Source organism: Paenibacillus sp. LjRoot153 (genome assembly GCF_964253085.1).
Classification (GTDB): Bacteria; Bacillota; Bacilli; order Paenibacillales; family NBRC-103111; genus Paenibacillus_E.
This window is the reverse complement of the sequence record NZ_CAXUQH020000001.1, coordinates 1,810,344-2,012,500: the sequence shown is the minus strand read 5'-3', so window position 1 is coordinate 2,012,500 and position 202,157 is coordinate 1,810,344. Positions and strand designations below refer to the sequence as shown.

The following is a 202,157-nucleotide window of genomic DNA, read 5'->3' as shown; positions in this document are numbered from 1 at the left end:
CAAATACACGCTTGGATGCTAGGCTTGCAATGTAACGCATAGCCCATTGAGCATTTTTCATATCGTTGAAGTTAATGTTTATTGTAACGTTCCCGTTAATAACATTTTGGGTATAGTTCGTATTGTTTTTAGATCCATTGTTATTATTACCTCTACCACGATCATCATTTTTACTTCCATTTGCAAATGCGGCAGCTCCGCCACCCATTACCATTGTTAGTACAAGTCCAGTAGCTACGAATTTTTTCATTAGGTTTTTTTTCATTTTAAAATCTCTCCCTTAGTCATTATGGTTTATACATAAGATGGAGCCTTCGCGAAGGGTTCCTGGTTATGCTACAAGGATTCGCCATGGCATGTCATTTTTTGGGGGTGGAGCTTCTAAATCTTTTAAAATCAATTCTCAAAGTCTATTAAATCCACCCCGAAACTGCTAAACTGAGACCATATAGTCTAACTTTAAAGGAGCTTATGTATGCGCTTACGAAACCCGCGAGTTCAGCTCGTTATTGCTCTGGCTGTACTCCTAATCGTTGTATCAGCCTTCTCATTCAGCAAGATTTGGTTCAAGCAAGGAAGCATGAACGTGACCGCAGTAGCTCCAACTGTTACACATCAAGAATCCCCACAAGTGAGTGAAGTACCTTCATCCGTACCCAATCAAGATACGAAAAAAGAGAGCGTTGCCACATATCCCACTGAAAACGTAGATGTTGTTGTAATTGGAAGTGAGCTTGAGGGCCTCTATTTAGCCCGAGCTGCCAAGGATGAAGGCCTCACAGTGAAAATATTAGATCCCCATCAAGCTTTCGGAGGTCAAATTCTTCAAAGTCAGATGCTGTTTCTAGATGAAACACGAGATGAACAAGGACATTTACTCGTACAGGGTCGCGCTAAGGAACTATTTGATGGCTTCCGCAACGCTAAGATTCGAAAACTTTCAGAATTCACGACATATATGAACAAATTGAGTAAAGACATCCCGATTGAGTCAGGCATCACGATTCAAGAAGTTGAACAAATTCAAACCCCTGACTTTATGCACAAAATTCCATCCATCCTATATAAAACGAATACAAATGAAGTTAAGAAAATCACAGCCTCTTATTGGGTGGATAATAGTGATTTTGCCGCATTAATGAGCCGCTTGGAGACCAAACGTCTACCAGGCCTTGAGAAATTCTATGGGCAAAAAGATATTGAGTACATGAGCGCAGGCATGATGATGAAGTTTAAAAACGTAGATTGGAAGAAGTTCAATACGACCTTCAACGCATTAAAGCCTGAGGACAGAGGGAAGCAATTCGGTGGTGGAAGTGTCAGCGATAGTTTCGCCATTGGACTTAGCGGAATGACGAAGGCGTATCATCCTTCTAATGATCGAGTTTTCCTAAGAGGTTTGAATGCCGTGAATCAACGCGATGGCGAAGTCCTCATCAATGCGTTGTTAGTCTATACTGTGGATCCTGCCAAACCGGCGTCCGTGCAAGAAGCAGTCTATTTGGGAAATAAAGAAACAGCCCTAATCTTGCAGCATTTCCGAAAAACTTTACCAGGCTGGGAGAAAGCTGAGCTAGGTGAACTGCCAACTTACCCTTATATTAGAGAATATAATCACTACGAAATGGACTACACCCTAAAACCATCTGATCTTCTCGCAGGTACGATGTTCTGGGACAATGTCAGTATTGGCGGTTATCCGCTTGATCTCCAAGGAACGAGTGCCAACAAATGGGGAATTGAGATGGGACGCCCTGATAAATACGGCATGCCGCTTCGCAGCTTTTTACTAAAAAATTATGAAAATGTCATAGCAGCAGGAAAAAATGTTGGTTCCTCCGCGATCGCATACGGCAGCACACGTATTCAGCCAAACACGAGTTTGGCCGCAGAGTCCATCGGTGTCATCTTAGGCCAGCTTCATGGCAAGCAGAAACTTCGCGAAATTAAACCTGAAGACATGCTGAAGCTCCAAACGTACTTAGCTACTCGATATCAAATCAAGTTGACTGGAGTAACTGGAACCAACAAGATCACTGGTTGGAATGAGGAGGAAATTCGCAAACTGGATACTGGCGAGATCACTTATCCCAGCTATGTTAAAACGCGTAAAAAACCTGCCGTAAAATGAAATAAGGGTATTATCGACCGTGTCCTCGTTCACGTAACGAGTGAGCACGGTTTTTCTTTTCAAAAAGGGATTGAAAGTCAAGCAACATGCATATACAATAAGTCATATACTTATAATCACTTACAAATACTTAAGTAAAGGAGGTGGATATCCTTGTTTCAAGAAGAACGACTCGTTTCCATCCTAGAATACTTAAAATCAAATAAGCGTATCTCCGTAGATCTGATTTGTGAGCTCTATGAAGTTTCTCGCGATACGGCTAGACGAGATATGGTCAAATTAGAGGAACAAGGATCCATCGTTCGTACGCGAGGCGGAGCAATTCTACCTACGCTTTCTAAAGAAGTCAGCAATTATGATCAGCGCCTTCAGGAGGAATCATCTTCTAAACTGACGATAGGCAGAAGAGCTGCAACACTCGTTCAAGATGGCGATTATCTGATGATGGATGCTTCAACAACTGTACTGCATGCAGCTACTGCCCTTACCACGAAAAACAACATTGTCATCACAAGTTCCATTGAAACAGCCGCTATCCTTACCCGTAAGGATGGTATTACGATTCATATGCTCGGTGGTGTGCTAGATAATAAGCAACATGGTGTCTTCGGAGCTAAGGCGATTGAAATGTTAAATGAGTATCACGTCGATAAGCTTTTCATTGGCACGTGCGGTATTTCCGAGAATGGGCTATCCGCCCCCAATGAAGAAGATTGTTATTTAGTAAGAGCGATGATGGAGCATGCTGATCAAGTGATCGTTCTCGCAGATCATTCAAAATTCGGCAAGCGTCTGTTCCATCGTGTCGTAGGATTTGAAAGTATAGATATTCTGGTTACGGATCAAGCACTGAGCGAGGAAATGAAAGAGCGCTTATTAGCCAGTGAGGTTGAAATTGTACTAGCAGGAGGAGAAGAACACAATGATTAAATTAATCGTTAGCGATCTGGACGGCACGCTGCTTGACCATCATAAGAAAGTCTCAGAGCGGGAGCTGAAAGCTCTACAGCAAGTGAGAGAATCAGGAATTACGCTTTGTCTAGCATCTGGTAGAATGAATTTGGAGATGCAGAGAGTACTTCAAGATATCGATCATCAAGCTCATTCTGTTTCCCAAAATGGTGCCTTCATCCATTTGATGGATGGTACGCTTCTGCAAGCGAAGCTATTTGAGCCTTCCATCGCCCATCAAGTATATCAGCTCATCGAAGCTTTCGATGTAGTTAAGCTGATTTGTTCCGGGAATACCAATTACATTGAAAACTTGAACCCAGCTTCCGACGAGATTCAAGCTAGAATGTTCGAACCTTTTCAAGTAAAAAGCGAGATGGAGCAGTCCTTGAAGGATGCGTTTCCGATATGTAAATATTCACTTTTCGGGCAAGTTGAGAATTTACTTGAGATCAAGACACTGTTAGAAGAAGAACTCTGTGATCAATTGGACATCTATTTGGCTGATACAGATTGCCTCGATATCATGCCTCATCAAGTTTCCAAAGGCAGCTCCCTGCTTACGCTTATTGCACATTTGGGATTAAAGCCTGAAGAGATCGCGTGTTTTGGAGACTCCTTTAATGATGTCTCGATGTTCGGTATTACACCCCATAGCTTCGCTATGCATACCGCTCATTCGGATGTGAAAAAGCATGCCGCGATTACAGTGAATTCTGTTTCCGATGCGATTGCCCATGTATTGGCTCATAATGATAAGCTTACGATTGAACGTAAAGGAAGCACCGCATTATGAAAAGATTATTAATTATGGGCTGCCTATCCTATTTACTAACAGGCTGCACGCACGTTATTTTCGGCGCTGTGTTGCCTGAACTACTAGCCCATTATGGTCGAAGTTACAGTGGCGGAGGGCTGCTGGTCTTTTTGCAGTTTGGGGGTTTCATGCTAGGTGTGCTTGCGATGCCTACACTCATTCGTCGCATCAGTCGTCGAAGTACGATTACAATGGCATTTTGCTTCTTGTTTGTGGCTATGCTTGCCATTGGCTTACTGCCACCCTGGCCGATGGTTATCGGGTTGACCTTCCTTGCAGGTATCTCCTTCGGACTCGTAGAGTCCAGTATCAGCACCTTCGTCCTCATGGCTGCCAAAGATCAACAAGCGGTTGCCTTCAGCAAGCTTGAAGTTTTCTTTGGACTTGGCGCTTTATTCATGCCCCTTGTATCCAGTCTACTCATTGCAAATGGGTTTTGGAAACTTGCCTTTATGCTGCTGGGACTAAGCGCTCTTGCAACAGGCATCATTTGGTCAAAGCTTTCCTTAGGCGAGCATGATGAATTACTTGCACATAAAGCGGACCGTTCGCAGAAAGCCGAGCGAGTTCCTGTACTTTCTAAAAAATCGTTCATATTTTTATGTTTACTTATGACCGTGTTTTTCTTATATTGCGGCATGGAAAATACGATCGTTAATTTCTTACCGTCAATCTTTAAGGACCAGCTGCATGCTTCAAGCTCCGTCTCTACTCTCGGTGTCACTGCTTACTGGTTAACCATGGTTGTTGGTCGCTTATTCGCAGGTGCACTTGCTGAGAAGATGACCTATTTTAAATACTTAGCTTTTTCGTTCGCTTTAAGTTTGATCACCGTAATCGTATGGGTGTTCAGCACGAATCTCTGGAGTAGTTTTGCCGTAATCCTCTTGCTTGGGTTATTCATGTCAGGTATGTTCGCCGTTGCCCTTATTTATGCGAATCAACTGTTGCCTGGACGTACGGAGCAAACGACGAGTACGCTCATTGCCGCTGGTGGTTTAGGCGGAGCTATCCTGCCGCTTGGTGTCGGATGGGGCATGGATCACTTCCATGTAGGCGTCTCGATCTGGTTTGTACTGATCAGTATGTGTGTTGTGTTCGGTATTATTATGTATACACGTAAATGGCAGGCTCCAGTGTTGAGGGCCAAGGTTTGATGATATGCGAGCGGGGAAAGTAGATGATAGCAAAAGCAAAAGACCCTTCACAGCCACTAAGGTGGTAGGAAGGGTTTTCGTTTTACTGAAATGGCTTTAGTTGTATGAGAATGGCGTTGTCTTCGAACACCACATTTTTAATGCCAATTAATTTAGGCAAGTAAGATTGCAGTGGAATTTCAATAGGAGCAAGTTGAAGCCAAGCATTAGGCAGCTGCCAATTCCGGATTTGCGTATTCACATGCTGGATGACCAGATTCGGTGGATCCCAAGCCAATGTGAACATCGCGTGAGCACCGATCGGAATCCGCTCGCGCCACCTCACATTTACATCCGCCTCAACCATGGCGCCCTGCAGATTCAACTCTGCACCTTCCATCCGAAAGTCATGTGGCAGTGTGCTGTGCGAAGCTAACTGCTTTTTCAGTAATTGATTTACTTCCTCTTCCGAAAGCCGCACGTCCAGCTTCCGGGAGAGGATCATTTCTGCAATTTTGTTGCTTATGGCAATCTCTTTATATTGTAGATCTAGCGACTTTGTTGGTTTCACATACTGGATGATGATGAGTAGCATCACCGCGGCGATGACAGCCAACATCAGGAGTGTGATCGTAACTTTCTTCAGCATGCTTATACACCCCGCAGATCATGAGTAGCCTTCGTGAAGAAGCGCGCTAGCGCTACTCTTCTTTATTCTGCTGCTTCTCTTTCAGCCAGCGCGGAGCGCCCTTGCTCTTGCGATCGCGCTCGCGTTGCGCTTTGCTGACGGCCTTGCCTGCGGCGGCCGTCTTCCCTTGCGCTGCCGGCTTCGCCGGAGCAGCGCCCTGTTGGCCGCGCGCGTCCGGGGCCGCGGCGCTAACGCGCACCGCGCCCGCAGGCGCGGCAGCCTCACGCGCGCCGGCGGAGCCGCTGCGCGAAGGTGCTGCACCGCTTGGGCGCGCGGCTTCACGGCGGCTGCGCATCGTAGCCGCACTGCGGTCTTGGGCCGGGTCAACCAACCGGCCCTCGTACATCGCCTTCGGCTCAATCGTGATGCCGAGCTGCTTCTCGAATTTTTCGATGATGAAGAGCTCTCTCGAGGTCACGATAGAGATCGAAGTCCCCTCACGGCCCATCCGGCCTGTCCGACCTACACGGTGAAGGTAATACTCCGCATTCGTCGCCACATCTAAATGGAAGACGTGCGTCACACCTTCAATATCAAGACCTCTGGCAGCAACGTCCGTCGCCAACAATAATTGGAATTTCCCTTCACGGAAATTTCCCATCACTTTGGCACGATCCTGCTTGCTCGCCTCTCCATATAGAGCTTCAACAGAAAGCCCGACGTATTGAAGTTTACCGACGACTTGTGCAATATCATCAGTCACATTAATGAATACAATAGCTGAAGTTGGCTTAATCATCCGAACAAGTCTTCGGAGTGTGTCTATCTTTTCACGTTCCTGACACACGACATAGTGATGTTCCAACGTTTCAGCCGTACGCTGGGAGGGGTTAATTTTGATAATAACCGGATCCTTCAACCATCTGCCCGCTGCTTGCTCCGTGCTTTGAGGAATAGTCGCCGAGACAAACACCATTTGACTAGTGCGAAGCATACCTTTGAGTACCGCTTCTACATCCTGCATAGAGCCAAGTTCAAACACTTGGTCAACTTCATCGACAATGCCCATTTTCACGTGATGCAGCGTAAGCTTGCGAACTTTCATTAACTCCAGCAAGCGTCCAGGCGTTCCAACAACGATATGCGGGTGAAGGCGCAGCTTTTCGATCTGCCTCGCAACAGCCGCTCCACCAATTAAGGATTGTGAACGAATCGGTCCCCCGCTCGTCAATTTCTCAATTTCCTGCATAATCTGCATGCCCAACTCACGTGTAGGGACAATGACCATGACTTGCAATTGTTTCTGTGCGGGATCAATTCGTTCCAAAGCAGGCAGCAAATAAGCGAGTGTTTTACCCGTTCCCGTCTGGGATTGAATAATCGCGTCTTTGCCTTGCAGGAGAACTGGGATACCTTCCGCTTGAATCGGCGTTGGCTCACCAATCCCTAATTCTTGTAATTTATCTAGATAAGTCTGTGCAATCTGCAGCTGTTCGAAACTCGTGCTCAATACGATATACCCCTTTTCTCTTCCAACCTCATGCCCATATTATATGCTAGAGTGGTTCAGCAAACAAATATGTAGATGCCGTCCCTCTATCTGTCTGAGCCCCAATCATCCAAAAACTTCTGTTTAATGGCATCCCTTGCACGAAAAAGCCTCTGACGCACAACGCCTTCGGTCACACAAAGCTCACTAGCCATATCTTTATAAGATAAATTATGTATCCACTTCATCGCGATAATCTGTCTATAGGCGGGGTTAAGTTGATTGATATAAGCAATAACAGCTTCTCTCATGACTTTCATTTCAACCTCTACGTCTGGTGAAGCCGAATAATCCGATGTTGGGGCTGACTCCTTTAAGGAGAACAACACCTCTGACTCGAGTTCATCACGGTTACGCCTATGTTTGCGCAAATGATTCAGAGTTACGTTCCGCGTAAGTCTCTTAAGCCAGCCCTCATATTTATCGATTTCTGTTAATAAAGGGGCTTTGTGAACTGCACGGAGAAAGGATTCCTGGATAATGTCCTCCACGGCAGCATGATCTCTTAAAATAAAATTAATCATCGGATAAACGAGCAAGTAAAATTCTCTATAAATCTGTTCCTGCATACCCTTATCTAATGTATTAAAGTCGCTGTTAAATATCTCTCTCAGTGACTTCATTCTATCCCCCCTAGCCTACAGGTAAAATACCTATCGGTTATCTACCTTATTTTAGGTTATAAAGGAGGAGTAAACAATCGTTACCGTTAAAATAGTCGGAAAAATTTTCCTGTGTTTGAAGAAACGATTACATGCAAGGGGGGAGAGTACTTCGTGACATTTTGACAGCCTCATGTTCATCTATTGAGAAAACCTCTATCGAAGCTACTCAAGGATGAGCGACCGCTATTCCACCCCACAAAGTGATGATAAGCTTCGAAGTAAATTCCGATTACTTTGTGGGGACCCCGAGACATGTAGGTTTTATCGCCAATATGAAAGCCGTTTTCGGTTTCCGAATACTTATGCTTTCCTATGTGGTAAACTAAAAGTGCTCCAACTACCCTATTTCCATCCGAAGGGATGACGTGCATGCATACCGATTTCGAAAACGATTTTAACACGTTGGTCGCCAAGACCGCAGAACTTATTACAGGTGATACGTCCCCAGAAATGATTGAGAAAATCAAGATATGGGCTTTCTTCAATCATGTTCATAAGGCACTACCCGCACTTGCCTCCCATTGGAATCAATCTCATCCCGAGGGCAAAGCAGAAATGCGAAAGATTTTCGAAGAAATCCGCGCGCTGAATCAAGCGAAACAAGCAGCAAAGTCTGATCAATCAGAAACGTAGAATAGGTAGAAAAAAAGCGACCCCAATGTGACTGGGAGCCGCTTTATTTTTTATTCATGATACCTGACGCCAGCTTGTCAAATAGGCGAGGAAACAAATGAAATAATTTAATCCCCACTCCCGCTACAAAAGGCAGGTTCTTCTCCGGAATGTTTTTCTCGATGGCATGAATGAGTTCTTTGACTACTTTTTCTGGTTTTAACATAAACCATGCGATGTTCTTCACATAATTACCGCTCGGATCCGCCTTGTCGAAAAATGGTGTCGCAATCGGACCTGGATTAATCGCTGTCACCGATACGCCCGTTCTGGCTAGTTCCATCCGCAAACTATTCGTAAATCCCAGCACCGCATGCTTGGTTGCCGAATAGGCTGTTGATTTGGCAGAGCCAATTTTACCTGCCATTGAGGCAATATTGACAATATGGCCATTACCTGCCGTCAACATATGCGGGAGCACAGCCTGCGTGCATCGTACGAGCCCCAGATAATTCACATCCATCATCTCTTCAAAATGAGCAAGAGGTGCCTCCGTAAATGCCTCAAATATGCCATATCCAGCATTATTAATCAGTATATCAATACGCCCAAATTCGGCGATAATGCGACTCACAACTTCATTTACCTCATCTGTCTTCGTAACATCCATGGCGTAGACAGCATGTTGCCCTGGCAAGCTTGAAGCGAGTTGTTTCAGCATATCCGTACGTCGTGCCGTCAATACAGGAATCGCACCCTTAGCTGCAAATTGCTGCGCCATCAAAGCTCCAATTCCACTTGAAGCGCCTGTTATCAAGACAACCTTGTTCTTGATTTCCAACCTCTTCCACTCCCTTCTACGCACAAAAAAAATGGAGTTACCATAATGCTGGTACTCCAACGTTCTTACTTATATTACGTAATTAGTACTTGAATGTCTAGTTCACCAATACCATCCATAATTAAAGGAATGGTCAACGCTTTCTTCGGCACAAAACCTGCTGCCGTTGCAGATTGGACTAACTTCGGTGGCGTAATGTCTACCCGAACGCCTTGATTAAAGAGCATCGTACTCGCATTACCACTAATCATATTACCCAGTTCAGAAATGGCACTCTTTCCCATTTCATCCATCTCAGTGATAACGAATCCACCCATCATGGCAGACACCATTTTCAAAGCAACATCTTCAGCCAAGCCGAAGACGACGTCGCCTTCCATTTGTCCAGTCATACCAATTTGGATCCAGATATACTTTTCCACAAATTTGACGTCTTTAATGCCGAGCTGCCCTGTCGTTGGGCGAATGTTAGCAACTTGCTCGATGACGATTCTAGCCGACTCCAAAAAGGGATTAATGTACTCAGCCTTCATAGCTCCGCTCCGATCTCATTTGTGAATAAGTTCCACAGAAAAACGACCTTTTTCAACATTATACATAATATTTTAGGACAAGTATACTGTCAATTTCACAAAAATAGTTCTATCTACTCAGATACACGCCCCAATTCTACCTTCATACTTAAATTGTCGAAACTTAGCATTAAAACGACTCCAAATAAAATAAAATACAAAAACAATGGTAAATTATACAAAATAATATCAATTCCTGTTAAACTATGAAAGAGAATCTCAAAAAGGAGAGATGAGAGTCAATGACGATGAACCCCCCTCCTGTAAGTATGCGAAAATTCACGATCTACCTAATAGGTGGCATAACGATCTTCGGTATTAATTTTTTTGGTTTGCACCATCTATCATTTTTTCAACATAACCGCATGGCAAGTATCGTACTTGATTGTAGTATGTTCGTCGTATTTATGATACTCGCCTTATTCGTAATAAGATTACTCAAGCGACGTGAAATCAGGATTTCAGAAACTGCGGAGCGATATAAATCACTATTTGATAACCATCCTGATTCCATCATTTCCTTTAGTTTGGATGGTGAGATCCTTTCTTCGAATCACGGACTTGAGAGCTTGCTAGGGTTGGGTGAGGAATCGTCCAAATCTGCTTCATTTCTTCCAATGATCCATCCTCCGGATCTACTCAAAACGCTGCACCATTTCCAAGTAGCTTCAGAAGGAATGCCCCAAAATTTCGATGCTTCATTTTTACATCAAAATGGTATCCCTATTCCCTCTAATGTAACTTTTGTTCCTACCAAGGTGGGCAACCTAATCGTTGGAGTTTATGCTATTCTTAAAGATTTGACCGAGATCAGGGAACAGAAGAAAGAAATTGATAAGCTCTATAAACAAAATCAACTTATTCTCAATTCGGTTTCTGAAGGCATATATGGATTTGATACGAATGGACGCACCATTTTCTGGAACAAAGCAGCGGAAGCCATCACCGGTTGGAAAGTGGACGAAATGCTAGGTAGACGTATACATAACCTTATTCGACCTCTTCATGAGGATGGAACTTTGGTGATTCGTGAGGAAAACACGACAGTAAATACGATGCTTCAGCGTGAAGGCGCGATAATGAATGAAGATCTGTTCTGGAAAAAGGATGGAACCAGCTTTCCAGTTGAGTACATGTCCAGCCCTATGCTTGATGGAGGTGGCCAGCTGCTAGGTACCGTCATTACATTCAGTGATATTACGGAATTGAAGAAAACGCAGGAATTGTTAATAAAATCAGATAAGCTATCTGCCGTTGGACAGTTGGCTGCTGGTGTTGCACATGAGATCCGCAATCCGCTGACCGCGTTAAAAGGATTCCTCAAGCTGCTCAAAACAAGCTCTGCCAAGGAACAATATTACATCGAAATTATGCAAAAAGAACTGCAGCGTATAGAATTCATTGTGAATGAGTTTTTGTTTGTATCCAAACCACAGGCTACCCATTTCGTTACTAGTACGTTGTATACGATCATCATGAGCACCGTAGAGTTACTTCAGCCTCAAGCACTCCTCTCAAATATCGAAATTGAAGCAGAGGTCGACTCTGGGCTTCCGCCTGTTACGTGTGATGAGAATCAAATTAAGCAGGTCTTTATTAATATTATGAAAAATGCCATAGAGTCGATGTCGCAAGGTGGGAATCTGCAGATTCATGCAGAGCTGAAAGGCTCGGGCAATCAAATTCTTGTTCGTTTCGTGGATCAGGGTTGTGGCATTGCGCCTGAACGTCTCCCCAAACTTGGGGAACCCTTCTACAGCACAAAGGAAAAGGGAACAGGACTAGGCCTGATGGTTTGCTATCGGATCATTGAAGCGCACGGTGGGTTCATGAAAATTAGCAGTAAACTTACGGAGGGTACGATCGTCGAGATCACGCTGCCAACAACAACTTACCTATCTAAAGGAGAAGCAACAAGATGAACGGATTTCTAATCGATCTAGATGGCACACTTTATAGAGGGCATGAGCCTATCCCTGGCGCCGCAGCTTTCCTGCAATGGCTGCAGCAGGAACAATTGCCCTACCTCTTGGTGACGAACAATTCGTCTCGCACCCCCGAACAGGTTGCCGAGCATCTGCAAGCGCTCGGCATGGAGGTACCCGCGGCAGCCGTCTATACGTCTTCGCAGGCGGCTGCGCAGTACTTGACCGAGCAGCGCGCTGGCCAGCGCGTGCATATGATCGGCGAAGACGGCCTGCGGATTGCTCTAGACGCAGCCGGCTTCGCTTTGAATGAGACGACGCCGGATTACGTCGTCCAGGGCATTGATCGCAGCTTCACCTATGGGAAGCTGACGGAAGCGGTCCGCCATCTGAAGCATGGCGCGACCTATGTCTTAACCAATCCCGACCGGATGCTTCCGTCGGATGGAGGGCTTATGCCAGGGGCGGGCTCCCTGGCCGCTTCGATCACCGCCGCCTCCGGCGTGGAGCCGGTGGTGATCGGTAAACCTTCGCCGATCATCATGGCGTATGCCATTGAGCGGCTCGGTCTGCCTGCCGCCGATGTCTGGGTCATCGGCGATAACGTGCACACCGACATCCGCGGAGGCGCGATGGCGGGGTGCCGGACGGCCCTTGTGCTGACAGGCGTCGCCAGGCCAGACAATGTGGACGAGCAGCTGGCGTCGGCTGGCTTGACGCCGGACTTGGTCTGCACGGATTTGCCACATTTCATTGCGCAGCTAAATGCGTTAGCATTATCGAACTAGTGAGGGATGGCGGATGATGCGTGACATAAGCCCTCTCCGAGATCAATAGCAAAAAACGCACTACCTTGTTGACCAAGGTAGTGCGTTTTTCAATTTGTCTCACTCGATCCGATCCCAATCCACATCGAGCTCCGTATTTCTTTCCTGCAGCCTGCCATCTCGGGCATCCTGCTGAAGCGCTTCTAGCCATTTTAACTCGGTGAAAGCTCGCTTATAGCTGCCTACCATCATATGCAAGACGACGCGTGGAACAATGTTCAAATGCTCATTGTAAAGACTTTTCATCAAATTCATAATCATTTTCTGTTCCAAAATTTTATGCTCAAGAATCCCCGCAATCTTAGCTTGATCACCATGAACGGTAAATGGCAGTGCAACATAAAGCGGATGATAATGTTTGATCTCTTCGTGCAGTTGATGAGACAACAGTTCTTGAAATTTTTGCTTACCTGCTTCGGTGATTTGATAAATGGTTTTCTCGGGCCGATTCGTATCCCGCACAACTTCTAGCGCTTCGACATGACCATCCTTATGCAGTTGATCCATAGCATAATAGAGCGAGCCGTCCTGCAGCTTCATATAATTCGTCATGCCGCGTTCTTTCATCGTTTGACGAATCTCATAGGTATGCCGATTGGCTTCCATTAATAGACCGAGTATGACCAGCTTCATCGACATTTGCGTTAACCCCCTAGTGTCCTACTGGTACATCTCCTTTAACAGGCGCTTTACCAACTTCTAGTTTAGCATTTCCCATCAATAAAATGAACGCAAGACCTAGTATGGCTAAGACGATTGTTGTTTGAAAAACGACGGCAATCGAATCCGCCAACGCGGTAAGCAGTTTATGCAGTACCTCAGTTGGAATATTCGCTCTCACCTCTGGTTGAAGAAGCATCCGCGCGTCCTGGAACTTCTCTGCCATGGCTTGGTCATTCAACGATTTCGTGATGTTGTCTTTCAATGCATTTACTTGAATGCTTCCGAAAATTGCAACCCCGATCGCAGAACCAACTGAACGGAAGAAAGCAACCAAGGATGTTACCGTACCCCGGCGACGGAAATCGACTTTATGGAGTGCAGACATCGACGTGATGGGGAAGCAAGCGCCAATACCTAGTCCGAGTATAATCATGTAGGTTGTAATCACCCATCTCTCAGAATCAATAGAAATGCCGCCAAGTAGCGATGTTGCCAACAGAAGAAGAGCGACTGATACAAGAAGCACATTCCGATAAGAAAATTTACCGATGAAGCGACCACCTAATGCACTACTTACGACGACACCTAGCATCATTGGAGTTAATGTCGAGCCAGCCGATGTCGCTGAGCCTTCGAATACGCCTTGGATAAACAATGGAATATACGTCCCCGCTGATATGAGAACCGCCCCATAAGCAAAGCTAACTCCCATGCTGGATGTAAATAACCGATTTTTGAACAAATCTAACGGTACAATTGGCTCTGCAGCGTTTTTCTCAATAAGAATAAAACCTGCTAACAGCACAACGAATCCTGCAAATAAACCAATAATCTGCATCGAACCCCAAGCATACTCTTTGCCGCCAAACTCCAATGCGAACATAAGTGAAACGATAGCTGCCGTTAATACAACCGTACCGCCCCAATCAATCTTAGCCTTACTATGTTCAACGGACTCATGATAAGAGAAAATAATCATAATCAAAGATATAATGCCTAGAGGTAAATTGATAAAGAAAATCCATTCCCAAGTGACATGATCGGTAAAGTAAGCCCCAATTATAGGCCCAAGCACACTGGATAATCCGAAAACTGCGCCGAATAAGCCCTGCATTTTACCCCTTTTCTCTGGAGGAAAAATGTCAAAAATAATAGCAAACGTAATCGGCATCAACGCACCGCCACCAATACCTTGTATCGCACGGTAGATGATTAACTGTGTCATCGAAGATGCTGTTCCACATAACGCGGATCCAATCATAAAGACAATGATTCCGATAATGAAAAACAATTTACGGCCGTACATATCAGATAGTTTACCGAAGATGGGCATTGCCGCCACATTGGCAATCAGATAGGCCGAGAATACCCAAACAAATTGGCTAAAGCCGCCAAGCTTAGATACAATCGTTGGCATCGCGGTCGATACGATTGTTTGATCCAGAGAAGCCAGCAAGAGCCCAAGCATCAAGGCTACAACCGTCCATGTCGGATTTGATTTACGTGTTAAAGACATAATTAGAGTCTCCTTACTCATTATGTTTTAAATTACATAAATTATTATATTCAAATTTGAGTAATTTGCAAAGATATTTTCAGTTATCTTCTTCCTTACATCGGTAGCTTGTGCGCAGTGACCGGCAATTATCCTGTCATGTTGCCTAGTTAGTACTTCCTATCATATAATAAAGTCAGAAAAGGTTTTTATGCCCTTTACAATTTCGATAAATTTTATTTGTACCTTTGATCTTTACATCTAACTTGCAGGAGGTAATCTCATGAATATGAACCAGTTAGAAACCCTGCTCACGATTTCCAAGACGATGAGCTTTCGTAAAGCTGGTGAAATTCTAAACTTGACCCAACCTGCCGTTTCCGCGCAAATAAAAAGTCTTGAGGATGAATTCGGTACGATTCTCATAGATCGTAATCAGCCCGTTACTTTAACGGATAGTGGGAAGCTTTTCTTGGAGCATGCGGAAAAAATATTGCGGATCACCAGTGACCTGAAACAGCGTCTTTCCGATCTGAGTCAAACCCCTCAAGGTCATATCCATATTGGCACAACGACTTCCATTGCCATGCAGATCTTGCCGAGGGTCCTTTCCTATTTCCAAGATCAATTCCCGCTGATTAAAACGACCATTCATTCCATGACCTCTTCTCAGATCATGACATCCGTGGAAAACGGTCATATCGATATTGGGATTACGTATTTGTTTGAGAAGAACCCAGCTTTGGAGACGTCCGTGCTTTACTATGATAATTTCGAACTCATCGTCTCCACACATCATCCACTTAGTCGTTTCACACATTTATCTATTGAGAAGCTTAGAAACATTCCGTTTATCATGCTCTCCCCAGAAACTGCGGGTCGGCGTTTCGTCGATCAAATCTTCAAATCCTATGATGTCTCGCCTCATATTGTCATGGAGTTGTCTAGCAGTGAGGAAGTGAAGCGCATGGTGGAGTTAAATCTAGGTGTTGCGATCATTTCCAAAATGTCTGTTGCTGATGAACTAAGACATGGCTCATTGAAAATGGTAAAAGTGAACGAACTGGATATTACGCATCCTGTAGGCGTAGTATATAAGTCAGGAAGATACTTGAATTCTGCCATGCAACAATTTCTTCGCGATCTCAAAGGAATGCCGGAAACGCAATTTATTGGTTCAGAATAGGAGGATTTGCTGTGAAATTCGACTTACATACGCATCATGAGCGGTGCGGACATGCGCAAGATACCATACGTGACTATATTGAGGCAGCCATTGCAGCTGGCCTTCAAGTAATTGGCATCTCAGATCACTCCCCCTACTTTGGAAGCTCCGAAGATCGTGCCCAACCTGCCATCGCCATGGCAAAAAGCGAATTTCCTCGCTATATTGAGGAAGTACTTCATCTCAAACAAGCGTATGCAGGCAAAATAAATGTACTCTTAGGTGTGGAGTCTGATTATTTCCCAGAGCACGTGGAGATTTATAAGCAAGAATACGCAAAGTATCCGTTCGATTACATCATAGGCTCTGTCCATCTCTCTGGTGGGGTGAGTATCTTCAATCGCAACAGATGGAAGAAGTTGAACGCAGCTGAGCACGTTGAGCACAAGGAAGAGTATTATCGTCTGATTGCTGAATCCGCTCGTTCAGGTATGTTCCAGATTCTTGGGCATATCGATGCAATGAAAGGCTTCTACCCTGCATTTTCCGATATTGCGACACCTAAGGTTGATGAGACACTGAAAATCATCGGAGAATCCGGCGTTGCCATCGAGATTAATACATCAGGGAAAACGAAAGATGTTGGCGGCTGGTATCCCTCACACGCAATTCTAGAACGTGCGCTGCACTTCGGGGTTGAGGTTACTTTCGGTTCTGACGCTCATGTCCCTAGCCGCGTTGCTGACGATTGGGAAGAAGTTCAGAAAACCTTGAAGGAAATTGGCTTCCAGCACTGGGTCTATTTCGAAAATAAGCAGAAGCAAATTGTCGCGCTATAGTGGACTTTTTCTTTTCCCACATACCAAAGAGGTGCCCCCGTAAAGGGGCACCTCTTTGGTATGTACTCATATATGATAGTTATGAATGGACTGTGCTCCTAAGAAAGCCAGTTTTCCATGCAGCTCTTCTTTTAAAATAGCCTGGAACTGTTCGGGTTTCATCGGTTTATAAAAATAATAGCCCTGGATGTGATGGCATCCATTCGCAACCAAGAAGTCCGCCTGTTCCTCAGTCTCGACTCCCTCCGCAATCATTTGCAGCTGAAAAGCATTCGCCACAGAAATGATAGCTTTAATCATGGCTCGATCCTTGCCATCGGTTTGAACACCGCGAACAAATGACTGATCTAGTTTTATCTTCGTAACTGGGAACCTTTTCAAATAACTTAAGGATGAATAATGCGTACCGAAATCATCCACGGAAATGGAGATTCCTAGTTGGCGAAGTCTATTCAGAACGCCCATCTGTTTGTCTTGCATCGCTACATTCTCCGTGATTTCCATCTCTAAGTATCGCGCTTCCAGCTCGGTCTCCTCCAGAATTGCAATAACCTTATCCACAAAACGTTCATCATGCAACTGTTTGACAGAAAGATTAACGGAGATCATCAGCGGTTCATCTGTTTGACGATGCCAAGCTTTCATCTGACTGCACGCGCCGCGGAGCACCCATTCACCAATCACATCAATAAGGCCTAGTTCCTCTGCGACTGGAATAAAATCGGATGGCGAAATGTAGCCTTTCGTCGTATGATTCCAACGCAAAAGTGCTTCAACACCCGTAATTGCCCCCTTCATGCAATCAACCTGTGGTTGATATACAATTTCAAGCTCATTTCGATCCAGCGACTGACGGAGATGATTCTCCATCTCCAGTTTTGATATCGATAGCATCTCCATTTGTTGATTGAAAAAGCTAAAGGAACTGCCACTTACTTTCTTAGCCATATACATGGCGATGTCGGCATTTTTCAACAGTGCATCCCACGTCTCACCGCCATACGGATACTGCACAATGCCTATGCTCGCATTAATAAAGAAAGCACGATTCGCCAATATACAAGGCGGTTTCAAGACAGCAATGAGTTGACCACAGAAGGCTTGAATTTCCTGTTCGCTTGCGCAATTCTCTAACAAAATCGCAAATTCATCTCCACCAAATCTAGCAAAGGTATGGAAAGCCAAATTGGATTGCTGAATGCGAAGAACAACCTCTTGCAGCATATAGTCCCCCATATGATGCCCATGTGAATCATTAACCATTTTAAAGTTATCCAGATCAAAGAAAAGGACGACAAGAGAGTTACCCTTCATCTGATTATAAGTAATTTGTTCTTTCAAAATCATTTGAAAATGTGTGCGATTATGTATCCCTGTCAGTACATCATGGTAGGCCATATAGGACAACATTTGTTCAGATTCCTGCATCCGCTCCGTAGACTGCTGAAGCTCCTGCTGACCTGCAATCAGCTCTTCATTGGCTGCTGTCAAATCTTCATTCGCGTTCTGTAACTCTTGTGTTCGCTCATCCACTGCTTGACTGAGCCGATCACGTTGTCGAATGATATAGAAAATGAAAAATAAGCCTAGAAATAAAACGAGGAGTATGGCACATCGAATGATGAGCAATTGATTATTGATCGTTTTTACCGCATTCGCGGGAGGGTTCGCTGCAAGTTCCCATTTCGAATCCTGAAGATCGATCACCGTAATCAAAGGCGATTGATTGAACGTTGCGTTTTCCCCATAGAACGCTGGCATACCTGGAATACGAATGGCCATTCTCTGCCCTTCAGAAGCACCGTCTCTGATCCCTGCTTCAATTAGTAATTCGTCCACATTAACGGCAACTGAGACGAAGCCCCAGAAAACACCGTCTTGAAAAAGTGCTTTACGAGCTACCAAACCTTGCACACCTTGAAGCAGTGTAAAAGGGCCTTCTGTCGTCATTTTTTTCGTTTGCAAGGCTAGAAGAACTTGTCTCTGGACATTCTCACGAGGATCCTTCAGAAGATCCCAATTAATAATATTCTCATTCCCTTTCGAGGGATAGACGAACTTCATGACCCCATGTGGTGCTATGACAACATTAAAGGCAGACGCTCGTGAACCCGCATACAACGCTTCAATATAAGATTGCACCTCTTGATCACTTTTGTCTTTCAAGTAGCTTGTGCTAACGTACGCTTCAAGACTTACCATTACATTGAAATTACGATTAATGACGGACTGTAAGGCAACGGCTTTGGCAGACAATTGAGCAGCCTCCGTGCTTTGCAGTTCATTCAGCAGCGATGTTTTGTAGGTAGTGAGAACCGGATCGGATGCAGTAAACAGAAGAACAAAGATGAGGGATAAGAATAAATACTGCATTTTGTTCATAGGTCTCTCCTCCCAAATTTGACTTGAAGCAATGTCATTATTCGACATCTTTCTCTATTATTTCATCTCCTCTCCCTTACTGGCAATACATTTATTTGCCCCCAAGCTTGTCCAGAACACCCCCTACCAATCCCTTCCAAATCCTTTCTATCGAATTGGCGTTCCCACACTCTCATCCTTGATATATAATTAGACTAGATGACCCTGAACGAATGGAGATATGAAGATGGACATACATACTATTTCTATGCATCTCATTGACGAGGACACGGATCAACCCCGCTACCAATTCGATGAAGAGGCACTTCAAGAATTAATGAAAAGCATTGGGGAAATTGGCTTACTCTCTCCGATCAAAGTACGCACAACCGCCAACAACCGATATAAGATCATTTATGGCAATCGCAGATATAAGGCTAGCAAAATGCTCGGGCTTCCAACCATATCCTGCATCGTATCCACGGTTACGGATGAGATGGAAATCTATCTGGAGCAGATTGCTGAAAATCTAACACGAGAAGGCTTCTCTCCCATTGAGGAAGCAGAAGCCTTTCATAAGCTTATGCATGATGCGAAATTTAGCTCATCTATTAAATATCTCTCTGGTAAGCTTGGCAAACCTGAAAGCTATATCAAAAATAAGTGTGAGCTGCTTAAGTTCGGGAACTCCGTAAAGAAACTTATCGTGGGCGGCACAGAAATTCGCAAAGATAAGCTTACGGAGGATCAATTGCTGCCGCTGAAGGATCTCCCCATGGAGCATCGTGATCCATTAGCCCTAATCATGGCACGGGATGAAATGCCTGTCAGCGATGTAAAGAAAATAGCGAAGATGTTTAAGGATAAAGACATCTCTGATAGAATCAAGGGTCAACTGCTTTATAAATCAGGGCCTGAATTAATTGAAACCTGGTCTACCTTCCAGAACAATCGAGCTGAACGAGCGAAGCCGATCGCAGCTAAGGCACCTGCAAAAGCTGAGAAGACGAAAGTTGAGGTTCAAGAAGTCGAAGTGCCAGCGCAGGTTAAAGAGGTAACTAACGTGGGGATACCAGCTGAAGCTCAGCTTGCTGTACCACAAGTTGATGTAACTGTTACTGCTGGATCGCTGTTACAGGCTAGGCTTCATCAGTTGCTTCAAACGATTCCCGCTCCACCTACTTCTAGCGAGCTAAAGCTGGAGCAGGATGGGATGAATGAGCAACAAAGAGAGCAGTTCTCCCAAGACGTCTCGACGTTAGTGGAACAGTTGGAGAAGCAATTGGAAGCTTGGAGAACCGTTCAAAGCTTAGCTGTCTCTCGTTAAAATTGTTAAAATTAACCTACACCGCATGTGATTCGTACTATTCCTAGTGAGGAAAACACGAATCACATGCGGTGTTTTATTGCTTGTTCAGATCGGTATGCGATCCAAATCAACGAAGGTGCGCTGCTCATTTTTCACTTCCATACTACCATACAAGTATGGTAGTATGGGTTTAGGCTTCATTTTGCAAAGGAGATCCACATGGATTTATTCAAAAAACCTCTGATTAGTTCGACCCGAGATGCCGTTTACCACACGCTAAAGGCTCAAATTCTGAGTCTAACCCTGCTTCCAGGTGCCACCATTTCGGAGAAAGAAATGTCGGTAAGCTTCAATGTGAGTCGGACACCTGTTCGGGAAAGTTTCGTGCAATTAGCACAGGAAGGCTTGCTGGATATATATCCGCAACGCGGCACGGTTGTGTCTCGCATTGATCTGGAGCTTGTGGATGAAGCACGCTTCATTCGCGAACATCTGGAAAGCGCCGTTATTCGCTTGGCCTGTATCTCTTTTCCTGAAGAGTCCCTGCGCTTGCTCCAAATGAATTTAGCCTTGCAGAAAGTGTGTATGGATGAACGAGACTTCAAGAAAATGTTTGAGCTTGATGAGGAGTTTCATCGGACGATTTTCGAAGGCTGCAAGAAAATGAACACCTGGGCGGTCATTGGGCAAATTAATGTGCATTTGAACCGCACCCGAATGCTTCGACTTGCGACTGATCATCATTGGGATGAGCTCTATGCGCAGCATGGGCAGATTGTGGAAGCCATCAAAGAGCAGCAGCCTGATACAGCAGAGCAATTAATACGCGCCCATCTTCAAGTTGGCATTGCTGATCAAGCATTATTAAAAGAGAAGTTCCCTACGTATTTCAAATAGGTTGACTATATTGGAGGCGATTGTGCATCTATGAAAATGGTATTCCGCTGGTTTGGAGAGGGCAACGATACGGTCACGCTTAAGCAAATTAAACAAATTCCCGGTGTTGAAGGTATCGTCTGGGCGCTACATGATGTTCCTGCTGGTGAAGAGTGGCCGATGGATAAGATTCAGAAGATCAAAGCCGAGGCTGATCGTGCGGGGCTGCATATGCAGGTCGTTGAGAGCGTCAACATTCATGAGGATATTAAATTAGGATTGCCCAGTCGCGATACGTACATCGCTAATTATAAGAAGACGATCGCCACGTTAGCACAGGTTGGGGTCAAAGTCATTTGCTACAATTTCATGCCTGTATTCGATTGGGTACGGACGGATTTACATAAGGAGCTGGAAGACGGCTCTACTGCTTTATTTTATGAAAAAAGTAAAATAGCCAATCTCGACCTTGCTGAGCATGTTGGGCGGATTAATGCCAACCCTGATTTCAGCATGCCAGGCTGGGAGCCTGAGCGACTTGCTCATTTGACGGAGCTATTTGACGCCTATAAGGATGTCACCGAAGAGCAGCTCTGGGCAAACCTCAAGTATTTCTTGGATGAGATTATCCCCGTGGCCGCTGAGCACGGTATTCGAATGGCGATTCACCCGGACGATCCGCCATGGTCTGTCTTTGGATTGCCTAGATTAATGACGAGCCAAGCGAATATTCGCCGCTTTTTAGCCTTGCATAACAGCCCGTTTAACGGGCTTACGATGTGCAGTGGCTCGCTCGGTGCGAACCCGAGCAATGATATTGTCTCGATCGTGCAAGAATTCGCGGATCGGATTCCTTTTGCCCATCTTAGAAATGTTCGCGTGTTTGAAAATGGTGATTTCATCGAAACCTCTCATCGTACGAAGGATGGCACGGTTGATATGTCAGGCATTGTGCAGGCGCTTCATGCGAACAATTACGAAGGCTTTTGCCGTCCAGATCATGGCCGACATATTTGGGATGAGCGTTGCAGACCTGGATATGGGTTGTACGATCGTGCATTAGGTATCATGTATTTATGGGGACTTTGGGACATGCTGTGTCGCCAAGGCGCTACTTTACAAGAAGGAGCTGTTACTGCATATGAGCGGATTAACTAATTTCCCATCCTTACAAGGGAAGGTCGTTGTGATTACTGGGGGCGCTGGCGTATTATGCCGAGTAATGGCTGTGGAACTAGCTAGACAAGGCGCGCGTATTGCTATTCTGAATCGTACGCATGAGAAAGGGTTGGCCGTGGTTCGTGAAATTGAAGCCGCTGGTGGCGAAGCGATTGCCGTTGCCTGCGATGTCACTGTAGCTGAAAGTGTGGAGCAAGCTGCAGCTTCCGTGATTGAATTGCTGGGTACCTGTGATATTCTAATTAATGGCGCAGGTGGCAACCATGCCAGCGCGAATACGACGAATGAGATTTTCAAAATGGAAGATGTGTCGAATCCAGATGTGCAATCCTTTTATGATCTAAGTATCGCTGGATTCCGCAACGTGCTTGATCTTAATTTCGTGGGCACATTAATTCCTACGCAAGTGTTCACTAAGCATATGCATGGCAAAACGGGTGCAACCGTGATCAATATCTCATCCATGAGCGCACCTTCGCCAATGACGAAAGTTCCTGCCTACAGCGCAGCCAAAGCGGCTATCGATAACTTTACGAAATGGTTAGCTGTTCATTTGGCAGAAAGCGGCATTCGTGTTAATGCCATTGCACCTGGTTTCTTTTTGACGGAGCAGAATGCCAAATTGTTAATGAAAGAGGATGGCAGTCTGACGGACCGCTCTCATAAAATCATTGCCCACACACCGATGCGTCGATTCGGTAAGCCGGAGGATTTACTAGGCACGTTGCTGTGGTTGGCTGATTCCGATATGTCCCGCTTCGTTACTGGTACGACGATCCCTGTAGATGGCGGTTTTATGGCTTATTCGGGCGTTTAGATTAAGTTATTCTAGTAATCCGGGTCCTTTTCTTCTATACTATGTTTAATAATGTTGGACGGAGTGAAGCACACGCCGTTTCATTGCATAAGCTCAATGTGAGCTATGTAGTGGAACGGTTTTTGTTGGTTTCTGACAATTTACAGGAGGCTGAGATGAATGTCATTTGAGCATAAATATGACGAATGGATGCAGGAGATGATCGTGCATGCTGGGACTGGGACCGTAAATCAGCGAAGGCGCGAATTGTTAGAGAAAGGGTTGGGCCACGGAACAATTGAGTTTTTACGTTGCATCTGGTTTCCTGCCATCGGCAATTTCAATTACTTGTATCCCGAGTGGGAGGTACGCGATTTCAATAATGGCTACCGCTATCTGGATCTGGCCTATATGCCTGGAGGCGTAAAAGGTGGGATCGAAATACAGGGATTTGGATCGCATGCAAGAGATCTTGATGTTAGAAGATTTAAGGATTTATGCATGCGGCATAGCTTGCTAACCCTAGATGGGTGGACTTTTATGCCTATTGCTTATTTGTCCATCAAAGAAGATCCGAAGCAGTGCCAACAGCTTATCCTGTCATTCGTCGGGAAATTTCTTTCAGCCGATGCATCAACTGGTTTGGATTGGGCAGAGGCAGAAGCATTGCGTTTTGCTCGTCGTTTGCTGCGGCCAATTACACCAATAGAAATTGCTGAACACCTTCGTCTCTCAGATCGCCATGCAAGGCGGATTTTGCATCAACTCGTTGAGAAACAAATCTTAACTGTCGTAGGCGGACGTCAACGATACCGCACATTTCAGTTAAGGTTGTGATAGTGTGTGGGGGGTGGTGTGAGTTAACGGACACATGCGACGCTATTTGCTAGAATTCGATGCTCCTGATTCGCTAACGGACACAGCGTACGCTATGGAGAGGAAATCGGGCTAGAATCAGGGGATTGGGCGAATTAGCGGCCGTAGGGTCCGTTAGCATAGGTGTGGGGCTAAATTGGGCTTAATAAAGACCATGGTGGCCGTTAGCGTGTTGGGCTGGCTCCTCACTGGCTCCTCATGCGCGCTCGCTGATCATATGTGCTCGCCCCCCCCCCTGTTCAGTTGAGACTATGATTGTTGGGAGGGGCGCGGCTAACGGACACATTCGACGCTATTTGCTAGAATTCGATGCTCCTGATTCACTAACGGACACAGCGTATGCTATGGAGAGGAAATCGGGCTAGAATCAGGGGGTTTGGGCGAAATAGCGGCCGTAGGGTCCGTTAGCATAGGTGTGGGGCTATGTTGAGCTTAATAACGGCCATCGTGGCCGTTAGCGTGATGTATGTGCTCGCTACTCCCTAGAGTAGCCTGCTCAGCCTGTTCCTCTGAAACATCAGTCTCCCAATGTTGTCCTATACAATAAAAACCTTGAGTATCTCCTCATCCTTCCCCCCTTGTAAACAAGAGGATCATGATGAGTGTGTACTTAAGGTGCTATAGACGTGCTTACGCTTCGTCCGGAATACAAACGATAATGCGCTCAATTTCCACTGCGATCTTGGCAATCTGGTCCTCATAATTCTCATCAAGGAGAATTGTTGATTGGAGTTTCACAGCTCCCGCATGCAGTGCTTCTGCCGATAAACTGCCTGCTACACCGATTAGCGTATGCGCAGCTCTTTTGGCAGCGACCCAATCTCCCTCACGGTGATGGACCCACAGCTGATCTGCGAAGTCACTGTAATTTTTCTTGAACAGCTGCAGCATAACGAGAAGAATACTCTCTTTCCCCTCCACTCGGGCCAAAACTCCCTCCCAGTCTATCGCGGAGATAGCTTGGTAATAAGGGGTTTCTTCTCCGTCAACCAGTTGAGGTTCCTTGAAGCTTCGCTCCTGCTCCCTCCTCTTCTCTGGCTCCATCCATTTGTGAATGATTCGAAACAGCAACTTCACATCCAGCGGTTTGCTTATCACATCGTTCATGCCCATTCGGATGTACGCTTCTTGGTCTTGTTTAACCACATTAGCCGTAAGCCCGATGACCGGCAATTCACGAAATTTTGGGTTCAGACGTAGAAGCCTTGTTGCCTCGACGCCATCCATAACTGGCATATGGATATCCATTAGGACCAACGCAAATTCGCCTTTTTCCAGTGTATCTAGCGCTTCTTGACCATTTGTCGCTAACGTGACCCTATAGCCCTGTTCCTCAAGCAGCTCCATGGCCACTTGTTGATTAATTTCATTGTCCTCTACCAGTAGAATGTGTCCCCATTCCTCCTCTGTAACAGAAGGATTGGGCATCTTCCCATGCTCAGCCACCCGTGACTCATGCTTAGGATGGAATAAATATTCCAACGTCTGATACAGCTCTAGTCGACTAATCGGTTTAACAAGCACCGCATCAGGCCTTATCTCCTCAGGGAGTGTAAGCAGCTCTTCCTTCCCCATAGAGGATGTCAGACAAATTAAGCGCGTTCGAACTCTGCGAATCGAAGCGAGGAGAGATTGCCATGTCTCAAGGCCATACATATCATCGCTTTCCATATCCAGGATGAGACAATGATAGTCATCTTCCCCGGCTTCTTTCCCGCCTAGCCATTTAAACAACGAACCCCAAGAAGGAACCGTCGTTACGATGAGGGCAAAGGATTCTAAGGTATCCTGCAAGCTGTTTCGCATAAGGGGATGATCCTCGACAACCATCACGCGATAAGGCTCATTCCCCTCCCCAATATCCCACTCATCAGGATCGTCTTGCTCAATGATTTGAAAAGGTAAGGCAAATGTGAAACGGCTCCCGCTTCCCATTGTACTTTCTGCTTGGAGCACGCCGCCCATTAGCGTAATCAAATGTTGGCTGATAGGCAGTCCCAAACCAGTTCCTCCATACTCCCGGCTCGTTGAACCATCTGCCTGAGAAAAAGGTTCAAAAATGTAGGAAAGCCGATCTGCCGAAATACCAATCCCCGAGTCTTCAACGCTAAATCGCAGCATCATTTCCTCACTGGATGTCTGCGGACCGAACTCAATGTGCAGCATCACATAACCTGCACTCGTAAATTTAATGGCATTGCTGCAGAGATTAAGTAAAACTTGCTTCAACCGAAGCGGATCTCCGAGAAGTCGTCTGGGCAGCTCCGCAGGCGTGCTGAAAATAAGCTCTATGGGTTGGCTTTTCGATAGTACACTGCAAATACTGGAAAGCTCCTTCAGCAGCTCGTCCAGATTAAAGCTCGTTCGTTCCACCTCTAATTTGCCTGCTTCTACTTTGGAAAAATCCAATACATCATTAATAATACCTAACAACGTGTGCGAAGAAGATGTAATATTGGTTAAGTAATCCTTCTGGTGCTCGGAGAGCGGCGTTTTCCCTAACAGTTGAGATAGCCCGATAATTCCATTCAAAGGCGTTCGAATTTCATGACTCATTTTGGCAATAAAATGACTCTTAGCTTGATTCGCATGATCGGCTGCATGGCGCATGGAGGCTTCGGTAAAATCGTGAATGGTCCCCACAATCCCTTTCACTTCCCCAGAGGCATGATGATAAGCTGAAAGTGTAACACGATAGTCTCTTCTGGTACCTTCCGAAGAAGGAATCGAGATTTCGAACCTTACATTATCTCCACTAGTTAGCACTTCTTGAAAGTGCTGCTCCCAAAGTTCCTGCTCGGATAGGGGTAAAAAAACAGTCATTGTAAGACCCAGCATATCCTCAGCTGTGGTTTGTGAAAGATGACATGCCGCTTGATTCACAGATGTAATCTCACCTTCGGTTGTAAAACCAAGAATGCCCTCCTGCGAGTTCTCGACGAGAATCCGATTTCGCTCTTCACTCTCTTGAATACGACGTTCTGCCAAACTCCTCTCGGTAACATCCGTCGCCGATCCTATGACTTCAACGACCTGTTCGCCATCGAAAACGGGCTGTAACGTTGTGAAAATAACCTTTCCAAATACATCCATCTCATAGGCTACTTGATTTCCTTCGTAAGCTTCTTCAAATTTGGATTGCAAGAATTGCGCAACTTCCTTAGAAGAATACGGAACCGTCTGAACACTCCTATTGATATAGTCATCTGGCTTAAGCCCAAGCTGATGCAATAATTGACCCTCAATGATTGTGTAAACCAATGTATTCTGTATTTTTTTGAGCTTAAAAGTAAGACCAGGTTGAAAACGAAGAATATCAGAAAGCTCCTGCTGCATATGCCGTACTTGCCCTTTAAGTTCTTCGGAGCGTAAAAAATAGCGGAAAAGTCCCGCAACGAACATGCCCGCCCCTAAATGCAAAAGTAAATTCGGAATAACAAGCTCCGTAGCAGGAAGCTTATAAATAATGACCATATCAACGAATAACACGCTGACTGGACATAAGACGAGCAGCATCCATTTCTTCCAATAGTCTCGGATGTAATAATGAATAAGCACACAACCCACATAAATAATGAAACCTAATAGCGATACGCGAAACAAAACCGCAGGATCTATCATCGTCCGGCCAATAATGATGACAACCGTCGTAACAATACCAGATACACCCCCACCAATGAAGGTAGCCATCAGGATTGCAATCGCTTTCAAATCTAGAATATGCCGTTCACTCACATGGACCCCAGTATAAGCAAGCATAACCCCGAAAAGTCCGTGCGTTACGCCTGCTCCTATCTGAAATTTCCATCTTGCTGCCTTTTGTAATTTAGGGGAGTAAAAAATTTGAATAGATATAAATACAAATACAGCTACAAGCGAGAAATTGTTTAGCAGGTCTTTCAACATCGTACTCACCCCATCGGATTGCGATCTCGTCCATCTACATTTATTATAGATGTCGAATTATGTAAGGTCTATACGGTTTCATAATCTACTGGGCTGTTAACTCAACAAACTGTTGACGATAATAGTGGACTAAATTCATGAATGGCCCCTCGCAATTCCTTTAGAAGTTCATACAATACTTAGATAATACCTAGTAATTGTTGTAAAACTTCTGTCTAGAATTTTAGCTAAGCATTTTTTTTACTCATACTTCGCTAATGAATCCGAGAGGGGGACATGTTAATCGTGCTTATTTAAAAATGCCGTAACCTGCGCAATCCAAGCCTCTTCGGCATCGGCCAGCAACGTGTGCCAACCCATCGCTCTGGCTGGCACTAGGTTTTTCTCTTGATCATCTACAAACAAGACCACCGCTTGCTCTTTCGGAAAATGCGTTTGAACCAGCTCGTATACCTCACGATTCGGTTTACAGTAGCCAACCTCACTGGAGATGGTTGTGTTTTTCAAAAAAGGAAGAATAGGTTCTAGGAGAAGGGCCAGCCATTCAATCCGATGATTACTTAGCAAGTGAATATCTGCGTGCTGACCCCAAGCCTCCAAATGCTTCATCGCCGCTAACGGCTTTAATTGCTGGAGTATCCAAGAACGATCCACCTAGCTAGCCAACGCTGGGAACAATTCGTTCAACCAAATCCAAAAGCCCTCTTCTGTCATTTTACCAATCCACAAATCATTCTTAATTTCCTTAAAACGATGAGGTAAGTTGACCTGTGACTCGTCATCACTGCTACTTGGAAAACCAGCCCATGCTTGCGGTGAAAAATTCGTCACAAGTACACCTGCAACATCAAGTACCAATTGCGGCCTAGGCATCGTTTTCTACCACCTTTCCCCAATGTAATTAGCGCTTCTGTAAAGCTACCCACATCGACTTATTACGGAACTCTTCTTCCGAACCCAGCTCTCTGCCGAACCAGGTAGGCGGTACAAACTGCTGCGCAGCTTGCAAATCAGAGAATTCGACTTCAACGACAAGCAGGTCAATTTGTTTATACTCATCGATTTCATACGTAAGCCCATCCGCTTCGAGGGTCGTTCGAATCTTCTCTAATGGAATTAAACCTGTGCGCTCCAGCAATTGTTTGTAGATAGGCTCAGTAATGCTGTATTCTACTTCTTCTCGAACCATCCCATGTCCCGACTTGAACGTATGTGTATAATGTGATTCTCCTGAGCTGTCTACCAGCTGACGCACGCGAATTTCTTGATCGTCAGAGAAAGCCAAATACGTTTGGTAAATGTATTGTTTGGATACTTGAATCAGCTCGTTATTCGCTAGTTCTGCCGCAGGAAATGCGGGCAATAAATACTTTCTTTCTATTTCGGCACCCATAATTCGGTTAGCCCCTCTCTATTTGTTCATTGTTCGAAAACGAACGGGTGAAATCTCGTTCCATACTCGAAACATTTTACCAAAATGAAACTCATCTGCAAATCCACAAGCATCCGCGATCGCCTTCATAGGTTCATCCGTCAGTAAGAGCATCGTCTTCGCCTGCTCATTCCGAATCTGATTTAGATACGCCTTGGGAGAAATGCCGACGTGCTTCATAAACATTTTGCGTAATTGCGACACGGAGATATGGTAGGTTTTCGCCAGCTCTTCCAACCGAATAGATTGATGATAGCAGGTTTCCAGCCACAGCTTCGCTTGCTGAAAAGCTTTCATGTAGGGATCGCTAGACGTATCCGTATCCTTCATAAATTGGATTAATCGTGATAAGACATACTGGAATTCCGCCTGTCGTTCATGCGGATCTGTTCCTCTCATTGACCATAAGCGAGTAAACTGTGCTTCAAGCCAATCTGATTGCTCTAACGTGTAATGTTTATAAAAGGGGATCCGCAGTTCCTCCACCGGAACCGGCTTCAGCCAATTAAGATGCTCATAAGGAATATCAAAAGCATCAAATAAGAGCATCCTAATGCATAACGGCTTGTCTGTTGAAGACGTCATGTTCAGTTTAAACCCGGGCTTCAAATAAAACAAACTCCCGGCCTGCACGTGCAGCGGCACTTCATTCATCTCATGGTGGAATTCCCCTTCGCCACTCCTAATCCAATACAGCGAGTGCACATCTGTTGTATTTCGAATATCTTTCCAACCAGGTTCGGGAGGCTTCTCATACGAAAGCCGATGATGATAAATACGGTGGTTATTCAATGAAATCGTTCACCAGCCTTGTAGCGATTTTGACAAATAGAGATGAGGTTTATCCATTCAAATTGACTCTTCTTCTATGATACGCTTTACGAAACATACATGAAAGGGGCTTAACAATTGTGATACGTACTTTTCAGCAGCATAACTTGCGACCTAGCCGAATTTTGGATGGATTATGGGATTTCATCACGGATCCTGATAATAAAGGGGTTTCTGAGGGCTGGGCCTCCGCCTTCCCTGCCGGATCAAAAAAGTCCGTTGTCCCTTCCTGTTGGAATAACGAATTAGGTACTTACGATTATATTGGCGCCGCCTGGTATCGTACGTATTTTGATACGCTGCAAGACGCGAATATTCGCTTCGTATTCGAAGGCATTCTTCACCATGCCGATGTGTACGTGGATGGCCAGCATATTGGCTACCATTTTGGCGGATTTACACAGTTCTCTATGATTCTCCCCCACCTAACAGCAGGTAAGCATGAACTCGTGATTCGTGTTGATAATACCGTTGATTGGCAGACTTTACCGACGGACATCGCAGATTGGCACTCCTACGGGGGCATCATTCGTTCTGTTGAGCTTCAGGAGCTGCCGGATGTCTACATTGATTCCATGAAAATCGATTATCAATTGAAGGACGATTCAGCTGATGTTCAGCTGCAAATTCAAGTCAGTTCGTTAAGTCAAGAAGACTGTCAGATTGAGGTAAGTGCTAGTACTGATGGACTTTCCCTCTCCGCTGGTCATATCGTGGTTGCTGCGGGTCAAACGACTAGCCTCTCGCTAAGAGGTAGCCTGGCGAATATTAAACGTTGGGATGTCGGCCAACCTGCACTCTATACCTTTACTGTCAAAGCTGGTGAAGATGATCTTATCGATCGGACAGGCTTCCGTACGGTTGAGGTTCAGGGCAGCGATATTCTGTTAAATGGCAAAAAGCTTTATCTACAAGGCGTGAATCGTCATGAGGAGCATCCCGAATGGGGATTTGCTTTCCCGCCGAAGCTGATGCTGAAAGATCTGGACATTTTGACCGACATGGGCTGTAATATCGTTCGTGGGTCACACTATCCGCAAAGCCAGTTCTGGATCGATCTACTCGATGAGCACGGGATGCTGCTGTGGAGTGAGATTCCCATGTGGGGCTGTTTCATGAGTGTGGAAACACTGGCAAGCCCGATCTTCAGAGAGCGCGGCGTTAACATGCTGGGCGAAATGATCAGCCGCGATTACCATCATCCTTCTATCATTTTCTGGGGAGCGCATAACGAAATCGATACACGTACCCAGGAAGCGCTCGAGCTTACGAAAGCTTTCGTGAGCAAAATCCGCAGCATGGACGCCAGCAGACTCGTCACTTATGCAACAATGCAACCGGAGGAAGATATCGTATTATCCTACTTCGATGTCATCGGGATTAACAAATATTACGGCTGGTATGAAGGCAGCGTTGACGGATTTAGTACTATGCTGCAGAACTACTTCATGAATGCGGAGAAACAAGGCGCTGCTGGCAAGCCTGTCATCATGAGCGAGTTCGGCGCGGCGGGTATTTTTGGCGATGCGGGCTGGGAGCCACGCCTGTTCAGTGAAGACTACCAAGCTGATGTCGTCACGCGTGCTTTGAAAATCTTCCGCGACGACCCTCGCATCGTCGGAACGCTCATTTGGCATTTCGCCGATATTCGCGTCGATGTGCGGAGTGACCGACCTTACTTCCGCGATCGCGCGCGGAGCTTCAATAATAAAGGATTGCTGAGCGAGTATCGCAAGCCGAAATTGGCCTATCGCTTAGTAAAGGAGATTTATCGCTCGGAACGGTAAAGGAAAAAGGGACTCAGCCTATGTGGCTGGGTCCCTTTTTTTGCAAATATCTTTAGAGTAAATAACCCCGTGCATGCGATCACGGTCAAAGTTGCTAAAGATCACTTATTTTCGAGGAAAATAGCTCAACAGCAAGGAATACCCACATAAATGGCCTTTGGGAATCCTCTTTTTTAACGAACACTCATTTATGTAAAATATCGTCCTTCAACGTCGACACCTTCGCCAACACTTGATTGATCTCGTCTTCCCCCACCCCAAAATGAGCAAGCGCATCATGAAGATGAGTCGCAATCGCTGTAAAATGCTCTTCCTGCAAATTCATTCCTGCATGCGCCTTCGCCATAGACGCCCCGGTATACTGATTCGGCCCCCCTAACGCAAAACTAAAAAATTTCGCCTGATGCTTACGCTGCTTCTCCATATCCGTGTTGTTAAAAAAGTGATTGACCGTCTCATCCGCCAAAACCAGCTCATAAAAGTAGTCCACCACTGCCGTGATCGCTTCTTCTCCGCCAAGCTTATCGTATAACGTTGTTTCACTCACCATGTTTCCTCCTTCAGGACTATGCCTAGTTATCTAGTTAGTTAGATTATCCAAGATACGGGAAAATTATTGCTTGCTGTTTGGCGCCTTCGACTTAGGGTCAAGGTATTTCCTGCAACACAACCCGATTTTTATTTAATAATTACAGTATCATGTAAAGTTTCTTTAGTTAAACGTGTTTTTGATCAAGCTATAATTACGTTGGAAAGGAGATGTTTTCAACGAAATGTAAACGCTTAACTAATTTGCTGATTACTGATTATGGAGAAGGGGATTGCCAAATATGAGACGAAAATTCGTTAGAGCCGCCTTAATCTTACTCGTTACAGCTTTAGCTATACCATCAAGCCTGTTTACCACGGTTGCGAAAGCTGCGACTGCCGAGAGCATCACCATGTATCATGAAACCTTTGCGAGCGGTCAAGGAAAAGCAACGAAAGCAGGTGACGCTAACCTGTCGCTGATCACCGGAAAAATGTTTACAGGCAATGATGATGCTAAAGCTTTATATGTAAGCAACCGAGTTAACAACTGGGACGGGGTTGATTTCAAATTTAGTGACATCGGCCTGGAAAATGGTAAAACCTATACGGTAACCGCAACCGTCTATGTTGACGCTGATGTAACGGTGCCCATAGGCGCACAAGCTGGTTTTCAAACCGTAAATGGCTATCAGAATACGATTTACATGAATTATGAAGCTGGCAAAGCGCTCACTTTAACCAAGGAATTTACTGTGGATACGAGCAAAGATAGCGCCATGCGTATTAATTCGAACAATGCCGGGGCAGCCGTGCCGTTCTACCTTGGTGATATCCTGATTACCGAAAAAGTGTCTTCTGGCCCTGTCGTTGAGACACCAAGACTCCCTGCTGTAGATTTCACCACTATCACTTTTGAAGATCAAACAGCTGGTGGATTTGTCGGTAGGAAAGGTACGGAAACACTGACTGTCACCAATGAAGCCAATCATACCGAAAGCGGTACACGCGCGTTAAAGGTAGAAGGCAGAGCAGAAACATGGCATGGACCATCACTACGTGTGGAGAAATATGTTGATAAGGGCTACGAATATAAAATTACGGCCTGGGTCAAGCTTATCTCGCCTGGAAGCTCGCAACTCCAGCTGTCCACACAGGTTGGTAATACAAGCGCAAGTTATAATACGATTGACAAAAAAACAATTAGCACCGAAGACGGCTGGGTTAAATTCGAAGGAACCTACCGTTATAACACGGTACCCGATGAGTTTTTGAGCCTATATGTGGAAAGCGCTAGCAGCAAAGATGCTTCTTTCTATATCGACGATATCAGCTTTGTTGAGAGCTCGCCGCCAATCGCCGTACAAACCAATTTAACTCCTATTAAAGATGCCTATCAAAACGATTTCTTGATTGGGAACGCGGTATCGTCGGCAGATCTGGATGGCGTTAGACTTCAGCTTCTCAAGCTGCACAACAATGTTGTTACAGCAGAAAATGCCATGAAACCTGATCAAACGTATAATACAAATAAAGAATTTGATTTTGCTACGGAAGATGCACTTGTTACAAAAATTCAGGCTGCGGGACTTAAATTGCATGGGCACGTACTCGTATGGCATCAACAGACACCTACGTGGTTGACTACGACAACCGATTCACTCCCACTAGGACGAGTTGAGGCTCTTGCCAACTTGAAGAACCATATTAAAACGGTCATGGAGCATTACGGTAACAAGGTAATCTCGTGGGATGTCGTCAACGAGGCGATGAATGATAACCCATCTAACCCGACGAATTGGACAACAGCGCTGCGTCAATCCCCATGGAAAGCTGCCATCGGAGATGACTACGTAGAACAGGCGTTTTTGGCTGCAAAAGAAGTGCTGGACACGCATCCTACATGGGATATCAAACTTTATTACAATGATTATAACGAAGATAATCAGAATAAAGCGCAGGCTATTTACAGCATGGTCAAAGAAATCAATGATCGCTATGCACTGACACACCCAGGCAAACTCCTCATCGACGGCGTCGGTATGCAAGCGCACTATAATTTAAACACGAATCCGGACAATGTTAAGCTGTCACTGGAGAAATTTATTTCTTTAGGCGTACAAGTGAGCATATCCGAGCTAGACATTACGGCAGGAAGCAACTCTCGCCTTTCCGAGAAAGAAGCCATTGCTCAGGGCTCTTTATACGCACGAATGTTCCAGATTTTCAAGACTCACGCTGCTAGTATCGAGCGCGTTACCTTCTGGGGACTGAATGATGCTACAAGCTGGAGAGCCAGTCAGAATCCGCAATTGTTTAATAGCGATCTGCAAGCCAAACCTTCGTACTATGGCGTAATTGACCCAGCAGCATTCTTGGCCGCACATCCGCCTGAACCAGTGGCAGAAGCTAATCAATCAACAGCCAAATACGCTACCCCTACCATCGACGGGAAAGCTGATGACGCGGCTTGGAGCCAGACACCTGGAATGCCGATCAACCGGTATCAGCAGGCTTGGCAAGGGGCAAGCGGAGTAGCAAAAGCTCTATGGGATGATCAAAACCTGTATGTTCTGATCCAGGTTAGCAACGCTGAGCTTGATAAAAGCAGCTCAAATACCTATGAACAAGACTCCGTCGAAATCTTCTTGGATGAAAATAATGCAAAGACATCGTCCTATGAAGGAGATGACGGACAATACAGAATCAATTTTGACAACGAACAATCATTCAATCCAGCAAGTAAAGCAACTGGTTTTGAATCCAAAACCAATATCTCCGGAACAAACTACACGGTTGAAGTGAAGATTCCGTTGAATACAATAACGCCTAGTGACAATAGGAAGCTTGGTTTCGACGTACAGATCAATGATGCTAAAAGCGGTGCTCGTCAAAGCGTTGCCGCATGGAACGATACGACAGGAACTGGCTTTCAGGACACATCTGTTTACGGCGTGCTTAACCTAACAGGCAAAAACACCAGCATTGATCCTGGCACTGATCCTGGCACAGGCACAGGCACTGGCTCCGACAGTGGATCCAGCACTGACACTAGTACCGGCACTGACAATGGCAGCGTTGGTGGTACGATCAAACCTGAATTGAAAACCGATAATGGACGCACGGTAGCTACGATTTCAGGCGACACCTTGAAAAAGGTGCTTGAGAAAACCTCTTCTGCAACAAACGAGAAGAAACAAGTTGTCATCGAAGTGCCGAAGCAAGCGAATGCAACTTCATATGAAGTGCAATTGCCTGCACAAAGCCTGAAAGGTCAAGAAACCTTTGAGCTTTCAATGAATACAGCAGACGCGACAATCCAAATTCCAAGCAACATGCTGTTAGGCGTGACAGAAAACGCTGAGCAAGTGTCCATTCGCGTAGCTAAGGTTTCTACGGACAACTTGGATGCAGCTACCCGTGAACAAATCGGCAACCGTCCAGTTATCGAATTGACTATAGCAGCAGGCGATAAAGTCATTGCATGGAACAACCCTAATGCGCCTGTAACTGTAGCTATTCCTTACACACCAACAACGGAAGAGCTTCGTGATACAGATCATATCGTCATTTGGTACATCGATGGTCAAGGCAAGGCGACATCGGTTCCAAATGGTCGCTACGACGCGGCAAGTGGAACGGTTGTCTTCCAAACAACCCATTTCAGCACCTATGCGATAGCATCCGTATTTAAGACCTTTGGGGACTTACAAAACGTGCCTTGGGCTAAACAAGCTATTGATACCATGGCATCTCGCGATGTCATCAATGGAACAACCGAGAACAGCTTCTCGCCAGAAGGTTTCATTAAGAGAGCGGACTTCATCTCGCTTCTTGTCAGAGCACTTGAATTGCCTAGCACAGGCACAACTGAAGCGATGTTCAGCGATGTCCCACAAACCGTTTATTATTATGATGAGCTAGTTATCGCGAAGGCATGGGGCATCACTACCGGCTTTGAAGACAATACCTTTAAGCCAAACAGCAATATCTCCCGCCAAGATATGATGGTGATGACGACACGCGCGATGGCAGCAGCAGGTAAGCTAGTCCAAGCCGGCGGAACTTTAGACGCTTATCCTGACGCGACGAGTATATCCAGCTACGCGAAAGACAGCGCTGCAGCCTTAGTGAAATCTGGGATTGTATATGGCAAGAACGACAAGCTTGCTCCGAACGATCAGCTCACACGTGCTGAAGCAGCAGTCATTCTATACCGTATCTGGAATCAGCAATCATAGTCTATTTATTCGATTAACTTCATGATCTATCCTAACCTAGGTTCAGTTTCGTCAAGGCGATCTCCCTTATCGAAACTGAACTTGGGTTATTTCTTTTTCAGCCTCTAAACAAAAAAAGGGACCTAGCCAACGGGGCTGGGTCCAAAGTTTATATTAAAAAAGGGGGTCTTGTTTATTATAATACCCTTCCTATGTTAGAGGACTGTAACAGGAATGTTCCAATTGTGTTACAAATGTTTTATCCGCGCAACAATTGCCACGTTCCCTCTTACTTCAACAGTTTTCGAAGCCCAACCTGCGGCTCCTCCAACGGGAAATATTCCAGCCCCATATACCCCTCAAACCCGGTCTCATCTATGGCATTGAAAATCTGTTCATAATTCAGCTCACCATTGTCGAGCTCATGTCTGCCAGGGTTGCCAGCCGCATGGAAATGGCCGATCAATGCGATATTCTCTCGAATGTTAGCGATCACATTTCCTTCGGTGATTTGTTGATGGTAGATATCAAACAAGACCTTCACATAAGGGCTTCCTACTTGTTTGATGATATGGAAAGCTTCTTCTGATGAAGCCAGGAAATATCCTTGATGATTTACTCGCGTATTCAGCGGTTCAATCAGCAGTGTTACGCCTTCTTTTTCCAAAAGAGGCACACACGCCCGCAGCCCCTCAATCAGCGATTGTGTCTGATCTTCTCGTGACACGCCCTCAAGCTCTTGTCCAACTTGAGAAATCAGCTTTGTGCAATTCAGACGCTTCGCGACTGCAATGGATTCGATGAGTCCCTCGATATAGATACTACGCTGAGTTGGATCTACCAAGCTCGCGAACTTCGTGCAAAATGTCGCAATCGTAACCCCTGCTACGGCCACGGCATCCGCGACGACGTCAATATCCTTTTGCCACCAGGACCAGAACTCAATTGTATCGTAACCGATCTCCTTCAGTTCATTCACACTTTCCCTAAAATCACGCCCTTTATAGAGCGCATCCATACAAACGGAGAGCTTCATCCCTATCCCTCTTTCCATTCTGATCTTTCTCCATTGTATGGTAAAATGAATAAAATGCCTATGAAAAAAATGATTTGCTAGGAGTCCCTTATGATACGAACACTTGCCGTCACAACCGATTATGCTGTGATCCACGATCTCCCTCTTGAGGAATTATCAGCCCCGACGATTCGGTGGTACTGGGTTGATTTCTATAATCCAGATGAAAAAGAAGCCTCAAAGTTGAAGGATCATTTTCACTTTCATCCCCTCACCATCGAGGACTGCTTTCATTTCATGCAACGACCGAAAATCGATCATTATCACAATGTTCATTTCTTCGTCATGCACGCCATCAATGCGAAGACGTTGGATGCAGAAGAAGTCGATATGTACCTTGGGAGCAACTATATTGTTACTTTCCATTTGCATGAATCCAGAGAGATAGAAGATGCTTGGACCCGGGTATCCCAGCAAGAAAGTCTGCGAAATCAGGGGCAAATCCATGCCGCCTATTTAATTCTAGATAATCTCGTCGATCAATATTTCCCTAGTGTCTATCAAATTGAAGACCTGCTCGACGATATGGAGAATAAAATGAATGCCGAAGCCATTGATGCGTTGATGAACCAAGTTTTTGAAATTCGTTCTCAACTGTTGAAATTACGTCGTACCATCGTCCCGATGCGTGACCTGCTGTATAGAATCATCAGTACTGATCGCATTGAACAGGTGCGTGAGCATCTCGTTTTTTTCACGGATATTCACGATCATCTACTCAAGCTCTCTGAAATGGTGGACTCGAACCGTGAGATTACAGCGGATATTCGGGATAGCTATATCTCGCTCAATTCCAATCGGATGAATACCATTATGAAAACATTGACGGTCATTACGACGATTTTTATGCCATTGACGTTTATCGCTGGGCTGTATGGGATGAATTTTACTTACATGCCTGAACTAGAATGGCATTGGGGATATTTCGCCATACTCGCCATCATGTTAGGCATTGGCATAGGCATGTTCGCTTGGTTCCAGAAGAAGGGCTGGTTTAAATAACGATGGAAGATGAACAGGTTAGCTTCGCTATCGATGATTATACGAATCATTTTCTGGCTGCCTATCCCGTTCACTGTGAATTTCGGACGATTCCGCTCGAGCAGCAGTTACTGCATTCACATAACGGATACGAAATCTATCTGGTCTTGCAGGGTACCGGCACTTATCTCGTAGGTGATCGCTTGTATCCGCTTCACGCAGGCAGCCTAACGATCATACATCCGAATGTCATTCATCGACCGTTTCATGGACATAGCAAAGAATTTTATCGTTATGTCTTTTCCATAGATGAGTCTTATTTAGATCAATTGCACACCATTTGCAAATTATCGGATCTCTCCATTCCTCGACTGCTTGCCGAGCGTCATCCGGATTCCAACCATTTTTTTCTGAGCGCCCAGCAGCTAGATCGTGTCCAGACCCTGTTCGCTGAGCTGACACAGGCACTAGTTGGGCATGAGCTGGGCTATGAGCTGGCTGTACTGCGAAGCATCGCAGACTTTTTCCTTATCGTATTTGGCTTGCAGGGTGAGAATACTACGAAACATACAGGTGACCAGCACCTCGCCCGCGATGTGCTTTCCTATTTAATTGGCCATCATCAAGAACCTCTGTTGATTGAGGATCTTGTGACACGATTCCCTGTTTCGCGATCGCAGCTCTTTACCTTGTTTAAAGAGACCACAGGTACGACGATTAAACAGTTCCTAATTGAGTATCGGCTGAATAAGGCGAAACGTTTGCTTATAGAGTCCGATTTAGCCGTCTCGGAGGTTTCAGCTGCCGTCGGGTTTGGCGACATGTCGCATTTCTTCCACGTGTTCAAGAAGGAAACCGGCTTGACGCCGAAGCAGTATCGGGTTGAGGCTTTTAAACGACACATTAAACCTAACTACCTAAACACTCCTCCTGCCAAATAACTGAACACGTATTCGATCAATTAACTGAATTAACTGAACGTTCCACTAACCTAATAACGAACGCTCCTCCCATCAATTAACTGGATTTTATGTAGCTAAATTTGCCCGATTAAGCTGAAATTGGGAACTAACTGGATTTCCTACATTTAATTTGGGACAAATGCTTCCAAATCGCCTGATTCGGCTAGATTAACTACATAAAATCCATCTAAATTGAATTTGATGGCGATTTCGGCGAAATTAGCAGCATATTTTCCAGTTAAAATTGCGATGAAAAAAAGAGGTGCAGGAAATGATCCCTGCACCTCTTTAGTGACACCTTTGCTTACTGCACGCTTTCAAGCAAATACCGGGGTAACTCTACGCGATTATTTCGGTAGAAGTCCCACGTCTTCCCTGGTGCCATCGGCACCGTAATCGACATCTGCTCGTCCTGAGCACCAATTGTAGCTGTCACAGAATTTGCCCCAAGCTGAATATCAACCGCCGGCAGCTGCTCCGATTCACCAAGGGATAATGCGAAGATCCATACGGCTTTTTGAATCGCATGGAAATCAAAAGCCTTCTCCTCGCCCGCATAGATGACATAATCCAAACGAAGCTTATCTTCACTGAGCTCCGCTGCAACCTCAAGTGCTCCGTAGTCCGACTCCTCCAGAACAGCTTCAATCCGAAGCTGAGTATCTCCGAGCATCGTCGTCAATCGTTTCCCTTCTACAGCAGTAGACAGTTCGAGCTCATCTATTTCCCCGCCGAGCAGCAAACGAATACGCAAATCCTTCGCTTGGAACTTGCCGTTGATCACATCTAGCTCCTGATGCCACGCGCCATTATCTATCGCCAAATTAAAGCCGAACAGCACCTGTTTGCGTGACTGTACACCCGTATAAATAGCCGAGCAGAAGTCCTTCCCATCTTTCAGAAATTGCAGCTGTACGAACACTTTCTTCCCACCAACATCCACGAAGCCCAGTAAATTGCGGCGTTGATTCCACATGCTGCCGATCGTGTAGCTTCCGAGCGAAAGTTTCTCATTTTGATACGTCGTCGCATAGTTCTGAAAGCCCGCTTCCGATGCCATCATCGTTGGCTCAATGAAATACCGTTCCTCATTGGAGCTAAAATAAGCATGATACTTCTCTGGACATTGTATGCCCAACGATTCTTTATTGAGCGCATTTCACAGGAAATGCTTTTCTCGCTCCGTCAATAATGTGTAATAGCAACGACTGTATGGACCTCCCCATTCCCCAGTCGCTGGGTGGAAATGCTTCGCAATCATCTCCCAAGCAATGTCTAACAATTGCTCAGCAAGAGTTACGGCCATACTTGTAGCCGATTCTTGATAGATGCTATCCAATTCTTCAATCGCAATTGGCGAATAACAAGGACTGTTATACTCGGTAAAAGTGCCGATCCCTGAGGTAAATGTATGAAATCGCTTCAGGCGCTGCTCCCCGTAGCTGCGAATCTCGTTATCCCAAAGCAGCTCGCCGCCAACCAGCGTAACAAATGCCCCCATAATCGCAATGTTCGTATAATGTGGTCCCACATTTCGAAGGATGATCGCTTGGCATGCGTGGTAAATCGCCTCACGGATCTGTTCAACTAATGCCTCAGGAAGAAATTCTGCATATTTTTTCAAGATAAGAACCAATTTCTTTCCTTGAAAATCCGCCATATTCCAGTCTGGACGATCCATTTCATCTAGCGATTCTTCATGGTAGTAGGGCCAAATGCCGTACGTGGCTCGTGATGAATCCTTATCCTGCCGCTCAATTACAACTTCAAGGATTTCAGCTGCTCGTTGAATATTTGCCTGCCCGCCATATCGTAAAAGATCATAGGCATAACACGTTGATGGATACAGTTCGTACACCAAAGGATGCGTGTCTGGTTTAAGAGCCGTATGATACGTCTGTGTTAGCGGAGTCCGAATTAGCTTCACGTTTTTATCAAACTTTAATTCATTTACTCGAATAGCCTCCAAAAGCGCCTCATTATTCATAACTTATTTCTCCTCTCGCAATGCCTCAGTTAATAGCATCAACACTAGACCTTGCCCGTATAACGTTGGATACGTTGGAATATCATCTTGGTAGGCCTGAATCGTTGGCATCACAGGCGTCCCGCCGGATACCCCCTTCACGATGCCTTCCTCCGTAATATAGGGCACAATCGAAGTGAACACTAGCTCCACTGAAGCAGCAGTTTCTTCTAGACGAGGGATTAATCCCAGCTCCATACCTTTCAAAAGGCCATAAGCAATTCCCGCGCTTCCCGACACTTCTCGATAAAAATGCGGTTGATCCATAACCGTGCTCCAAAGTCCGTCTTCCTGCTGGTACGCAAGCAGCCCTGACATTAGGCGTCCGTATCGTTCCTTAAGCTCATCCGGGATGGCTACAAGCTGATCAATCTCCTTCACGATCAGCGGAATGCCTGCTGCGATCCAGGCATTCGCTCTGGTCCAACGTGCCGCTGACATATGATCACCCGAGCCGCAATTCCAGCCGTGGAAAAGAACATTCGTCTCCACATCCTGCAACAAACGAAGATGAATTAGCACTTGCCTCAATGCTTCCTCTGCATAAATTGTACTGCTCACCATCGACGCTGTGCGCGCCAGGAACAGCACTGCCATGAAAATCGTATCCGCCCACACCTGTTCAGCGAATGCCACATTTTCCGTCACCGTATGCTCGAAAGCATCATCTTCTCGGGTTCGTGGTGTTTCGTTAATCAGCCATTCTGCTACACGAACTGCTTCATGTCGGAACCACGCGTCATCCGTAATACGATATAAAGATGGGAATATTGCATAAGGCGCGATCGAATTGATCACCTTCGTGCCTTTCGCTTTTTCACTATTATGCTTCACCCACTCAAGCAAATAGGCCAAGACTTCAGGATTACGAGTTGCTTCGTAATACTCCAGCATGGCAATCACACCAACACCAGGTACCCAGTCCCAGTGATGAATGTCCATCCCCCATTCGCCAGAATGATCTTTTATCATTTCTTGCCATACCTTATATGCGTGATTGGCAGACGTCGAATTCATTGTTTGGGCAGCTCCTTTTTATAAAAAGATTACCTAAAGAGTAGCATCATTCGCACGCGCGTTGCTTGGGCTTCCGTCCCAAAAACATGGGGAATCGTCCAGGAAAGTAGATGAGGTTCTCACAGAACTTTCCCAGCCGCTAATTTACCGTTATACTAAATGGATACAATTGGAAAATGGAGGTACATGCCGATGGCTTGGTCCGAATTGCATTTGGTACCCAATGAATACAATGACGAAATGAAGAAGATTGATGAATCGCTTCTGCAACTGCTTACGGAGCGGAAATCCATTGCAAAAGGCAGACGATTTTACCCGCAAAAGGAAGTACTCCAAGAATGGTCAACGCAATTCGGTATTGAAATTCCTCAAATCAACTGGCTACTTAACAGTCTGAATGAGAATTACCCTGTCATGCCGAATGAACCAGGTGATTTGGAGCATGTCATGCCCATCATGAAGAAAACTGTCGTCGGTGATTTTGCGTATACATTGACACATGCGATGCAGCACCAACACAGTAGTATTGTCTACGTTGAAATCAAGCTCATTCAACTCGATGGGCATTTTGGCAACTTCCGACCACAACTCCAGCTTGATGTTATTGGCAACGAAAGCTACCGCATCCTCCGAAATGGTTCCAAAGGCGGCGGTGGGCAAACCCAAATCACCTTCCTCGTCACACCGCGTTTACCTGATAACTTAGAGGGCTTACGTTTTGCATTAATTCCGTATGCTAGTCCGATGGAGTCTCCGCCTAAAGAAATCATTTTGGATCAGGAAGTTCAATTTGATTCGGGAAAAGATTAGCCGTTGGCGTGAAGAAGGATTTGTCTACCCCCGTGACCATGAAGAGCTCTGCAAGCAGTGAATTAATAAAAGACTGATTCTTCGTAGATTATTGATCTATGGAGAATCAGTCTTTTCGTCTTTATCAACCTTTTTTGGTGCATACTACGTATGATAATCAATAGGAATAGGAGTAAACACTAGTGAACATTACTGAACGCATTGTGGAACAAATCAAGAAGCAGGCTTTGCCTTTGAACAACTCTGATGATTTGGATGGGTTAATCGAAGCGATTGGCGATAAGAAGTATGTTTTACTTGGTGAGGCCACGCATGGAACTTCTGAATTTTATAAGCTGCGCATGGAGTTAAGCCGTAAATTGATTGAATCGAAGGGCTTTTCATTCATTGCAGTTGAAGGCGACTGGCCTTCCTGCTATGAGGTTAACCGTTATGTGAAGCAATACAAGGATGCGAAGCCAAACGCTCAAGCTGTTATGGAAGGTTTCAATCGATGGCCAACGTGGATGTGGGCGAATGAAGAGGTTGGGGAGTTGATGGATTGGCTCAAAAAACATAATGAAGATAAACCGATGGAGCAGCGAGTCGGTTTTTACGGGCTCGATGTCTATAGTTTGTGGGAGTCCTTGGAAGAAATCGAACGCTATTTGCAGGAAAAAGGCACGCCTGAGCAGTTAGCCTTGGCAAGAAAAGCCTTTGAGTGCTTTGACTCCTATGAAAAAGAGGGTCAAAACTACGGCGTTTCCGCAGCTTTCTACGGTGAAAGCTGTGAGGACGATGTTGTGAAGCTGCTGAAGGAGCTTCATGCAAAGCGCCTGCGCTACGACGAAGACAGCGAAGCTGCCCTCAGTGCTGAATTAAACGCGCTCGTCGCTGTCAACGCGGAGGATTATTACAGCACCATGGTCAAGCACGACGCGGAGTCGTGGAACGTCCGCGACCGTCACATGGTCGAGGCGCTGCGCCGCCTCGCCGACTACCACGGACCAGACGCCAAGGTCATCGTCTGGGAACACAACACGCACATCGGCGATGCGCGTGCAACAGATATGCTGGCCGACGGCATGGTCAACGTCGGCCAGCTTGTGCGCGAAGCGCACGGTGAAGCCGATGTGTACGCCATCGGCTTCGGCACGTACCGCGGCACCGTCATTGCCGCGAAATCTTGGGGCGCGCCGATGGCGACGATGCAAGTGCCCGCTGCCCAGCCGGGCAGCTGGGAGGAGCTCATGCATCGCGCTGGCGCGCATGATCAGATCCTCCTGCTTTGCAAGGAGGATCCGCTGCTCGGGCACGAGGTACTGGGGCACCGTGCCATCGGTGTCGTGTACCGCCCCAACTATGAACGAGGGAACTATGTTCCCTCGGTGATGGCCCGGCGGTACGACGCCTTCGTGCATGTGGACGAAAGCCATGCGCTTCGTCCACTCACTATAGAAAAAGTGCTTGTGTGAATTCACACAAGCACTTTTTCTTGTAACTAGTAGAAATTCAACGCATCGTTAACAGCTGGATTTTCCCTATTTTCAATTATCTTAATTATCCTGCTGCCGAATTGAAAAGAATCCTCTTACACGAATTTGCTCCGTGATATTGGTGAATTCGGAGACTACACAAAAAAAAGGAACCCAGCCAACGGGGCCGGGTTCTAAAAGTTTATATTAAAAAGGGGGTCTTGTTTATTATATTACCAAGTGAACATTATGGAACCATAACAGAAATATTTCATTTCTGTTACAAATTAGAAAACGCTTTATTTCCACCGGCTTATCTCCTTTATTTTCTTCGGCATTATCTACTTTATTCTCTGCGACTTATCCCCTACAGTTTCTGCAACAGCATCTCCGCTCTTGTCCTCGCCCCCTTCGCCCAACCTTTATTTAAATTCCTTCGCTAATTCCAGTTGCACCTTTCACCCATCTGGCATATACTAAGTATATATTAATTAGAATAATTCTAAATAAGGAGGAACCCTATGAGCGTCCAGTATGACTATCATCATCTCCACCATGTGAAAGAACAAAGTAAGTCAAGAAAAACCCTGTGGGTTACCCTTATGTTAACTGCATTTTTTACTATTGTTGAAATTGTCGGTGGAGTGCTTTCGAATTCCCTTGCTCTTTTATCCGATTCTGCCCATATGATTTCAGATGTCTTAGCGCTGGGTCTGAGCATGGTCGCCCTACAGTTAGCTACACGACAGCCCAATGCTCGCTTCACATTCGGATTCCTGCGTTTTGAAATTGTCGCTTCTTTTCTCAACGGATTAGCGCTTTGCATCATCGCTTTGGGTATTTGCATAGAAGCCATCCAACGTGTCCTCCACCCCCAACCGATACAACTGGGACTCATGCTTGGCATTGCTTCGATCGGGTTCGTCGTCAACCTCATCCTCACGTTAGTTCTCCATAATAGCGTCAAGGAGGAAGACAATCTGAATGTGCAAAGCGCACTCTGGCATTTTTTTGGAGATTTGCTTAGCTCGGTAGGTGTCATTATTTCAGCCATTGTTATTTATTACTCAGGTCTTCTCTGGTTCGATCCGTTGATTTCGGTGGTGATTGGGGGCATTATTTTTACAGGTGGCAGCAAAATCATCCGAGAATCCTTCATGATCCTGATGGAATCCGTCCCTGAAAAGTTTAATCTAGACGAAATCCGCTCCGTGATCGCGAAGGTTGAAGGCGTTGAGGATGTCCACGAAATGCATCTCTGGGCTGTATCGACAGACCATTATTCCCTGACTGCGCACGTGTTTATTAGCCCCAGCATTCAGCCCTTTTGTGTCATCCTCGCTATTAATGAAACGTTGAAGAGCAAGTACGGCATCGAGCATGCCACGATTCAAATCGAACACGCGGGCATTAATCCGCACGGAGAGTACGGGAAAGATTTTCTGCGGCAGCAAAAGCAGCTGAAACAACAAAACCACACAAGCGCCTAACCTCCGGCTGTGTACAACAAACAAACCGTTAATCACTTTTCCCAAAGTGACTAACGGTTTTATTCGTTTTGCGTAGATTTACGCACAACCATCTCCATATCAATGAGCAGCTCGTGCCCCTTCATCTGAGCCAAATATGAATCCAGCAGCTTCGCACTTCCTTCATCTACCTCTTCCCCCATCTGCCTCATCAGGAAAGCCGCAACTAACCGCGTTTGCAGCTCGACTGGCATCTCGAAGCTCGTAATGGAAGGAATGCTAGCCTTCGCAAAATGCTCATTATCCATACCAATGAGCTGTACCTCATCGGGAACTCGGATGCCACGTGTGTGGCATTCAGCGATCAGCTCCAACGCTAACGCATCATTGAACGTGTAAATGCCGATAGGTCGCAGCCCACCGCTCACACGCAGCGCCTCATCCAAAGTGCCAGCCACACCCAGCTCTCCGGCATCCAAAAGCGCATGCACGATCATCTCCGCGCTGTCACCAAGCCCCGCAAGAAAACCCTCGATTCGCTGCTCATTCGCGCCCATTCCCTTACGTCTTCCCACATAGAAAACAGCTCGGCAGCCATGCGAAAGAAAATACTGCACTGCTTGGCTTGATGCCTTGGCAAAATTCAAATTCACCGCCAGCTTCGTAATCTCATTCGGCCAGCCCCAGCCGTTAAATATGACAAGCGGCGTTCCTTCACCCACTAATTGCTGCGTGGAATGTGTGCTAATCGCCAAGCCATGTGAAACTAATCCATCCACTCGTCGTTGCAGTAAATGCTCTATATGCCTCGTCTCAACCTCAGGATCCATTCCTGCCGCCGAGAATACAGATAAATGATAACCGTAACTGTGAAACCTCTGTTCCAGCTTCTCAGCAAATCTCCCATAATACCCGCCAAAATGCGGGAGTATTAGTCCTAACTCATTCGAGCGCCGCCGACTTAAATTCGTTGCCATGACATTTCGGCGATAACCTAGTCTTACAACCGCTTCTTCTACTTTGCGGATGGTTTCCGGTGACATCGGAACCTTCCTACGGTTAATAACATTCGACACCGTCGCAATGGACACGCCAGCCTCAGAGGCAACATCGACGATGGTAGCTTGTTTATTTTTTTTCATCCTATGCCCTCATTCTTGAAACGCTTAAACTTATTGTAGCTAGAAGGGGTTTGCTCGTCAAATCTCTGCCGCTATGATCACACCCAACACAAAAGGCACCACACGCAGATCAATCTGCTAATGGTGCCCTAATGCCCTTACTCGTCGTGATGTCCAATCAACGAAATGATCTGCTTCTTCAGCTTCACAAAAGCTTCGGAATCCTTCGCATCCTCCACGTACCGCAGCCCGCGAGGTATAACAATCTCACTGCGGATCGTGCCTGGATGCGCCTGCATGACATACACCCGTTCTGAAAGGAAGATCGCTTCCTCAATGTCATGGGTGATGAAAACAACCGTCGTTTTCTCCTTTTCCCATATCCGCAGCAGCAGCTCTTGCATGGCATTTTTCGTTTGCGGATCAAGCGCGCCGAACGGTTCATCCATGAGCAGCACATCCGGATTATTCGCCAAAGCCCGCGCGATCGCGACCCGCTGCTTCATCCCGCCCGAAAGCTCCTTCGGCAATGATTTCGCGAACTTATGCAACCCGACTAATTCCATGAAGTGATCGGATATCGCTCTCTTTTCGAACAAAGGAACACCCTTCAACGTCAAACCGAATTCAATATTCTCTCTCACGGATAGCCATGGGAACAACGTATAGCTCTGGAAGACCATGCCTCTGTCAGCACCAGGACCTTCAATCTCATGTCCATTGATACTCAGATCCCCCATCGTAAAGGGCTCTAATCCAGCAATAATTCGCAATAAGGAAGACTTCCCGCAGCCAGAAGGCCCGACAAAGCTGACAAACTCATGCGCATCAACGTGAAAGGACACACGATCCAAAGCTACGAATTGCGACTTCTTCGTACTGTATACTTTCGTAACATCGACAGCTTCAATTTTTCGTACACCAGCACCTGCAATTGTCCCCTCAGAAGGCACGTTATTGTAATCCAAGTTCAATGCTTCCATCTTAACGCCCTCCTTCCAACCATGGGAAACACCGCTTATGACAATAAGCAAAGGTGCGATCCGTCAGTAAGCCCAGCAAACCAATCGCAATAATGCCTACAAAAATCTGATCCGTGTTCAAGAACCTTTGCGCCTTCATGATCGAAAATCCGAGACCACTGCTAGCCGCAACCAACTCTGCAACAACCAGATAAGTCCATGCCCATCCAATGATTAAACGCAGCGTGTTCATCAAATCAGGCAGCAGTGCTGGAATGAGCACCTTCTCGATCACTTGCCAGCGTTTCGCACCGAGCGTATACGAGGTCTGCAGTAAATCATTGGACACCGACCGTGTGTTGTCTGCAACCATCAGCATTAATTGGAAGAAACACCCTAGGAAGATTACGAGGACCTTCGCCCACTCGCCGATCCCCGCCCACACCATGATCAAGGGAATGAACGCCGTCGCAGGCATATATCGAATAAATTCAGTAGGTGGTACTAGAATTGCTTCAGCAAATCGATACGTACCCGCCAAAATCCCAAGCGGTATCCCAATTAAACAAGCGAGTAAGAATCCACCGCCTACCCGGAAAATACTTATCCAAACATTTTGCCAGAACACGGGGTTCTGTAATTGAATCCCAAACTGCCGGAGCACCTGATCCGGTGTTGGAAGGAATGTACGATTTACCAAATTGCCATAGCTCATCATGCTCCAGAACATCAACACAACCGCTATGATAAGCACGACACCAGACAAATATGATTTACGGCTAATTTCACCTCGTATGGCAAACAATGTGGACTTGCGTCTCTTTTTCACCAGCGTTTCCATCTGCAGCCCTCCTGTTCAGCCTTTAATTCTTACGATCCTTCATGACTTCCTCCACAAAATGGCCATCCAAAAAGGTTTCCGATTTCGGTATTGTGCTCAGCATATCTAAGCTTTTTAAGAATTCAGCTGTCTTTCCCGAAGTAAATGCTAGCGATTCGAAGGAATCTGCTTTGGCGAAGGCTTTTACGTTATCCTCCAGTTGGAAAATCTTCACGCTGTCCACGCCAGCTTTGTATTCATCGATCGGCGTCTCTGCCGCTTTAGCCATAATTTTCAAAGATTCCTCTGGGTTCGCTTTCCAGTAGTCCAATGCGTCAAACCACGCGTTAATGATTTTTTTCACATCGTCTGGACGATTCTTCGTAATTTCCTCTTTAAACACGAGCAAATCAGGAATCAATCCCGGGGTATCCTTGGATGAGAAGAGCAGCTTCCCTTTTCCCTCTTGAATGGCTTTGCTTAGGAATGGCTCCCAGAGTACCGCAGCATCCAGGTTACCCGCTATGAACGCCGGCCCTGCATCGTTGACTGTCATATTCGTATAGGAGACATCTTTCTCTGCTAATCCTGCTTTCTCAAGCTCTGTCAGCATCAGAAGATGATCGACGGTTCCAAGCTCAGTTGCGACTTTCTTACCTTTCAAATCTTTCAAAGAATTGATACTTGGCTTCACGACAACACCGTCGCCGCCATTGGAATTATCATTGACCAGCACGGCTTTGAGCTTAATGCCTTTGCTTACCGGAGCTAGTGTATCACTTAACGTCTGACTGTTTGCATCCACTTTACCTGAAGCTAATGCGGATAAGGAGTCACTGTATACTGGGAACCAGACCAGATCCACGTTTACGCCATTTTTCTCGAAAAAGCCTTTCTCCTTCACAAGGTACCACACGAACCAGCCCGGCCAAGGACTGAGCGCCAATTTGATCGGCTCATTGCCCCCTCCTGCTTGCGTGCTCGCCTCTTTGCTTCCACACCCGCTGATTACTGTAAAAGTTAATAATACCGCCAACATCAGAAATATTGTCTTTTGTCTCATTCCCCGAACTCCCTCTCTGGTTAAAATGATTAGGAAAAAGCCCGGAATGATATCATATCCTGATATCCTCCCGGGCTTTTATCCCTCCGTGTGCACGATGAAGTTCATCGTGTGTCTTCTCTTGGACCTGACCGATAGCCTTCATTCTATCGCGGAACCCTAGAAAACATGTTTGCTATGCGGTTGTTCCTTCGTGTCTTACTTTTGTCTATATCATACTTAGATTGGGTGATGATGTCAATATATATAACATAAATAATTAATAGGTTGTCAAAATGAGTTGATGCGTAATATTATATAACATATAGAGCGTATAAATGGAGGTGTCGCGATGCATTCGATTCATTTCCACATTCACATGTTAGATAAAAAGCACATCCAACCCGCCTCAGCCATTAGATCAACTGAAGCAGCTTCACCCGAATTTGCCGAAACCAATTCGCCGAACCCTTCTTCCCAGTACCCTCACCTGCTGTCCCCTATAAATAAGCATGATGCACCAGTATCACCCGACTGCCCCGCAGCTCACTAACCCTCTACACATGATCCAGATGACCTGAGAGTCTGACTCAGGTCTTTTTGTTGTTCCAAGATGTGAGTCTCGGAGGGGATATCCGCGCCGCCTTGCTTCTCACCGCCAAAACAAAAAAGCCCGACCCTCCCCTTACAAGGGAGGACGGACTTCATTTCAGCGTTGCTTACACGCCTAACCATTTCTTGAACAAGTGCTTCGTCGTGTCCGCATTCAATGCTGCGATCGACGTCGTAAGCGGAATACCCTTCGGACAGGAGCGTACGCAGTTCTGCGAGTTACCGCAGCCTTCGATACCGCCATCTGTCATCAGCGTATCCAAACGCTCGTCTTTGTTCATCTCACCTGTTGGGTGAGCATTGAATAGACGAACTTGGGAAAGTGCGGAAGGCCCGATAAACGAGTTCTTGTCGTTTACGTTCGGACAAGCTTCCAAACACACGCCGCATGTCATACATTTGGACAATTCATAAGCCCATTGACGCTTCGACTCGGCCATACGCGGTCCAGGACCAAGATCGTATGTTCCATCGATTGGAACCCATGCTTTAACCTTTTTCAACGCGTTGAACATGCGTCCACGGTCGATAACAAGGTCACGCATAACAGGGAATGTGCTCATTGGCGCTACACGAATCGGCTGCTCTAGCTTATCTACAAGCGCGGAACAAGCTTGACGCGGCTTTCCGTTGATGACCATGGAACAAGCGCCACATACTTCCTCCAGACAGTTGGATTCCCAACATACTGGTGTTGTTTTGTCGCCATTCGCATTCTTAGGATTACGCTGAACTTCCATCAAACCGCTGATCACGTTCATGTTCGCGCGGTAAGGAATTTCAAACTCCTCTGTATACGGTTTAGAATCCGGACTCTCTTGACGAGTCACGATAAACTTCACGGTTTTCGTTGCGCTTAGTGTCTCCGCCATGATCAGGATCCCTCCTTTTTCTTCTCCGTGGAGTAGTCACGTTTACGAGGTTTAATCAGCGATACATCAATTTCATCATACGAAATCTTAGGACCATCTGGCGTCCAATCAGCGATTGTCGTTTTCATGAAATTGTCATCATCACGCTCAGGGAATTCTGGCTTGTAATGTGCACCACGACTCTCATCACGCATCAGGGCACCAACTGTCATCGCTTCAGCAAGCTCGAACATGTTCCAAAGTTGACGCGTGAACGCAACCCCTTGGTTGTTCCAACGTGCCGTATCGGTGATGTTGATGTTGTTGTAACGCTCTTTCAAATCTTTGATCTTGCCAATCGTTTCAGTCAAACGATCGTTGTAACGAACAACCGTCATGTTCGCATTCATCATGTCGCCTAGCTCTTTATGAAGGACGTACGCATTTTCCGTACCATTGTTCATTTTGAGCAAGCTCTCATAACGATCTTGATGGCGTTTCTTCTCACGATCATAAATGATGGAGGACGTATCATCCGCATGCTTGGATAAGCCGCGAATATACTCAACCGCTTTAGGACCAGAAACCATGCCGTCATAGATCGCCGAAACGAGGGAGTTCGCGCCCAAACGGTTTGCACCGTGATGCTGATACTCACACTCACCTGCTGCGAATAGACCTGGAATGTTCGTCATCATGTTATAGTCAACCCACATGCCGCCCATGGAATAATGAACCGCTGGGAAAATTTTCATTGGAATTTTACGCGGGTCATCACCCATAAACTTCTCGTAAATTTCCATAATACCGCCGAGCTTAATATCAAGCTCTTTCGGATCTTTATGAGAAAGATCCAAGTAAACCATGTTCTCGCCATTAATACCAAGCTTCTGATCAATACACACGGAGAAGATCTCACGTGTTGCAATATCACGAGGCACAAGGTTACCGTAGGCTGGATATTTCTCTTCAAGGAAGTACCAAGGCTTACCGTCTTTGTATGTCCAAATACGTCCGCCCTCACCACGTGCAGATTCGGACATCAAGCGCAGCTTGTCGTCTCCCGGAATCGCCGTTGGGTGAATTTGAATCATTTCACCATTCGCGTATTTCACACCTTGTTGGTAAACCGCACTTGCTGCCGTACCCGTGTTAATAACGGAATTCGTTGTTTTTCCGAAAATGATCCCAGGACCGCCTGTCGCCAAGATAACCGCATCAGCTGGGAACGTTTGAATTTCCATGCTGCGCAAATCTTGTGCTGCGATACCACGGCATACGCCTTCGTCATCAATAACCGAACCAAGGAATTCCCAGTGTTCGAATTTCGTTACGAGACCCGCTGTTTCCCAACGACGAACTTGCTCGTCGAGCGCATATAGCAATTGTTGACCCGTTGTTGCACCAGCAAATGCAGTACGGTGATATTTCGTACCACCGAAACGACGGAAATCAAGCAAACCTTCAGGTGTACGGTTAAACATAACACCCATACGGTCCATCAAGTGAATGATTCCTGGAGCCGCGTCGCATAATGCTTTAACAGGAGGTTGATTTGCTAAGAAATCCCCCCCGTATACTGTATCGTCAAAGTGCTCCCACGTGGAGTCACCTTCACCCTTTGTATTCACCGCACCGTTAATGCCGCCTTGCGCACATACGGAGTGGGAACGTTTCACAGGAACTAAGGAGAACAATTGTACATGTACTCCGGCCTCTGCTGCTTTAATTGTCGCCATGAGTCCCGCAAGGCCTCCGCCGACGACGATGATTTTTGAATTAGCCACTTCTGTTCACCCTCCCTTAATGCCCCGTATGCGCTTCTACTGGAACCGAAAATTGTGTATCTGTAAACGCAGTTAATGACATGATAAACATCACCGTCATTAGAACGAACAAGCCCATTGTAATGATTGTCGAAAAGCGTTGCGCACGCGGTCCAATTGTAATACCCCAGCTCACTAGGAATGACCATAGGCCGTTCGTGAAATGGAATGTTGCAGAAACAATCCCCACAAGATATAACGTGAAAATAACTGGATTCGTTGCAATATCATGCATCGTTCTGCCGAGCTCTTCATGTGCCACATTGCCTAAGGCAACCTGAACACGCGTCTCGAATAGATGCCATGCAATGAACAAGAAAGTAAGTACCCCTGTCACACGTTGCAACATAAACATCGTATTACGGAAATACCCGTAGCTTGATACGTTATTACGTGATTGATACGCTACATAAAGTCCATAAACGGCATGATAAAGAAGCGGAAGCCAGATTCCCACGATTTCCATGAGCAATACTAGAGGCAAACCGTTCAACCAGTTAATTTGAGCCAAAAATTCTTCAGGCCCTTTGGTTGCTTCATAGTTAGTGAGCAAATGCTCAATAAGGAAGAAGCCCACTGGAATAACACCTAGTAACGAGTGGATCTTTCGAAAGTAATACGAATTACTCATAATGTAACCAATTCCCCCCTCAACAAAATTCAATCACAACTAACATCCGACAAGTTTTGACAAAAACAAGCCACATATCATTGTACTCTCGCCGCAAACGAGCGTCAACCCATAATCATCCACGCCTATTTTGCCAATTCAGTCAATGATTATACACAAAGGTTCACGAAATATAGCTAATTTGTGACATGTACATCGTACCTCTTTCACGCTTATAATGGAAGTGCCGTTTTTTTATATCTACTTATAACTATTTCACATATAGAAGTGAGGGAAACGTTTGGAACTGTTAGATGTCTTCGCCATCGTCGTCGAACAAGTCAGCCTCAATAAAGCGTCACAATTATTAAACATTTCACAACCTGCTCTATCACGAAAAATTATGAAGCTTGAAGATGAGCTTGGGGTGGAGCTTTTTATCCGGAAGGGGAAAAGGTTGGAGTTAACTAAAGCGGGGCAAATTTGTTATGATCACGCCTTAGAGAAGCGTCATCTTGAGCGAAAGTTCAAGCAAGCTCTTCATAGTTATAAAGCCGCGGGCAGCCCGTCATCTCTTACCATTGGAGCCTCTCTGACAACACTCCAATCTACGCTGCCTGATCTCATAACGGATTATTTGCAGGACTATCCACTGACAGATATCAAGCTCCTTACCGGTAAAACACATGAGATTGTCTCGTTGGTAAAAGACAATAAAGTGGATATCGGCATCGTTGCCTCCCAAATTAACGCGACAAGTCTTCACTGTGAGCCTTTGTTTGACGACCATCTCAGCCTGGTGCTCCCATCCGGACATCCCTTGATCGATCGAACGGAGATTACGATGAAGGATTTGAATGAATTGCCGATGATCCTTTTTTCCAAAGGTACGTGGTATCGCATTTTGATGGACGAGCTATTCAATCGTTTCACGATATTCCCCAATGTTCAAATGGAGATCGATTCCTTCGAAGCGATCATACGGCTCGTCTCTACCTGCAAGACGGCAACCTTATTGCCTAAATCCTATTTACGCGAAGATTTAATTCAGAATAATGAACTAATTTTGAGAGAACTCCAAGAATTGGAACAAACGAAACGAACAACCTCACTCATCTACTCCGATCACTCGGCAGATAATGCTGAATCCATGAAATTCGTCACCCAAGCGATCAACTATTTTGCCATACGCCGCTAGACTCTAACTTCCTTACATTGGCACAAATTTATAGCCTACGCCCCAAACGGTCCGAATCCATTTCGGCTCTTTGGGGTTGTCTTCAATCTTCTTACGGAGATTTGCGATATGTACATCGATAGCCCTGTCGGTAACAAAAGAATCAAATCCGCGCACGGTTTGCAATAAATCTTCACGACTGTACACGCGACCCGGGTTGTTAATAAAGCATTTCATAATCTCGAATTCCGAATACGTTGTCTCAACGATCTCACCATATACACGCATGGAACGCGTGTTCGCATTCAGTGTTATCTTGTCTTGCTTATCCATTACAGCCGCACGAATTGTTGATTTAGCCGGTTTTACTTCTTCCTGTTCTTGTTGTCTCGACTGTAACGCAGGAAGCTGATTTATGGATGGAAATCTTTGCGCGCGGCGAATAAGCGCATGAGCTCTTGCAATCAATTCATGCATACTAAATGGCTTACACATGAAGTCATCCGCGCCTGCTCCTAAAGCGTTGACGCGTTCAATAATTTTATTTTTCATCGAAATAATCATGATGGGCACACTTGAGTTCTCACGAACTTGGCGACAAATCGCTAGCCCATCCATGTCTGGGAGCACCCAATCCAACAGAATCAGATCGGGTTGAAATTGTGGTATTGCTGCAATCCCACTTGTCCCATTCTCCTCTCGGATGACATGGAAACCCTCTTCCTTCAAATACATCGTGACCATATCACCGATCATCGCATCATCTTCGATCATGAGTACCTTGTACATGCGTTGTCCACCTTCATAAAGAAATTCCCTTGCTGCAGGACATGGTATGTGTTTGGGTCAGCCGATCACTTGACTTTCAAATTCATTGATTTGGTTGTTGGTTCCGATGATAACCATGATGTCATTTTCATTCACAACATCACCTGCTTGTGGCGCAATAATAACCCCTGTGTGCTTATTAATTGCCACAACACTGCAGCCATACTTAGCTCGCGGATCCAACTGTTGAATCGTAAACCCACACAACCGCTTTGGCACTGAAAGCTCTACAATCGTGTAGTCTTTGGAAATTTCAATATAATCCAACAAATTAGGGGTGACCAATTGATGCGCCACGCGAATTCCCATGTCCCGTTCCGGATAAACAACGCGATCAACACCTAATTTCGTTAGAACCTTTCCATGAAGCTCGGATAATGCTTTGGCAACGACTTGACTTACACCCAAATCTTTCATTACGATCGCCGTCAAAATACTGGATTGAATATCATCACCAATAGCGATGACCGCACAATCAAAATTCCGAATACCTAAAGATTTCAGTACATCTTCATCCGTTGCGTCCGCGACAACAGAATGTGTTAGTTGATCACTCATGTCGTTCACGACTTCCTCGTCCAAATCAATCCCCAAAACTTCATGACCAAGTTTCATTAGTTCTCTAGAAAGACTTGACCCGAATCTGCCTAACCCTACCACAACGTATTGCTTCTTCTTCATCTTGTTTTACACCTATCCAATCGTAATTTTCCCCTCAGGGTATCTAAATAATTCTTTCTCTTGCTTAGGCTGTAAAGCATAGGCAAGTGTAATGGTTCCTAATCGTCCGGCAAACATCGTTAAGCAGATTAGCACCTTACCCAATGTTGTTAACTCGGGGGTTAATCCCATCGTTAACCCAACTGTTCCAAAGGCAGATGTGACTTCGAACAAAATCTTGATAAAAGACGAATCCTCAGTTGTTGATAAAACCATCGTGACGATAATCACTAAAAATAAAGCCATCATCGATAACGTAATTGCTTTGAGAATACGGTCCTTCGCTAAACGATAGCGGTAAATGACGATGTCTTCTTTTCCACGAATCATAGTGATAATCGCACTGATTAGAATCGTAAACGTAGTCGTCTTGATGCCCCCGCCCGTAGATCCTGGAGAAGCACCGATAAACATGAGAATTACAATGAGAAATTGGGAGGCTTGACGAAGCGCGCCAATATCGATAGTATTCGGACCTGCCGTCCGTGCTGCTGTGGATTGAAAGAAGGAAGACAAAATCTTCGAGCCAAAATCTAAAGAACCTAAGGTTCTGATATTTGTAAATTCGAATATAAAAATACCAAGCGCACCAACGACGAGGAGCAACCCGCTCATACTTAGCACAACTTTAGAATGCAGGGAGAGCTTCTTCGTTTTCTTAAAATCAATCATATCAGCAATGACAATGAAACCTATTCCCCCAAGTATGATCAGCATGATTGCTACGAAATTCACAACAAAATCACCCACATATCCAGTAAGCGATACGAAAGGAGCATCAACGGTACCGAACAGATCAAACCCCGCATTATTAAACATGGATACAGCATGCCAGATGCCGTAATATAGACCTCTGGTAAAGCCAAAATCAAATGAAAACCGAATGGTAAAAATGACTGCAGCAACAGCTTCGATCGTTAAAGAATAAATGATAACTTTACGAATTAATCGAACAATACCCTCCATACTGCCTTGATTCAAAGCCTCTTGCAGGACAAGTCGCTCTTTCAAGGTGATTTTTTTACGAAAAACGAAAGCAACTAACGTAGCCATTGTCATAAAACCAAGCCCGCCGACTTGAATCAAAGAAACGATCACAATTTGCCCAAAAGTAGTAAACGCGCTGCCCGTATCTACGACAACAAGCCCTGTCACACAAGTGGCCGATACGGAGGTAAACAGAGCATCAATAAAGGACATAGACTGACCTGTCGCCGAAGCAAAGGGCAGCATCAATAGCCCCGCTCCTATGAAAATGATAACAGCGAAACCTAAAACCAATATCTGTGGGGGTGTTAGCTGCCAAATATTCAGTTTTTTATTCATCTTGCCTCCTGCATATGTAAGAAAATAATCTAAATACCATTTGGCTATACCGATAGAGTTCCCCGTTCATTTGTAGAAATTCCGCCAAGTAGCAATTCAAAGGTATTATATAATTGTTTCTGAATGTTTACCAGTAAATTGGCTTTCTTTTTAAACTATGATAACGTAAAGAAATGATTGAGAATCGTGAATTCAGAAGGGAATTGACTATGCAAAGGCTGAAATTTAATCGTTTCCTGATCCTCTTGGCTTGTATCGGATTGCTCCTTTACCTCGGGGTTTCGATGTTATATGGACTGCGTGATGAGGAACCTGCTGTAGCAGACATGCCCTCGATCACCAAGCAGCAAGCAGCCGAAAGTGCGGCAGCCTTCATTCGTCAGCGTTATGAGCTGCATAATCCACAAACCTACGTTGTCTATCAATCTAAAAAAGAACGAAGCGGCTACTTTCAAAAAGAACATTTACTAGAAGCTTATACGAAGCAGTATGGAGAACGGTTCCCCATTGATTATTATCAAGTTAGCGTCAAGGATGCCACTTCCAAACGTCAGTTTGAAGTCGATGTGAATTACACGAATTCAAGCATCATCGGCTGGCATGAAAACCTTGCTTTGACGAAATCGAAGTCATCGTCGCCGATGAGTAAAACCAAAGCAGACACACTAGCGAAGGTAGAGCTTCGTCAGATGGGCTTTGATCCAGAGGACTTCAGCCAAGTCGACAATGCACAGAATGATTTTCCCGAAGAGCAAATGACGCTTCATTACGAAAAACGTACTCAACCCATCGGTGAAGCGAAGCTGAACGTTCGAGTGAATTTCGATCAAACGAATCTTACTGGTTTCAATGTTAACTTTGGACTACCTGATTCTCACTTGGAATGGCTCAACCAACAAGATGATTCCGCTTCACGTATGACCTGGATTTCCATGGGCTTCACCCTGTTAATGACGCTTGCTGCGATTGTTTTTGCCATTATATATAGGAAACTAATTAAATTCAGCAGAGGCTTGCTATTAACTACGATCTTCTTCGTGATTTATATCATGAACAATGTGAATATGTATCCCGCTTTCCGAGTTATGAGCGGGGATACGAACAGCAATGAGGCTGTATGGTTTACAATTGTATTTATGAGTGTCGTCACAGTCTTACTTGGGATATCGCTCTATCTTTCATTAGTCGCTGGGGTTGGTCTGTGGAACTCCATTGGTCAAAATAAATGGTCTTCCTGGAAAGAAGACAAGTTTGGTCAAGACGTGTACGTTGGCATGGGGCAAGGCTATATGCTTGCAATCTTCATCCTTGGTATCCAGCAAGTATTATTTTACACAGGCGAAGTGAAATTCGATGTGTGGTCGGTCAATGACCCTGCCGATTCGGTACTCAACATGCTCGAGCCTCGATTATTCCCGCTAATGGCGTGGGTTGCGGCTATTTCGGAGGAGGCTACATTCCGATTCTTAGGCATCATCCTTTTCAAAAAACTGTTCCGCAACAATTTCATTGCCATCTTACTCCCGAGCGTGATCTGGGCAGCTAGTCATACGCAATATCCGATTTATCCCGTCTACACGCGTCTGATCGAGGTCACAATTATCGGTATCATACTCGGATATGTGTTCCTGAAGTATGGGTTTATCACGGCGATATTCGCCCATGCCTGTATGGATAGCATTCTGATGGGATTGTCCCTCTTCTCCTTAGGCCACATCAGCGATGTACTCACTGGTATTCTGTATCTTGCACTCCCAGGACTAGTTGGACTCGGCATAGCTTGGCTGCATGGAAAAAGGCGAAAGCCCCCTATTCCTGGGGAGCCGCCGCCTCGCCTTGAAGTGCTTTGATAATTTCACCCGCTAATTTCTCACCAATACCCAGAGGCTTGAAGTCCGTGACTTCGGCCTCTTTTATTTTGCGCACGGAGCCAAAATGCTTCAGCAGCGCTTTACGGCGCTTCTCACCGATGCCCGGAATGGCATCGAGCTGTGAGACGACCATCGACTTGGCCCGCGTTTCCCGATGAAACGTGATGGCGAAGCGATGGACTTCATCTTGAATCCGCTGCAGCAAATAAAACTCCTGACTGTCCCGCGGCAGCGGAACAATTTCGGCAGGATCCCCGATCATCAGCTGGGCTGTTTTGTGCTTGGCATCTTTCACAAGCCCGCAAATCGGAATATATAAGCCCAATTCATTCTCAAGAACGTCAATCGCAGCGGAAATTTGCCCTTTCCCACCATCAACAACAATCAAGTCTGGCATCGTTAGATTGTCCTTCAGAACACGCTCATAGCGTCGTCTGATGACTTCCCGCATCGTTTCATAATCATCCGGACCGACGACCGTCTTCACTTTATATTTACGGTATTCCTTGCGATCCGGCTTCCCATCTACGAATACAACCATGGCCGATACGGGATTCGTCCCTTGGATGTTCGAGTTATCGAACGCCTCTATTCGGCGAATCGTGCCAATGCCAAGCCACTCACCTAGGTTTTCGACAGCCTTCGTTGTACGACGCTCGTCGCGTTCAACAAGTCGGAACTTCTCGTCCAAAGCATTCACCGCGTTGTCTCTCGCCATATCGACCATTTGCTTCTTCAGCCCGCGCTGCGGCATATGCACCTTCACCTTGAGCCAACCTTCCAAGGCTTCGCGAATCTCTTTCTCGTCACCCTCAGTGCGCCTTACCCCATCTCCCAGAGCCTCTTGCTGAGCTTCTGGCTCCGGCATCGTAGGCAAGAAGATCTCTTTCGGCAAGGCCGGATTATCGCTGTACACCTGTGTGACATACGTCATGAAATCATTGTACTCATCGCCGTAGTACGGGAAGAGCGAGACATGACGTTCGATCAGCTTGCCTTGGCGCATGTATTGGATGTGCACAGCCATCCAGCCCTTGTCTACGGCATAGCCGAATACATCGCGGTCCAGCGCGTCGGCTGTCGTGATTTTCTGCTTCTCCATGAGCGCATCGATGCTCATGATATGATCGCGCAGCTCCTTCGCGCGCTCGAAGTTCAGTTCTTCCGCTGCCGCCAACATCTTGGTCGTCAGCTCTTCTTTAATGACGTCGTGTCCCCCGTTCAGGAAACGACTGATCTCTTGCACCATCCGCTCGTTCGTCTCGACGGATACCTCTAGTGCGCAAGGCGCAAGACACTGCCCCATATGATAGTATAGGCATACTTTATCGGGCATGGTCTTGCACTTGCGCAGCGGATACAACCGATCCAGCAGTTTCTTCGTCTGCTGCGCCGCGAAGGCATTCGGATAAGGGCCGAAATATTTCCCCTTATCCTTGTACACCCGCCGCGTGACTTCTAGGCGCGGCTGCTCCTCATGTGTAATTTTGATATAAGGAAATGTCTTATCATCCTTGAGAAGCACGTTATACCGAGGATGATGCTGCTTAATCAGATTACACTCAAGGATGAGAGCCTCCATGTTTGAGGAGGTAATAATATATTCAAAGTCGCGGATTTCGCTGACTAGCTTCTGCGTTTTGGCGCTGTGACTACCCGTGAAATAGGAGCGCACACGATTTTTTAATACTTTAGCCTTACCTACATAAATAATGGTGCCTTGATGATTCTTCATGATATAACAACCCGGCTTGTCCGGGAGTAATGATAGCTTGTGCCTAATCGTTTCCAGGCTCTGTTCGCGGACGTCTGCGTCCTCTTGCTCAAAATCAGTCATGACTCCAATCTCCTTTCAGAAAAAATCAGTGCATAAGAAAAAGCTCTTTCTCAGCATAGCAGAAAAAGAGCTTTTTCTCACGAACAATTGTTTCTAGTTTGTATCAATTACATCTTATTGATGACGGGAAACAACGTTTTTCAATGCGTCTTTGGATTGGAAACCAACCACTTTATCAACCGGTTGACCATCTTTGAAAACGATCAGAGTAGGGATACTCATAACGCCAAAGCGAGCAGCGGATTCCGGATTGTCATCCACGTTTACTTTTGCGATTTTCAAAGATTCAACTTCTTTATCTAGCTCTTCCAAAACAGGAGCGATCATTTTACAAGGTCCGCACCAAGGTGCCCAGAAGTCTACAAGTACTGTACCTTCTCCTTCAACTTCTGCTTTAAAACTGTTGTCAGAAACATTCACGATTGCCATGATAGTTCCTCCTTCTAAGAATGAATTTGATTTATAAGGTGAAAAGTAAGATTAAGTTAGTCACTTAACTTGCTTCGCATCACGTCAACATACAAAGTATACCACACTCATATGCCTTTTCAACCAAGCCATAAGTTAGCAAACGGGGTATCCTTTGGTCTATATCGAGGGTAATCCAACAGGCAGCCCTTGGCGTCGCTGTTCCTCAATATAGGAAATACGATCCTTGAGATTCGCTTGGAGCAGCAGCAGCATTTCCATTTGCTTCTCAATTTCTTGCAGCTTCTCGGTGTACAGCGGCAGCAAATCATCACACTGTGATTCCTGGTTCTTCATCACACAGTTCAGAAAGCTTTCAATCTGATCAGTCGTAAAGCCGAGGCTCAAGTAAAACTGAATGGTCTTCACGCGTTCAACAACCATTTGATTGTAGACCCGATAGCCATTCTCTTCGCGCTGTGTTGCGATCAGCCCTTTGGCTTCGTAGTAGCGCAAGGACCGAATACTTGCTCCGGTAAGCTTGGATAACTCACTAATCCGCATGGACTTCACTTCTTTCCTGTTCCTACTATGAGGTGGGATGTCTCTATTGTAAACCATAACACTAATGTCAGAGTCAAGAAGTATTTTACCCATTCCGCTCGTCTTTGCCAATGTTTGCACAATTGTCACTTTGATTAGCTTTACAACTTTCGACGAATTTGGGTATACTAGGCTTACAAATACGAATGTCGGACGTTAGGGGGTAACCACATGAGCAATCAACACCCTGAGCATCACGTGTACGAAGAACCGCGTAATGATTTCATGGATGTAGGCATAGGGTTTGGCGTATTCTTTGGCGCATTGTTCGTCATTGCAGTCATTGCTACCGTCATCCAAGTGATGAAATAAGAATAGGTAAGCCGTATCAAGTAAAAGCCGCTTTGCACACAATGTGAAGTGGCTTTTTTCCTGCAATTTTCTACGCATCCATGTTTAAAGGGGAATCTTATCCATGATTAAAGTTCAGCCAGAACGTCAGAAGCTCATTACCTATATCGGCTTAACGAATGAGGATTTACAGCTTTTGAAAAGCAAAGAAGCAGCCTTCAAACTCATCGTAAATCAACTTGTTGAAGATTTGTACGCAGACATCATTACTTGGCCTGAGCTCAAGGCACTGATTGAGAAACACAGCACACTGGAACGACTCAAAGAAACACAGCGCTGGTACTTCATGTCCATGACCTCTGGCGTGATTGATGAAGAGTTTATCTCCAAACGTCTTTATATCGGGAATGTTCATTCCCGTATCGGTCTAACAACATCGTGGTATCTAGGGACTTATCTCAAATATACAGACTTGGCTACAGCCCATTTCAAACACATCCTACCAGATGATTGGGCCCAAGTCATTTATTCACTAAGCAAAATGTTCAATCTTGACTCACAGCTTGTCCTTGAAGCTTATGAACATGATGAGAAACAAAAAATACAAACACTCGCTGACGAACAGCGTCACATGTTGACTACGATCTCCAGCGCTGTTCAAGAGCTTGCCTCCATGATGGTCGAACTCGGCAGCAGCAGTCAAACGGTTGCGGATACAGCGATTCAAACGGCAGAATCCCAAGATCTCTCCAATTCCCGCATCGATGAGTTGAACAATGAGATCAAAGACATTTCCAAAATGGGCTCCGTCATGAAGGAAATCTCTGATCAGACCCACCTGCTCGGATTGAATGCTGCCATTGAGGCTGCCCGCTCCGGCGAGCACGGACGTGGATTCGAGGTCGTTGCGAATGAAGTACGCAAGTTGGCTTCCAATTCGAGACAAGCCCTTGATCAAATTCAGGCAAAGCTCAAACTCATTACACAGAAGCTCGAGCTAGTTAGAAAAGGCTCCGAGGAAACGACGCACTATGCTCGTACACAAGCTGCAAGCGCGCAAGAACTTACCTCATTCGTACAAATGATTGAGAAAATTACCGCCGAGCTTGAGAAATTGAAAAAATAAAAAACCTAGCCATCTTTGGCTAGGTTTTTTATTTCGCTTTATTTTCCACGTTTGTTCGTACCCGTTACCTCAACCACATCAACGAACGGTCGTATCCGATCCATGATTCGTTGCCCCTTATACTCTTCATCACCGTCTTTGTTCGTGAAGCTGAAATGCTTCTCCAAGCCAGATAGCGCATAATTGGAGGTGAAGAACGTTGGTTTTCGATTCATACGATGATTCACAATAGCACCAATGACATGATCTCGCAGCCAAGGGTTCAAATTCTCTGCCCCGATATCATCAAATACAAGCAGATCCGTTTCCTTAAGAAGGTCAATCGTCTCCTTCAGCTTATACGGCTCTTGGAACATTCCCTTCAAGTCTTCGGCAAAGTCTGGCATGTAAACGATAGCTCCCGTCATGCCGACCTTCGCCAGCTGATGAAGCATGTAGCCCATCAAGAACGTTTTCCCTGTACCGAACGATCCAGATAAATATAACCCTCGAGTCTGAAGACCTTCTTCAATGGTCAAGTTCACATAGTCGTTGATTTGCATAACCGCTTTCGCACGATCAAGATCCGTCTCCAAGATATCTCCAAAGGAGAAGCTTCGCGAAATCATCCGTGGGTCCACGTGAAAAGTACGAATTCGACTGGAGATGGCGTCCTGCTGCCCTTTGGCAATAAACTTCTTGCATGCCACCTTCTCTTCATGGATAAAAGCAGCTTGGCCTTCCACCGATTCGGCCGAAATAATCGTGTAATGTCCCGTCATATCATTCGGACATTTGTCCAAGCCAGGGCAATTGGAGCAATTCTTATATTCAGAAACATGCTGATATAGCTTATTCATATTTATTTTAATCGCATAATTATCCACAAAAGGATACTTCTGACGAAATTTAGCAATCAAAGGATCCGCAAGAACGCCTTGAATTTTCAATTCAGCTTTTCTTTTCCATTCTGTATCCGGTAATGATTTGAGTAAATGCGATAAGGACTCCATCATGTTCGGCACCTCCTAACAGTTCCATCATTCAATCCGAAGATCGGCCGCTAACTAATTCTTCCGGTTAAATCGCTCATCCAGCTTCTGCGCCATCCGTCTCGCCGCTTCTAGCTCCTCTGCAGACAGCCTAGTAGACGCTGTAGTTCCCGTATCAGGCAATACAATAGGGATATGTGGCTTCTGTGTCTTACCCTGACGTCCACGCATAGCAGAGCCTCCGCCCGCTTTCGCAGATTCCACTTTTGAAGCAGCTTTCTGTTTGTAATTGATTTTCTCACGTACATATTCAACAGCTTGCTCATACGTATTAATTTGCTTACCTAGCATGTCGGAGGCTACAGCCTCAATCGAGGATTTGGCCCAAGAACGACGATCAATATGCAAGAAGTGAATCAACACATTAATGACTTCTTCTTTTAATTTATAATTCAAATCGATTTTCTCGAAAATATTAAGTACGCCATCAGGTATCGAACCCTGTGTGAAAAACATTTTCAACACAGCCGTGTATGGCTCATTTCGCATGATGTAATTGTACTGATGATCGGTACATTCGCAGCGCAGCTGCTGAGGTACTTCTAAATAATAAGCCATCTCAACGGACTGCTCTTCCGAGGTTTCGACTTCATCCTCAGATTTCGTTGTCGTGCGTTCTCTCTCCTCATCCCGCTTCTTGCTCTGTCTGTAGAACAAATTCGCATTATATTGCATGAGATCCATGACAAGCTCACCTTCTTCAGTGAACACGCCATCCTCATCGAGCAAGCGACATGTTTCTTGCAGGGAGAGATTGTACTTCTTCGCCACAATATTAATGGCTACCATGTGCTCTGGCTTGTGCTTCAGTGCTTCAACGAACACGCGGTTACTAGCTCCACGTGGGAACCTCATGATAATATCTGCATACTTGAAGCCTTTGGTCGTCACGTCCATCCGTGCGTCTCCTTGCTTGCTAGCAGAGGCCTCATAGAGCGCTTGTTCCAACTCATAATCCACGACCTGTGTATTCAAGCGGAATAACTCATAAAAAGGAACCGACAAGTTCTCCTCGACCGCCTCACGACACTCCTCTGGTTCAGGTGAAAGCAGATCTTCACGCAGTGATAGCAGCATGAACTTCCCAACCTTGTCGCGCAGCAGCAGCGTTAAATGCTGATTTCGGAAAAACTCATTCGGCCCTAACGGCGCGAATAGCGTATAGACGAAAACATAATCTTCTTCCTCTGGTACAAACTTGCGAGTCGTCTGTAAAAGCCCGATCGCCTCTAGCTTGGAAGATTGTTCAATAATATACTTTCGACCACGCTCATTCTGTTCAAGATCTAGCAGAAGAAACAACTTGCGTTGCTGCTCCATCGGCGAAAAGCCTACTTTCTCGGCACTCATTTGCTGATAGAGTGCTTGATAGAAGCTAATCGCCAAGCCGCCTATCATCGGCTGGTACATCATCGCTAGCATTTTATAGTCTAAACTGCTCAAAGAAAACTCACGGTTAACGCAAAACCTGTGATTCTCGGTGAAATGCAGCATATTCGTCATTCTCATCCCGTTACAGCACCATCCTGCCTCAACTCGACTGAAAGATCGCTCACCATTTCCAGCTATCCCATGTCTCAGTCTCTCTCTATTAGTCTACCACAAAAATCGACAATCTTGGTATCTACAAGAGAAAAGATAATTTTACCTTTTGGGCAAGAAAAAGATTCCATCGCAATTTTCACTAGCAATGGAATCTATATTTTGGCGTCATTTATTCATACCTGTGCATCGCGTGTTCAGCATCACTTGGATACTGGCCTACGTTTCCATACATTTGAGGATGAAGCTTCTGCGCAATAACCAGATCAAGCTTCCAACGTTCCTTATGTTTCTTCTCTTGGAGACTTTCCACCCATAGATGAATGAGGTCATTCATGCGTGCAGCGCTTTGAATCGGTACAGGATGCTTCGCATCTTTGATGAAAAATAGTGAACTATGAGGCAGACCCGTATGGAGAATTTGAGCGTATGGATGGAAATCAACGTCTTTTTCACCATAGATTAATAATATTGGCTGCTCAATCCTAGGAAGTTGACTTGTGCAGTTATACCGCAGGGATTGTTCGAAATAAGATCTCACATTGCCTGCCACATCCTGCAAAGCATGATCTTTTAACTCCTGATAGGTTGTCATTTTATCGGCATTGCCATACGTAATGGCTCTAATCAAAAAATTCATAATTCGACTAGGATTCGCCATTTTCATCGCAAGCCAAACCCTGATTCTATTGTATATATCGCTCATTTCAGACATCCCGCTAACGATAATCCCCCCCACCAATCGATGGGGATGTGTTAGCAATGCCTCCAAGGCAACCGTTCCTCCGGTTGAATATCCGCAAAGAAAGGCTTCCTCGATCCCTAAGAAATCAAGAAGCCCTATAATGTCTTGCGAAATAAGTCCATAATTTAGCGACTGCTTCGAACTCGCACTTCTGCCATGTCCCCTAATATCAAAAGTAATTATTCGGAAATGGACACTAAGTTGTTCTTTCTGATACGTGAACGTTTCTAACGTTAGCAGCGGGGGATGAATAAAGACAATGGGTGTGCCCCACTCTGGCCCCGTTATCTCATAGTGCAGTGATGTTCCATTCACATTCGCCCAAGGCACTGACCGTGTCTCCTCCGTAAGTGAAGTTTAGTGTAACTAACTTCACTTAGCGTGACCCAATTGAGCCGGTAATATTAGAACATTTTGAAGCCGCGAACGCGCAATGCTTTGATCGCCGAACCGCTCAATATTGCGCCGACTAAGCCGCCAATTGCCGGAATCACGTCAACAATGGTGAAGCTCTCGTCACTGGATAGAAACGATGAAGAGCCCATGTATCCATAGATGATAATCCCAATCACTAAGGCAATGAACGCGTAAAGTGGAAACCACGTTGTTTTCATAAGCATATTCAGAATAAAACCGATCCCAAAAAATAACACCATCATTAAGACAGTGGCAATAACCATTTGCAGCACGGTAGTTCCCCCTTAAATATGTAGGAGCTCATCAATACCTTGGCTCCTGTAGCTTCTATTATTGTAATCTACGGGAAGGTACAGGTAAAGTGTACACAAATTGAACAATTAATTGGACATTTCCTATACTTCACCCCTCCATGCATTTGCCCTTTCTCCATGAATTGGATACAATGTAGGGGATATTAGCCCTTGAATGGAGGAAAAACAATGAGTGAAGCCGTACAAACGCTGGAAGGCTGGTATGCGCTCCATGATTTCCGTCTGATGGATTGGAATGCATGGCATGCTGCAACCCCACAAGAACGTAAGCATGCAGCGGACGAGCTGCAAACCTTCTTGTCCCAGTGGCAACAAATTGAGAACGATAAACTAGGCAGTACTGCCGTTTATAGCATCGTTGGCCAAAAGGCTGATTTTGTTTTCATGCAACTGCGTGAAACATTGGAAGAGCTCAATGAGCTTGAAACTGCTTTTAACAAATCTAGCTTTGCTGCTTTTACTATACCCGTTTATTCCTACGTATCCATTGTAGAATTGAGCGCTTACCTAGCGAAGCCAGGTGTTGATCCTACGCAAGATCCTGAAATTCAAGCCCGCTTGAAGCCGATCCTGCCAAAATCCAAGCACATTTGCTTCTACCCGATGAATAAGCGTCGTGAAGGCAATGATAACTGGTACATGGTTCCTGCGGAAGATCGTAAAACGATGATGCGCAGCCACGGAATGATCGGTCGTACATACGCTGGTAAAGTGAAACAAATCATTACAGGCTCTGTTGGGTTAGATGATTGGGAATGGGGCGTTACGCTATTCTCCGATGATCCGCTTCATTTCAAAAAGCTCGTGTACGAAATGCGCTTTGATGAAGTTAGTGCGCGCTTCGGCGAGTTCGGAGATTTCTACGTTGGCAACGTCATGCTTCCTGAGAAATTCGCGTCATTCATTCAAATATAAAAAGAGCAAAGGACCTCGGTCCTCTGCTCTTTTTTTCTGATTTTATCTAGAAAAAAGAAGCACTGCTCAATGAAGAGCAATACTTCTTTGGGATTTATCTATTCTTCATCCTCGTCGTCACGCAGAGCAGCTGCTAATTCAGCTTCCATCTGTGCTTTACGCGCTAGATACACTTCCGTATCACGGTCACGCTGACGACCTTTTTCCTTCAGACGTTCAATCGCAGGAAGAATGAGGATATCAATTTCCTTTTGGATAACAGCGACATGATCGTAACGTTTCTCAGTCTCCAAGAAGTGACCGACTTCGATCAAGGCATTATAACGATCCAGTTCATCCCGGGTAAGAAGTCCTCTTACTTGGACACTGCAGTGTCGCATGGCAATTCCCCCGTAAGCGAGATTTGACTAGAAACGCCCTTTACGTATAACTAATGGAATTCCGCCAATAATGTAAAGGTATCTCATATCAACCACTTTTTTCATCATAGCAGCTACATTACCTTTCAATTTACGGGAACCAACGATCCCAATCGCTTGACCTTTACCAAGGGAAGCTACTGTACCTTTGTTCGAGTATTTGAAAGTTTTCATTTGTGATCCACGGATTGACGCGATCAAGTTGTGTGCAACAGCTTCACCTTGCTGCATAGCAATTTGTGCTGTCGGCGGGTATGGTCTGCCTTCATCATTCATAACGATAGAACAGTCACCCACAACATAAATGTTATCGAACCCTGGTGCATGAAGGTGCTCATTTACCTTGATTCTGCCGCGCATCGTTTCGAAGCCAGCTTCGTCTAGCATATGGTTACCGCGGATACCGCCCGTCCATACAACCGTCGCTGCTTTGATAAACTCATCGCCAGCAATCAGAACGCCTTCTGGCGTACATTCTTTAATTGCTGTACCAATTTTGAAAGTAATACCTTTGTCCGTAAGAACTTTCATCGCATACTCAACAAGCTCAGGATCGAAACCTGGCAATGCTGTTGGAGCAGCTTCAATATTATAAATCTTCACAAGGGAAGGATCTACATCAAATTCTTTGCATAGTAATGGAATACGATCCGCTAGCTCACCAATGAACTCAATACCGGTAAATCCAGCGCCACCGATAACGAAAGTTAGGTAATCTTTGCGGTCTGGTTCACGCTTAAACTTCGCGAACTGATACTCGATGTGCTCACGAATAAAGCGAACACTGTTAATGCTGCGAATATTCAGAGCATTTTCTTTCAAACCAGGAATTCCGAAAGTTTCCGCTTCGCCACCAAGTCCGATTACCAGGTAGTCATAGGAAAGTGTTCCGTCTTCCAAAATAACCTTTTTCTCGTGTGGACGAATTTGCGTGACTGTCGATTTTACGAAATCAACTTTAAATTCATCAATCAATTTCAAAATGTTCACGCGTGCATTTTCGGGATTATCTGTCCCTGCAGCAGGCATGTGAAGATGTGTTGTAATGTAGTGATAGTCATGCTTGTTAACAAGCGTAACATCAGCTTCGTTGTAGTTCAATTCCTTCTGCAACCGAATTGCAGCAAGGATTCCGCCGTAACCGGCTCCTAATATAACGATTCTTGGTATTCTACTCATGTCTCTCTCACTTCCATATCCGTATTTTGTCCTATGGTCTCTCTATCTTGTGAAAAATTACACAAACAGCTTCAAAAGTAGTATACTGCTACTAGTTTGCACGCTTTCGAAGTGAATTATGATGAAACAGGTGGAAATTCGTCACAACATGGTAAACCGATTCTCATGATATGATATAATTTTCATAAGTAAATATCAAGTGTCATTTTGCATAAAAAATCTTGTATTATAGGCGTTTTTGCCCATACAATCCATGTAAGCATTTACTTATCTTATCTATATGTATTTATATGGTGAATTTAAACTTTTCTGTTTCCTTCATTAGATGAGACGTTTATAATGATAATGATTATCGCTTTATCTGATTACTTACACATATTGGACCAAATCGGAGGTTCTATTATGAAAGTGACTGAAACAAATCAAGATATCGTTGATATTATTGTAATCGGCGGTGGCCCAGCTGGCATGTTCGCATCCTTCTATGCAGGAATGCGTCAAGCATCTGTGAAAATTATTGAAAGCATGCCCCAACTCGGTGGCCAACTCGCAGCTCTATACCCAGAAAAATATATTTATGATGTTGCTGGATTCCCCAAAGTCACTGCGCAAGAGCTCGTAGATAATTTATCTGCACAAATGAAACACTTCCCTATCAACATCTGCTTGGAAGAAAAGGTTCATGGGGTTGTTAAGAAAGAAGAGCGTCTATTCGAAATTACGACAGACAAAGGTGTCCATCTGAGCCATGCCGTTATTATCGCAGGTGGTGTTGGGGCATTTGAGCCGCGCCGTCTTGAATTACCGGAAGCTGCGCAGTTCGAGAAGAAAAACTTACACTACTTCGTAAGTGACTTGAATGCATTTGCCGGTCAAAAAGTTATGATTAGCGGCGGCGGCGATTCCGCAGTTGACTGGGCGTTGATGCTTGAACCGATTGCTGAGCAAGTAACCTTGATACACCGTAGAGATAAATTCCGTGCTCATGAGCACAGTGTAGAGAACTTAATGAATTCGAAGGTTAACGTTGTTACACCAACCGAAATCACAAAGCTTCACGGAACAGATCGAATCGAGCAAATTACACTTAAAAATATTAAATCAGGCGAAGAAAGCATCCACGAAGTCGATGCAGTTATTATCAACTTCGGCTTCGTATCCTCTCTTGGACCGATTTCTGAATGGGGTCTTGATATCGAAAACGGCTCCATCGTTGTTGATTCCCGTATGGAAACGAATATCCCGGGTATCTTCGCTGCTGGCGACATTACGACATACCCTGGTAAATTGAAATTGATTGCCGTTGGCTTCGGTGAAGCACCTACTGCAATTAACAATGCCAAAGTTTACATTGATCCAAGTGCTAAGCTTTCACCAGGACACAGCTCGAACTTGAAATTTTAATGATTAGAAATGAAAAGGGGTATTCTAACCTAATCTACGGATTAGGAGGAATACCCCTTTGTCATCTATATGTCCAGTTTGTAATGGCATGCAAGAATTGCAAACCAACTGTCCTGTGTGCTCGCAGCGTATGTGTGACCATGGTAAGCTGAGTGACTTGCTCGGTCCTTATTCGCCTTACGAGATGAGCAATGTTTCCTTGACTAACCAGGAAGGCGACGAGCAAGAGCTCTGCCTTCACCTCTTGAATTGCCCCGACTGTCATTCAAGCTATACCCTGCAAATACGTGCTGAGTAAATGTTTAATTAAGTGGTGCCTCGTCCTTAACCATTACGGATAACTTTAATTTGCGTCTCTGTATCTCCGCGAGCAATAGTTCAAGAAAATCCGATTCTAATCTTAAATCTAGTGCCTTGTAATAAGAGTCGATCAATGTCTCATCGCTAATTTGTCTCACTGAAATCACCCATATTCTATAATTTAAGCTAATAGTATCATGGGGTTTTTAATAGAACAAGCGTTCCGTTATCCACAGATAAGTGTGCATATCCTGTGGGTAAATTGTTAATATGTACCATGAAGGCCGACATAGTATAGGGGGATAGTGTGTATAAACTTATACACATCCAAAACTTGTAAATTACTGATAAAAAAAAATGATCACTATTTTAGGCATTTTTCACGTTTATTTAACATAACCTTCATCTTATTCACAAAATTGAAAAGAATTTTTAATCGTCCCTTAATAATCATCGTCTACAATAATAGTAGAAAGACAAATCAAAGGAGATGAACGAGTATGATCGTGTACGATATCGTTTTAAATGGAGAAATCAAAGAAACAATTAAACCTCGTAAGAACCGCTTGAAAGAAATTTATGCCTTTATGCAAGAGCAAACGAAGTTGATGCAAGCCAAATATGGTGAAAACGTCAGAATTAAAGGCCGAATGGTTTACTAGCCTTACCTAGCCCCTTTCGGCCCCTATGATTATTTAAATAAAGCCCTTGCGATGTAACACCGTTAACAAGCGGTAGAAATCATAGCTCCCTTTCTCAGGTGTGTCAATCAAGCCGGCCTTAACTGCCGCATCAACGGCTGACTTCGCCCATGTTGGCACGACCGTCAAAGCGGCCTGCTCTTCGAGTGAGTGAACTCTACTTGTTAATTCTGAAATCTGGGCTTGTAAATTCTCTAACATCCGTATGACCTCCTCATCGAAGAAAGTTAACCCTTCCGTCGCTATAATCGAATTTAATTTACTTGTATAGGCAGGGTCAGTCGCATATCCACTGTTCTGTAGCGCAGCTGATTGAGCTTGTGGAGTGCTTGCTGACCGAACTGCCGAATAACGCGCAGCTTGAAATAACAAATCTTGATCTCGAAATCCATCCTCGATGGAGTTGTATGCCCGAAAATCCCCCGGTACATTAGACACATATTCCTCATTTATGAATTCCCATGTGCTTACTGACACACGATCGCCCCGCCAATAAGGTGTTAGCACACCATTTCCGACTTTATATCCAACCAAGTTATTCCAAGCATTTATTTTACTACCAGTTTCCAGTAAAGCTTGTGCAATCCGAACAGATGGAAAAATTGGCGAGCCTTCTAAACGAAGCTTCAAAGCAATCGGTGCAACGAGATCGATGAAATCCTTTCTAGTTGCCATATGGCCCTCTCCTTTCAAAAACAACAACTAGTACTATCTTTATAGTATATTCCACAAATTGGTAATAAGAGACGACTCCTATCTAGCTATTCAACACTATTTCTCACTTTACTTTTCCCTTACGTTAATGTTTATTTAAAGTGAGAGAAAGGGTGAAATCATGCAAATTAAAGATGTTGCAAGCAAATTGAATATTTCTCCAAGGGCCATCCGCTTCTATGAAGATAAAGGGCTCATTTCACCGTCCAAGCAGGAAAATAATTTATATAGAACGTTTACAGAAAAAGAAATATGGCGACTGCAAACGATTATTTCGCTTAGGGAATCAGGCATGTCCGTTGCCGATATTCAAAAAGCATTACCAGAAGTTGATGCAGAAGATAAAGAGCAGCTTCAATACTATTTAGAAATACAACGTTCTGTTGTTTTTGCGCAATGGCTGGAGTTCAAACAAATTATTGAAACGACGGATACCATGATTGACCTTCTGAAACAGAACAACTCACTTCCGATAGATGATATTTTCACACTCGCCGAGGGTTCTAAACGACTTCGAGAAATGCGCAAAAATTGGAAGGATACTTGGAACTTTGATCAACAAGCCTTAACTCATGACGAACGGGTTTTACATAATGATAACGAGTATAAAGGATACGAGGAAGTACTTGATCTAACACTTCAATGGGTAAAACCAAGGGTTGGGGAAAAAGGGCTCGATATTGGCACAGGCACAGGTAATTTAGCCCAACGATTTCTGCGAAATGGTATTCACATGGCTGGGGTAGACCAATCCAAAGAAATGATGAAACAATGTCAAAGTAAACATCCGCAAATGGACATTAAACTCGGGAATTTCCTGACCATCCCCTACATGGATAACCAATTTGATTTTGTCGTTACTTCGTTTGCTTTTCACCATATTTCTAACGAACAGCAGCTGCTGGCTCTCGATGAAATGCGCCGCGTACTTAAGTCTCACGGAAGAATTTGCATAGTAGATTTAATGTTCGAGAATGAATCTGCACAAGAACAATACATGAAAGAACTCCAAGAGAACGGGCGAACAGATCTCCTCACAACTATACAAGATAAGCATTATGCCATCTGCTCTTCCCTGCTAACTTGGTTTGACGACAATGGTTATATCACCAAACATACGAAACTCAACGATTTGCTGCATATCGTATATGCGGTTCCCATTCAACCCTAATAAACGACGTCTTGACCTTCTCCTTACGTTACACATTACGATATCAATGTCTAACATTACCCTAAGGAGGAAATAATCAAATGCCTAATCATGCAGACATTTATGCCAATCAAGCAGACATGTATGAACGACTTGTTTCCAAACAAGCAAGCTTATATGAAACCATTCAAGCCATCATCCCCGTTGAAGGTCTAGACATCATAGACATGGGAGCTGGTGCTGGTAGATTAACCCGTATTCTCGCGCCACACGCAAAGTCCATTGTAGCTTTAGATGAATCCGAATCTATGCTGCAAATTACCGCAGATCATCTTAGGCAATCAGATCTGCACAATTGGAGGATACAAGTTGCTGACCACAGGCAATTACCTATCAAAGATCATCGAGCAGATGTAATCGTATCCGGATGGAGTATATGCTATCTTGCAAATTCTGATGTCGATCATTGGGAAGCCAATATTCATCAAATTATAGGCGAAATCAGAAGAGTTCTACGTCCAGGTGGTACGGTCATTATTATCGAGAACTTCGGGACTGGCTCCGAAACACCCAATCCGCCTAATTTCTTGGTAAATTATTATAAGCTTCTTGAGTCCGAATATGGTTTTTCTCATACATGGATACGGACCGATTATACGTTTGAGAGTGTAGATGAAGCCGAGACGCTTACACGATTTTTCTTTGGAGACGTGATAGCCAACAAGGTTGTCAGTGAGCAGTTGATTGTGTTGCCTGAGTGTGCTGGAGTTTGGTGGCTCAAGATCTAATCGAATAGCCGTTGATATAAAAACAAAAAAACCTTCTGAACTCATGTGTTTTACATCACACACAAGTTCAGAAGGTTCAATTCACATAGGATTTAAGCCTCAACCTTATCATCGCAAGGCTCAGGTGTTCCTTCATAATCCGCTGGTTTGAAAGAAGATCCACACCCACACGAAGCTACTGCATTCGGGTTGTTGATGGTGAAACCGCCGCCCATACCCTTGTCTTCGAAGTCAATTTGGACGCCGTATAAATACTTAGCGCTCTCTTCATCCACAACAACCTTCACGCCGTGAATGATAAATTCTTTATCGTCAGACTTTTGATCATCGTCGAAGCCCATTCCATACGAAAAGCCGCTACAACCACCAGCTTTCACGCCGAGGCGTAAGAATAGCTTAGGTGATTCTTCAGATGCCAAAAGCTCTTTAATCTTATCACTAGCTGATTCACTTATGTTAATCATAATGGAAATCCCTCCTTGGTTTCTCCCTATATATTAAGGAAAACTGGCATTGGTAAACGAAGTGCTTACTATAAGTATACTCCTAATCCATCCGATGCTCAAGGGCAGCTGTTCACTGTTTAGGACGTCTTGTGGCATAGTACTGCAATAGCAATTGATCCAGATCTCGACTGCACTTCTGCACGTCAGGATGAAGAAAACCATGCGAGGTGCCCAAACTAACCATTTGGCCTCGAAGCTGTTCAATTTTGATATGAAGTCGTTCCTGCGGTTCGGTCACGAATAATGGTAGCACGATTATTATCACCTTTAGCCCTTACGTAATCACATTGCAATAGTATACAGGAATTTGTTAATATTGGGAATAACATTTCGCCAATTTCATCGAAAAAATATAGGACATGGATAAGATTGTCGATTTATCTTCAACGTTCTGATGTTGCCCCTCCCAAGTAGGAGGTTTATAATAAGATGGATAGATAGCTCGTATCGTTATAAATCTAGGTGTGAATTCCTTAACCGAACTGGTTGACAGGTACGCGAGCAACTCACACCACCTAACGCACCTGGTTCTAACTGCTGGCTGCGTCGTTTCATTATGCGGTTTATTATATTTTCATAGGAGGCATGGAGCATGAGTATTACGACAGTAGACCCGATCAAACGAATGGCTGAGATTGCTGACAAGGTTGAAAACGGCGAACGTCTGAGCATGGAAGATGGACTGTTTTTATATGAATCTGACGATCTTTTAACCATTGGTCAATTAGCTAACAAAGTAAATACACGGTTGAATGGGAACAAGGTATATTTCGTACAAAATATGAGCTTATATTTCACGAATGTATGCGAGGAGCACTGTTCATTTTGTCATTTCCGCCGCGACGAAGGTCAAGAAGGTGCTTACACATTAACGCCGGATCAGATGTTAGATTATATTGCCGAGAATTTTAACCCTGAAATTAAAGAATTCCATATTAGTCAGGGGCATAACCCCCATCTGCCTTTCGAGTATTACGTTGATTGTATTCGTCGGTTGAAGCAAGCTTATCCGGATGTCACAATTAAAGCTCATACAGCTGCTGAGATCGAATTCTTCTCACGTATTAGCGGCCTCAGCTATCGAGATGTACTTAAGGCGTTAATGGATGCTGGACTTTCCACACTGCCTGGTGGAGGAGCCGAAATTCTTACTGAACGTTACCGCACGAAAATGAAGGTCGAGAAAGCTTCCACCGAAGAATGGTTGGATGTTCATCGTCAAGCTCATCTCCTAGGGATGAAAACGCATGCGACCATGCTATATGGTTCAATTGAAACGAAAGAAGAACGGATTCGCCATATGATGTTGCTGCGCGAGCTGCAAGATGAAACAGGCGGTTTCCTTGTGTTCATTCCTAATTCTGTTCAGCCAGCGAGCAAAAATGCAAGTCTTAAACGTTTCGTTCCCGCTTGGGACGAACTCAAAACAATGGCGATTAGCCGTCTAATGTTGGACAATTTCCCACACATTAAAGCTTACTTCATCAATATCGGAACGAAACTTACACAACTGTCTTTCACATTCGGTGCTTCAGATGCTCACGGCACGATCGTGAAAGAGAAAATCTCACATGCTGCTGGCGCTCTTTCACCAGAAGGTTTAACACGCGATGAGATTGTATGGCTCATTCAAGGTGCGGGCCGCGTCGCGGTAGAGCGAGACACCTTTTATAATGAAATCAAAGTGTATGAGAGATAATAGGTAATAGAGAATAGATCATCGTTCAGAAGGGATATTGGTTGGCTATGAAAAAGTTTGTCATTCTCGGAGGAGGCTATGGCGGTCTGACCGTAGCTTTAAATTTGCTCGAAAAGGATTTACCAGACGACACCGAACTTATTATGATTGATCGCAGTCCATTCCAAGGTCTCAAAACGGAATATTATGCACTAGCTTCCGGTACCATTGCTGAAACGCATATTCGTGTATCTTATCCTGATGATGCGCGGCTTCAGCTTGTTTACGGAGAAGTGTCGGATGTTAATCTCGAATCGAAACAAATCAACTTCCACGACAAAGAACCCATCTCCTATGACTGGTTAGTCATTGGACTTGGGTGTGTTGACAGCTATCATGGTATTACTGGCGCTCGAGAGTTTTCATCCAGTATCCAGACACTGGCTCAAACGCGTGCAACGTATCAGAAAATAAATAACATCAATCCATATGGACAAGTGTCTATCATTGGTGGAGGACTTAGCGGCGTAGAAATGGCTTCAGAGCTTCGTGAGAGCCGCCCTGATTTGAATATCCGATTAATCGATCGTGGTCCAAGTCTGCTCTCCGCTTTCCCTACAAATCTGCAGCAGTATGTGCGTGAATGGATGATTGAACATCATATCGAGTTGCGCACTCAAGTATCGCTAGTTCGATTGGATGGCGGCGATTTGTACAACCAAGATGAAATTATCCGTACAGATGCGACAATTTGGACAGCAGGTATACAACCAACGCCTATTGTCGAAGCTTTGAATGTACCAAAAGATCGTCAAGGACGTATCCTCTTAAATGAATACCATCAAATTCCAGATTTTGAAGAAGTTTTCGTCGTAGGTGACTGCGCGTCCCTACCGTTTTCACCAAGTGCCCAAGCTGCACAAGCGCAAGGTAAGCAAATTGCCGAAGCGATTCAAGCGATTTGGAAAGGCGATACACCTAAACTTGGCAAAATCAAGCTGCGAGGCACACTCGGTTCACTTGGTAAAAAGAGCGGCTTCGGCATTATGGGAAAACGTACGTTAATGACAGGAAAAATTGCTCGTATGTTGAAAAGCGGCGTGCTTTGGAAATCCAAACGCCACTTCGGTTAAGATAGCTAGATCGACTTATTCACTAAGCAAATCATACATGGCCTCAATCTCTTTGATCTTTTCTAAAATACGAACATGGAGGCTCTCGGCGCTTTCCGCGGCAATGATCTCTCCGTTGACTAGTGCGTAAGGCTCCATGTAGCACTGCCCACAGTTGCCCAGACAGCCGTATTCCATGACGTCGAATTCCGGATTTTGCTCGAGATCTTTCATTACTTTATCTGTTCCTGTGTGCATATTGCTGGCACAAAATTCTATAATTGGTCGCATTTAAAAATTCCACCCCATGTTGATAGTTTCAAGCCCTAAACCATTTTCATTTAAAGCGTATTGTACTATAATAGTTAAAGAAAGGAGATGAATCAAATGACAGAAAAAACCAAAGAAGCGATTTACGATGAAGTTCTTGAGGTTTTAGATAAACTTCGTCCTTTCCTACAACGCGATGGCGGTGACGTCGATCTAGTTGATGTGGAAGACGGAATCGTAAAACTTAAACTTATGGGTGCCTGCGGCAGCTGCCCAAGCTCAACAATCACTTTGAAGGCTGGTATTGAGCGCGCATTGGTTGAAGAGGTAGAAGGCATAACAGAAGTCGTACAGGTATTCTAATTACGACTATATCATAAGAAAGAGCTTACCTCTATGGTAAGCTCTTTTTGCTGTATGGCGTTCTACTCGGACTTGCGTTGTTTAAGTACGGGTATCGGCTGAATAGGATCCAATGCGCCAGATATATCCATAATATTGCCGGTTATGAAATCCGAGTTAGGCGAGCAGAGGAAATCAATGACGCGCGCTACGTCCTCCCCTGTTCCCGGTCTGCCAACAGGTGTTTCTCCATCCACTTCTAAGCGTGCCTCTTCCATGGTGCGTTCTTTGTTCTTCCCGCGAATATCGCCCGGACAAATCATATTCACCGTGATACCATGTGCGGCCTCTTCTTCGGCTAATGTTTTGGTAAAGGAAACTAACCCTACCTTGGCAGCCGCATAGGCAGCCCTGTGCGTCCAACCCCTCGCTTCAGCCGCTTTCCCAAAACCGAAATGGATGATACGGCCCCATCTTCTCTCTCTCATCATAGGCAGCACAAGATGATCTAACTCCATCACGCCTATCAGATTCCCTCGCATTAAATAGTCAATTTCATCCATACTGTAGTCAGCGAAAAAACGACGTTCACGAACAAAAGGCCCTGCGTTATTAACTAGTATATCTATCGGCCCCAACTGCGAAACCGTTTCTTCAACCATGCGGATAATATCCTCTCGCTTGGCTACATCCCCTTGCACAGCGATGCTGCGAACGCCTATGTCAGTCAATTGCTGAACGAGTTCTGCAGCTTCCTTCTCGCTTGTAACATAATTCACAGCAACCTGGCAGCCCTTCTTGGCTAAAGTCAATGCCGTCATTTTGCCCAAACCCTTGGCACTGCCTGTAACAAGCACTGTTCGACCTCTTAATGGCATGGTCCCCTACCCCTTTGTCACATATGCCGTGATATAAGTAAATGCTATTGTTAAGGTTCGGCAAACCATGTCAAATCCCTGCTGCAAATCGGACAAATTCAGTTTCACATCCTCAATATGAATACGTTCACCGAGCATCGGTTCTTTTTGCAAAAGATCGTCCAGCATCTCTGCATTAATATAATGCATTTCCATATTTCGTAGATTACGAAGACGTTCTAACGGTGTTTTATAGGTCATTTTAAGGGTATAAAGTTGCAGCTCTAAAGAGCCATGAATATGCTTATCATGCATATGGCGGAGTACGGTGAAATACGAAAATCGCGTTTTCACTGTCTCGGTTTTCAACCCGAAGAGATCATTCATAAAGGTCCCTAATTTATCTAAAATCGAAAATAGGCGGATGAACGCATTTTTGTAGAAATACACAAAACGTTGATAGTCCGCTGTTTCTTGAGGGGTCATTTCTTCTAAAAAACCTTTAACAATACGCTCGCCATACCGCTCGCAGCAATATTTGCTTTGTTCAAGCTCATCTAAGGCATCGATAAAACCTTTGCTCCAAATCGCTTGCCGATGAAAAATCGAATGTGCTGTGGTGAGGTGGCTCTGCTCGGTTGCGATCTGTTTCATATAGGCTCTTACTGCATCGCCAGCTTCCAGCAGGAGTCCGCTGTCGATACGTTTGGGCTCATTAAATAACACACGAAGCATAAGTTCACCACCCTTTTTATCAAAATAATAAGAGATCTAGAATAGCCCTGTTACTTCGTGAAGGTCGTGGCCGTTGGTACAGGTACAGGTGCCCTTTTGGCGCTTGATGTTCGATCACGCTGCACGAAAAACATCGCGGCTAACACACCTACTCCTCCAAGATACTGACTTAACGAGATCGATTCACCTAGAAAAATAAAACCTCCAAGTGCAGCTGTAACAGGAAGTAAATAACCATAGGCCGATGCTTTGAACGGCCCTAGTTTGGCTAGACTCCAATTGTGTAACGAGAAACCTACCGCTGTTGCCAGCAATGAGGTATAGATTAAGCTAATCCAACCCGTCTGCGAGATCGCAGCGAAGTAAGCACCATCCGCACGCAATAGCACGAACGGTAATAAAGATAGGGCTCCAGCTGTCATTTCAAGTGAAATTAATATTGGAAGCGGATATTTCACGACTAATCGGTTCATTCCAATGAGATAAATGGCTCCCATGAAACTGCGCATAAGCAGCAGAATATCACCGCGAAATGTATCACTACCCAAGTGAAAGCCATCGGCGCCCCCCGAGACAATAAGGATCACACTGCCGAGCGCCAACGGGATTTCGATTAGGATGCGCCAAGTAATCTTCACTTGCCTAGCCATGACAGCAATAAGCACTGTAATAACTGGCATAAAACCTCGCCCAAGTACAGCACCATTAGCAGCGTTGGAAAACTGTAACGCGTATTGCAGCAGAGCTTCCATCCCTACGGCATTGAGTATCCCTAACCCACAGATGAGCAGAAGATCGCGACCCGCAATTTGGAATCGAAGTGACCGAGAACGATAATAAAAGTAAGTATAGACCCACAGGATCGGAATCATACTCGCAAAGCGCAGCCCGTTAAAGACGAGACTATCCCATTCTCTGCCCCCAATTTTGAGAGAAGCTAAATTAATCCCCCAAAGTAGATAAACCACTACAAATCCCAAATGTGGATAAATGGCTCGTAAACGTCCCGAATTCATCACGCGAAGTATTCCTTCCATCTGCGATTAACGAGTTCTACAATATCTTCCCGAGGGAACAGCTCATCGGGGTAGCCAGGTTTCATACGAGCATCAATGACAATCGGAACTTCATACGCAATATGATGTCTGTTCACACTGGACTGCGCGTACATATCACTTGCAGGGTTAAAGCGTGTGAACACGGTCCATAAGAATTTCGTTTGGTCATTCGCAATAGCACTGGCATCATCAACAAGGATAACCATAGGCCATTGCTTCAATCGGTCAGCTGCATTCGCAAGCAGACGCTGTGGCAGCTCTGGCTCCGCTGCATAGGAAGCGCCAGAGACGAGCAGACAACCTCCGCAATAAACAGCGATATCATGGATCTCAGGCAGTTCGCCCTCTGTGTATGCCCTTGGCAGCTCGCGTACAGGGTCGCCTGTGCCGAGCAGTACGGCTTTCGAACCGTGATTGAGCTGACCACCGGTATAATCCAATGTATCATGCGATGTTTTATTAAATATAAACAGATCCCGAGCAGGATCGAAGCGTTCTAATACGGTTTCTAACAGTTGTGAAAAGTTCGCTAAGGTCGTCGGACGGTCCGTCACGATCAAGAACTTCGTGAGGGATAGCTGCCCCTCGCCGAGGATCCGGAACGCCGTGCCGAGCGCCTCACGGCTGTAACTTTCGCGGACGACAGCGGCTGCGAGCGGGTGGAACCCGGTCTCGGCATACGTCCACAGGTCTTTCACACCTGGCATCGCCATTGGGAACGCGGGCTCCAGCAATCTTTGCAAGAATTCGCCAAGGAAGTAATCCTCTTGGCGGGGCTTGCCGACGATCGTCGCCGGATAGATCGCGTCTTTGCGGTGCCACACATGATTCACGTTGAAAACGGGGAAATCATGGATGAGTGAGTAATACCCGAAGTGGTCGCCGAACGGCCCTTCGGGGCGTCTAAGATGCGGCGGAACGGAGCCGCATATCGCGAACTCCGCCTCGGCTACGAGGCGGTGCCCCCCATGGGGATTCTCTACCATGGGCAGCTTCTGCCCGAGGATGAGCGAAGCGAGCATCAGCTCGGGCAGGTGTTCGGGCACCGGCGCAATCGCCGAGGCGATGAGCGCGGGTGGGCCGCCCAGGAACACGGTGACGGGCAGCGCTTGGTTGCGCTTCTCGGCTTCGTGATAGTGGAAGCCGCCGCCTTTGTGGATTTGCCAGTGCATCCCAGTCGTGAAGTCATCATATACCTGCATGCGATACATGCCCAGGTTATGATGACCGCCGTCGGGATGCTCGGTGTATACGAGCGGCAGCGTGACGAACGGGCCGCCGTCTTCTTGCCAGCTCGTCAGGACAGGCAGTCCTGCGAGCGGGTTGTCCTGCTTCAAGCCGCCGAGAATCGGCGCTTGATTCGGCTGGATCTTCTTCGTCCCGACTTTCATGAGGTCGAGGATAAGACCTCTTTCACCCCACAGTGCTTTCGGTGTAGGGGGCATCAACGTGCTAGTCGCGTTGATAACCGCTTTCATGAATTGCTCCGGCTTCGGACCGAAAGCCAAATCCACTCTTCTTGTTGTCCCGAAGAGGTTCGACACGACAGGGAATGCGCTGCCTTTTACATTCGAGAACAGTAAAGCTGGCCCTTGCTCGTCGATGACACGACGATGTATTTCGGCAAGCTCGAGATTCGGATCCACGGGAGCCGAGATTTCGATCAATTCATTTTCGCGTCGTAAAATCTCTAGAAACGCTCGAAGATTTGTTGGCACCATGGGAACTTCCACCTTTATCTATGTAATAGTTACTCATTCTTTGGAGATGAAAAAGGAAATGGCCTTCCGTTAGAAGGCCTTGTTGTGCCTGTGCCGCATGATGCTGCTAGGCTTTGCGATCATATAGCGTAAGTACACACAAATAACATAAGAATCCAAACATACAAGCCACAATAATAGCATGGATCATACCTGTAAATAAATAAGCGACTTCATTCCCTAATGACCAGGTTACGACTGCGCCGCTAATCACTTGAAGCGAAACGAGAATAAGGGCCCACTTGCTCCCGAACCAAAGCTTGTCCGTCTTTTGATAATGACGTCGAGCTTGCAGGTAGAGAAATAAAATACAAACAAAGAGCAGCAAAGCGGCAATCCGATGTGTAAATACAATTCCTGTTGCACCGCTAAGTTCTGGAATAACTTCGCCATTACATAACGGCCAGCCCGAGCAGCCGCCTGAAGAAACGGTATGACGCACGAATGCTCCTAAATAAACGACTACGTAGCTGTAAATAGCGGTAAACCAAACGATCACTTTAAAACTAGTATGAATCTGCGTTGTGCGTACAAATTGTCCCCACGGGGTAAACACGAGTGCAAGCAGCAGGGAGAAGGCAAAAGCGAGCAAGGATAATCCGAAATGAAGTGCAAGGACAAGAGAGGATTGCGGCCAAACAACGGCCAAAGCGCCCATTGCTGCTTGAATCAGGGTCATGACCACTGTTGCTGTGATAAAGAATTTAGCATCTCTACGCTTCACATAGCGAAAGACTAAGTAAAACGTTGCAACAAGTATCATGGTCACAACACCTACAACTAAGCGATGACTGTACTCGATAAACGAAGAAATGGTATGTGCTGGAATGAATTTACCATGGCACAACGGCCATTCGTCTCCACAGCCTCGACCTGCGTCAGCCTTGGTTACTAAGGCCCCCATAGCAAGAATAAGAAACATGCCGATGGCTGATAAATTAGCTAATCTTTGGATCCATTTTTGCATGATTGCACCTACTTTATGTCATATCTACTGAGGATCATGTCGAATACTGTAGTTCCGCTTTCAATTATAGCTGTAATATGATGGCATTTCCATTCGCAATTGTTACAAAGCTCCGAAACCACAGGGAATCGGTTTGTCGCCCAACACTTGGAAATAACATTATAGTGTGTGTAGTATGGAAGCATTTATTCGGAAGTGGGATTTAGAAATGAAAAAAAGGCTCGATTCCGAGCCTGATTACCCTTTTGATGATGCGTCGCACATTTTAAGTCGATTATCTCGACTAACTCCACTCCCTGCGCCACTGTTTCACCCGAATTAAAACGAGGATTGCTAAAGAAATAGACCTTTAGTCCGATTCCACCGAACTATTTCCCCATTTTCCTAGAGAACAGGTTGTTTAGGGCGATTTAGTTTGGCTATTTCGAACTAATAGAGCTTTAAAGATTCGGACAGTGGAATTAATTCGGTCATATCGGATTAAATAGGTTCTGGTCGGGGAGTTTTGTGACTCTAGATAAACTAGATGAAAACACTATTTTCAGTGCGACATGTGCTTTGATAGGTGCGTTAGCGAAATCAAAAAACACCGCCATCGGATTGATCCGACGACGGTGTCACGTATGCTTACTTCATCTGGTGTTCTTTACGCCTTACTTCATTTAAGGAGCTAGCGCGTTCGAAACTTCAATTGCACGATCAAGGAATTGTTCGATTTCCTCACGGGTTTTACGCAGTTTGCTGACGAAACGAACGACCTCTTGGCCGTTTCGGAAAGCAATGAAACTCGGGATGCCTAGGATGTTCAATTGTTCACACAGATCTGGGAATTCATCACGATCCAGTTCAATGAAGGTGAGACGGCCTTCATAAGCTTGCTCTACTGCAGGCATAAAAGGGTCAATATAATGGCAATCCTTACACCATGTCGTTTTGAAAATGGCTATTGTCACGCCGGATTGCGAAATTTGTTCTTGAAATTGTTGCTCATTCGATACTTTACGCATGGGACACCTCATCACTTCTTGAATTTACTCTCTTATAGCATGCGAGAAAATCAGTGTCAAGCGCCGCTGGTTCAGGAAAATAAAGTTCGTTAGTATAAGTCCAGTAATTCCAAGGTTTTCACAATTATTAAAAATAAAATAAGTTCGTTAGTCAAATGATTTTTTCAAGAGTTGCTTCTGCAAAAGTGGAAAATAAAGTTCATTAGTGATGTTCACTTTTGTAAAACAATTCTTTTGTAAAAATTTAGACGCAAAAATGACCAAGAACATTTACCTAGATGTCTTGGTCATTTTATTAATAAAAAAAATCATGTATTAAAAATTCTACTAACCATCACCCTCAATAAGAGCTTGATCGTCACATAGTCAACGGAAAAGTCACGTTAACATATAATTGTAACTCCCATTGAATTTTGTTAAAAACTTTCTAGTTGAACCTGAAAAGAACTTCATAAGTAGAAGATGTTCTTTCAAGTAGTATGTACTATGAAACATTCTAAAATCTAATAAATAACTCAATGCATAAGCATCCTGAAACCGTAATAAATCAACTACGTTAAGACCATAGTATTCATTCAAATTTTTGAATAAATATCCAAATACTACATCTCCGTTTTTTTTACGATATTGATCCAAATAAATCGAATATTTTCCTCTAAGATACAAACTTGTATACTCTTCATTGGTCATTGTAAACAACTCTAATAATTGATCTAAGATTATATTAAATATGCTTATATTGGGTTGGACCCATAATGGTGAGATATCCTCCTCTAAATATACTGGTTTAAAACACTTCGAACAACAAATTGTAGAAAGTAACCATCTTCCATTTCTATCGGTTAAATCAATCATACAATTCGGACATTTTGAAATAAGTTTACAACCATGTTCTAGACAAAAATCCACATCACTCAACTGATGTTTTCTTCTAAAATATACCTCACCAGTTTCTTCATAATCTCGTTTTATACAATTAGGACAATATCTAATTTCATGAGAAAGCACTCTTTTCCCTACTCTGTCATTACCAAAATGTATTGCTCTGTTATTGCAAATAGACTGGGAATCCTTGTAAAACATCCTAAGAACACTTACATAAGAATGATTTTCAAGTAAAATTTTAGTATCTACTTTTAGATTCTCATGAAGACTATCATTTATATTATTAATGTTTTGAGGGTTTATCAGTGGTAGTGACCGACTGTTTAAATCAAAGAATATCGAATTTAGATCTACTAATGCTATTCCAGTCAATTTAACATATCTCAGAAATATACTTCTAAAATCCTCATCAAGGTGAGTTGGTGGAAAATGATTAAGTTTTATCATAAATTCTCCAGACTAGTACTTTTTTTTAATTTACCCATTTCAGAAAAAAATATTCCATTTTTGCCCAGCGTCGAATCCCTTAGCTTCAAAAATGTGTATAATTCATAAGCAAATCAAAAAAATCACTTTGGCTTTGAACATATGGTTATGGTTTTGTCGTGGCAATATTTTTCAAAATAAAACCGGCATTTTCTTTTGACCATATAAATAGGCCAACCAGATATCTCCGATTGACCTAATTTAACGACATTCGTAATGCCCCCATTTTAAATACTATGTATTGCTAATACATCTCTATTTAGATCAATCACAGTCTGGTCAATTGTATTTACTACAACACTTTTATTTCTAACTCTTTGCTTACGATCGACCTTTAATTTTACTTTAGCATATGATTGCAATGCTAAACTTTTTAACTCTGGTAGCAATATATTTTTATTCTCCTCTAACAATGCTTTTACAATCATTTCCGCATGATTTGCTGGGATTTGCGCTTCCATTAGCCATTTTGTTGCTTCATACGCTATATCTATAGAATCCTTTGGACTATTCTCCAATGCTGCTTTAGTAGCTTTGAGCTGCCTCTTAGATAACTCGGCTAATGCCGAATTGAAAAATTTATCAATTTTAAAATCTTTTATATAAATGTCTTTCATTGCTTCAAGTTTTGCATATTCATTTAGCTTAAGAGCCAGCAACACTGGTTTTAAAGCACATAATTCATTTTCAAATACATCCTGAAAAATTTGAGAAGTAAGTGATTCAACATTTAAGTTAATTGCCCTCCACTGAGCAATCATAAATAATTTAATCGCGATGTCCGTCACACCTTGCGAATATTCGTACATCACTTGATTTAATGCTTCATTTAATTCAATCGGTTGACGCGTCCATTGATACTTCCAAAGAGCTCCTAAAAAAAGTTTCCATTCAAGACCCTCTTCGGAATCAACTGGGGTATCTAATGAGCGATAATCCATCCGTTCCCAAAAGATTACCCCAAAATGCTCACAGGCTCTACGGAGTTGTCTAAATTCTTTTGATAACATCTCCCATGCCTTGTTGGTTCCAATTAGGACAATTGGAACCCCAAGCATATTTTTAAGCGTAACAAAAAAATTGAGCATATGTTCTTCTTCATCCGAGTTTCCACTTAAATGCTGAATCTCATCGATAATTAATGCACCTATCATATATGTGGCGCATAATTGAGCCATAGTAGGGATCATCTGATCAACAGTACTCTTTTTTACGAAAGTATCGTAATGAGTATCCCCTACGAGATCTTTAAGAACTTGGAAGAAATTAAGACATAATCCCTTAATTGTCCCCTTTGGAGGACATTCTAATTTCAACCATGCAATTTGTGTAAAGTTGATGTTTTGACCCTTGTAATTACTATGGCGAATAACCTGTGCTGGATACATTGTCATGAGAATGTTATTAATTGCTGTTGTCTTCCCCATTCCCGAAACTCCAATTATTGACAACCCCCCTCCTGAAGTTTTATATGATTTTTTATCAAATGACACGGTTTGAGATGTTAGCTTTGATTGCTGATAAACTTCCATTGCTTTAGCAACATTCTCAGCAGCTTCATTTAGAATTCTAATACCATTCACAGTGAGTGGATTTCTATCGACATAACCATCACGAATCAAAATAGACAAGCTTTGCTCTATTCGAAGATGGTTTTCAAGTGGTTGTACGAGCCGCGGAAGATCGTAAATACAGTGCAGCCTCAGAGTCGAGTTTTTTTGTCTATCACGAATATGGAATGGAACTTTCTTGGTTAGTTTCTTAATTACTTTAGGAACATCGTGAATCGGTTGTAACGCTTCGATCAATGGATTATTACGATACTTTGCTATTTCAGCTTTTCGATAGGAAGCACTCACATCTGCCCCTCTTAGGAAAGAGAGTTTTTCTTGAATAATGTCCAATTTCATCGCCACCTTATTAATTTTGTGCCGCAAATAAAGCTTGCAATCTTGAATTCCCTGAAGACAGCTTTTTTGACGTTTCAGGTTTCAATTCATTCGAATCGAGTGAAGCAATGTCATTTTGGACATGTTCAGGCATTTCATTATTTGCATCCTCATAGAAAAAATTCTCAGTTCGACGTAGCATTTCTTTTTCTAATGCTGTACGATCCGCTATACCATCTATTAATTTGGCATTGCTCAAACCACTATCCTGTTTTATCGCTTTAGCCATTTCAACAATATTATCCCTACGATATCCTCGCTCTGCTTCAGCTTGTTCTTCGACTTCTCTATATAGTTCTTTTTCGAGACTTATCACCTCTTCGATATGCTCGAATTCATCCCAAGACTTTTGCATCGCATGATGACTAGCATCAACTATCTCCAGTGGTATAGAACCAATACCGTTATCCCCTTTTAATATGACTTTATCCGTAAACCTTGGATCATACGCAATATTAAGTTTATTTCCCATACGAGGATTTCCATCCACAAACCATCCTTCACGAATCGCTTGATCGCATTTGTAGTGGATACCTTTAAACTTTATACCTAAATTCGTAATTCTACCTGTTTCAGTCGGTAACAAGTTAATTTTTAGCGTTTCTTCATCGAAACTTCTGAAACAGTGCCCTTTTCGTTTCATCCCCCATTCTAAAATGTCACGAGGAATTGGCTTAACTCCATCAGCAATCATATCTTCATCAAGATTATACCCGTCCATCCAGTGATAATTGTTATGCCAGATAGCTAAATCGTAGATGATCTGTGAAAACTCTCTGAGTGTTAAAGTAGCTTTCGTTCTTGAATCCGGATCTCCTCTACGCCGCATTTCAATTGAAACCTCTCCTGGTAACCGAGAAATTGCACTGATATTATAGACATTAAAAAAGCTTTCGACTAATGCCTTCCAATCTGCTCGATATGGAGCCATTAACTCAAGATCAATGCCAAGTAAAGTGCGAAGTCCAGTTGTTTTCGTATTTAGCAATTCTCCTCGGTCTGCAGTAAATTGTCGCGGTAAGCAAGCCAATGGCCAATCTTCTGGTGTAATACTCATTCCGCTCCGTTGACAGAGGTCAACCTTTGAAGAACCTGTATTATATATTGCCATAGCAGCCCCTATATATGACCTTTCATATCCAATATAAATTCCAGCAATATAATGACTGAACAAATCAATAACACTATAGATTACTGGCCTCCCAATTGGTAAGAACTCTCGATAACTACTTGCCAAATATAAATCAGCAATTGTGGAATCAATATGGAATATTGAACCTGGAACCAGGGCTTGTTTAGTCTGATTACCAATTTTCGCTCTCTTATCCAAGTTAAATCTTCTTTCACCAATCAGTTCTAGTGAAGACCCGATAAAGTTAGACTTTTTAGCTTTATCAACATAATAATAATACGTTTTGAACTCAGGTCTTTGCTCTCCTGGCAAGAGAATAGGCTTTGTCTTCCCGTTTTCTTCTTCATAATGACTAACAAAAAATATGCGCAACATCTTTTTAAATGATTCGCGTAATGAAAGTTTTTCTCTTAGATGGAATTGCCTATAAGCCAGCATCATGTGCTTATGTATGGTAGCATCGGTATTAACTCCTACCTTCTCGGGTTCGAGTTTTGTGATTTTTCGTGGTCGGCCCCTTTTTTTCGTATCTTGAGTCGCTAATTTATTACTTCCGGCCCCCCCACTTTTATCGTATCGATTAAGCATTCCTATCTTTAATTTTCCTGACCTCCAATATCTTTTTAAAAGTCTGTGTACTTTAGTCATCGAATATGATGATTTTTCCATACACTCTTTAACCATTGGGCCACGATAGTCACTCATGAAAATATATGGCTCGTGTTCAACATATTCCTTAAGGAAATCCCAAGCTTCATCAAGCTCTGCTCTTCGTTTGGCTGGCAATAAATCGTAATTCATTTTTTCTGCTTCAGTTACGTATTTCACAATACGCGCTTCTCCTAAAACTAAAGCAGCTGTTACGTCTTCGATCGATCGTTCAAACGGGAATTCATCCTTATTCAAATCAATAACAAATAGTAAATCCGGTTGATGCGATATATCCACGATGCGTTCAAACACGGAGTTCTTATCTTCAAATGGCGCCCATTGCAGCACTTGGTTTATAACTAAAGATTGCATACAATTTCCCCCTTAAAATGGAAGTGAAATTTTGACTTGTTTACAGGGATTAAACAACTGATTCATATCAATAGCTAGTTTTTTGTTTGCAATTAAATGCTTAAAAAGCGTAATGCTTGTACCAACTGGAACATTGTAATTTTTGTCCAAAACATCTGTTAAGTCCGCCAAAACTTTATTATTTCCGGGCAAATGCTTCATTAGCTTGTCCTCCATTGAATTCAAAACCGTATCATCAATATTAGGAAATAAACCAAATCTGCTCTTTGACTTATGCAACATTTGAATATTTTGAACTAAGGGAATATGAATGGAGTTTTCAGTTACAACATTCCACTCCACACCTCTTCTTGACCAATAAGTCTTCTCAATTAATTGTTTTTCTGCAGTACGTCGTTTGTTTATCGCCTCATAATATTTAATAGACCTAGCTTTAATGACATGACCATGAGCAATTTTTTGAGTAATAAGATTATCAGTGGTCATAACAATATCGATCTTGGTTTTCGGATCAGCGGGGTGTTTAATACCAAGCTCAGCTGCAATAGCCTGCGTTTCTTCTCGAGGTAGAAGTGGGAACTGTTCTCTGGAATCGACGACACTATCGTCCCATTCCAATAAATAAAAGTACATCGCTTCTAAAAGTGATAAGAAGTGATGTTCACGCACTGTTTTCCAACTGCTACGAATACTTGATTTCCCAATAGAAGGAACTTCGTGAACACGTATCCATGGAATATATGCGGAGCCTGTACCACTTCCTCTCCCTTCTTTTAAACGCTTCTCTATCGTGCCTTCATCAACTGCATACTTAAATTTTGCCATTGCATCCAAACCTCCGGTAACACCTTTTGTATTTTGATAATTTTTCCAGAAGCATATATTTTATTCATTCCTTTCTTTTGAGAAGACATGACTTTCTTTTCTCAACAGCTCCTCCACTTTCCATTCGAGTGTTCGCATGTATTCAATCATCTGGTTCAATGTATCTTGAGTAACAAATCCAGGAACCATAGACTTTTCAATTGTAATTCTTTTTTCGAATTCTTCACACTGCTTGGTAAACGTGACATCTCTATCACCTTTAAATTTATTTAGTAATTTTAAAAACTGCTCCCAACATTCAACCTGACTATGTAAAAGTAATAATTTATAAAAATGCCCGCAATTTGTTGTAAACGGATAATCGAAGTATTTTTTATTTCTAGCAATGTTTGTGTTTATTTTATTAATACCTTCGGATACGACATTAAGCAATTCCTCCATTAAAGCCTCCTCCCTGCAACATTGTAGATTGTTAAGATATATTCGATCTCAATTTTATTAATGTTCATTACTCTAAATTTTCTATGCTGCAATTTTAATTTCTGAGCTTGAAAGTCTGGAGCCATTTTGTATCGTGTTAAGATTTAGGGAAGTTTGTTGTAATTTGAATCCGTTTAAAGAACCAAACAAGAACTTTATCAATAATATGTGTTTTAATGGGTGTCTTGCATATTCGCCATCAATGCATTCTCTCAACCAACCTCCTATTTCTGCATCACATCCTAATAACTTAAGTAACGATCTGCTATAAAATTTCTCAAAAAAATATATTAGTTTGCGCAACCTTAATTTGTTGCTGAATTCATAGAAATTAGCCTCAATTAATTTCATAACATATAGATTGTGTAATTTTGGAAATAACTCATCTAACCATATATCCTGTTGAATAAATAAATAATTAATCTCATTACTAATCTCAATTAGTTCCGTTTTATATTCACTTAGTAATGGACTCCAACTTTGATTTTGCAAGGTTAAATCTGACCCACAATTAGGACAAAATTGTTTTAGAATAAAGAGCTTATTTCTTAATTTCGTATTGAAATGGAATCCACATGCTTCACATCCAGTAGAAAGTATTCTTTGATGATCTAAACAATAAAAATTTCCTGGGGCTTGATGTGTCCTTCGCCAGTATGATTCACCATTCTTATTCAAATCCTCAATTAAACAGGATGTACAGTACTTCAAATGATTACTTATACTTGATTTTGCAATATATCCTACTTGCGAATGTATGAGATGATATCTGGTATTTGATGCCATCATTTGTAGCACTTGTTGCTTACTTTTTGGGGTTAAAAAGGGGAGAAAATAAGGAAGTAATGAATGATTCCGAATAAAGTTCTGTTCGCTATAGTTGTTTTTACCAGGAATGTTTTTAACTAAACGATCCGTGATCTTAGGGAAATCCAGTATTTGGGTGCATTTGACACCATACAAATCGAACATCGTTTTTTCAACTTTCAAATTACCACTTAAGTGATGATATCTTGCTAAAATGCTATAAAGTATTTCATCTGGATAAATGTTTGGAAAAAAGTTCATTATTAATTTGAACCTCCTAAAGAAGTTCTCCCTTTCTCAATAGATCGCATATTAAATCTCGATATCTTTAAAGCATCAGGTACGATATTTGCTATAAATATTTTTCCTTCATACACAAGTTTGATGCTGTCTATTTCCTCCTTTGAATATATAACTGGGACTAACCATGTTCCATAAATTGCTGCTCGATAAAACCACTGTTCTTCAATCGCTTTTGAGCATGTGTAAAATAAATCATTGGAATAGATACCCATTGGTGTAACAAGGGCAAATGCAAAAATTTTTTTCAATAAAATCACCTCTCTGAATAATTTTTTACTATTAATCTACTAATAGTTATTATCAAATTCGATAGTTTTTATACTTATAAATAGTATTTTTATTTTTAATATTTATACGTTTGTGTTTCAATTGCTACCCATTGTCTACACTTTTAATGAGGTGTAATTAACATGGGCGACATTTTAAAGATTGTTGGTGCTAGAGTTAGAGATATTCGTAAAGATCGTGGTTTAACTCAGGAACAATTAGCTGAGGTGTCTGGATTCCATTTTACTTACGTAGGGGCTGTTGAACGTGGTGAAAAAAACATCACTTTACTTAATCTCGAAAAAATGGCCGAAGCATTAAATACTGATGTTCAGGAACTGTTTAGATATGCTGGCCTTGACTTAGGTCAAACAAGCAAACAAAGGGATCTTCAAGAAGTCCTTAATTTACTCATGCGTCAATCAAATGAGGAGATAAAGAGGGCAAAATTTATTTTATCTGAGTTTTATAGAAGTAAATAAGAATGAAATTAAAGAGGTTATCCGACTTTTTTGTAGGATAACCTCTTTTTTAGGTCAATAAATTCTCTAATAATTGTACACTATCATTCACGAAAGTTATTTGGCTTTAAGAATTTATACTTTACTTATTGTCCGCAACCCTTTGAGGTTGTGAACACGAAGCAACGTAAATTAGTCTTTATTGTTTTAGCAAATATTCAATTTTCCATATATCGCATTGGTTGTCCCTCCCACATTATTAATTGGAAATACGTCCTTTCACTTATTGCTCATATCTTTCTTTAACATATCAAAAACCCCCATAAACAAAGTATGGGGGTTACTTAAACCATTTATTTCTTTTTCATATCCTTATAAGCAGTTCTGCGTTCATCTGTTACCGTCTGACCGCCAATTTTCAGATACTCTTGAACGCCTGCATCGAATGTTTTGTTAAAATCATCAGGCTTAGCCATGATACTTTTTACGACAGCCTCAAGAGCCTTATCTTTAAGCGTTTTTCCGTATTTAATTTCGGAATCGATTGGACGATCGAAACGTGGAATCGTATAGCCGTCTTTAAGACCATTGTTAATTGTTTGCTTCGCTAGTTCTTTATAGTTAGGGAACGCTAGAGAAGTAGCTTCAATATTTTTTTCTTGGGAGCCAAAATCTTTACCATTAATTACAATAGCAATATCGGTGTTATTGTAGAATGTTTTCTTTGCCTCATCCGTTGTGATTGTTTTCGGAAACCCATTCTCTAACGTATAATGCTGTCCTTCGATACCATTCGTAAGCGTAAACAATACGTCCGATTTTGACATCCAATCCAAATATTTAACTGCTTCAGCTGCGTGCTTGCTCGTTTTTGGAACCATAATATATGCGCCAATCGGGTCGTAAATACCTTTTACTGATTTGCCCTCTTCGTTCGTAAATGGATCCATGGCGACATACTCGGCACCTGGTACATTCTTTTTGAGCGTATCGAATACATTGCCAGTACCCATTAAGTTTGGATGAGCAGCAAGTGCAGTAAATGCACCTACAAGACCATTCGCAACATCTTTCTCGAAGCTTTTTCCATCTTTATCAAGTGCGAAGTCTGGATTAATTAAGCCCTCACTATTCATCTTATTCAAGAACTGCAGGCCGTCTTTGTAACCTGGTTTTTGCAATTCTGGGATGTAATTCGACGTCGACAAGGCATAGTTATCTTCTTCTGACAATTTCTTAACGAACGAAGAGATTAAAACGCCTGGCGTTGTAATCGCCGTACCGTCGAGAGAACTAAAATCGTATGGGATTACTTTGCCGCCTGTTTGGCCAGGGTCTTTCTCTTTAAACGCTTTGATTGTTTTGTAAAATTCATCTGTTGTCTTCGGAACCGGCATACCCAGCTTATCTAACCAATCCTTTCGTATGTAGGAGGACTGGGTATATTGCAGTGTTCTCTTTGCAGGGATCGCATATTGCTTGCCGCTGAAGATTCCATAGGAGAGAACATCTGTACCAAGGAACTTCTTCAGATTGGGTCCATTGGCATCGATTAACGAACTGAGATCGGTCAAGCCACCGCTTTTCACATAATTGTTAATCGTCGTTGTGTCATACGTAAACACAAGATCAGGGGCATCGCCGGATGCCATGAGGATGTTAAGCTTATCCACCTCTTGGTTGCGGGGAACCGGAATGAACTGCAACTTAATATTGTTCGGATCACCGAAATTCTTCTGAATCCACTGTGTCCAGAAGTTGTTGTCAACCGGTCCTGCACCTGCTGGCGCGTTCCCCCTGTCGAATACTTCTACCTTAAGTGTAACGGGATCTTTACTCACAGCAGGAGTTGCGTTAGAGGTGGCTCCTGCTGTGGTGCTTGAAGAAGCTTCTTTCGGTGCACTTGAACAAGCTGATAACATACCTGCTAATACAATTACTGAAGTTGAAATCCCAAACCATTTCCGTTGCTTTGCGTTCATTTTTAAACTCCCCTTCACATGTGTTGTGATTTTCCTATATGTTACACCTCGATGAATCCGAGATACCAACCGTGTGCAATATTGCATCAATTAACCCTTTACCGCCCCAATCATAATGCCTGAGACGAAATACCGCTGAACCCATGGATATACAATCAAGATCGGCGTCGTTGCGAACATGATACTTGCCGCTTTAATTCCTTCTGGCATAACTTCAATTTGCGACGCACCTTCCATTGCGGTTAAATCCGTTACCATACTGTTCATAACGACCTGATACAGCTTCAGCTGTATCGGATATAGGTCTGCGTGTGTAATGTAGAATAGTGCATCCATAAACCCATTCCATCTAGAAACGGCATAGAACAGACTGAGGGTCGCTATTGCTGGCAATGAAAGCGGCAGAACAACACGGATTAAGGTGCCGATATGAGAGCTGCCATCCAGATACGCTGACTCCTCTAGGCTAGCAGGTACTGATGAAAAAAATGATCGCAAGATAATCAAATTAAAAGCACTAATCATACCTGGTATAATTAACGATGTAAGACTGTCTAGCATACCTAACTGCTTCACGAGTAGATATTCGGGAATTAATCCGCCGCTAAAGAACATCGTAAAGATGATGAGAAGCATAAACACAGATCTTCCCTTCAAACGTTCCTTCGTTAAGGGGTACGCCGCGCAAATGCTCATGAGCATACTGGCTGCCGTATACGTCGCTGTGAGTAGGATTGTCAGCCCCATCGACTTCAGCATTCTCGTATCTTGGAAGACAATTTCATATGCGTGAAAGTCCAGTCCCCGTGGAAATATCGTAACTTCGCCTGAGAGTACCGCATGCTTAGAGCTTAACGAAATCGAGATGATGTGCAAGAATGGCAGAAGACAGATCAGCAAGACGAGTCCGACAAATAGCATGATCAGGGCGTCTGTGATACGAATGCCTGGTGTTTTTCGTTGTACGTTGGTTGTCATACCCTTTCCCCCTACCATAATCCTTGTTCCCCGAAGCGCTTGGCGATCGTATTCCCCAACACGACAAAGATGAGTCCGACCAAAGCTTGGAACAAGCCCATCGCCGTCGCCAGCGAGAATTGTGCTGATTGAAGCCCTGCTTTATACACAAATGTGGAGATTACTTCCGCATAATCCATGACCAGCGGATTGCTCATCACGAACGGACGCTCGAAGCCGATTGTCATAATATGCCCGAGCTGCATAATCAGCATCACTACAATGGTGGGTCGGATGCCTGGCACCGTAATATGCCACATTTTCTTCAGTCTACCCGCCCCATCCACATCTGCTGCTTCGTAGAGCTCCTTATTAATGCCGGTTAATGCAGCCAAATAAATAATCGTTCCCCAACCAGCACTTTGCCAAATGCCAGTTCCAAGATAAACAAGTACCCAATTCATTTTTTCCGTTAAAAATGGGATTGCTGGTATCCCCACTAAGTTGAGCATATTGTTAACGAGTCCGCCTTTGGTGGCAAACATTTGATAGACGAGACCACCAATAATGATCCATGAGATAAAATGCGGCAGATACAAAATTGTCTGCGCCATTTTTTTATACCACATGACCCTAAGTTCATGAAGCAAAAGTGCGAGAATAATCGGTGCTGGAAAAGAAAATACCAAATCCAAGAAATTCAGCACGAGTGTATTCCTCACAACCGTATAAAATTGGCTCATGGCGAACAGCTCGCGGAAGTTATCGAACCCGATCCATTTGCTTCCGGTTACGCCTTGAAAAATACTGTAATCCTGGAACGCTATCGCCGCGCCATACATGGGCACATATTTGAAAACGATGAAATAAATAATGGGAAGGACAAGTAATAGATATAACTGAAAATCCTTCCGAAACCACTTTGCCTTTCGACGCCTCACGGCCACTGGCAACGATTGCAGCTTACTCTGTGTAGTAGTTTGGTCCATGTGCATCCCTACTTTTCTTTTCTTTTCTTTTCTTTTCTTTTCTTTTCTTATACTTAGGCGACCTATCCAATTTGGCCCCGTCCCTAAGCCTATCAGTTCAGGTGATTAACCACACTATACGGGGAAAGCTTTTAATTGCACAACAAACTAAATTCCGATCATTAAACAGATTTCCGAAACCCTTGATACAACAGCTTTCGCTTTCTAATTTTTCGGAACTTTGTTGCGTTATAAGTATTGGTTTTAATGTTTGGTTCACCCTGTTTGCAACTTTTTTAATACAAAAGATTGTATTATCACTATCCGATCTGAGACGTTTGGACGCAATAAACTGATATCTGCTCGATTAACCAATTTCAGAAATAGGCATTAAAGTTCCAGATTGCTTTGCAACCTACTGACCCGTGTGTTGATACGGTAAATTGCAACAATCATTAACACATCAACGACAATGCTGATAATTGTTTTCACATGAAAGGCTCGAATATCAAACTTAACTTCTTCGAAATTGCTGCAAAAGAAATAAAAACAGCCTCAGTCTATTGAAGCTTAAGACTGAGGTCGCTAACAATTATTGAACGATAAGCAACAGATCCAAATTGCTAGTCATATTTCCTGAATTCAGTTCAAGCTTTGAAACAATCTATATACGACAGTTGCAGCTTGTGCTCTAGTAGACGCGTTCTTGGGATTAAAATAACCCTCGGTCGTTCCGTTCATTAGACCTGATTGTTGTAATACGGAGACAGCATCTCGCGCATAGGCGGATACACTATCCAAATCATGAAATCTAGTTATTGTATTGTTCGAAATTGAAGGTAAGCCACTTATTCCAGACATGTTGGAAATACGGAAGATAAGCACAGCCATATCTTCACGACTAATCGCGTCGTTTACCCCAAAAGATCCATTATCCTTACCTTGTACTAAACCTGCTTTCTGGGCAGAGGCAATGGATCTGTAATACCAAGCATCCGATGCGACATCCGAAAAAGCAGCAGTAGCTGTCATATCTTCTAGGCCGAAAAGCTGGACTAGGAGTTTTACAAACTCCGCTCTTGTCACCTTACCTTCCGGTACATAGTATTCTTCGCTTCTGCCATCAATAATTTCACGAGCAGCTAGGCCAAGGACACCTTCACTAGCCCATCCATATCCGTCCATATCTTTGAAAGACACCATGGAATGGTACGCCACATATTTGCTAAAATGATTCGGTTTAAACGTAACCATGTTTGTTGACGCATTATATTTGGCATTCCGTACAACCTCTAATTTGCCATCGTCTCCAAGGAAGTAGATTACGACTTGATTCGGATTCTCACTTGGACTAAGTATATAAGGAATTTCAACCTGAACCCCTCCATTTAGGTGAGTCAATCGTTTTCCATCCAGCATCAAATTAAAATCATAGACTGTTTGTGAGCCTGTTTTTTGCCTCACTTCCGATGAAAGCGTTGCAGGATCTACTCTGGCTACAGTGAAGAGAAGATTAGAACTTTCGGTAACCTGAGCATTTTTAAGTACCTTAGTACCCAAGGTTATCGTCGCCATGTCTGTTTGAATTTTTATCGTGTCTGCATGGCCTGATCGAGAGGTTGATTGGATCCATTCGGCAGCCGGTAGGCTAACCTGCACTTCGCTGGTATCAGGCTTCGAAGTGACTTGAATGAGTACTGACTCCTTCTTCGACTGTTCGAATGCTTTAAGGAGTTCATTGGCCGTAACACCGACAGAAATAATCCCCTTGTCCGTAGGTTCCGCTTCAAGCGTAATAACATTCAAATTGGAATTCGGGCTTGGGCTTGGGCTTGGACTTGGACTCGTGCTAGGGCTTGTAGGGGTTACAATTATCTTAACTTCTCCGCCAGCCACTCCTGCTAAAGTCTGCGGTTGTGGTTGACTGTTCAGTAAGGACAATGATAACAAGCTTACGGATGCATTGCCATTTCCAACGGCTTTGAACGTAATTGTAAAAATATCCTTATCTCCGTTTAGACCTGCTCTGCGCCCTGTAAGTGTAAATACAAGACTAATCTTATTGTCCAGTGTTTCAGGCTCTCTAACAAAGGCCTCTCCACTTAATGTGCTAGAATAACCTGTATACTGTAGCTTTGTACTATCATAAGCAAGTTCCATCTCAGCACCATAGACATCTGCGAGCGACTTACCCTTAACGGTAATCGTAATATTTTCTCCGGATTGGACATTACCAGAGGATGATTGCAATTCAAATGTATTGGATACTTGTTCTGCATACGAGACTGGTAGCATGGATGCCAACAACAAGAAAACAAGACAAATCACTAGAAGATAACGTTTCATATTGGATCCCCCAAAGTAGGCTACGGAAGGGAGATACATCTATCTTCTCCCATCCGTTAAATGTTGTTAGTTCAATATTCGTTGTGCCATGGAGACAAGGTCAAATAAATCCAGTGTTCCGTCTTGATTCAAATCATATTTTTGGAGCAATTGCCAATTTGACGAGCTGCTGGTTGCATGATAATTCGCTGAAATTAATGCCACATCACCTACTCCAGCAGTCTGACTGGCCAAAGCGCGAAATCCTGCCAGTGCCTGAGACAGTGCATCTTCTGCCTGATCAACCTGAGTCTGAGTGGCATTACTTTGATCAAATACCACTTTGGCTGTCGCGATTGCGGCGTTAAGTGCATCAATAGCGCTCTGTGAATAATAACCAAAACGAGGTGCCGCTGGATTCAAAACCTTGGCATTTGCGACGGTATTAGCAGCATCAGCCATGATCGTCGTCAAATCTGCCTTGTTCACTGGAGCTGGTGCAACGATGTTAAACGTATGTCCGCTACCGCTACTCACCGTCATCTCGTTACCAAACTGATCACCTAAGACGATGCCGTTCATATAGACATTGGTAGTAACCGACTGGTTCAATGCCCGAAATGTAAGTGTGAGTAAATCCAACGTGCCAGTAACTGCACTTGTTGAACCCGTACTAGCCTCGATAATTTTTACTGTGCCCAAACCAGTCGTGCTTCCCACCACATTAAAGCCATTAAGCAAGGAACTCACATTTACGTACTCAAGTACATTCGGATTGTAGTTGACTGTAACCGACTTGGCATATACGTTACCGACGACATTCGCCAGTCCGTAAGTAAGCTCGAAGGAATCTCCTGTCTGTATGGAACTCGGCCCTGTTAATCGATATGAAGTCGTCGTTACAGGAGGTGTTGCATTTACGGTTACTTGAGCAGTTGAGGTGTAAGATCCGTCAACGGTAGTAACTGTTACAACCGTCGTACCCACTTGCTTCGCAGTTATGACACCGCTGGTACTTACCTCCGCTACGTTTGTGTTGCTAGAACTCCAGTTCACAGCTTTATTGGTTGCATTCTGCGGCGATAGTGAAGCTGTTAACTGGGAAGTTTCCCCTTCTTGCAGAGTCACCATTGTCGGCGCTACACTAACACCTATTACACCAACAACCACTGGCGGCAGCGGTAATGTCCTCGCAGACACTACTGACGACCTATCAGATTCACCTGCTGTGTTAACCGAAGACACCTTATAATAATAGATTGAATCTGCGGTCAGACCTGAATCGGTATATATCGTTCCTGTTCGAGGAACACTATTCAACTTGGTATAGATCCCATCAGCAGTAGCTGAACGATATACATTGTAACTCACAGCTCCATTGGCCTCACTCCAGCTTATCTCGATGCTATTCATGCCCTTCGCCATTGCACTTAGGTCTGCAGGAGCCGATGGGACAGAGACGACCTGTGCAAAGATAAATTCTAATGTACGCTCTTCTTGTTTTCGGAATAGATCAATCGTGAATTTGACAGTAACTTTTCCAGCTGTTTGTGCGGATAAAACACCATTGGCATCAATTTGACCATTACCTGAAGTAACCTGCCAATTATACGCGTATATATCTGAAACCCCATCCCCACCAGAGGCAACATAAGTTAGCTTGGGATTTCCATCCAATTCCAGTGTTAATGGATCGGAATACTCCTCACCGTCAACATATACTTGAAGAATTTCAGATGCATTTGGGCTACCTATTGTAACCTTAACATCTGTGTATATGTCAGGCGCACTAACGGAGGAAACTCGAATGAAGCCGGTAGCACTCTGAATAGATTCATAATTACCATAGTTGACCATTAAAGTTGGATTTATTATTAAATTTCCATTTGTATCAACAGTAACATTCCCCGCTAATTCACCCAACGGTGTAAATACAATATTCTGATCGGCAGTTGCTGGAAGCACACGAGCATTAATTTTCGCAGTAGCACTCAGAGCATCCTTTACCGGTACCAGTTTAATACCTTGACTCGCGTTCACATTAATGCCTTCCACATCGTAATTAATCTTTTCCGGTTGAATTTTTGTAGTAAACACTGCCAAATTATCAATCGTAGTCGTCCATGATGCAAGAGAGTTGAAATAATGTGAAAATGCGATTGCTCCAAAGCTGTTTGAATAACTAATCCTAGAATCCATTGCTAAATCTGTTACTGTGGATGTGATGCTAGGGTTACTCTTATCTGTCACTGTAAAGCTGATCTTTCTGTTTTTAAAATCCAGATTTACTCTTACACTATAATTTTTGTTAGCTCCTTTAAAGCCTATCCCCACATCTTTAGTATCTGCATAACTCCCGACAGCCCCATTAGTCCCAGTAAAGCCACCGTGGATGTAGTTGAAATTTCCATTTACGGTACCATCCTTTGTGGGCATTGCCGTTGAATCATAAGTTTTATTATAGTAATACGTCATTTCAGGAAAGGTCCCAAAGGCTGCCGGGTATGTGGCTAATGCCAAATACGTATTTCCGTTTGTATCTTCAATTGAAATATGTCCGCCTCTGTAACGGTTATCAGCTGTAAAAGAACCTACATTCCAGTCAAAATCAACAACCACTTTGTCGTCACTTACAGGAGTGACTGTTCTACGGTTTAGAGAAGTCGCGCTGCCTCTTTGACTTAATACAGCAGCCTGAAGTTTTTTATTGCCAGATGCGTCGACAACTTGATACGTAAACGTGTTACCGTCTGTAAATCCACCTTTGGAACCTATGCTGTAGTTTTCCCAATCCTCACTGATTTGGGGTACATAGATTGTCGCACTATCCGTAAAGTCACCTTCTATAGAAGTAGCTGTAATCACTGCTACACCTGGTTTATTTGCTGTGACGATCCCATTTGTATCAACAGATGCGACTGCATTATTATTTGAAGACCAGACTACACCTGTATTTGTGGCTTCCTCTGGTGCAAATATGGCTTCCAGCTTAGTAACAGGCTTACTGTCTCCCTTAGCTGCAGAATCGGGAGAGAAATAATTAGAATTAACCCATACCTCATTTTTTGACAACTCCATACTAGTTGCAGCTATTGACCCTTCCACGACTTTTACAATACATTCTGCAGTCACATGACTACCATCAGCCGAAGTAACAATAACAGTTCCGATACCAGCTTGTAGCCCCGTCACTACACCATGCTGATCTACAGATATAATGCCCTCACTATCTGGCTTCACACTCCATATAACAGCTTTATTCACTGCGTTATCTGGCTGCGCTAAATAGACGAGTGGCTTGGTGCCTCCCACAGGAAGTCCTATTTTGCTGTTGGAGAGCAGCAGTTTTTCAACTAGCACGTCAGTTACAGTAAGAGTTATAGAAGCCGTTATTGCAGGATTTGAATCAGAAACAATTTTTATGGTTGTGATGCCAGGTTTAATGGCAGTAACGAATCCAGTTGAATCCACTTTCGCGATACTTTCGTCATCACTGCTCCAATACACTTTGTAAAATGATGCATCATTGGGTATTACAGCAGCCGTTAGCTGTAAGCTTTTGCCGGCGAGAACAGAACGATCTCCTCCACTAATTGATACTTGGGTAACATCTGATTGAGTTACAATTACATTGAAGTTCACACTGCTTGCTCCATCATCTGATGCAGCAGTAATCGTAGCCGTTCCACCTCTAATAGGATTTAGCTGTACAACAGGTTCATAATTAGCAGTTGAAAGTTTATCAGAAAGTGTAAGCATTGTCCTGTCATCGGTTTGCCACGTATCTCCGTACCACCATGCAATAGCGGGATCCGATACCGAATATACAACTGACTTCTTGGTAGGGCTACCCGAAACAGCACTTTTAAATTTTATCTTATCAAAGGGTTTGGCTTGAATTGTACTTCCTTGTGCTATTGTCCCTGTACCAACACTACTTCCACCTCTAATGAGGTCATAGGTGATCGTCATCCCGCTAGTTGTAACTGCATCACTAACTGTCACATTTACGGTTGTTGTAACATTTCCTATTTTTGCAGTGATTACAGCCATTCCTGCAGATCTGCCTGTAACAAAACCAGCATCTGATACTTCAGCTACACCGGGATTACTAGAACTGTAACGAATCTTATATTCTGTGAGTAATTTATCCATTGGTGCGATTGTAGGCTGTAAACGACTGACCTTACCCACATTTAGGGACAAGTTGTCATTTAGAAAAGATAGGTTGGTAGCTTCGCCTACATCGTAATTTGTTCCGTTATATCGCAGTGGATTATAAAGAGTATCCGATGCTTTCTTTGAATGCCCTCTGATTAGGTAAGCATACATACTATCCATCATGTCACCCGATTTACCGATTCGAGTGCTACCCATTTCCTTAATACTTTCTGTTCCATTATTAAACATCCCACGTTTGCTGGCTCCTGGACCTTCTCCTGCTTTAGCGCCTGCTCCGTAGATGGCTAACACCTCTGTATTCCAATAGTAAAACCCTCTTGTTGTGCCATAAGGATTCGGTATATCAAGTGGAGCCTGCATATAATCTAGTAAGAAATTGTACTGTCCATTTGGAGTAGCACCATAATATTTCGGCAACGTCAAGGTACTCTCAGTATCACCAATTAGAGAAGAAGTCGTAAATGTGAATCCTGTTTCTACATTGATATAGTCATAGTACTTTGTCGCATTATTTTGCATGGCGGCATTCATCATGACAAATTGACTCGTGGTTTCTCGTCCCCCATAGAGTGAAAAAGCCATCCCGTCAAATTCAGCTCCGCGATTTGCAAATGCTTGGAAAAAGCCTGAGATTTGTGCAGGATCGTATCCAGTATTTGTGTGTATGGTGTTGATTGCACCAGGATAAATTTCTTTAACTGCTCGTGAAGAAGCGGTTATAATTGCAGCATGCTGATTATAATTCGAACCTAATGCTACTGGGAATACAAGTCCGCCATCTTGCTCATTTCCATTCTTTACAGATATAACACTGACACCTTCAGATTTCATCTCTGAAAGGGTATCATGTACATAATTATAAACGGCAGTTTCCAACATCTGAATATCGGGATTTGACAGATTACCATTGTAATCTTTTTGAATCCATTCAAACGGCATATGTGCCTTGGCCGCACTAATCCATGTGTCGCTATAGTGGAAACTAGGCGTATATGTCATGTTTAATTCATTAGCGCGTTTGCCAATCGCAATACTATGTTTTTTATCAAAATATCCTGGGATCGTTTGTCGTCCGGTAACCGTTTCTCCATCATAACCCGACGTGGCTGTGGATAAAGGCGTTAAAGAATACCAATCATAAATTGGATTTCCGGACTTCACCCATAACATAGTCAGTATTGAATTCACACCATGGTTAGATAGGATTCTCAGTGCATCCTGCTGCACACCATTTGCAAAATATTTGCCTCCAGCATCCTCAGTTGCCTGAAGAAATGACATGTCAGCGCCCTTAATGTAATCATTGGATATTTCGAACACATTTAGATTATCAACATATGCAAACTGGCTGCCATTTGAAGTCCATTCGTCTGCCGGGTGAGTGTTGTCTATTTCTTCATGTTTGGGTCTTTGCCATCCATTGGGATAGGGATTATTAGTATCTTTATTCTCATGCACGGTGACAGAATTGATATAGTTTTGGTCAAATATCGTATTTGCATATAATTCGACTTCTGTTTGACTCACACCGGTGTGAAACGCGATAGTGACCAGTGCGTACCCTTCTGTACTGGCAGGTGCTTGACGCAGTACAACCCCATCTAATCCCCTAACACCAAGATTAACACGGTTCCCCAATATTTCCCTTTCAACAAATAGACCCAGCACAGATGTTTCACTTAGATTGTACTGTTTGGTTGTTTTATACGTGTCTTGTTTATCTACTTTCATGCGAACTGTAGCTATATAATCTGTATCAGGTTTTACAGACACTTTTTGACTAACTTCAGAATGATCGGCCAGCTTGACTGCATTCACGCCTGTGTCTGCCTTAGCTGTGTCAATACTAACTTGACCTTTGGTGACCCAGTTTTGAAGGCCTTCTTCAAAATTCCAATTCAGCACCGGATTGTTATCGTTGGAGTCAAGCGTTATTGTAACCTCATCAATCTGTAGTCCGCTTGACGTTCCCGCATTTACATTTATGGTCATTTGTCCGTTATAGACCAGCACATTTCTATGAGCAATTTCCCTCCAAGTACTTGTATCAAGAAATGAGTCAATTTTAAGTACCGAATCAGGGCCCCCTGTATCTTTAATTGTTAAATTGGCGGAATTGCCACTAGTCGCACCTTTTACCGACATGCTTACTGTGTAGCTGCCCTGGGGAATCCCTTTGATTGTTTTGCTTAAAGTTGAACCGGATTTCATTAGAGCATAGTTCCCATTTATGCCATCAGTAGCTTGAACCGTAACATTACCGTTTACGTTCCATCCATTAAAATTAGATTCGAAACCTAAATTCTCACCACCTGTATCAACTTCCTGTGCATATGCAGTCGCAACTGGTCTCGTAGATACTATTGAAATCAAAATAAATACTGTGAGCAAACATGAAAGTATCTTTTTAACCATCGATACATCTCCTTTAGCAACTAAAGTAATCCTAAAATTTGCAAGCGCTTCCAATTATGACGAATTGATATATTGAATGTTATTAATACTTGAAAACAAACTTCAAAAACTTTACCTCAACGTTCCGAAATGGTAGAGCTTTAATAGTCGCCCTTCCTATATCTTCCAAATGGGATTGAAGCTGTCACCTCCTAAAATATTTATCTTAACCGACGGTTTAAGTGGTAATCACACTATACATAGCCGTCATCCGAATTTACAACAAACTAATTTCAGGATATAAACCTTTTTCCGAAACCCTTATATTCACTGTATTTTACGTTTAATTCAAACAATTCTCGCTGACAAATAGGCCTCCGTTGCTTCGCATATTGCTCGTCGAAACAAATCTGAAGACTTGCTTGGAATGCATCTTAACATATCGATCAGCAAAGGCTGGGGCTGTGCGAAATGTTAACATATAAAAAGACCGCACATGTGGGCAGTCTCAAGAATCTATTACATCTTTTTGCTTACTGTATTACAGCCGCATTCTATGACTTGGAAAATAAAGTATTAGACTGCGGCTGCTTCTACATCAACTAAAGTACCTGTTACTCGGGGCTTGGGCTATTTGGGAACAATGTCACTTATATGAGAAATACATTGTTGCGCTCACTAAGTCATACATGCAAGGCTCTTTCTTTGTCATGATATGAAAAGCAGTATTAATGCCCGCGTCAGCTCCAACGGCGTTATAACCAGCTTGCGTATAATGGAACTGATCTTTCATAAGCCCGGCTGTAGCCATTGCCGCAAATTTCGTAGAAACCAGCACCATATTACTATGTGTTCTGCATAGTTCAGTTTGAACGGTGATAATTGAATCGTATAAGGTTGCGTTGTCCCGATGGTTACCGATTCGGACGATATAACACTTTTCGAGGCCTGTTGTGATCATGGCATCTATCATAGCGTTAATATGTATGGCGTAGTTCGCCCCGGTCATCGCGTTATCACCGTCAGTTTCACCTTGGCACCATACCATGAACTTGTTTTTAATGGTGTATCCATTAGATGTCAACCAGTTCTTAGCGGTGTTGTATCGGGCAATAGCGTCGTTAAGATAAGCCCCTCCAGGCTGCCATAGCGTAATAGATGACCCGCCTTTTGCTGCGGATACCGCAACCACCTTGCGGCCGACAACCCCAAAATAGGCGTTAACAAAAGAAGACACCATTGATCCTGTTTTTGCGCCTGGCTCTGTGATTCCTGAAGCGTTATTCTCGTTCTCACCGAACGGCTCTGACAGTGGATATAGCTGTGTCGGATCCGAGATGGCACGGAACTCATATGTTGTACCAGCTGCTACAGCAGGTGCTTGCTCGGCCGTCCCACGACCAGCCATATTCGACTGTCCCATAAACATGATAAGGTCTACCTCATTTTGACCTACACAATTACTAGCTGCTAAATTCAAATCCATTATGAATTTGCCACCACACTTATTGGTTGATTTCTTCATTGAGAATCTGAGATCAGATGTCTCGAGAGGTATTATTTTAGTCCTCTAACGAGTACCGATTGTAATCTCATATACAGGCACTGCACGAACCGAGTGAACTTCAGCTATACGTTCGGTCGCCTGTTCACTCCAGCCCGCCATCGTAGTGTGGCTATTTACAAATGAACCTTTTCGAATCGGTGAAATATAAATATACATGCCCTGTTTAATTAGCCTCTCCTCTAACTGCTTTAAGCCGATTTCCCATGGTAATCCGTTACTGAAGTTGTCGTTGATGAGATCTCCATCGATGAAAGCATAGCCAATATCTCCTGTATAAGTGATGCGTAACAGTACTTGTTTCACCTGTCCAAAGGCATCTGATGCGAATCGAAGCTCTGCTTTATCCGGGCCTACCTTGGTGCAATCAAACGTAATTTCTTTTTTTGGAATGTGAAACTTATACACTTTGAACAGTTCTTGCATGCTTTGCCCTACCAATTCTGCCCCGCTTATGATGTGAACAGCATCTACATCAGGGAATATGCAGAGCGTTACTTCCGTTTCATCTGTCGACTCAAGCTTAATTTGATCTTCATAAATTAGTAAATTAGTACTCGTCAAGAACACACGTTCACGCCCTTGTAAGTTGGCCTTCCAGAAATTAAGACTTTGTTGATCCGAAAAGGCAACTACATGCACGATTTCGCTAGATGCCTCCGCTTGCATACTGAACACTACCATATCCGCTTCTTCCAATGTAACAATGGTTACGTCATCTGTATGCCGGACGGAACCTTGATTAAGTTTGATCTCACTATGTAGTGACTCGGAGTGAATGGCGAATTCCCCTCGCATACCATCTGGAATCGCGAAGAAGTAGTAGATCTCACCATCTACCTCGATATGCGTAATCAACTGTGCTGTTGCATACTTCAACTTAATGCCGCTAAGATCAAATTGATAGGGTAGCATGCAATAGCTGTCTTTCTTCAACCGTAGGCCGCCTTCTGCTGGGAACCGAATGGTCTCCGCTTCCATTTCAATATCTACCTGAATATCCACTAAATCGATGTTCTCGACATGATCCTGATAATTGTTCAAGAACAACAGCCCCGAACCCTCACTTGCTCGTACCGCATAACGGAGCGTATTGATGTCAGTTGGTTCTATTTCAGAGGCACCCATTGGAAGAATCGTCTTCGTGCGACACAACCATTCCTCGTATTGCGTATAGAAATAATGCTGTAGCTTCGTTCGTCTATAGGACTCCCGCACTTGCCCGAACTCCCCAATCATCGCATTGAAGTCGTAGGAGATCTTTGGCGTTGCCAAATCATTCAGGTATAAGTCCCTCTTCCCCTTCGGATTCGAACCCCCATGATACATATAGTAGCCGATCATATTGCAACCTTCTGCGACTTTCATTCCTGTCATTGCCGGCACACTGTCATAATCAAATTGGAAGCGATATTTATAGAACGGTGTCATCCCTCCGCCCATTTCGCAGCACATGTAGGGGTAATCTTCGGGCGTGTATAATGGTTCAAAATTATAACTTTTCTGTTTCTCATTGTTGTGTTTATCTCGGAACAGATATTCGGGTGTAGGAGGGTGATCCTTCATCTCTCCGAATCGACCATGCTCGTAATAAATCCAAGGCCAGTACGCATAACCGCCCCATAATGGCAACATCTCCTCCGTTGGCGTCGTTGCTCCTCCCCAGGCTGTGCAGGTATAGATAGGCGTCACAATACCCGCCTCAACGGCAAGTTCCTTCAGTTTTATCATATGATCCTTGCCACCTGTCCCTTGGCTCAGCCATAAGTTGCTAATGCCCGTCGTGAGCGCCCATTGCGCTGCAGAATGGTTATGTTCGTTCTCAATTTGTGTACCAATGATCGGCCCGCCTTGAGCGTACAGAAGGCCCTGTAACTGCAGGCTAATCTCTTGATACAGCACCTTCACATACGCCAAATAGCCCTCATCATTAGATCGCACCTCGAATGGGCGACCGAACAACCAATCCGGCATACCACCATTTCGCACCTCTCCATGACAGAAAGGACCAATTCTTACAATGACGTAAAGTCCGTGCTTGCCACACAGCTCCACAAATTTATTTAAATTTTTATTACCGTTCCATTCAAATACTCCCTGAATTTCCTCATGCATATTCCAAAATACATAGGTAGCAATTACATTGATACCACCCATTTTCATTTTAACAATCTCATCTTCCCATAGAAGCTCATCATAACGGGAATAATGAAACTCTCCACAAACCGCAAAAAAAGGCTTACCATCGCGCTCCATATAATAATTTGTAAAGCTTATGACTTCCCCCTGTGGGTTAGCGCCTCCTTGCCGAATATGTCCTGAGTAAATTCGCTTTCGGTCATCACGAGCATCTAATGTATATGTAGGCATTATTGAAAGCTCCTCCTATTTGATTTTAAATTATGCAACCCTTGATTTTATCAAATGTCGAAATGCGGCAATGTATTATCAAAAGCAAAGTTAATTCATATGTAACAATCCTTTTACAATTACAGGGCCAATCAAACCAGATGGTAGCGACTGACCGTCGTAACGATTGGCTAACGTATTAGTCACCTCTACACGTATCTCGTTCCAGCCTTGTCTCACGACCTGCGTAATATCGAACACATACGGTTTCCACATACGAACTCCGATTTCTATTCCATTGATCCATACACGAACCATTTCATGTGCATTCCCGAGATCAAGCATTATCCCCTTATAAGCTAGAGATTCAGTGAACTCGAAGAGCTTCTCATAAGTCATCTTTCCAGAAAAATGCTCCATACCTTCTAATTCCGTCCATGAGAGAAGGACCGGTAACTCATAACTTACTACTGCGTCTTGTACACGCCAACTTTCCGAAATATTCAATATCTCCGTCATTAGTTTTCGTTGAATTGAAGAATGTAATCCTAAGCCCGCTTGGCTCGGATCAATCGCAATAATAAGACATTCCCTGCGTTCAATTGTAAAGTTAATGTTCTGGTATGTTTCAGCAAAGGTTTCAGCGTGAGCCCTTTCCATTGTTCCAGTCCAAGGCTGCCACAACTCTGTTCCACCCTTTAACTCTGTACGAAGCATCCCTTCAAATGATATTTCGCCTTCATTCACAATGACATAGAAGTTTATACCTTCTTTTTTAACGCAACTGATCCGAATGGATGATGAAGCAGGCTGAAGTAAAGGTGCACTATCCAACAATTTCATCAACAATTCTGGTATCTCATTGGCATTATTTACACTTAACTGCCCGATTTCCTTCGTTTTCTTGCCTTCCTCAGCAGATATCTCAATCAGAATACCACCTTGATTTACAAATGCTTCAATCTTTGTCCAGCTCGATGATTGTACTTTTTCTGCATTTTCAATCAGTAATGCCTTATATCGCTGCTTTGAGATCCGAATTTCGCCATCTTCTAACTGACTTAAGCCATCTAGAAGCTCTTCTTCCAAGTAATTGAACTCAATTTGATTTTCATATAGAGGCTTAGCAATTTGCCATGGCAAATAATCTGCATGTGCCAGCACTGCGACTTCTGCAGTGTTAACACTGTCGGTCATTAGCCAACTCATTCTCTTCATATAACGTGAGAACTTGCTGTACTCCGGCCACCATATATTATTCGGACCTACATCTGGAGGTCTTTCATCACGTCGTTCATCCCGAATCGAATAGTAGAAAGCGTGTGGAGAAATCAAATTAACGCCTCTAACGAACAACCAATCTAAATACCACTTTATATTATCTGCGTTTAGTGCCCAGCCGCTTTCTTTTCCGCAAACGCCAAAACATTCATTTAAATTTCTTCTTTTATTACGATGGCGTGCAGAATCGGCAGAGCACTTCCCCATCGTACTATGCACGCCAGTCAGCGCTTTATCTTGTTCTGGGGCTATGTATCGCCATACCACGTCTTGCCCCGGGATGTGAAAATACTCCAATAGACCAATGTCATCACTTGCTGCCGGATGACCGGTCAATCCAATATTATGCCCTTCGCACCAATCAGCGAGTTGTTTATAATAGGTCCGTGCCAACCGATTCCGAACCGTCATTTCGTAAGCACTGCGAATTTTTCTTGTTTCCTCTCCAGCCTCAAACCAAAGCACGGGTAAATTCTGTTCATGATTTCCACAATCGAGAAACTCGTCTATAAACCTATGCGTCCACGGCTTCAAGCCATGTCTATGTTCTCGTCCAAGTAAATCAGGCTCATCTGTGAAAAATGCAAAAATTGTACTTCCGAAATATTTGCTGAGCCACGCATAATACTTTTCATGTGTAAGTGAAATGAAAGCTTGAACTGCTTTTGGATTTAATAGATCTGCAGCTAAGGGTGAATCTGGCTCCCCATCATCTTGACCTTGATGAACACCTCTAATGGTTCCCTTCGAATAAGTTTCGATGAAAAACAATACGGACCAATTCCCTATTTCTGGTTCCTTGAAACTTACACCATCTTGATCAAAATCCAGGTTTATCGTTCTTTCATGTGCAATTGTATCGTCTGACAACTTGAGAACAGCTTGAACCGAAACCATCTCTTCGCCCTGTGCAAGATCAAACGAAATCCTTATACCATCTCTCCCACAAGGATGCTCTTCCATTCTTAATCCACGGCTCGCAAATTCGGAATTTTGCTGAACGACTTTCCCGCAAGCAGAACCTGAAGGATACATCCCTTCATCATATAAAATAATCGACATCCCCAGTTTTGCAGCCTCTGAAACGGCTACCTCTACCAGCTCCATATAAGCATCTGACAAGTAGGGTGTCTCATGTGAAAGTCCCATCCGTGGATGAATGACGAATCCGTTCACTTCCTTTGAATGGAAATCGTGAATTTGTCTTATAATCTCCTCTTGTGACAACTCATCGTTCCAAAACCAGAAAGGAATCGGACTGAATTCCTCGGGTGGTTCTACAAATTGTTGTTTTAAACTTTCTAACGTGTTATTCATCTGTTTTCCCCTTGCATCTCAATCCGATAATCCCAGTTGCGATGAAAAATATGGCTTTAAAAGATGCGCCAGCTCATCATCTGACAATGGGTTCCGGTGCGTATTTTCCAAATAAATATGTTTTTCCGTCTCTGGCATCAAAAATTCCTTGTACCACAAGAAAAAATCAGGACTGTCGCCGTGTATGCGCAGAAACCGCCTTACTGTATCTACATTATATATTGTACTTTTAATATTCGTGAGCCAGTCTGCTTGGTAGAAACGATCCCACTTCCCATGCTCGGCATCTTTTAATATGTCTAGCCCTTTTTTGTAAGACCACATCGATTCGGATGCGTATACGAAGGCCTGTGGGTAATGTTGTTCATGATATTCCCTGTATGAACGACACAGCCAGTAAAATCCTTCACATCCGGACAAATGTAGAGCTCCATGGAAACGCAGCTGATCTGTTGCCCTTCTTAAGTCGTCAGGCACTAATTTCGCCAGGACTTCATCACATCTTTGAAGCCAAGCTTCCCATTTATTCATTCCTTGTTCTAATAAATCCTCGAAATTCTTCACTTGCTGATTGAATGGAACATCTCCCACAGCCCAGAACAATCTTGCATCTGGCTGCATACTCTTTCCTTGCAACCAATGTCCGATAATTTGTCTGGCAGGATGATGGTAATATTCATCTCCAGCTAAGTCATCAGCATGCGGCCCATACTGAATAGCTGCTTCCGTGTAGCTGAGATACAGTTCCTTCAACTCTTCATGGTGACTAGCATAATAGCCACTTACGAAATCTATAACATGCTTACTTACGTCAATTGAGCCCTCACTCCATAGCTCACGAAGAATGTCTAGGGAATAGACATGGGGTCTGATATTTCCACAATTGATTAGCAAATAATCATCAGCTCCAGCAGCAAATGCAGTCTCGATCTCCTGTTTTAGAAAATTAGACGAACCAGGGAACATCGTCAAATGGTTGGAAGCTTGTAAATCATGGAACGTCACGTGGTAATATAAACCATCTTTACCTCTATCATTGGCTGTAGGAAGTGAACCTACGCGAAGATTCTGATTATTATGTCTTCGGGAAACCATTTTCCCATAACCGTTATCAGCCCATATTTTGATCACATCTTCAGGCAGCTCCACATAGCCGCCTTTATACAATTCAGCGATCTCCCCATATAGCGCTACGCAATAAACTGGATTATGGACGGCACTTCCAATCATGTCGTACTGTTTTCGGATGACCTTACTTATCATTGAACCGCGCTTTTCCGACGTATCGAAAGAAGGATCGTTATGCCAAAAAGGTGCGTCTCCTTGACCTCGGAAGGAAAGTACCCATAAAACCTTCATATCTTTTTGCTCTTCAATCGCTTCCGCCCACAAACTTTCAAACAACTCGGGAGCTTCTTGATAGCTAGCATTTCTGCCTGGAAAAGCGCGTAAGAACATTTCTGCACCTAACGGCTCAGCATGATGATGCGTCACCCATAGCCCCATTTCTGCGGCAAGCTTGTAGTGGATACCATCTCTTGGCAAGTCTGTACCTGGAATAACCATATTTCCACCGCTGCGCAGCAGCGCTTCGAAAACAGGTTCCCAAACTTCCCTTGATGGTGGATACGGCTCTTTCCAGCCGATTAAACACACTTCGTCATTAACAAACCAGCCGCGATAACGAACCTTAGGCGCTGGGGCGTCATAATGATGACATGGAATTTTGATTTCGGAGAGCTTCGCAATGGACTGGTCTGTCCAAAACCAGAATGGCTGTATACCTAAATATTTCTTACTAAATGCTAGAATTCCATAAACGAGTCCCAATTCATCATGCCCTATGATCTCCATCCGGGGAAACTTTCCGTTCAAGTGGAAACGAAATCCAAAAGCCTCAGAACGTTTCGGAATGTCGTCTTTTTCTAGGGCAATTCGAATGCATAGTTCCGCTTCTTCATCTGCTCCGGTTACTAGCTCTGGTTTGGCTCCCAACACTGTTTCGAAGTCTCTAACCAGCATCTTCAAGGCATGTTCAACCGACGAAAACTGTATTTCAGGGATTTGTATATGTACCTGCCCCTTTAAAACTAATTGTTCAATTACCTGATTTTCCATACTTTTGTCGACATCCTTTCATTCACTGCTCTTAATTTTCTTTAACATATAGAACCCCCATAAATAGCATGGGGGTTAGTCAAACCATTTATTTCTTTTTCATATCCTTGTAAGCAGCTCTGCGTTCATCGATTACAGTCTGACCACCAATTTTCAGATATTCTTGAACACCTGCATCATATGTTTTTCCAAAATCATCCTGCTTCGCCATGATGCTTTTCACGACGGTTTCAATTGCCTTATCCTTGAGCGCTTTTCCGTATTTAATCTCGGAATCGATTGGACGATCGAAACGAGGGATTGTATACCCATCTTTAAGCCCGTTTATGATCGTTTGTTTCGCTAGATCTTTATAGTTCGGGAACCCAAGAGAAATCGCTTCAATATTTTTTTCTTGGGATCCGAAATCTTTACCGTTAATCACCATCGCAATATCGGTGTTATTATAGAATGTTTTCTTCGATTCATCCGTTGTAATAGCTTTCGGGAAGCCATTCTCTAACGTATAGTGCTGGCCTTCGATACCATTCTGCAGTGTGAACAGAACGTCTGGCTTCGACATCCAATCTAAATATTTGACCACTTCCGCCGCATGCTTGCTCGCCTTAGGAATCATAAGAAACGCACCAATCGGATCAGAAATAGCTTTTACTGATTTGCCCTCTTCGTTCGTAAATGGATCCATGGCGACATACTCGGCACCTGGAATGTTCTTTTTAAGTGTATCGAATACGTTGCCATTTCCTATTAAGTTTGGATGAGCAGCATTCGCGGTGAAGGCGCCTACAAGGCCGTTGGCAACATCTTTTTCTAACGATTTCCCGTCCTTGTCCAGCGCGAAGTCCGGATTAATCAAGCCTTCTTGATTCATTTTATTCAAGAACTGAACGCCTTCTTTATAGCCCGGTTTCGTTATTTCTTGGATAAAGTTTGACGTCGACAAGGCATAGTTATCTTCTTCTGACAATTTTTTTATGAATGTAGAGATTAATACGACTGGTGTTGTTATCGCCGTACCATCCATTGTACTGAAGTCGTAAGGAATCACTTTGCCGGCTGTTTGGCCAGGATCTTTCTCCTTAAATGCTTTCATTGTCTTGTAGAATTCATCTGTCGTCTTCGGAACCGGCATACCTAGCTTATCCAACCAGTCCTTTCGAATATAGGAGGACTGGGTATATTGCAGAGGTCTCTTTGCAGGGATCGCATATTGCTTGCCGCTGAAGATTCCGTAGGAGAGAACATCCTGGCCAAGAAACTTCTTCAGATTGGGTCCATTGGCATCGATCAACGAACTAAGATCTGTCAAACCGCCGCTTTTCACAAAGTTGTTAATCGTCGTTGTGTCATACGTAAACACAAGATCTGGAGCATCGCCGGATGCCATGAGGATGTTAAGCTTATCCACCTCTTGGTTGCGGGGAACCGGAATGAACTGCAACTTAATATTGTTCGGATCACCGAAATTCTTCTGAATCCACTGTGTCCAGAAGTTGTTGTCGACCGGACCCGCACCTGCTGGCGCATTCCCCCGGTCGAACACCTCCACTTTCAGTGTAACGGGATCTTTACTTACCGCCGTTGTTGCAGCAGCTCCTGTAGTTGTACTAGGAGAAGCTTCCTTCGTTGAACTCGAACAAGCTGAAAGCAAACCTGCTAATACGATAACTGTCGTTGAAGCCCCAAACCACTTACGTTGCTTTGCGTTCATTTTCAAAGCTCCCCTTCACATCTTTTTGTAATTTACCCATATGTTATACCTCGATGAATCCGAGATACCAACCGTATGCAATATTGCATCAATTAACCCTTTACCGCCCCAATCATAATGCCTGAGACGAAATACCGCTGAACCCATGGATATACAATCAAGATCGGCGTCGTTGCGAACATGATACTTGCCGCTTTAATTCCTTCTGGCATAACTTCAATTTGCGACGCACCTTCCATTGCGGTTAAATCCGTTACCATACTGTTCATAACGACCTGATACAGCTTCAGCTGTATCGGATATAGGTCTGCATGTGTAATGTAGAATAGTGCATCCATAAACCCATTCCATCTAGAAACGGCATAGAACAGACTGAGGGTCGCTATTGCTGGCAATGAAAGCGGCAAAACAACTCGGATTAAGGTGCCGATATGGGAGCTGCCGTCCAGATACGCTGATTCCTCTAAGCTAGCTGGTACTGATGAGAAAAATGACCGCAAGATAATCAAATTAAAAGCACTAATCATGCCTGGAATGATTAAAGATGTGAGACTGTCTAGCATACCTAACTGCTTCACGAGTAGATATTCGGGAATTAATCCGCCGCTAAAGAACATCGTAAAGATGATGAGAAGCATAAACACAGATCTTCCCTTCAAACGTTCCTTCGTTAAGGGGTACGCCGCGCAAATGCTCATGAGCATACTGGCTGCCGTATACGTCGCTGTGAGTAGGATTGTCAGCCCCATCGACTTCAGCATTCTCGTATCTTGGAAGACAATTTCATATGCGTGAAAGTCCAGTCCCCGTGGAAATATCGTAACTTCGCCTGAGAGTACCGCATGCTTAGAGCTTAACGAAATCGAGATGATGTGCAAGAATGGCAGAAGACAGATCAGCAAGACGAGTCCGACAAATAGCATGATCAGGGCGTCTGTGATACGAATGCCTTGTGTTTTTCGTTGTACGTTGGTTGTCATACCCTTTCCCCCTACCATAATCCTTGTTCCCCGAAGCGCTTGGCGATCGTATTCCCCAACACGACAAAGATGAGTCCGACCAAAGCTTGGAACAAGCCCATTGCTGTCGCCAGCGAGAATTGTGCCGATTGAAGACCTGCCTTATATACGAATGTGGAGATCACTTCCGCATAATCCATGACCAGCGGATTGCTCATCACGAACGGACGCTCGAAGCCAATCGTCATAATATGCCCGAGCTGCATAATCAGCATCACCACAATGGTGGGTCGGATACCTGGCACGGTAATATGCCACATTTTCTTCAGTCTACCTGCCCCATCCACATCTGCTGCTTCGTAGAGTTCCTTATTAATGCCGGTTAATGCAGCCAAATAGATAATCGTTCCCCAACCAGCACTTTGCCAAATGCCCGTTCCAAGATAAACAAGTACCCAATTCATTTTTTCCGTTAAAAATGGGATTGCAGGTATCCCCACTAAGTTAAGCATATTGTTAACGAGTCCGCCTTTGGTCGCAAACATTTGATAGACGAGACCACCAATAATGATCCAAGAGATAAAATGCGGCAGATACAAAATTGTCTGCGCCAATTTTTTATACCACATGACCCTAAGCTCATGAAGCAAAAGTGCGAGAATAATCGGTGCTGGAAAAGAAAATACCAAATCCAAGAAATTCAGCACGAGTGTATTCCTCACAACCGTATAAAATTGGCTCATGGCGAACAGCTCGCGGAAGTTATCGAACCCGATCCATTTGCTTCCGGTTACGCCTTGAAAAATACTGTAATCCTGGAACGCTATCGCCGCGCCATACATGGGTACATATTTGAAAACAATGAAATAAATAATGGGAAGGACAAGTAATAGATATAACTGAAAATCCTTCCGAAACCACATTGCCTTTCGATGCCTCACGGCCTCCGGCAACGATGGCAGCTTACTCTGTGTAGTCATTTGGTCCATGTGCATCCCTTCTTTTCTTCTGCATAGGCAGCTTATCTCATCTGGCCCCGTTCCTAAGCCTACTGGTTCAGGTGATTAACCACACTATACGGGGAGTAACTCGAATGGCACAACAAACTAATTTCTGATCATTAAACAGATTTCCGAAACCATTGATTCGACAAGTTTTACGCAAGCTGCCCGTCTAATCATAGCCCGTTACTGGAATCCGGTTTATCAACTGAATTTAGTTCGTAGGCTTCTAAAAAGGATTAATCCACTTAAAGTCACAAAAAAATCCCACCTAATTTGGAGGGACTTTACACTGTTTTATTGCTGCGAATCTCTATACTGACCTGGCGACATACCAACCCATTTTTTAAACACCCGGCTAAACGAGATGGAACTGGTATAGCCCGTTTTCTCCGAAATATCTTGAACATTCTCTTTCGTCTCAGTCAATAACTGTTTGGCGTATTCCATCCGAAGTGAGATTAAAAAATCACTGAAATTCTCACCAATTTCTTCTTTAAACAACTGGCTCAGATATTTGGAATTAACTTGAAAGCGGTCGCTCAAAAATGTCAAAGAAAGATTCGGATCCGTGAAGTTCTCTGCGACGAAACTTCGTATTTCTTTCATAAGCACATGATGCCTTCGATTCTGTGAAAGTTCCAGCAATTGCCCGACCATCTGTTCAATCCCATGACGATAACTAGTCTCAATCTGATCGATTGTATCCGACTGTTCCATGGCAAGCAGTAATTCAGGTTTTAAACTTGAACTCCAGTACTTACCTATCTCTGGCATGATACCTTCTAATTCTCGCTCTAATTGAAAGATCAAATAATGCAGAAGTCGATCAATATCTTCCTTGGGCAGCTGTTGGCTTCGCATTTCCTGAAATAAATTCACCAAATGCTCCTGCCAACCAGATTCCGCTTGCCGAACTTGACGCACAACGGATTGAATCCATTGCAAATAGGAAAACCATTCACCTGATGATCCCTCTTGCACTTCAACAGTATCAATAATTTGATTGATACCGAGTGTAACCTTACGGTTAACGGCATGAGTGGCTTCTTGTAATGAACGGCTCACCAGGGCCGCATTTGTAGCTGTACCTATACCAAATGTAACTGTAAAATCCAACTGATCTGCGATCCATGAACGGATTTGCTCTGTTAATTTCAATAAATTATGTTCAATGTCTTGTTCTTCCTCTGACATATAGAGAATGACAAGCCGATTTTTGGCAATCCACTCGATCATAATTTGCTGTTTATGCTGCTCGGCGAATTCTACCACAACACTACTAACGACAAACTTAAATAAAGACTGATCCTTCTGATTATATTTTAAACAAAATCGTACGTAATGATCCATTTCTAGAATCGCTACAACGAAATGGGTACCCTCTTTAAGCGCATAATGTTCACGCTCCTGTACCCATATTTCCTTTTCTGTTTCATATTCTCCGTTTAGTAAGCTTTGCAAAAATTGCTGCCTGCGTATCGTTGAATCTTCCTGCTGTTTTTCCTGAAAAGCCATGTTATTCGTAATTAACCGCTCAATGGCTTGATCAATAAAGGCAAATTCATTTTTATCATTTTTAAAATCAGCAGGCTTAATTGTCGTTGAAAATCGATCTATGCGATGTAAAATCGCTTCAATCGGTTTATAGTTTCGACGAGTTACATAGAAGGTTGAGGCAATGGCAAGTAAGATGGCGCATAGTATCGCAAATATCCAAAATACCCCGCCATTTAGTAAAATGCTATAGAACTTGCCACCTTTGATCTCCGTTTGATAAGTCCACCCCGTATAATCTGAAACAACTTCAGCATGAACCCCTTTATCACTTGATGCAAAAGCAACGTCTAGTAGAAAGGGTACGTGCTGTTCATCAAAAATCTGCGCATTGGTCAAATTACGGTCAATCATCTCGTCGATGAATTTGGATAGCGCGTCGACTTTTACATTTATAACTATATATCCGAGACTGCCTGTATTTATCGGAATTTTTCTACCCAAAGTTATGACCTTTATAGCCAAATCCTCCTCATTGCTCCCCTTTTTAACTCTCGGAGAAGACCAATTCAATGGATATGGCTGTTCTAACAATTCTGTAATAACGCTGCGATCAGGAAATACGTCCAAAGGACGTATTTTACTTTGATCCAGCACTTGCTTATCTTTAACACGATAAAAATAAACCGAATCAATGAGATTGTGCTGAACCATCATATCGCTTAGTAGATTAGATGCCGTATAGTTCAACAAACGATCCGAAGGGCTGTCCAGGAAAGCTTGTAGGTCCATATTCGTCTCAATTAATTTCCTGGCATCTGTATCAATCGTTTTCAATGTATTATCCATCATATTACCAATATACTCAGTCGTCACTTTATTAGCTTGAATCGCGTTACGAACATTTAATTCATTAAGAATTGTAATGAATATAAATATAAGCACACTAATTGTAAGGAATAATATGGGCAGATATGAAAACATCATGCGTTTGATATAAGTGTTATTTTTCATATGTAAACTCCTGTCCATTCCGTTATGGTCATTATAATATAGCATAAAGATCTGAGAGGAGTCCGATTCCACTTTTTTACAGACTTTACCTAGGATAAATGCTAAAGACTAATAACACTATACGAGCAATATCAAATCCAAGCAATAAACTCATTTCAGTTCCTAAACTAATTTCCGAAACGCTTTGATATGGCGCGATTTAACGACAATTTTCACCCTACTACAACGAAAAACGCCTGATACATGGCTAATTAAACAGCTGTATCAGACGTTTATTTACCTTAGAGAAACTTAGTTCTTAATGAGTGACCAGTCGTCCACGTACGCCCAGTTACCTGCATTCGCAACCGAATACAAAGCAACTCGCGCTGAGCCATTGGTTACGACAATGTTAGGAATCGTAATTTGAGTCCAACTGCTAATCGCTGAGTTGATGTTATACCTTAGCTCTAAGGACGTAAAAAGTCAGTATGCCGCCGCGGCATACTGACTTTCAAAAAATTATGTATCTATCATTTTGCCGTTACTATTTACTGTTCACTCTATAAAATGGGAAGAACACTGAAGAGTTTATGGTATTATTAGCAAGATTATTTTCGCGAGAAGATTACGTCCTCCTCAATCAGAAATTACGGAATTCGTTTGTCCATCTTTGGTTCTCTCAACTTGATAGAAGGATTCCGCTAAGATGTCCTTCTTCAAATGCAAGACGAAAAAGGGAACGTACAAATCGAATTCGATGCCCTAAACTACTAGGTTTTAATTTCTCAGATACCCTCGCCAAATATTCTTTAAGTATGATTAGAGATATTTCCTCTAGCTCAAGATCACCAAGTTCAAGAACTAACATCTTTAATTGTAGAGAGTATGCTTTCAATGTGTGTGAACTAAATCCCAGAATACGTTTATCAGCCTCATGTAGCATCCATAGATCTTTTAAATTCATAATAAAAAAACCTCCCAAGTTTTGTTGATTCTAGTTTCGCTAGAAATTGGAGGGTTTAATCTTATATTCCATTATTTAACTATCGTTCGTCGAAAGATTAATGAAGTGTTAATAATGTAGTAACTTATAATTGAAACTCAATTAAATGCTCTTGGCACAAACCTAGCCTAACACTCAGAACATTGCATCCAGCCGCTCTACATACACATTGAAAAAACTGCTTCTGCTTCATTTGTGATTTTAACTCTGTGGAGCCTGTTCTAAACTGACTCTGATGATGTGTAGCGCATAATCCCTTTGCTTTGATAGGTTTTTCACAATCTCCCGCCAAGCATAAATTATTGTCACTATTAACTGTTTTGGTACGTGCCATATCAGATTACTTCCATTCGTAAGTAGTTGCAGGTGGTAGTCGTATTTAACGTAAAAAACTAATTAAAACTGTTGTCGCACTAAATAGCACTAATATTAAGAAGAAATATATACACACGGCAACCAAATTCTTTCTCATGCCGGTCTAAATCTTGCAGAGGACAGCTCCGGTAAGCATAAGGGTAAAATCGTTATCTCCAAACGAGGAAGGCGTCAGTTACGCAAGTACCTGTATCTCGCCGTAGTGCATCTAGTTACGAATAATCCGGCTTTCCGGTCATGGCATGACCACAACGTTCAGGTGAAGATGATGAAGAAAAACCGCTCCATTTTTAAACTCATCGGCAAGCTCGCCCGTATACTAATTGGGATTTCACGAAGTAAGGATAATTTTGATCCAACAATTGCGATGCCTCTGCAGGAGGCAGCTTAAAATCGTTTTAATTGCTAAGTCGTCGCAACACATCTTGTTTTTGCATGTTGGCTCATTCGCAGGATAAACAGCTATAAATAGCGCTGGCAGTACCGAGTGAAACATTCAAAAGGGCACAGACCCGTTGCTTAACAGCATCACCGGCCTCCACCTCTTGGACAGGTATAACGAAGGAATGTAAGGGCATAGACCCGTTGAGACATGGGAGGGTGAACCTCCAAGGGCATCGTTGGAGAATGCGCTCATATTGGATGAACATGGAAAGTGGTACTTTTCCTCTATTTCCGCATGCCCAAATGTCAATACGATTGGTTACAATCCCAGAAATTCAATCGGTGTCCACTATAAAAGGGGCAGATATCCTGCGAATGAGCGAGCATTGGCGAGAAAAACAATTCATACAGAGGGAGGAATGTTTAGTTCAGCAAACGAAAAAGGAGCAGCCACGAAGCATGCTCCTCAACTATAGTTCACCGTTAGATTCCTGTAGATGGATAAATTTCAGCTTTGTAAAAAAAGGAGCGCCTCTGTACGATGGAAGTACGCTACGGGTCAAAAGCCCTTTAATTCCATCATCCAGGAGGACGCTCTACTATGAAGTTTAAATCACAAGATAAGCAAAATCAACTCATTGAAAACATTACCTTTAATCATATTGTGGTTGGTGTAGATATTGCTCAGGAGACCCATGTTGCCAGAGCGGTTAACTTTCGAGGTGTCGCTCTCGGTAATCCTTTAGTGTTTAGTAATGACGAGGATGGTTTCAAGTCACTCGACCGTTGGATTCGCGACTTGTTAGCTTCTTTTAAATTATCTCAAGTTATCGTTGGTATGGAACCCACTGGCCATTACTGGCTAAGCCTTGCCGGATGGCTCAAAAACAAAGCCATTGAAGCCGTACTTGTTAATCCTCACTTAGTTAAAAAGAATAAAGAAAACCGCGACAATACACGCTCTAAGAGCGACAAAAAAGATGCTTTAGTTATTGCCGACATGGTGAAAAACGGCTACTATTCCCCTGTTCGCTTCCATTCTTCCGAATACGAGGAGCTACGAGTGCTCATGGCTAACCGAGAAACGGTCGTTAAACGACTCGTAAGTGCCGTTAACCAGATCCACCGCTGGGTCGACATTGTCTTCCCTGAACTGAGACAAGTCTTTAAAATCTTAACTTGCAAGGGTGCATTGTTAACCCTACGGCTTTTTCCGCTCCCAGCCGAGCTATGTAAACTAAGTCCTGACGATGTCATTAAAGGATGGCAGAAATCAATGAAACGGCATTCAGGTGTGCGTAGAGCTCATCTACTCATCGATCTCGCCAAAAAAACTGTTGGATCTAGGCAGGCAACACATGCTTACAAGCTCCATCTAGAGCAGCTCCTAGAGGAGCATGACTTAGCCACTAAACAACTGCAGAGGATCGAAAAAGAAGCCAAAGACGTTGTTGATCGTATCCCCTACTCCGGCAAAATCCTTGCCATTACTGGTATAAGTGCAATTGCTCTAGCTGGTGTTTTAGGAGAGTCTGGAGATCTTCGAGGTTATGCGCACGGGAACGCTCTACTCCGTCATGCAGGACTTAATATAACTGAAGCAAGCTCAGGTAAATGGAAGGGACAACTGAAAATCAGTAAACGAGGCCGTCCACGGCTACGTCACTTTCTCTATTTAATTACGATGTGCATGGTCATGAGTAACCAAGAATTTAAAGCCTTACACCACTACAATGTTCAGGTGAAAAAGCTTAAAAAGATGAAGTCTATCATGAAGCTATGTGGTAAGCTAGCTCGACTCTTAGTAGGAATGGTTCGTAGTAATGTCGCTTACAAACCCAATAAAATCTTTGCATTAGCAGCTTAATATAAACCTTATCTCACGCAAGTTGGCGTATTCGCAGGAGACAAAGAAAGCACGGAGTATCGGGATACATTAAACAAAAGGGCTCCGACCCATTCCGTTAGAAAGACCGACCTCCACCCCTTAGATAGATGTGACGAAGGAATGAAAGGGCTATTGACCCGTCGAGACATGGGAGTGAAAATCGCTAAGGGCACCGTGGAGAATACGTGCAGTAATTGGAATGAACTGGGTGATTCAACTCCACCTCTATTCCCGCATGCCTTTTTAACGAAACACCCTAAATATATCTCGCTCCTTTTCATTCAGCATCGAAACCTAAAGGATGAAATCCTGCGAATAGACGAGCTTGCGTGAGGAAATTAAATCATACCGAGGGAGTTTAGCCAGCAGCCTATTAACAGCAGATTCACTTGTTGGTCCTGTGTGGATGAGAGAGATCTTGCTCTATATTGATCAGCATTTCTGTGAAGATATCGGACTCAAGTCGCTGTCTAAACAAGCTGCCGTCACACCTGCACATTTCAGCAGAGTTTTTAAACAGTTGATCGGGATGAACATTACGACCTATATTATGACCAAACGTATTTTCCGTGCAAAACAACTTCTTCTCGAAAGTGATGCCAGCGTTAGCACAATCGCACAAAGGTGTGGCTTTGAGCGATTACCCCATTTCCATGCAATGTTCAAAAGAATGCTTGGCACGACGCCAACAGCTTCTCGAAATCTATCCGTTCATTTTAGAAAGAATTAATCCCTAAATTTTGAAAAGCCCGTTAAGAAGTGGTTTTTCAGCCTTTTGAAGCACAAAAGGACCTCCATGTCGACAAATGATTGTGGACATGGTGTCCTTTTAAGGCTCTGCTGTATGCCTAATACTTACTTTTTCTGGCTCTCCGCGTAAGCCTCATTCATTTCCTTGATATAGTCGGTTCCGCCATTTTTCTTCCATTGTTCCATCTCTGCCATAAAACCGGCTTCATCAATCTTCCCGACAATAAACTTCACTCGCGCATCTTCAAGAAGCTGATCCAGTTGAGCGCCCTTCTGGGTATAGGTTGCTGATAACAAAGGCTCTCCAGGGTTAGGCACGACATTTTTTTCATTCGCCGTTTGGACATCGAGCGCTTTCTCCCTTAGAGGCGTACCTGCTTTGAAGGCCGTATCCAGAACGTTTGGAACGCCCAGCAACAACTGGTTAAAGCTCTTAATATTAATATCCGGAGCTTGGGGCATCTCAGGTGTGAGCAACGTGACCAATTTGCCATCCTCTACCTTGTAATGCGTACCTTCCAGTCCATTAGTGATCAGAAGCTGCATGTCTTTATCGTTGGTTTTGTCGAAGAAATTCAATACTTTCTTCAGATCAGCTTCGGTCTTAACAGCTGACTTCGAAATCATGAAGACACCGCCGTATCCGGTGGTTGCCAAATTAAATTCACCCTTAGGACCTTTCACCGTACCGAAGAGATCGATTTCACCTGGCACTTTTGCTGCCTGCATCGCCTCCTGAATCTGATAAGAACGACCAACTACGTCAACAGCTACGCCTGCTTTCCCATTAATAATCGGATCATTCCACTTGGCGGAATCGTACACAGGAAAATCAGCATTTACTAACTGCTCATCATACAGCTTCTTGAAGAATTTAAGCGCATACATATACTCCGGGGTTAATTGAGCAGGTAACAGCTTTCCATCCATATCAAGTCCCCACTTATTCGGTACTCCGAACCAGTTCTGCATAACATCCCACGGCCCAGCGTATTTAGATACGACCATGCCATACGTATCATTTTTTCCGTTCTTATCCGGGTCTTTTTCTTTAAACGCTTTAAGCATATTGTAGAAATCATCGACGGTTTTTGGCTCGCTCATCCCCAAGTTGGTTAACCAATCTTTCCGATAGCTGACACCGTAGCGGCCAATTGGTCTTGCCGTGTACAAACCGTAGGTTTTTCCGTTATACGACGTGTTGTTCAGAATAATCGGGTTCATTTGCTTGAGATTTGGATAATCCTTCAGATACGGGCCGATCTCCCAGAAGGCGCCTCCCTTAACCGCATTGACAATAGACGGCATTTTCACCAGGTTACCCGTTACAAAAATGACGGATGGCAGCGAGCCGGATGCCAGAGTGACGTTCAGTTTATCCGCGTAGTTAGCATCGGGCGTAAAGAGAACGTCCAGCTTGGTATTTGTAACCTCCTCTGTCTTTTTCCAGATTTTACTTTCCGCCGTGATCGAGTCGTTGTAGAAACTTTTCATCATAATCGACATGTTGTACGGAGCTTCCTTGGTTGGCGCCGCGGTACCTGTTTGAGCTGTGCTCTTTGGTGTGCTTTCGCTGCTACAGCCGGTGAATACGCTGATAGATACAGCAAGGCATAATGCAGCAGTCATCTTTCTTTTACGGACTTTGTTCATGTTATTTCCTCCCTTAATTATTTTCTTTATATAGTTAACTAAGCGGCAGCTTCCTTAACCTTTCACTGCCCCCAGCATAACACCTTTAGCAAAATGCTTTTGCAAGAAGGGATACACCACCAAGATGGGTAAAGTACCTATGACGATAATCGCCATCTTGATCGATTGATCCGGCGGCTTCACATAGGTTGGGTCCATGGAGGACATATCCATCGCGCCTGTTGCGAGTAAGACGATTTGACGTAGCAGGACTTGCAGCGGCCATTTCGCCGTATCGTTGATATACATGAGTGCATTGAAAAAGTCGTTCCAATGTCCCACGGCATAGAAAAGCGAGAACGTGGCAATGACCGGCTTGGAAAGTGGAAGCACGATGCGCCACAGCACGCTCAGATCGTTGCATCCGTCGATTCTTGCCGCTTCCAGCAGCTCTGTCGGGATTTCCTGAAAAAACGATTTGACGACAATCAGGTTGAACGCGCTGATGGCGACGGGCAACATCAAAGCCAGGTACGAATCCAACAACCCCATGCTTTTCACAACAAGGAAGGTCGGAATCATGCCGCCGCTGAACAGCATGGAGAATACGATCATGTTCATCACGATATTTTTACCGATCACCTGCCGGGATAGGGCATACGCCATCGTCATGGTGAAGAAAAGATTTACCACGGTTCCTGCAACCGTGACGAATACGGAGACAAGGAGACTTCGGGGTATCGTATTATCTTTGAACACATACTGGTAAGCGTCGAACGTGATCGAGGTCGGGACAATAAAAAACGATCGACTGCTGATCTCGGCTTCTGATGCAAAGGAGCCGGCTACAATGTAGAGAATGGGAACAATCATCAGTAAGGCAAGTAGACTCAGAAATACATAGTTCGCCACATCGAAAAGTTTGCTCCCCAGGGTATGATGCTTCATCATTATTTCTCCTTTCCTTAAAGAATGCCAGAATGTCCTGCTCGCTTGGCTAAGAAATTCGAGCCAAATACAAGAATAATCCCAACGACCGCTTTAAAGAGTCCAACGGCCGTGCTATAACTGAAGGCTCCCTGTGTAATCCCGATCGTATACACATACGTATCAAACACTTCCGCGACGCTCCGATTGAGCGCATTACTCATCAATAAGACTTGCTCGAAACCTCTGTCCAGAAAGTTCCCCATCCGCAAAATTAAGAGAATAATGATCGTTGAGCGAATCGCCGGGAGTGTGATATGCCAAACCTGCCGTAAGCGGCTCGCGCCGTCAACGGTTGCAGCTTCATATTGCTCTTGTTCAACACCAGCCAGTGCAGCTAGAAAAATAATGGTGCCCCAGCCTACCTCTTTCCATAAGCTCTGCGTCACAATAAGAGGACGGAACCAATTCTCGCTCGTCAGAAAGTCGATCTTGACGCCAAACATGTTGTTCAGCAATTCATTGATCACACCGCCTTCCGTGGTAAGCAAGAGGAAAGAGATACTCGCCACGATGACCATGGAGATAAAGTGAGGGATATAAATGATCGTTTGAATGAAGCGCTTAAAGAAGGCATGGCGCAGCTCATTCAGCAACAAGGCCAGCAGGATTGGCGTTGGAAAAAAGAATACAATGTCATAAAGGCCAAGCAGCAGCGTATTTTTTACCAATCGCATAAAAATTGGATCATTGAAAAACTGTTTAAAGTTGTCCAATCCCACCCATTCACTATGAAAAACTCCTAAAAACGGCGAGTAGTTTTGAAACGCCAGTAGAACCCCCCACATCGGGACATATTTAAAGATGATGAAATAGGCTAGCCCCGGCAAGAGCAAGAGAAGCAGGTATTTATCCTTGATCATTCTCGTTAATAAGGAACTCGCTTTTTTTGTTTTCGCCGCTGACAATGGCGATGGAAGCTGTTTGGCTTTCGAAACTTTATTCATGGTGTCACTCCTTTCATTTGTGCAACACGTAGATTTCTGATGTCCCTAAATGTACACGTTCGTCAAATTTCCGGCAATCAGACTTTTTGGGAGGTGATTCTCTTATGGCTAGCACTTTATCTCCGCGTTGCACTTTTTGCGAAGCCCGTTGTGATGCGGGTTCACAGCTTTTCGGGCAGCCATTCGCTGATTTGCTCCAAGCTGAGAATCGTGTTTAGTGACCATTGAGATGCCACATTAGTGGATAGCCAGTCTATCTCTTGGATCGGACGCACGAACTCAGCGACTGGCACTGATTCGCTTTGAATGGGAATACTGACTGTACGTGCCGCCATAGGATTAAGCAAAAAGTCCCACGTTTTTCGCGCTAAATCCCCATCTTGTTTATTAGCGGCCGCATAGCCGGACATGGAAGTACCGAACATCGGCCAATGAAATTTTTTTCCCGTTATCTTTCCGGAAGTGAGCTCTACCTTCGTCTCATCATCAAGATGATAAAATGCACCGAATTCGACCAACATCTCCACCCATTCCGGGTCCGAAAGAAGCCCTGCAAGTTCAAACCAAACCTGAGGCGCCCCAAAACAGACAACCATGTGATAATCATAATTATCGTCACTGATATGATGCAGCTCCCCACTCGCGGGGTCATAACCGAACGTCGTGCCGGACAGCAATCGGAAGGGCGCAGCTTTTAAATTCTGAATACCTTGCACAATTTTATCCCGGTACGCCGTCCTATCATACCGTTCCCATTGGTATAGCCAGTTCGATACGAACGCCGACCAGTCGGGACCGCTTCTGGCATGCGTCGGATAGTCGTCCTTGGAAAAATAGTCGCGCATGGGATCTGTAGCTAGTGTCGCATAATCTGCATCAGCAACCTCATCCAAAATATCACCGATCCGTTCATCCGCTGTGAGGTAGTAATAATACTTGTGCAGTCCTGCCATGGCAATTCTTGCTTCCTTGCAACCGCATCCCCAATGAACAACATTATGTCGGGAACCAAGACCCGCATATTCGCCTAGGTGATAGACGTCCACCTCCGACGTATGTCTAGTCATCGCCTCCGCCATCCGGAAAATATCCTCCCGCCCCGAACGCAGGAACATCGTCCAGAGCCACATATTCGGCACTAACTCGGAGTTCTGCCAGGCATAGCCGCCCATATCGTAACGCCAGGTATGCCGTACGGTATCGTAACTGTGCATAAAATCGCCGAAATCCCAGAATCCGTACCAGCGACGCTGTTCCACTTCCTTTTGATAAAAGCTCAAAAGCTCATCCAATTGGTCTTCAATAATGGCCTTCACAGACGTGCTCCGATCAGGCAGGCTCCATATGCCCAGCGCTTTCGTCTCGTGATAACGCTCAGGTTCGCATACGAGCAATGGAGGTGACTGTACGTGATTGATCATTGCTTCAAGTTCTTCTGCTTTTGGTGTTTGCTCGCAGCACCACAGGATCAATTCATTTGTATTTCCGATACCATAAGGAGTGCTTCTCAGCTCCTCAGCGCCTTCATAGGCCGAGTTCACATGGGTCTTCGTATCGTAGTGGCGCAAGTCCATCGCGGCGGTATCCGGCGACCAAAACCATACCTTCAGCTCTGATTGCTCCTGCGCCGCTCCATGAATTTCTATAGATCCCGGATGCTTCTGCCAGAAATTCCGAATGCCGACGGCAAGCCCGCCCCTTTGATCTCCTACATAGGCCAAGCCTCGAGCACGCTGACCGCTAACCGCTTTTAACCAACTGCAGCCATCCTCTGTACGTTTGGAAATCACATAATAATCCGGCGAATCCTGCACAAGCTTAAAGCTGTCCCATAAGGCAGACTCCTCAAGCAGCGAGATGAAATTGGCATCCTGAGGCTTGATCAACTCGATGTATTCACCTGCCTGCTGCTGCTTATAGAGGTCCTCATAGCCTCCGGTCGTCCGACCTGTTGCCAAATTCTTAGGCGATTCACCGAAGAAGCCTGTATCCCCCGCCAAACGAACATGTCTGTTATATAGAGGACCCGTTAACGGAAGCTTAAAGGTAATCCCAATCCCTTTTATAAAATCCACCTGCGCATCTCCATCAAAAAGGAAGGAGTGAGTGAAGCAAATCGCAGCTTGATTCTGGTAGAAGACCATTCGGACTCGAAACGGCAGCCATTCTCGCTCCCCTGCCTGTGCTCGGTGGCGTCCCTCCGCCAAAATAACGAGGCGTACTGGTCCGTGCTGCTCAATGGATACTCGCTCCAGCGAGCTTTCAAATTCTTCTTCCTGGATCTGCCGCCCGCCTGAAGTTAGCTTTCGTTCCTCTCGCAAGCAGACTAATTTCCCTTCCGAACAAGTCAATTCTCCGTCACGGTATACAGCACGAATGAGGGAGGTTCCCTTTTTCGGCACAATGGCATGAATCGCTCCAGTGTCAATATGAATTTCCTCGGCCGATTCTGACCATACAAGAGCTGAATGACCCACCGATTGTGTACCGTCATTTGTTTCTTTTTTGGCAAGATGGTAGACAGCTTTAGGGGATTCGCTAAACGAGGCCGCATGCGCTGTCCATTTTACGCTGCCGTCCGGCCAATAAGCCGTTGGCCAGCTTTGCATACACTGCGGTTCTCCCGAGGCACTGCACAGATGCAGCTGTTCATCCCTCGCCAATTCCCCTCTCTTCCAAGGCAACCCCCAGGTAACCCCGCCCCCGCTCCCCGGCGTGTCACCGAGCCACTTTACTTTAATTGAAGCCTGTTCCAATACCAATGTCATCACCTTTTCCATCGTCCAATGACGATTTTTTTTGCGAATTGTCATGCACCTTACTATAATCGTCCGTTAGTTTTCCGCCAATCGGACTTTTTAGGCGACCGCTTTCAAAGGTATTGCACTTTATCTCCGTCTTGCATTTTTTCACAACCGTATGCCTCACACACAAATAACCCCGAAAGATCTGGAAGATCTACCGGGGTTATCACACCATACTATTCATTTTTGCGGTTGATCTCACGATATTGGCCTGGGGTAATGCTTTCCTGCTTTTTAAAGATTCGGTTAAAATAACTATGCTGGTAGCCGACGCGAACAGCGATATCATTTATTTTCAACTCGGTGTCACGCAAGAGTTCCTTGGCCTTGTCCATTCTAATTTCAGTTAAATAATCAATAAAGTTTTTACCGCTGACTTGCTTAAAGAGCTTGCTCAGCGCTCCAGCGCCGATTCCGATATGATCTGCACAGCTATCCAGAGAAATCTCATTCATATACTGATTTTGCAAGTAAATCATGGCTGTTTCTATTGCTTTTTTAATTTGCGCATCAGACCGATCTTCCAGCTCCAGAATGACAGGTTGAACCAATTTTCCGTTAAACCAGTCCAGCATTTTTTGCGGCTCCCGAATTTGTGTTAACTGCTCATATAAGTTCGCCGACTTAAATACACGGTTGGGGTCCATCCCCAATTGGCGGATCGCGTGGAGAATACTGCCGAGCAACTGTAACAATCCCTGTTGGACATCAATTTCCCGACCTCGAAAGCGTAGCGTTTCCAAAAATGAAGCGATCAGCAGCTCCGTTTCTTTTTGCTGCCCCGTTCGGATCATCTGAATGATTTCCCTTTCCAGCATAAATGGGTAATGCATCTCCCTCGCTTCCGCGGCTGTCTCAAGTGACGCTAAATCGATCACTTGATTCTCATTAACAAAGCTGCGGTAGCTTAAAACTTGCTTCGTCTCCTCGTAATTGGAAGGAATATGAACCAGCGAATCCGATGCTCTGCCGATTCCAATGGAAATCTGAAGCTTCAGCAAATGATTAATCGCCGCTGTGATTTCTTCGCTAAGCAAGTGCATCTCCTCCCGATACACTTGTTCGACAGGCATCATAATAAGCAATCCAATGGAGAGATCATGGAAATTGACAGCATCCGCTTGTTTAAATCGGTTCAGCGCCAATTCTTCAATAATATTTGCCGCGGCGAAAGTAACCAGACCTTCGTCTCCTTGAGAGAACCTCCCTTCCAAGTTGGAAAATCCAGTCAGGTTGATGTGCATGACTTGAAACTGACGGTCATCGACTTCCCAGCCAAAGTTTCTCATCCGCTCGAGTAAATCCTCTTCTGTATAGGAGTACAGGAATCCCTGCATAAGTTGCAGAAGAAACCCTTCCCTCACGTGTGGCAGTTGCTTTTCTAACTTTGTTTGAAGTGTCTTACTTTCTCTCGTTAAATGAAGAAGATGTGTTTCAATGAATTTGAATTCATCGTGATGCTCTGCCAGGCCATCGCTATGCTGGCTATTGCCGATCATCACCTTGGTCAGTCGTCCAATCGGAGAATAAATTCTCCGGGAAGCAAGCCATGAAAGAACAGCCGCTAAGATAAGCGATGCAAAACTCACGGATAAGATCAGCTTTGAAATAAAATCTAACGGCTTCGTAATTAAACTAATCGGTGAAGCAGATACATAAGTCCAGTTCGTATCAAGGCGAAGAAAGCTGCCATAGGATACCGTGTAGGTATCGCCCTTCCATTCATATAAAAACGAACCCGAGTCTGTGCTATGATTGAGTACCTCGTGACTGAGAGCATCTTCGAACGTATTGGCAATCTGATCCCCCTCACTGGAAATCAGCATGGCTCCGCTGCTTGACATCATGAATGTTTCGCCAAAATTATAGGGGGTTAACGTTTTTAATACCTCTGTTACCTTATGTCGGTCTAACTGAATTGATAATAGGCCAAAAGGATTGGGCTCTGCTCCCGGGAGTTTATGCGTCAGCGTTAGTTCTTTCGTTTCCGGATGACCTGGATCTGTCTCCATGTACTCCCAGAATATCATTTTGCCTTTGGCAAGAATTTGTTTGTACCCATCAATGGAAGATTGATCCATGAGTACTTCGTATTGCGGATGAAAGAGTATCGGCAGTGGAGCATCTAGAAATAATTCAGCTTTACCTGCTAACGGGGTTGAACCCTGCAAGAGCCCAAGTGTTCTGTTAATTTCACGTGCAACCTCAAAGTCCCAGTTAAAATTAACATTCGTCAGTTCGCTGTAGAATTTGGGATCGAAGGCCCAATGCGCCAGAGATGTCTCAAGGTAAGAAAACTGCTCATCAACGTTCGAAGCCCTTTGCACAATTTGATTCTTGTGCAGTTGCAACAATTCATTCTCGAATTGGCTGACGGCGATCCAATACACAATCCCCCCAACAATGATCCCTGGAATGCTGGTGATGATCAGAATAAGAACCAAGCTATTGCGATAAAATCTTCCTTTAATCAAGAGGAATCAACACCTTTTCATTGGCTTACCGAAACCATAGGTTTGTGGTCTCTTTTGGCTTCCAAACCGAATGACCTTTTCAAAGTCGAAAAGGGGACACCGGCAGATTCTGCCATTGTTCCCCTTCCCAAAAGTGCTTATTTAAATCTCATTACCAACTTCCTTATTCTGAAGTAAAGCAGCCAGAAATGCCAATGTCAATCCTTGGCCCCATCCTTGTACTCTCTTCTTAGAAATTACTTTATAATCATCTGCCGTATACATGACCGCCGTACCAGCGGATACATTCCGGACAGAACCATCTTCGTCAATATTCGCCAAGATCCCCTCATAAGCTTTAGCCATATAGTTCTGATGCATCGGATGAGCATAAGATACCAGCGCTGCGGCAATGCCGGCTGAAGCTGAGGTTTCCTCATAAGAAGTTTCGTCATTTAATACCGTCCGCCACAGTCCATTCGACGATTGCAACCTTACAAGGGCACTTAACTGATCTCCGAGAGCTCCCCCAAGCTGCATCCACATTGGCATAAAAGGATTTAGCATTTTATGAGCTTGCGACATTGTATAAGCGGCCCATGCGTTGGCCCTGCCCCAGTAAATAGCGGACAAATGATCTTGTCTGACATTGTCCCATGCGTGATAGAACAAATTCGTTTTCGTGTCTTGTAAGTATTCTTCATGCCAGTAAAATTGTTTGAGCGCATCATCAATATATTCCTTATTATCGAGTTTAAAACCAAGCCGCAACAGGAAATAGGCGGCCATAAACAAGGTATCTGCCCACGCTTGCTCTGGAAAATCATTCTTAGATGAAACTGTATGTTGGAAAACGCCATCCCCGAATCTAATTGCATCTTTTCGCAGATACTCCGCCTTCAATAATGCCAGATCCATGTACTTGGCGTCACCTGTAGCTTCATGTAGAGTCAGCAATGTATGCCCCATGGCACAGCTATTTACCATTAGGGGTGGTATTCCGAGCTCTAAATATTCATCCACCCATCTCACCAGAAAATCAATATATTCCTGATTCCCTGTGACTTCCCACGCTTTTCCAATGCCGTAATATGCCACCCCGCAGGACCAGTTCCATGTGAAATCCATATTCATTGTTCTACGGACTATGCGGTCTATGAGTTCTTTGACTTCGATTTCGTTGCATTCAAATTTTCGCATATGATAAGTCTCCTATCTTTAGAAGCTATTGATTTTTATGACGCCGATATTCACCCGGAGTCACGCCAGTTTCTTTCTTGAATAAGCGGATAAACGTTTTCGCATGTAAATATCCAACTCTAATCCCGATGTCTTGAATAGATACATCTTGCTCAAGGATGAGCAGTTGTTTGGCCTGCTCGATTCGTACCTTGAGCAGATACTCAACAAAATTTTGACCTGTTACCTCTTTAAATAATTTGCTGATATTGCTGCTTTTGAGCTGGAAAGTTTCGCTTAGCAACGTCAGTGAAAAATCGGGGTTCGCATAATTACTTTGAATGAAACTTTCGACATCCTTGATTAATCCGTGATACTGCTTATCTTCTCGTAATCCTGCTAATGCGACAGAAGTCATCTCAAGTAATTGAATTAACTTAGCATGAAGTGACGAGAGGGTTTCTGTTTGAGAGATCATTTGGTCGATTTGAGGAAGCATATGTTCTTTGCAATAAAGCGACTGGTCTTCCGGCATTAGACCAGCTTCCCTGTGAAGATAATAATGCAGATACCGAAGCACTCCGATAATATCATCGTTCGATGAATAGTCATTTGCCAGTCCTTTAATTAGATCACCTAAATACTCTTTCCACTGTGCATTATCACCAGTCCGAATAGAACGAGAAATGGCTATAATGAGTTCTATATGACGAAAGGATTCATGCCTTTCCTTTGCGACCACTTGCTCCTGAAAAATCATACGGTTATCGCCGAGAACCAACTTATACTTTAAAGCAGCTAAGGCTTCATTGTACCCTTCGGGCAGATCACTCAGAGATTCGTATTCACTGCTTATTCCTAGAGTCAATGTAAAAGGTAAGTTCTTCTTTACCCATTCCAAATATTGCTTCCCAAACTCTTGAATAGCGCCTGTTTCTAAATCCCGTAGCTGAACAATTGCGCCAAATCGATTAGCGTCGTACCAGCTAGAGAACGTTTGCAAACAATTTAGTTCGGCTGTTTCTGCGAAAGCAGCCTCAATGACATACTTAAATAAATTAGTATCTCTTGCTTTATATTCAACAGTTATTTCAGCATAATTGTCTATCTCCACAAAAATATATACAAAGGAATTTGAAGCTTCAGGGAAATTTTTGAGCAGCCACTTATACGTATTTTCATGTAATTCCTTATTTCCTTCTAACCATTCTTTAACATCTATCTTTAATTGTTTAGTGACTCCTTCTTGATGTGCTTTTTTGTAATTGGTTGTTTCTTCGATCAAAGAATCCAACGCATCTCGAATAAAGCCAAATTCATCTTTTTTTGCATCTTCAAGTTTAGATTGTTTTTGCAGCATATAAGTGTCAATCTGCGACATAATCGAATCTATAGGCTTATAATTACGCTTCGTTAAATAGAAAGTAAAACCGAAGGCTAGCAAAATACCAATACCTAATACAAATAACCAGATATACGATACAATGTTAAAATAATCCCACCAACTCCCTTTCTTATTGCCGCTGACATACGTCCAATTGGATTGTGTAGAGTGTATAACAGCAAGCGCTTTGGCATCAGTAGCGTTTTCAGTCTCATCTGAATTCATGATAGTTTGACCTTGACTGTCCAGAATGCGAAAGTAGCCACTTCTACTTTCCGCATATTTACTCAAAAAACGTTTGATCGCTTGCGTAGAAACATTTGCAACGAGTATGCCTTTTTCACCGTTGAAGCCTGTAATTTTTCGAACGATTGATACGACCTGTACGCTACTATCACCATCAATGGCTTGGTACGTTCTAATTTTTGACCAACTATTCAAACTTTCTTTTGCAAGTTCTTCCAATACAAAATCCTTATCCATAAAGTTATCTAATGTACTTTTGTGTGAAGAAGAAATAACAGTGTTATCATCCGCTTTGTAAATGTAAACAGAATGTAGTAAGGTATTCACTCCTACCAAATTTCTCAACAATGTCGATACATTGGATGAAACGATGTAAGGATTCGCGTTAATACTTGGATTCATATATTGCTCGACTTCAGAACTATAAATGCCATGGATCAGACTTTCGTCCAAAATAGACAAACTATTGTCCATCATCTGAGACAAATGCTCATTGAATAGTTGGTTTGCCTTTTGAGCTTCCTGCCTTATGAATTGAAAAGCCATAATAGAAAAAATTGTAACTATAAACATCGAGAGCGCAAGCACGATAGGCAAATACGATAATAGCAACTTTTTATACCACTTCTTGTACATAAACATCATCCCTCTAATTAAAGCGTTATCATCAGAATAGGCTATCGCTCTCAATTTCTCAAGCGCAATTCTAAATGCTAATTGATTGTGGCCTACAAATTTCAACACTGTACGCCTCTATATGTAAGATAACAAAAAGTAGTGAGAATGATAAATACCCAGTTTTAATTGATACCCAGAATAAAAAAACAAGCCAAAAACCAACAATCCACCATCTAATCATTGTGGTTTGTTGGTTTTCTCTATACTACCAATTAATTATTCATTAAATTTAAAATAACCTTCGCACTCTCTGCACGGCTTGCAATCCCCTGTGGAGCGAATTCCTTTGCACCACGACCTTGTAATAATTTTAATGCGATAGCAGCATTCACGCTTTCGTCAGCCCATGCACTGATCTTTTTAGCATCCCTAAAATTTATAGACGGACTGCCGCTTCTATCTAGCTTCTTACCATGTTTCCATTCATAGGCATGAACAATTATTGATGCAATCTCCTCGCGCGTAATCCAAGCGTTCGGGTCAAACGTATTGTTAGTACGCCCACTTATTAAACCGAGTTTGTAGGCAACTCCTATTGAGCTGGTATACCACGCACTCGCATCAATATCCTGAAAGGGAGCTACTTTGTTATTCTCCTTAACTCCTAAAGAGCGTACCAACATGGAGACAAACTGTGCACGAGTTACTTGTTGCTCAGGCGCAAATTGCGTATCTGAAATACCTTCTATAACATGCTTGGCTGCCATTTCCTTCACTGTCTCTACTGCCCAATGGGAAGCCGGAACATCTAAAAAAGCTTTGTCATATTCCAAAACCATATACTTACTGAAATGGTACACATCCGCTCTCAGTTCACCATTCACCCACGTTCCCCCAACATATTCCAGTCCGCCATTTTCATCAATGTAATAAACACCTACCAATTTTACATTGGTATCGGCAGCAACTTTAAAGGTTAATGTGACTGGTTTCTCAAAGTGCTGAAGCTTCATATCAATACCATCTTTATCAATAGCAGCTAGACTAAATTCATAAATACCACTGACAACCTTAATATTCGCATTGGAACTACGTTCAACTTGACCTATTAATGTCTTCGAATCCTCTACGCCAATCTTATCCACTTTTAGTACAAGTTGAGTATTTCCATCTCCGTTCATCGGAAGCAACTGTTTCAGCGACTTCAGAATTTCCGAAGGCAATGCCACAGTCACACCTTCTTGTTTTATTTCAATTGATTTTGAACCCAGAAGCTCAGTCGCTTGAATCGGGAAAAGAAGTTCCTTTTCATTTTCACCCAGTGAAATCGATATTTTATTGTCCGCAGTGCTTTTGAGTAGTTCTTCACTAGTAACCTTTTTGGATTCTGAACCACTCGTGTTACTATCATTTAATCCGGATGATGAGCTTGAAGGGGAAGTATTCTGTGACCCAATTACCGTTATTGTAATATCAACCGATACCCCCTCCATACTCGATGTTACGATTGCCGTCCCAGTACCAACAGCAGTTACTAATCCCTGTGCGCTAACTGTTGCTACATTCGTATTATTGGAACTAAAGCTAACCTGTGAAGTGACATCTTTTCTTGTGTTATCTTCGTATACAGCTGTGGCTACGGTTTGATGTGTCTCACCAAGGCTCAAACTATACGACGTACTGTCCAACTCAAGTGCCTCTAATTGAGGTTTTTCTCCTGCGACATCTACTTCCAAACGGATGGCATCATACATAATACTTGTATTCACATTCGTCCATGAGTCCGTTCCTTCAGGGGACGGAAGTGATAATTCAACGACATTTTCTCCCTGATGAATTAACCCAGCATCAAATACCGCCTCAACTTGATGGTAGATCCCCCTAGCGGCTCCTTGCCGGTATAAGGAGGCATCATTGTCAGGCCCATCTCCAAACGCACTTGTTAAATTACCAGGTGCTTCCCATCGACCGATCTCTACACCGTTCAATTTCACTAACAGAGAACCGTAGACATTGCCTGCGAGGCCGAAGGTCATTGTTCCTGTACCAGAACCTGGTTGATAACCGTCAGAATCAAACCGAATTTTCCAAATCGCTGGGGAAGAATCTTTTGGAACTTTTAGCAACGCGGGATCACCTGGTGTCTTAGAAGCCGGCTGAAAGAAATTCCATTTTTTACTTGGATCATCTAAACCTACCTTGAAATCAACACCATTAGGGAATTCCAATGGATACTCCAACCAAGTACCGAATTGACGATACTTATCTAAATTTGGAATGGAAGAGGGAGATGCATTGGGAGTTACATAAAACTCAGCAGCTGAACGGTCAGGTGTTCCAATTTGCCAAAGTAGTTTACCATTCGTTTTTGGAACCCATGACAAAGGCCCTAGATCTGTCGTCGCATTTGAATGAATAACAACATGTTCTTTTCTGAATTCATCGAATACACCGTCCACAACAGCATATAAAGTATACTCACCAGGACGAACCGCGGGAATGTTGAAACTACCGTCGCTTGCAGCATGCACATAATACTCATATTTTTCATTTTGAAGTTGCCAATCCTTATCACCCGCAGCAAGAATTACCCATGCATTATTCGCAGAAGAGCCATCGGTAACCGTTAACTTACCGGTTGCGTTCCCCCTTGAGCTCGCCGCATATAAAGGGTCAGTCACCCAAGAATAAGGCCATTTGGACTTTTCTTGTTCAGCGCGAGCCTTAGCATCATTCCACATGGCATCAGTACTGTCACCTTCATTCAAATATAAATAAAAAGGACCATACACTTTCTCCCACCCTACAGGTGGATTTAGAGAGGTGTTGCCATAATGGCCAGTGAATTCATGGAATAGCAGTTTCGGACCATCAGTGGATGTATGCGTAGTCAACTCCTGCTTCGTTGGGCCGCCAACAAAATAGTCCTTATTGGCTTGGATTAATGACATACCTATCTTGTCCCCATATACCCCAAAAACATGATTGTCACCTTCAAGAGAACTGATTTGCTGATATTTGGTATACACCGTACCATCCGCGAGCAAATAAGTAGCATCCTGCAGCACTGTCCCATTTGATAAGTCTGAAGGTGCGGGATAAGTGCCTTTACGCAGATCATCAACGACGTAGTTTCTAAATACAGAGTCTGGAGGACTGAACGAATATCGCAACTGATCCATGTTTAATCCTGCAGGCATATCTGACGTATATTTATAGATTGAATAGTAATACAAGCCAGGCGAGTCAGCTTCTAAAACCAATCGAATATCAAGTTGAAAGGGGAGCTGATTGGGATCGTGAACCATAAATGATAACTCGATTCTTTCATCGCTTTGTGACACAATGGAGAACGTCGCACCATTCATTGCCTTTTGCCCACTGACCCCATTTATCTTGTAATTCGCAAGATAACTGCCAGTTCCCAAGTTAACTGTTGGTTTACTGCCGTTATACCTGATACTTGTAATATTGGCTGATGTTTTAATAATATCCAACGAAACTTTGGAATTCTGCAAAGTGACGGTTCCGTCCCCGTTATCCGATAAAGAAAGCGCTGTAGATCCCCAAATATCTTCAGGAGCAGCTGCACTAATTTCAAGTGCATTGATTCTTGCACTCGAACCACTTATATCCAAATTCATTTGTCCATCAAGCAGTTCTACGAAGAAAGTTTTAGTGCTAAATGTTCCCAATGCTGCAGAAAGGTTCACAGTCTGGCCCTCTGTCAATATCTTCATTCCGGAAAGTCCAGAAGTCGCATCTCCCGCAATGGCTCTTACTTTATAAAATCCGTTAGGAAGATCCACTTTAAAGGAGTACGCATTTCCTACGCAAAAATCCCGTCTTAGTGAATCGGTCGGTGCGCCGCGATCTCGTCCATCTAGCCCACTTACACTAGCCCATCCGTAGCCCATATCCGCATTATACAAAGAAGTAGCGTTGCAACTAACTCCTGTATACCCTGTTTCTACAGGGCTAGGGCCAAAATCAAACAGGTAGGATGTCACAGGTTCTCTTTTATTCACATCAAGCGTATAGGTTTTCGTTGTTGTTCCATCTTGTGCTGTGACAGTTACTTGGATTAAATTACTTCCAAGTTGCAATGGAATTGGTGCCGATGCCTGACCTCTATTCACAGTAATCCCTTGAACCGTAATCGTAGCATTTTCATTCTCTGTTGTAGGTGTAACCATTAAACTGACAGCACCATTTGCTGCATTAACTGTATACGTTGTTGTACTACTTAAAAAGTTAGGATTCAGCACACCACCGCTTAGAGTCAAGTTAGATAAATTTGCATTATTTGACTCTGCTCGGTTCACAGTAATTGTGTAGTCTTTCGTTGTACCATTCTGGGCTGTAACATGAATTAGAATGATATTATCGCCAACTTGAAGTGGAATTGGTGCCGAGGTTTGGTCGCTCATCTCCACACTATTAACCGTTACCTTCGCAAATATATTCGATGTTTTTAGCGTAACATTAGCACTTGTAACTGTGTTATCGACGCTTGTCGTATAGCTTGTCGTTCCACTACTAAATGCTAGTGTACCACTACTTAGTGTCAATTCTGATAAATTAGCATCACCACTTAATGTATCTGTTTGGCTTACTAATAACGTGTAGGTGCTGTAAATCTCCGGAAATGTCTTTGAGGCTACTTTAACCGTTACTTCATTATTTCCCGGCAAAAGGCTTATGGGAGATGAAAGAACTCCACTTGCAGCAGCTTCTCCATTTATTGTTATATCTGTATTGGCAGATGAAGATGAAGTAGGTGTAATTTGCGCAGACGCTACGGAAGTGCCTACAACAGAACTGTATTGAAATTTTTTCAATTCGAAGGATTCATTAAATGTCATATTTGTCGCAGATAAGCCTGACAAGTAAGCGCTGTCAATTTTAACCAATCTACTTGCAAATACCGTTGGATCAGCCGCATTCGCAGCTCTAACATTCACCGCTATTGGCAAACTGCTGCCTTGAACAGTCAATAGCCCATTATTTGAAATAGTTATGCCTAAACTTGAATCCAATGGATTTTGATTACTCGCATCATATACGCTCCAAACTAAATTTGGATTGGCAACAGACCTGCCCAAGATATCAGTTGCTGCTGCAGTGAATTGTGCGGTTTGGATAGATTGCACATTGAGTGCTAAAGGGCCCGATACATCCAACTGGTAGTTAGGCACATACACATTTACATTATCAACGTTCATCGCCATTCCGTTATATCCAGGCATAAATGAAAGCGATCCCACTTTTGTTGCCGCAGAACTATAGAAACTAAAATAAGAAGAGGATGTATAGAGCGTTGTTGAGCCATCCGTAATGGTAAAATTAAATCTTTTATTCTCTGGATCGAAGACAAGCTTGAAGTGATACCAAGTCGAAGGTGAGTAACCAGTCACTACGGTAGTTGCTGCACCACCGTTATAGACTTTCATCGCTCCTCCCCCAAGATCCATGCGAAACGTAATATTGCCAGAGCTTAAACTCGATGAATCGTAATAAAATAAACGACCCGTAGAGGAAGAAGAAGGAATATTAAGATCAAATTCTGAAACGAATAGCGTACTTTGGGCTGTGGCAAAAGGTTTGCCAAAATATGCACCTGTCGATGCATGAGTGTTACTGATAGACGCATAAGTATTATTTGTCACACTTTCACGAGCAATTGCGTTTAAAGTGCTTGTAGATCCAGTCGACCTCCAGTAGTCTGAGATGCTCGTCGGAATAATTGTATTCGGTGTAAATCCTTGAAAGTCGTCATGAGCGAGTGTTGTAATTGGTGCTGCTTGGATTTGCCCATCCTTCGTCCATAATACAATAAGAAAAATAAATGAAAATAATAATATAATTGTTTTGCTTATTTTTAACATAAATTGAGCCCACCTTTCCTATTTTTCTAAATTTAGATATCCCCACGAACTTATTCGTGAGGATATCTCGATTTCGTTTACTTACGGAAAGTATTCAATTGATCTACATTCAAAATGCGACTTTTATTTTTTGCGTAATAATCCTTATACCAACTATCAATCTTCTGACCATTGGATTTATCCCAGTATGCTTTACTTTCCTCAAATGCCGCATCAACCGTGTACGAAGCACCGCTAACGATCGATTTTTGCCAAATATCCCAAATAGCACTTAATGCGGAAGAACTCGAAGTGGCCAAATCTTTCGGAAGTGCCGGCATATTTTCTGGATGGATGACTGGCAGTGCAGGATTAACCGTTTTATACGTTTTGTAATCAGCAGCTAGCCAATCTTCATATTTTTTCTGTAAATTGGCATCAGTGATAACTGCAGGTTTACATTTAGGATCTTCGAAGTTTTGGTTATACAGCATGACGTAATCTTTCGTATAAGATCCAACTTGATTCTTATTTTCTTCCGTTAAGGTTGGTTTAGGGCATCCATTCTCTACTTTGTAATGCTGGCCCTCCGTTCCGTATACCATCGTATTACTTGTTTCTTGCTTTAATGTAAAATCCACATATTTCATAATTGCTTCGGGATTTTTTGCCGATTCATTTATAACCCCAACTGCTTGAACAGGGTTATTCCATAATGGACCGTATTGCCCGTACGCAGTTGTCGGATATGAGATAATATCTAACTCTGCTTGCGGGTTGTTTTTCCAAAAAGTCTCAAACGCTTTAGGATCTACAAGGAGATAAGCCATGCCCAGCTTGCCGCTTAAGAAATCTTGTTTTGCTTTATTTCCATCTTTATCCGTCAAGAAGTCCTTATCAACTACTCCCGATTCAAACATTTTCTTTTTAAATTCGGTTGCTGATTTAGCGCGTTCCCAGTCGTGTGTCCATATATCGCTTTGAATTTGGAATGGAATTTTGTCCTGGAAGGTCATCGCACTTCCGAACATATGATCTATAACCGCTCCATTCCAACTGCTTAGTGCGAAACCGTACGTATCCTGTTTTCCGTTACCATCCGGATCTTGTGAAGCAAATGCTTTCGCTACATTAAGCATTTCCTCAGGTGTTTTCGGCGCTTGCAGACCCAATTTCTTTAACCAATCTGTACGAATTACTAGAGCTCCACCAGGAGTTGTGTTCTGTAGTCTTCCGAATGCATAAATTTTCCCATCATCGAAAGTTGTAGCCGTTTTCAAAAGCGGATTTTCTTGTAGACGCTTTTTATATTCGACACTGTATTTATCGATAAGTTCATCTAACGGCATCAACTGTTTCTGCGTGAATAACTGATTGCGGTAATTGCTGTCAAAATCAAAGATAAGATCAGGCGCGCTGCCGGATGCAAACAGAACATTTAATTTACTAACGGATTCGTTACGAGGAATTGGAATAAAAGAGACATTAGCCGGCGCTTTACTATTTAACCATTCCGTCCATCTATTTTTATCTACGCTGCCCTCTCCTTGGGGTATATTTCCACGGTCATAGATACTGACGGAAATATTTTTCTTCGCTTCTGGCTTAGCGCTTTCAGTTCCTTGCGAAGCAGAAGGCACTTCTTTTTCTTTTGAACACGCAGTAATGGTAAGCACGGCGGATAAAGCTACAAAAGATACTGCAATCCATTTTTTCATATACATAAGCTCCCCTAAATATTAATTTTTTAATTTTACTACTACTTATAAAAATTTCAAAGAATCCTGAGAATATCACCCCTTTCAATCTTCTTCATTCCATTAGCCTTTAATTGCCCCAAGCATAATGCCTTTGGTAAAGTGCTTTTGCACAAACGGATAAACTACAACCATCGGCAATACCATAACCATAATTGTGGCAGACTTTAACGATTCAGGTGTAATTAACATGAGTTCTTCAGGACTTGTCGCTTGTAATGCTGTTTCAAGACGTTGGCTAGAAATCATCTGTTGAAGCATCACGGCTAAATTTTGCTTATCAGGACTATTCATGTAAATCAAAACGTTCATAAAGTTATTCCAATAACTAACTGCATAAAATAAGGACAAAACCGCGATGATCGGCATCGATAAAGGAAGAACATGAGAGAGAAGATAGCGCCATTCACTACAACCATCCATTTTGGCCGACTCTTCAATCTCAGAAGGGATATTCTCAATAAATGTCTTTAGCACCAGCATGTTAAAAACATTGATTACTCCCATCAATCCTCCTTGAATACCAGGAAGCCATATTGCCCAATACGTATCTATTAAATGAAGGTTTTTAACTACCAAATAAGTCGGAATTACCCCTCCATTAAAAACGATCGTAAAAAGGATAGCCAGGGAGAAGAAACGTCTACCTACGAAGTATCCTCTCGATAATGGATACGCGCACAAAATTGTAAATACCATGCTTAGAAGTACACCAACAACAGTAATCACCGTACTATTTTTAAAATTAGTTAGCACTGTTGTATGCGTAAATAGCGTTTTATAAGCATTTAGACTAAACTCAACTGGCCACAATCCTACAAATCCAGAATCAATAGCAGATGGACTGCTAAGAGACATAGCCAATGTATGAATTAGCGGGAGTAAGCAGCTCAACGATGCTACTAACAATATGGTATTGTTTGTGATGTTAAATATTTTTTCGCCTCTTGTAATTTTCATGATGACTACGTCCTCTCTACCATAATCCGTTTCCGAATTTTCTAGCTATCCCATTAGCCAAAACGATCAATACAAGAGAAATGAAAGATTCAAATAATCCCATTGCAGAAGTTAAATTGATTTGACCGCCTTGAAGACCAAATTTGTAGATGTATGTGCTGATAATTTGTGAAACATCCGTGACCACCGGATTTTGCAAAATATAAACCTGATCAAATCCTACCTCAAGGATTCTTCCAATAGTAAGGATAAACATGATCATGATTGTCGGTGTTAACGAAGGTAAGGTGATGTTCCAAATCTTTCTCCACTTCCCTGCTCCATCAATACTGGCAGCCTCATACAGCGATGGATCAATAGCACTTAGCGCAGCCAAGTATACGATTGCCTGATATCCTGCTTCTTTCCAAACGCCTGCTCCCAAAAAGATTGCAAACCAAGATCCGGTTTGATACAAAAATGCCGTTTTGGGCAACCCGAAATACGCAATAATTTTATTAATGATTCCCGTTTCCTGTGAAAAAAGTACAACGACTACTCCGCCTACAATGACCCACGATAAAAAGTGAGGCAGATATACAAGTGTTTGCACAGTTTTTTTGTACCAACTTTTTCTCACTTCATTTAGCAAGATGGCGAGCAAGATTGGGAGAGGAAACTCAACAATCAGTTTTAATATGCTAATTCGAAAGGAATTCATGATAACTCTTACGGTATCTGGCATTTGAAACAACGCTTTGAAGTTATCGAATCCTACCCAAGGACTTCCAAAGATTCCGTCTTTGTAATTGTAATCTTTAAATGCAATAATCGTGCCCACCATAGGGATGTATTTGAATATTACAAAGTAAACAATTACCGGTGCAAACATGAGAAGCAAGGGTGCATTTCTAATTAGCATTTTTTTAAATCTGCTCTGTTTCACGATTAATCCATGTTTCTCTACTTGCACTTGACCCACTGACACTGTTTTCATATTCGCCATGCCTTCCTTTCCGTATGCTAGCTTCATCGTTGGTGCATTCCTAAGATAACAGGGATCACAATCTTTAATAAATACCTAGTTTTTAACGATACCCAGAAGTTAAATACCCATTTTTCAAGCATACCCTGAGTCTGTAACATTGAAAAAACAGCCAATATCATTCGATTTAGACCTACCCGGATTAGGAACCAAGTAACCTACTCAAATGAAATCGGCTGTTTTATTTCATACCTATTGCTTAATTAGCTTCCAACTTAATCGTATCATACAAAATGCCGCCATCTGTTCCAACGCTCTTCATTTTAAGTGATACTGTATTGGTACCAACAATGAGTAAAGAAGCTGGGAAACTAATCTCCTGTAACTGATATCTGCCACTTTCCGTAACACTCCGATACGTTGTTCCATCATTTATGCTTGAATAATCTAATGTTCCAATGTTCGTTCCGTTTACGAAGACATCAGTTATAGGATTTTTAGCTATGCTAGCCATAGCAACAGTCAAATAAGCGTTTTTACTATATGTGCTTGTAAGATTGAAATTAATATCCCAACTACCGATCTTTGTCTGGGCATAGTACCAATCGCTAGAGTGTGTAGTACCGATTGTATATGTAAAATTGGCAGGGACTTGGGCAGGCAGACCATATTGTCTAGATATGTTGCCAAATTTAAACTCTGTCGCCTTACGATCCGCTTTCCCAATTTGCCAAAGTTTATTTGTATAATTCTGTGGTGCCCATGTTAAAGTGCCTAAATCGGTCGTTATTCCACTCACTGTTATATTCTTCGAATATTGGTGAGTTATATCCCCACTAGTCGCATAGGCATATAACATATATGTACCTGGTCTAACCTTAGGGATACTGAAATTACCAGAGGAATCAACCGTAGCCCAGAACATGTAATCGTTGCCTTGTGTATAAATTTCACCTGACTTTGCCAATACAACCGTAGCTCCTGAAGTCGATCTGCCATCAGCAACCTGTAGATTACCCGTTACTGTAGACCGCGATAATGGATAGCTGGAATCGGAGAGCCAACTATAAGGCCACGCAGCTCTTTCTGTGGAAGATCTTGATACGGCATCGGAACTGCTTCCATTATTAACGTACACCAGCCACGGTCCGAATATTTTTCCACTCGGGAGAGTTCTGCTGCCAGTTCCAAAATGACTGGAGGTCAGCATGTTTAATACCACTGCATCTCCAGTGTTACTTTCTAAATGTACCATCAAATCCTGTTTCAATGGTCCACCGTCATTATATTCTTTACTTGCAGGAATTACCCAAACGCCATAGCCATTGCCATAAACGCCATGCACAAAATCGTTTTTATAATAACCTGCCCAATCATACTTCGTGTAGATAGTACCATCAGCTAATTGATAGGTGCTGTCTTGTAATTCCGTGGCGCCTTGAATTTGTGCGAGTGTCGGCAAAGAACCACTTCTTTCACCAATATAAGCGTTTCGAAAAATTTGACCATCCACTCGATAGACTGTCCTTAGCTCAGCAATTGTTCCAACGGAGTCTGTCACATAATACGAGTACACCCCACTAACCCCACTTCGCACAACGTAATGCAGTTCCCCTGCTGAACCTACATACGCAATATCTACCATATCAGAGGTGTTTGTCACTATCTGGAGTTGAGTTGGTGAAAGGCCTCCATTTTCCGTTGACCAATAAAAGCCTGCTGCAGATCCAATTAACTCTGTGCCGCCTTTTTCAAGAGAAACCCCCTTTCCAGAGCTATCAAACCTTATTGTTATGTACTCATTTGAAATAGTTGCAGTTCTTGCGGTGGTGTCAGCGGTCAGTGTCACTGTACCTGCTGCGCTAGCAATTGGTAACGGGCTTACCTTCTGCATGCAGAAGACGATGGACAGTAATACGAAAGCAAGGATTATACGAAAGTTTTTACTAATCATTGACATAAAAAACCTCCAATTCATTTTTGGTTTGACTTTTTCGTCTGATTTTCATGTAAAACCTACACCTTCATTTTTGTAACCGCTTACTCTGTTACATATATCTCACCCCCTTTATTTCCAATAGAGGTTTTACAAAGAAAGAGGAACGTTTTAAAGCACTGTGTACATATATATAAAAAATAACCAGACAGTCTCATTGATGATTTTGTCTGGTTATGTGCAAGAAAGATATGAATTAGCACAAACAATTTTATATTTTTGCTACTACTCTGTGACTGTTATTACCAACGATTGCCCTGCCATCATCTTCAACTCGTAATATCCTTTACCGAAAGTGGATGAAGCAATCGCAACGCCTGAACCTGAGAAACTATACTCGTTAAACCACTCAGGCAACTTCAAAGTTATGTTTGTCTCCCTATTGGCAACAAGATTTGCTTGAAACTTTCCAATCTGTTTATCCCATGACATTGAAATCGTCCCCGTAGTGAAGCAAAGTCCTGTGAATTCGCCCTTTTTCCATTTGTCTGGCACGGCAGGTAACAACTTGACTAACCAAGGTGAAACATAAAGAAGCATTTCCTGTACGGCGTTAACCCATCCCATTGAAGCATCCAATTGAATTGGAGCCTCGACCATGTTCATGCAGATCCCCATATTTCTCCAGTCATTATGCAGTGTAAAGAAATTATTCAATAGGCATGATCTAGATAGAATATCAAGACATTCGACGGCACTGCTTCCGTCCCCCAAGCGTGCATAAACGGCTGCCATATGGGCAAGAGACCAACCGCTCTGCGCGCCGATCAATCTTTTCTTTACTGCCGTCTCGAATGCATCAAACAATTCAGGAGAAAGCTCTCTAGTGAATTCTTGACCTGGGAAAATCGGATAAATATGCGACAAATGGCGGTGCTCATAGCGATCGTCAAAGTCTGGATGCATCCATTCACGAAGTGCACCATCTTCATTGATCTGATAGGCTGGTATACGCTCGAGCAGATTTGCCCATTTGCCAATTTCATCTGCATATACACCAACTTCTTGACTGCCTTGAATAAGATGTGTCAGCAGCTCTTTTAAAATAGCCAGATCCATGGTAGCATTGATCGTCGTAGGCATTGGGTGTGCAAGTGGTTTGCCATCTTTCGGCATGAAATTAAGTGGCGTATTTTCTGGAGATACGGATGGAAAATAACAAATTCGGCCATTTTCGTCCGTATCCAGATAATCTTCATAGAACATCGCAATCTGCTTCATAAAAGGCAGTACTTTCTCAAGTAGGAATTCCTTGTCTCCCGTGTATAAGTAATATTCATAATAATGTCTAGCCAACCAACCTGCAGCACTCGTCCAATTCATAATGACAGGAACGATCTGGTTAGGAACACCAATTCCAGGAGTTGTACCAGCAGGAATATAGATTCCACGACAACCAAAGAGTTTCTTCGCATTATCCTTGAAATCATCCATCATACTTTCATAGTAATGTACCAACGCCGGCATCATCTCACTTAAACCTCCAGCCATGGCGTGCCAATACATCATCTGAACGTTCTCATTAGCCATATTATGGGACCATGTAAGCTTGTAATCCCCTGCCCACAGTCCATACATTTCGAATGGCATGCCGTCTGAAGCTGTACCCGATATAAACAAGTACCTTCCGTATGCCCACATTTTTTCAATTAAGCTAGTAGGTGCCTCACCATCGTAAGCATGCAGCAGTAACTCTTCATTTGATAGATGATCCTGTTCGCCGAATAAGTTTAATGTAGTGGATAAAAACAATCTCTGATGCTCAATAAGATGAGAAGCAAGTAGCTGTTTATAGGTCTGATCCATGCTTGAAAGCTCATTATGTAATCTTATCCATTCTTGTTCTCTGTCTCCATGGGTGAACACTTTCGCCAAGGCTAGAACTTTATTTGCCTCTGCAAATTGAATTTTTCCATCCTTAGCGGTGATTCGTCCATCTGATGCAATAACTCGCAGCACAGCACCAAAGTCTTTTCCATCATCATTTGTAGCTGCATAGTACAAGTAAGAGCCATCCGTTTTGACCTCGAGCGTTTCCGCCAATTTTTTATATACAGCCAAGGAATCAGGATCATCTGTCTGATGTAAATTTAACCAAAACTCCCCTTCTACTATTCCCTCAGAACTGCTAATTTCATAGACAACTACATCGTCCGTACGGGAAACAAATAGTTTTCTTTCATATTCTATGTTAGCATCTTCCCATCGGACTGTTACTTCACCTGTTTCCATGTCCACACTTCTACCATACTTACGAAATGCCCCGGAACATGGCATCGATAGCTTAATATCACCTAATGGAAGTCTTGAGGCTAACTCGGTTGCATAACCTGAATCTTTAACCTGGTTTGTTAGATGCCAACTAGCCTCCAAATACTTGCTTTCGAGCATCAGCTTTCTCGTTTCTGCTAAGGTATGCCCCACGTCTGGTAATGTATCCTTGCGACCTAAATGCCATAACTTATTATGATTGAGTAGAATTGTCTCTTCCTTTACACCACCATACACGGAAGCTCCAATCTTTCCATTCCCCGATGGTAAACCTTCTCTCCACATATTTCTCCACCAGGAAGCAGGATATTTTAAATTAAGTTTATTTTTGGTAACTTCACTATTTGTCATTTATCGTATCTCCTCTTCAAGTAAATTCATTTTTATAATACTTGCTTATATGGCAGCTGTCTTTGCATAAAAGCAAATGATTTGTCCTTTTTTCCAATATAAATTAACTGGCTTTTTTGTTTCGATGTCTCTAGAATAATAAACATCTGAGAAACTACAATTATGATCTTGTAGCACAAATAGCACTGCGCTATAGTATATTTATATAGAAAAATCTAGATTAGTCGGGATGTGCCGCTATGAAAATTCCTCTCTACCGTTATAGAGTTGATTACTTGACGCGCTATTCGGATATTAATCCAATGCTTCTATTTGCACAGAAGTACGAATTCATAGAAACTGAACAATCTCCCCTGAGGCGATGTTATGCTAATGCGATTATTCTCGTCGAAGAAGGAAGTGGTGTGCTTTTATTAAATGGAATAGAGCACCCTATGCAGGCAGGTTCAATTGTGTTTATCGCATCTGGAGTCCCTCATCAATGGATATCCCATAATGAGCAATTAATGATCCATCGCTGTGCTTATTTTGATTGGAAATATACGAACAGACCTGATTTTAATTATCAAAAAGATTACTTTGCATCAATCGAGCAACCATTTAGGGAAGAATGGACGAGTTTTTTTCCAAGCTTAAAGATCCATACGGTAATGAAAGTCAGTAATATATCAATCTGGCTATCACACTACAATGCCTTTACTCAACCCCCAGCCGTACTCGGAGCACGAAGCCCAATTGAATCCCTGCAATATAACGCTGCTTTCCAAACGTTCCTTTACCAATATTTATCGTTTGCTGTAAAAAATGACTCGTGGTACGAGCCTCGAATTGCCCAAATTCTTGAGAAGATTGAAAGCATACCATTTGAGCAAGCGGAAATCGATATTTATCAATGGGCGAAGGATCTTAACATCGGGAAGAGTCGTTTTCATCAGTTATTTAAAAATGAAACAGGATATACTCCAAAAGAGTATGTTCAGCGGCGAAGACTCTATCAGGCTGCAAAAGATTTATGTACAAGCAATTTAAGCGTTAGTGAAATCGCTCATAAGTACAACTTCTCTTCCATCCATTACTTCTCCAGGATGTTTAGAAACGTGATGGGGTTTTCTCCATCCCAATATAAAGCTAGGTATCAGTGATCTGCTATTTACTCATATTTATAATTTTAGTTATGAAGTACATGAACAAAAAGACGACTCAATTCCATTCGGAATTGAGTCGCCTTTCTTTATTTTCATGAAGGTTTTTCTATAAACAGTTCATAGCCAAATGGTCCATTACTACTCATTCCTTAATCGCACGGTATCGAAACCCGACAAATTCGGCCTCCCCGTTCCCTGTCGCATACAATAAAGGGCTGCACGCGGCAGACGTTAATTTAATTAATCTAGATCACCTTAGGCTAAATATTGAACCGAAACTGAAATTAGTGATAGACAACGCTTATAAAAATAATCATAGTGTCTATCATCCTCAATATTGATTTTTGTTGTTTCATGATGACGAATCCTAAAGCTGTTCCCGATTTGCGTAAGCTCAATAAATTCCTTTTCAAATAGATCCATATAATGAGCTTTTTGACCGCTCATATCTCCAATAATCTTACTTACAGATTTCTTCTTGTCCAAAGTAGGAGAATAGTATGTTTTAAGCCTCTCAAAAGCGTCCCATAGTTTTTCAACAGCAATATTAAGATTACCTTTATCGTAATAGTTTGCTGCTTCTTGGAGCAACTCTTTGAGACCTGCTTCCTGAATCGGTATTAATGCACTATCCTTTATTTGTATATTAAATGTGCTTGCGACTTTACCATTACTCAGCTTGAAAGGAACTTCATTCAGTTTAAAAATTGCATTAACTTCTGCCTCGAAATCGGTATTCTTGTTATAATTTTCAAAAAACTCTATTGCATCGAGTACACAATTGGGTGAACTTGAAAACACAAAATCTTTTAAGTTATTAGTTTCCTCATACTGACCCTGCTCATTAAAACATTTAGGTATGTAAAATTGCCGAATATCAGCGATAACCTCTTCATTTGTTGTAACATCGTAATCCCAACCAGTAGTTTTATCTGTTTTTCGATAAACATCATTATTTTTTTCAAACAGTTGATATATTTGATTCCTAGCGTTCTTTTTGATTGAAATTGGCATTCTTTTCTCTTTAATTGCCTTTTGATTCCTTTGAGAAAACGGAATAAATAGTTTGTTTTCTGCTAAATTATAAATCCTCCAACTATAGACATCCCGGTTGGAAATCTTTCCTGCTGGGAAAACTTCATACCCATCGTTTTTAAGGAATTTGTTAACTTCGTCCAGAAACTTTTCCCAATATCCATTCTCGTTTCTTACTGTCGGATGAAAAATCTCACAGATGAATTTTAAATATATTTCATCACTTCCGTTTTTTAATTGGAATCGTTCGTCTTCAAATACCCAACAAAATGGATAATCATCATTGTTTACTGTATGTTGCCAAATATCTTCTTCAGCATTGCAGTACCTTTTATCTAGACTTGGCATTTCCTTTAAATCATATAGTCTCTTGCAAAACTCGAATTCTTCTAACCTTCCAAAGTAATTGTACTGCACTTTTTGCATCTCCCATAAATCAGGTATATCCATCCCATATTTAAACAAATCGAAAATATCACGTTTGGTTATCTCACTTATGGAATTCATTTGTTTGATTGCTACTCCTTTGTTACGATTGTTGACAGAATAATCTAATTTCTAAGATTTACTAATATTATTGGATTAAATAAATGAAATTTCCAGAGTCGGGCTATTCATTCAAACTCTTCAAAGCGATACACTATAGCGCAAATTTCAAACGTGGTCCTATTTCCTTGAACACTTCCCTAATAAAGGCGTTTGGACACACTTCGTCCTCTCATAATCAGCCGCTAGTGTAGAGTTATCTGTCCAATGACACAAATGCATCCTAGCCAAAATTAATGGATATTGAGATTTGTAATGTTAAAATGTTATTTGTATTAACCATATTCTGGCTTACTTACAAATCCAAAGGCATTCCATAAATAGTTAATAATTGTTAAAATAACCCTTTCTAAATCTTGATTTACATGCGAATCAATCATTATTTCTGGTAGTTGAAGGAAGTCATCATCAATTGATTGAGGAGCTGAAATTATGCTTGCTACTATGTGGCGAATAATACAGGTAAACTTGAGAGGTACCCATTGCTTCGACACTAAATTTGATATCCCGGTCAATATATGCCTAAATAATCTCAATGTAAGCTCCTGCATATATACCAGTGGCAAAGGTTAGGACCGCACCTCCAATAATTGTAATAGAAATAATAATTTCTTTCACTTTGTTAATACTCCCTATTTACTTACATAATATTCCACAATAAATATTCGACATGATTCGCGATATTCCTTGTCCTGCACAGTCAGTTGGAGTGGATTACTACAAAGAGACTCTCAGCAACGGGCTAAGGGTCTCAGTTCTTAAGACAAGGCATTCCGCTCTTTAGTTTTAGTTTAATGCCCGCCGGCAACAGCCTTTATCATAAACTAATAACGAACCTCAAATAATAAAAAAATGGGCGTTCACAAAAGTAAACACCCACTAACGAACTTTATTTTCCACTAACACACTTTATTTTCCACTAACGATCTTTATTTTCCTTGATCAGCCGCACATATCCCTCCCACGAACGCATAATTTCATTTTACAATTATAGTAAAAAGTGATATCATTTAAATATCAAAATAATATACGCGAGGGGGTTTTCAACGTATGAAAGAAACTAACGCATGGGCACTTAATGGCTTTATTGGCTTACTCTTATTTTTCGCCGCGCTCGGCCTAGGCATTTACAGTTTCACACAACAGAGCTTTTTAATTGGGGCTATTTTAATCATAGTTAGCATCATCTCCCTGACGACAGTTAATGTCGTTCAGCCGAATCAAGCCTCGGTCATTACTTTTTTCGGGAGCTATCTAGGGACGATTCGCAAAAGTGGCATGTGGCTCGTAGTTCCCTTCTCTTCACATAAGAAAATATCACTGCGGGTTCGTAATTTTAACAGTGTCAAATTAAAAGTGAATGATATCGATGGAAATCCGATTGAAATTGCTGCTGTGATCGTGTTTAAAGTCGTTGATACGTACAAGGCTTTATTCGATGTAGATAGTTATGAGAAATTCGTTGAAATTCAAAGTGAGACTGCACTACGTCATGTTGCCAGCAAGTATCCTTATGATCGTTACGAAACAGAAGGCTATTCGTTAAGAGGGAATGCCGATGAGGTTGCGGCTGAGCTCAGTACAGAGCTTCAACATCGTCTTTCCGTTGCAGGTGTTGAGGTGATTGAGTCCCGTCTGACTCACCTGGCCTACTCCACCGAAATTGCCAGCGCCATGCTGCAGCGCCAACAAGCATCAGCGATTTTATCCGCACGCTCCATTATTGTAGAAGGCGCCGTTGGCATGGTTCAAATGGCTGTCGAACAATTGGAAGCCCAGGGTTTGCAGCTTGACGAGGAGCGTAAAGCGGCCATGATCAACAATCTCCTAGTTGCGATTGTATCTGATCGTTCAGCAACCCCGGTCATTAATACCGGATCGTTGTACTAACGGAGCCATGTTATGGCTGCCAAGAAAAATTTCCCGCTTCGACTAGACCCAAAGCTTCACCAAGCTCTTGAGCAGTGGGCTGAGGACGAGTTCCGAAGTGTTAACGGACACATTGAATATTTACTCCGAGAAGCGCTCCTCCGTTCGGGAAGGCTCCCCAAAGCTAGTGCCGCGCAGCAAACGAATGAAGAATTGGACAACTAACAAAAAACATCTTACATGCTGTATGAAGTGCACCCCTTATAATGAACATTGGAAAAACCCCCTGGGTAAACCGATGAATTATAAGGGGTGCATTTTTTATGGCGATCAAAGGACAAACGTTAAGCATTATCCAGAATCCATCAAGACAGAGGCCATTCGGTTACATATGGTGGAGGGATGGAGCTACAGAGAGATCACAGAACATTTGGAAATACATGACAAGGGTCGGGTCAAGAAGTGGATGAGGAAGTACCGCGAGTGCGGTGAAGAAAGTTTCAAGGACAAGCGTGGAGTACCGTTTCGGACAGAGACAGAGCAGGAGCGCCTGATTCGACAGTTGCAGCTAGAGGTAGATGTGCTAAAAAAGTGGTTACAAATCTTGAATCGGGAGGTGCGCAAAAGAGATACCACATCGTTAATGAACTGAAGGAAGAGCAAAGTGTAAAGGGTCTATGCTCTTACTTGGGAATAAGCAGAAGTGGTTACTACGCCTATGTAAAACGTAGTAAGACAGATCCTGACGAAGAATTAAAGCTCAAAATCCTAGCAATCTATGAGCAGCGCAATAAGATTCTAGGATACCGCCGTATTCAAGATGAGTTGTATCGTCAATACAACCTTATCGTCAATCATAAGAAGGTTCTACGCCTCATGCAGAGCCTAGGAATAAAGTCGATTATCCGACGTAAATATGTTCACCGAACCAGCCATGAAGCAGCTGTATCCGATGGGAGAATCGCTGAGAACTTGCTACAACGAGACTTCCATGCTGATGGTCCAAATCAAAAGTGGGTTACCGATGTTACGCAGTATCGTGTATTTGATGATCGCCTTTATTTGTCCGCCGTAAAGGATCTATGGAACGGAGAAATCGTGGCTTATCACATCAGTAACCGTAATGATAATCCGCTTGTACTAGAGACGTTTAGAAAGGCATTTAAAACGCAAACAGACGTGACTGGCAACATCCCGGGATTGATCGTTCACAGCGATCAGGGATACCAGTACACGTCTCATGCCTACTACGACATGCTGCCAAAGGTTGGCGCCCGAATCAGCATGTCACGCCGAGGAAATTGTTATGACAATGCCTCAATCGAAAGCTTCTTCTCTCATCTAAAAGTGGAAGCTCTCTATCCCTATGATATCCGAACCATTGAACAAGCACAAAGGCGAATTGAAGAATTTATTCGATTTTATAACGAGGAAAGAGCACAGAGAAAACTAAATAAGCTGACGCCGGTTGAGTACCGACGCCAGCTTGCTGCCTAGGGCTTTTTTCAGTGTCCATTAAATGGGGTCTTGACCAGTAGCCATGTAAGATGTTTTTTGTTTTCTTAAGTTGTAACATTGATCGCTGGTGCAGAAATGGTCTGTGGTACAGTAATCGCAGAGCTTGTATTTGAGAAATCTGCAACTTCAAGAACGACAGGTGTGCCAACTGATGCTCCGATCGTATCAAGCACCAATGAAGCCGTAGTTAGAGTCGAGAGAGCGGCTTCTTGCAACACACCATTGACGTATACATTGATATATCCGCTTGTAGGCACTGCTGGTAGTGAGTTCGGGTCTACGGGATCTCCATTATCATCAAGGAACTCTTCTGCAAGAATGGTTGTTTCCGTACCCGAAATCATACTTACCTTCGAAATTAACGTTATCGTACCTTTATCTATCTGGTAGAGCGTGCTAGGCTGGAGTACACCATTAACGAAAACTTGTGAAAAAGTAACAGCTTTCGGGTCAGGAATCGATTGAGCGCCATAACCTTTGGTACGATCCTCTTCCGTATAGCAACGCTTGTCTCCATCTGAAATTGCGTAAAAGAAATAAGTTTTCGCTCCATATTTGGCCTTAAATACCCGTTCTTTGCTCTTTTTCGGCTTTCGGACAGTAGTTTCAAGACATTTTCGCTTCCGGATGTGAATCACCTCACTGACCCCACTCATAGATTATGATATCCTATGCGAAAAACTTTACCTGAAATTGGATATTGATCGCGGTACTTATCCCCATTTATGACATGCAAAACCCCCTGATCAATGTGATTAGGGGGTTTTCATCTCTGCTATTCCTTGATATGCAAGCCGTACACGCTGATATTCCCGAGTCTATCTGCATCTTTTCGCCGTACCTCTGCCTGATAGATCACATTCCCCGTTTGCAGATCAACAATAGCTACGGCTGGGTTGCGACGACCATCAAACATCAGGATATGTAACCGATTCTTCTCAAGTAGGTTGGCATTTATTCGGCCCCATTCCTTCTGGATAGCTTGCAGTGATAACTTAACATCACTGATTACTTTATTTGCAGCTAAATCGATACGAATAACACGTGAGTCTAACTTCTGAGAGAGGGATGTCAAAGTTAACTCTTCATTCGTATGCTGGATTGAAACCCCCATCTCTTGATCCTCCATCAAAGAACTATACAATGCATCATTCTGAACAGTCTCCCACTTACCATTCCAAAGGTCATAAATAAGAATCTCCCGTTTTACTAGCCCTTCATATCTCTGTTCAGCCTGATTTCCGGCCTTATCTATTTTCTTTGTTTCACTTTGATGAAAGATCGCATACCCATTCGATCCAATGAGATCGGTTGCCCACATATAGTTTGTGCTAATTAGATTCTCACTTTCTTGTTTGTTAGCAGGTAGAATGGGCTCGCTGGACATTAAGCTCTTCTTCTCAAGGTCAATGGTATACATCTGATACCTAGCATCCTTAAATTGAATACCATAATCGTTACCAACTTGTTGTCGATTAGCGAGTACTTTCATGATCCCATCTTTCACTTGTACATCATAAATACGTATAATTTCATCGTTTCTTTTATCCGACTGAATCTCGAAGCTTGTTACTACTTTCTCCAATTTCCACTTTACTGATATTTTCAGAAGATTGGATTGCCCCTTCGCAGGATACTGGCTATAACTTGGACTATCCGAGCCTACATATGCAAGCACTTTGTCATCATTGTAAAAGGAGCTAACAGCGTTCTTCCCTCGCATAAAGGAGCGATTCTCCTTGACGAGTATTTTCAATTGCTCCTGACGATACATCGTCGAATCTAGCGATTCTACATAGGACATTTTGTCCGATTCGTACTCGCTTCCCTGTGTAGAAATCCATAAAGGCTTGGCATTTATTTGAGCCTCAACCTGCAAACTTGCTCCTTCGCTATCCTGGCCATTAATCGTTTGCAACAAATAATCTGGTTTCTGATCACCAGCGCCTGACACATAATATGTACCTATCGCTAATAGACAAAAGGGTATCAGTACGACAAGCAGCCAGTATCGTTTGATCTGCACAAGATTCCCTCCTTTACACGGTCACTTTTTTTCGCAGTAAAAATGAGCTAACTTGGATTGAAATCGCAATAATCCCAATCCCCATACACACTTGGAGTAACAATAGTTCGCTGGGATATAGGAATAAAGAGCGTCTATTTATTACATATGGCGCTACGATTATAAATAAAGCGGCCACACTGTACAGAATACCTGCAACAATGCCCTTCCATCGATAACTTCGTTCCAGAAGAACGGCAGTAAAGAGTACAAAGACACCTAGTATGCCAGCGCCATAATACAAAATAAATTGCATACCATAAGTAGGCATAAATAAGTTTAGCAAAGGATCTCTGCGGATCAGTTCTCCGATAGTAACCGCTTCTCGAAGCTCAACTGGAATGATCGCAAGGAAGGTTGCCAATTGAAGTGGAATCACCACAATCTGCAATGAGACAAAGCCAAATACAAATAGTACAATCGCGCTTAATTTAGCGAAATATACGTTCATTCGAGATGTTGGCAGCATAAGCAGTCGATAAGCAAACGTATTCCGGCCGAACCATTCCTTGTACCAAATTATAAAAATATAAAGAACTAAAACGATTGCACATAAACTGATGGCTCCTTCGTACCATAACGCATTAAACATATAAGAGAGATTCAATTTCTGAAATCTTTCTGCGTATAGTGCCTCTGTTCCACCGTTTCCGTCCATCCAGGTATGAACACTGCTGAGAAACGAATGGGATGTGAGCCAAATCCCAGAAAATTGTGATACCAATAGCAGAAGTGCCAAGGCACCATACAGTTTGCTAAACCGTACAATTTCCCAGTTCAACAGCTTGATATAGTATTTCAAGTCACATACACCTCTCTCATGACATCCACAACGGACTTCCCTTCGTTCGATCGCATTTCCTCTGGATAAAACTGTTTTCGAACCCGCCCTCCATCCAGCAAAACGACTTTATCAATTAAATGCTCGATATCTTGGATTTCGTGTGTTGTGATCAGAACACCGCGGTCTTCCATCAAATGGCTGGTAAATACAGCTGTAATTTGCTCGCGACTGAACATGTCAATCCCCGAGAATGGCTCGTCCATGAGTAAATAATCTGCATCCAAAGAAAGTCCCAGCAACAGATTCGCCTTTGCGGAGTTCCCTTTTGACAAGCTGGAAAGTCGATCCTCAGGATTCAATTTGAAAAAGACGATCAACGCTTCCGCCCTCGCTTCATTCCAGTTTGCATAGAAATCCTTCATAAAAAGCATCGCTTCATTTATTTTCATGTGAGAGGGCATCGTTAGGGTGTCAGGAATAAATACAACCTTCTCATACGTTTTCGTTGTTGGAACCTGACCATCCACACGTATGGCTCCGCCTTGAATGGGGGTCAGCCCCATGATTGCCTTCATGATCGTAGATTTGCCCACTCCGTTTATCCCAATCAAACAGGTGATTTGGCCTTTCTCCGCGGTAAAGGAAATGAGATCCAACACATTTTTTCGCCCATATCGCTTCACAAGTCCATCCACTTCAATCATTCCGAAACCTCCCTTCCACGTTCAGCCTCATACTTTTCTTTAACAACACGCAGTAATTCATCCGTTGGCAGCCCAATCTTGCTAATGGATTGAACGAACACGCCAACGGCTTCTTGAATGAGTTCTTCACGAATGGTATTCAAAATATGCTTATCCGTCGTTATCCGACTCGGGGAATTACCTGCAGTTGTGATCAACTTCTGCTCCTCCATTTCTTTATAAGCCTTCTGTGCGGTATTCGGATTGATTTGAAGCAGCCCTGCTAGCTCACGCCTCGACGGGATTTCTTGTCCGCCTATCAGCTTGCCAGTGGCAATTTCTTCTTTGAAATACCTTACAACCTGCAGATAAACGGGATCGCGATTATTAAACGTAATGTTCATCTACCCATCTCCTATGTTCCTTTCTAGATAAAACTGGAATTATTTAGTGTATGTACTAACTGGTTCATACACTTTATGTGTACTATACTACTCACACACTCAATCTGTCAACATTTGGAATTAACAGAGGGGTTCATACTTTGTTTTTCCACCTCGTTGACATACCTGACTGCATACATGCAAATAATAGAAAGAAGGATTGCGTTTCCAGATAGGAGGCCATGATGAGAGTCAATCTTCCACCACAAAACAAGGATAATCAGGGGTTTTACGAAAAAATGCGAGGGCTGCCAGGTGCAGTTGTACAGCTTGTTAAACAGCAGGCCGCTAAGTTCATGACTTCCTCAGAGCTTGCTGAACATGGATCATCGACTCCCAACATCGAAATCCCTCTTGCCACACAAGACAGATTAGAAAAAGCGTTGCATCAACAAATTGCTCTACAACACGGAGGCGTCATATCTCCCCCAACTACTGTTCAAGAACAACAGATTGTGGAACAAATCATCGCCCAAACTCAGATCAATAATCGCAATAACGTGACACGTACACAAGCCTACTGGGCTTGTTATCGTGATTATCCCGAGCTGCATTGGGCCTTGTTAGCCCACATGGTTTCCCGCAACGGAGGCTGGTGCATGACGGATTTACGTGGTGAACTTATGCCTCACCTTCTGAACAACGATGCCACGGAGTATATATTTTCCTTTCTTGAGCGCGCGAACGCACTTATTTTCCAAGATGCTTACCCGCAATTACTGCTCTATGCTGAGAGCAAAAGAAGGCGGCTTAACCTATTTCATCTTCTTCCTCATTTACATATATCCGCTTGGATGCTCCCCATCTGGCAGGAATTCTGGATTTATCAAGATTCGGCACTGCTCACCATAGGTCTAATTGTCAATGAGCAGCATTATGTTGAGGAACGTGTTGTTCAGAATCCACTCTACAAACAAACGGTCTTAGATACCGCTCTGTTCAAAACACAAGGCTGGCTGCAGCTTAATCATGTCGGATTCCCTTTTCGTTCCACATCCATGGATCCACCTCAACCCCATCTTGCTGGCCTTATTCTTGAAAATTTCTCAAAGCTCTCCGAACGCATCGAATTCGGCAAAAGCCTATACGCGATTCTGTTTGGAGCTCCAGGTGTGCTTCAAGGCGCTTTAGCTTTCGCCTCTGTTACTCCACACACCGGTTCTCGTTCCGACTACTGGCCTCATCTATTCGCCCCCATACGAAAAACCCCTCCTGATCGCAAATATCAGGAGAGGCTCGATGGCCACAGCCTTAAGAAAGGAGCTGCGCAGTTCTATAGTCCCCCGCTTCACTCAGCATGGCCTGACAGGCCAATGGCTCCAGTTGAGCGAGGTGATTGGTTTAAGCTTGAACATGAACCTTTACAGCATATCAGCTCGATGAAGGTTCCACGTGCTTTCGATTTGACGCAAGATCTGTGCCTAGGATTGAGCAAAATTGAACTCGCTGTTCTAAGTGCGCAAGCGATTAAGAACATCATTCGCTAACAAGTGTGATGCGGTTACGAACGTTTTAACAAACGACTCGCTTTCGCAATGAGCTTCTGTACGGGTGATGGAAAACTCTTCACATCATCCTTCGTCACCACTCGCGTCATCATGAGCATAAGCGGATACAAAGCCACTGTTAATCCACAGATCAGCACCGCTTGGATACCCTGATTCAAGCGGAACCAAGGCGATGGTACCACATAGTTATGCGTCAGCCATTCTGCTGCAAAGCCAAGCACGCCGATGACAATGATCGTGATGATAAGTCCACCGAACCGACGCCCTAGAATCGTAAACGATACTTCCTTGCGGAGTGATCGTATATTCAGCCATGACATCGCAATAAAGCATAGCCCTGTTGAGATGATGATACCGTAGATACCAAACCAATGCCCGAGCACGAAGCTGCCAAGCAGCTTGATGGCAATGCCGACACCCACATGAGCCATCAATGGCTTCATCCGTCCCATACCCATCAGAACGGCTCCTGAGGTCTGCATAACGATCTGGAACATCGCACCTGCCGTCAGCAAGGAAATCATCGCAGGTCCATGGGCGATGCCATAGGCGGAATCCTCATATCCGAACAAGAAAAAGTCAAGCGGTCTAGCCGCGATACTGATCATCAGTACGGCAGGAAGACCTGATAAAATCGCAAGCTGTAACACGCGCGTCGTCTGCTGTCCGACCTGTTTCAAATCCTTGCGTGAATACGCAGCCGAAATGATAGGTACAACGGATTGGCTCAAGGCGATGGCCAAAATAATCGGAATCCCCGCGAGCGATTGTGCGCGTCCACCAATGATCCCGACTAAGCCTAAAGCCTCCGCGGCACCGATCTTATCTTCAAGCAACGGAATAATCATCGACGTATCGATCGCATACACCAGCGTTACGGTGACGGAGAAGACGACGATTGGAATTGAAAGCTTTAGCAAGCTTCGATAAATATCCCGATACCTGAACATTTCAGCTGGTTGCTCGCCTGTACGTGTCGCTCCAATCTGTTCTGCCGCGGCTTGTGATGCTGCTGCGATCGGCTGACGCGCTTGCGCATCATTTCGCTTCAGCTTCATACCGTAATACAACATGACAGCAAGTGCGGCAACACCTCCGACAACACCCCCGAAGGAAGCCCCTGCAACGCCCCACCCCAGTGAAATATTGAGCAAGAAATAGGCAAGTAGAATTGACGTAATCAATCGGAATATTTGTTCCACCACTTGCGAGATACCATTGGGCATCATATGTTGTCTACCTTGGAAGTAGCCGCGCATAATAGCAATAAGCGGGAAGAAAAGCATCGCTGGTGCAATGGCTTTAGTCGCCAGCGTAGCATCCGGTCCACCGTGCGAAATATTCTCGGCATAAATAGGTGCGAAGACGTATAACAGTACCGTCATCCCAACCCCTGCCACGACAGCAAACCAAATTGCTGCCCGATAAATCCTTTGTGCTTCTTGCGGTCGACCGATGGCTCTCTTCTCGGCAACCATTTTACTTAATGCACTCGGAATACCCGCTGTTGCGATAACGAGCAAGATGGAATATAAATTAAAAGCAATGGAATAGCTGCCCATCCCTTTTTCCTCAAGCAGATGCACCAGCGGTATTCGCTGGAAAACGCCGAGAAACCGCGCTACAAGCGCGGCTACGGTGAGAATGAGCGTCCCTTTTACAAGGGAATCTTTGGTTACCTTCGTCAAGTCCGTTCCTTCTCTCTCTTACAGTTTTCTTACGTCCTTCTAAGCCTCAAAAAATCCACAGGAAGAAAATAATAATCATTGCCAGCTGCAAAACAATTTTCACCACTGAGCTGGCGAAAAAGCCAAGCACAGACCCAATTCCAGCGCGTACGGCGTTCTGCCAGGAGGTTCCAGCAATCAACTCACCCACTACAGCGCCAATGAAGGGACCTAGGATGATCCCGAATGCTGGAATCACAAATGGACCAATGATCAAACCAATGGTGCTTCCGACGATTGCCGGTTTCGAGCCGCCGAACTTTTTGACCCCTAAGGCGCTAACCGCATAATCCGCCACGATAATAATGATGACAACCAAGGTCTGGATCAACCAGAACCAGAAGCCGAAGTGCTTCCAAGTGATTAGCCAGCCATAGATAAAAAAGGCCGCATAAATAGCCAGTACACCAGGCAGAATCGGATAGACGGCACCCACCATTCCGATGACAAATAAAAGAATAACGACAATCCAACCCAAGGTAATCATGCTCAGTTCATTCCTCCATTATAGTGTGAATGTGGAGCTCGATCTTGGGCTAGGCAAGCATGTAAGTGCGAATGACTTGTGCGACAGCATGCTCATTGTTCGTAACTGTCGTAATGTCAGCGATCCGCTTCACTTCATCCTGGGCATTTCCCATAGCCACACCTAGTCCTGCTTCACGAATCATCGCAATATCATTTTCGCTGTCACCCATAGCAATCACCTCAGACATCGCAATGCCCAGAAGTTTGCACACCGTTTCTACACCAGTTGCTTTGCTGATGCCGAGCGGGTTCATTTCCAAGTTCGACGGGTGTGAATTGGTGATTTCAAGCGTTCCCCAACTCGACACCACTTCGCGAATACGTTGCAATTTCTCAGCATTGTCTGTAAAGTAACCGAATTTTAGCCATTCATGCTGATTGATATCTAGACCTTCACTTTCCCGATTGAACACACCTGCTACGGAATACGCCCACCACCAGCAGTCATTTTCCACCGCTAGCTGGTGCAAATTGCGAATCGTTTCAATCGGTACTAATGTACGTTTCAACAACGTATCCGGCGACGCCCACACTTCACTGCCGTTTACCACAACAAGCGGCGTTGAGAGCCCCAGTTCCTTAATGAAAGGCATAGCGCTAATGGCACCCCGACCCGTGGACATGATCACCACTTTACCTTGTTTAGAGGCTTCACGAATCGCTGCTTGATTTTCTGCAGATATTTTCTTGTCTTCGTTCAATAGGGTGCCATCCATATCGAGTGCGATTAACTTATAGGTTCCCATTCGCGTCAACTCCTGTCTCATGCTGCCATAAAATTGTCGACCTAGTAAGCAGTGAGCACTTTCTTAGGCAACTCTTCCATGAACGTTTTATGCCAGAGTGCAAAAATATAGAGAGTCCACAAGCGTCGTGCGTAGTCTCCTTGACCGATGCGATGCTTATGAAGCATTTTCTCCACAGCCTCAATGTTGATGTAATCCTCAATACCGCTGGTTTTAATTTGATCCATCACCATATCGCCCATAGCGCCTTTCATCCAATCCCGCAGGGGTACTGGGAAGCCTAACTTCGGACGATTCAGAATCGGATCCGGGATGATCCCTTCCATCGCTTTTCGGAAAATGTACTTCGTTGTCCCATTCGCTATGCGATACTTCGCTGGAATGCGGCGAGCCACTTCGAACAGCTCCTTGTCCAGAAAAGGAACGCGCAGCTCCAAGGAATGCGCCATCGTCATTTTGTCGGCTTTCATCAAAATATCACCAGGCATCCACAAATTCATGTCGATGTACTGCATCCGGCTTACTGGATCCAGATGCTTCGTTTTGTTATAGTAATCGCCGGCGATTTGCACGGGATTTTTATAGGCGCGCAGCATCTCACTATCTAGACGCAGCACTTCCGCTTTCATATCCTCGGAGAAGATTTTAGCATTCCCGAGGAAGCGTTCCTCTAGCGGAGTCGTCCCCCGCAACACATAGTTGCGGCCTTTTACTCCGCTCGGCAATATGCGTGCGAAGCGGTTCAGCATGCGTTTCACCGATGACGGCAGCTGATCCAGCGGCTTGAGCGACTGCGGCTCGCGATAGATGCGATAGCCGCCGAACAGCTCGTCCGCGCCTTCGCCGGACAGCACGACCGTTACCTGCTCACGCGCAAGCTGAGCCACGTGGTAGAGGGCAATGGCTGAAGGATCGGCGACAGGCTCGTCCTGGTGCCAGATCGCTTTCGGCATCGTCGCAAAGAAATCATCCTGCGTGATGATTTTATCGTAGTGCTCGGTCCCGAGCGTCGCTGCGGTCTGAGCAGCGATCGGCGTTTCGTTGTTGGCACCATCGAAGCCAACGGAGAACGTGCGGATCGGTTCGATATTCCGCATGTGCGTAGCAATCGCCGTCGAGTCGATCCCACTCGACAGGAAGCATCCGCGTTCCACGTCGCTGACCATGTGAAGCTTGACGGATTCTTTCAAGCCTTCACGAATTTGTTCCACATAGTAGTCAAATGGCTTCTCTTCTGGCTCAAACATAGGATCCCAATATTTATGTAGGGTCATTTTGCCGTCAAAAGTAATTGTAACCGAGTGAGCAGGCGGCAGCTTATAGATACCTTGGAACATCGTATGCGGCTCTGGCACATATTGAAAGGTCAAGTAATTCAGCAAGCTGTCCGTATGGATCAACCGATTCATGCCTTCCGCCGCAAGCAAGCTCTTGATCTCCGAGCCGAACAGGAATTGACGGTCACTCACATGATAATAAAACGGCTTAATGCCAAAGTGGTCTCTCGCACCGAACAGCTGCTTTTTCTTGCGGTCCCAGATAACAAAACCGAACATACCACGCATGTGCTTCACGCAATCCTCGCCGAATTCCTCATAAAGATGGACGATGACTTCTGTATCACTCTGCGTGCGGAAAATATGACCGCGCTCCTTCAACATCGTGCGCAGCTCTTTGTAATTATAAATTTCACCGTTGAAAATAATCCAAACGGTTTCATCTTCATTCGCTAATGGCTGATGGCCTTCTTTGATATCGATAACGGATAATCTTCTAAATCCTAAGCCAATGCGATTCTCTGTCCAGAAGCCGACATCATTTGGCCCCCGATGCACGATCACATCTGTCATTTGCTGAAGCATAGCCTCAGTTGGTTCTCTATCTTCAAAATACATAACACCTGTAATACCACACATGGTGAGACTCACTCCTCCGTACTCTCATCATTCTTTCTCTTGGACAACCGATATATTAGTATACCATATCAGCCCGTCATTCAGGAAATACCGTGAGCGTACGAGAATGGCTGTATCCTATAGAAAAATGATGGAAATGAGAAGTCGTTTTAAAGAAGCAGATAACCGGCTTTTTTTCATGAGATTCGACCACCTTTCCTCTGCGCACAAAAGTTGACCTCGGGCAACATTTAGGGTGAAGCTAATTCTTACCCTTTGAATAGGATATGCCGTTGCGGAGTAACTGGTGCAAGGAGCTAAAAGCAAGAAAAGACATCCGTTTATCACCGTCTCCGAAGTTGCTCTACTTTCCCCCTCGAATCGACTGGGGTCCATCTTATCCCGCAGGCAATCTATATGAAAAAGCGAATACATTTCTTTTCAGTAACGCAATATCGAGGAATCTATATGAAAAAACGAATACAATTGTAGTTTTTTCGGTTTCTCCGTCTTTTCTATTCGAATAATCGAATACATTCGCTACCACCTCATCTTATAAAGTGGGTATCCATCCTATTTTCCTATGCAATGAGAAAACCTCTATCGAGGCCATTCGAAGATGAGCGACCGCGTTTAACGAGGAGAAACTTTGGTCTCCGCCCAAAGATTCCTATATATGGTTTTATCGCCAAATTGAAGACGTATTCGGGAACCAAAAACTTATACTATTGTGGTAAAAAAAGAGCCTGCCGCAGCAAGCTCCCTATCCCATTCATATCTCTTTCGCTTTCTTCCTCTTCCTTACCAAGGCCGCTTCCCGCCGCCAAGCTTCGTCAGAACACCACCGTACGCCGCGTCATACGCCTCGAAGATTTTCGCCGCAATCGGGGATGCCCCATAGCGTCCGAAACCACCTTCCGGTACTACGACCGCTACGGCAAGTTTTGGATTCTCAACTGGTGCAAAGGCGATCAACACGGCATTCTCAACCCTTCCGCCAGCCACATCCTGCGTGGATGTTCCTGTCTTACGAGCGACATTGAAGGGTAATTCGTCAATGCCTTGAGCACCGCTTTTCATCCCATGAATAATCGTATTCCAGTCCGCTTGTGAGAACTCCTTGGATGAATCATCTAGGACCTCAGGCTCAATCGTCTTCACCAAATTGCCTTGATAATCACGTATTTCTTCTACGAACTGAGGTTTCATCCGTTTCCCACGACTAGCAAGCGTTGCCGTATATTGCGCAAGTTGCAGCGTTGTCGTCTTCTCATTCTGTCCCCAGGATGCGTAAACCATCGCGGATTGATAACTGTCTTTCTCCGCATTTTTAATAAAGTCATTGGATCCTGCGTACTCACCAGGCAATCCACTGCCCGTTTGCACACCCATCCCGAACTTAGCCAGATACTCCGCCCATTTGGCTGTCACCTTTGCGTTTTCTCGCCCAAATTTATTCCAGAAAGGGATACCTACCATCGCTGACATATACGTATTCGAGGAAACCTCAATAGCGGACGACGCGTTTAAGCTGCCATAAGCATGTCTATCGGAGTTTGAAATGGCACTATTACCATCCCGACCAAAGGTGAATGTGCCTGTATCATAGTACGTCTGCCCTGCTGTAAACAACTTTTCTTTCAATCCGATTAATACGGATAACGGTTTAATCGTTGAACCCATGAAAACAATGGAAGAAGGATGCTTTGCATTCTCTTTGGCATCTGGATATTTGGCTTTGGCTGTTGTGATCGTACCATTCTGTATGTAAGTCTCGATCTCCTTATAGGTGGCTGTTGCCATCCCACCTGTCCAGGCATTCGCATCATAATCCGGGTAGTTCGCCATCGTAATGACACGCCCAGTGTCCACTTCCATCGCTACTGCGAAGCCCGAGGAGGCCTTCACCCCATATTTCAAATACGCATCATTCGCATTGGAAGGAGACCGAAGATATTGGATATGATCATGCAGCATTTTCTCCGTCGCCTTCTGAACGTCCTTATTGATCGACAGATACAGATTATTCCCTTTAATTGGAGCTGTGACTTCGGCTCTTCCAATGATTTTCATCGCGGCATTCACCGGATACTTCTTACTGCCGTTCTTGCCGCGCAGCTCATCCTGATACATCCGCTCGATCCCATCGAAACCGACATTTTCGTTGCTTAAATATTCTTCACTATTCGGATTATCCTTATAGATTTTTTTCGCTGTTTCGGTTGAAAATGCATTCGTATATCCCACTAATTGCGTAGCAATTGTTGTCTTATCGTCCTCCACCTCATAGGTGCGGATGCTTTCTTCCGTCACTTCCAGCCCTTTGAATTCATCCCGGTGTTCCAGCAAAAATGCAATTTCTGCATTGGATAAATCTGCTTTAATACGGCGTGGTACGGAATAGTAACTAGGATCTTTCACTGGCTTTTTATTAATGTCATAGCCCAAATCCATCGCAAGGACAATCTCTTCAGCTGTTGGGCTAACGGTATTCGGTTTCGCCTTGTCAAATATATCTCTCTCAATGCGTTTGGCTAAATCAATATTAGCATCCTTATCCTGGCCTGGTTCAATACGGAAAAATAAAGACTGTACGGGAATGGTATACGCCAGTGGGGATTTCGTAGAATCATAAATATTGCCGCGAATCGGGGCGATTTTGTTGGTTTGATTCGTGTTGGTATTCTCTGCAGCCTTCAGATCCTTGGCTTGAACGAATTGAAGAATCGCTAACCGCACAATGAGTACGGAAAAAAGTAAAAAAGTAACGAAGAAAAATATATTGATCCGAAACGAAAAGTGCCGTTTTTTAGTGATTTCTTTTTTCTTCGGATCATCCATAATGGATGACTTCATGCGGGTTCATATCCTTTCTCAATTAGGCCGTACTTCACCGGCAGGCTCCTGAATCAACTCGAGTAGGGATCGGATTCCATCTCCCGTGTGATAAGGGTACCGAATAATACGAACAGCATCTATTCCAACTTGATTAGGGGCCCAAATATCATTCGTCTCATGATCCCCGACATACAGTACATCCCTAGCCTCAACGTCTGCCATCTGTAAAGCAAGCCGAAAAATAGCAGGGTCAGGCTTCTCCAGACCAACTTCAGTTGATACCAGTACGGGGTCAAAATAGTGTAATACCCCTTTATCAGCCAGAATGGCTTTCAGTGTAGGAGCAAAATTAGAGATAATACCAATACGAAAACCCTGTTTCTTCAGCTCTTCAAGAAATGGCTTCACATCATCGAATAAATCATAATACTCCGGTGCAGTGAAAATCTCGTATAATTCATGACAGCAGTTGAAAATCTCTTCCTCTGTCCAATCCTCATGAACGCCTAACTTATGCAGGACATAGTGGTATAGGTTAACCCAGAATTCACGATCTGACTCTGGACTGCACACCACGAAGTTATCTTTTTTTTCAACATAATAAAATAGACGAAAAGCTTCTGTAAAAAGTTCATTAATATGATCTTCATCCCGGTCAACTGCGCGCAGCTGCAAGTACTGCTTCAAAATCGTTTGTGCCGCAGGAATCGTTACTAACGTATCACCTGCATCCAAATAAATCATTTTATAAGAATTTAACTCTCTCCGCATATTCTCTCCTCTAAACGTCCCTCACATGTGTTTGATCGAAATTCGGCGGATTGAACCAATTTGCTCCGCTTGCCACCCAAGTGGAATCCAGAGGTACCCACTTATTCGTTTCCTTGAGATACACTTCATTCCAAGCGTGCGGACCATATCCTCCCTGACCATCATATCCTAGACCTGTGACAACCTTCACATCAAGTCCAATGGATCTGGCCATTTGTGCGTATAACCTTGAATAATCAATACAAACGCCTTCTTTGGTATTGAACGTATCCTCAGGTGTTTGCTCCTTCCAAATTCGCTGTTCTTCATATAGCTTCACTTTATTCCAATCATACTGAACTCGGGTTCCGACCCAACTGTACAGTAATTTAGCCTTCTCTTCATCCGTTGTCGCATTCGCTGTAATTTCTTTGGCCGCATCCGCAATGTTACCCGGGATTTTCGCGTCAAGAACTTCATATTTTCGTTGCAAAATATTCGTGAATTCTTGCTCTACAGCACGTGTGAAAACTGGCGCCTTCTCCGCTATAAAATCACCTGTGAACGGTGAGATCACTTCTTGAGCTCCTTTTTGATACATATGTGAAGACTCAATATACGGGGTTAGCATCGAGTGAGGGAATAAGGAGACATAAATGAATAAAATAGCGATAAGCATAAGAGCTCTAGCAAATCCAGCAATGGATCCAATGGCCCCGCCTGAAACCGAGCTCCAGATCGAATGGCTCCGTTTAGGCATGGCAAACCGTTCAGCCAACCAACGCCCTAACACTAAATCAACCAAGTGATTCAGGATTTGTTTGACAATCACATAGCCAAGGATAAATAAAACCCCAAAACGGAGTAATGGAAAATCGCGTAAACTAGTAATCACGGTATAGTAAGCTTGTTTTAACGCACTTATGTCCACCGTCGGAATTTGCAAATTCTGATCTTTTAACCACGTTTGAATCCATGGTGAAATCAGTTGCACCCCCTTCCAAGCAATAAACATGGCGAGGATGGCGAGCACCGCTTCCACCAACATAGCTACGAAATGCCTGGCTGAGCCAGAGCCACCACGGAAAAATCCTTGCAGTACGGAAGCTGCAATCGTGAGAACGATCAAGATGGATATAAAATTGATTGAGATGGTTTGAAACCACGCGTTATCCGTCATGCGTACTCACCTTCCTTTGATAGGCTAGCCCAGCTAGTGACTAGGCATTTTTCCTTGCTTGCTCAATGAATGCATTCACGGCAGCATTTGCATTCATTTTGAATGTTTTTCCGAGAAAAGTGACCTGAACCTCGTCGGATCCTGGTTTCCCTTCTACTTGCAAACTTTTCGTCGTAATTAAAAAGGAACCGTCCGGGTTAGCCTTGAATTTCGCCTCTTTGGCTTCGGAAGTCAAGGCACTAACCGCCTTATCCTTGATATCATCGCTGACTTGAGAAATAACCGTTGCCCCAATATCTTTTATTTTATCCTTATAACTCGCTCCATAAACGATAAGCGCCCCAACGATGACAAGGACTACGACCCATTTCACCACGGTTTTAACAATACCAATCACAATAAATAAAACAATAATAGCCCCTACTATTAAATACCAACGATCCTGTGCAAACGAAATCCACTGATCCATCTTTAACCCCTCCTCATAATCCAAAAGTCCCTTCCTATCATACTACATGGACTCCTTAATCTTCATCTCTTTTTTTCCTTAACTGTGCTAGCTTCTGCTCAATTTCTTTGGTCTTATCTATACTTTTTCCTGTTCTGCGATAAGATTGTCTTAAACGAAAAACAAGAAAAATCCCGACTGCTGCCAAAAGGATAAAAACTATAGGGTCCATACGTCCTCCCTGTTTCGAATTTGTGTCATTTGTCCCGAACGGTCATATCCTTGGGACGAGCGGCGTAAAACTTAAGAAGAGATGAAACTAAAGGATCGAGGTGGTAAAACCGTGCGAACAGCCATATGGTTGTACTTATTTATGTTTGTTGCATTTTTTGATTTACACGCGCAATACCCGATTTTATCCCCTTTCGCCTTATCGCTGGGAGCTGCTCCCTCATTTATAGGGCTCATCATGGGTGTATACTCACTCACACATCTTCCCGGCAATCTCATTGCGGGCTACGGTGTGGACAAATACGGCAGCAAACTTTTCATTGTGGCTAGTTTAATTGTAGCAGGGATCATCTTACTATTTCAATCGAACGTGAAAGATCCGTGGCATCTGCTTTACATTCGTTCCATCAGCGGATTTGTACTTGCCTTCCTATCACCAGCTTGTTTAAGTTTATTAGCTCGCATAGCACGTGATCGCATTCATCAGAGCAAGCTCATGGCAGGCAACGGCCTTGTACACACCCTAGCTTCCGTGGTCTCACCTGCGGCAGGTGCTGTATTAGTGGCCAAAATTGGCTTTACAACTGCATTTTCCGTGTTAGGATGGATCCTTATTATCACAGGTATCCTTGCCATCTTCGGTGTGAAAGAGAAAGAACTGCTTGCTCACAAAGAGGACAAGATGAGCTCCAAGGCCATCTTAGATCCGCACGGTCACCATGCAGCTCAGGATATCAAAGATGATGATGCTGGTATCTCTATACCCTGGCTATTCTTTCTCATTCCCATGGCACTTTCTTGCTCACAAGGGATTTTGTTCTTTGAGCTGCCCTTAATGAAATCGGCACGGGAGTCAATCCTTACTTCAGGCGTATTTTTCACATTGGTCAGTTTAGGCGCACTGCTTAGTATCTCTTTCTGGTTTTTGAATAAAATATCACCTTTTCTACGGACAATTGGCGGAAGCATCGGGCTTGCCGCAGTTTTCTTCGGATTAGCCATCCAGTGGCCAATCCCATTAACCGTATCCCTTTTCTTAATCGGTATGGCCAAAGGTGTCATTTATCCAGCATTAGCAGCTTTACTTGCCAGTATTACTAGCAGCTCTAGATACGGTCGCGTGTTTTCCTTGCTATCGATTTCTTATTCTGTCGGTGCCTTTATTGGCCCAATGATGGCCGGTCAGCTTCGCGATCATATTTCCTCGTATTTCATCGCGTTCTTCATTCTCATGCTAGCCCTTTCACTTTTACCGCTTCGCACATTCAAATCACCTCTGATAACTTCATAACTTTCTTCTCACCAAAAAGGCTTGATGTCGTCCATCAGGCCTTTTTCCATGTGTCACACGCTGTAAATCCTTGTCATTTCCCAGGAAATATCGCAGCTTCGCGTTACTTGGATCGCCGCTCCAAACGGGGTATACTACTCTAAAAAGGAGTGAAGGTGATCCCATGTCCATTACTATTATTGTTGAGGGAAAAAATGATAAAAGTCGCTTGAAGCGAGTCGTTGATGATTCCGTCATCATCCATTGTACCTTCGGCACTCCCAGTTCCATTACGCTTGACTCGTTGCGAAAAAAAGTAGGCGATCTGCCCGTTTATATTTTCACCGACAACGACGCATCCGGCAAAAAAATCCGTTATTTGCTGCGCGATACATTTCCTGACGCCGAACACATCTATACCCGAAAGGGTTATGCAGGTGTCGAAGGCACGCCAGAAGAATATCTCATTCAGCAATTAGAAAAAGCAGGACTGGACGCGTATATTATCTACCCTGCGCCCAACCCTGCTTATGAATAATCACTTTGCGTTATTTCCCTTTTGAGAGGGTTACAACATCCTTCACGATATGAGCCGCATCCAACTCTGGATTGCTTGCATCATAGTAATTTCTTAGCTGACCCTTTGGATCGACGAGCAAGATCGCATTGGAATGTGAGAAATTACCGTCTTTCTCTTTGATCACCATAATACCGAAATCTTCAGCAAGCTTATGAACCTTCGCTTCTTCACCTCGGAGGAACGTCCATCCGCCTGGAATCGGCTTCGATTCGAAGCGATTTCCGAATGCCTTTAGCACCTCTGCAGTATCCCTTACTGGATCCACAGTTATCGATAATATTTCCGCTTTGGATCCCAGTAAATCCTTTTTCTTTAATTCATCCTGCACCTGTGAAATCAAGAAACTTGTCGGCAAGCACACATCTGGACAAAAAGAGTAAAAGAAATACACGAGTCGTACTTTACCGTTCATACTTTCGGAGGTAACTGTTTTACCATCTAAATCTTGTAGTGTAAAAGAAGGCGCCGCCTTCATTGCTGTTAATCTTTCATCCGGCTTACTGCCGTTCGACACTAATTTATAAGCAAAGGATGCAATCATCGCAATTAATATCGCACCAAGCGCTAACTTAAACCAGTTTTTCTCCAAAAACGTCCCCATCGTTTTCGTCCCCCAGACTAAAGTTTCGCTGTCGTATCAATGATCATCAAGATCGATAACAGCGTTAAATATAAAAGGGAGAACAAGAACATACGCTTTGCCCATACAATTTCCGCTTCCCCATTTGCTTTGAACCCTTTGACACTCATGAAAACCCATGTTAATCCAAGAATTGTAGATACGATCAAAAAGATCGTTCCTACGTAACCATATGCCGTTAACATCACCGTTACGGGTACTAATAGAACGACATAACGAACCATACTAATTTTCGTTACGAAAGTCCCTTTGACTACCGGCAGTAATGGGAAGCCCGCAGCACGATACTCTTCCATACGGCGAATGCCAAGCGCCCAAAAATGTGGTGGCTGCCATAAGAACAAGAAGAGGAAGATCAAGATTGCGCCTAAATCTACCGTCCCACTAACTGCACAATATCCGATGACCGGTGGCGTCGCACCTGAGAAAGCTCCAACGAATGTACTCCAAACGGATGTTCTTTTGAACCATGCTGTATAGAGCCACACATATAAAAACAATCCGAGTAAACCGATCAATGTTGCTAATGGTGATTGGGCTCCAAAATATAGAACACCTAAACCAATGGTCCCCAGTATGATTCCGTAGCCGAGTACGAAATTTGCGGTGAGTCTTCCGCTAGGGAGTGCCCTATTCTGCGTGCGCTCCATCTTGGCATCCATCTCACGGTCCAGATAATTGTTTAGTACTGTACCACCAGCCATCACCAATGCTGTCCCCAGCATGGTCATAATCAAATGAATCCAGTCTACATCCCACTGAGCAGCCAACCAGTAACCAGCAAAAGCTGTCATCAGGTTGGAATAAATAATTCCTGGTTTCACCAATCTGTAAAACTCTTTCAGGGTCACAGGCTCTGCCGTACCTCTCGTTAGGTTGGCATCTATAGAATCAGTTCCGACGGACTCTTGTGACGAGCCTTTCGAAACGGTTTCGTAGGTGACTTGATTTTCCATGTAAATTGACCTCCTCTATGTTGAATTTCCGATCCTACATCTAAATGAACAATCTCATCATACCAACCCCTACATCATTTGACAATGAACCGCGGGCAGTTGTCATCATATTGTCGATTCTCCCTTCCAGTATGCGTGGAAAATGTACTTACCATTCGATTCCATTTTGGAATATGTGAAAAAGTTAGAAGATGGGGAGCGCCTGCGCTGCCGACTGTGCGGGCGGGCGGAGCTTTAAGGCCCATAAAGGGCCCTATCTTGCGACGCGATCGCCTATGCCACAACAATAACGCCTTTTTCGAGCGTTATAACTGCCCCTAACTTCCGACAGCCGAAATAAATAGAAAGAGGAGACAGGTCATTACCTGTCTCCTCTTTCTATTTATTCACTAGCAATGGCGTTAAATCAAATAAACTGCGGCGAATTTGATGCCATGCCTTCATCAAGACATCTTGCAGCTCCCAGGCATGCCTTCCCATGACGTTCACAACAAGTCCATATTTATAAGTTAGACTTGCTCCTACTCGAACCGAATTGCCTTCCAATTGGCTCAATTTTTCTACAATGGCTTCAAGATGGCGTTGCCCAAGCCGGTCTGAAAAGATAAACAGACTGCCCATATGCGTCTCCTCTTCCCAGCAACCTGGCGAAGACAGCTCCATCGTCGCTGGTTCAATTCGCTGGTTTTGGTAGAAGATCAGCTCCCCTTCATACCAGACCTTCATCCTGTTCACGTACCTTGTATAGTGAAATATTTCCCCCCGCTGCGTGCGACCGGGACAAAGGACATCGGAGAAAATCAATGTCGATCCTCCCGATAGATGCGCTTCCGTTTCTGCGAATAAGTCAGCATCCTTATACAGCATTAACGGCTCTGGCATATACTCGAGCAGCGCGTCAGCTTCGAGGCGAAGTATCTGATGCTGCGTGCTTCCTTGATCCTCTGCCGAAGGATGAACCTTCGTGAACGACTGGTTCGTTAGAAAAACACGTGCGCCCTCTTCAAGACGCACGTTAATTTCATAATGATCACCGGCCATCAGCCCAGGTGAGCAATCCATCATATAAACACCCAATTGATCCATGGGGGCACCACCATCCATGCATGTTTCGTTCTCGTAACGAAACGTTTTGGCGATTTTGAGCGGGGAGGCATGATATTTGTGTACGAGCCGCGTGAAGCCGCTGCGCACTGCAAATTGTGCAGATATCTCCCCAGTCAGCTTAGGCATGGCTGAACTCCGTCTCCACCCAAGACACAATGTCATCCAATCCTGTGCCACCCATAAGGTTAGAGAAAATATACGGACGCTCTCCGCGCATTTTTTTCGTATCAGAGTCCATCACTTCCAAAGAGGCGCCTACATAAGGAGCAAGATCGATTTTGTTGATAATCAGCATATCCGAACGCATGATGCCAGGTCCGCCTTTACGAGGGATTTTCTCCCCTTGGGCCACGTCAATAATATAGATGAAGCGATCCACGAGCTCTGGACTGAAAGCAGCCGCCAAATTATCGCCACCACTCTCTATGAAAATAATATCGAGATTCTCAAACCGCTTCTCCAACTCTTCAATCGCTTCAAAATTCATAGATGCATCCTCACGGATCGCCGTATGCGGGCATCCGCCCGTTTCTACCCCAATAATTCGCTCCTCTGGCAGTGCTTCAGAGCTAATCAGAATACGTGCATCTTCCTTCGTATAAATGTCATTTGTAATCACTGCGATACTATAGCGATCGTTCAGCTTTCTTGCCAAGCGCTCTACTAGCGCTGTTTTGCCTGAGCCTACGGGACCGCCGATCCCAATTCGCATCGGGCGATTGCGATCTGCTGTTGGCTTCTCCCATTCGTGATGATGATGATGACCGTTACCTTGACACATCGTCATTCCTCCTCAGATCTATGATTAGATTTCCTACTAGGACATAAATAAACGCGAATATAACGTTTCATGCTGCATCATAGCTAAATCCGCCGCGGGTGAATTCATGAATGCCTCCATTGGATCCAGATGTGAAACTCGCTGCCATTCACTTCCCGTCAAAGGAATGAGCTTCGCCAATAGCATCTGACCTTGTGTTTGTCCAATGGACATAAGCCTGAGCGCACTATTGATACACGTCATGATACACGTATATAGATAGCCTTCAGCAGCCTGATGTAGAGGAACGCCTAGATGGTAGCTCACCCAACTATGAACAACAGGATGATTCGAGCTGCATCTCCCCATACTCACAGCATCATCGAGCGGCTGCCAATTCAGCTCCGGATACAGCGAACGTGATAGTTGGAGCAGTCTACGCCCCATTTTTTGAACACCGCTCCGCGTCTCACTCCCTACCCGTTGCACATGCAGCATATGGTCGAGGTCCCAGAGCTGCCCCAACTCCCCTTGAGGGATGTGCAAATAAGCCGCTTTAATAACCATGGCATCCGAGGATGCCCAGCTGCCCGCAAGCATCGACCGGATGTAGGCTTCCAGTTCGGAGATTGTCGTCAATCTCCCCTGCTGGACAAGTGTTTCCAATCCAAAGGAGTGGGAAAACCCGCCAATTGGAAGCGCCGAATCCAACAGTTGCTGATAGGCTAACCAATGGAACGGTGGATGTTCGAACGCAGTCATTGATGTCACCTCATTCGGGACTTTCTTCCATTCTTTTTAAAATAAGAAATATAACTGTGCCATCGGCAGCTCTGTCGCAGGCTCACAGGTCACGGCTTCGCCATCAACCTTCACCTCGTAAGTTTCCGGATTTACTTCAATAGAAGGTGTTCCGTCGTTATGAATCATATCTTTCTTGGAAATGCTGCGGCAGCCTTTCACGGGCTCAATCCGTTTCTGCAATCCGAATCGTTCCCCTATTCCACTGTCATACGCAGCCTGAGAAACGAAGGTAATCGAGCTTTGCGTCAACGCTTTCCCAAATGCAGCGAACATCGGTCTACCGAAAACAGGCTGCGGCGTTGGAATGGAAGCGTTCGGATCCCCCATTTGCGCATAAGCGATGCTGCCACCCTTGAGAACAAGATCCGGCTTCACACCGAAAAACATCGGACTCCAAACGACCAAATCTGCAAATTTGCCTGGTTCAATCGACCCGACAAGATGCGAGATGCCATGGGTAATTGCTGGATTTATGGTATATTTCGCCATGTAGCGTTTAATGCGGAAATTATCATTGTCTTCGGTATCGGGAGCTAGCGGTCCGCGCTGTTTTTTCATTTTATCCGCCGTTTGCCACGTTCGAATAATGACCTCACCAACTCGCCCCATCGCCTGTGAATCAGAGCTCAACATACTGAACACGCCTAGGTCATGCAGAATATCTTCCGCTGCAATCGTTTCAGGTCGAATCCGAGAATCTGCGAAAGCGACATCTTCTGGAATTCGACTATCCAAGTGATGGCACACCATCAACATATCTAAATGCTCTTCAATGGTATTAATCGTGTAAGGTCGTGTCGGATTTGTCGAGGAAGGCAGGACATTCAACTCGGCTGCTGCTCTGATAATATCAGGTGCATGCCCACCCCCTGCTCCCTCGGTATGATACGTATGAATGGTACGTCCTTTAATCGCAGCGAGCGTATCTTCAAGAAATCCCGCTTCATTTAATGTATCCGTATGAATCGCGACTTGCACATCATAACGATCTGCCGCTTCCAAGCACATGTCGATCGCTGCCGGCGTTGTTCCCCAATCTTCATGCAGCTTCAAACCAATGGCGCCAGCTTCAATTTGTTCCGTCAGAGGCTCCAAAAAGGAAGAGTTCCCTTTGCCGGTAAAGCCCAGATTCATCGGAAACGCTTCCGCTGCCTCCAACATCCGCTGCATGTGCCAAGCGCCTGGCGTACAGGTTGTTGCGTTCGTTCCAGTTGCTGGCCCCGTTCCACCGCCGATCATCGTCGTCACGCCTGAGGAAAGCGCAGTTTCTATTTGCTGCGGACAAATGAAATGGATATGCGCGTCGATGCCGCCAGCCGTTACGATTTTACCCTCACCTGCAATGACCTCTGTGCTTGCGCCGACAATCATATTCGGATGCACACCATCCATGATATCCGGGTTACCTGCTTTGCCAATACCGACAATATGACCATCTCGAATACCGATATCGCCTTTGACAATGCCCCAGTGATCAATAATGACAGCATTCGTGATCAGAGTATCGAGAACACCTTGCGCCCGAGTCGCGCCGCTCGACTGACCCATCCCATCGCGAATAACTTTCCCTCCGCCGAATTTGCATTCATCACCATATACGGTATAGTCATGCTCGATTTGTGCCCAAAGCTCTGTGTCTGCCAACCGAATGGCATCGCCTGTTGTAGGGCCAAACATCAGTGCATAATTCTTACGATCTATTCGACTCACCGAGCATCCCCTCCCAGGCCTGCCATCTTTCTTTCGTTTCCACCGACATTTTGTCTTTTTCCGCCAAGCCTTGACTCAAATTATTAAGCCCATATGACAGCTTCGCTCCGCCTAATTCGACAAGTTGAACCGGTTTCTGCTCACCAGGCTCAAAACGGACAGCCGTTCCTGCCGGAATATCCAAGCGCATACCAAAGGCTAGCTCCCTTGAGAAATCCAATCCTCGATTGACTTCAAAAAAATGAAAATGCGACCCTACTTGAACCGGGCGATCTCCTGTATTCGTAACGATGATTTCAATCGTCTGTCTGCCTACGTTCATTTCTATATAGCCTTTGGCTGTTCGATATTGACCGGGAACCATATGCTCGCCTCTTTCAGGAGTAATTAAGTAATAGGTTCATGTACGGTAACTAACTTGGTCCCATCGGGAAACGTGGCCTCCACTTGCACTTCATGAATCATTTGAGGAACGCCTTCCATTACCTGATCTGCCTTCAAAATAGTCGTACCAAACGCCATGAGCTGCGCGACCGTCAAGCCATCCCTAGCTCCTTCCATGATTTCGGAAGTCAGCAGAGCAATGCTCTCAGGGTAATTCAGCTTTAATCCTCTGGCTAGTCTTCGCCTGGCTAGATCAGCAGCTACGGTTATGAGTAACTTCTCTTTCTCTCTTTCCGTTAAATGCACGTTTCTCACCTCTTCAAAAAACCGAATAATGGTAATCCTTAACACTCATTATATTCGTGTATTTCACGATTGTAAATCTTTTGTGTTATGTATTCTGACATTACAGTAGGATTTTTGAAACGTTTTTTTCGCATTCATGTGATTTTCACAAGTATTTCATTCGAATTTGTGCAATTTCACTAAAAATCACCCTGGTCACGTTACTTATATTGACATTAACTTGTATCGCCATTTATCATAAGCCATGTAATCCAAATCTTGTAAGGCAAGGGAGTGGGACGTGAATGAGAGAGATAAGAAACAAAGGTAAACTTACAGTTGCACTAAGTATGGCTTTGATGTTAGTGGCAGCCGGCTGTGCGAAGACAGAATCTACCACCTCTACGACGACTGCACCTGCGGCTTCAACAACATCTGGCGACACCGTACCAGTGGGTATTCTTCACTCACTAACAGGTACAATGTCCATCAGTGAGGTATCTGTTCGAGATGCTGAACTCATGGCGATTGATGAAATTAATGCAGCTGGGGGATTATTGGGCAAAAAGATTAAACCCGTGATTGAAGATGGGGCATCGGATTGGCCAACTTTTGCAGAGAAGACAAAGAAACTCCTGCAAAAAGACAGCGTAGTAACGATTTTCGGTTGTTGGACATCGGCTAGCCGTAAAGCCGTACTACCGGTTGTCGAGCAAAACAAAGGATTACTGTGGTATCCGGTTCAATATGAAGGCGTAGAATCCTCACCTAACATCTTCTATATCGGCGCAACAACGAATCAACAAATCATCCCCGCAGTAACATGGCTCCTGCAAAACAAAGGCAAGAAGTTCTTCCTCCTTGGTTCCGATTATGTCTTCCCTAGAACAGCCAACAAAATTATTAAAGAGCAATTGAAAGCGGATGGCGGGACACTGGTTGCTGAAGAATACACACCGCTTGGACACACAGACTACAATACAATCATTAGTAAGATTAAAAAGGAAAAACCAGACGTTGTCTTCAACACGTTGAATGGCGATAGTAACGTTGCCTTCTTCAAGCAGTTGAAAGATGCTGGCATTACGTCTAAAGATTTAACAACCATGTCCGTGAGTATTGCCGAAGAAGAAGTGCGCGGTATCGGTGCTTCCGTTCTCGATGGTCACTACACAGCATGGAACTACTATCAAACAACAGATACACCTGAAAACAAAAAATTCGTTGAGGCTTACAAAGCCAAATACGGCAAGGACCGCGTAACAGATGATCCGATTGAAGCTGGGTACACAGCTGTTTATCTGTGGGCAGAAGCTGTGAAGAAAGCAGGCTCCTTTGACGTAGAAAAAGTAAAAGCAGCAGCCAAAGGAATCGAATGGAATTCACCTGAAGGTAAAGTCGCCATTGATGGTGAGAATCAACATATTTTCAAAACGGCTCGTATCGGCCAAATTACAGCTGATGGTCAAATTAAGGAAATTTGGAATTCTGGTAAAGCACTCAAACCGGATCCATTCCTCAAAACCTACCCTTGGGGCGCAGAAGTAACGAAGTGATTCTTACAAGTTGGTACTCAGAAACCAGGACTGCCTAACCGCAGTCCTGGATTTCATCATTTTCCCGTTTCATTTGCATCGACTCTACTCAAAACTTTAGAAGGAGAGGTTGCCATGAGTTTGCTGCTGCTTCAAATATTTAACGGACTCAGCTTAAGCTCCATCCTGCTTTTGATCGCAATCGGTCTCGCCATCACCTTCGGTCTCATGAATGTTATGAATATGGCGCATGGCGAATTTATTATGATCGGTGCTTATATGGCTTACCTCGTACAGAAATGGTTTCAATCGTATTTGCCCGCTTCTGCATTCGGATGGTATTTTATCGTTTCACTCGGCGTTGCCTTTGTCGTCGCCTTCGCCATAGGCTGGCTGCTCGAAGTTATGCTCATCCGCTTCATGTACGGCAGACCATTGGATAGCCTACTCGCTACCTGGGGCGTCTCCCTTGCCTTACAGCAAATTGCGCGATCCATCTTCGGCGCTCCCAATGTCGCTGTGAAAGCACCGCAGTGGTTAGAAGGCGGATGGCATGTAACGGCAGACTTAATACTTCCATATAAGAGACTCTTTATCATTGGGCTTGTGGCATTATGCATCTTCATCATCTATTTGTACCTCTATCACTCTGCAGGTGGAAGACGAATGAGAGCCGTTATGCAAAATCGCCAAATGGCTTCGTGTTTAGGCATTTCTACTCGTAGAGTCGATGCGCAATCCTTCGCTTTTGGCTCCGCCATGGCAGGTATCGCTGGCTGTGCCCTGTCCTTACTTGGACCGATTGGGCCCACAATTGGGACCTATTACATTGTAGATGCCTTTATGGTCGTCGTACTTGGCGGGATCGGCAAGCTAATCGGCACCGTAGCTGGTGCATTAGGAATCGGAGTTTTCAATACTGCCTTGGAATATACAACCAGCGCCACACTCGGTAAGGTACTTGTGTTTACACTGATCATCGCCTTCCTACAATGGAAACCAATGGGACTTGTAACGATGCGTTCGAGATCCTTAGATTGAAGAAAGGATGTGACAATCGTCTATGCTCTTTGCCAGACAATCTAAGCTCAAGCTAACCATCTATGGGATAGGTTTACTACTCATCGCGCTTGCCCCCCTATTCTTGTCTGACTTTCGTTTATCCTTACTCGGCAAATTCCTGGCTTATGCCATTATCGCGATCGGAATTGATTTAATCTGGGGATATACCGGTATTTTAAGCCTTGGTCATGGTGTTTATTTCGGACTTGGCGCTTATTGTATGGCCATGCACTTGAAGCTGGCTTCCACGCCAAATCAACTGCCTGATTTCATGTCCTGGAGCGGTGTCAAAAGCTTGCCGTGGTTCTGGGTGCCATTCCACAGTGCCGCGGCAGCGTTCCTATTAGCGCTCATTGTACCGATGATCGTCGCCTTCATCCTTGGCTATTTCACTTTCCGCAATCGGATCAAAGGCGCATTCTTCTCCATTTTATCCCAAGCCTTAGTCATCATTACGGTGACACTCTTCGTTGGGCAGCAAGGTTATACGGGCGGGACGAATGGTTTGACCAATTTCACTACCTTTCTCGGTCTCAATCTACAATTACAATCAACAAAGCTGCTGTTTTTCTATCTCACCTTAGGTGTCGTACTTGTCGTGCTGATCCTTAGCACCCTGCTCGTGACTAGCCGACTTGGAAACATTCTTACAGCGATTCGCGATGGTGAGAATAGGGTTCGCTTCATTGGCTATAATCCCGTTACGTATAAGGTTTTCATCTACTGCCTCTCCGCGGGATTAGCTGGACTTGCCGGCGTACTCTTCGTACTTCAAGAAGGGATCATCTCACCTGCGCAAATGGGTATCGTGCCATCTATTGAAATGGTGTTATGGGTAGCCATTGGCGGTCGTTCAACTATTGGGGGCGCTGTTCTAGGGGCACTAATAACGAATGCAGCTAAAACAACTTTCAGCGAAGCTTATCCTGCTTGGTGGCCCATCATGCTCGGCGCCATGTTCATTGTCGTTGTCCTCTTACTGCCGAAAGGAATCGTCGGTACATTGACCCACTTTTTCTCCAGTTGGAAAAGAAACAGAACTCAGCATCCAAAGCAGATCTCTACATCGCAAGAAGTCATAGAAACATAAACGCGCTTATGCAAACCGGAAAGGGGAACATTTCAATGCTAGGACAATTAGCGAAACAACAACCGACAACTGACGAGACCATCCTGAGCGTCAAGGGACTTGAGGTGAACTTCGACGGTTTCAAGGCCTTGCGAAATCTAGATTTCTCGTTACAGCAAGGTGAACTCCGCTTCCTTATCGGTCCTAATGGTGCTGGTAAAACAACGCTGCTCGATGTCATTTGCGGCAAAGTAAAGCCTTCCCAAGGCCACGTCATATTCAAGGATTCGATTGATCTCACCAAACACCAAGAGCACCAAATTGCCCAGCTTGGGATTGGACGCAAATTCCAAGCACCTACTGTTTTCTCCACTTTGACTGTGTTTGAAAATTTGGCACTATCCATGAAGCAGCAGCGCGGTCTTCTCAGCGCGCTTTGGGCCAAAACCACAAGTGAACAAAGAGAACGACTTCACCTTAGGCTTGATATGATCGGTCTGCAAAGCAAAGCCAAAGAACGTGCGGGCTCTCTCTCCCATGGGGAGAAGCAGTGGCTTGAAATCGGCATGTTGCTCATGCAAGAGCCTGATCTCTTGCTGCTCGACGAGCCCGCCGCTGGCATGACGGATAGCGAAACAGAGAAAACGGGTGAACTGCTCCATGAAATTGCAGCGAATCAAACCATTATCGTCGTTGAGCACGACATGGCTTTCGTACGCCAATTCGCTAGAATAGTAACGGTTCTTCATGAAGGAACCGTCCTACGCGAAGGCACTATGCAAGACATCCAGAATGACGACAAAGTAGCGGAAGTATACCTCGGAAGGAGAGTTGAACGCGGTGCTTAAACTACAAGGCATAGAATCCGGCTATGGCGAAAGTATGGTCATCCGTAACGTCAACCTCGAAGTACGACCCGGTCAGATCGTTTGTCTAATGGGACGCAACGGGGTTGGGAAATCAACACTTATGAAGAGTATTATGGGGCTCATTAAGCCCAGATCGGGTTCCATCCACTACTCGGATACAGACATCACTCCATCTTCCCCAGATCGCCGCGCCAAGTCAGGCATTGGCTATGTACCGCAGGGCAGGGAAATATTCCCCCAGCTCACCGTCGAGGAAAATCTTTTATTAGGCTTAGAAGCCTCATCCGATCGCCGCAAGAAATTGCCAGATACGATATTCGATACGTTTCCCGTCCTTCAGCAAATGCTCCACCGCAAAGGCGGAGACCTCAGTGGCGGCCAGCAGCAGCAATTAGCCATCGCGCGAGCACTGGCTCCTGGGCCTCAACTCTTGCTCCTGGATGAACCTATGGAGGGGATACAGCCCTCTATCGTAATGGAGATCGAGGCGATCATTGAAACGATAAAGCGCAATCGAGAAATTGCCGTACTTTTAGTAGAGCAAAGCTTAGAATTTGCCACAAGCATCGCCGATTACTATTATGTTCTCGACCGCGGCACCATTGCTGCTGAAGGGAAGGCAGAGCATCTAAGCGAAGATCTCGTCCGGAAGCATTTGACGGTATGATTGTTCTTATTCTTACTCCCCCTACCCATAAGAAGCTGACCAACTTGACCTAATGAATGAAGGCTCAAGTAACGATCAGCTTCTTTTTCACGTCGAAAATAAGTTAAAACTGGACGTCACAAAATGGATAGGATAACATGTCATATAGATAGGATCGATTATTGCGGGAAGGCATATCGAGCACCTAGCCTTTTAAAGGAAAAGGAGGGGAACCTGTATGTCCAAAATTTTAATCATCGAAGACGATTTAAGTATCGGTGAAATGATGTCCATTTACTTATACGAAGATGGCTATGAAGTGAAACGCGCAGAGAACGGCCGACAAGGCGAGGTCTTATTCCGGGATTTTCAACCTGATATGATTATTCTTGATCTTATGCTGCCTGATATGGACGGTATTCAGTTATGTACAACATTTCGTCAGACTTCAACCATACCAATCTTGATGGTAACAGCCAAGAACGAAGTTTCAGATCGTGTGAAGGGCCTACAGACGGGTGCTGATGACTATTTGTGCAAACCCTTTTCGATGAGAGAGCTATCGGCAAGAATACAAGCCTTACTTCGACGTTCCAACGCTTTTCCACCACAGGTTTCATCACCATCCGACGTACTCAATCCTCTCAATCCTCTGGGGATCCACTTGGATTTGGAAAAGCGCTGCCTTTATGTTAGCGGTAAGAGCATCGAGACAACCTTCTCCGAATTCGAAATCATGAAGCTATTCTGGCAGAATCAAGGCAGGGTTTACAGTCGAGAAGAGTTGTTAAATCGTGTTCGCGGCTTTGATTCCCAAGTAACTGAGCGTGCAATCGATGTGCATATCGCCAACCTTCGCAAAAAAATCGAGGATGACCCCAAAGAACCCAAGCACGTTAAGACCGTGTGGGGTGTCGGCTATAAATTTCTACTTTGATAAAGCTCCTTCGGGAGCTTTTTTTGTTTTGCGAAATACCTATAAATTCGTCACCAAATAGGCAGAAGCACAATATGATGATTATGGAAAATGACCTTTGCGAACTCAGTTGGCGGAAAGGAGTGACCGTCTACTCCGAACTGAAGCTGAGAGCGAAGAGGAACATGGTATGCTGATGGTTGGAAATGCAGGCGTAAATCGGGTGCAAGTCCATCCATTTGTTAAAAACACATTTAAGAAGAAAGCTTTCGGTTTGAAAGCTCGAGGAGGAAAATATTATTATGTTGAATAACCCTTACAAAATAGGTAATCAAGCAATGCCGCAAGTGCAGTATGGCAATCCGTACCCAGCGTACCCCGTTCCAACTGCTATCACGAATAAAGTCGTTCCCCAAACACCAGCCGGATCGGTCCTCACACCTCCAGGCAGTGGATTACAAACAGGAGTAAATGTGCCTGGGCTTCCAGCGCTCGAAGAATCATATATCGAAAATATTCTTCGTTTGAACCTCGGTAAAATGGCAACCATCTATATGACATATGAAAACAACTCCGAGTGGAACGCCAAAATTTTCAAAGGAAAATTGGAAGCCGCAGGACGTGATCATATCATTATCAGCGATCCAGTTACTGGCATGCGTTTCCTATTACTTATGGTGAATTTGGATTACATCACGTTCGATGAAGAACTTAATTACGCCTACCCTTTCCGGGGCGGAGCTTTCTCCAGATAATAGCCCAATCGCCTACGAAAACCGTTGCTCGGTTAAAGAGCAGCGGTTTTTAGTTTTAAGAATAGGTAGCTGGCGAGAAATGCCACATGTGGAGTTTTTGAATTCCGCCTTTGATCCACTGATCCCAGTCGCCATGCTGCCCCTCACGCATCCGTTCAACATTCAAACGTTCCACCTTCATCCTTAGGTAATCCTCATACGTAATATCATGCCAAATTTCTACATAAAGTCCTTCTTGATCGGTCCCCTCCAATAGCTCCAAACGCCCTTCCCGCCGCTGAATTCCTTGCATATAGATGAGAAATGAGGCACGAAATTCGGGTTTTATGGCATACTCTACAAAAACTTTAGACATTTTTAGATCTCCTTCTGATTTATTTTTTGCTCTAAAATGGTAAACTAAGAGCAAGATGTTAATTGACCCTAGCCCAGATACAGAACAAACCGTGTGTACAGAACACTTAGGAGGAAAACCAGTTGGATACAGGCACTCATCTCGTCATTGGCTTAGGATTAGCAGGACTCTCGCAAATCGACCCGAGCATTTCCACAAATACGGCAGCAACGACTGCTGTTTTCATTGGAACTGTCGTTGGTTCTCAGATTCCGGATATTGATGGACTGCTCCGATTCAAGGGCAATGCTCTTTATATTCGCAATCATCGCGGTCGCTCACATTCCTTGCCAGCCCTCCCCTTATGGACATTGTTGATTACTGGTGCACTTGCGCCATTTTTCCATGGTATATCCGTCCTGCATCTCGCTATGTGGATCGGTATCGCGGTTTGCGTTCATGTGTTCACCGACTGTTTCAATACCTATGGTACGCAAGCCGTTCGACCTTTTTCGGAAAAATGGGTGTCCTGGAACATCATTCACATCTTCGATCCTTTTATTTTTACGAGTCACATTGCCGCGATCTTCATGTGGTCCTTCCATCTAGCGAAGCCACAGCTGATTTTCCCTACCTTATACGGCTTACTTGCACTGTATTACATTTGGCGGACTTTGGACCATGCTATTATTGAAAAAGGTCTTTATCGCAAAGATGCTACCTATCAGCCTGGTGATAAATATACGCTTATTGTAACATTCAACCTCTATGTCTGGAATGTTGTGAAAGAGTGCACAGACGGGACCTATCAGCTTGGCGAGCTCAAAAATGGCAAGCTCAAATGGCTGGACACAATTACCCGCTCTGACCACCCTGCCATCGAAGTTTCCAAGCACCACGAGGACATTCAAGCGCTGCTCTATTTCTCCTCCTTCACCTGCGCTGAAGTCAAGGAACATCGGTGGGGCTATGAAGTGAGATGGGCTGATGTCCGCTACCGCCATCGTAAGCAATTCCCATTCGTCGGCGTCATTCGGATGGATCACAATTTCCAAACACTTGATTCTTACGTAGGCTGGGTGAACGATACGAAGCTTGAAAAGAAGCTTAAAGTTGATCTTTATTGAAAAATCTTCGATGCATTCGAAATGAGGCCCTTGCATGGTTGCAGGGGCCTCGTTCTTTACGGGGCATCCTCACTACCGCACGCACCAAAAGCCAAGGAGCTATTTAGGCTCCTTGGCTTTATTATTACATAATTCGGGTATGCTAGTACGGAGACAAATTGTCTAAGTTAACGGAAGTTAGACCCAGATTGCCCCGCGAGCGATTGCTCAGCAATTTGTACCAAGCGGCGAGTAATCGCACCACCAATGGAACCAGTGTCACGAGTTGCCATGTTTCCATAGTAACCGTCTTGAGGAATTTGGATGCCCAGCTCTTGAGCTACCTCATATTTCAATTGATCTAAAGCTTGATTGGCTTGCGGAACTACCAGTGTGTTGCTACGAGATTGTGCCATCAGGATCGTACTCCTTTCAGTCAGCTATAATCTTTGATGTATTTGCAAGCTTGCAAAGATAGTATGTGGAGGAAATGAATTTATATGCACAGCGCTCAAAAAAGTTTAATATAAGAAGATGTCATGAACTTCAAGAAAGTAGGTCACCTATAATGAGTAAACCACTCGCTCTCCTATTCGCAGTTGTTGGTACGCTGCTGCTCGCTTGTATTTCCCTATTCATTGCTCTACGCGAACCTTGGATGGTGCTCCTCTTCTCCCTCATTTCGTTAGGGTTTATCGGTTACGGCTTCGCAATGAAAGCCAAAATGCGTCGGAAAAATACACCTTCCGAATGATAAAAAAGCTCAAATCCCACACATCGGGACTTGAGCTTTTTTAAATTGTAGAAGATAAGCTTAGCGAACAATAAAGCCCATCCGTTTCTTTACCTCAAGCAGCGTTTGATTCGCCACTTCGGCAGCTTCGTCCGCACCTTTTTTCAAAATGTCAAAAATGGCTCCCGAACTGCGAATCTCACGATAGCGCTGCTGGATAGGCTCCAGAACAGAAACGATGTGTTCCGCCAGTTCCTTTTTGAAGGGACCATAACCTTGCCCCTCATATCGAGCCTCAATCTCCGCTAAACTCATCTCTGCAAAGTGAGAGTAAATCGACATCAGATTACTAACCTCAGGTTTATTCTGAGGATCATACTTCACTTCACGCCCGGAATCCGTAACGGCACGACTAAGCTTTTTACGAATTACATCTGGCTCGTCGAGCATTGCGATGTAACTTCCAGCATTTGGACTGCTTTTGCTCATCTTCTTGGAAGCATCATCTAGTGACATAATGCGGGCGCCCACCTCAGGCATATATGGCTGTGGCATTACAAACATATCTCCGAAACGGTTATTAAAACGGTTAGCCAAATCACGCGTGAGCTCCAAATGCTGTTTTTGATCATCTCCAACAGGTATAAGATCTGCATTATATAACAAAATGTCTGCTGCCATTAGGGATGGATACGTGAACAAGCCCGCGCCCACAGATTCCTTGCCTTCGGACTTATCTTTAAATTGTGTCATGCGCTCAAGCTCGCCCATATGCGTCAGCGTCGTCATAATCCAGCCTAGCTCTGCATGTGCGTGAACATGGGACTGCAGGAAGACAGAAGCCTTATTCGGATCTAGACCCGAAGCAATGTATAACGAAGCAATGGACTCCGTTTGTTCGCGGAGCGCCGCTGGATCCTGCGGCACTGTGATCGCATGCATATCGACCACCATAAAATAACAGCGATGCAGTTCTTGCAGCTTAACAAAGTTGCGAAGTGCGCCAATATAATTGCCAATCGTCAGCTGACCGCTGGATTGCATGCCTGATAGTACACGTTTCATTCCAAAAAACCTCCTATTATCATACGGATTTTCAATGTAACCAGTAAAAAAGACAACAAAAAGGCCTCCCTCCGCAAGGGACGAGAGACCGTGGTACCACCCTAATTTGTCTACCTACATAACCCAAGTTATGTGCATGTAAACCTTCAGGCTCTGATAACGGAGAGCTACCGTTAAGCATAATTAACTGTAAGCTTCTTCCGGCCTAGGTTCCGGTAAATCCTCACAGTGTTCAGCTTCAAGCTCAAGGATCCATTCGGTCTGCTTGTTTCACCGGTTCGCACCAACCACCGGCTCTCTGAGAAACGGGAGACAAACGTACTTGTTCCTATCATCGCAATTGATTTCCTATTATTATACACGCTTAAGTAGCAATGTCAATCAAGGACATTGTCCTAGATAGCCCAGCATGTACATAGGATAGTTACATACCAATTCCTTCGGCAAAGGGGTGTCATTGCATTGTCCTCAACTCTATACCGCTGGAGCCTTCCTGCCTCCACGGTGATTTGCGTGTTTCTCTTGTTTCTGATTGTAACAACAAGACAACTCCCCCCTATGGGGATGGTCATGGAACCTATCAGCCATGTCTTTATGGCTTTTATGGACATCTTCTTAGATGCGCTTCCATTCATGATTCTCGGTGTACTGCTATCTACGATCGTAGAAAACTTCATTCCTGAGGGAGTCATTGGGCGAATAACACCCAAACATCCCCTCGGCGGCGTCTTATTCGCCTGTGCGCTGGGGATTATGTTTCCTCTGTGCGAGTGTGGCATGATCCCTTTCGTACGCAGGCTGATGCGCAAAGGCATGCCGGTCTACATCGCTGTCATTTTCATTCTAGTGGGACCTATCCTTAACCCCATTGTCTTTGCTTCCACTTGGATGGCTTTCCGCGGCAATCCAGCTATGGCCTATTCTCGTATGGGGCTCACCTTTGGTGTTGCGCTTGTGATCGGCTTCCTGCTCACGCGTTTCCTCAAGAGCAATCCATTGCGGCACCCAATTGAGCCTGCAGCAGCAAGCTTGACACATCGCCATAACCACGCACATGGAAGCCAACACATCGACCAGTATGATCTTCATCACAGCCACGATCACGATCACGATCACGATCACGATCACGATCACAAACACGACCACAGTCATGCTCATGATCATAGTCACAATCATGGACATGACCATCATGGCCACAATCACTCCCACGGCGGTAGCCGCCTCATGACGATGGTCAGCCACGGCTCCTCCGAGCTATTCGAGATGAGCAAGTACTTGATGCTAGGCGCCTTGCTGACAGCTCTGATACAGACATTTGTGGCACAGGACAGCCTGAGTGCGATCGGCCAAGGTGCTTTCATCTCACATGTGTTCATGATGGGCTTCGCTTACCTGCTCTCCTTATGTTCAACGACAGATGCCTTCGTCGCGGTCTCCTTCGCCAAGTCATTCTCACCTGGCTCTCTGCTCGCCTTCTTAGTATTCGGCCCTATGATCGATGTGAAAAGTACATTAATGATGCTTTCGATTTTCAAGGCACGATTTGTATTAACGCTTTCGGTTGTCGTAGCGATTACGGTTCTGACAGGTTCATTGTTGTTTATGCACTTTTTTCTTGCATAGCGGCTGGCTATTAGTCTGAAGAACACGCTACATCTGGCAGCATTTTCGCCTCATATGATTACAATAAAAAGCCCTCCTCCCACCAACGTTTCCGTTGCATGAGAAGAGGGCTGTTGTCTTATATCAATTAGATTTTCAAAATAGCACCGGCACTAGCGTTTGTTACCATTTTGGTGTAACGAGCCAAGTAGCCAGAAGTAATCTTCTGTTGGAAACCTGTCCATGTCTCACGACGTTTCGCAAATTCTTCATCGCTGATTTGCAATTCAATTTTGCGTCCATCCATGTCTACGTCGATGATGTCGCCATCATGTACGAAAGCAAGTGGTCCACCTTCAGCAGCTTCTGGGGACATATGTCCAAGCGAGATCCCGCGGGATGCGCCGGAGAAACGTCCGTCGGTGATCAAGGCAACTTTCGCGCCCAGACCCATACCTACGATTTGGGACGTTGGTGCCAACATTTCTGGCATACCAGGTCCACCTTTCGGTCCTTCGTAACGAATGACAACAACGTGTCCTTCTTTTACTTTACCGTTTGCGATACCGTACAAAGCTTCGTCTTGGGAGTCGAAACAGATCGCTGGACCAACGTGACGTCCGCCAACGGACTTATCAACGGCACCAACTTTTACGATACTGCCTTCTGGAGCCAAGTTACCGAACAGAACAGCTAGACCACCGCGCTCACTGTGTGGGTTCGTAAGTGGACGAATCACGTCAAAGTTCTGAATTTCACGTCCAGCCACATTCTCGCGAAGTGTTTGTGCTGTAACGGATAGACAATCACCGTTGAAAGCACCTGGTTTTTTGAGCAACTCATTAATTACCGCACTCACACCGCCTGCCAAATGCACATCTTCGATGTGGTAATCGGATGCTGGAGCAATTTTCGCAAGGTGAGGAACGCGCTCTGCTACTTCGTTAATACGAGCGATCGGATACTCGATACCCGCTTCAGCCGCGATAGCCAATGTGTGAAGAACCGTGTTCGTGGATCCTCCCATCGCCATATCCAAAGCAAATGCGTTATCAATCGCATCAATCGTTACGATATCACGCGGCTTGATGTCTTTCTCGATCAGAACCATCAATTGTTTCGCGCAATCTTTAACGAATTGCTTACGCTCTTCAGCAACAGCAAGAATTGTACCGTTACCCGGCATTGCAAGTCCAAGACCTTCAGCTAGACAGTTCATGGAGTTCGCTGTGAACATACCGGAGCATGATCCACAAGTTGGACAACCATATTGTTCTAGCTCTTCAAGGCCAGCTTCATCCAATTTACCCGCTTGGAAAGCACCAACGCCTTCAAATACGGAAGAAAGGGAAATCGATTTACCGTTTTTATCTTTACCAGCTTTCATCGGTCCACCGCTTACTAACATCGTTGGGATGTTAACGCGGAGAGCACCCATGATCATACCCGGTGTAATTTTATCACAGTTAGGAATACAGACCATGCCATCAAACCAATGCGCGTTAACTACTGTTTCTAAGGAATCCGCAATAATCTCACGGCTTGGCAAGGAATAACGCATCCCGATATGCCCCATCGCAATACCATCGTCAACACCGATTGTGTTGAACTCGAATGGAACACCGCCTGCTTCGCGAATCGCTTCTTTCACAAGCTTACCAAATTCTTGCAAATGAACGTGTCCAGGAATAATGTCTATATAAGAGTTACAAACCGCAATAAACGGCTTGCCGAAATCTTCCTCTTTAACGCCGGCTGCACGTAGTAAGCTACGGTGTGGAGCGCGGTCGAAACCTTTTTTAATCATGTCACTACGCTGTTTTGGATGTGCCATACTTTATTCCTCCTAGAATTCATATCTGTTATGAAAACAATGAAACTATCATACCACACTTCTCGTAAAATTTCTCACTTTAGTGTGATACAGTGCCAATGTGCTAGGAAACAACCTACTTTTCAACATTTTCAAGCTTTACGCCGATTCAAATGAACGAAAGTAATCGCTAGCGCCAAAACGAGCACGCCGCCTTTCACAATGTCGAACCCGAAATATGGAACATTGAGCATGGTGAGTCCATTGAGCAATACGCCGATCAATACAGCGCCGAAGAATGTTCCGATGACATTAGGTTTCCCTGCACCTAAAACGGAGTACCCCACGAATACAGAAGCAACAGCTTCCATCAACAATGGCGCCCCTGCATCAATTTGTCCAGAACCAACACGAGATGCATACAGGATGCCCCCGAAGGCTGCAAAAATACCAGAAAGAACATAAGCAGCGAAGCGGATTTTGTTCACAGAAATACCAGATAAACGCGCTGCTTCGCGATTGCCTCCCGTGATATACAGTTGGCGTCCCCAACGCGTATAAGTAAGAAACACATGAACCGCAATAACGGACACAATCATAAGAATAACAGGGACAGGAATACCTAATAGTTTCCCTTGACCGATCCATAGAAACTCAGGTGAAAACTTCCCTGGAGCCACAGTTCCGTCCTGAAATCTCATATTATTATAGATTGAAAAGCCTTTGGTATATGTCTTCTGGACACCGCCGATAATATACATGACAGCCAACGTTGCTAGCAAATCCGGAATACGGACTCTGACAATGAGCAGGGAATTTATAATACCGATGACCGCTCCAATAACGAGAGGAACAAGAATAACGAGAACGAGCGGTTGTTCATACCAGACCATCATGGCTGCCGCAGCAACCGTGGATAAAGAAACCGTCGAGCCTACGGACAAATCAAAACCGTCCACAATTTGAGATAACGTCACACCGATCGCAACAAACATGACAATCGAGATCGAACGTAAAATATCCGCGATATTGTCATACGTCATAAAGTTCTCATTGATGATGGAAAATACGATAAGAACAAGTGCAATGATGAACAGGGCACCATATTTAAATGAGAAATCCAAGCTTTTTTCCTTCAAGCTATTCAACTTATTCAGCCTCCCCCGCGCTCGCATACGTCAAAATGAGATCCTGTGTCGCTTCCGCGCGGGACAGCTCCTTCACCACAGACCCATAGCTCATTACGATGATGCGATCGGCAATTCCTATAATTTCATTGAGTTCACATGATAAATAAATGATCCCCTTGCCTTCCGATGCCAATTGACCAATTAAGCGGAAAATATCACTTTTCGCACCAACGTCGACCCCTTTGGTCGGCTCATCAAACATGTACACATCAGCGTTCGTTGGGAGCCATTTCCCTACGGCTACCTTCTGCTGATTCCCGCCGCTCAGATGCTTCACCGTGCGATTGGGATCGCTTGGCTGTACGCCTAGCTGGCCCACCATTTTTACGGCGTGGGCATTTTCCTCGCTTCGCTTCACAAAGCCAAGCGTACTCAGCTTACGCAAAATCGGCAGCGACAGATTACGCTTCACGGTCTCCTCCACGAGGATCCCTTGCTTGCGGCGCTCCTCGGGCACAAGCGCGATGCCGGCGCGCACGGCATCTTCCGGCTGGCGCAGCGCGAGCTTGCGCCCGTCCAGCCACACCTCGCCGCCGTCCGCGGCGTCGGCGCCAAAGATCAGCCGGCTCAACTCCGTTTTGCCGGCGCCGACCAACCCGACGACGCCGAGGATTTCCCCTCGGCGGAGTTCAAAGGAGACGCCGCGCACCTTGGTGCCGCGGCGCAGCTCCTTCACCTCGAGGAGAGTACTGCCAATGGGAACATTGGCTTTGGGGAACTCCTCGGTGAAGGTTTTACCTAGCATCGCCTCGATCACGCCTGCGATGTCCATAGTTGTGGCCGCCTGCGTGAGCACGTGGCGGCCATCGCGCATAATCGTGATCCGGTCAGCGACACGGAACACTTCTTGCAAGCGATGGGAGATAAAGATAACCCCCACTCCCTCTTGCTTGAGACTGTCCATTATGCGGAACAGCCGATCAGACTCGTCCAAGCTGAGCGGTGCCGTCGGCTCATCGAAAATAATGATCTTCGCTTTATGGGCCATTGCCCTAGCAATCAACACCAGCTGCTTCTGCGAAATGCTGAGCTCGTCCAGCTTGCTCCGTACGGAGAAGCTCGCTCCCATCTTGGCTAGAATAACCTCGGCTTCCTTATGCAGCTTCCGCCAATTTACCCAAGCGTCTCCTTGGACAAGCTTATCTATCATGACATTTTCCGTTACGGTCAACTCAGGCACCAAGGCTGTATCCACTTCTTGATACACGCAATACACGCCTTGTCCCATGGCATCCTTAGGTGTTCGGATGTGAAGTGGTTGATTGTTAATAGAAAGCGTTCCTGCATCATGCGTATAGGCCCCTGATAAAATCTTCATCAAAGTGCTTTTACCAGCACCGTTAGCCCCTAGCAAGGCATGGATTTCTCCCGCCTGTAAGTCAAAATCAACCTCCTGCAGCGCTTTTACACCCGGGAAGGATTTCGTTATTCCCCTCATTTGCAATAATGAAGGTAAGGAAGTCTGTTCCTTCGGCATCTTTTTCCACCTCGCTTATCAATCTGAAAGTCCCATCGCATAATAGTAGCGATGGGACTGCATAGGAGAACTTTATTTTTTTTCTGCTGCTTTCATCCAGTCCGTATAGCCTTGTTCGCTTCCGCCCCAGCCTTTTACGTACTCGCTAAGCTGTGTTGTGTTGATTTGCTTGTCCTTCGGAAGTTGATCTCTGGATACATAAACTGGATCAAGAACCACTTTCTCAGGCGTTTGATCGCCATGCAGCTTTTGATACAGGTAACGAACTTGTACACGACCAATATCTTTCGGATCTACCGCAGAGGAAGCTACCCATGGGCTTTTCGGATCTTGTAGAAGCTGCAAATCTTCATCACTTAAGTCGATGCCGTAAACCTTGATTTCTGTACGTCCAGCTTGTTGAATTGCGCGGGAAGCCCCTTTTGCGAACTCATCCCATGCCGTCCAAACAGCTGTGATATCACCTTTGTTCGGATATTTCTTCAAAATGGCTTCCATTTGTGTTTGAGTATCTAATGCCGGATCCTTCGCTGTTCCGAAAGCGGCAATTTCTTTAATGTCAGGATATTTCTTTTGGAAAGCTTGGTAAGCCAGTTGTCTGCGCTCCATTGGTGCAAAGCCAGCTACCCATACTTTAACGATATTACCTTTACCGCCAGCATCTTTAGCAAGCTGTTCAAGCGTTGCATCAGCCATCTTCTGATCGCCCTGCTCCAAAGAAGTTACACCTGGAACTGTCAGGATGGAATCAAAGCTAACAACAGGAATCTTCTTCTCGATCGCTTTCTTCACACCAGCTTCTAGGGCTTCAGCCGTACCATGATCGACGAGAATACCGTCGAATTTCTGATTAATCGCTGCATCTAAGTTAGAAGCCATTTTCGCTAAGTCTGTATCTGCTGCGAAAACCGTAACTTTACCGCCTAGCTTTTCTACTTGTTCTTTCACACCCTCAACATATTGTGAAGAAAACGTTCCTGTATTGAATTGCATAATAAGTGCAATTTTCTTTCCAGCTAAGTTAGAAGCACTTGCAGTTGCTGTAGTCGCTGTAGTCGCTGCAGGTGATGCTCCTGCGCTGCTGTCTTTTTGTCCGCAAGCGGCTAGTACACTTCCTACTAAAGCTAAACTAATAAAAACGTTAAGTAATTTGGTTCTTTTCATGAATTTCCCTCCCGATAATCATCGCTCTCTGTATTTCCTACTATTTTAATCAGAATATTATGCCGAGTCATTTAGTAGGAATTACTGTATATTAGCATTAGAGGGGATTTTCGTCAATATATTATGATATTTTTCGACATTTTCGTTTGAGCGTTCGAGATGAACTGAATTACTTCCTGCCAAAATCCGCCTTGATTTCGCCCCATTTTTTCGTATCCCATTTGACGATTTTATTCGTGTAGGTATTCGTATGCAGCCATTTCAATGCGCGATCCACCAAGGTCCAAATTTCTTCCGTAGATGCATCTCGAACCAAATTTGTCGATACTTCCTTTTTGCGAATCCAACTTAGTGCTGTAACTGAATCGGTATAAATGGTTTGCTTACTGCCTTTTTTCTTTAGGTAAGCTAGTCCGTGCACGATGGCAAGAAATTCACCTAGGTTATTCGTCCCTTTCGAGATCGGCCCTTGATAGAAAATGATTTCTCCAGTCCGCGTATCCACGCCCTTATACTCCACGATTCCTGGGTTTCCTGAGCAGCCTACATCCACAGAAATACTATCATAGTCCACCTCAGGTGCTGACTCAGGAGTTGCTGTCTTTTTGCCAGCTGCTGAACCTCCAGTGCCTTTACCTGCGAAATTAAGTGATTTCTGCCAGCCCTTCTCAAGTGCTTGACGCGCTTCACTTTCGGAT

172 protein-coding genes, 1 pseudogene, 1 riboswitch and 1 other annotated feature (2 of these 175 cut by a window edge) are annotated in these 202,157 nt (G+C 43.9%); of the genes and pseudogenes, 57 read left to right on the top strand and 116 right to left on the bottom strand.

Annotated features, from left to right (window positions below):
- Positions 1–265: the start of an S-layer homology domain-containing protein gene (locus ACSQ8P_RS08850; protein WP_436234841.1), read on the bottom strand. Its footprint begins 950 nt before the window's first position; only the first 265 of its 1,215 coding nucleotides appear in the window; it begins with the start codon at positions 263–265; its stop codon lies off the left edge, out of view.
- 210 nt (positions 266–475) lie between these two features.
- On the opposite strand from ACSQ8P_RS08850, the gene ACSQ8P_RS08845 reads away from it, so the two are divergent.
- The 4 genes from ACSQ8P_RS08845 to ACSQ8P_RS08830 all read left to right on the top strand — a co-directional run bounded on the left by ACSQ8P_RS08845 (position 476) and on the right by ACSQ8P_RS08830 (position 5,056).
- Complete coding sequence (locus tag ACSQ8P_RS08845; protein WP_436234840.1) at positions 476–2,131, top strand: FAD-dependent oxidoreductase; 1,656 nt, start codon at positions 476–478, stop codon at positions 2,129–2,131.
- 153 nt (positions 2,132–2,284) lie between these two features.
- On the top strand, positions 2,285–3,061 hold the full coding sequence (locus ACSQ8P_RS08840) for a DeoR/GlpR family DNA-binding transcription regulator (RefSeq protein ID WP_436234839.1): 777 nt from the start codon (positions 2,285–2,287) through the stop codon (positions 3,059–3,061).
- Positions 3,054–3,878 carry an HAD family hydrolase gene (locus ACSQ8P_RS08835; protein ID WP_436234838.1) on the top strand — a complete coding sequence of 275 codons (825 nt, stop codon included), beginning with the start codon at positions 3,054–3,056 and terminating at the stop codon, positions 3,876–3,878. Before ACSQ8P_RS08840 ends, ACSQ8P_RS08835 begins: the two co-directional genes overlap by 8 nt.
- Entirely contained in the window at positions 3,875–5,056 is a 1,182-nt protein-coding gene (locus tag ACSQ8P_RS08830; protein WP_436234837.1) for an MFS transporter, read from the top strand. Before ACSQ8P_RS08835 ends, ACSQ8P_RS08830 begins: the two co-directional genes overlap by 4 nt.
- Before the next feature lie 82 nt (positions 5,057–5,138).
- On the opposite strand, the gene ACSQ8P_RS08825 is transcribed toward ACSQ8P_RS08830, so the two are convergent.
- The 3 genes from ACSQ8P_RS08825 to ACSQ8P_RS08815 all read right to left on the bottom strand — a co-directional run bounded on the left by ACSQ8P_RS08825 (position 5,139) and on the right by ACSQ8P_RS08815 (position 7,835).
- Positions 5,139–5,684 carry a hypothetical protein gene (locus tag ACSQ8P_RS08825; protein WP_436234836.1) on the bottom strand — a complete coding sequence of 182 codons (546 nt, stop codon included), beginning with the start codon at positions 5,682–5,684 and terminating at the stop codon, positions 5,139–5,141.
- Positions 5,685–5,736: 52 nt separating this feature from the next.
- Positions 5,737–7,173, bottom strand: coding sequence for a DEAD/DEAH box helicase (locus tag ACSQ8P_RS08820; RefSeq protein WP_436234835.1), 1,437 nt, complete (start codon positions 7,171–7,173; stop codon positions 5,737–5,739).
- An 86-nt stretch (positions 7,174–7,259) separates the two neighbouring features.
- Positions 7,260–7,835: an RNA polymerase sigma factor gene (locus tag ACSQ8P_RS08815; protein ID WP_436234834.1), complete on the bottom strand. Its 576-nt coding sequence runs from the start codon at positions 7,833–7,835 to the stop codon at positions 7,260–7,262.
- Positions 7,836–8,246: 411 nt separating this feature from the next.
- On the opposite strand from ACSQ8P_RS08815, the gene ACSQ8P_RS08810 reads away from it, so the two are divergent.
- Positions 8,247–8,510, top strand: coding sequence for a DUF2573 family protein (locus ACSQ8P_RS08810; RefSeq protein WP_436234833.1), 264 nt, complete (start codon positions 8,247–8,249; stop codon positions 8,508–8,510).
- Positions 8,511–8,553: 43 nt separating this feature from the next.
- Here the strand turns inward: ACSQ8P_RS08810 and ACSQ8P_RS08805 are convergent, their stop codons facing one another.
- Both ACSQ8P_RS08805 and ACSQ8P_RS08800 read right to left on the bottom strand, forming a co-directional pair.
- A complete protein-coding gene (locus ACSQ8P_RS08805) occupies positions 8,554–9,330 on the bottom strand; it encodes an SDR family NAD(P)-dependent oxidoreductase (protein WP_436234832.1) in 777 nt (258 codons plus the stop codon).
- Between the two features lie 74 nt (positions 9,331–9,404).
- A complete protein-coding gene (locus tag ACSQ8P_RS08800; RefSeq protein ID WP_436234831.1) occupies positions 9,405–9,863 on the bottom strand; it encodes a chemotaxis protein CheX in 459 nt (152 codons plus the stop codon).
- Positions 9,864–10,144: 281 nt separating this feature from the next.
- On the opposite strand from ACSQ8P_RS08800, the gene ACSQ8P_RS08795 reads away from it, so the two are divergent.
- Together ACSQ8P_RS08795 and ACSQ8P_RS08790 are read left to right on the top strand one after the other, a co-directional pair.
- A complete protein-coding gene (locus ACSQ8P_RS08795; protein WP_436234830.1) occupies positions 10,145–11,824 on the top strand; it encodes a PAS domain-containing sensor histidine kinase in 1,680 nt (559 codons plus the stop codon).
- The gene (locus tag ACSQ8P_RS08790; RefSeq protein ID WP_436234829.1) at positions 11,821–12,615 is read left to right on the top strand and encodes a TIGR01457 family HAD-type hydrolase; all 795 of its coding nucleotides are present in this window, start codon (positions 11,821–11,823) and stop codon (positions 12,613–12,615) included. The genes ACSQ8P_RS08795 and ACSQ8P_RS08790 overlap by 4 nt, the downstream gene beginning before the upstream one ends.
- A 99-nt stretch (positions 12,616–12,714) precedes the next feature.
- Here the strand turns inward: ACSQ8P_RS08790 and ACSQ8P_RS08785 are convergent, their stop codons facing one another.
- Entirely contained in the window at positions 12,715–13,293 is a 579-nt protein-coding gene (locus ACSQ8P_RS08785; protein WP_436234828.1) for a PadR family transcriptional regulator, read from the bottom strand.
- Positions 13,294–13,306: 13 nt separating this feature from the next.
- Positions 13,307–14,833, bottom strand: coding sequence for an MDR family MFS transporter (locus ACSQ8P_RS08780; protein ID WP_436234827.1), 1,527 nt, complete (start codon positions 14,831–14,833; stop codon positions 13,307–13,309).
- A 262-nt stretch (positions 14,834–15,095) separates the two neighbouring features.
- Here ACSQ8P_RS08780 and ACSQ8P_RS08775 point away from each other — a divergent pair, with 262 nt between their 5' ends.
- Both ACSQ8P_RS08775 and ACSQ8P_RS08770 read left to right on the top strand, forming a co-directional pair.
- The gene (locus ACSQ8P_RS08775; RefSeq protein ID WP_056613689.1) at positions 15,096–15,998 is read left to right on the top strand and encodes a LysR family transcriptional regulator; all 903 of its coding nucleotides are present in this window, start codon (positions 15,096–15,098) and stop codon (positions 15,996–15,998) included.
- Between the two features lie 11 nt (positions 15,999–16,009).
- Complete coding sequence (locus tag ACSQ8P_RS08770) at positions 16,010–16,816, top strand: histidinol-phosphatase (protein ID WP_436234826.1); 807 nt, start codon at positions 16,010–16,012, stop codon at positions 16,814–16,816.
- 66 nt (positions 16,817–16,882) lie between these two features.
- Here the strand turns inward: ACSQ8P_RS08770 and ACSQ8P_RS08765 are convergent, their stop codons facing one another.
- Positions 16,883–19,198 (bottom strand): bifunctional diguanylate cyclase/phosphodiesterase, encoded by a 2,316-nt coding sequence (locus tag ACSQ8P_RS08765; protein ID WP_436234825.1) that lies wholly within the window; start codon positions 19,196–19,198, stop codon positions 16,883–16,885.
- Between the two features lie 226 nt (positions 19,199–19,424).
- Here ACSQ8P_RS08765 and ACSQ8P_RS08760 point away from each other — a divergent pair, with 226 nt between their 5' ends.
- The 5 genes from ACSQ8P_RS08760 to ACSQ8P_RS08740 all read left to right on the top strand — a co-directional run bounded on the left by ACSQ8P_RS08760 (position 19,425) and on the right by ACSQ8P_RS08740 (position 24,174).
- The gene (locus tag ACSQ8P_RS08760; protein ID WP_436234824.1) at positions 19,425–20,504 is read left to right on the top strand and encodes a ParB/RepB/Spo0J family partition protein; all 1,080 of its coding nucleotides are present in this window, start codon (positions 19,425–19,427) and stop codon (positions 20,502–20,504) included.
- A gap of 201 nt (positions 20,505–20,705) precedes the next feature.
- A complete protein-coding gene (locus ACSQ8P_RS08755) occupies positions 20,706–21,383 on the top strand; it encodes a GntR family transcriptional regulator (protein ID WP_436234823.1) in 678 nt (225 codons plus the stop codon).
- A gap of 30 nt (positions 21,384–21,413) precedes the next feature.
- Positions 21,414–22,520, top strand: a complete 1,107-nt coding sequence (gene uxuA / locus ACSQ8P_RS08750) for a mannonate dehydratase (RefSeq protein ID WP_436234822.1) — start codon at positions 21,414–21,416, stop codon at positions 22,518–22,520.
- Entirely contained in the window at positions 22,504–23,358 is an 855-nt protein-coding gene (locus ACSQ8P_RS08745) for an SDR family oxidoreductase (protein WP_436234821.1), read from the top strand. The genes uxuA and ACSQ8P_RS08745 overlap by 17 nt, the downstream gene beginning before the upstream one ends.
- A gap of 159 nt (positions 23,359–23,517) precedes the next feature.
- A complete protein-coding gene (locus ACSQ8P_RS08740; protein ID WP_436234820.1) occupies positions 23,518–24,174 on the top strand; it encodes a transcriptional regulator in 657 nt (218 codons plus the stop codon).
- A 669-nt stretch (positions 24,175–24,843) separates the two neighbouring features.
- On the opposite strand, the gene ACSQ8P_RS08735 is transcribed toward ACSQ8P_RS08740, so the two are convergent.
- The 5 genes from ACSQ8P_RS08735 to ACSQ8P_RS08715 all read right to left on the bottom strand — a co-directional run bounded on the left by ACSQ8P_RS08735 (position 24,844) and on the right by ACSQ8P_RS08715 (position 30,343).
- A complete protein-coding gene (locus ACSQ8P_RS08735; RefSeq protein WP_436234819.1) occupies positions 24,844–28,119 on the bottom strand; it encodes a response regulator in 3,276 nt (1,091 codons plus the stop codon).
- 279 nt (positions 28,120–28,398) lie between these two features.
- Positions 28,399–28,773, bottom strand: a complete 375-nt coding sequence (locus tag ACSQ8P_RS08730; protein WP_436234818.1) for an HAD-IA family hydrolase — start codon at positions 28,771–28,773, stop codon at positions 28,399–28,401.
- Positions 28,774–28,992: a hypothetical protein gene (locus tag ACSQ8P_RS08725; protein ID WP_436234817.1), complete on the bottom strand. Its 219-nt coding sequence runs from the start codon at positions 28,990–28,992 to the stop codon at positions 28,774–28,776.
- 28 nt (positions 28,993–29,020) lie between these two features.
- On the bottom strand, positions 29,021–29,512 hold the full coding sequence (locus tag ACSQ8P_RS08720) for a CYTH domain-containing protein (protein ID WP_436234816.1): 492 nt from the start codon (positions 29,510–29,512) through the stop codon (positions 29,021–29,023).
- Between the two features lie 18 nt (positions 29,513–29,530).
- The gene (locus ACSQ8P_RS08715; protein WP_436234815.1) at positions 29,531–30,343 is read right to left on the bottom strand and encodes an AraC family transcriptional regulator; all 813 of its coding nucleotides are present in this window, start codon (positions 30,341–30,343) and stop codon (positions 29,531–29,533) included.
- Positions 30,344–30,462: 119 nt separating this feature from the next.
- Here ACSQ8P_RS08715 and ACSQ8P_RS08710 point away from each other — a divergent pair, with 119 nt between their 5' ends.
- Positions 30,463–32,169 carry a glycoside hydrolase family 2 protein gene (locus ACSQ8P_RS08710; protein WP_436234814.1) on the top strand — a complete coding sequence of 569 codons (1,707 nt, stop codon included), beginning with the start codon at positions 30,463–30,465 and terminating at the stop codon, positions 32,167–32,169.
- 184 nt (positions 32,170–32,353) lie between these two features.
- Here ACSQ8P_RS08710 and ACSQ8P_RS08705 read toward each other — a convergent pair whose 3' ends face one another.
- Entirely contained in the window at positions 32,354–32,719 is a 366-nt protein-coding gene (locus tag ACSQ8P_RS08705; protein WP_436234813.1) for a group I truncated hemoglobin, read from the bottom strand.
- Between the two features lie 280 nt (positions 32,720–32,999).
- Here ACSQ8P_RS08705 and ACSQ8P_RS08700 point away from each other — a divergent pair, with 280 nt between their 5' ends.
- A complete protein-coding gene (locus tag ACSQ8P_RS08700) occupies positions 33,000–36,938 on the top strand; it encodes an endo-1,4-beta-xylanase (RefSeq protein WP_436234812.1) in 3,939 nt (1,312 codons plus the stop codon).
- 268 nt (positions 36,939–37,206) lie between these two features.
- Here the strand turns inward: ACSQ8P_RS08700 and ACSQ8P_RS08695 are convergent, their stop codons facing one another.
- On the bottom strand, positions 37,207–37,971 hold the full coding sequence (locus ACSQ8P_RS08695) for a hydroxypyruvate isomerase family protein (protein ID WP_436234811.1): 765 nt from the start codon (positions 37,969–37,971) through the stop codon (positions 37,207–37,209).
- A 72-nt stretch (positions 37,972–38,043) separates the two neighbouring features.
- On the opposite strand from ACSQ8P_RS08695, the gene corA reads away from it, so the two are divergent.
- Positions 38,044–38,994, top strand: coding sequence for a magnesium/cobalt transporter CorA (corA, locus tag ACSQ8P_RS08690; protein ID WP_436234810.1), 951 nt, complete (start codon positions 38,044–38,046; stop codon positions 38,992–38,994).
- A 2-nt stretch (positions 38,995–38,996) separates the two neighbouring features.
- Positions 38,997–39,914, top strand: coding sequence for a helix-turn-helix domain-containing protein (locus ACSQ8P_RS08685; protein ID WP_436234809.1), 918 nt, complete (start codon positions 38,997–38,999; stop codon positions 39,912–39,914).
- 325 nt (positions 39,915–40,239) lie between these two features.
- On the opposite strand, the gene ACSQ8P_RS08680 is transcribed toward ACSQ8P_RS08685, so the two are convergent.
- The 3 genes from ACSQ8P_RS08680 to ACSQ8P_RS08670 are packed head-to-tail and all read right to left on the bottom strand — an operon-like array spanning position 40,240 to position 42,978.
- A complete protein-coding gene (locus ACSQ8P_RS08680) occupies positions 40,240–41,073 on the bottom strand; it encodes a hypothetical protein (protein WP_436234808.1) in 834 nt (277 codons plus the stop codon).
- Between the two features lie 21 nt (positions 41,074–41,094).
- Complete coding sequence (locus tag ACSQ8P_RS08675; RefSeq protein WP_436234807.1) at positions 41,095–41,922, bottom strand: hypothetical protein; 828 nt, start codon at positions 41,920–41,922, stop codon at positions 41,095–41,097.
- Positions 41,923–41,925: 3 nt separating this feature from the next.
- Positions 41,926–42,978, bottom strand: a complete 1,053-nt coding sequence (locus ACSQ8P_RS08670; protein WP_436234806.1) for a glycoside hydrolase family 88/105 protein — start codon at positions 42,976–42,978, stop codon at positions 41,926–41,928.
- Positions 42,979–43,170: 192 nt separating this feature from the next.
- Between ACSQ8P_RS08670 and ACSQ8P_RS08665 the strand changes: the two genes are divergently transcribed.
- From ACSQ8P_RS08665 to ACSQ8P_RS08655, 3 genes are all read left to right on the top strand, one after another.
- Positions 43,171–43,788, top strand: a complete 618-nt coding sequence (locus tag ACSQ8P_RS08665; protein WP_436234805.1) for a hypothetical protein — start codon at positions 43,171–43,173, stop codon at positions 43,786–43,788.
- 188 nt (positions 43,789–43,976) lie between these two features.
- Complete coding sequence (locus ACSQ8P_RS08660; protein WP_436239484.1) at positions 43,977–45,242, top strand: erythromycin esterase family protein; 1,266 nt, start codon at positions 43,977–43,979, stop codon at positions 45,240–45,242.
- Between the two features lie 521 nt (positions 45,243–45,763).
- On the top strand, positions 45,764–46,732 hold the full coding sequence (locus ACSQ8P_RS08655; RefSeq protein ID WP_436234804.1) for a cation diffusion facilitator family transporter: 969 nt from the start codon (positions 45,764–45,766) through the stop codon (positions 46,730–46,732).
- 59 nt (positions 46,733–46,791) lie between these two features.
- Here the strand turns inward: ACSQ8P_RS08655 and ACSQ8P_RS08650 are convergent, their stop codons facing one another.
- From ACSQ8P_RS08650 to ACSQ8P_RS08620, 7 genes are all read right to left on the bottom strand, one after another.
- Positions 46,792–47,853: a LacI family DNA-binding transcriptional regulator gene (locus tag ACSQ8P_RS08650; protein ID WP_436234803.1), complete on the bottom strand. Its 1,062-nt coding sequence runs from the start codon at positions 47,851–47,853 to the stop codon at positions 46,792–46,794.
- A 137-nt stretch (positions 47,854–47,990) separates the two neighbouring features.
- Positions 47,991–48,815, bottom strand: a complete 825-nt coding sequence (locus ACSQ8P_RS08645; protein ID WP_436234802.1) for an ABC transporter ATP-binding protein — start codon at positions 48,813–48,815, stop codon at positions 47,991–47,993.
- 1 nt (position 48,816) lies between these two features.
- A complete protein-coding gene (locus ACSQ8P_RS08640) occupies positions 48,817–49,635 on the bottom strand; it encodes an ABC transporter permease (RefSeq protein ID WP_436234801.1) in 819 nt (272 codons plus the stop codon).
- Between the two features lie 22 nt (positions 49,636–49,657).
- On the bottom strand, positions 49,658–50,677 hold the full coding sequence (locus ACSQ8P_RS08635; protein ID WP_436234800.1) for an ABC transporter substrate-binding protein: 1,020 nt from the start codon (positions 50,675–50,677) through the stop codon (positions 49,658–49,660).
- A 65-nt stretch (positions 50,678–50,742) separates the two neighbouring features.
- Positions 50,743–50,851: riboswitch (guanidine-I (ykkC/yxkD leader) on the bottom strand.
- A 524-nt stretch (positions 50,852–51,375) separates the two neighbouring features.
- Entirely contained in the window at positions 51,376–52,140 is a 765-nt protein-coding gene (gene sdhB, locus ACSQ8P_RS08630; protein WP_057313085.1) for a succinate dehydrogenase iron-sulfur subunit, read from the bottom strand.
- A 2-nt stretch (positions 52,141–52,142) separates the two neighbouring features.
- A complete protein-coding gene (sdhA, locus tag ACSQ8P_RS08625; RefSeq protein WP_436234799.1) occupies positions 52,143–53,906 on the bottom strand; it encodes a succinate dehydrogenase flavoprotein subunit in 1,764 nt (587 codons plus the stop codon).
- A gap of 16 nt (positions 53,907–53,922) precedes the next feature.
- The gene (locus ACSQ8P_RS08620) at positions 53,923–54,579 is read right to left on the bottom strand and encodes a succinate dehydrogenase cytochrome b558 subunit (RefSeq protein ID WP_436239483.1); all 657 of its coding nucleotides are present in this window, start codon (positions 54,577–54,579) and stop codon (positions 53,923–53,925) included.
- A gap of 277 nt (positions 54,580–54,856) precedes the next feature.
- Here ACSQ8P_RS08620 and ACSQ8P_RS08615 point away from each other — a divergent pair, with 277 nt between their 5' ends.
- Complete coding sequence (locus ACSQ8P_RS08615) at positions 54,857–55,753, top strand: LysR family transcriptional regulator (RefSeq protein WP_436234798.1); 897 nt, start codon at positions 54,857–54,859, stop codon at positions 55,751–55,753.
- A 12-nt stretch (positions 55,754–55,765) separates the two neighbouring features.
- On the opposite strand, the gene ACSQ8P_RS08610 is transcribed toward ACSQ8P_RS08615, so the two are convergent.
- From ACSQ8P_RS08610 to ACSQ8P_RS08600, 3 genes are read right to left on the bottom strand one after another with little or no spacing between them, the layout of a single operon-like run.
- A complete protein-coding gene (locus ACSQ8P_RS08610) occupies positions 55,766–56,521 on the bottom strand; it encodes a response regulator transcription factor (RefSeq protein WP_436234797.1) in 756 nt (251 codons plus the stop codon).
- 57 nt (positions 56,522–56,578) lie between these two features.
- Positions 56,579–57,241: a potassium channel family protein gene (locus ACSQ8P_RS08605; RefSeq protein ID WP_436234796.1), complete on the bottom strand. Its 663-nt coding sequence runs from the start codon at positions 57,239–57,241 to the stop codon at positions 56,579–56,581.
- A 12-nt stretch (positions 57,242–57,253) separates the two neighbouring features.
- Positions 57,254–58,606 (bottom strand): TrkH family potassium uptake protein, encoded by a 1,353-nt coding sequence (locus tag ACSQ8P_RS08600; RefSeq protein WP_436234795.1) that lies wholly within the window; start codon positions 58,604–58,606, stop codon positions 57,254–57,256.
- Between the two features lie 209 nt (positions 58,607–58,815).
- On the opposite strand from ACSQ8P_RS08600, the gene ACSQ8P_RS08595 reads away from it, so the two are divergent.
- A complete protein-coding gene (locus ACSQ8P_RS08595) occupies positions 58,816–60,456 on the top strand; it encodes a CPBP family intramembrane glutamic endopeptidase (protein ID WP_436234794.1) in 1,641 nt (546 codons plus the stop codon).
- On the opposite strand, the gene uvrC is transcribed toward ACSQ8P_RS08595, so the two are convergent.
- The 3 genes from uvrC to ACSQ8P_RS08580 form a co-directional block, all read right to left on the bottom strand.
- Positions 60,416–62,314 carry an excinuclease ABC subunit UvrC gene (gene uvrC, locus ACSQ8P_RS08590; protein ID WP_436234793.1) on the bottom strand — a complete coding sequence of 633 codons (1,899 nt, stop codon included), beginning with the start codon at positions 62,312–62,314 and terminating at the stop codon, positions 60,416–60,418. The two genes, ACSQ8P_RS08595 and uvrC, sit on opposite strands and share 41 nt — an antisense overlap.
- A 114-nt stretch (positions 62,315–62,428) precedes the next feature.
- Entirely contained in the window at positions 62,429–62,743 is a 315-nt protein-coding gene (trxA, locus tag ACSQ8P_RS08585) for a thioredoxin (protein ID WP_056613612.1), read from the bottom strand.
- Between the two features lie 159 nt (positions 62,744–62,902).
- Complete coding sequence (locus ACSQ8P_RS08580) at positions 62,903–63,286, bottom strand: MerR family transcriptional regulator (protein WP_436234792.1); 384 nt, start codon at positions 63,284–63,286, stop codon at positions 62,903–62,905.
- 210 nt (positions 63,287–63,496) lie between these two features.
- Between ACSQ8P_RS08580 and ACSQ8P_RS08575 the strand changes: the two genes are divergently transcribed.
- Positions 63,497–63,637: a YqzM family protein gene (locus tag ACSQ8P_RS08575; RefSeq protein ID WP_082595384.1), complete on the top strand. Its 141-nt coding sequence runs from the start codon at positions 63,497–63,499 to the stop codon at positions 63,635–63,637.
- 103 nt (positions 63,638–63,740) lie between these two features.
- Positions 63,741–64,742 carry a protoglobin domain-containing protein gene (locus tag ACSQ8P_RS08570; protein WP_436234791.1) on the top strand — a complete coding sequence of 334 codons (1,002 nt, stop codon included), beginning with the start codon at positions 63,741–63,743 and terminating at the stop codon, positions 64,740–64,742.
- Positions 64,743–64,780: 38 nt separating this feature from the next.
- On the opposite strand, the gene dnaI is transcribed toward ACSQ8P_RS08570, so the two are convergent.
- From dnaI to ACSQ8P_RS08550, 4 genes are all read right to left on the bottom strand, one after another.
- Entirely contained in the window at positions 64,781–65,734 is a 954-nt protein-coding gene (dnaI, locus tag ACSQ8P_RS08565) for a primosomal protein DnaI (protein WP_436239482.1), read from the bottom strand.
- 54 nt (positions 65,735–65,788) lie between these two features.
- Complete coding sequence (locus tag ACSQ8P_RS08560) at positions 65,789–67,282, bottom strand: helicase DnaB (RefSeq protein WP_436234790.1); 1,494 nt, start codon at positions 67,280–67,282, stop codon at positions 65,789–65,791.
- A 205-nt stretch (positions 67,283–67,487) separates the two neighbouring features.
- Positions 67,488–68,390: an alpha/beta fold hydrolase gene (locus ACSQ8P_RS08555; RefSeq protein ID WP_436234789.1), complete on the bottom strand. Its 903-nt coding sequence runs from the start codon at positions 68,388–68,390 to the stop codon at positions 67,488–67,490.
- Positions 68,391–68,464: 74 nt separating this feature from the next.
- Positions 68,465–68,749 carry a YuiB family protein gene (locus tag ACSQ8P_RS08550; RefSeq protein ID WP_436234788.1) on the bottom strand — a complete coding sequence of 95 codons (285 nt, stop codon included), beginning with the start codon at positions 68,747–68,749 and terminating at the stop codon, positions 68,465–68,467.
- A gap of 210 nt (positions 68,750–68,959) precedes the next feature.
- Here ACSQ8P_RS08550 and hemQ point away from each other — a divergent pair, with 210 nt between their 5' ends.
- Positions 68,960–69,706, top strand: a complete 747-nt coding sequence (gene hemQ / locus ACSQ8P_RS08545) for a hydrogen peroxide-dependent heme synthase (protein ID WP_436234787.1) — start codon at positions 68,960–68,962, stop codon at positions 69,704–69,706.
- Positions 69,707–69,804: 98 nt separating this feature from the next.
- On the opposite strand, the gene ACSQ8P_RS08540 is transcribed toward hemQ, so the two are convergent.
- Positions 69,805–70,086: a hypothetical protein gene (locus tag ACSQ8P_RS08540; protein WP_436234786.1), complete on the bottom strand. Its 282-nt coding sequence runs from the start codon at positions 70,084–70,086 to the stop codon at positions 69,805–69,807.
- 27 nt (positions 70,087–70,113) lie between these two features.
- The gene (locus ACSQ8P_RS08535) at positions 70,114–71,304 is read right to left on the bottom strand and encodes an NAD(P)/FAD-dependent oxidoreductase (RefSeq protein WP_056613596.1); all 1,191 of its coding nucleotides are present in this window, start codon (positions 71,302–71,304) and stop codon (positions 70,114–70,116) included.
- Positions 71,305–71,706: 402 nt separating this feature from the next.
- Here ACSQ8P_RS08535 and ACSQ8P_RS08530 point away from each other — a divergent pair, with 402 nt between their 5' ends.
- Positions 71,707–72,708 (top strand): NAD(P)/FAD-dependent oxidoreductase, encoded by a 1,002-nt coding sequence (locus tag ACSQ8P_RS08530; RefSeq protein ID WP_436234785.1) that lies wholly within the window; start codon positions 71,707–71,709, stop codon positions 72,706–72,708.
- 61 nt (positions 72,709–72,769) lie between these two features.
- On the opposite strand, the gene ACSQ8P_RS08525 is transcribed toward ACSQ8P_RS08530, so the two are convergent.
- Together ACSQ8P_RS08525 and sda are read right to left on the bottom strand one after the other, a co-directional pair.
- On the bottom strand, positions 72,770–72,973 hold the full coding sequence (locus ACSQ8P_RS08525; RefSeq protein ID WP_436234784.1) for a hypothetical protein: 204 nt from the start codon (positions 72,971–72,973) through the stop codon (positions 72,770–72,772).
- Between the two features lie 37 nt (positions 72,974–73,010).
- Positions 73,011–73,166 (bottom strand): sporulation histidine kinase inhibitor Sda, encoded by a 156-nt coding sequence (gene sda / locus ACSQ8P_RS08520; RefSeq protein ID WP_082593488.1) that lies wholly within the window; start codon positions 73,164–73,166, stop codon positions 73,011–73,013.
- A gap of 342 nt (positions 73,167–73,508) precedes the next feature.
- Between sda and ACSQ8P_RS08515 the strand changes: the two genes are divergently transcribed.
- Positions 73,509–73,670 (top strand): hypothetical protein, encoded by a 162-nt coding sequence (locus tag ACSQ8P_RS08515; protein ID WP_057313103.1) that lies wholly within the window; start codon positions 73,509–73,511, stop codon positions 73,668–73,670.
- Positions 73,671–73,703: 33 nt separating this feature from the next.
- Here ACSQ8P_RS08515 and ACSQ8P_RS08510 read toward each other — a convergent pair whose 3' ends face one another.
- Complete coding sequence (locus ACSQ8P_RS08510; protein WP_436234783.1) at positions 73,704–74,384, bottom strand: glycoside hydrolase family 73 protein; 681 nt, start codon at positions 74,382–74,384, stop codon at positions 73,704–73,706.
- A gap of 160 nt (positions 74,385–74,544) precedes the next feature.
- Here ACSQ8P_RS08510 and ACSQ8P_RS08505 point away from each other — a divergent pair, with 160 nt between their 5' ends.
- Both ACSQ8P_RS08505 and ACSQ8P_RS08500 read left to right on the top strand, forming a co-directional pair.
- Entirely contained in the window at positions 74,545–75,594 is a 1,050-nt protein-coding gene (locus tag ACSQ8P_RS08505; RefSeq protein WP_436234782.1) for a MerR family transcriptional regulator, read from the top strand.
- An 80-nt stretch (positions 75,595–75,674) separates the two neighbouring features.
- A complete protein-coding gene (locus ACSQ8P_RS08500) occupies positions 75,675–76,361 on the top strand; it encodes a class I SAM-dependent methyltransferase (protein ID WP_436234781.1) in 687 nt (228 codons plus the stop codon).
- Positions 76,362–76,453: 92 nt separating this feature from the next.
- On the opposite strand, the gene ACSQ8P_RS08495 is transcribed toward ACSQ8P_RS08500, so the two are convergent.
- Both ACSQ8P_RS08495 and ACSQ8P_RS08490 read right to left on the bottom strand, forming a co-directional pair.
- Positions 76,454–76,825 carry a HesB/IscA family protein gene (locus tag ACSQ8P_RS08495; protein ID WP_436234780.1) on the bottom strand — a complete coding sequence of 124 codons (372 nt, stop codon included), beginning with the start codon at positions 76,823–76,825 and terminating at the stop codon, positions 76,454–76,456.
- A gap of 112 nt (positions 76,826–76,937) precedes the next feature.
- Positions 76,938–77,120: an aspartyl-phosphate phosphatase Spo0E family protein gene (locus ACSQ8P_RS08490; protein ID WP_436234779.1), complete on the bottom strand. Its 183-nt coding sequence runs from the start codon at positions 77,118–77,120 to the stop codon at positions 76,938–76,940.
- A 339-nt stretch (positions 77,121–77,459) separates the two neighbouring features.
- Between ACSQ8P_RS08490 and mqnE the strand changes: the two genes are divergently transcribed.
- Positions 77,460–78,566 carry an aminofutalosine synthase MqnE gene (gene mqnE / locus ACSQ8P_RS08485; protein ID WP_436234778.1) on the top strand — a complete coding sequence of 369 codons (1,107 nt, stop codon included), beginning with the start codon at positions 77,460–77,462 and terminating at the stop codon, positions 78,564–78,566.
- Between the two features lie 47 nt (positions 78,567–78,613).
- A complete protein-coding gene (locus ACSQ8P_RS08480) occupies positions 78,614–79,678 on the top strand; it encodes an NAD(P)/FAD-dependent oxidoreductase (protein ID WP_436239481.1) in 1,065 nt (354 codons plus the stop codon).
- A 15-nt stretch (positions 79,679–79,693) separates the two neighbouring features.
- Here the strand turns inward: ACSQ8P_RS08480 and ACSQ8P_RS08475 are convergent, their stop codons facing one another.
- On the bottom strand, positions 79,694–79,948 hold the full coding sequence (locus ACSQ8P_RS08475) for a YuzB family protein (RefSeq protein WP_436234777.1): 255 nt from the start codon (positions 79,946–79,948) through the stop codon (positions 79,694–79,696).
- Positions 79,949–80,044: 96 nt separating this feature from the next.
- Between ACSQ8P_RS08475 and ACSQ8P_RS08470 the strand changes: the two genes are divergently transcribed.
- Positions 80,045–80,290, top strand: coding sequence for a NifU family protein (locus ACSQ8P_RS08470; protein WP_028558591.1), 246 nt, complete (start codon positions 80,045–80,047; stop codon positions 80,288–80,290).
- Positions 80,291–80,352: 62 nt separating this feature from the next.
- On the opposite strand, the gene ACSQ8P_RS08465 is transcribed toward ACSQ8P_RS08470, so the two are convergent.
- The 13 genes from ACSQ8P_RS08465 to ACSQ8P_RS08405 all read right to left on the bottom strand — a co-directional run bounded on the left by ACSQ8P_RS08465 (position 80,353) and on the right by ACSQ8P_RS08405 (position 94,791).
- A complete protein-coding gene (locus ACSQ8P_RS08465; protein ID WP_436234776.1) occupies positions 80,353–81,147 on the bottom strand; it encodes an SDR family oxidoreductase in 795 nt (264 codons plus the stop codon).
- Between the two features lie 6 nt (positions 81,148–81,153).
- Positions 81,154–81,861: a Cthe_2314 family HEPN domain-containing protein gene (locus ACSQ8P_RS08460; RefSeq protein ID WP_436234775.1), complete on the bottom strand. Its 708-nt coding sequence runs from the start codon at positions 81,859–81,861 to the stop codon at positions 81,154–81,156.
- Between the two features lie 50 nt (positions 81,862–81,911).
- Positions 81,912–82,877: a DMT family transporter gene (locus tag ACSQ8P_RS08455; RefSeq protein ID WP_436234774.1), complete on the bottom strand. Its 966-nt coding sequence runs from the start codon at positions 82,875–82,877 to the stop codon at positions 81,912–81,914.
- Positions 82,877–84,640 carry a UbiD family decarboxylase gene (locus ACSQ8P_RS08450; RefSeq protein ID WP_436234773.1) on the bottom strand — a complete coding sequence of 588 codons (1,764 nt, stop codon included), beginning with the start codon at positions 84,638–84,640 and terminating at the stop codon, positions 82,877–82,879. The genes ACSQ8P_RS08455 and ACSQ8P_RS08450 overlap by 1 nt, the downstream gene beginning before the upstream one ends.
- 106 nt (positions 84,641–84,746) lie before the next feature.
- Positions 84,747–85,646, bottom strand: a complete 900-nt coding sequence (locus tag ACSQ8P_RS08445; RefSeq protein ID WP_436234772.1) for a COX15/CtaA family protein — start codon at positions 85,644–85,646, stop codon at positions 84,747–84,749.
- Positions 85,647–86,308: 662 nt separating this feature from the next.
- Positions 86,309–86,653, bottom strand: coding sequence for a thioredoxin family protein (locus ACSQ8P_RS08440; protein WP_436234771.1), 345 nt, complete (start codon positions 86,651–86,653; stop codon positions 86,309–86,311).
- Positions 86,654–87,031: 378 nt separating this feature from the next.
- Positions 87,032–87,985, bottom strand: a complete 954-nt coding sequence (locus tag ACSQ8P_RS08435) for a TniQ family protein (protein WP_436234770.1) — start codon at positions 87,983–87,985, stop codon at positions 87,032–87,034.
- A gap of 266 nt (positions 87,986–88,251) precedes the next feature.
- Complete coding sequence (locus tag ACSQ8P_RS08430) at positions 88,252–89,928, bottom strand: ATP-binding protein (RefSeq protein ID WP_436234769.1); 1,677 nt, start codon at positions 89,926–89,928, stop codon at positions 88,252–88,254.
- Between the two features lie 16 nt (positions 89,929–89,944).
- Positions 89,945–92,128 (bottom strand): Mu transposase C-terminal domain-containing protein, encoded by a 2,184-nt coding sequence (locus ACSQ8P_RS08425; RefSeq protein ID WP_436234768.1) that lies wholly within the window; start codon positions 92,126–92,128, stop codon positions 89,945–89,947.
- Positions 92,129–92,140: 12 nt separating this feature from the next.
- The gene (locus ACSQ8P_RS08420) at positions 92,141–92,953 is read right to left on the bottom strand and encodes a TnsA endonuclease N-terminal domain-containing protein (RefSeq protein ID WP_436234767.1); all 813 of its coding nucleotides are present in this window, start codon (positions 92,951–92,953) and stop codon (positions 92,141–92,143) included.
- 60 nt (positions 92,954–93,013) lie between these two features.
- A complete protein-coding gene (locus tag ACSQ8P_RS08415; RefSeq protein WP_436234766.1) occupies positions 93,014–93,394 on the bottom strand; it encodes a hypothetical protein in 381 nt (126 codons plus the stop codon).
- An 81-nt stretch (positions 93,395–93,475) separates the two neighbouring features.
- Entirely contained in the window at positions 93,476–94,501 is a 1,026-nt protein-coding gene (locus ACSQ8P_RS08410) for a TnsD family Tn7-like transposition protein (protein ID WP_436234765.1), read from the bottom strand.
- Between the two features lie 2 nt (positions 94,502–94,503).
- The gene (locus ACSQ8P_RS08405) at positions 94,504–94,791 is read right to left on the bottom strand and encodes a hypothetical protein (protein WP_057313123.1); all 288 of its coding nucleotides are present in this window, start codon (positions 94,789–94,791) and stop codon (positions 94,504–94,506) included.
- Positions 94,792–94,953: 162 nt separating this feature from the next.
- Between ACSQ8P_RS08405 and ACSQ8P_RS08400 the strand changes: the two genes are divergently transcribed.
- The gene (locus ACSQ8P_RS08400; protein WP_057313124.1) at positions 94,954–95,292 is read left to right on the top strand and encodes a helix-turn-helix domain-containing protein; all 339 of its coding nucleotides are present in this window, start codon (positions 94,954–94,956) and stop codon (positions 95,290–95,292) included.
- A 332-nt stretch (positions 95,293–95,624) separates the two neighbouring features.
- Here the strand turns inward: ACSQ8P_RS08400 and ACSQ8P_RS08395 are convergent, their stop codons facing one another.
- From ACSQ8P_RS08395 to ACSQ8P_RS08330, 14 genes are all read right to left on the bottom strand, one after another.
- Positions 95,625–97,253 (bottom strand): extracellular solute-binding protein, encoded by a 1,629-nt coding sequence (locus ACSQ8P_RS08395; protein WP_436234764.1) that lies wholly within the window; start codon positions 97,251–97,253, stop codon positions 95,625–95,627.
- Positions 97,254–97,343: 90 nt separating this feature from the next.
- Positions 97,344–98,231, bottom strand: a complete 888-nt coding sequence (locus ACSQ8P_RS08390; RefSeq protein ID WP_436234763.1) for a carbohydrate ABC transporter permease — start codon at positions 98,229–98,231, stop codon at positions 97,344–97,346.
- A gap of 11 nt (positions 98,232–98,242) precedes the next feature.
- The gene (locus ACSQ8P_RS08385) at positions 98,243–99,199 is read right to left on the bottom strand and encodes an ABC transporter permease (RefSeq protein WP_436234762.1); all 957 of its coding nucleotides are present in this window, start codon (positions 99,197–99,199) and stop codon (positions 98,243–98,245) included.
- A gap of 621 nt (positions 99,200–99,820) precedes the next feature.
- A complete protein-coding gene (locus tag ACSQ8P_RS08380; RefSeq protein ID WP_436234761.1) occupies positions 99,821–101,524 on the bottom strand; it encodes an S-layer homology domain-containing protein in 1,704 nt (567 codons plus the stop codon).
- Between the two features lie 66 nt (positions 101,525–101,590).
- On the bottom strand, positions 101,591–108,076 hold the full coding sequence (locus ACSQ8P_RS08375; RefSeq protein WP_436234760.1) for an Ig-like domain-containing protein: 6,486 nt from the start codon (positions 108,074–108,076) through the stop codon (positions 101,591–101,593).
- Between the two features lie 649 nt (positions 108,077–108,725).
- Positions 108,726–109,565, bottom strand: coding sequence for a sialate O-acetylesterase (locus ACSQ8P_RS08370; protein ID WP_436234759.1), 840 nt, complete (start codon positions 109,563–109,565; stop codon positions 108,726–108,728).
- An 84-nt stretch (positions 109,566–109,649) separates the two neighbouring features.
- The gene (locus ACSQ8P_RS08365; RefSeq protein WP_436234758.1) at positions 109,650–112,013 is read right to left on the bottom strand and encodes a beta-galactosidase; all 2,364 of its coding nucleotides are present in this window, start codon (positions 112,011–112,013) and stop codon (positions 109,650–109,652) included.
- Positions 112,014–112,103: 90 nt separating this feature from the next.
- Positions 112,104–114,590, bottom strand: a complete 2,487-nt coding sequence (locus ACSQ8P_RS08360; protein WP_436234757.1) for a glycosylhydrolase-like jelly roll fold domain-containing protein — start codon at positions 114,588–114,590, stop codon at positions 112,104–112,106.
- A gap of 18 nt (positions 114,591–114,608) precedes the next feature.
- The gene (locus ACSQ8P_RS08355; protein ID WP_436234756.1) at positions 114,609–116,708 is read right to left on the bottom strand and encodes a glycosyl hydrolase 115 family protein; all 2,100 of its coding nucleotides are present in this window, start codon (positions 116,706–116,708) and stop codon (positions 114,609–114,611) included.
- A gap of 88 nt (positions 116,709–116,796) precedes the next feature.
- Entirely contained in the window at positions 116,797–118,419 is a 1,623-nt protein-coding gene (locus ACSQ8P_RS08350) for an extracellular solute-binding protein (RefSeq protein ID WP_436234755.1), read from the bottom strand.
- A gap of 92 nt (positions 118,420–118,511) precedes the next feature.
- Complete coding sequence (locus ACSQ8P_RS08345; RefSeq protein WP_436234754.1) at positions 118,512–119,399, bottom strand: carbohydrate ABC transporter permease; 888 nt, start codon at positions 119,397–119,399, stop codon at positions 118,512–118,514.
- Between the two features lie 11 nt (positions 119,400–119,410).
- On the bottom strand, positions 119,411–120,358 hold the full coding sequence (locus ACSQ8P_RS08340) for an ABC transporter permease (protein ID WP_436239480.1): 948 nt from the start codon (positions 120,356–120,358) through the stop codon (positions 119,411–119,413).
- 318 nt (positions 120,359–120,676) lie between these two features.
- Positions 120,677–122,890: a helix-turn-helix domain-containing protein gene (locus tag ACSQ8P_RS08335; RefSeq protein ID WP_436234753.1), complete on the bottom strand. Its 2,214-nt coding sequence runs from the start codon at positions 122,888–122,890 to the stop codon at positions 120,677–120,679.
- 661 nt (positions 122,891–123,551) lie between these two features.
- Positions 123,552–123,836 carry a site-specific integrase gene (locus tag ACSQ8P_RS08330; RefSeq protein WP_436234752.1) on the bottom strand — a complete coding sequence of 95 codons (285 nt, stop codon included), beginning with the start codon at positions 123,834–123,836 and terminating at the stop codon, positions 123,552–123,554.
- Between the two features lie 481 nt (positions 123,837–124,317).
- Between ACSQ8P_RS08330 and ACSQ8P_RS08325 the strand changes: the two are divergent.
- The 4 genes and pseudogenes from ACSQ8P_RS08325 to ACSQ8P_RS08310 all read left to right on the top strand — a co-directional run.
- A pseudogene (locus tag ACSQ8P_RS08325) lies at positions 124,318–124,641 on the top strand (transposase); the annotation flags it as partial.
- Positions 124,642–125,235: 594 nt separating this feature from the next.
- Positions 125,236–126,501, top strand: coding sequence for an IS110 family transposase (locus tag ACSQ8P_RS08320; RefSeq protein WP_436234751.1), 1,266 nt, complete (start codon positions 125,236–125,238; stop codon positions 126,499–126,501).
- A 168-nt stretch (positions 126,502–126,669) separates the two neighbouring features.
- A complete protein-coding gene (locus ACSQ8P_RS08315; protein ID WP_436234750.1) occupies positions 126,670–126,855 on the top strand; it encodes a hypothetical protein in 186 nt (61 codons plus the stop codon).
- Complete coding sequence (locus ACSQ8P_RS08310; RefSeq protein ID WP_436234749.1) at positions 126,848–127,252, top strand: helix-turn-helix domain-containing protein; 405 nt, start codon at positions 126,848–126,850, stop codon at positions 127,250–127,252. Before ACSQ8P_RS08315 ends, ACSQ8P_RS08310 begins: the two co-directional genes overlap by 8 nt.
- A 125-nt stretch (positions 127,253–127,377) precedes the next feature.
- On the opposite strand, the gene ACSQ8P_RS08305 is transcribed toward ACSQ8P_RS08310, so the two are convergent.
- The 13 genes from ACSQ8P_RS08305 to ACSQ8P_RS08245 form a co-directional block, all read right to left on the bottom strand.
- The gene (locus ACSQ8P_RS08305) at positions 127,378–128,925 is read right to left on the bottom strand and encodes an extracellular solute-binding protein (RefSeq protein WP_436234748.1); all 1,548 of its coding nucleotides are present in this window, start codon (positions 128,923–128,925) and stop codon (positions 127,378–127,380) included.
- 54 nt (positions 128,926–128,979) lie between these two features.
- Positions 128,980–129,858 carry a carbohydrate ABC transporter permease gene (locus tag ACSQ8P_RS08300; RefSeq protein WP_436239479.1) on the bottom strand — a complete coding sequence of 293 codons (879 nt, stop codon included), beginning with the start codon at positions 129,856–129,858 and terminating at the stop codon, positions 128,980–128,982.
- 11 nt (positions 129,859–129,869) lie between these two features.
- Positions 129,870–130,838, bottom strand: a complete 969-nt coding sequence (locus ACSQ8P_RS08295; RefSeq protein WP_436234747.1) for an ABC transporter permease — start codon at positions 130,836–130,838, stop codon at positions 129,870–129,872.
- A 161-nt stretch (positions 130,839–130,999) separates the two neighbouring features.
- Positions 131,000–133,651 carry a hypothetical protein gene (locus ACSQ8P_RS08290; RefSeq protein ID WP_436234746.1) on the bottom strand — a complete coding sequence of 884 codons (2,652 nt, stop codon included), beginning with the start codon at positions 133,649–133,651 and terminating at the stop codon, positions 131,000–131,002.
- 167 nt (positions 133,652–133,818) lie between these two features.
- A complete protein-coding gene (locus ACSQ8P_RS08285) occupies positions 133,819–136,116 on the bottom strand; it encodes a helix-turn-helix domain-containing protein (protein ID WP_436234745.1) in 2,298 nt (765 codons plus the stop codon).
- Positions 136,117–136,257: 141 nt separating this feature from the next.
- A complete protein-coding gene (locus tag ACSQ8P_RS08280; protein WP_057308792.1) occupies positions 136,258–137,295 on the bottom strand; it encodes a glycoside hydrolase family 88/105 protein in 1,038 nt (345 codons plus the stop codon).
- A gap of 25 nt (positions 137,296–137,320) precedes the next feature.
- Entirely contained in the window at positions 137,321–139,648 is a 2,328-nt protein-coding gene (locus ACSQ8P_RS08275; protein ID WP_057308791.1) for a helix-turn-helix domain-containing protein, read from the bottom strand.
- 146 nt (positions 139,649–139,794) lie between these two features.
- Positions 139,795–145,410 (bottom strand): cadherin-like beta sandwich domain-containing protein, encoded by a 5,616-nt coding sequence (locus ACSQ8P_RS08270; RefSeq protein WP_436234744.1) that lies wholly within the window; start codon positions 145,408–145,410, stop codon positions 139,795–139,797.
- Positions 145,411–145,487: 77 nt separating this feature from the next.
- On the bottom strand, positions 145,488–147,107 hold the full coding sequence (locus ACSQ8P_RS08265) for an extracellular solute-binding protein (RefSeq protein WP_057308789.1): 1,620 nt from the start codon (positions 147,105–147,107) through the stop codon (positions 145,488–145,490).
- 102 nt (positions 147,108–147,209) lie between these two features.
- Positions 147,210–148,106, bottom strand: coding sequence for a carbohydrate ABC transporter permease (locus tag ACSQ8P_RS08260; RefSeq protein ID WP_057308788.1), 897 nt, complete (start codon positions 148,104–148,106; stop codon positions 147,210–147,212).
- 16 nt (positions 148,107–148,122) lie between these two features.
- Positions 148,123–149,118 (bottom strand): ABC transporter permease, encoded by a 996-nt coding sequence (locus ACSQ8P_RS08255; RefSeq protein ID WP_235549570.1) that lies wholly within the window; start codon positions 149,116–149,118, stop codon positions 148,123–148,125.
- Positions 149,119–149,329: 211 nt separating this feature from the next.
- Positions 149,330–151,030 (bottom strand): polysaccharide lyase family protein, encoded by a 1,701-nt coding sequence (locus tag ACSQ8P_RS08250; protein ID WP_436234743.1) that lies wholly within the window; start codon positions 151,028–151,030, stop codon positions 149,330–149,332.
- Between the two features lie 261 nt (positions 151,031–151,291).
- Positions 151,292–153,688, bottom strand: coding sequence for a glycosyl hydrolase family 95 catalytic domain-containing protein (locus tag ACSQ8P_RS08245; RefSeq protein WP_057308786.1), 2,397 nt, complete (start codon positions 153,686–153,688; stop codon positions 151,292–151,294).
- 239 nt (positions 153,689–153,927) lie between these two features.
- Here ACSQ8P_RS08245 and ACSQ8P_RS08240 point away from each other — a divergent pair, with 239 nt between their 5' ends.
- A complete protein-coding gene (locus ACSQ8P_RS08240; RefSeq protein ID WP_436234742.1) occupies positions 153,928–154,830 on the top strand; it encodes an AraC family transcriptional regulator in 903 nt (300 codons plus the stop codon).
- A gap of 258 nt (positions 154,831–155,088) precedes the next feature.
- On the opposite strand, the gene ACSQ8P_RS08235 is transcribed toward ACSQ8P_RS08240, so the two are convergent.
- Positions 155,089–156,375, bottom strand: a complete 1,287-nt coding sequence (locus ACSQ8P_RS08235) for an AbiJ-NTD4 domain-containing protein (RefSeq protein ID WP_057308784.1) — start codon at positions 156,373–156,375, stop codon at positions 155,089–155,091.
- A gap of 314 nt (positions 156,376–156,689) precedes the next feature.
- Entirely contained in the window at positions 156,690–156,965 is a 276-nt protein-coding gene (locus tag ACSQ8P_RS08230) for a hypothetical protein (RefSeq protein ID WP_436234741.1), read from the bottom strand.
- Positions 156,966–157,464: 499 nt separating this feature from the next.
- Between ACSQ8P_RS08230 and ACSQ8P_RS08225 the strand changes: the two genes are divergently transcribed.
- Genes ACSQ8P_RS08225 through ACSQ8P_RS08210 form a run of 4 tightly spaced genes read left to right on the top strand, consistent with a single transcriptional unit; the run spans position 157,465 to position 159,780 of the window.
- Complete coding sequence (locus tag ACSQ8P_RS08225; protein WP_436234740.1) at positions 157,465–158,304, top strand: SPFH domain-containing protein; 840 nt, start codon at positions 157,465–157,467, stop codon at positions 158,302–158,304.
- Between the two features lie 12 nt (positions 158,305–158,316).
- A complete protein-coding gene (locus ACSQ8P_RS08220; protein ID WP_436234739.1) occupies positions 158,317–158,508 on the top strand; it encodes a toxin-antitoxin system HicB family antitoxin in 192 nt (63 codons plus the stop codon).
- Positions 158,489–158,935, top strand: a complete 447-nt coding sequence (locus ACSQ8P_RS08215) for a transposase (protein WP_436234738.1) — start codon at positions 158,489–158,491, stop codon at positions 158,933–158,935. Before ACSQ8P_RS08220 ends, ACSQ8P_RS08215 begins: the two co-directional genes overlap by 20 nt.
- Positions 158,875–159,780 (top strand): IS3 family transposase, encoded by a 906-nt coding sequence (locus ACSQ8P_RS08210; RefSeq protein WP_436234737.1) that lies wholly within the window; start codon positions 158,875–158,877, stop codon positions 159,778–159,780. Before ACSQ8P_RS08215 ends, ACSQ8P_RS08210 begins: the two co-directional genes overlap by 61 nt.
- Positions 159,781–159,845: 65 nt before the next feature.
- Here the strand turns inward: ACSQ8P_RS08210 and ACSQ8P_RS08205 are convergent, their stop codons facing one another.
- The 5 genes from ACSQ8P_RS08205 to ACSQ8P_RS08185 form a co-directional block, all read right to left on the bottom strand.
- Entirely contained in the window at positions 159,846–160,457 is a 612-nt protein-coding gene (locus ACSQ8P_RS08205; protein WP_436234736.1) for a DUF4183 domain-containing protein, read from the bottom strand.
- A 119-nt stretch (positions 160,458–160,576) separates the two neighbouring features.
- On the bottom strand, positions 160,577–161,827 hold the full coding sequence (locus tag ACSQ8P_RS08200; protein ID WP_436234735.1) for a hypothetical protein: 1,251 nt from the start codon (positions 161,825–161,827) through the stop codon (positions 160,577–160,579).
- 13 nt (positions 161,828–161,840) lie between these two features.
- A complete protein-coding gene (locus tag ACSQ8P_RS08195) occupies positions 161,841–162,668 on the bottom strand; it encodes a hypothetical protein (protein WP_436234734.1) in 828 nt (275 codons plus the stop codon).
- Positions 162,665–163,354, bottom strand: coding sequence for an ATP-binding cassette domain-containing protein (locus ACSQ8P_RS08190; protein WP_436234733.1), 690 nt, complete (start codon positions 163,352–163,354; stop codon positions 162,665–162,667). The genes ACSQ8P_RS08195 and ACSQ8P_RS08190 overlap by 4 nt, the downstream gene beginning before the upstream one ends.
- Positions 163,351–163,737 carry a GntR family transcriptional regulator gene (locus tag ACSQ8P_RS08185; RefSeq protein WP_436234732.1) on the bottom strand — a complete coding sequence of 129 codons (387 nt, stop codon included), beginning with the start codon at positions 163,735–163,737 and terminating at the stop codon, positions 163,351–163,353. The genes ACSQ8P_RS08190 and ACSQ8P_RS08185 overlap by 4 nt, the downstream gene beginning before the upstream one ends.
- 221 nt (positions 163,738–163,958) lie before the next feature.
- On the opposite strand from ACSQ8P_RS08185, the gene ACSQ8P_RS08180 reads away from it, so the two are divergent.
- Positions 163,959–165,263, top strand: coding sequence for a DUF2515 family protein (locus ACSQ8P_RS08180; protein ID WP_436234731.1), 1,305 nt, complete (start codon positions 163,959–163,961; stop codon positions 165,261–165,263).
- 14 nt (positions 165,264–165,277) lie between these two features.
- On the opposite strand, the gene ACSQ8P_RS08175 is transcribed toward ACSQ8P_RS08180, so the two are convergent.
- The 9 genes from ACSQ8P_RS08175 to ACSQ8P_RS08135 all read right to left on the bottom strand — a co-directional run bounded on the left by ACSQ8P_RS08175 (position 165,278) and on the right by ACSQ8P_RS08135 (position 175,628).
- Positions 165,278–166,972, bottom strand: a complete 1,695-nt coding sequence (locus ACSQ8P_RS08175; protein WP_436234730.1) for a putative polysaccharide biosynthesis protein — start codon at positions 166,970–166,972, stop codon at positions 165,278–165,280.
- A gap of 46 nt (positions 166,973–167,018) precedes the next feature.
- Positions 167,019–167,498: a DUF456 domain-containing protein gene (locus ACSQ8P_RS08170; RefSeq protein WP_056613455.1), complete on the bottom strand. Its 480-nt coding sequence runs from the start codon at positions 167,496–167,498 to the stop codon at positions 167,019–167,021.
- 49 nt (positions 167,499–167,547) lie between these two features.
- Positions 167,548–168,285, bottom strand: a complete 738-nt coding sequence (locus ACSQ8P_RS08165) for a Cof-type HAD-IIB family hydrolase (protein ID WP_436234729.1) — start codon at positions 168,283–168,285, stop codon at positions 167,548–167,550.
- A 41-nt stretch (positions 168,286–168,326) separates the two neighbouring features.
- Positions 168,327–170,201 carry an asparagine synthase (glutamine-hydrolyzing) gene (gene asnB, locus ACSQ8P_RS08160; protein ID WP_436234728.1) on the bottom strand — a complete coding sequence of 625 codons (1,875 nt, stop codon included), beginning with the start codon at positions 170,199–170,201 and terminating at the stop codon, positions 168,327–168,329.
- 780 nt (positions 170,202–170,981) lie between these two features.
- Positions 170,982–173,036, bottom strand: coding sequence for a peptidoglycan D,D-transpeptidase FtsI family protein (locus ACSQ8P_RS08155; RefSeq protein WP_436234727.1), 2,055 nt, complete (start codon positions 173,034–173,036; stop codon positions 170,982–170,984).
- An 18-nt stretch (positions 173,037–173,054) separates the two neighbouring features.
- The gene (locus ACSQ8P_RS08150; protein ID WP_436234726.1) at positions 173,055–173,789 is read right to left on the bottom strand and encodes an HAD-IA family hydrolase; all 735 of its coding nucleotides are present in this window, start codon (positions 173,787–173,789) and stop codon (positions 173,055–173,057) included.
- A 10-nt stretch (positions 173,790–173,799) separates the two neighbouring features.
- On the bottom strand, positions 173,800–174,948 hold the full coding sequence (locus tag ACSQ8P_RS08145; protein ID WP_436234725.1) for a transglutaminase domain-containing protein: 1,149 nt from the start codon (positions 174,946–174,948) through the stop codon (positions 173,800–173,802).
- Positions 174,949–174,988: 40 nt separating this feature from the next.
- Entirely contained in the window at positions 174,989–175,417 is a 429-nt protein-coding gene (locus tag ACSQ8P_RS08140) for a hypothetical protein (protein WP_056613443.1), read from the bottom strand.
- 55 nt (positions 175,418–175,472) lie between these two features.
- Positions 175,473–175,628, bottom strand: coding sequence for a hypothetical protein (locus tag ACSQ8P_RS08135; RefSeq protein ID WP_157256887.1), 156 nt, complete (start codon positions 175,626–175,628; stop codon positions 175,473–175,475).
- A gap of 111 nt (positions 175,629–175,739) precedes the next feature.
- Between ACSQ8P_RS08135 and ACSQ8P_RS08130 the strand changes: the two genes are divergently transcribed.
- Together ACSQ8P_RS08130 and ACSQ8P_RS08125 are read left to right on the top strand one after the other, a co-directional pair.
- Positions 175,740–176,918 carry an MFS transporter gene (locus tag ACSQ8P_RS08130; protein ID WP_436234724.1) on the top strand — a complete coding sequence of 393 codons (1,179 nt, stop codon included), beginning with the start codon at positions 175,740–175,742 and terminating at the stop codon, positions 176,916–176,918.
- Positions 176,919–177,081: 163 nt separating this feature from the next.
- The gene (locus tag ACSQ8P_RS08125; protein WP_436234723.1) at positions 177,082–177,435 is read left to right on the top strand and encodes a toprim domain-containing protein; all 354 of its coding nucleotides are present in this window, start codon (positions 177,082–177,084) and stop codon (positions 177,433–177,435) included.
- Between the two features lie 10 nt (positions 177,436–177,445).
- Here the strand turns inward: ACSQ8P_RS08125 and ACSQ8P_RS08120 are convergent, their stop codons facing one another.
- The 8 genes from ACSQ8P_RS08120 to ACSQ8P_RS08085 all read right to left on the bottom strand — a co-directional run bounded on the left by ACSQ8P_RS08120 (position 177,446) and on the right by ACSQ8P_RS08085 (position 184,144).
- Positions 177,446–178,078, bottom strand: coding sequence for an SCO family protein (locus tag ACSQ8P_RS08120; RefSeq protein ID WP_436234721.1), 633 nt, complete (start codon positions 178,076–178,078; stop codon positions 177,446–177,448).
- Between the two features lie 17 nt (positions 178,079–178,095).
- Positions 178,096–179,073: a heme o synthase gene (gene cyoE, locus ACSQ8P_RS08115; RefSeq protein WP_436234720.1), complete on the bottom strand. Its 978-nt coding sequence runs from the start codon at positions 179,071–179,073 to the stop codon at positions 178,096–178,098.
- Positions 179,074–179,451: 378 nt separating this feature from the next.
- Positions 179,452–180,306 (bottom strand): urease accessory protein UreD, encoded by an 855-nt coding sequence (locus tag ACSQ8P_RS08110; RefSeq protein ID WP_436234719.1) that lies wholly within the window; start codon positions 180,304–180,306, stop codon positions 179,452–179,454.
- Positions 180,299–180,961 (bottom strand): urease accessory protein UreG, encoded by a 663-nt coding sequence (ureG, locus tag ACSQ8P_RS08105; RefSeq protein WP_436234718.1) that lies wholly within the window; start codon positions 180,959–180,961, stop codon positions 180,299–180,301. The genes ACSQ8P_RS08110 and ureG overlap by 8 nt, the downstream gene beginning before the upstream one ends.
- Positions 180,962–180,997: 36 nt before the next feature.
- Complete coding sequence (locus ACSQ8P_RS08100; RefSeq protein ID WP_436234717.1) at positions 180,998–181,702, bottom strand: urease accessory protein UreF; 705 nt, start codon at positions 181,700–181,702, stop codon at positions 180,998–181,000.
- A 36-nt stretch (positions 181,703–181,738) separates the two neighbouring features.
- Positions 181,739–183,454, bottom strand: a complete 1,716-nt coding sequence (gene ureC / locus ACSQ8P_RS08095; protein ID WP_436234716.1) for an urease subunit alpha — start codon at positions 183,452–183,454, stop codon at positions 181,739–181,741.
- The gene (gene ureB, locus ACSQ8P_RS08090) at positions 183,435–183,818 is read right to left on the bottom strand and encodes an urease subunit beta (RefSeq protein ID WP_436234715.1); all 384 of its coding nucleotides are present in this window, start codon (positions 183,816–183,818) and stop codon (positions 183,435–183,437) included. The genes ureC and ureB overlap by 20 nt, the downstream gene beginning before the upstream one ends.
- Before the next feature lie 23 nt (positions 183,819–183,841).
- Entirely contained in the window at positions 183,842–184,144 is a 303-nt protein-coding gene (locus ACSQ8P_RS08085) for an urease subunit gamma (RefSeq protein ID WP_056613424.1), read from the bottom strand.
- 284 nt (positions 184,145–184,428) lie between these two features.
- Here ACSQ8P_RS08085 and urtA point away from each other — a divergent pair, with 284 nt between their 5' ends.
- The 8 genes from urtA to gerQ all read left to right on the top strand — a co-directional run bounded on the left by urtA (position 184,429) and on the right by gerQ (position 190,975).
- The gene (urtA, locus tag ACSQ8P_RS08080; protein ID WP_436234714.1) at positions 184,429–185,679 is read left to right on the top strand and encodes an urea ABC transporter substrate-binding protein; all 1,251 of its coding nucleotides are present in this window, start codon (positions 184,429–184,431) and stop codon (positions 185,677–185,679) included.
- Between the two features lie 114 nt (positions 185,680–185,793).
- Positions 185,794–186,699 carry an urea ABC transporter permease subunit UrtB gene (gene urtB / locus ACSQ8P_RS08075; protein WP_436234713.1) on the top strand — a complete coding sequence of 302 codons (906 nt, stop codon included), beginning with the start codon at positions 185,794–185,796 and terminating at the stop codon, positions 186,697–186,699.
- Positions 186,700–186,721: 22 nt separating this feature from the next.
- Entirely contained in the window at positions 186,722–187,810 is a 1,089-nt protein-coding gene (gene urtC / locus ACSQ8P_RS08070) for an urea ABC transporter permease subunit UrtC (RefSeq protein ID WP_436234712.1), read from the top strand.
- Between the two features lie 35 nt (positions 187,811–187,845).
- Entirely contained in the window at positions 187,846–188,637 is a 792-nt protein-coding gene (urtD, locus tag ACSQ8P_RS08065) for an urea ABC transporter ATP-binding protein UrtD (protein ID WP_436234711.1), read from the top strand.
- Between the two features lie 34 nt (positions 188,638–188,671).
- Positions 188,672–189,325 (top strand): urea ABC transporter ATP-binding subunit UrtE, encoded by a 654-nt coding sequence (gene urtE, locus ACSQ8P_RS08060; protein WP_436239478.1) that lies wholly within the window; start codon positions 188,672–188,674, stop codon positions 189,323–189,325.
- Positions 189,326–189,542: 217 nt separating this feature from the next.
- The gene (locus tag ACSQ8P_RS08055) at positions 189,543–190,241 is read left to right on the top strand and encodes a response regulator transcription factor (protein ID WP_436234710.1); all 699 of its coding nucleotides are present in this window, start codon (positions 189,543–189,545) and stop codon (positions 190,239–190,241) included.
- A gap of 97 nt (positions 190,242–190,338) precedes the next feature.
- Complete coding sequence (locus ACSQ8P_RS08050; RefSeq protein WP_436234709.1) at positions 190,339–190,533, top strand: hypothetical protein; 195 nt, start codon at positions 190,339–190,341, stop codon at positions 190,531–190,533.
- Positions 190,523–190,975: a spore coat protein GerQ gene (gene gerQ / locus ACSQ8P_RS08045; RefSeq protein WP_436234708.1), complete on the top strand. Its 453-nt coding sequence runs from the start codon at positions 190,523–190,525 to the stop codon at positions 190,973–190,975. The genes ACSQ8P_RS08050 and gerQ overlap by 11 nt, the downstream gene beginning before the upstream one ends.
- 55 nt (positions 190,976–191,030) lie before the next feature.
- Here gerQ and ACSQ8P_RS08040 read toward each other — a convergent pair whose 3' ends face one another.
- Entirely contained in the window at positions 191,031–191,330 is a 300-nt protein-coding gene (locus ACSQ8P_RS08040; protein ID WP_436234707.1) for a hypothetical protein, read from the bottom strand.
- Positions 191,331–191,452: 122 nt separating this feature from the next.
- Here ACSQ8P_RS08040 and ACSQ8P_RS08035 point away from each other — a divergent pair, with 122 nt between their 5' ends.
- On the top strand, positions 191,453–192,436 hold the full coding sequence (locus tag ACSQ8P_RS08035; protein WP_436234706.1) for a metal-dependent hydrolase: 984 nt from the start codon (positions 191,453–191,455) through the stop codon (positions 192,434–192,436).
- 167 nt (positions 192,437–192,603) lie between these two features.
- Here the strand turns inward: ACSQ8P_RS08035 and ACSQ8P_RS08030 are convergent, their stop codons facing one another.
- Complete coding sequence (locus tag ACSQ8P_RS08030; RefSeq protein ID WP_436234705.1) at positions 192,604–192,831, bottom strand: small, acid-soluble spore protein, alpha/beta type; 228 nt, start codon at positions 192,829–192,831, stop codon at positions 192,604–192,606.
- Between the two features lie 152 nt (positions 192,832–192,983).
- Between ACSQ8P_RS08030 and ACSQ8P_RS08025 the strand changes: the two genes are divergently transcribed.
- A complete protein-coding gene (locus ACSQ8P_RS08025; RefSeq protein WP_436234704.1) occupies positions 192,984–193,169 on the top strand; it encodes a DUF5325 family protein in 186 nt (61 codons plus the stop codon).
- A 60-nt stretch (positions 193,170–193,229) separates the two neighbouring features.
- Here ACSQ8P_RS08025 and trpS read toward each other — a convergent pair whose 3' ends face one another.
- Entirely contained in the window at positions 193,230–194,213 is a 984-nt protein-coding gene (trpS, locus tag ACSQ8P_RS08020; RefSeq protein ID WP_436234703.1) for a tryptophan--tRNA ligase, read from the bottom strand.
- Positions 194,214–194,286: 73 nt separating this feature from the next.
- Positions 194,287–194,557, bottom strand: a binding site (T-box leader).
- A 226-nt stretch (positions 194,558–194,783) separates the two neighbouring features.
- On the opposite strand from trpS, the gene ACSQ8P_RS08015 reads away from it, so the two are divergent.
- Positions 194,784–195,836, top strand: coding sequence for a permease (locus ACSQ8P_RS08015; RefSeq protein ID WP_436234702.1), 1,053 nt, complete (start codon positions 194,784–194,786; stop codon positions 195,834–195,836).
- A gap of 127 nt (positions 195,837–195,963) precedes the next feature.
- On the opposite strand, the gene ilvD is transcribed toward ACSQ8P_RS08015, so the two are convergent.
- The 5 genes from ilvD to rnhA form a co-directional block, all read right to left on the bottom strand.
- Positions 195,964–197,649, bottom strand: coding sequence for a dihydroxy-acid dehydratase (ilvD, locus tag ACSQ8P_RS08010; RefSeq protein ID WP_436234701.1), 1,686 nt, complete (start codon positions 197,647–197,649; stop codon positions 195,964–195,966).
- Positions 197,650–197,780: 131 nt separating this feature from the next.
- A complete protein-coding gene (locus tag ACSQ8P_RS08005; RefSeq protein ID WP_436239477.1) occupies positions 197,781–198,767 on the bottom strand; it encodes an ABC transporter permease in 987 nt (328 codons plus the stop codon).
- Positions 198,768–198,777: 10 nt separating this feature from the next.
- Complete coding sequence (locus ACSQ8P_RS08000; protein WP_436234700.1) at positions 198,778–200,295, bottom strand: sugar ABC transporter ATP-binding protein; 1,518 nt, start codon at positions 200,293–200,295, stop codon at positions 198,778–198,780.
- Positions 200,296–200,367: 72 nt separating this feature from the next.
- Positions 200,368–201,459, bottom strand: coding sequence for a sugar ABC transporter substrate-binding protein (locus ACSQ8P_RS07995; protein ID WP_436234699.1), 1,092 nt, complete (start codon positions 201,457–201,459; stop codon positions 200,368–200,370).
- 169 nt (positions 201,460–201,628) lie between these two features.
- On the bottom strand, positions 201,629–202,157 hold the 3' portion of the coding sequence (gene rnhA / locus ACSQ8P_RS07990) for a ribonuclease H (RefSeq protein WP_436234698.1). 119 nt of this gene lie beyond the right edge of the window; 529 of the gene's 648 nt are visible here — the last part of the coding sequence; its start codon lies off the right edge, out of view; it ends in the stop codon at positions 201,629–201,631.

What these genes read in the sequence shown, in the direction of transcription:
- urtE (WP_436239478.1), top strand. Translation starts at nt 188,672, where the DNA reads ATGGTCATCCGTAACGTCAACCTCGAAGTACGACCCGGTCAGATCGTT.
- ACSQ8P_RS08125 (WP_436234723.1), top strand. Translation starts at nt 177,082, where the DNA reads ATGTCCATTACTATTATTGTTGAGGGAAAAAATGATAAAAGTCGCTTG.
- ACSQ8P_RS08215 (WP_436234738.1), top strand. Translation starts at nt 158,489, where the DNA reads ATGAAGAATTGGACAACTAACAAAAAACATCTTACATGCTGTATGAAG.
- ACSQ8P_RS08265 (WP_057308789.1), bottom strand. Translation starts at nt 147,107, where the DNA reads ATGAAAAAATGGATTGCAGTATCTTTTGTAGCTTTATCCGCCGTGCTT.
- ACSQ8P_RS08810 (WP_436234833.1), top strand. Translation starts at nt 8,247, where the DNA reads ATGCATACCGATTTCGAAAACGATTTTAACACGTTGGTCGCCAAGACC.
- ACSQ8P_RS08445 (WP_436234772.1), bottom strand. Translation starts at nt 85,646, where the DNA reads ATGCAAAAATGGATCCAAAGATTAGCTAATTTATCAGCCATCGGCATG.
- sdhB (WP_057313085.1), bottom strand. Translation starts at nt 52,140, where the DNA reads ATGGCGGAGACACTAAGCGCAACGAAAACCGTGAAGTTTATCGTGACT.
- ACSQ8P_RS08765 (WP_436234825.1), bottom strand. Translation starts at nt 19,198, where the DNA reads ATGAACAAAATGCAGTATTTATTCTTATCCCTCATCTTTGTTCTTCTG.
- ACSQ8P_RS08315 (WP_436234750.1), top strand. Translation starts at nt 126,670, where the DNA reads ATGGGAGTGAAAATCGCTAAGGGCACCGTGGAGAATACGTGCAGTAAT.
- ACSQ8P_RS08240 (WP_436234742.1), top strand. Translation starts at nt 153,928, where the DNA reads ATGAAAATTCCTCTCTACCGTTATAGAGTTGATTACTTGACGCGCTAT.
- ACSQ8P_RS08740 (WP_436234820.1), top strand. Translation starts at nt 23,518, where the DNA reads ATGTCATTTGAGCATAAATATGACGAATGGATGCAGGAGATGATCGTG.
- ACSQ8P_RS08735 (WP_436234819.1), bottom strand. Translation starts at nt 28,119, where the DNA reads ATGTTGAAAGACCTGCTAAACAATTTCTCGCTTGTAGCTGTATTTGTA.
- ACSQ8P_RS08235 (WP_057308784.1), bottom strand. Translation starts at nt 156,375, where the DNA reads ATGAATTCCATAAGTGAGATAACCAAACGTGATATTTTCGATTTGTTT.
- ACSQ8P_RS08650 (WP_436234803.1), bottom strand. Translation starts at nt 47,853, where the DNA reads ATGAAAAAAAATAAACAAGCTACCATCGTCGATGTTGCCTCTGAGGCT.
- ACSQ8P_RS08410 (WP_436234765.1), bottom strand. Translation starts at nt 94,501, where the DNA reads ATGAACTTTTTTCCAAACATTTATCCAGATGAAATACTTTATAGCATT.
- ACSQ8P_RS08605 (WP_436234796.1), bottom strand. Translation starts at nt 57,241, where the DNA reads ATGAAGAAGAAGCAATACGTTGTGGTAGGGTTAGGCAGATTCGGGTCA.
- ACSQ8P_RS08825 (WP_436234836.1), bottom strand. Translation starts at nt 5,684, where the DNA reads ATGCTGAAGAAAGTTACGATCACACTCCTGATGTTGGCTGTCATCGCC.
- ACSQ8P_RS08255 (WP_235549570.1), bottom strand. Translation starts at nt 149,118, where the DNA reads ATGAAGCTAGCATACGGAAAGGAAGGCATGGCGAATATGAAAACAGTG.
- ACSQ8P_RS08655 (WP_436234804.1), top strand. Translation starts at nt 45,764, where the DNA reads ATGAGCGTCCAGTATGACTATCATCATCTCCACCATGTGAAAGAACAA.
- ACSQ8P_RS08040 (WP_436234707.1), bottom strand. Translation starts at nt 191,330, where the DNA reads ATGTCTAAAGTTTTTGTAGAGTATGCCATAAAACCCGAATTTCGTGCC.
- ilvD (WP_436234701.1), bottom strand. Translation starts at nt 197,649, where the DNA reads ATGGCACATCCAAAACAGCGTAGTGACATGATTAAAAAAGGTTTCGAC.
- ACSQ8P_RS08165 (WP_436234729.1), bottom strand. Translation starts at nt 168,285, where the DNA reads ATGGGAACCTATAAGTTAATCGCACTCGATATGGATGGCACCCTATTG.
- ACSQ8P_RS08205 (WP_436234736.1), bottom strand. Translation starts at nt 160,457, where the DNA reads ATGAGTGGGGTCAGTGAGGTGATTCACATCCGGAAGCGAAAATGTCTT.
- ACSQ8P_RS08580 (WP_436234792.1), bottom strand. Translation starts at nt 63,286, where the DNA reads ATGCGGATTAGTGAGTTATCCAAGCTTACCGGAGCAAGTATTCGGTCC.
- ACSQ8P_RS08495 (WP_436234780.1), bottom strand. Translation starts at nt 76,825, where the DNA reads ATGATTAACATAAGTGAATCAGCTAGTGATAAGATTAAAGAGCTTTTG.
- ACSQ8P_RS08780 (WP_436234827.1), bottom strand. Translation starts at nt 14,833, where the DNA reads ATGTCTTTAACACGTAAATCAAATCCGACATGGACGGTTGTAGCCTTG.
- ACSQ8P_RS08135 (WP_157256887.1), bottom strand. Translation starts at nt 175,628, where the DNA reads ATGGACCCTATAGTTTTTATCCTTTTGGCAGCAGTCGGGATTTTTCTT.
- ACSQ8P_RS08535 (WP_056613596.1), bottom strand. Translation starts at nt 71,304, where the DNA reads ATGAGTAGAATACCAAGAATCGTTATATTAGGAGCCGGTTACGGCGGA.
- ACSQ8P_RS08465 (WP_436234776.1), bottom strand. Translation starts at nt 81,147, where the DNA reads ATGCCATTAAGAGGTCGAACAGTGCTTGTTACAGGCAGTGCCAAGGGT.
- uxuA (WP_436234822.1), top strand. Translation starts at nt 21,414, where the DNA reads ATGAAAATGGTATTCCGCTGGTTTGGAGAGGGCAACGATACGGTCACG.
- ureG (WP_436234718.1), bottom strand. Translation starts at nt 180,961, where the DNA reads ATGTGTCAAGGTAACGGTCATCATCATCATCACGAATGGGAGAAGCCA.
- ACSQ8P_RS08450 (WP_436234773.1), bottom strand. Translation starts at nt 84,640, where the DNA reads ATGGTGCCAACAAATCTTCGAGCGTTTCTAGAGATTTTACGACGCGAA.
- ACSQ8P_RS08570 (WP_436234791.1), top strand. Translation starts at nt 63,741, where the DNA reads ATGATTAAAGTTCAGCCAGAACGTCAGAAGCTCATTACCTATATCGGC.
- ACSQ8P_RS08280 (WP_057308792.1), bottom strand. Translation starts at nt 137,295, where the DNA reads ATGCGAAAATTTGAATGCAACGAAATCGAAGTCAAAGAACTCATAGAC.
- ACSQ8P_RS08180 (WP_436234731.1), top strand. Translation starts at nt 163,959, where the DNA reads ATGATGAGAGTCAATCTTCCACCACAAAACAAGGATAATCAGGGGTTT.
- ACSQ8P_RS08830 (WP_436234837.1), top strand. Translation starts at nt 3,875, where the DNA reads ATGAAAAGATTATTAATTATGGGCTGCCTATCCTATTTACTAACAGGC.
- ACSQ8P_RS08575 (WP_082595384.1), top strand. Translation starts at nt 63,497, where the DNA reads ATGAGCAATCAACACCCTGAGCATCACGTGTACGAAGAACCGCGTAAT.
- ACSQ8P_RS08385 (WP_436234762.1), bottom strand. Translation starts at nt 99,199, where the DNA reads ATGGACCAAACTACTACACAGAGTAAGCTGCAATCGTTGCCAGTGGCC.
- ACSQ8P_RS08600 (WP_436234795.1), bottom strand. Translation starts at nt 58,606, where the DNA reads ATGAATAAAAAACTGAATATTTGGCAGCTAACACCCCCACAGATATTG.
- ACSQ8P_RS08705 (WP_436234813.1), bottom strand. Translation starts at nt 32,719, where the DNA reads ATGGTGAGTGAAACAACGTTATACGATAAGCTTGGCGGAGAAGAAGCG.
- ACSQ8P_RS08145 (WP_436234725.1), bottom strand. Translation starts at nt 174,948, where the DNA reads ATGACGGATAACGCGTGGTTTCAAACCATCTCAATCAATTTTATATCC.
- ACSQ8P_RS08595 (WP_436234794.1), top strand. Translation starts at nt 58,816, where the DNA reads ATGCAAAGGCTGAAATTTAATCGTTTCCTGATCCTCTTGGCTTGTATC.
- ACSQ8P_RS08500 (WP_436234781.1), top strand. Translation starts at nt 75,675, where the DNA reads ATGCCTAATCATGCAGACATTTATGCCAATCAAGCAGACATGTATGAA.
- ACSQ8P_RS08435 (WP_436234770.1), bottom strand. Translation starts at nt 87,985, where the DNA reads ATGATAAAACTTAATCATTTTCCACCAACTCACCTTGATGAGGATTTT.
- ACSQ8P_RS08670 (WP_436234806.1), bottom strand. Translation starts at nt 42,978, where the DNA reads ATGAATTCGACGTCTGCCAATCACGCATATAAGGTATGGCAAGAAATG.
- ACSQ8P_RS08350 (WP_436234755.1), bottom strand. Translation starts at nt 118,419, where the DNA reads ATGAACGCAAAGCAACGTAAGTGGTTTGGGGCTTCAACGACAGTTATC.
- ACSQ8P_RS08220 (WP_436234739.1), top strand. Translation starts at nt 158,317, where the DNA reads ATGGCTGCCAAGAAAAATTTCCCGCTTCGACTAGACCCAAAGCTTCAC.
- ACSQ8P_RS08170 (WP_056613455.1), bottom strand. Translation starts at nt 167,498, where the DNA reads ATGATTACCTTGGGTTGGATTGTCGTTATTCTTTTATTTGTCATCGGA.
- uvrC (WP_436234793.1), bottom strand. Translation starts at nt 62,314, where the DNA reads ATGACTGATTTTGAGCAAGAGGACGCAGACGTCCGCGAACAGAGCCTG.
- ACSQ8P_RS08395 (WP_436234764.1), bottom strand. Translation starts at nt 97,253, where the DNA reads ATGAACGCAAAGCAACGGAAATGGTTTGGGATTTCAACTTCAGTAATT.
- ACSQ8P_RS08155 (WP_436234727.1), bottom strand. Translation starts at nt 173,036, where the DNA reads ATGAAGTCATCCATTATGGATGATCCGAAGAAAAAAGAAATCACTAAA.
- ACSQ8P_RS08340 (WP_436239480.1), bottom strand. Translation starts at nt 120,358, where the DNA reads ATGACTACACAGAGTAAGCTGCCATCGTTGCCGGAGGCCGTGAGGCAT.
- ACSQ8P_RS08700 (WP_436234812.1), top strand. Translation starts at nt 33,000, where the DNA reads ATGAGACGAAAATTCGTTAGAGCCGCCTTAATCTTACTCGTTACAGCT.
- ACSQ8P_RS08530 (WP_436234785.1), top strand. Translation starts at nt 71,707, where the DNA reads ATGAAAGTGACTGAAACAAATCAAGATATCGTTGATATTATTGTAATC.
- ACSQ8P_RS08415 (WP_436234766.1), bottom strand. Translation starts at nt 93,394, where the DNA reads ATGGAGGAATTGCTTAATGTCGTATCCGAAGGTATTAATAAAATAAAC.
- ACSQ8P_RS08425 (WP_436234768.1), bottom strand. Translation starts at nt 92,128, where the DNA reads ATGCAATCTTTAGTTATAAACCAAGTGCTGCAATGGGCGCCATTTGAA.
- ACSQ8P_RS08540 (WP_436234786.1), bottom strand. Translation starts at nt 70,086, where the DNA reads ATGCGACACTGCAGTGTCCAAGTAAGAGGACTTCTTACCCGGGATGAA.
- gerQ (WP_436234708.1), top strand. Translation starts at nt 190,523, where the DNA reads ATGTTGAATAACCCTTACAAAATAGGTAATCAAGCAATGCCGCAAGTG.
- ACSQ8P_RS08695 (WP_436234811.1), bottom strand. Translation starts at nt 37,971, where the DNA reads ATGGAAAGAGGGATAGGGATGAAGCTCTCCGTTTGTATGGATGCGCTC.
- ACSQ8P_RS08030 (WP_436234705.1), bottom strand. Translation starts at nt 192,831, where the DNA reads ATGGCACAATCTCGTAGCAACACACTGGTAGTTCCGCAAGCCAATCAA.
- urtC (WP_436234712.1), top strand. Translation starts at nt 186,722, where the DNA reads ATGCTCTTTGCCAGACAATCTAAGCTCAAGCTAACCATCTATGGGATA.
- urtD (WP_436234711.1), top strand. Translation starts at nt 187,846, where the DNA reads ATGCTAGGACAATTAGCGAAACAACAACCGACAACTGACGAGACCATC.
- urtA (WP_436234714.1), top strand. Translation starts at nt 184,429, where the DNA reads ATGAGAGAGATAAGAAACAAAGGTAAACTTACAGTTGCACTAAGTATG.
- ACSQ8P_RS08110 (WP_436234719.1), bottom strand. Translation starts at nt 180,306, where the DNA reads ATGCCTAAGCTGACTGGGGAGATATCTGCACAATTTGCAGTGCGCAGC.
- ACSQ8P_RS08755 (WP_436234823.1), top strand. Translation starts at nt 20,706, where the DNA reads ATGGATTTATTCAAAAAACCTCTGATTAGTTCGACCCGAGATGCCGTT.
- ACSQ8P_RS08345 (WP_436234754.1), bottom strand. Translation starts at nt 119,399, where the DNA reads ATGACAACCAACGTACAACGAAAAACACAAGGCATTCGTATCACAGAC.
- ACSQ8P_RS08245 (WP_057308786.1), bottom strand. Translation starts at nt 153,688, where the DNA reads ATGACAAATAGTGAAGTTACCAAAAATAAACTTAATTTAAAATATCCT.
- ACSQ8P_RS08305 (WP_436234748.1), bottom strand. Translation starts at nt 128,925, where the DNA reads ATGAACAAAGTCCGTAAAAGAAAGATGACTGCTGCATTATGCCTTGCT.
- ACSQ8P_RS08190 (WP_436234733.1), bottom strand. Translation starts at nt 163,354, where the DNA reads ATGATTGAAGTGGATGGACTTGTGAAGCGATATGGGCGAAAAAATGTG.
- ACSQ8P_RS08015 (WP_436234702.1), top strand. Translation starts at nt 194,784, where the DNA reads ATGGAACCTATCAGCCATGTCTTTATGGCTTTTATGGACATCTTCTTA.
- ACSQ8P_RS08140 (WP_056613443.1), bottom strand. Translation starts at nt 175,417, where the DNA reads ATGGATCAGTGGATTTCGTTTGCACAGGATCGTTGGTATTTAATAGTA.
- ACSQ8P_RS08675 (WP_436234807.1), bottom strand. Translation starts at nt 41,922, where the DNA reads ATGAATAATGAGGCGCTTTTGGAGGCTATTCGAGTAAATGAATTAAAG.
- ACSQ8P_RS08320 (WP_436234751.1), top strand. Translation starts at nt 125,236, where the DNA reads ATGAAGTTTAAATCACAAGATAAGCAAAATCAACTCATTGAAAACATT.
- ACSQ8P_RS08510 (WP_436234783.1), bottom strand. Translation starts at nt 74,384, where the DNA reads ATGGCAACTAGAAAGGATTTCATCGATCTCGTTGCACCGATTGCTTTG.
- ACSQ8P_RS08645 (WP_436234802.1), bottom strand. Translation starts at nt 48,815, where the DNA reads ATGGAAGCATTGAACTTGGATTACAATAACGTGCCTTCTGAGGGGACA.
- hemQ (WP_436234787.1), top strand. Translation starts at nt 68,960, where the DNA reads ATGAGTGAAGCCGTACAAACGCTGGAAGGCTGGTATGCGCTCCATGAT.
- cyoE (WP_436234720.1), bottom strand. Translation starts at nt 179,073, where the DNA reads ATGGAAAATCAAGTCACCTACGAAACCGTTTCGAAAGGCTCGTCACAA.
- ACSQ8P_RS08025 (WP_436234704.1), top strand. Translation starts at nt 192,984, where the DNA reads ATGAGTAAACCACTCGCTCTCCTATTCGCAGTTGTTGGTACGCTGCTG.
- ACSQ8P_RS08515 (WP_057313103.1), top strand. Translation starts at nt 73,509, where the DNA reads ATGATCGTGTACGATATCGTTTTAAATGGAGAAATCAAAGAAACAATT.
- ACSQ8P_RS08525 (WP_436234784.1), bottom strand. Translation starts at nt 72,973, where the DNA reads ATGACAGTCGGGGCAATTCAAGAGGTGAAGGCAGAGCTCTTGCTCGTC.
- corA (WP_436234810.1), top strand. Translation starts at nt 38,044, where the DNA reads ATGATACGAACACTTGCCGTCACAACCGATTATGCTGTGATCCACGAT.
- ACSQ8P_RS08360 (WP_436234757.1), bottom strand. Translation starts at nt 114,590, where the DNA reads ATGAATAACACGTTAGAAAGTTTAAAACAACAATTTGTAGAACCACCC.
- ACSQ8P_RS08560 (WP_436234790.1), bottom strand. Translation starts at nt 67,282, where the DNA reads ATGAGAATGACGAATATGCTGCATTTCACCGAGAATCACAGGTTTTGC.
- ACSQ8P_RS08355 (WP_436234756.1), bottom strand. Translation starts at nt 116,708, where the DNA reads ATGGAAAATCAGGTAATTGAACAATTAGTTTTAAAGGGGCAGGTACAT.
- ACSQ8P_RS08640 (WP_436234801.1), bottom strand. Translation starts at nt 49,635, where the DNA reads ATGGAAACGCTGGTGAAAAAGAGACGCAAGTCCACATTGTTTGCCATA.
- ACSQ8P_RS08100 (WP_436234717.1), bottom strand. Translation starts at nt 181,702, where the DNA reads ATGACTGCGTTCGAACATCCACCGTTCCATTGGTTAGCCTATCAGCAA.
- ACSQ8P_RS08390 (WP_436234763.1), bottom strand. Translation starts at nt 98,231, where the DNA reads ATGACAACCAACGTACAACGAAAAACACCAGGCATTCGTATCACAGAC.
- ACSQ8P_RS08760 (WP_436234824.1), top strand. Translation starts at nt 19,425, where the DNA reads ATGGACATACATACTATTTCTATGCATCTCATTGACGAGGACACGGAT.
- ACSQ8P_RS08785 (WP_436234828.1), bottom strand. Translation starts at nt 13,293, where the DNA reads ATGTCGATGAAGCTGGTCATACTCGGTCTATTAATGGAAGCCAATCGG.
- ACSQ8P_RS08270 (WP_436234744.1), bottom strand. Translation starts at nt 145,410, where the DNA reads ATGTTAAAAATAAGCAAAACAATTATATTATTATTTTCATTTATTTTT.
- ACSQ8P_RS08420 (WP_436234767.1), bottom strand. Translation starts at nt 92,953, where the DNA reads ATGGCAAAATTTAAGTATGCAGTTGATGAAGGCACGATAGAGAAGCGT.
- ACSQ8P_RS08455 (WP_436234774.1), bottom strand. Translation starts at nt 82,877, where the DNA reads ATGAATTCGGGACGTTTACGAGCCATTTATCCACATTTGGGATTTGTA.
- ACSQ8P_RS08685 (WP_436234809.1), top strand. Translation starts at nt 38,997, where the DNA reads ATGGAAGATGAACAGGTTAGCTTCGCTATCGATGATTATACGAATCAT.
- ACSQ8P_RS08635 (WP_436234800.1), bottom strand. Translation starts at nt 50,677, where the DNA reads ATGAGACAAAAGACAATATTTCTGATGTTGGCGGTATTATTAACTTTT.
- ACSQ8P_RS08775 (WP_056613689.1), top strand. Translation starts at nt 15,096, where the DNA reads ATGAATATGAACCAGTTAGAAACCCTGCTCACGATTTCCAAGACGATG.
- ACSQ8P_RS08800 (WP_436234831.1), bottom strand. Translation starts at nt 9,863, where the DNA reads ATGAAGGCTGAGTACATTAATCCCTTTTTGGAGTCGGCTAGAATCGTC.
- ACSQ8P_RS08745 (WP_436234821.1), top strand. Translation starts at nt 22,504, where the DNA reads ATGAGCGGATTAACTAATTTCCCATCCTTACAAGGGAAGGTCGTTGTG.
- ACSQ8P_RS08505 (WP_436234782.1), top strand. Translation starts at nt 74,545, where the DNA reads ATGCAAATTAAAGATGTTGCAAGCAAATTGAATATTTCTCCAAGGGCC.
- dnaI (WP_436239482.1), bottom strand. Translation starts at nt 65,734, where the DNA reads ATGGAGTCCTTATCGCATTTACTCAAATCATTACCGGATACAGAATGG.
- ACSQ8P_RS08335 (WP_436234753.1), bottom strand. Translation starts at nt 122,890, where the DNA reads ATGAAAAATAACACTTATATCAAACGCATGATGTTTTCATATCTGCCC.
- ACSQ8P_RS08290 (WP_436234746.1), bottom strand. Translation starts at nt 133,651, where the DNA reads ATGACAATTCGCAAAAAAAATCGTCATTGGACGATGGAAAAGGTGATG.
- ACSQ8P_RS08260 (WP_057308788.1), bottom strand. Translation starts at nt 148,106, where the DNA reads ATGAAAATTACAAGAGGCGAAAAAATATTTAACATCACAAACAATACC.
- ACSQ8P_RS08370 (WP_436234759.1), bottom strand. Translation starts at nt 109,565, where the DNA reads ATGGATTTGAATTTAGCAGCTAGTAATTGTGTAGGTCAAAATGAGGTA.
- ACSQ8P_RS08330 (WP_436234752.1), bottom strand. Translation starts at nt 123,836, where the DNA reads ATGAATTTAAAAGATCTATGGATGCTACATGAGGCTGATAAACGTATT.
- ACSQ8P_RS08120 (WP_436234721.1), bottom strand. Translation starts at nt 178,078, where the DNA reads ATGGGGACGTTTTTGGAGAAAAACTGGTTTAAGTTAGCGCTTGGTGCG.
- ACSQ8P_RS08790 (WP_436234829.1), top strand. Translation starts at nt 11,821, where the DNA reads ATGAACGGATTTCTAATCGATCTAGATGGCACACTTTATAGAGGGCAT.
- ACSQ8P_RS08230 (WP_436234741.1), bottom strand. Translation starts at nt 156,965, where the DNA reads ATGCAGGAGCTTACATTGAGATTATTTAGGCATATATTGACCGGGATA.
- ACSQ8P_RS08725 (WP_436234817.1), bottom strand. Translation starts at nt 28,992, where the DNA reads ATGCCTAGGCCGCAATTGGTACTTGATGTTGCAGGTGTACTTGTGACG.
- ACSQ8P_RS08720 (WP_436234816.1), bottom strand. Translation starts at nt 29,512, where the DNA reads ATGGGTGCCGAAATAGAAAGAAAGTATTTATTGCCCGCATTTCCTGCG.
- ACSQ8P_RS08380 (WP_436234761.1), bottom strand. Translation starts at nt 101,524, where the DNA reads ATGAAACGTTATCTTCTAGTGATTTGTCTTGTTTTCTTGTTGTTGGCA.
- ACSQ8P_RS08610 (WP_436234797.1), bottom strand. Translation starts at nt 56,521, where the DNA reads ATGTACAAGGTACTCATGATCGAAGATGATGCGATGATCGGTGATATG.
- ACSQ8P_RS07995 (WP_436234699.1), bottom strand. Translation starts at nt 201,459, where the DNA reads ATGAAAAGAACCAAATTACTTAACGTTTTTATTAGTTTAGCTTTAGTA.
- asnB (WP_436234728.1), bottom strand. Translation starts at nt 170,201, where the DNA reads ATGTGTGGTATTACAGGTGTTATGTATTTTGAAGATAGAGAACCAACT.
- trpS (WP_436234703.1), bottom strand. Translation starts at nt 194,213, where the DNA reads ATGAAACGTGTACTATCAGGCATGCAATCCAGCGGTCAGCTGACGATT.
- ACSQ8P_RS08480 (WP_436239481.1), top strand. Translation starts at nt 78,614, where the DNA reads ATGAAAAAGTTTGTCATTCTCGGAGGAGGCTATGGCGGTCTGACCGTA.
- ACSQ8P_RS08835 (WP_436234838.1), top strand. Translation starts at nt 3,054, where the DNA reads ATGATTAAATTAATCGTTAGCGATCTGGACGGCACGCTGCTTGACCAT.
- ACSQ8P_RS08845 (WP_436234840.1), top strand. Translation starts at nt 476, where the DNA reads ATGCGCTTACGAAACCCGCGAGTTCAGCTCGTTATTGCTCTGGCTGTA.
- ACSQ8P_RS08665 (WP_436234805.1), top strand. Translation starts at nt 43,171, where the DNA reads ATGGCTTGGTCCGAATTGCATTTGGTACCCAATGAATACAATGACGAA.
- ACSQ8P_RS08000 (WP_436234700.1), bottom strand. Translation starts at nt 200,295, where the DNA reads ATGCCGAAGGAACAGACTTCCTTACCTTCATTATTGCAAATGAGGGGA.
- ACSQ8P_RS08150 (WP_436234726.1), bottom strand. Translation starts at nt 173,789, where the DNA reads ATGCGGAGAGAGTTAAATTCTTATAAAATGATTTATTTGGATGCAGGT.
- ACSQ8P_RS08815 (WP_436234834.1), bottom strand. Translation starts at nt 7,835, where the DNA reads ATGAAGTCACTGAGAGAGATATTTAACAGCGACTTTAATACATTAGAT.
- ACSQ8P_RS08365 (WP_436234758.1), bottom strand. Translation starts at nt 112,013, where the DNA reads ATGCCTACATATACATTAGATGCTCGTGATGACCGAAAGCGAATTTAC.
- ACSQ8P_RS08795 (WP_436234830.1), top strand. Translation starts at nt 10,145, where the DNA reads ATGACGATGAACCCCCCTCCTGTAAGTATGCGAAAATTCACGATCTAC.
- ACSQ8P_RS08440 (WP_436234771.1), bottom strand. Translation starts at nt 86,653, where the DNA reads ATGCGTAAAGTATCGAATGAGCAACAATTTCAAGAACAAATTTCGCAA.
- ureB (WP_436234715.1), bottom strand. Translation starts at nt 183,818, where the DNA reads ATGGTTCCCGGTCAATATCGAACAGCCAAAGGCTATATAGAAATGAAC.
- trxA (WP_056613612.1), bottom strand. Translation starts at nt 62,743, where the DNA reads ATGGCAATCGTGAATGTTTCTGACAACAGTTTTAAAGCAGAAGTTGAA.
- ACSQ8P_RS08470 (WP_028558591.1), top strand. Translation starts at nt 80,045, where the DNA reads ATGACAGAAAAAACCAAAGAAGCGATTTACGATGAAGTTCTTGAGGTT.
- mqnE (WP_436234778.1), top strand. Translation starts at nt 77,460, where the DNA reads ATGAGTATTACGACAGTAGACCCGATCAAACGAATGGCTGAGATTGCT.
- ACSQ8P_RS08225 (WP_436234740.1), top strand. Translation starts at nt 157,465, where the DNA reads ATGAAAGAAACTAACGCATGGGCACTTAATGGCTTTATTGGCTTACTC.
- urtB (WP_436234713.1), top strand. Translation starts at nt 185,794, where the DNA reads ATGAGTTTGCTGCTGCTTCAAATATTTAACGGACTCAGCTTAAGCTCC.
- ACSQ8P_RS08400 (WP_057313124.1), top strand. Translation starts at nt 94,954, where the DNA reads ATGGGCGACATTTTAAAGATTGTTGGTGCTAGAGTTAGAGATATTCGT.
- ACSQ8P_RS08295 (WP_436234747.1), bottom strand. Translation starts at nt 130,838, where the DNA reads ATGAATAAAGTTTCGAAAGCCAAACAGCTTCCATCGCCATTGTCAGCG.
- ACSQ8P_RS08460 (WP_436234775.1), bottom strand. Translation starts at nt 81,861, where the DNA reads ATGCTTCGTGTGTTATTTAATGAGCCCAAACGTATCGACAGCGGACTC.
- ACSQ8P_RS08475 (WP_436234777.1), bottom strand. Translation starts at nt 79,948, where the DNA reads ATGCGACCAATTATAGAATTTTGTGCCAGCAATATGCACACAGGAACA.
- ACSQ8P_RS08185 (WP_436234732.1), bottom strand. Translation starts at nt 163,737, where the DNA reads ATGAACATTACGTTTAATAATCGCGATCCCGTTTATCTGCAGGTTGTA.
- ACSQ8P_RS08250 (WP_436234743.1), bottom strand. Translation starts at nt 151,030, where the DNA reads ATGTCAATGATTAGTAAAAACTTTCGTATAATCCTTGCTTTCGTATTA.
- ACSQ8P_RS08055 (WP_436234710.1), top strand. Translation starts at nt 189,543, where the DNA reads ATGTCCAAAATTTTAATCATCGAAGACGATTTAAGTATCGGTGAAATG.